General features: G+C 64.9%; 222 protein-coding genes and 2 tRNA genes (1 of these 224 running past the window's edge). 105 read left to right on the top strand and 119 right to left on the bottom strand.

Annotation, left to right across the window (positions count from 1 at the left end):
- Positions 1-315 precede the first annotated feature (315 nt).
- Together ACETII_RS14940 and ACETII_RS14935 are read left to right on the top strand one after the other, a co-directional pair.
- Complete coding sequence (locus ACETII_RS14940; protein WP_363347204.1) at positions 316-615, top strand: hypothetical protein; 300 nt, start codon at positions 316-318, stop codon at positions 613-615.
- Between the two features lie 111 nt (positions 616-726).
- Positions 727-981: a hypothetical protein gene (locus tag ACETII_RS14935; RefSeq protein WP_472786016.1), complete on the top strand. Its 255-nt coding sequence runs from the start codon at positions 727-729 to the stop codon at positions 979-981.
- Between the two features lie 77 nt (positions 982-1058).
- Here the strand turns inward: ACETII_RS14935 and ACETII_RS14930 are convergent, their stop codons facing one another.
- Positions 1059-1568, bottom strand: coding sequence for a hypothetical protein (locus ACETII_RS14930; protein WP_472786015.1), 510 nt, complete (start codon positions 1566-1568; stop codon positions 1059-1061).
- A 303-nt stretch (positions 1569-1871) separates the two neighbouring features.
- Between ACETII_RS14930 and ACETII_RS14925 the strand changes: the two genes are divergently transcribed.
- The 4 genes from ACETII_RS14925 to ACETII_RS14910 all read left to right on the top strand — a co-directional run bounded on the left by ACETII_RS14925 (position 1872) and on the right by ACETII_RS14910 (position 5151).
- The gene (locus ACETII_RS14925) at positions 1872-2567 is read left to right on the top strand and encodes a response regulator transcription factor (RefSeq protein ID WP_472786014.1); all 696 of its coding nucleotides are present in this window, start codon (positions 1872-1874) and stop codon (positions 2565-2567) included.
- Positions 2568-2807: 240 nt separating this feature from the next.
- Complete coding sequence (locus ACETII_RS14920; RefSeq protein WP_472786013.1) at positions 2808-3782, top strand: outer membrane protein; 975 nt, start codon at positions 2808-2810, stop codon at positions 3780-3782.
- A 124-nt stretch (positions 3783-3906) separates the two neighbouring features.
- The gene (locus ACETII_RS14915) at positions 3907-4218 is read left to right on the top strand and encodes a hypothetical protein (RefSeq protein WP_472786012.1); all 312 of its coding nucleotides are present in this window, start codon (positions 3907-3909) and stop codon (positions 4216-4218) included.
- A gap of 132 nt (positions 4219-4350) precedes the next feature.
- Positions 4351-5151 (top strand): cyclase family protein, encoded by an 801-nt coding sequence (locus ACETII_RS14910; RefSeq protein WP_363347193.1) that lies wholly within the window; start codon positions 4351-4353, stop codon positions 5149-5151.
- A 10-nt stretch (positions 5152-5161) separates the two neighbouring features.
- Here ACETII_RS14910 and ACETII_RS14905 read toward each other — a convergent pair whose 3' ends face one another.
- A complete protein-coding gene (locus tag ACETII_RS14905; protein WP_472786011.1) occupies positions 5162-5932 on the bottom strand; it encodes a bestrophin-like domain in 771 nt (256 codons plus the stop codon).
- Positions 5933-6116: 184 nt separating this feature from the next.
- Here ACETII_RS14905 and ACETII_RS14900 point away from each other — a divergent pair, with 184 nt between their 5' ends.
- The gene (locus ACETII_RS14900; RefSeq protein ID WP_363347189.1) at positions 6117-6434 is read left to right on the top strand and encodes a NepR family anti-sigma factor; all 318 of its coding nucleotides are present in this window, start codon (positions 6117-6119) and stop codon (positions 6432-6434) included.
- Positions 6435-6436: 2 nt separating this feature from the next.
- Here ACETII_RS14900 and ACETII_RS14895 read toward each other — a convergent pair whose 3' ends face one another.
- A complete protein-coding gene (locus ACETII_RS14895) occupies positions 6437-7240 on the bottom strand; it encodes a L,D-transpeptidase (RefSeq protein WP_472788175.1) in 804 nt (267 codons plus the stop codon).
- A gap of 375 nt (positions 7241-7615) precedes the next feature.
- Here ACETII_RS14895 and ACETII_RS14890 point away from each other — a divergent pair, with 375 nt between their 5' ends.
- The 5 genes from ACETII_RS14890 (at position 7616) to ACETII_RS14870 (ending at position 10610) form a co-directional block, all read left to right on the top strand.
- The gene (locus tag ACETII_RS14890) at positions 7616-8329 is read left to right on the top strand and encodes a response regulator transcription factor (protein ID WP_363347185.1); all 714 of its coding nucleotides are present in this window, start codon (positions 7616-7618) and stop codon (positions 8327-8329) included.
- Between the two features lie 318 nt (positions 8330-8647).
- Positions 8648-8947, top strand: a complete 300-nt coding sequence (locus ACETII_RS14885) for a hypothetical protein (protein ID WP_363347183.1) — start codon at positions 8648-8650, stop codon at positions 8945-8947.
- 40 nt (positions 8948-8987) lie between these two features.
- A complete protein-coding gene (locus ACETII_RS14880) occupies positions 8988-9578 on the top strand; it encodes a hypothetical protein (RefSeq protein WP_472786010.1) in 591 nt (196 codons plus the stop codon).
- Positions 9579-9694: 116 nt separating this feature from the next.
- A complete protein-coding gene (locus ACETII_RS14875) occupies positions 9695-10030 on the top strand; it encodes a hypothetical protein (RefSeq protein WP_363347179.1) in 336 nt (111 codons plus the stop codon).
- Between the two features lie 145 nt (positions 10031-10175).
- Positions 10176-10610, top strand: a complete 435-nt coding sequence (locus tag ACETII_RS14870; RefSeq protein ID WP_363347177.1) for a hypothetical protein — start codon at positions 10176-10178, stop codon at positions 10608-10610.
- A gap of 92 nt (positions 10611-10702) precedes the next feature.
- Here ACETII_RS14870 and ACETII_RS14865 read toward each other — a convergent pair whose 3' ends face one another.
- The 6 genes from ACETII_RS14865 to ACETII_RS14840 form a co-directional block, all read right to left on the bottom strand.
- Entirely contained in the window at positions 10703-11401 is a 699-nt protein-coding gene (locus tag ACETII_RS14865) for a response regulator transcription factor (protein ID WP_472786009.1), read from the bottom strand.
- Between the two features lie 222 nt (positions 11402-11623).
- On the bottom strand, positions 11624-11869 hold the full coding sequence (locus tag ACETII_RS14860) for a hypothetical protein (protein ID WP_363347173.1): 246 nt from the start codon (positions 11867-11869) through the stop codon (positions 11624-11626).
- Between the two features lie 75 nt (positions 11870-11944).
- Positions 11945-12079, bottom strand: a complete 135-nt coding sequence (locus ACETII_RS14855) for a hypothetical protein (RefSeq protein ID WP_472786008.1) — start codon at positions 12077-12079, stop codon at positions 11945-11947.
- A gap of 133 nt (positions 12080-12212) precedes the next feature.
- On the bottom strand, positions 12213-13214 hold the full coding sequence (locus ACETII_RS14850; protein ID WP_472786007.1) for a glycosyltransferase family 2 protein: 1002 nt from the start codon (positions 13212-13214) through the stop codon (positions 12213-12215).
- Positions 13215-13792: 578 nt separating this feature from the next.
- Positions 13793-13868: transfer RNA gene (locus ACETII_RS14845), tRNA-Glu, on the bottom strand.
- 114 nt (positions 13869-13982) lie between these two features.
- The gene (locus ACETII_RS14840; RefSeq protein ID WP_472786006.1) at positions 13983-14105 is read right to left on the bottom strand and encodes a hypothetical protein; all 123 of its coding nucleotides are present in this window, start codon (positions 14103-14105) and stop codon (positions 13983-13985) included.
- 203 nt (positions 14106-14308) lie between these two features.
- On the opposite strand from ACETII_RS14840, the gene ACETII_RS14835 reads away from it, so the two are divergent.
- Positions 14309-16156, top strand: coding sequence for an ABC-F family ATP-binding cassette domain-containing protein (locus ACETII_RS14835; protein ID WP_472786005.1), 1848 nt, complete (start codon positions 14309-14311; stop codon positions 16154-16156).
- 69 nt (positions 16157-16225) lie between these two features.
- On the opposite strand, the gene ACETII_RS14830 is transcribed toward ACETII_RS14835, so the two are convergent.
- A complete protein-coding gene (locus tag ACETII_RS14830) occupies positions 16226-16510 on the bottom strand; it encodes a GNAT family N-acetyltransferase (protein ID WP_472788174.1) in 285 nt (94 codons plus the stop codon).
- Between the two features lie 88 nt (positions 16511-16598).
- Entirely contained in the window at positions 16599-16754 is a 156-nt protein-coding gene (locus ACETII_RS14825) for a hypothetical protein (protein WP_363347099.1), read from the bottom strand.
- 179 nt (positions 16755-16933) lie between these two features.
- On the opposite strand from ACETII_RS14825, the gene ACETII_RS14820 reads away from it, so the two are divergent.
- The 3 genes from ACETII_RS14820 to ACETII_RS14810 all read left to right on the top strand — a co-directional run bounded on the left by ACETII_RS14820 (position 16934) and on the right by ACETII_RS14810 (position 18655).
- Positions 16934-17206 (top strand): hypothetical protein, encoded by a 273-nt coding sequence (locus tag ACETII_RS14820; protein WP_363347096.1) that lies wholly within the window; start codon positions 16934-16936, stop codon positions 17204-17206.
- 139 nt (positions 17207-17345) lie between these two features.
- Complete coding sequence (locus tag ACETII_RS14815; protein WP_472786004.1) at positions 17346-17771, top strand: hypothetical protein; 426 nt, start codon at positions 17346-17348, stop codon at positions 17769-17771.
- Positions 17772-17911: 140 nt separating this feature from the next.
- Entirely contained in the window at positions 17912-18655 is a 744-nt protein-coding gene (locus tag ACETII_RS14810; protein WP_472786003.1) for a class I SAM-dependent methyltransferase, read from the top strand.
- Positions 18656-18674: 19 nt separating this feature from the next.
- Here the strand turns inward: ACETII_RS14810 and ACETII_RS14805 are convergent, their stop codons facing one another.
- Both ACETII_RS14805 and leuC read right to left on the bottom strand, forming a co-directional pair.
- Positions 18675-19103, bottom strand: coding sequence for a metallopeptidase family protein (locus ACETII_RS14805; RefSeq protein WP_472786002.1), 429 nt, complete (start codon positions 19101-19103; stop codon positions 18675-18677).
- Positions 19104-19251: 148 nt separating this feature from the next.
- Complete coding sequence (leuC, locus tag ACETII_RS14800) at positions 19252-20670, bottom strand: 3-isopropylmalate dehydratase large subunit (protein ID WP_472786001.1); 1419 nt, start codon at positions 20668-20670, stop codon at positions 19252-19254.
- A 195-nt stretch (positions 20671-20865) separates the two neighbouring features.
- On the opposite strand from leuC, the gene ACETII_RS14795 reads away from it, so the two are divergent.
- Positions 20866-21864: a small ribosomal subunit Rsm22 family protein gene (locus ACETII_RS14795; RefSeq protein WP_472786000.1), complete on the top strand. Its 999-nt coding sequence runs from the start codon at positions 20866-20868 to the stop codon at positions 21862-21864.
- Positions 21861-22268 carry a VOC family protein gene (locus ACETII_RS14790; RefSeq protein WP_363347084.1) on the top strand — a complete coding sequence of 136 codons (408 nt, stop codon included), beginning with the start codon at positions 21861-21863 and terminating at the stop codon, positions 22266-22268. Before ACETII_RS14795 ends, ACETII_RS14790 begins: the two co-directional genes overlap by 4 nt.
- A 100-nt stretch (positions 22269-22368) precedes the next feature.
- Here the strand turns inward: ACETII_RS14790 and rplS are convergent, their stop codons facing one another.
- Positions 22369-22752 (bottom strand): 50S ribosomal protein L19, encoded by a 384-nt coding sequence (gene rplS / locus ACETII_RS14785; protein WP_363347082.1) that lies wholly within the window; start codon positions 22750-22752, stop codon positions 22369-22371.
- A 226-nt stretch (positions 22753-22978) separates the two neighbouring features.
- Between rplS and ACETII_RS14780 the strand changes: the two genes are divergently transcribed.
- Complete coding sequence (locus ACETII_RS14780; protein WP_363347081.1) at positions 22979-23368, top strand: hypothetical protein; 390 nt, start codon at positions 22979-22981, stop codon at positions 23366-23368.
- A gap of 63 nt (positions 23369-23431) precedes the next feature.
- Here ACETII_RS14780 and ACETII_RS14775 read toward each other — a convergent pair whose 3' ends face one another.
- Positions 23432-23653, bottom strand: coding sequence for a dodecin (locus ACETII_RS14775; protein WP_363347079.1), 222 nt, complete (start codon positions 23651-23653; stop codon positions 23432-23434).
- 82 nt (positions 23654-23735) lie between these two features.
- Positions 23736-25466 carry a nif-specific transcriptional activator NifA gene (gene nifA, locus ACETII_RS14770; protein ID WP_363347077.1) on the bottom strand — a complete coding sequence of 577 codons (1731 nt, stop codon included), beginning with the start codon at positions 25464-25466 and terminating at the stop codon, positions 23736-23738.
- A gap of 453 nt (positions 25467-25919) precedes the next feature.
- On the opposite strand from nifA, the gene nifB reads away from it, so the two are divergent.
- From nifB to ACETII_RS14700, 14 genes are read left to right on the top strand one after another with little or no spacing between them, the layout of a single operon-like run.
- Entirely contained in the window at positions 25920-27488 is a 1569-nt protein-coding gene (nifB, locus tag ACETII_RS14765) for a nitrogenase cofactor biosynthesis protein NifB (protein WP_405044804.1), read from the top strand.
- Between the two features lie 23 nt (positions 27489-27511).
- Positions 27512-27736 (top strand): 4Fe-4S dicluster domain-containing protein, encoded by a 225-nt coding sequence (locus ACETII_RS14760; RefSeq protein WP_363347075.1) that lies wholly within the window; start codon positions 27512-27514, stop codon positions 27734-27736.
- Positions 27737-28078, top strand: coding sequence for a HesB/IscA family protein (locus tag ACETII_RS14755; RefSeq protein WP_363347073.1), 342 nt, complete (start codon positions 27737-27739; stop codon positions 28076-28078).
- 11 nt (positions 28079-28089) lie between these two features.
- Entirely contained in the window at positions 28090-28626 is a 537-nt protein-coding gene (locus ACETII_RS14750) for a hypothetical protein (protein WP_472785999.1), read from the top strand.
- Positions 28616-29416: a 4Fe4S-binding leucine-rich repeat protein gene (locus ACETII_RS14745; protein WP_472785998.1), complete on the top strand. Its 801-nt coding sequence runs from the start codon at positions 28616-28618 to the stop codon at positions 29414-29416. Before ACETII_RS14750 ends, ACETII_RS14745 begins: the two co-directional genes overlap by 11 nt.
- On the top strand, positions 29413-29706 hold the full coding sequence (locus ACETII_RS14740) for a nitrogen fixation protein NifZ (protein ID WP_472785997.1): 294 nt from the start codon (positions 29413-29415) through the stop codon (positions 29704-29706). The genes ACETII_RS14745 and ACETII_RS14740 overlap by 4 nt, the downstream gene beginning before the upstream one ends.
- Positions 29706-29939 carry a nitrogen fixation protein NifZ gene (locus ACETII_RS14735; RefSeq protein WP_363347065.1) on the top strand — a complete coding sequence of 78 codons (234 nt, stop codon included), beginning with the start codon at positions 29706-29708 and terminating at the stop codon, positions 29937-29939. The genes ACETII_RS14740 and ACETII_RS14735 overlap by 1 nt, the downstream gene beginning before the upstream one ends.
- Positions 29940-29981: 42 nt before the next feature.
- Positions 29982-30179, top strand: a complete 198-nt coding sequence (nifT, locus tag ACETII_RS14730) for a putative nitrogen fixation protein NifT (RefSeq protein WP_472788173.1) — start codon at positions 29982-29984, stop codon at positions 30177-30179.
- An 8-nt stretch (positions 30180-30187) separates the two neighbouring features.
- A complete protein-coding gene (locus ACETII_RS14725; RefSeq protein ID WP_363347063.1) occupies positions 30188-30460 on the top strand; it encodes a hypothetical protein in 273 nt (90 codons plus the stop codon).
- The gene (locus ACETII_RS14720) at positions 30457-31608 is read left to right on the top strand and encodes a DegT/DnrJ/EryC1/StrS family aminotransferase (protein WP_472785996.1); all 1152 of its coding nucleotides are present in this window, start codon (positions 30457-30459) and stop codon (positions 31606-31608) included. The genes ACETII_RS14725 and ACETII_RS14720 overlap by 4 nt, the downstream gene beginning before the upstream one ends.
- Before the next feature lie 35 nt (positions 31609-31643).
- The gene (locus tag ACETII_RS14715; RefSeq protein ID WP_363347059.1) at positions 31644-31949 is read left to right on the top strand and encodes a 2Fe-2S iron-sulfur cluster-binding protein; all 306 of its coding nucleotides are present in this window, start codon (positions 31644-31646) and stop codon (positions 31947-31949) included.
- A 19-nt stretch (positions 31950-31968) separates the two neighbouring features.
- Positions 31969-32181, top strand: coding sequence for a hypothetical protein (locus ACETII_RS14710; protein WP_363347057.1), 213 nt, complete (start codon positions 31969-31971; stop codon positions 32179-32181).
- Positions 32182-32226: 45 nt separating this feature from the next.
- A complete protein-coding gene (locus ACETII_RS14705; protein ID WP_472785995.1) occupies positions 32227-33111 on the top strand; it encodes an SIR2 family NAD-dependent protein deacylase in 885 nt (294 codons plus the stop codon).
- Between the two features lie 9 nt (positions 33112-33120).
- A complete protein-coding gene (locus tag ACETII_RS14700; protein WP_363347053.1) occupies positions 33121-33453 on the top strand; it encodes a (2Fe-2S) ferredoxin domain-containing protein in 333 nt (110 codons plus the stop codon).
- 159 nt (positions 33454-33612) lie between these two features.
- Here the strand turns inward: ACETII_RS14700 and ACETII_RS14695 are convergent, their stop codons facing one another.
- Together ACETII_RS14695 and ACETII_RS14690 are read right to left on the bottom strand one after the other, a co-directional pair.
- Positions 33613-34029: a group III truncated hemoglobin gene (locus tag ACETII_RS14695; protein ID WP_472785994.1), complete on the bottom strand. Its 417-nt coding sequence runs from the start codon at positions 34027-34029 to the stop codon at positions 33613-33615.
- 15 nt (positions 34030-34044) lie between these two features.
- A complete protein-coding gene (locus ACETII_RS14690) occupies positions 34045-34533 on the bottom strand; it encodes a response regulator (RefSeq protein ID WP_472785993.1) in 489 nt (162 codons plus the stop codon).
- Between the two features lie 303 nt (positions 34534-34836).
- Here ACETII_RS14690 and nifH point away from each other — a divergent pair, with 303 nt between their 5' ends.
- The 21 genes from nifH (at position 34837) to ACETII_RS14585 (ending at position 53115) form a co-directional block, all read left to right on the top strand.
- Positions 34837-35718, top strand: a complete 882-nt coding sequence (gene nifH, locus ACETII_RS14685) for a nitrogenase iron protein (protein ID WP_363347048.1) — start codon at positions 34837-34839, stop codon at positions 35716-35718.
- Between the two features lie 63 nt (positions 35719-35781).
- Positions 35782-37248 (top strand): nitrogenase molybdenum-iron protein alpha chain, encoded by a 1467-nt coding sequence (gene nifD, locus ACETII_RS14680; RefSeq protein WP_363347046.1) that lies wholly within the window; start codon positions 35782-35784, stop codon positions 37246-37248.
- 69 nt (positions 37249-37317) lie between these two features.
- Positions 37318-38877 carry a nitrogenase molybdenum-iron protein subunit beta gene (gene nifK / locus ACETII_RS14675; protein WP_363347044.1) on the top strand — a complete coding sequence of 520 codons (1560 nt, stop codon included), beginning with the start codon at positions 37318-37320 and terminating at the stop codon, positions 38875-38877.
- A gap of 84 nt (positions 38878-38961) precedes the next feature.
- On the top strand, positions 38962-40629 hold the full coding sequence (gene nifE, locus ACETII_RS14670; protein WP_472785992.1) for a nitrogenase iron-molybdenum cofactor biosynthesis protein NifE: 1668 nt from the start codon (positions 38962-38964) through the stop codon (positions 40627-40629).
- A gap of 7 nt (positions 40630-40636) precedes the next feature.
- Positions 40637-42031 (top strand): nitrogenase iron-molybdenum cofactor biosynthesis protein NifN, encoded by a 1395-nt coding sequence (gene nifN, locus ACETII_RS14665; RefSeq protein WP_472785991.1) that lies wholly within the window; start codon positions 40637-40639, stop codon positions 42029-42031.
- A gap of 16 nt (positions 42032-42047) precedes the next feature.
- Entirely contained in the window at positions 42048-42458 is a 411-nt protein-coding gene (gene nifX / locus ACETII_RS14660) for a nitrogen fixation protein NifX (protein WP_363347038.1), read from the top strand.
- A complete protein-coding gene (locus ACETII_RS14655) occupies positions 42451-42918 on the top strand; it encodes a NifX-associated nitrogen fixation protein (RefSeq protein ID WP_363347036.1) in 468 nt (155 codons plus the stop codon). The genes nifX and ACETII_RS14655 overlap by 8 nt, the downstream gene beginning before the upstream one ends.
- Before the next feature lie 12 nt (positions 42919-42930).
- Positions 42931-43131, top strand: a complete 201-nt coding sequence (locus tag ACETII_RS14650) for a CCE_0567 family metalloprotein (RefSeq protein ID WP_363347033.1) — start codon at positions 42931-42933, stop codon at positions 43129-43131.
- Complete coding sequence (fdxB, locus tag ACETII_RS14645; RefSeq protein ID WP_363347031.1) at positions 43131-43448, top strand: ferredoxin III, nif-specific; 318 nt, start codon at positions 43131-43133, stop codon at positions 43446-43448. Before ACETII_RS14650 ends, fdxB begins: the two co-directional genes overlap by 1 nt.
- 5 nt (positions 43449-43453) lie before the next feature.
- Positions 43454-44116 (top strand): nitrogen fixation protein NifQ, encoded by a 663-nt coding sequence (locus ACETII_RS14640; protein ID WP_472788172.1) that lies wholly within the window; start codon positions 43454-43456, stop codon positions 44114-44116.
- Between the two features lie 161 nt (positions 44117-44277).
- Positions 44278-44598 (top strand): HesB/IscA family protein, encoded by a 321-nt coding sequence (locus ACETII_RS14635; protein WP_363347029.1) that lies wholly within the window; start codon positions 44278-44280, stop codon positions 44596-44598.
- Positions 44599-44614: 16 nt separating this feature from the next.
- Complete coding sequence (gene nifU, locus ACETII_RS14630; RefSeq protein ID WP_472785990.1) at positions 44615-45595, top strand: Fe-S cluster assembly protein NifU; 981 nt, start codon at positions 44615-44617, stop codon at positions 45593-45595.
- A gap of 10 nt (positions 45596-45605) precedes the next feature.
- On the top strand, positions 45606-46808 hold the full coding sequence (gene nifS / locus ACETII_RS14625; RefSeq protein ID WP_472785989.1) for a cysteine desulfurase NifS: 1203 nt from the start codon (positions 45606-45608) through the stop codon (positions 46806-46808).
- A 9-nt stretch (positions 46809-46817) separates the two neighbouring features.
- Entirely contained in the window at positions 46818-47957 is a 1140-nt protein-coding gene (gene nifV, locus ACETII_RS14620; protein WP_472785988.1) for a homocitrate synthase, read from the top strand.
- A complete protein-coding gene (gene cysE / locus ACETII_RS14615; protein ID WP_363347021.1) occupies positions 47954-48703 on the top strand; it encodes a serine O-acetyltransferase in 750 nt (249 codons plus the stop codon). The genes nifV and cysE overlap by 4 nt, the downstream gene beginning before the upstream one ends.
- The gene (nifW, locus tag ACETII_RS14610) at positions 48700-49035 is read left to right on the top strand and encodes a nitrogenase stabilizing/protective protein NifW (protein ID WP_363347018.1); all 336 of its coding nucleotides are present in this window, start codon (positions 48700-48702) and stop codon (positions 49033-49035) included. The genes cysE and nifW overlap by 4 nt, the downstream gene beginning before the upstream one ends.
- A 15-nt stretch (positions 49036-49050) precedes the next feature.
- Positions 49051-49902 carry an electron transfer flavoprotein subunit beta/FixA family protein gene (locus ACETII_RS14605; RefSeq protein WP_363347017.1) on the top strand — a complete coding sequence of 284 codons (852 nt, stop codon included), beginning with the start codon at positions 49051-49053 and terminating at the stop codon, positions 49900-49902.
- 13 nt (positions 49903-49915) lie between these two features.
- A complete protein-coding gene (locus tag ACETII_RS14600; RefSeq protein ID WP_363347014.1) occupies positions 49916-51010 on the top strand; it encodes an electron transfer flavoprotein subunit alpha/FixB family protein in 1095 nt (364 codons plus the stop codon).
- Between the two features lie 55 nt (positions 51011-51065).
- The gene (locus tag ACETII_RS14595; protein ID WP_472785987.1) at positions 51066-52373 is read left to right on the top strand and encodes an FAD-dependent oxidoreductase; all 1308 of its coding nucleotides are present in this window, start codon (positions 51066-51068) and stop codon (positions 52371-52373) included.
- A gap of 76 nt (positions 52374-52449) precedes the next feature.
- Positions 52450-52740 (top strand): ferredoxin family protein, encoded by a 291-nt coding sequence (locus ACETII_RS14590; RefSeq protein ID WP_363347010.1) that lies wholly within the window; start codon positions 52450-52452, stop codon positions 52738-52740.
- 9 nt (positions 52741-52749) lie between these two features.
- Positions 52750-53115 carry a 2Fe-2S iron-sulfur cluster-binding protein gene (locus ACETII_RS14585; RefSeq protein ID WP_472785986.1) on the top strand — a complete coding sequence of 122 codons (366 nt, stop codon included), beginning with the start codon at positions 52750-52752 and terminating at the stop codon, positions 53113-53115.
- A 93-nt stretch (positions 53116-53208) separates the two neighbouring features.
- On the opposite strand, the gene ACETII_RS14580 is transcribed toward ACETII_RS14585, so the two are convergent.
- The 6 genes from ACETII_RS14580 to ACETII_RS14555 all read right to left on the bottom strand — a co-directional run bounded on the left by ACETII_RS14580 (position 53209) and on the right by ACETII_RS14555 (position 61953).
- A complete protein-coding gene (locus ACETII_RS14580) occupies positions 53209-54738 on the bottom strand; it encodes a YcjX family GTP-binding protein (protein ID WP_472785985.1) in 1530 nt (509 codons plus the stop codon).
- 70 nt (positions 54739-54808) lie between these two features.
- Entirely contained in the window at positions 54809-56095 is a 1287-nt protein-coding gene (locus ACETII_RS14575) for a citrate synthase (protein WP_472785984.1), read from the bottom strand.
- 225 nt (positions 56096-56320) lie between these two features.
- Entirely contained in the window at positions 56321-57739 is a 1419-nt protein-coding gene (gene gltX, locus ACETII_RS14570; protein ID WP_472785983.1) for a glutamate--tRNA ligase, read from the bottom strand.
- Positions 57740-57872: 133 nt separating this feature from the next.
- Positions 57873-58178 (bottom strand): hypothetical protein, encoded by a 306-nt coding sequence (locus tag ACETII_RS14565; protein ID WP_472785982.1) that lies wholly within the window; start codon positions 58176-58178, stop codon positions 57873-57875.
- Positions 58175-60862, bottom strand: a complete 2688-nt coding sequence (locus ACETII_RS14560) for a DUF3772 domain-containing protein (protein ID WP_472785981.1) — start codon at positions 60860-60862, stop codon at positions 58175-58177. Before ACETII_RS14560 ends, ACETII_RS14565 begins: the two co-directional genes overlap by 4 nt.
- A gap of 41 nt (positions 60863-60903) precedes the next feature.
- Positions 60904-61953: a lysine-2,3-aminomutase-like protein gene (locus ACETII_RS14555; protein ID WP_472785980.1), complete on the bottom strand. Its 1050-nt coding sequence runs from the start codon at positions 61951-61953 to the stop codon at positions 60904-60906.
- A gap of 169 nt (positions 61954-62122) precedes the next feature.
- Here ACETII_RS14555 and ACETII_RS14550 point away from each other — a divergent pair, with 169 nt between their 5' ends.
- The gene (locus ACETII_RS14550) at positions 62123-62326 is read left to right on the top strand and encodes a hypothetical protein (RefSeq protein WP_363346994.1); all 204 of its coding nucleotides are present in this window, start codon (positions 62123-62125) and stop codon (positions 62324-62326) included.
- Positions 62327-62329: 3 nt separating this feature from the next.
- On the opposite strand, the gene epmA is transcribed toward ACETII_RS14550, so the two are convergent.
- Positions 62330-63367 carry an EF-P lysine aminoacylase EpmA gene (epmA, locus tag ACETII_RS14545; protein ID WP_472785979.1) on the bottom strand — a complete coding sequence of 346 codons (1038 nt, stop codon included), beginning with the start codon at positions 63365-63367 and terminating at the stop codon, positions 62330-62332.
- Between the two features lie 168 nt (positions 63368-63535).
- Between epmA and efp the strand changes: the two genes are divergently transcribed.
- Complete coding sequence (gene efp / locus ACETII_RS14540) at positions 63536-64105, top strand: elongation factor P (RefSeq protein ID WP_363346990.1); 570 nt, start codon at positions 63536-63538, stop codon at positions 64103-64105.
- A 57-nt stretch (positions 64106-64162) separates the two neighbouring features.
- Here efp and ACETII_RS14535 read toward each other — a convergent pair whose 3' ends face one another.
- The 21 genes from ACETII_RS14535 to ACETII_RS14435 all read right to left on the bottom strand — a co-directional run bounded on the left by ACETII_RS14535 (position 64163) and on the right by ACETII_RS14435 (position 85336).
- Positions 64163-64468, bottom strand: coding sequence for a hypothetical protein (locus tag ACETII_RS14535; RefSeq protein ID WP_472785978.1), 306 nt, complete (start codon positions 64466-64468; stop codon positions 64163-64165).
- Positions 64469-64585: 117 nt separating this feature from the next.
- A complete protein-coding gene (locus ACETII_RS14530; RefSeq protein WP_363346986.1) occupies positions 64586-64996 on the bottom strand; it encodes a very short patch repair endonuclease in 411 nt (136 codons plus the stop codon).
- Positions 64997-65011: 15 nt separating this feature from the next.
- Positions 65012-66157 (bottom strand): DNA cytosine methyltransferase, encoded by a 1146-nt coding sequence (locus ACETII_RS14525; RefSeq protein ID WP_472785977.1) that lies wholly within the window; start codon positions 66155-66157, stop codon positions 65012-65014.
- Between the two features lie 63 nt (positions 66158-66220).
- Positions 66221-67894: a ribonuclease J gene (locus ACETII_RS14520; protein WP_363346982.1), complete on the bottom strand. Its 1674-nt coding sequence runs from the start codon at positions 67892-67894 to the stop codon at positions 66221-66223.
- Positions 67891-68667, bottom strand: a complete 777-nt coding sequence (locus ACETII_RS14515; RefSeq protein ID WP_472785976.1) for a biotin--[acetyl-CoA-carboxylase] ligase — start codon at positions 68665-68667, stop codon at positions 67891-67893. The genes ACETII_RS14520 and ACETII_RS14515 overlap by 4 nt, the downstream gene beginning before the upstream one ends.
- A gap of 13 nt (positions 68668-68680) precedes the next feature.
- Entirely contained in the window at positions 68681-70117 is a 1437-nt protein-coding gene (gene nuoN, locus ACETII_RS14510; protein WP_472785975.1) for an NADH-quinone oxidoreductase subunit NuoN, read from the bottom strand.
- A gap of 13 nt (positions 70118-70130) precedes the next feature.
- Positions 70131-71639: an NADH-quinone oxidoreductase subunit M gene (locus tag ACETII_RS14505; protein WP_472785974.1), complete on the bottom strand. Its 1509-nt coding sequence runs from the start codon at positions 71637-71639 to the stop codon at positions 70131-70133.
- Complete coding sequence (gene nuoL, locus ACETII_RS14500; protein ID WP_472785973.1) at positions 71639-73741, bottom strand: NADH-quinone oxidoreductase subunit L; 2103 nt, start codon at positions 73739-73741, stop codon at positions 71639-71641. The genes ACETII_RS14505 and nuoL overlap by 1 nt, the downstream gene beginning before the upstream one ends.
- A gap of 9 nt (positions 73742-73750) precedes the next feature.
- Positions 73751-74059 carry an NADH-quinone oxidoreductase subunit NuoK gene (gene nuoK / locus ACETII_RS14495; protein WP_036287502.1) on the bottom strand — a complete coding sequence of 103 codons (309 nt, stop codon included), beginning with the start codon at positions 74057-74059 and terminating at the stop codon, positions 73751-73753.
- A gap of 13 nt (positions 74060-74072) precedes the next feature.
- Positions 74073-74675 (bottom strand): NADH-quinone oxidoreductase subunit J, encoded by a 603-nt coding sequence (locus ACETII_RS14490; RefSeq protein WP_363346971.1) that lies wholly within the window; start codon positions 74673-74675, stop codon positions 74073-74075.
- 55 nt (positions 74676-74730) lie between these two features.
- On the bottom strand, positions 74731-75219 hold the full coding sequence (gene nuoI / locus ACETII_RS14485; RefSeq protein WP_363346970.1) for an NADH-quinone oxidoreductase subunit NuoI: 489 nt from the start codon (positions 75217-75219) through the stop codon (positions 74731-74733).
- Positions 75220-75228: 9 nt separating this feature from the next.
- Positions 75229-76251 (bottom strand): NADH-quinone oxidoreductase subunit NuoH, encoded by a 1023-nt coding sequence (nuoH, locus tag ACETII_RS14480; protein WP_405044884.1) that lies wholly within the window; start codon positions 76249-76251, stop codon positions 75229-75231.
- 31 nt (positions 76252-76282) lie between these two features.
- On the bottom strand, positions 76283-78343 hold the full coding sequence (gene nuoG / locus ACETII_RS14475; RefSeq protein WP_472785972.1) for an NADH-quinone oxidoreductase subunit NuoG: 2061 nt from the start codon (positions 78341-78343) through the stop codon (positions 76283-76285).
- Between the two features lie 37 nt (positions 78344-78380).
- Positions 78381-79685, bottom strand: coding sequence for an NADH-quinone oxidoreductase subunit NuoF (gene nuoF / locus ACETII_RS14470; protein WP_363346964.1), 1305 nt, complete (start codon positions 79683-79685; stop codon positions 78381-78383).
- An 18-nt stretch (positions 79686-79703) separates the two neighbouring features.
- Positions 79704-80312: an NADH-quinone oxidoreductase subunit NuoE gene (gene nuoE, locus ACETII_RS14465; protein WP_472785971.1), complete on the bottom strand. Its 609-nt coding sequence runs from the start codon at positions 80310-80312 to the stop codon at positions 79704-79706.
- A complete protein-coding gene (locus ACETII_RS14460) occupies positions 80312-81532 on the bottom strand; it encodes an NADH-quinone oxidoreductase subunit D (protein ID WP_472785970.1) in 1221 nt (406 codons plus the stop codon). The genes nuoE and ACETII_RS14460 overlap by 1 nt, the downstream gene beginning before the upstream one ends.
- Before the next feature lie 11 nt (positions 81533-81543).
- Positions 81544-82146, bottom strand: coding sequence for an NADH-quinone oxidoreductase subunit C (locus tag ACETII_RS14455; RefSeq protein WP_363346961.1), 603 nt, complete (start codon positions 82144-82146; stop codon positions 81544-81546).
- Positions 82147-82214: 68 nt separating this feature from the next.
- Complete coding sequence (locus tag ACETII_RS14450) at positions 82215-82799, bottom strand: NuoB/complex I 20 kDa subunit family protein (RefSeq protein WP_363346959.1); 585 nt, start codon at positions 82797-82799, stop codon at positions 82215-82217.
- Positions 82790-83155 (bottom strand): NADH-quinone oxidoreductase subunit A, encoded by a 366-nt coding sequence (locus ACETII_RS14445; RefSeq protein ID WP_363346957.1) that lies wholly within the window; start codon positions 83153-83155, stop codon positions 82790-82792. Before ACETII_RS14445 ends, ACETII_RS14450 begins: the two co-directional genes overlap by 10 nt.
- 183 nt (positions 83156-83338) lie before the next feature.
- Positions 83339-84160 (bottom strand): ATP12 family chaperone protein, encoded by an 822-nt coding sequence (locus ACETII_RS14440; RefSeq protein WP_472785969.1) that lies wholly within the window; start codon positions 84158-84160, stop codon positions 83339-83341.
- A 117-nt stretch (positions 84161-84277) separates the two neighbouring features.
- Positions 84278-85336 (bottom strand): RluA family pseudouridine synthase, encoded by a 1059-nt coding sequence (locus ACETII_RS14435; protein ID WP_472785968.1) that lies wholly within the window; start codon positions 85334-85336, stop codon positions 84278-84280.
- Positions 85337-85421: 85 nt separating this feature from the next.
- Between ACETII_RS14435 and ACETII_RS14430 the strand changes: the two genes are divergently transcribed.
- The 6 genes from ACETII_RS14430 to ACETII_RS14405 all read left to right on the top strand — a co-directional run bounded on the left by ACETII_RS14430 (position 85422) and on the right by ACETII_RS14405 (position 92056).
- On the top strand, positions 85422-85631 hold the full coding sequence (locus tag ACETII_RS14430) for a hypothetical protein (protein WP_472785967.1): 210 nt from the start codon (positions 85422-85424) through the stop codon (positions 85629-85631).
- A 74-nt stretch (positions 85632-85705) separates the two neighbouring features.
- Positions 85706-87481 (top strand): sodium:solute symporter, encoded by a 1776-nt coding sequence (locus ACETII_RS14425; RefSeq protein WP_472785966.1) that lies wholly within the window; start codon positions 85706-85708, stop codon positions 87479-87481.
- Between the two features lie 171 nt (positions 87482-87652).
- Positions 87653-87922: a 30S ribosomal protein S15 gene (gene rpsO / locus ACETII_RS14420; protein WP_363346948.1), complete on the top strand. Its 270-nt coding sequence runs from the start codon at positions 87653-87655 to the stop codon at positions 87920-87922.
- A gap of 204 nt (positions 87923-88126) precedes the next feature.
- Positions 88127-90283, top strand: a complete 2157-nt coding sequence (pnp, locus tag ACETII_RS14415; RefSeq protein WP_363346946.1) for a polyribonucleotide nucleotidyltransferase — start codon at positions 88127-88129, stop codon at positions 90281-90283.
- 72 nt (positions 90284-90355) lie between these two features.
- A complete protein-coding gene (locus tag ACETII_RS14410) occupies positions 90356-90922 on the top strand; it encodes a hypothetical protein (RefSeq protein ID WP_472785965.1) in 567 nt (188 codons plus the stop codon).
- A 60-nt stretch (positions 90923-90982) separates the two neighbouring features.
- Positions 90983-92056, top strand: a complete 1074-nt coding sequence (locus tag ACETII_RS14405; RefSeq protein WP_472785964.1) for an AI-2E family transporter — start codon at positions 90983-90985, stop codon at positions 92054-92056.
- 1 nt (position 92057) lies between these two features.
- Here the strand turns inward: ACETII_RS14405 and addA are convergent, their stop codons facing one another.
- The 8 genes from addA to ACETII_RS14365 all read right to left on the bottom strand — a co-directional run bounded on the left by addA (position 92058) and on the right by ACETII_RS14365 (position 109179).
- Positions 92058-95489 carry a double-strand break repair helicase AddA gene (addA, locus tag ACETII_RS14400; protein ID WP_472785963.1) on the bottom strand — a complete coding sequence of 1144 codons (3432 nt, stop codon included), beginning with the start codon at positions 95487-95489 and terminating at the stop codon, positions 92058-92060.
- The gene (gene addB / locus ACETII_RS14395) at positions 95486-98593 is read right to left on the bottom strand and encodes a double-strand break repair protein AddB (protein WP_472785962.1); all 3108 of its coding nucleotides are present in this window, start codon (positions 98591-98593) and stop codon (positions 95486-95488) included. Before addB ends, addA begins: the two co-directional genes overlap by 4 nt.
- Before the next feature lie 3 nt (positions 98594-98596).
- Entirely contained in the window at positions 98597-99289 is a 693-nt protein-coding gene (locus ACETII_RS14390) for a nucleotidyltransferase family protein (protein ID WP_472788171.1), read from the bottom strand.
- A 28-nt stretch (positions 99290-99317) separates the two neighbouring features.
- On the bottom strand, positions 99318-100856 hold the full coding sequence (gene tsaE / locus ACETII_RS14385) for a tRNA (adenosine(37)-N6)-threonylcarbamoyltransferase complex ATPase subunit type 1 TsaE (RefSeq protein ID WP_472785961.1): 1539 nt from the start codon (positions 100854-100856) through the stop codon (positions 99318-99320).
- On the bottom strand, positions 100853-103369 hold the full coding sequence (locus ACETII_RS14380; protein ID WP_472785960.1) for an ATP-binding protein: 2517 nt from the start codon (positions 103367-103369) through the stop codon (positions 100853-100855). Before ACETII_RS14380 ends, tsaE begins: the two co-directional genes overlap by 4 nt.
- A gap of 379 nt (positions 103370-103748) precedes the next feature.
- A complete protein-coding gene (ahcY, locus tag ACETII_RS14375; RefSeq protein ID WP_472785959.1) occupies positions 103749-105155 on the bottom strand; it encodes an adenosylhomocysteinase in 1407 nt (468 codons plus the stop codon).
- Between the two features lie 168 nt (positions 105156-105323).
- Complete coding sequence (locus ACETII_RS14370) at positions 105324-107234, bottom strand: methyl-accepting chemotaxis protein (RefSeq protein WP_472785958.1); 1911 nt, start codon at positions 107232-107234, stop codon at positions 105324-105326.
- 295 nt (positions 107235-107529) lie between these two features.
- A complete protein-coding gene (locus ACETII_RS14365) occupies positions 107530-109179 on the bottom strand; it encodes a SulP family inorganic anion transporter (protein WP_472785957.1) in 1650 nt (549 codons plus the stop codon).
- 252 nt (positions 109180-109431) lie between these two features.
- On the opposite strand from ACETII_RS14365, the gene ACETII_RS14360 reads away from it, so the two are divergent.
- Together ACETII_RS14360 and ACETII_RS14355 are read left to right on the top strand one after the other, a co-directional pair.
- Positions 109432-109926 (top strand): tellurite resistance TerB family protein, encoded by a 495-nt coding sequence (locus ACETII_RS14360; RefSeq protein WP_363346927.1) that lies wholly within the window; start codon positions 109432-109434, stop codon positions 109924-109926.
- Between the two features lie 9 nt (positions 109927-109935).
- The gene (locus ACETII_RS14355; protein ID WP_363346925.1) at positions 109936-110739 is read left to right on the top strand and encodes an SDR family NAD(P)-dependent oxidoreductase; all 804 of its coding nucleotides are present in this window, start codon (positions 109936-109938) and stop codon (positions 110737-110739) included.
- Positions 110740-110800: 61 nt separating this feature from the next.
- Here the strand turns inward: ACETII_RS14355 and rpmF are convergent, their stop codons facing one another.
- Complete coding sequence (gene rpmF, locus ACETII_RS14350; RefSeq protein ID WP_363346923.1) at positions 110801-110989, bottom strand: 50S ribosomal protein L32; 189 nt, start codon at positions 110987-110989, stop codon at positions 110801-110803.
- Between the two features lie 226 nt (positions 110990-111215).
- Between rpmF and ACETII_RS14345 the strand changes: the two genes are divergently transcribed.
- Positions 111216-111956 (top strand): DUF2628 domain-containing protein, encoded by a 741-nt coding sequence (locus ACETII_RS14345; protein WP_472785956.1) that lies wholly within the window; start codon positions 111216-111218, stop codon positions 111954-111956.
- Between the two features lie 29 nt (positions 111957-111985).
- Here ACETII_RS14345 and ACETII_RS14340 read toward each other — a convergent pair whose 3' ends face one another.
- Together ACETII_RS14340 and mgtE are read right to left on the bottom strand one after the other, a co-directional pair.
- On the bottom strand, positions 111986-113017 hold the full coding sequence (locus ACETII_RS14340; RefSeq protein WP_363346920.1) for a glycoside hydrolase family 25 protein: 1032 nt from the start codon (positions 113015-113017) through the stop codon (positions 111986-111988).
- Positions 113018-113070: 53 nt separating this feature from the next.
- On the bottom strand, positions 113071-114480 hold the full coding sequence (mgtE, locus tag ACETII_RS14335; protein WP_363346918.1) for a magnesium transporter: 1410 nt from the start codon (positions 114478-114480) through the stop codon (positions 113071-113073).
- Positions 114481-114549: 69 nt separating this feature from the next.
- Between mgtE and ACETII_RS14330 the strand changes: the two genes are divergently transcribed.
- The gene (locus tag ACETII_RS14330; RefSeq protein ID WP_472785955.1) at positions 114550-115440 is read left to right on the top strand and encodes a polysaccharide deacetylase family protein; all 891 of its coding nucleotides are present in this window, start codon (positions 114550-114552) and stop codon (positions 115438-115440) included.
- 6 nt (positions 115441-115446) lie between these two features.
- On the opposite strand, the gene ACETII_RS14325 is transcribed toward ACETII_RS14330, so the two are convergent.
- Both ACETII_RS14325 and ACETII_RS14320 read right to left on the bottom strand, forming a co-directional pair.
- Positions 115447-116403 carry a hypothetical protein gene (locus ACETII_RS14325; RefSeq protein WP_472785954.1) on the bottom strand — a complete coding sequence of 319 codons (957 nt, stop codon included), beginning with the start codon at positions 116401-116403 and terminating at the stop codon, positions 115447-115449.
- Between the two features lie 576 nt (positions 116404-116979).
- Positions 116980-117064, bottom strand: a tRNA-Leu gene (locus ACETII_RS14320).
- A gap of 406 nt (positions 117065-117470) precedes the next feature.
- Here ACETII_RS14320 and lipB point away from each other — a divergent pair.
- Positions 117471-118199 carry a lipoyl(octanoyl) transferase LipB gene (gene lipB / locus ACETII_RS14315; protein WP_472785953.1) on the top strand — a complete coding sequence of 243 codons (729 nt, stop codon included), beginning with the start codon at positions 117471-117473 and terminating at the stop codon, positions 118197-118199.
- A 438-nt stretch (positions 118200-118637) separates the two neighbouring features.
- Here lipB and ACETII_RS14310 read toward each other — a convergent pair whose 3' ends face one another.
- A complete protein-coding gene (locus ACETII_RS14310; RefSeq protein WP_363346910.1) occupies positions 118638-118895 on the bottom strand; it encodes a hypothetical protein in 258 nt (85 codons plus the stop codon).
- Between the two features lie 416 nt (positions 118896-119311).
- On the opposite strand from ACETII_RS14310, the gene ACETII_RS14305 reads away from it, so the two are divergent.
- A complete protein-coding gene (locus ACETII_RS14305; RefSeq protein WP_472785952.1) occupies positions 119312-119797 on the top strand; it encodes a restriction endonuclease in 486 nt (161 codons plus the stop codon).
- A gap of 680 nt (positions 119798-120477) precedes the next feature.
- Here ACETII_RS14305 and ACETII_RS14300 read toward each other — a convergent pair.
- The 11 genes from ACETII_RS14300 to ACETII_RS14250 all read right to left on the bottom strand — a co-directional run bounded on the left by ACETII_RS14300 (position 120478) and on the right by ACETII_RS14250 (position 130694).
- Positions 120478-120837, bottom strand: a complete 360-nt coding sequence (locus tag ACETII_RS14300) for a hypothetical protein (RefSeq protein ID WP_472785951.1) — start codon at positions 120835-120837, stop codon at positions 120478-120480.
- 48 nt (positions 120838-120885) lie between these two features.
- Positions 120886-121428 (bottom strand): chemotaxis protein CheD, encoded by a 543-nt coding sequence (locus tag ACETII_RS14295; RefSeq protein ID WP_472785950.1) that lies wholly within the window; start codon positions 121426-121428, stop codon positions 120886-120888.
- Positions 121428-121814 carry a response regulator gene (locus ACETII_RS14290; protein ID WP_363346904.1) on the bottom strand — a complete coding sequence of 129 codons (387 nt, stop codon included), beginning with the start codon at positions 121812-121814 and terminating at the stop codon, positions 121428-121430. The genes ACETII_RS14295 and ACETII_RS14290 overlap by 1 nt, the downstream gene beginning before the upstream one ends.
- A 1-nt stretch (position 121815) precedes the next feature.
- Positions 121816-122847: a protein-glutamate methylesterase/protein-glutamine glutaminase gene (locus tag ACETII_RS14285; RefSeq protein ID WP_363346902.1), complete on the bottom strand. Its 1032-nt coding sequence runs from the start codon at positions 122845-122847 to the stop codon at positions 121816-121818.
- Entirely contained in the window at positions 122844-123716 is an 873-nt protein-coding gene (locus ACETII_RS14280; protein WP_472785949.1) for a CheR family methyltransferase, read from the bottom strand. The genes ACETII_RS14285 and ACETII_RS14280 overlap by 4 nt, the downstream gene beginning before the upstream one ends.
- A gap of 43 nt (positions 123717-123759) precedes the next feature.
- Positions 123760-125934 (bottom strand): chemotaxis protein CheA, encoded by a 2175-nt coding sequence (locus tag ACETII_RS14275; RefSeq protein WP_472785948.1) that lies wholly within the window; start codon positions 125932-125934, stop codon positions 123760-123762.
- Between the two features lie 15 nt (positions 125935-125949).
- On the bottom strand, positions 125950-126315 hold the full coding sequence (locus tag ACETII_RS14270) for a response regulator (RefSeq protein WP_472785947.1): 366 nt from the start codon (positions 126313-126315) through the stop codon (positions 125950-125952).
- Positions 126312-126617, bottom strand: a complete 306-nt coding sequence (locus ACETII_RS14265) for an STAS domain-containing protein (protein ID WP_363346896.1) — start codon at positions 126615-126617, stop codon at positions 126312-126314. Before ACETII_RS14265 ends, ACETII_RS14270 begins: the two co-directional genes overlap by 4 nt.
- Positions 126618-126649: 32 nt before the next feature.
- The gene (locus tag ACETII_RS14260; protein ID WP_363346894.1) at positions 126650-127123 is read right to left on the bottom strand and encodes a chemotaxis protein CheW; all 474 of its coding nucleotides are present in this window, start codon (positions 127121-127123) and stop codon (positions 126650-126652) included.
- A gap of 2 nt (positions 127124-127125) precedes the next feature.
- A complete protein-coding gene (locus ACETII_RS14255; RefSeq protein WP_472785946.1) occupies positions 127126-128583 on the bottom strand; it encodes a methyl-accepting chemotaxis protein in 1458 nt (485 codons plus the stop codon).
- A 272-nt stretch (positions 128584-128855) separates the two neighbouring features.
- On the bottom strand, positions 128856-130694 hold the full coding sequence (locus ACETII_RS14250) for a methyl-accepting chemotaxis protein (protein WP_472785945.1): 1839 nt from the start codon (positions 130692-130694) through the stop codon (positions 128856-128858).
- Between the two features lie 63 nt (positions 130695-130757).
- Here ACETII_RS14250 and ACETII_RS14245 point away from each other — a divergent pair, with 63 nt between their 5' ends.
- Complete coding sequence (locus ACETII_RS14245) at positions 130758-131666, top strand: isoaspartyl peptidase/L-asparaginase family protein (RefSeq protein ID WP_472785944.1); 909 nt, start codon at positions 130758-130760, stop codon at positions 131664-131666.
- A 49-nt stretch (positions 131667-131715) separates the two neighbouring features.
- Here the strand turns inward: ACETII_RS14245 and ACETII_RS14240 are convergent, their stop codons facing one another.
- A complete protein-coding gene (locus ACETII_RS14240) occupies positions 131716-132006 on the bottom strand; it encodes a hypothetical protein (RefSeq protein WP_363346886.1) in 291 nt (96 codons plus the stop codon).
- A gap of 266 nt (positions 132007-132272) precedes the next feature.
- Here ACETII_RS14240 and ACETII_RS14235 point away from each other — a divergent pair, with 266 nt between their 5' ends.
- The 3 genes from ACETII_RS14235 to ACETII_RS14225 are packed head-to-tail and all read left to right on the top strand — an operon-like array spanning position 132273 to position 135263.
- A complete protein-coding gene (locus ACETII_RS14235) occupies positions 132273-133205 on the top strand; it encodes a polyprenyl synthetase family protein (RefSeq protein WP_472785943.1) in 933 nt (310 codons plus the stop codon).
- Between the two features lie 11 nt (positions 133206-133216).
- Positions 133217-133969 carry a DUF1345 domain-containing protein gene (locus tag ACETII_RS14230; RefSeq protein WP_472785942.1) on the top strand — a complete coding sequence of 251 codons (753 nt, stop codon included), beginning with the start codon at positions 133217-133219 and terminating at the stop codon, positions 133967-133969.
- Between the two features lies 1 nt (position 133970).
- Entirely contained in the window at positions 133971-135263 is a 1293-nt protein-coding gene (locus tag ACETII_RS14225; RefSeq protein ID WP_363346880.1) for an MFS transporter, read from the top strand.
- A 32-nt stretch (positions 135264-135295) separates the two neighbouring features.
- Here the strand turns inward: ACETII_RS14225 and ACETII_RS14220 are convergent, their stop codons facing one another.
- The 5 genes from ACETII_RS14220 to nikR form a co-directional block, all read right to left on the bottom strand.
- Entirely contained in the window at positions 135296-135475 is a 180-nt protein-coding gene (locus tag ACETII_RS14220) for a hypothetical protein (RefSeq protein ID WP_472785941.1), read from the bottom strand.
- A gap of 44 nt (positions 135476-135519) precedes the next feature.
- Positions 135520-135663 carry a hypothetical protein gene (locus ACETII_RS14215; protein WP_472785940.1) on the bottom strand — a complete coding sequence of 48 codons (144 nt, stop codon included), beginning with the start codon at positions 135661-135663 and terminating at the stop codon, positions 135520-135522.
- Between the two features lie 39 nt (positions 135664-135702).
- Positions 135703-137715 carry an RNA polymerase sigma factor RpoD gene (rpoD, locus tag ACETII_RS14210; protein ID WP_472785939.1) on the bottom strand — a complete coding sequence of 671 codons (2013 nt, stop codon included), beginning with the start codon at positions 137713-137715 and terminating at the stop codon, positions 135703-135705.
- Between the two features lie 199 nt (positions 137716-137914).
- Positions 137915-139822 (bottom strand): DNA primase, encoded by a 1908-nt coding sequence (gene dnaG, locus ACETII_RS14205; protein ID WP_472785938.1) that lies wholly within the window; start codon positions 139820-139822, stop codon positions 137915-137917.
- 149 nt (positions 139823-139971) lie between these two features.
- The gene (nikR, locus tag ACETII_RS14200; protein WP_472785937.1) at positions 139972-140433 is read right to left on the bottom strand and encodes a nickel-responsive transcriptional regulator NikR; all 462 of its coding nucleotides are present in this window, start codon (positions 140431-140433) and stop codon (positions 139972-139974) included.
- A gap of 155 nt (positions 140434-140588) precedes the next feature.
- Here nikR and ACETII_RS14195 point away from each other — a divergent pair, with 155 nt between their 5' ends.
- Positions 140589-141698: a HupE/UreJ family protein gene (locus ACETII_RS14195; protein ID WP_472785936.1), complete on the top strand. Its 1110-nt coding sequence runs from the start codon at positions 140589-140591 to the stop codon at positions 141696-141698.
- A gap of 64 nt (positions 141699-141762) precedes the next feature.
- On the opposite strand, the gene ACETII_RS14190 is transcribed toward ACETII_RS14195, so the two are convergent.
- Complete coding sequence (locus ACETII_RS14190; protein WP_363346867.1) at positions 141763-142356, bottom strand: hypothetical protein; 594 nt, start codon at positions 142354-142356, stop codon at positions 141763-141765.
- Positions 142357-142540: 184 nt separating this feature from the next.
- Positions 142541-142816 carry a hypothetical protein gene (locus tag ACETII_RS14185; RefSeq protein ID WP_363346865.1) on the bottom strand — a complete coding sequence of 92 codons (276 nt, stop codon included), beginning with the start codon at positions 142814-142816 and terminating at the stop codon, positions 142541-142543.
- Between the two features lie 229 nt (positions 142817-143045).
- Between ACETII_RS14185 and ACETII_RS14180 the strand changes: the two genes are divergently transcribed.
- The 3 genes from ACETII_RS14180 to ACETII_RS14170 are packed head-to-tail and all read left to right on the top strand — an operon-like array spanning position 143046 to position 146037.
- Positions 143046-144884 carry a sensor histidine kinase gene (locus ACETII_RS14180; RefSeq protein WP_472785935.1) on the top strand — a complete coding sequence of 613 codons (1839 nt, stop codon included), beginning with the start codon at positions 143046-143048 and terminating at the stop codon, positions 144882-144884.
- On the top strand, positions 144877-145650 hold the full coding sequence (locus ACETII_RS14175) for a peptidoglycan-binding domain-containing protein (RefSeq protein ID WP_472785934.1): 774 nt from the start codon (positions 144877-144879) through the stop codon (positions 145648-145650). Before ACETII_RS14180 ends, ACETII_RS14175 begins: the two co-directional genes overlap by 8 nt.
- Positions 145651-145695: 45 nt before the next feature.
- On the top strand, positions 145696-146037 hold the full coding sequence (locus ACETII_RS14170) for a DUF1491 family protein (protein ID WP_472785933.1): 342 nt from the start codon (positions 145696-145698) through the stop codon (positions 146035-146037).
- A 3-nt stretch (positions 146038-146040) separates the two neighbouring features.
- Here ACETII_RS14170 and ACETII_RS14165 read toward each other — a convergent pair whose 3' ends face one another.
- Positions 146041-147102: a DUF2336 domain-containing protein gene (locus ACETII_RS14165; RefSeq protein WP_472785932.1), complete on the bottom strand. Its 1062-nt coding sequence runs from the start codon at positions 147100-147102 to the stop codon at positions 146041-146043.
- 143 nt (positions 147103-147245) lie between these two features.
- On the opposite strand from ACETII_RS14165, the gene ACETII_RS14160 reads away from it, so the two are divergent.
- Together ACETII_RS14160 and ACETII_RS14155 are read left to right on the top strand one after the other, a co-directional pair.
- The gene (locus ACETII_RS14160; protein ID WP_363346855.1) at positions 147246-147434 is read left to right on the top strand and encodes a hypothetical protein; all 189 of its coding nucleotides are present in this window, start codon (positions 147246-147248) and stop codon (positions 147432-147434) included.
- Positions 147435-147491: 57 nt separating this feature from the next.
- Positions 147492-149747 (top strand): ComEC/Rec2 family competence protein, encoded by a 2256-nt coding sequence (locus ACETII_RS14155; protein ID WP_472785931.1) that lies wholly within the window; start codon positions 147492-147494, stop codon positions 149745-149747.
- Positions 149748-149865: 118 nt separating this feature from the next.
- On the opposite strand, the gene lexA is transcribed toward ACETII_RS14155, so the two are convergent.
- The 3 genes from lexA to ACETII_RS14140 all read right to left on the bottom strand — a co-directional run bounded on the left by lexA (position 149866) and on the right by ACETII_RS14140 (position 153370).
- Positions 149866-150576: a transcriptional repressor LexA gene (lexA, locus tag ACETII_RS14150; RefSeq protein ID WP_363346851.1), complete on the bottom strand. Its 711-nt coding sequence runs from the start codon at positions 150574-150576 to the stop codon at positions 149866-149868.
- A gap of 464 nt (positions 150577-151040) precedes the next feature.
- Entirely contained in the window at positions 151041-152210 is a 1170-nt protein-coding gene (locus tag ACETII_RS14145) for a L,D-transpeptidase family protein (RefSeq protein WP_472785930.1), read from the bottom strand.
- 194 nt (positions 152211-152404) lie between these two features.
- The gene (locus tag ACETII_RS14140) at positions 152405-153370 is read right to left on the bottom strand and encodes an acetyl-CoA carboxylase carboxyltransferase subunit alpha (RefSeq protein ID WP_363346847.1); all 966 of its coding nucleotides are present in this window, start codon (positions 153368-153370) and stop codon (positions 152405-152407) included.
- A 169-nt stretch (positions 153371-153539) separates the two neighbouring features.
- Between ACETII_RS14140 and ACETII_RS14135 the strand changes: the two genes are divergently transcribed.
- Positions 153540-154406 (top strand): alpha/beta fold hydrolase, encoded by an 867-nt coding sequence (locus ACETII_RS14135; protein ID WP_472785929.1) that lies wholly within the window; start codon positions 153540-153542, stop codon positions 154404-154406.
- Here the strand turns inward: ACETII_RS14135 and ACETII_RS14130 are convergent, their stop codons facing one another.
- The 3 genes from ACETII_RS14130 to ACETII_RS14120 are packed head-to-tail and all read right to left on the bottom strand — an operon-like array spanning position 154407 to position 159970.
- Positions 154407-155708 (bottom strand): TolC family protein, encoded by a 1302-nt coding sequence (locus tag ACETII_RS14130; protein WP_363346843.1) that lies wholly within the window; start codon positions 155706-155708, stop codon positions 154407-154409.
- Complete coding sequence (locus tag ACETII_RS14125) at positions 155705-158818, bottom strand: efflux RND transporter permease subunit (protein ID WP_363346841.1); 3114 nt, start codon at positions 158816-158818, stop codon at positions 155705-155707. The genes ACETII_RS14130 and ACETII_RS14125 overlap by 4 nt, the downstream gene beginning before the upstream one ends.
- Before the next feature lie 9 nt (positions 158819-158827).
- Positions 158828-159970 (bottom strand): efflux RND transporter periplasmic adaptor subunit, encoded by a 1143-nt coding sequence (locus tag ACETII_RS14120; protein ID WP_472785928.1) that lies wholly within the window; start codon positions 159968-159970, stop codon positions 158828-158830.
- A 260-nt stretch (positions 159971-160230) separates the two neighbouring features.
- On the opposite strand from ACETII_RS14120, the gene pepN reads away from it, so the two are divergent.
- On the top strand, positions 160231-162882 hold the full coding sequence (gene pepN / locus ACETII_RS14115; RefSeq protein ID WP_472785927.1) for an aminopeptidase N: 2652 nt from the start codon (positions 160231-160233) through the stop codon (positions 162880-162882).
- Between the two features lie 135 nt (positions 162883-163017).
- Entirely contained in the window at positions 163018-165456 is a 2439-nt protein-coding gene (locus ACETII_RS14110; protein WP_472785926.1) for a PAS domain-containing sensor histidine kinase, read from the top strand.
- On the opposite strand, the gene ACETII_RS14105 is transcribed toward ACETII_RS14110, so the two are convergent.
- Complete coding sequence (locus ACETII_RS14105; RefSeq protein ID WP_363346834.1) at positions 165354-166766, bottom strand: sensor histidine kinase; 1413 nt, start codon at positions 166764-166766, stop codon at positions 165354-165356. The two genes, ACETII_RS14110 and ACETII_RS14105, sit on opposite strands and share 103 nt — an antisense overlap.
- Positions 166767-166930: 164 nt before the next feature.
- Between ACETII_RS14105 and ACETII_RS14100 the strand changes: the two genes are divergently transcribed.
- Positions 166931-167437, top strand: coding sequence for a hypothetical protein (locus ACETII_RS14100; RefSeq protein ID WP_363346832.1), 507 nt, complete (start codon positions 166931-166933; stop codon positions 167435-167437).
- Between the two features lie 34 nt (positions 167438-167471).
- Here the strand turns inward: ACETII_RS14100 and ACETII_RS14095 are convergent, their stop codons facing one another.
- The 4 genes from ACETII_RS14095 to ACETII_RS14080 form a co-directional block, all read right to left on the bottom strand.
- Positions 167472-168155 (bottom strand): response regulator transcription factor, encoded by a 684-nt coding sequence (locus tag ACETII_RS14095; RefSeq protein WP_472785925.1) that lies wholly within the window; start codon positions 168153-168155, stop codon positions 167472-167474.
- A gap of 206 nt (positions 168156-168361) precedes the next feature.
- Positions 168362-169870, bottom strand: a complete 1509-nt coding sequence (locus tag ACETII_RS14090) for a Do family serine endopeptidase (protein WP_472785924.1) — start codon at positions 169868-169870, stop codon at positions 168362-168364.
- Positions 169871-170013: 143 nt separating this feature from the next.
- Positions 170014-170580: a nucleoside 2-deoxyribosyltransferase gene (locus ACETII_RS14085; RefSeq protein ID WP_472785923.1), complete on the bottom strand. Its 567-nt coding sequence runs from the start codon at positions 170578-170580 to the stop codon at positions 170014-170016.
- Positions 170581-170582: 2 nt separating this feature from the next.
- Complete coding sequence (locus tag ACETII_RS14080; protein WP_472785922.1) at positions 170583-171344, bottom strand: hypothetical protein; 762 nt, start codon at positions 171342-171344, stop codon at positions 170583-170585.
- A gap of 166 nt (positions 171345-171510) precedes the next feature.
- Here ACETII_RS14080 and ACETII_RS14075 point away from each other — a divergent pair, with 166 nt between their 5' ends.
- On the top strand, positions 171511-171801 hold the full coding sequence (locus tag ACETII_RS14075) for a hypothetical protein (protein WP_363346824.1): 291 nt from the start codon (positions 171511-171513) through the stop codon (positions 171799-171801).
- A 64-nt stretch (positions 171802-171865) separates the two neighbouring features.
- Positions 171866-172834, top strand: a complete 969-nt coding sequence (locus ACETII_RS14070) for a hypothetical protein (RefSeq protein ID WP_472785921.1) — start codon at positions 171866-171868, stop codon at positions 172832-172834.
- Between the two features lie 7 nt (positions 172835-172841).
- Here ACETII_RS14070 and corA read toward each other — a convergent pair whose 3' ends face one another.
- The 5 genes from corA to ACETII_RS14045 form a co-directional block, all read right to left on the bottom strand.
- Positions 172842-173831 (bottom strand): magnesium/cobalt transporter CorA, encoded by a 990-nt coding sequence (gene corA, locus ACETII_RS14065; protein WP_363346820.1) that lies wholly within the window; start codon positions 173829-173831, stop codon positions 172842-172844.
- 30 nt (positions 173832-173861) lie between these two features.
- Positions 173862-174467: a nucleotide exchange factor GrpE gene (gene grpE, locus ACETII_RS14060; protein WP_363351324.1), complete on the bottom strand. Its 606-nt coding sequence runs from the start codon at positions 174465-174467 to the stop codon at positions 173862-173864.
- A 69-nt stretch (positions 174468-174536) separates the two neighbouring features.
- Complete coding sequence (locus ACETII_RS14055) at positions 174537-177350, bottom strand: [protein-PII] uridylyltransferase (protein ID WP_472785920.1); 2814 nt, start codon at positions 177348-177350, stop codon at positions 174537-174539.
- A gap of 6 nt (positions 177351-177356) precedes the next feature.
- A complete protein-coding gene (gene gshB / locus ACETII_RS14050; protein ID WP_363346816.1) occupies positions 177357-178313 on the bottom strand; it encodes a glutathione synthase in 957 nt (318 codons plus the stop codon).
- A gap of 123 nt (positions 178314-178436) precedes the next feature.
- Positions 178437-180161 (bottom strand): hypothetical protein, encoded by a 1725-nt coding sequence (locus ACETII_RS14045; protein WP_472785919.1) that lies wholly within the window; start codon positions 180159-180161, stop codon positions 178437-178439.
- A 154-nt stretch (positions 180162-180315) separates the two neighbouring features.
- On the opposite strand from ACETII_RS14045, the gene ACETII_RS14040 reads away from it, so the two are divergent.
- The gene (locus tag ACETII_RS14040) at positions 180316-180852 is read left to right on the top strand and encodes a SixA phosphatase family protein (protein WP_363346812.1); all 537 of its coding nucleotides are present in this window, start codon (positions 180316-180318) and stop codon (positions 180850-180852) included.
- 27 nt (positions 180853-180879) lie between these two features.
- Positions 180880-182019 carry a hypothetical protein gene (locus ACETII_RS14035; protein WP_472785918.1) on the top strand — a complete coding sequence of 380 codons (1140 nt, stop codon included), beginning with the start codon at positions 180880-180882 and terminating at the stop codon, positions 182017-182019.
- Here the strand turns inward: ACETII_RS14035 and ACETII_RS14030 are convergent.
- Positions 182004-182258 (bottom strand): hypothetical protein, encoded by a 255-nt coding sequence (locus ACETII_RS14030; RefSeq protein ID WP_363346808.1) that lies wholly within the window; start codon positions 182256-182258, stop codon positions 182004-182006. The two genes, ACETII_RS14035 and ACETII_RS14030, sit on opposite strands and share 16 nt — an antisense overlap.
- 109 nt (positions 182259-182367) lie before the next feature.
- On the opposite strand from ACETII_RS14030, the gene aroC reads away from it, so the two are divergent.
- Positions 182368-183444: a chorismate synthase gene (aroC, locus tag ACETII_RS14025; protein ID WP_472785917.1), complete on the top strand. Its 1077-nt coding sequence runs from the start codon at positions 182368-182370 to the stop codon at positions 183442-183444.
- Positions 183445-183646: 202 nt separating this feature from the next.
- A complete protein-coding gene (locus ACETII_RS14020; RefSeq protein WP_472788170.1) occupies positions 183647-184642 on the top strand; it encodes a histone deacetylase family protein in 996 nt (331 codons plus the stop codon).
- A 338-nt stretch (positions 184643-184980) separates the two neighbouring features.
- On the opposite strand, the gene ACETII_RS14015 is transcribed toward ACETII_RS14020, so the two are convergent.
- Entirely contained in the window at positions 184981-185727 is a 747-nt protein-coding gene (locus tag ACETII_RS14015; protein WP_472785916.1) for a phosphodiester glycosidase family protein, read from the bottom strand.
- Between the two features lie 132 nt (positions 185728-185859).
- Between ACETII_RS14015 and ribB the strand changes: the two genes are divergently transcribed.
- Positions 185860-186942 (top strand): 3,4-dihydroxy-2-butanone-4-phosphate synthase, encoded by a 1083-nt coding sequence (gene ribB / locus ACETII_RS14010; RefSeq protein ID WP_472785915.1) that lies wholly within the window; start codon positions 185860-185862, stop codon positions 186940-186942.
- Here ribB and ACETII_RS14005 read toward each other — a convergent pair whose 3' ends face one another.
- Positions 186943-187926, bottom strand: a complete 984-nt coding sequence (locus tag ACETII_RS14005; RefSeq protein WP_472785914.1) for a tyrosine recombinase XerC — start codon at positions 187924-187926, stop codon at positions 186943-186945.
- Positions 187927-188075: 149 nt separating this feature from the next.
- Positions 188076-188399 (bottom strand): DUF1476 domain-containing protein, encoded by a 324-nt coding sequence (locus ACETII_RS14000; RefSeq protein ID WP_363346796.1) that lies wholly within the window; start codon positions 188397-188399, stop codon positions 188076-188078.
- A gap of 341 nt (positions 188400-188740) precedes the next feature.
- On the opposite strand from ACETII_RS14000, the gene purC reads away from it, so the two are divergent.
- The 5 genes from purC (at position 188741) to purQ (ending at position 191670) form a co-directional block, all read left to right on the top strand.
- Positions 188741-189535 (top strand): phosphoribosylaminoimidazolesuccinocarboxamide synthase, encoded by a 795-nt coding sequence (gene purC / locus ACETII_RS13995; RefSeq protein WP_363346794.1) that lies wholly within the window; start codon positions 188741-188743, stop codon positions 189533-189535.
- 51 nt (positions 189536-189586) lie between these two features.
- A complete protein-coding gene (locus tag ACETII_RS13990) occupies positions 189587-190123 on the top strand; it encodes a Uma2 family endonuclease (protein ID WP_472785913.1) in 537 nt (178 codons plus the stop codon).
- A gap of 89 nt (positions 190124-190212) precedes the next feature.
- A complete protein-coding gene (locus ACETII_RS13985; protein WP_472785912.1) occupies positions 190213-190659 on the top strand; it encodes a DUF3429 domain-containing protein in 447 nt (148 codons plus the stop codon).
- Positions 190660-190734: 75 nt separating this feature from the next.
- Complete coding sequence (gene purS, locus ACETII_RS13980; RefSeq protein ID WP_363346788.1) at positions 190735-190971, top strand: phosphoribosylformylglycinamidine synthase subunit PurS; 237 nt, start codon at positions 190735-190737, stop codon at positions 190969-190971.
- A 9-nt stretch (positions 190972-190980) separates the two neighbouring features.
- Positions 190981-191670: a phosphoribosylformylglycinamidine synthase subunit PurQ gene (purQ, locus tag ACETII_RS13975; protein WP_472785911.1), complete on the top strand. Its 690-nt coding sequence runs from the start codon at positions 190981-190983 to the stop codon at positions 191668-191670.
- A gap of 54 nt (positions 191671-191724) precedes the next feature.
- Here purQ and holA read toward each other — a convergent pair whose 3' ends face one another.
- From holA to ACETII_RS13955, 4 genes are all read right to left on the bottom strand, one after another.
- On the bottom strand, positions 191725-192747 hold the full coding sequence (holA, locus tag ACETII_RS13970) for a DNA polymerase III subunit delta (RefSeq protein ID WP_472785910.1): 1023 nt from the start codon (positions 192745-192747) through the stop codon (positions 191725-191727).
- A 30-nt stretch (positions 192748-192777) separates the two neighbouring features.
- A complete protein-coding gene (locus tag ACETII_RS13965) occupies positions 192778-193380 on the bottom strand; it encodes a hypothetical protein (protein ID WP_472785909.1) in 603 nt (200 codons plus the stop codon).
- Positions 193367-196003, bottom strand: a complete 2637-nt coding sequence (leuS, locus tag ACETII_RS13960; RefSeq protein WP_472785908.1) for a leucine--tRNA ligase — start codon at positions 196001-196003, stop codon at positions 193367-193369. The genes ACETII_RS13965 and leuS overlap by 14 nt, the downstream gene beginning before the upstream one ends.
- 92 nt (positions 196004-196095) lie before the next feature.
- The gene (locus tag ACETII_RS13955; protein ID WP_472785907.1) at positions 196096-196680 is read right to left on the bottom strand and encodes an HdeD family acid-resistance protein; all 585 of its coding nucleotides are present in this window, start codon (positions 196678-196680) and stop codon (positions 196096-196098) included.
- 160 nt (positions 196681-196840) lie between these two features.
- Between ACETII_RS13955 and ACETII_RS13950 the strand changes: the two genes are divergently transcribed.
- A complete protein-coding gene (locus ACETII_RS13950) occupies positions 196841-197515 on the top strand; it encodes a YggS family pyridoxal phosphate-dependent enzyme (protein ID WP_472785906.1) in 675 nt (224 codons plus the stop codon).
- A gap of 6 nt (positions 197516-197521) precedes the next feature.
- On the opposite strand, the gene ACETII_RS13945 is transcribed toward ACETII_RS13950, so the two are convergent.
- Positions 197522-198052 carry a L,D-transpeptidase family protein gene (locus tag ACETII_RS13945; protein ID WP_472785905.1) on the bottom strand — a complete coding sequence of 177 codons (531 nt, stop codon included), beginning with the start codon at positions 198050-198052 and terminating at the stop codon, positions 197522-197524.
- 57 nt (positions 198053-198109) lie between these two features.
- On the opposite strand from ACETII_RS13945, the gene ACETII_RS13940 reads away from it, so the two are divergent.
- The 5 genes from ACETII_RS13940 to ACETII_RS13920 all read left to right on the top strand — a co-directional run bounded on the left by ACETII_RS13940 (position 198110) and on the right by ACETII_RS13920 (position 202856).
- Positions 198110-198694, top strand: a complete 585-nt coding sequence (locus ACETII_RS13940) for a winged helix-turn-helix domain-containing protein (protein WP_363346770.1) — start codon at positions 198110-198112, stop codon at positions 198692-198694.
- A gap of 72 nt (positions 198695-198766) precedes the next feature.
- The gene (locus ACETII_RS13935) at positions 198767-199213 is read left to right on the top strand and encodes a cyclic nucleotide-binding domain-containing protein (RefSeq protein WP_363346768.1); all 447 of its coding nucleotides are present in this window, start codon (positions 198767-198769) and stop codon (positions 199211-199213) included.
- 142 nt (positions 199214-199355) lie between these two features.
- Complete coding sequence (locus ACETII_RS13930; protein WP_472785904.1) at positions 199356-199742, top strand: hypothetical protein; 387 nt, start codon at positions 199356-199358, stop codon at positions 199740-199742.
- Positions 199743-199851: 109 nt separating this feature from the next.
- The gene (locus ACETII_RS13925) at positions 199852-201480 is read left to right on the top strand and encodes an alpha-D-glucose phosphate-specific phosphoglucomutase (protein WP_472785903.1); all 1629 of its coding nucleotides are present in this window, start codon (positions 199852-199854) and stop codon (positions 201478-201480) included.
- A 59-nt stretch (positions 201481-201539) separates the two neighbouring features.
- A complete protein-coding gene (locus tag ACETII_RS13920; RefSeq protein WP_472785902.1) occupies positions 201540-202856 on the top strand; it encodes a DUF3422 family protein in 1317 nt (438 codons plus the stop codon).
- On the opposite strand, the gene ACETII_RS13915 is transcribed toward ACETII_RS13920, so the two are convergent.
- Both ACETII_RS13915 and ACETII_RS13910 read right to left on the bottom strand, forming a co-directional pair.
- Positions 202857-203117 (bottom strand): exodeoxyribonuclease VII small subunit, encoded by a 261-nt coding sequence (locus ACETII_RS13915; RefSeq protein WP_363346760.1) that lies wholly within the window; start codon positions 203115-203117, stop codon positions 202857-202859.
- Positions 203118-203173: 56 nt separating this feature from the next.
- A complete protein-coding gene (locus ACETII_RS13910; protein WP_472785901.1) occupies positions 203174-204574 on the bottom strand; it encodes a cation diffusion facilitator family transporter in 1401 nt (466 codons plus the stop codon).
- A 108-nt stretch (positions 204575-204682) separates the two neighbouring features.
- On the opposite strand from ACETII_RS13910, the gene ACETII_RS13905 reads away from it, so the two are divergent.
- Positions 204683-205123 (top strand): VOC family protein, encoded by a 441-nt coding sequence (locus tag ACETII_RS13905; RefSeq protein WP_472785900.1) that lies wholly within the window; start codon positions 204683-204685, stop codon positions 205121-205123.
- Between the two features lie 114 nt (positions 205124-205237).
- On the opposite strand, the gene ACETII_RS13900 is transcribed toward ACETII_RS13905, so the two are convergent.
- Positions 205238-205363: a hypothetical protein gene (locus ACETII_RS13900; protein ID WP_472785899.1), complete on the bottom strand. Its 126-nt coding sequence runs from the start codon at positions 205361-205363 to the stop codon at positions 205238-205240.
- Between the two features lie 155 nt (positions 205364-205518).
- On the opposite strand from ACETII_RS13900, the gene ACETII_RS13895 reads away from it, so the two are divergent.
- Positions 205519-205875, top strand: a complete 357-nt coding sequence (locus ACETII_RS13895) for a hypothetical protein (RefSeq protein WP_472785898.1) — start codon at positions 205519-205521, stop codon at positions 205873-205875.
- Positions 205876-205983: 108 nt separating this feature from the next.
- A complete protein-coding gene (locus ACETII_RS13890; RefSeq protein ID WP_472785897.1) occupies positions 205984-206637 on the top strand; it encodes a DedA family protein in 654 nt (217 codons plus the stop codon).
- Here the strand turns inward: ACETII_RS13890 and ACETII_RS13885 are convergent.
- The gene (locus ACETII_RS13885) at positions 206630-207121 is read right to left on the bottom strand and encodes a DUF2244 domain-containing protein (protein WP_363346750.1); all 492 of its coding nucleotides are present in this window, start codon (positions 207119-207121) and stop codon (positions 206630-206632) included. The genes ACETII_RS13890 and ACETII_RS13885 overlap by 8 nt on opposite strands.
- 49 nt (positions 207122-207170) lie before the next feature.
- Here ACETII_RS13885 and nth point away from each other — a divergent pair, with 49 nt between their 5' ends.
- Positions 207171-207869: an endonuclease III gene (gene nth, locus ACETII_RS13880; protein ID WP_472785896.1), complete on the top strand. Its 699-nt coding sequence runs from the start codon at positions 207171-207173 to the stop codon at positions 207867-207869.
- Between the two features lie 12 nt (positions 207870-207881).
- Here nth and recN read toward each other — a convergent pair whose 3' ends face one another.
- The gene (gene recN / locus ACETII_RS13875; protein ID WP_472785895.1) at positions 207882-209567 is read right to left on the bottom strand and encodes a DNA repair protein RecN; all 1686 of its coding nucleotides are present in this window, start codon (positions 209565-209567) and stop codon (positions 207882-207884) included.
- A gap of 97 nt (positions 209568-209664) precedes the next feature.
- Here recN and ACETII_RS13870 point away from each other — a divergent pair, with 97 nt between their 5' ends.
- Positions 209665-210552, top strand: coding sequence for an alpha/beta hydrolase (locus tag ACETII_RS13870; protein WP_472785894.1), 888 nt, complete (start codon positions 209665-209667; stop codon positions 210550-210552).
- Here the strand turns inward: ACETII_RS13870 and ACETII_RS13865 are convergent.
- The 9 genes from ACETII_RS13865 to murC form a co-directional block, all read right to left on the bottom strand.
- Positions 210549-211436 carry an outer membrane protein assembly factor BamD gene (locus ACETII_RS13865; RefSeq protein ID WP_363346742.1) on the bottom strand — a complete coding sequence of 296 codons (888 nt, stop codon included), beginning with the start codon at positions 211434-211436 and terminating at the stop codon, positions 210549-210551. The two genes, ACETII_RS13870 and ACETII_RS13865, sit on opposite strands and share 4 nt — an antisense overlap.
- A gap of 168 nt (positions 211437-211604) precedes the next feature.
- Complete coding sequence (lpxC, locus tag ACETII_RS13860; RefSeq protein WP_472785893.1) at positions 211605-212519, bottom strand: UDP-3-O-acyl-N-acetylglucosamine deacetylase; 915 nt, start codon at positions 212517-212519, stop codon at positions 211605-211607.
- A 191-nt stretch (positions 212520-212710) separates the two neighbouring features.
- On the bottom strand, positions 212711-214417 hold the full coding sequence (ftsZ, locus tag ACETII_RS13855; RefSeq protein ID WP_472785892.1) for a cell division protein FtsZ: 1707 nt from the start codon (positions 214415-214417) through the stop codon (positions 212711-212713).
- Positions 214418-214573: 156 nt separating this feature from the next.
- Positions 214574-215887 (bottom strand): cell division protein FtsA, encoded by a 1314-nt coding sequence (gene ftsA, locus ACETII_RS13850; RefSeq protein ID WP_472785891.1) that lies wholly within the window; start codon positions 215885-215887, stop codon positions 214574-214576.
- Between the two features lie 4 nt (positions 215888-215891).
- Complete coding sequence (locus ACETII_RS13845; RefSeq protein ID WP_472785890.1) at positions 215892-216881, bottom strand: cell division protein FtsQ/DivIB; 990 nt, start codon at positions 216879-216881, stop codon at positions 215892-215894.
- On the bottom strand, positions 216848-217771 hold the full coding sequence (locus tag ACETII_RS13840) for a D-alanine--D-alanine ligase (protein WP_363346734.1): 924 nt from the start codon (positions 217769-217771) through the stop codon (positions 216848-216850). The genes ACETII_RS13845 and ACETII_RS13840 overlap by 34 nt, the downstream gene beginning before the upstream one ends.
- A gap of 152 nt (positions 217772-217923) precedes the next feature.
- Positions 217924-219477, bottom strand: coding sequence for a hypothetical protein (locus ACETII_RS13835; RefSeq protein WP_472785889.1), 1554 nt, complete (start codon positions 219475-219477; stop codon positions 217924-217926).
- The gene (murB, locus tag ACETII_RS13830; protein ID WP_363346730.1) at positions 219478-220395 is read right to left on the bottom strand and encodes a UDP-N-acetylmuramate dehydrogenase; all 918 of its coding nucleotides are present in this window, start codon (positions 220393-220395) and stop codon (positions 219478-219480) included. It abuts the gene before it with no gap.
- A 9-nt stretch (positions 220396-220404) separates the two neighbouring features.
- On the bottom strand, positions 220405-220944 hold the 3' portion of the coding sequence (murC, locus tag ACETII_RS13825; RefSeq protein WP_363346728.1) for a UDP-N-acetylmuramate--L-alanine ligase. The gene runs 870 nt beyond the window's last position; 540 of the gene's 1410 nt are visible here — the last part of the coding sequence; its start codon lies off the right edge, out of view — the gene reads right to left on this strand; its stop codon occupies positions 220405-220407.

The following is a 220944-nucleotide window of genomic DNA, read 5'->3' as shown; positions in this document are numbered from 1 at the left end:
CGCCCGATTCAATTCGTGATCTCAGCAAGACGGTAATCAGAACATCCTGACTAAGGCTAGCTTCCTGTTCAATTCGGATGAAGTTCGCTGTGCAATGCGGTTTTTCTGCAACACATCTTATTGCTAAGCTACAGTTAGTTACACCTCACAGCATGAGCGTAGCAATTGGCGTCACCCATTTGGGCGCCCGCACTTAATCCTTTTGGGGCGAAACCATGTTTCCTCTTAGCCGAATTGGCGTCTGTTCACCTCGTCGACGGAGCCGTAGAATGTTTTTGAAGCCTTCATTGGCTTCCCAAAAACTAGGAGGGTCATATGAAAAAGCTCATTATTGTTCCCGTTGTTCTTGCTCTTTCGAGCAGCTTTGCCTTTGCTCTCGACATCAGCCAGTCGCTTAAGCTGAACCAGTCGATCGGCGACACCTCGAAGGGCGGCTTCGCCCTCAACAAGGCTTTCGTTCTGCAGGCGCAAGTTCCCGTGAACACGACGTCGGGCAACGTCACGCAGAAAGCGGACATCGCGCAGTCGATCGGCGACACCACCAAGGGCGGCGAAGCCAAGAACAAGGCCGTCGTGATCCAGGCCCAAGTTCCGCTGAACTTCAGCGCCCCCTGAGATTAAACTTCGAGGCTGGATGACAAGCAGATCGCGGCCGCTCGGCCGCGATCTCATCTTGGAAGGCCACGCCCATCGTTCATCCATGGCCTCATGAACAGGCGCAGGCCGATGAATCGCCTCCATGCTTCGCTTTTCGTGAGCTTGATCGGCATGTCGCACCCAACATATGCGAATGAGATCAACGTCGTCACCGAGTCCGGCGGCTCCAGCAGCTCCGTGACCATCATTCAGACGAGCCCTGGTGAGACGAAAGCCGAAACGCATGTGCAATCCGCGCCAGGCTCTGTCGTCGTCAAGCAGCGTGGCCAGAACAGCAGCGCCGTTATTATCCAGCGCACTGGCCCTCAGGAGAGAAACGAGTAGCCGGAGAGCGCCGGGTCAATCAATGTGATTGAGCGATCCCGCTTCTTCGCAGCGTGCGAGACGCCGCGACGGATGAGCTATTTCGAGGCTGACAAATGTGCGAGGTCGGCATGGCGCTTGCCCATGCCCCGCTTCATTTGGACATGCGTCGAGCGCATTGGTCGCCAATGCTTTTCAACGCTCCGCTGGGGCGGCAGGCTTTTTGCAAAATAAGGCCGCCGATTGTTCGCCGTCGGGCACGACAATATCAACATGCATCCCCTCGGGATCAACTTACGCGCCGAGGGCGCGAGAACTGTCGGATTGATTGTTTGCTCCGCGGCGATCGTCGCAATCTGCGCCGGCGCGAGGAAGCTGCTCGCCAATGCAGCCGACGGCGTCGCGGCTGCCGGACCTTCGGCAAGGGCCGCAGAAGCCTGAAGAGGCGCGGCTCCCTGCAAAGCGAAGGCGCCCTGCTTTAGCGCCGCCTGTGGGGCTGTATGAACAGATAAAGGCGCAAGCACTTGGCCAAACGCACTTGTAAACGACAGCAAGCCACCGATAACGAAGAGCCTGCGCCAGCAAATATTGTTGTTGTTGCTGGTCATCGCAAGCTTTCCTTCCGGTTTGGCCACATGCGGCCTCCCGTGCGGAAAGCGACGCTTGAAGAACAACGCGCTGGCCTATGTATTCGTTCCTTAGCTTTTCGACCTCCCAGCCAGGGCCTCGCCTAGCAAAATCCAGTTGGCTTCAGCCCAATTGGATCGCACAGGCGCGAGCGCGCTTGTTCCTCTTAAGGCGTGCGCTCTCATCCTCTTAAGCGGATGATTGGTAAAATCTTAGCGTTTGTCTCAAGGCTTATTTGGACTCCTCGCGCGTAGCCTTCCTATTGCGCGCCCGTGGGGGACCCAATGGTTGAAACGGCTGAATTTTACGCGAAGACAGATCGACCAGTCGATATGGAGCCGACGGTCGTCTTAATCGATAAGAGGACGCTCATACGCGAGTGTCTGGCGCTCGGTCTTCAAGAAAAGCTTCTGCTTCCCATCGCAACCTATTCCGATCTCCAAAATTGGAGCCATAGCGCCTCCACCTTTGCCAAATGCGTGATTGTCGTGAGCGGCCAAGGCGTGGCGAGCGCCCTGTGGCATGAACTCCTCCGGGAGCTTTCGGTCTTCGAAAATGCCCCGCCTGTCATCATCCTCGCCGAGGCTCCGAGCGCACAGAACGTCGCCGATGCGCTTCGTTGTGGCGCGCGCGGATTTATTCCAATGGAGATGTCGCTCGACGTGGCCGCCGAAGCAATTCAGCTGGTGCTCGCTGGCGGCTGCTTCATCCCGGCGAATGTCATGGACCTGGAGGGGCCGCAAGACGGGGCCAACCCTCCGCAAACGAGGGCGTCGACTGATTTCACGCAGCGGGAACACCAGGTTGTCGAAGCCTTATTGAAAGGCAAGTCCAACAAAGTCATCGCCTATGACATCGGGTTGGCGGAAAGCAGCGTCAAATATCATATCCGAAGCGTTTTCCGTAAGTTGCGGGCCCGAAATCGCACAGAAGCGGTCACCAAGCTTTCTCAGATTATTCGCTGCACCTTTTCGCGGTGACCACTGCGACGAGTTCCGTTCAAAACGCCATTTGCCGGACTTGAGCGCAGCTTTAAATCGTCGCCCTACAAGCTGCATCTTTACAATAAGCGCGCGCCATAGTGTGACCTCGAGAACACGCATGCTCAGAAACGAGTGCAGTGCGGCGTGAATCCAGTTTGCTTTGAGCTCTTTCAGGGGTAACCGTTCTTGGAACGAGAAACTATGCGTTTATGCGCTGTGTGAGGATGGGTTACCGAAATGAAAAAGATCGCTCTCTGCGTCGCCGCGCTCGCGCTGACCGCTGGGTCGGCGCTGGCCGCCGATCTCCCGTCTCGCAAAGCCCCGCCGGTCCTTCCGCCGCCGCCGCCGCCTCCGCCGACCTGGACGGGGTTCTACGTCGGTCTCAACGCCGGCGGGACTTGGGCGAATAGTAATCAGCAAACCATCGCCGTCAGCCCCCTCGGAGCCGGTCCTTTTTGGGCGCTTCCGTCCGCCTTTGTTTTCGACCAAGGCAATTACCTGGCGGCTTTCAGCACGGCTGCGTCTGCCGGCGGCGTCAACTCCGGCAACAACGGCGGCTTCATCGGCGGCGGCCAGTTTGGTTACAACTGGCAATTCTACAACAATTTCGTCATTGGCCTGGAGGCGGACTTCCAGGGCGTCGCGGCGAGCAACGGCTCGCGAACTGTCCTGACGAATGTGGCCGTCCCCGGTCTGCTCGGCCCGCTCGTCGGCGATGGTTACGCGGGCGTCACAGCCGTTCGCGGTAGCCTGAACTACCTCGGCACAGTGCGCGGCCGCCTTGGCTGGGCTGTGATCCCGACCCTGCTTGTCTATGGCACCGGCGGCTTCGCTTATGGCGGCGTCAATGTGAACACGCTGACCTCCGTCGCGCCGACGGGCCCCACGCCGCTCAGCCCTGGTAATTTCTTCACTGGCCCTGGCGCTGGCGGCGTGAACATCTCGACGGTGCTGACCGGATGGACGGCCGGCGGCGGTCTCGAGTGGATGTTCCTCCCGAACTGGTCGGCAAAGGTCGAGTATCTCTATTACGACCTGGGCTCCTTCTCGGACGACTTCGTGATGAGTTCGGTCAACCCTGCATCGTTCCTTCCCGACCCGGCGATTTTCGGCGGCCAGGTGCGCGCCCGGCTCAACGGAAACATTGTCCGCGCGGGCGTGAGCTACCACTTTAATTGGGGCGCGCCAGTTCCGATCGTCGCGAAGTATTGACGACGAGACCGGGCGGCGCCGGACATCGCTGAGAATTGCGGGCCCAATCGGCCCGCAATCAGATGCAGCGATTGCGACGATGCGTAGCGTTGAATATCGTTGCCAGGAAGTGGGAGTTGAAAACATGAAATACTGGCTTATTCCCATTCTCGTCTGCATTGGGGCCGCTGAGGCGCAGGCGCAGGTTTACACTTACAGCACCCCCTTTGTGACCGTAACGACCGGCGTGCAGGCGGGTCAGAACAACGTCATTTCCACCCAGCAGAGCGCCCCGGTGAATATTTTCGCCGTGCAGCAACTCGCCGTCGGCAAACCGAATGAAAAGCTCAGTAACGACGCCACGGTCGTACAGACGGGGCCCAAGGACTTCGTAAATCTGGGCCAGCATATTGTGACGTTCAATAATTTGTCTCCATTTTCCACCTCCCCGCCCTGATCTGACTCGACAGGCGGCGCATTGAGCGCCGCCGCTCGAAGCTCACGTCGCATATGCCTGGAGTTGGCAGAACCGGCGCAATAGGGCACTCTCCCCTTCTGGCTCATTGCCGCGGGCGATCTGGGGGGAGAGATGGAGCGTCGGGTCATCAGGATCGTTTTCGCGGCTGCTGCAGCCGGCTGGCTGGCGGGCGCACAGGCGCAGACCATCGACCTCGCCGCGTCCAAGGTCATCGACCTCAGCCATCCCTATGACGCCAACACAATTTATTGGCCGACCGAGCCCACCGGCTTCCAGCTCAAGCAAGAGCACAAGGGGCTTACAAAGGGTGGCTTCTTTTATTACTCCAACGCCTTTTGTTCTCCAGAGCATGGCGGCACGCACATCGACGCGCCCATGCATTTTGCAGAAAATCACTGGACCAATTCGGATATTCCAATCGACCGGCTCATACGCCCCGCGGTTGTCATCGACATCGCCGCCAAGGCGGCGAAGGATCCCGACTATGCGTTGAGCCCCGCCGATATCGAGGCGTGGGAGAATAGCTACGGGCGCATTCCAGACGGCGCCATCGTGCTGTTGCGCACCGGCTGGAGCGCGCGTTGGCCGGATCGCAAGTCTTATCTTGGCGACGATACGCCTGGAGTCGCGACCAACCTTCATTTCCCGTCTTTTGGGCCGGAGGCGGCCACCTTGCTCGTCAGCGCACGACACGTTTCGTTGATCGGCCTCGATACAGCAAGCGTGGATATCGGGCCCTCGCGGGACTTCATGGTCCACCGCATCATTGGCGCCGCCAATGTCCCGGGCCTCGAAAATCTAACCAACCTCGATCAGTTGCCGCCAACGGGCGCGCTGGTCATGGCCATGCCGATGAAGATTGCGCAGGGGTCCGGCGCGCCGGCGCGGGTCATCGCCTTCGCGCCACGTTAGCGCCTGCTCTTCAGCCGTCGCCGAAATCCTCGAGAAGCGTGCGAATTGCATGAGGATGGATGGAAACGTCTCCTGTGAAGGGACGATCGTAGGAAAGGATGATAAAAAGACCGAGAAAGACCACAAAGGACAGAGCGCCTGTCATTGTAGTTTGAGCGCGCAGGTTCTCCATGCCGAAATAGTAGGTGAAGCCGATCGTCACCAACGCGCCGGAAAGGAGCATCGCCCAAAGCGCCGGCGGCACAACGCCGATCGAAAGATGGAGCCGTCCCCGACGCGCTTCTGTGATGGCCCCAAGTTCTTTCATGACCTCCACGCCGACGGCCGGTCGCCTGCCGTCGACAAGACGAATCGCCGCCGCATAGAGCGCATCGAGCGCCTTGGTCGCATCGCGGCCTTCGGCCCCAATCGCCATCCGCGGCCAATCGTCCTCGACGACCGTCGTCAGATATTGGCGCAAGGCGGCGCGAGTCGCGACGGCCTCCGCCTCCTCTCCCCTCGCAATACGAAAAATTGTCGCCGACGCCCCCGCTTCCTGCAAGACGCGCAGTTCGGCCTCGCTGAATTTCTCCCAAACTGAAACGATCGCAAAAGCCAGGATCACCGCGTAGATGACGCCGATCGTGGCGAATTTGAAGCCGGCGATTTCGTTGTTCTTCACGAGGACAGACAGCGGATACCGCTTGCGCACGAGAACTGGGCCCAGCATGGCGAGCGCCGTCGGCGCCAGCACGGTGAAAAAGGCGCCCAGCCATAGGGGCAGGGAACATAAAAACAGCAAGTCGCCTCTCCAGTAGAACGTCGCTTGAGCAAATCATGGAGCCAGGGGGGCCCAAAAGTCAAAAAACCAAAAACTTAAGAGCTTTTACGGTTAATTAACGCTTTTGCGGTCTCATCATGCTTCCGTGAGCGTTTGCTTTTGCTTCCTTTTTGGAAGCGCCCGTGCAACAGACTCGAGGCGCCCGATGAACCTTCTCGAACTCGGAAAAACTGGCCCGAACGATCTCGGCGCCGCCAGAATCGCGAAGCGTCCCACAGCGCTCAAGTCCTATGACAGCCTCGCCGGCTCCGCGATGCTGCGGCGCGCCGGAAAAGCCGGCGGATCGAATCCGCCCCTGCACGGCGACCCGGCCTCGAAGCTTCTCGCCTCCCGCTACAAGGAAGTGGCCACCGATCACCTCAGCCGCCAGCTCTCGGATTTCTATGAGGCCATGCTGCGCCAGCCGGTTCCGGAGCGTATCCTCGCTCTCGTTGAGGCGCTCGACGCCCAGCAGAGCCGCTGAGGTCAGCGCACGACGACCTGCGTTCCCTTGGCGACGCGGCCATAAAGATCGATGACATCCGCATTGAGCATGCGGATGCAGCCTGAAGATACGGCCTGCCCGATTGTATCCGGTTCATTGGTGCCGTGGATGCGAAACATCGTGTCCTTGGCGCCGGCGAAGAGATACAGCGCCCGGGCGCCGAGCGGATTCTCGAGGCCGCCCTCCATGTGTAAGGGGAGGTCGGGACGCCGTAGCAACATTTCCTTGGGCGGCGTCCATCCTGGCCAGAAGGCCTTGCGACCGATTTGCGCTTTGCCCTTCCAGGAGAACCCCTCGCGCCCCACGCCGACGCCATATTGAATCGCCTGTCCTCCCCCGAGCGACAGATAAAGCTTGCGCGCCCGCGTATCGATTGTGATTGCGCCGGGCGGGGCCCCTGTCGGGTCGCGCACTGGCTCGCGCGTGGATTGACCGGGGTCCACGAGGTCGTCGAAATCCAAGGGCGTCGAATAGGCCGGGTCGGCGTCGCGGGGAAGCGCGGCGACGCGCGGTTGGCGCGGACCCCCGCGCGGCGCTGATTCGATCTCGCCGTAGGAGGGATCGACGCCCCTGCCCGGCCGCTCGAGTGGGAAATCTCGACGGGGATAGGCCCGTGTCGGCCGGTCGAAGCTCTCGTAAGGAATCGCTTCACCATCATCGTCGTCGGACCAGGAATCCACGACATAAGGGTCCCGTGAGTCCCTGTAGCTCTGCGCGGACGCGGCGCGAGCGCCGGACGCGAGGACCGCGGCCAGGATGAGAAGAAACGGTGCGAGCCTGCGCATCATCTTGTTTTTACTTCCTCCCTCGCGCTTTTTTGTAAGCCAATTTCGGCAAAACGGGGGCTGGTTGCGGCGGCGCGCCAAGCGGCCCCGGGGGGCGTTGGCGAACTTCATCGGGCGATCGTCAACCGAAATCGGCCAGAACCGGCAACCGCTTAAGATGTTGCAACACCGCAACATCAACGATCGAACGTTGTTCATGAGCGAATGCTTCCTTGGCAGATCGCCACAAGAGTAGTTAGCGTGGATCGCGTTATAAAAGCGACATTACACGGACGTGCAGAATAGCAACGTAGAGGCTTAGCATTTCTCTCAACGCCTACTGTGCGGAATCCTTGCAATTACTCTGTGAGAGACGCGCGTCCGAAGGGGGGTTATATGATCGCTGAGGTTCAAGAACAGATTCGCCTTAATGAGGTAAGCGGCCTTGGGCTGCCTCTATTGACGGCTCCCTCGGTCGTCATCATCGAAGCGCGCTCCCTGATCCGCGAATGCTTGGCGCTGAGCCTCCAAAAAAAGCTGGCCCTTCCCGTATTGGCCTATCCGGATATGGGGAGTTGGAGCCGGGATCCCACGGGGTCCTCAGCCTGCATCATCATTTTGAGCGGCCGAGAGACGGAGATCGACGCACGGCGTTCGGAGATCGTGCACGAGTCCTCAGGCGAACAAAAGCCCGTGCCGGTCATCGTTCTCTCGGACGATTTCAGCCTGGATCACATGAGCGACGTTATTCGCAACGGCGCGAAGGGCTATATCCCGAGCAACACGCCTTTAGAGGTCGCGGCGCAGGCGATCAGGCTCGTGCTGTCGGGCGGCGTCTTCGTCCCCGCGCAGGCGGCGAAGGAAATGTGGAAAACCGCGCGGACCGACTCCACCGCCAACGACCCAAAGGTGGATTTCACCGCTCGCGAGAACGACGTCGTAAAAGCCTTGTTGAAGGGCAAGTCCAACAAAGTGATTGCTTATGAACTTGGCATGAGCGCAAGCAGCGTAAAAGTCCATATCCGAAACGTGATGCGGAAACTGCAGGTGCGCAATCGCACTGAAGCTGTCGTAAAAATCGCGGAACTGGTCGCAAAGCCCGCCAAATAGTCGCCGCTTCAGCGTCCGCGTTCGCCGGTTTGAAAAGAGTATCAGCGCATTTGGTCCGCTTCCTGCACAGGGCCAGGGAAGAGACCACGCAGACGACGTCCGATCGAAATAGACCCGAGGAGGGAGATGCGGATCGCCCAGCCGCTCTCCTCCACGGATAAGTACGTACGCCAAACGGGCGCCTTCACCCTGTCCTTTTGTTGCCAAAGTTTGCCTTAATTGAGCCGAAATGGCGCCTATCGGCATATCCACGGCCCAGTTACATTCGCAACTGTAAGCTCGCAGTAGAGCTTCCTTGTGGATTCTGGGAGAATTCCTATGAAAAAGCTGCTTCTCGTTTCGGCCGCGGTGGCCCTTTCGACCAACTTCGCCTTCGCTCTCGACATCAGCCAGTCGCTGAAGCTCAACCAGACGATCGGCGACACCTCCAAGGGTGGTTTCGCCCTGAACAAGTCCTTCCTCGTGCAGGCGCAGGTTCCGGTCAACGCCGGCTCCGGCAACATCTCGCAGAAGGCGGAGCTTGGCCAGACGATCGGCAACACCTCCAAGGGCGGCGACGCGATCAACAAGAACGTCGTGATCCAGGCTCAGGTTCCGCTGAACTTCGGCGCTCCGTGAGAATTGACGCGCTAGTTCGCTAAGAGAGGATCGCGGCCCATTGCCGGCCGCGATCTTCGCACCGGACCCGGCGGCGTTCCCGCCCATTGCATTAAGCATTGCTGATACAGCGAGTAGGAAGTGGGCCGCTGCTTTTCTAAAACTAGGCAGCCAAACAGGCGCCAAACCTAGTGCTGCCTCCCAAATAGATCCCTGGTGCGCCTCTCGGCGTCAATTCACAGGGACATCAGGAGGAATCAAGATGAAGAAGTTTCTTCTCGTCCCCGCCATTATGGCCCTCTCAAACAGCCTTGCCTTCGCTGAGATAACGATCACCTCTTCGACCCAATCGGCCGGCGGCGCGCCCCTCGCGCCTTTGGCGCCCTTGACGCCGCCCGCATCGCCGCCGACGCCTTCGGTCACACAGCAACTGAAATTGAACCAGCTGACCGGCGACACGTCAAAAGGCGGTTTTGCGCTGAATAAGGCGTCGGTCTTGCAGGTGCAGATCCCTGTCAACGCGGCAAACAAGTCCCTCTCGCAAGAATTGACGATCAATCAGTCCATCGGCGACACGTCCAAAGGGGGTGACGCCATTAATAAGGCGACGGTCATTCAAGGCCAGGTTCCGCTGAACTTCAGCGCGCCCTGACAACTTGCTCCTGGCTGGAGTCGAACCAGGTCGCGGCTTCCTTAGCCGCGACTCTATCCTCGAATGCGGCCACGTCCCTGCCCGACGGGATCGCCGAAGATGAGCGGAGCATGAAAATGAAATATTGGCTTATTCCACTTTTGGTCTGCGCTGGAGCAGGCCAGGCCCAGGCGCAAGGCTTCATCAGCGTCAGCCCGAGCTTTATCGGCGTCAACATCAACAATCCGCTGCTGGGCGCCGTCGCGGGCGTGCAGTTTGGCCAGCACAACGATCTCGACGTCAAGCAGAACAGCCTGACTAATTTTGTCGGCGTGCAGCAGGTCTCCATCGGGAAAGCCGGAAGCTCACAGTCGAACACTGCTGGCGTCACCCAGGTCGGCAATCAAAGCTACACGGGTCTTGGCCAGCATATCGAATCCCTGCCGCCCCTGCCGGGTCTCGGAAATCCCTGACGAAAGGCGAGAGGGCTGCTGCAAAAGCCAAGCATCACGGCAGATCTCCCGAGCCGCGCGTCGGCTCGGGACATTGCTGCGAAAATCAGGCGAAAAACGCCTGCGCCATTATTATTGAGAGCGCCAGAAGCAACAGGGCTCCGAAATGGAACAGGACGGTCGCGCTGCTGAGCGGATCACATCCCAGGAAGATTGGGGACGCATCGACCGTGAGTGGCGCAGCTCCAAACGCGCAATTCTAGCCTATCATATCGGAGGTTGGCGCAAGGGAGAGTCGCCGCTTGACGCCCTCGCCCGAGCGCTCGACGTCGCTGCAGTGGACGTTCTATCGGAGCTGACTGACCCTAAGGCAGGTCGCGCTGAGCTCGACCAGCTCTCATCCTGTTTAGAAACGGGCCACTTCGAACTACCCGGCCTTAATATCGAGGAAAGCGTCGCGCTCGTAATCGAACTTCTGAACGAAAAGCTCGCCTATGTTCCTAATGAAGTACGGAGCTTTTTTGGCGCGCCGCAGATGCTGGAGCCTTTGCTCGCACATGGCCGCAACGAGCGCCGGGCTGTTTTGCGCCGCTTCAATTAGTAAAAAACGCTTGCCCGCTCCCTTGGATCGCGCGCGTTCTCACTGCCTGGGAAGAAGCCGTCCCCGGCTTCTCCTCCAAAGCGCCCGCTGGCTCACGGCGACAGGATGTCTCCTAGTTTGATCGCCGCCTCGGTGCGATTGCGAACCTGCAGTTTCCTCATCACGTTTCGGATATGCAGTTTCACGCTGCTCTCGCTCACGCCGAGCTCATGAGCAATGACTTTGTTGGACATCCCCTTCAGCAGCGCCTTCGCGACCTCGAGCTCGCGCGCGGTAAAGCCCGGCGCCTTTTCAGACTGAGCGGTATTCGGCGCAGCGCCCTGCCACATCTCGATGGCTGCGTCGGCTGGCACGAAGACGCCGCCGACGAGGACGAGCTTGATCGCGCGTGCGACGATTTCGAGCGGGGTGTCGCTCGGGATGTAGCCTTTCGCGCCGCCAAGCAGGCTGCTCGCCACGCGATCCGAGCTGACCTTTTCCGATATTACGATGACCGGAACGTCCTGCCCCCAGCTGGAGAGCTCAGAAACCAACGGAGCCTGCTCGACGTCGCTTTCCTCGACGCCGCCGAGAAGGATCACGCCCGCCGGAATAGCGTGCCGACTTTGGCGCCAATTGCTCACGCTGGAAAAGGTCAGGACTGGAAGTCCGAGCTTCTCACGCAGGCACATCGCCAGACAATCGCGGATAAGGGCGCGGCTTTCGATGATAACGATGGTCGGCGGTAAGACTTCCGCTTTCGAGTTCGCAAGAAAGGTTTCACTGAAAAATTGGTCTTGAACGTCTCCCACGGCGATCCTCAAGTGAGTGTCAGAATCAAACGCTGCCAATTAAACGCAATATAACGCTCACAACGCACCTTGTCAGAATGTCGCAGATTTTCTGCAAAGCTTTGGCTCATAGTCAAGTCAGCGGTTGAGAAAGGCTCGCAGCGCGGGCGTTAAGTTGACGCGCGTCGATTTCCCGACCCGAGACGCCCACGCACAAGCTTTACGGAAAACGAAATTTGCTAACTACAGCTGAGCAGCCCAGGGCCAGTCAAAGGGCGACCCTTCGTCTTCGGTGAATCCTCTGGGGGGAAGCTTCGATCGCTTCTGTTTTGCATATCGAATTGTTCGCTGAGAGACGATCGTCACCTCGCCTTGTGGAAGCGCAGCACGTGCGGCGGGAGCCAGCACGATCGGGTTGATGACCTGCTGCGCAACAGCGACATTGGCGTAAACGACGCCACAAGCAACACACAAAATCTTCATTCGCATCGGCCGGCCCCCTCGCTGGTCAACTATCGGCTTTGCGATAGCACGGACCCCCGACACAAACTAGAACGGCAGTTATTACGGATCTGTGCAGTAGCAGGCGCGGGCGTCAAAATTGTCGAAGCCTTCAACAGCAGCCGCAGGGGCGACAAAGGCAAAGCTGAAGCTCAGCAGCAAGGCGATCGTCGTGAGGATTTTGGTGACCTTGGTCATGTTCAACTCCCGTGTTTCTCTTCTGATGTTTCGACGGTAGCCCAGGGCGATGAGGCGGTAAGTGCGCGAGCGCACGTCACCGTCTTCACGCGCGCCGTATCACGCGCCGATAGGATCGCGAGGTAAGTCGAGGCTACCGGAGGGTGAAGGAAGGCGGCGGCTCCTCGGCGGCTTGCGTGCGAGGGGCTAGAAAATCGCGCAGCGCACTCTTCCAACCCTTGGCCGCGCCATACGAGCCGGAGGTCAGCAGGCTTATTATCAACGGAGCGCGCAGAATTCTCGACTTGGACACCGCCATGAGGCGTCCATCCAATAACCGGATTTCGCTTTCAATCCGTCGCAAACTGCGTTCGACATCGGATGGCTGCATGTGCGGCGGCGACTTATCAGCCAGTCGATCGCGAACTGATTGCGCAAGGATACGCGTCCTCGTCCATCCTGAAGAACTATCAGCAAAAAGGTGATCCATGATCACCTTGAGTAAGGAAGGCGGCTTTGCGCTACTGACGGTCCAGTCAGTGGCGGTGCTTTGGTGCCTTCGATAGTATTGGAGCGGCCGCTCAAGTACGAGCCGCTTATCCGTATAAAAGGAAGCAATGTTTATCCAAAGATCGTGGGCGACATCGTCACTGGGGAGTGGTAGAATGAAATCTCTCCACTTTCTTGTAATTGTCGTACAGCAGCCAGTGATAAAAAGGCGATCATTCAAGCCAGCTCTTCTCAAATTTGAGAGCATTGTTGCGCCGCTGGGATGCAACTGGGCGTCGGCTACTTCCGCGTCGTTGATCACGACCTCGATTTCTGGGTGAGAGACAAAGGCGTCTCGAACCAATTTGAGCTTCTCAGGGAACCAGACGTCATCCTGGTCGCTGAGGAAGATGAGGTCGTTTTCACATAGCGACAGCGCCTTCTCGAAATTTCGCGCGTAACCAAGCCGCTTTTCGTTGCGGTGCACGCGAACCTTGAACGCCGCCCCTCTTGCAAGAGCCTCGATGATATCGAGAGTGCTATCGGTGGAGCAGTCGTCGGAGACTACCAATTCGTCCGGCAATAATGTCTGAGCCGAGAAACTCTTGAATTGTTCTTCAATGTACAGCGCGCCATTATACGTCGCCATAGCAATAGATAATTTCACGGCTCCTCCACACATCCATGACACGCGAGCCGTTTGTTTAAACGGCATAGCTTCGATTGTTGGACGCCGATCGCCTTGCTACCAGCGCTCCGCGCGAGGCAAGTTGCGCGGGGCGGCGACGCTTTCATTGTTTTCCAGTGATTTTACCCCGCGCTTAGACAGGAGGAGCCTTTAACCGAGCGCTGGCTCTAGCCTATTCAATCCTGATGTGAACAGCAATGTCCGCCGCTCGAGCGTCAAGGCTCCGCACGTAAAGCCGCCAAGCCCGCGCTGACTTGATCTTACCCAACCTCCGCCTCACCAAATCTCAGGCAGAAGTGGGGACCTGCAGTGGGCCAGACGAAAGCGTCAGCGCGCTTCCGCAGCGACTTTCGGGTCGCTGGCATGCCAAATGCCCGGACCGCCGCTGGAGCCGAGCAAGTCTAAGGGTGAGCGCCAGGTCCTTGAGCATCGGGCCGGCCAGGAAGACAACCTCGCCGCAGTATCCACTGGCTTGAGCGCGAGACGTGAACCGCTCCGCCCATTTGAATGCGTCTAGCATCCGAAGCGCACGCATCCCGCATTCATTGGCATTGATTTGGCGCGCCCAAGGGGATTCGAACCCCTGTTTTCGCCGTGAAAGGGCGACGTCCTAGGCCTCTAGACGATGGGCGCGGGCCTGCGCGGCGCGAAGCGGCGCAGCGAGGGCTGTATAGAGGCGCGCGGCGCGCAAGACAAGCCTTGTCTAGAAGACATTTTGCCCCGCCGCGCCGGCGCGCTTCGACGGGTTCAAATCCCCCACGTCATGGCTTCGTAAGCGTAAAGACCAATGCGCGTGGCGTAGATCCCCACGAGCGCAAGACCAAAGGCTTTAACCGTGATCCATAGATAGGCTTCCATGTCAGGGTGCATGACGCCATGCCTCCTCGTCTCTGGTTGATCCGCCTCGGGCTCCCTCATTCTTGACCTCGTCGTAGACGAAGCAAACCGTGGGCCATTTTGGCGCGCCGCGCCTCGCCCAAGACTGACGTGACTCGGCGAACAGGCGTCGCGGGGCCGCCGGTCCAACTCAAGTCTGGCGGCGCCAGCCCTGGCCTGTTACTGGGCTCTCGACCATGCTCACGATCAACGACCTCACCTACCGGCTGGGCGACCGCCTCATTTTCGATCACGCGGGCGTCTTCCTGCCAGGCCGATGCCGCGCCGGCTTTGTCGGCCGCAACGGCGCCGGCAAGACCACGCTTTTCCGTCTGATCGCTGCGGAAATTTCGCCGGAGTCCGGGACTATCGCCCTGCCCGCGCGCACGAGGCTCGGCCGGGTCGAGCAGGAAGCGCCCGGCGGGCCGACCAGCCTGATCGACTTCGTATTGGCCGCAGACCGCGAGCGCGCCGAGCTTCTTGCCCGAGCCGAGAACGCGCACGACCCTCACGACATCGCCGACATCCAGACCCGCCTGGCGGACATTGACGCCCATTCCGCCCCCGCCCGCGCCGCGGCGATTCTCCACGGGCTCGGTTTCGACGCCGCCGCCCAGCGCCGGCCCTTGTCGGAATTTTCAGGCGGCTGGCGCATGCGCGTCGCGCTCGCCGCGGTGCTGTTCTCCCAACCGGATCTGCTGCTGCTCGACGAGCCCACGAATTATCTCGATCTCGAAGGCACGCTCTGGCTCGTCGACTATCTCGCGCGCTACCCGGCGAGCGTTGTGGTCATCAGCCACGATCGCGACCTCCTCGACGCCGTCGCGACGCATATTTTGCACCTCGAACGCGGCAAGCTCGCCCTCTACAAAGGCGATTATTCGGCTTTCGAGAAGCAGCGTCGCGAGGCGCAGCTGCTCGCGGCAAAGGGCGCCCGGAAGCAGGAAGAGCGCCGCAAACACCTGCAGGCCTTCGTCGACCGCTTCCGAGCCAAGGCCACCAAGGCGCGGCAGGCGCAGTCGCGGCTCAAAATGCTCGAGAAAATGGAGCCGGTCGCCGCGATCGTCGATGACAGCGTCCTGCCAATTCACCTGCCCTCGCCGGAGAAGCCGCTTTCGCCGCCGATCATCGCGCTGGAGCGGGTCTCTGTCGGCTATGGCGAGCGCGTGGTTCTCTCGCGTCTGACGCTCTCCCTCTCCAACGACGACCGGATCGGGCTGCTCGGCGCCAACGGCAACGGCAAATCCACCTTCGCCAAGCTGCTCGGCGGGAGGCTCGCGCCGATGGATGGGAAGATGGTGCGCGCCGCCAGGCTGGAGGCGGGGTTTTTCGCCCAGCACCAGATCGAGGACCTCAACGAGCAGGACACGCCTTATCTCGTCTTCTCACGGCTGATGCCCGACGCGCCAGAGGCCCGGGTGCGGGCGCGGGCGGCGCAGACCGGTTTTTCAGGAGCCCGCGCGGACACCAAGGTCGCAAATCTCTCCGGCGGCGAGAAAGCGCGGCTGCTGCTCGGCGTCGCCTCGTTCAACGCCCCGCATCTCCTGATCCTCGACGAACCGACGAACCATCTGGATATCGATAGCCGAGCCGCCCTGATCGAAGCGGTCAATGAATACGAGGGCGCGGTGGTTCTGGTCTCACACGACCGCTATCTGCTCGACGCCTGCGCCGACCGGCTCTTGCTCGTGGACGAGGGAACGGTACGCCCCTTCGACGGCGACATGGACGATTATGCGCGCGTAGTGCTGTCGAAGACCAAGGGGGAGGAGCCCAGGCCCGCGCCGGCGGCGCCCTCGCCCGAGGCGCCGAGGCGCCGCGATGCGGGGCAGATCAGGCGCAAGCTCGCGGCCGCGGAGGACAAGGTCGAAAAATTTACTGGCCTGCTGGCCCGCGTCGACGAAGCGCTCGCCGCGCCGGACGCCTTTGTCCGCAACCCGCAGGAGGCCGCCAAGCTCGCGGCCCAGCGCGAGGATCTCGCCAAGGCGCTCGCCGCCGCGGAAGAGCAATGGCTGGAGTTGGCCAGCGAGGCGGACGGCGCATAAGGCGCGAAACCATTACAGGCGCGCCGCGAGGCATTTGCCGACACGCCGCAGAATTCGCTTCAGCTTGGTTCAGCCCTGCAAGTCGGCGAACTCGGGATGTCGTGCGAGATAGTCCACGACGAAGGAACAGCTCGCCCGCACCTTCAGCCCCTGCTGTCGCGCCGAGAGCAGCGCCCCCTCTATCAGGGCCGAGGCGATTCCTCGCCCCTGCAGAGCGGGCGGCGTTTCGGTGTGGGTGAAAAGCATCACGCTGTCGCGCAGGACATAATCGGCAAGCGCGACCTCGCCGTCGACCGGCAACTCGAACCGGCTCTTCTCGACATTCTGTCGCACCGCACGGCGTTGCAGGTTCATCGCGTCCTCCTTGTTCCCCGACTGGGCGTCGAGAAGGAAAGGCGCAAACCGCTCCGACAGACAAGCGAATTTGTCGACGCCGCCGCTGTTAGCGGCCACGGCTCAGTCTGGCTTCTTTCAGCCTTATGCCGCGGATGATCAAAAAGGCTCCCGCGAGCAACAGAATTTGCGCCTCGAGGTCGCTGACCCTTGCCGCCTCGAGTCCGTGCAGCAACAGCGCCGAGCCCATTAACTTGCTGATCATGCGCCCTCCGGATCCTGCCGCGCGAGATGCGCCGCGCTTAGCGCCTAGTCGTCAAAAGAGACATTAGCTTGGCCCGGTTACGTCATTGTTGCGGCCGGCGTCGAAAGGCCCTGTTGTCCGGGTCTCCCGCCGCCCCATTTTTTTTTGGAAGAAGGCGTCTCCCAGAAAAGGGCGAAGCCATGCACGCGCTCCTGAAATTCAGCATAGTCGTCGCTATTGTGATTTGTGCGGCGAACTTCGGTTTTGGGGTGGAGTTCGTCATCGCGCTCAGCGCCGCGATCTCTGTCTACATGCTATGGGTTTCGCGGCTGAGGCCCGAGCTCATGCTGTATTTCGCCGACCTCCCCAACAACCTCCTCTACTGGATTTGCGTCGGCTTCCCGGTCGGTCTCGTCATCAGAACGCTGGCGTTATCCCTTGTCCTCGTCCCGATCTATGTCCTCAGTCCTTAGACAGATCGGTTGGCGCGAAATTTAATAAATCCTTACCTTGCGCAGATCGACGCAAGCTCCGCGCAAGCTTCGCGCTTGACGAGTGAAAGCCAACTAACTGAAATATAACCAGCTTAAGTCTGCTTTGGGCGATTCGTCGATGTCCAGGACAAATGCATTCGCCGTCCCGGCCCGGATGGTGCGCGCGGGCAGATATCGCGGGCTTGTCGTCTTTGTTCTCTTCCTCGCGCCTCCTTGGGTCGCGGTCGCGGCGCCCCAGGGGAAATCCTATCCCGGCGCATCTCGCAGCGCCTGCATGGCGTCGCGCGCTTCCGGCGCCCGTGACTGCGAGCGCTATTCGCCGAACGGGGCGCGACTGGTTCAAGCCACGGCGCCGCAAGAGAAAGCCGCCATCCTTTCGCCCGACCGCTTCGTCCCCTTCTCCAAGCGCCAGCCTTTTACGGGCGAAGTGACATTCGCGGCCGCGGCGCTCGGCGACATCGACGGCGCGACGATAGAGCCGGCGAGCGAAACGCGTGAAGAACGTCGGCGGCGGCTGAAAAACGCGCCGTTCATCGAGTATTGAGGCGCCCCCGCCCGAGGCGGGGAAGCCGCCGATGCGCCGCCGAAAACAGTCGGGCACATTGACGCCGTCAGGCGCGCGCAATGATTGCAAACGCGCATGCCAACCGCCTAAGCTGGCGCACTTGCGGGAGGCAGGGCGCCATGACGACTGATTATGATCCGATCGCCGAAGAGTATCAACGCGCCAAGCAGCATCCCTGGCGAATCCATATTGAGGCTTACACGCTCGATCAGCTCATTCCCGCCCTCGACGGCCAGTCGGCGCTCGACGTCGCTTGCGGCGAGGGCCATTATACGCGACGCCTTCGCGCAAGAGGCGCGGCGCACGTCATCGGGGTGGACCTCTCGGCGCGCATGATCGAACTTGCGCAGGCGCAAGAAGCAAAGCGGCCGCTGGGGGGCGTCGAGTACCACATCGGCGACGGAAAGGACCTGCCTTTCGAGGGCGCCTTCGATCTCGCCTTCGCCGCCTATTTTCTCAATTACGCCCACGACCGGCGCGAACTGCAACAGATGTGCGACGCAGTCGCGCGGAGTCTCAAGCCTGGGGGGCGTTTCATCACGGTCAACAGCAGTCCGATGCTGGACTTCGACGCCGACCGATCCTACCGGCAATATGGTTTCGAGGCGAAGATCAATGGCGGGGTGAGAGAAGGCGCCCCGATAACCTGGCGCATCTTTCAGGAGGACGGGACTTTCTTCGACATCGAGAACTACTTCCTCGACAAACAGATCCACGAGGACGCGTTCTGCGCGGCCGGTTTCTCGCAGGTTCACTGGCGCGCGCCACGGCTCTCCCCGGAGGGAGAGAAAGCGTTCGGGCGCGACTTCTGGAAGTTATTTCTCGACCATCCGACAATCGCTTTCATCGAATGCGTGAGATAGTTCGCGATATCGTCGACCCCTAATCCCGCTCGGACGCCTGCCGCTCGATTTCTTCCATATCGGCGTCGGACAGGCCGAAATGATGGCCGATTTCATGCACCAGCACATGGGTGACGATATCGGCCAGCGTATCCTCGCTTTCCGCCCAGAAGTCGAGAATCGGGCGGCGATAGAGCCACACCATGTTCGGCTCGGCGCCGGTTTCGGCGAGGTGCTCGCCCTCGGTCAGCCCACGGCCTCGAAACAGGCCGAGAAGATCGAAGTCAGTTTCGCACGCCATCGCGTCCATCGTCTCCTCGTCGGGGAAATCCTCGACGCGAACGACGACGCCCTCGCACAGGCGCGTGAAGCGCTCAGGAAGGGCTTTGAAGGCGGAGTCGGCGAGCGCCTCGATGTCGGCAAGCGACGGGGCGGTCCGCCGGCCCCAGTTCACAGATGATTCGTTCATGGGCCGGACTATGGCGCCGGCCGCATCGCTTCAACAAGTCGCAAGGCCAGGAAAGTCGTTAGCCGCGGCCCCCAGGGCCACGCTGCGCCAGTCCCGCGAATCCTTGCGGCCGAAGCAAAAAAAAGGGGCTTTGCCGCCCCTTTCGTTTTTAACGCCAGTTTCGCACGTCGACGAAGCGGCCGGCGACCGCGGCCGCCGCCGCCATGGCCGGCGATACGAGATGGGTGCGGCCCTTGAAGCCCTGGCGGCCCTCGAAATTGCGGTTGGACGTCGAGGCGCAGCGTTCGCCGGGCGCCAGCCGGTCCGGGTTCATGGCGAGGCACATGGAGCAGCCCGGTTCGCGCCATTCGAAGCCGGCGGCGCGGAAGATCCTGTCGAGCCCCTCCGCTTCGGCCTGCTCCTTCACGAGACCCGAGCCGGGGACGACCATGGCGTTGACCCGCTCATTGACCTTCTTGCCCTCGACCATTTTGGCGGCGGCGCGCAAATCCTCGATGCGGCCATTGGTGCAGGACCCGATAAAGACGCGGTCGATTTCGATGTCTGTCATCCGCTCGCCGCCCTTGAGACCCATATAGGCGAGCGCGCGCTCGATGGCTGCGCGCTTTTGCGGGGTCTTCGCTGAATCCGGCGTCGGCACGAAGCCGTCGATGCGGGCGACGTCTTCGGGGCTCGTGCCCCAGGTGACGATCGGCGGCAGATTGCTCGCGTCGAGGCGAATGATCTTGTCGAAATGCGCGCCCTCGTCGCTAAAGAGCGTCTCCCAGTAACGCCGCGCCATGTCGAAAGCCTCGCCCTTCGGACCCTTGGGGCGGTCCTTGAGATAAGCGAAGGTCTTCTCGTCGGGGGCGACGAGACCGGCGCGGGCGCCGCCCTCGATCGACATATTGCAGACCGTCATGCGGCCTTCCATCGACAGATCGCGGATGGCTTCGCCGGCATATTCGATGACATGGCCGGTGCCGCCGGCCGTGCCGATCTCGCCGATGATCGCGAGGATGATGTCCTTGGCCGTCGCGCCGTCGGCGAGCTTGCCGTCGACCTGCACCAGCATATTGGCGGCCTTCTTCTGGATCAGCGTCTGGGTGGCGAGCACATGCTCGACCTCCGAAGTGCCGATGCCATGCGCCAAAGCGCCAAAGGCGCCGTGTGTCGACGTATGGCTGTCGCCGCAGACGATCGTCATGCCGGGGAGCGTGAAGCCCTGCTCCGGCCCGACGATATGCACCACGCCCTGGCGGCGGTCGTGCTCGTTGTAATATTCGACGCCGAATTCCTTGGCGTTGACGGCGAGCTGCTCGACCTGCGCCTTGCTCTCCGGGTCCTCGATCGGCAGAGAGCGGTCCGTCGTCGGCACATTGTGGTCGACGACGGCGAGCGTCTTCTGGGGCGCGCGGACCTTGCGGCCGGTCATGCGCAGGCCTTCGAAAGCCTGCGGACTCGTCACTTCATGGACAAGGTGGCGGTCGATATAAAGCAGGCAGGCGCCGTCATCCTGGCGGTCGACGACATGGTCGTCCCAGATTTTGTCGTAAAGCGTGCGCGGCGCAGACGAATTGGCGGACATATCTCTTTCCTTCAGAGCCGCAGGCTGCGGCTGTCCCGCATTCCCCGCGAGGCGGCGAGGATTGGGCCGCCCGGCCTCTCCGCGTCGGGCGGAGGAAGCAAAGCGCCCCTTGAATTGAGGCTCTTCTAACCGTAACGCAAGCCGCATGGAAGAGAGATCGCGCCGCCCGCCCGCCCCGACGCCACCCTGCCCGGCATGAGCGCAGCTTCCCTGCCCGCCGGACTTGCCGCCGCAATGGCGGCGCAGCTCGAGCGCCGGCCGCGCAAGGCCCTCGCCGAGAGCGCGCGCCGCCTGTCGGAGAGCTACCGCGCCCATAAGCCCACGAGCGACGCGATCCGCGGCGAAACCGACGCCCTCGCCTATGCCTTGACCCGGATGCCGGCCACCTATGCGGCCGTCGCCGCCGCGCTCGGGCGCTTCGCGGCGGAACAGCCGGGATTCGCGCCGAAAAGCCTGCTCGACGTCGGTTGCGGGCTCGGCGCCGCCGCCTATGCCGCGACCGAAGTCTGGCCGGAAATTAAGGCCGTGGAGATGATCGACCGCAGCCCGGCCTTCCTTGCGCTCGCCGGAACGCTCGCCGCCGAGAGTGGCGTGGCGCAGGTCGCGCGCGCCAGCATCGTCGCCGCCGACATGACGAGGCTCGGCAGGGAGGCAGCCGCGCCGCGCGACCTCGTCGTCGTCGCTTATGCTCTGACCGAACTTGCCGACGCCGCTCTGGCGCAGGTGACGGACGCGCTCTGGTCGGTGACCGGCGGCTCCCTCGCCGTGGTCGAACCGGGGACGCCGCGCGACCATGCGCGGCTCATGCAAGTTCGCGCCCGCTTGATCGAGCTTGGCGCGACCATCCTCGCCCCCTGCCCACATGGGCTGCCCTGCCCGCTCACGCCGCCCGACTGGTGTCATTTCTCGGTGCGGCTGCCGCGGTCGCGCGATCACAAAGCGTTGAAAGGCGCCGAGGCCCCTTTCGAGGACGAGAAATACGCCTACCTCATCGCGGCGCGCGCGGGGACGCCGCCTGCCGGGCGCATCCTCGCCCCGGCGCGTCAGAGCAAGGCGGGAATCGCGTTGAAAAGCTGCGAAGCCGCGGGCCTGCGCGAAATTTTCCTGCCCAAGCGGGACAAGGCTCGCTATGAAGGGAATCGTAAGAAAGACTGGGGCGACTCATGGGCCGCCCTTCCGGAGGCAGATGGATGAACCGACCAAGGGTTGCGCCTTATCTGACCGTCAGCCCGGCCGCCGCCGCCATCGCCTTCTACACAGGCGCCTTCGACGCCAAGCAGCGCGCGATCATGCCTTCCGTCGACGGGCTGCGCATCGCGCATTGCGAATTGGTGATCAACGGCGGCTCGGTGATGCTCGCCGATTTCTTCCCCGAATTCGGCCAGACGCGCGTGCCCATGCCGGGCGACAGCGCCACCGTCTCGGTCAGTCTCGAATATGACTCGGCCAAAGAGGTCGACGACATTTGCGCCCGTGCGGCGAAGCTCGGCGCCAAGATCGAGACGCAGCCGACAAATTCCTTCTGGGGCACCCGCTACGCGAGCCTGCGCGACCCGTTTGGCCACCGCTGGATTTTGAACGGGCCGCTGGACAAGTAGGCCCCTTCCCCGCTGTGCGTGACCGGCTTGGGGAAGGGCAAAACAAAACCGCCCGGGGCCTTGCGGGCCCCGGGCGGCACATAATCCAGCCGAGCTAAGATTACGCGTTCGAGGCCTTGGCCTTGTGGTCGACGCGCTCGGCGATGCGGGCGGACTTGCCGCGGCGGTCGCGCAGATAATAGAGCTTGGCGCGGCGCACCTTGCCGCGACGGACGACCTTGATCGAGTCGATCAGCGGGCCATGGATCGGGAAGACGCGCTCCACGCCCTCGCCGTAAGAAATCTTACGAACAGTGAAGCTCTCGTTGAGGCCGCCGCCGTTGCGCGCGATCACGACGCCTTCATATGCCTGAACGCGCGTGCGCTCGCCTTCCTTCACCTTCACGTTCACGATGACCGTGTCGCCCGGGCGGAAGTCGGGGATATTCTTGCCTTCAATAAGCTTGGCGGCCTGTTCGGCCTCGAGCTGCTCGATGATGTTCATGATTGTAACTCCAGCCGTTTCGTCTGTAGCCTTGCGGCCGACGAGCGTTTCGGAACGCTGTTTTAGTTGAGGCCGCTCCCCATACAGCAGTTGGCGGGCTTTGTCGAGTGTCCGCCGCGAGCTTCAGCGCAAAGAAAGACGCGCGCCGGGGGAGTCCGTCGCGAACAATACGACCTATATAGCCTTGCCGGGGCGGCTGGCCAACTCGACTGAAGAGGAGCGGGACATGTCTCAACAGGAAGAGCGCCAAGCGGATCGCGGCGGCGCCACGCCGAGGGCTTCCGAGTTCATGGCCGAAGGCCGGCAGCGTCTGGAGGATTTCGCCGACGCCCAGTCGCAGTTCTGGGACCGGCTGCAGAGCTCCAACCGCCAATGGCTGGATCGCTTTCAAAACGAAGCGTCAATGGCTGCGGATTTCGCCAACAGGCTGACCTCGGCCAGGTCCTTCACCGAGACCGCGAGTCTGTTTCAGAACTGGACAGTCAAACATATGGAGATGGCCAGCGAAGACGCGCGACGCGTGATCTCGGACACGCAGGACATCTTCGCAGCCGGCGCCCGCTTCTGGACAAAATTTACGGCGGGCGGCGGCGACGGACATAGCCGGGGTCATTGACGACCCGAAGAAGCGCTGGAGCCGGCCAACATCGGGCTCCAGCGACGCTCGGGTCCGTAGCCGCTATCCGCCGCCTTCCATGTCGTGGGCGAAACCGACCTTTATCGTCACCTGATATTTCTCGACATTCCCCTTGTCGATGCGTCCGCGAACCTGGACGACCTCGAACCATTGGAGATTGCGCAGGGTCAGTCCGGCGCGCTGAATCGCCGATCCGATGGCGTCCTCGATGCTGTCCGGCGAGGAGCCGACGAGTTCGACAACCTTGTAAACCGAATTTTCCATGAACCGCTCCCACTGCATCAATGCACGTTGAGATGTAGCGCGGCGGCGCTTCTGGTCATCACGGACTCGGCAGGCCGGGCGACTAGAATTTCTTCACCTCGATCCCGTGCTTTTGCAGCGCATAGCCGATCTGGCGGGGAGTCAAGCCGAGAAGACGCGCCGCCTTCGCCTTCACCCAGCCAGCGCGCTCCATCGCGTCGACGAGTTTCTCATAGTCGGTGCGCGGGTCCTTTTCGATGACCGTGCAGTTCTCGGCTCCCGGGCAGGCGTCGCCCGGCGCATGGGCGACCGGCGGCGCCTCCGCGGGCGCCGGCATGGGGCCCCGCGCCGCCTGCGGCGCGACGATCGGCAGCGGCGTCACGCCCGCCGGCCATTTCGAGGAGGAGCCGCTCCACAGGATCGCCGAGAGGCAGCCGTCCTTGCGGCAGGAGAAATCCTTGTCGACGATCACATCGCCATGGGCCAGCGTGGCTGTGCGATAGATGCAGTTCTCGAGCTCGCGAATATTGCCCGGAAAGCCACATTCGTTGAGCACGCTCATTGCGGATTCGGACAGTCTCAGCTTGCCGCCCTGCTCGTCGTTGAATCGGCGCAGGAACTCATTGGCGAGCTGTTCGAGGTCGCCCTTGCGATCCCGCAGCGGGGGCAGGAAGATCGGCACGACGCTGATGCGATAATAGAGATCCGCCCGGAACTCGCCCTTCTGAACCGCTTCTTCGAGATTGCGGTTCGTCGCGCACACGAGGCGCACGTCGACTTTGAGCGTGCGCGAGCCGCCGACGCGCTCGAACTCGCCTTCCTGCAGAACGCGAAGAAGCTTGGCCTGGAAAGACGGCGTGATTTCGCCGATCTCGTCTAGGAAGAGCGTTCCGCCATCCGCCAATTCGAAACGGCCTTTGCGGAGAGTGGCCGCGCCCGTGAAGGCGCCGCGCTCATGGCCGAAGAGTTCGGACTCGAGCACGCTTTCCGGCAGCGCCGCGCAATTGAGCTTGATGAAGGGCTTGTTGCGCCTCGGCGACTGATCGTGGATCGCCGCCGCAAAAAGCTCCTTGCCCGTGCCGGACTCGCCGCGCAGCAGCACCGTGGATTTCGCTTTGGCGACGATACGAATCTTCTCGATCACCGCCCGCACCGCCGGACTGTCGCCGACGATGCCCTTCAGCCCTTCGGCTTTCACCTCGGGGGGAATGGCGCGGTCCGCCTTTTCGCGCCAGGCGCTTTCCTGCATGAGCCGCTCGCGGTCGCGCGCGATGAGCTTGTGCAGGCGCAACGTCTGACCAACCATATTGGCGACCATGGTCAGGAAGCGCACGTCATGGTCGAAAAGCACGGAGGAGCGATCGCAGCGGGCGCGATCGACCGTCAGCGTGCCGACAACCGTGTCGCCCTCCTTGATCGGCACGCCGATCATTGAAAAGGACTGCCCGTCCTCCGTCCCCCAACCCGAGAGATCCATGCCCTCGAACAGGGGCGAGGCGGCGACGTCCTCGACGATGATCGGCATTTTGGTGGCGATGATCTGGCCGACGGCGCGCTCGGGCAGGCGATCGAAGAACAGTTTCGCAGCCCCTTCGCTCCAGCCGGCGCCCACGACGACCTCGGGCGCGCCCTTGACGTCGAGCAGCGCGATCAGCCCATGCCGCATGTCGAGAAAGCTCGACAGCAGGGTGAGCACGCCCGCGAGGACGTTCTCGAGGCGGGCGGGGGAAGCGAGCAGTTTCGATATTTCGTAGATGCCAACTAGCGCGGTTTCACCTGAGACCGTCGCGCGCGGTGGGGCGGCGCTCAACGCGCCACCGATTTGAAGACCCATTTGGGAGCCTCATACAGGCGTTGTTTTGTGTTTTCATTGCAATTGTCGCGCCAGATCGAAACCATTCCAAAAAGCGAAGAAAGACGAGCATTTAGGCTAGAAGGCGCGAGCGCCGCGCTCGGGCTGCCGACCCTGCATTGATCAAATTTTGCCCAGGCGCCGAATTCACTGGCGCCCCTTCCGGGCGTTCCCCTTTTTCCCACCGGGGTCGGACTCAGACCGCGTGGGTGAATGTCGCCTTGCGGACACAGCTCCGACGTCTTTGCGACAAGCCGCCACAGGACGTCCGGCTCACGCAACAGGCCTATTTTTTACTTCTTTTTCAATGCACTAAGGAAGTTTTTGACGCATGGCACGCTTGTTGCGGACCTCCCGCCAACGCCGCCGGCAAAAATTGGAATTGTTCCAGACACCCCCACAGGGGTCCAACGACAAGCCAGAGAGGTTAACGCAATGGACGACTCTCGCTCCTTCGACGCCTATGACTCCGAGCCCGCGCCGGCGCAGCTCGACGACATCATGCAAAAAATCGCCGAGCACAAAGGCTGCGGAACCTCCGGCGGCAGCGGCAAGGCGAGCTGCGGCTCCGGCGCCGGCGCCGGAGACATGCCCGCCGAGATTTGGGAGAAGGTCAAGAACCATCCCTGCTACAGCGAGGAAGCGCATCATCATTACGCCCGCATGCATGTCGCCGTCGCGCCGGCCTGCAACATTCAGTGCAACTACTGCAACCGCAAATATGATTGCGCCAATGAGTCGCGTCCCGGCGTCGTCAGCGAGAAGCTGACGCCCGAACAGGCCGCCAAGAAGGTTCTCGCGGTCGCTTCCGCCATTCCGCAGATGACGGTGCTCGGCATCGCCGGCCCCGGCGACCCGCTCGCCAACCCGGGCAAGACCTTCAAGACCTTCGAACTGATTTCCGAAGCCGCGCCCGACATCAAGCTGTGTCTCTCGACCAATGGTCTCGCCCTGCCCGACCATGTCGAGACGATCAAGAAATTCAACGTCGATCACGTCACGATCACGATCAACATGACCGATCCCGATATCGGCGCCGAAATCTACCCCTGGGTCTTCTGGAAGCATAAGCGCGTCACGGGCAAGGAGGCGGCGAAGATCCTCACCGACCGCCAATTGCAGGGCCTGGAGATGCTGACCGCCAACGGCATCCTCTGCAAGGTCAACTCGGTGATGATCCCGGGCGTCAACGACGATCACCTCGTGACCGTGAACCGAGAGGTGAAGTCGCGCGGCGCCTTCCTGCACAACATCATGCCGCTCATCTCGTCGCCGGAACACGGCACGGTCTTCGGCCTCAACGGCCAGCGCGGCCCGTCCGCGCAGGAGCTGAAGGCCCTGCAGGATAGCTGCGAAGGCGAGATGAACATGATGCGCCATTGCCGTCAGTGCCGCGCCGACGCGGTCGGATTGCTCGGCGAAGACCGCAGCGCCGAATTCACGACCGACAAGATCATGGAGATGGAAGTCAACTACGATCTGAGCGCGCGACAGGCCTATCAGGAGAAGGTCGAGGAAGAGCGCCTGGCGAAAGTCGCCGCGCGCAACGCAGAGCTCGAGAGCCTTGCCGGCGAGAACGCCGATCTCAAGATCTTGGTCGCCGTCGCCACCAAGGGCAGCGGCCGGATCAACGAGCATTTCGGCCATGCGACGGAGTTCCAGATCTACGAACTTTCCAGCGACGGCGCGAAATTCGTCGGCCATCGCCGCGTCGACCTCTATTGTCAGGGCGGCTATGGCGAAGATGACGCGCTCGAGACGGTCATTCGCGCCATCAACGACTGCACCGCGGTGTTCGTCGCGAAAATCGGCCATTGCCCGAAAGACGACCTCATCAAGGCCGGCATCGATCCCGTCGATCAGTACGCCTATGAGTTCATCGAGCAGTCGGCCATTTCCTACTTCAAGGATTATCTCGCCCGCGTGAAGAGCGGGGAGATCACCCATGTCACGCGCGGCGACGCCGACATCCGTCAAGGCGCCTACGTCCCCGTGAATGCGTAAAAACCAGCAAAGGAGCTTGACCCATGACCTACAAGATCGTCGCTTCTCAATGCACGTCGTGCTCCGCCTGCGAGGCGGAGTGCCCGAACGTCGCCATCTCGGAGAAGAACGGCACCTTCGTCATCAATCCCAAGAAGTGCACGGAGTGCATCGGCTATTTCGACGTGCCGCAATGCGTCGCGGTCTGCCCGGTGGACAATACCTGCATCATCGACACCTCCTATCCTCGCTATCAGCCGAGCGCCTAAATGAAGATCGAATTTACTCCCGCCGCCGAGAAGTTCATCCGCCGCCTCGTGACATTCGACGGCGGACCGGGCTACGGCCTTCGTCTCCTCGTCTCGCCGGGTGGATGCTCCGGCATGTCGGCGGAGTTCTCCGTCGAGCCGGCTCCAAAAGACGGCGAGCAGGTCTATGCGCATGGCGCCTTCAAGCTGTTCCTGCCGGCGCAGAGCCGCCTGCTCCTTGACGGCGTGACCATCGACTTCAAGGAAACGGCCACGTCGACCGGCTTCGTTTTCATCGACCCGAAAGCAAAGAGCTGCGGTTGTTCGACGACCGACGCCCCCGCTTTCGAGGAGACAGCCTGAAAGAGCCTGACATGACTGGTGACGCGGCGATGCAGACAGTCGAAATGGCGACGCAGGATTTCCCTGCCGCCGCCATACTCGGCAAGGGTCTACCCGAGGAAGCCGAACGCCTGCTGCGCGCCGCGGCCATGTCTTACGACCAGGATGACTTGGCGCTCAAATATCTGATGGAGGCGCGTCTCCTCGCGCCGACTCATCCAGCGACGCTCATCGGTCTTTATCGCTTCTATTTCTACAAGGGGCGCCTCGCCGAGGCGCGCGGCGTCGCGGAGACCTGCCTCACACGCGCCGCCATTGACAATTCCCTGCCGCTCAATTGGCGCGACGTCGCGCCGCAGGACGCCGCCTTCGGCGACTACGACGCGGTCGGACCCCGCTTTTTCATGTTTTCGTTGAAGGGCTACGCTTATCTGAGCATGCGGCTCGGCGACCTGGACGAAAGCGCCGCCGCGATTAACAAGCTGCTGGAGCTCGACCCCGCCGACAAAGTCGGCGCAAAAGTGCTCCTGGAGGTTTTGGAACGTCGAGGACTCGAAGATGTCGACTGACGACATCGACGAAGCCATCGACTGGCAGGGGGTCGCAGTTGATTGCGCGCCGTGCGCGCATAGAGACCGCCTCGCGGAGGGACGCTGCAAGCCGCTGCGGGCCTGCGTGCATGATCGTTACGCCCGGCGCATCGACCGCTTCTTCGACTGGAACCCAGACCTCGCGCGCATTTATGTGGCGCATCCCTATTTCGAGGTTCGCGCCTGCGCGGCCAAGGCTGCGGAGATCTTTCTGCTGCCGGCCATGCTCGACGATCCGGAAGAAGCCGTGCGCTGGAGCGCCGCCCGTCGGCTGCCGCGACGTTACATTTTGAAGCTGCGCAGCGATCCGCATCGCGAAGTGCGCATCCGCATCGCGGGAAGACTGGAGGGCACGGACCTCCTGCCCATGATGACTGATGAGGATTACGCTGTCCGACAAGCGGTCGCCAAGCGTTTGCCGCCAGACTTGCTGGTGCTGATGATCAATGACGCCGACGCGAGCGTCCGCCGCGTCGTGGCGAGCCGCATCGAGCAGGCGGCGCTGATGCGTCTCGCTAAGGACCCCGACCCCGTGGTTCGCCTCGAAGCCGCCAAGCGGATGGAGCCCGACGATCTGAAGGCGCTGGCGAAGGATACCGATTGGCGCATTCGCTACGAAGTCGCGCAGCGCGCCGACATTTCGGTTATCTCCCCGCTCGCCAATGACGAAGATCCATTGGTGCGCGAATGCGCCAGTGAAAGGCTCGCCGCAGCCGGCGCCCAGGCGTCAACGAACGTCATCGTCGCACAGAGACGGAGCGATCCATGACCAACATCAGCCGAGACAGCGACCACGTCGAACTCGATGGACCGCCCTATTTCGACTACGGCGACAAGGTGCGCGCGCGTCGCACGATCCGCAACGACGGCACCTTCCCCGGCAAGGACATCGGCGAAATCCTCGTGACCAAGGGCGAGGTCGGCTATGTCGTCAACATCGGCACGTTTCTCCAGCAGTTTTACATTTACGGCGTGGAGTTCGAAAGCACCGGACACCGCGTCGGCATGAAGCGCAAGGAGCTGGAGCCCATCGAACTCGCTGGCGAGGAGGATGAATAATGAGCGGACCCGCAAAATTCGACTGGGGCCTGCGCGTGCGGGCGATCACTGACCTCGTCAACGACGGGTCCTACCCCGATCGCGCGGCGGACGAGCTTCTGGTCAAGACGGGCGATACGGGCGAGATCGTCAACGTCGGCATGCATGTTGAATCAGAAACGCCGGTCTATCTCGTCGAATTCGCGCCGCAGCTCGTCGTGGGTTGCCTCGAAGACGAGATCGAGCCCGTCTGATCGTTCACAACCGGCCAAAGAAAGAGGCGCAACGTGAAAGTCATGATCCGCAGAGATTCCGAAGGTGTCCTCTCGGCCTATGTCCCCAAGAAGGATCTGGAAGAACCGATCGTCGAAGTCGAAACGCCGGAAATGTGGGGCGGCTCGGTGACGCTCGCCAATGGCTGGAAGCTGCAGCTTCCGGAGATGGCCGAGGGCACGTCGCTGCCAATCACTGTAGAAGCCAAGAAGATCGGGTGAGGCGAAACATGACGATTGCTCCCGCGCAAGTCTCGCAGATTGACGCAGCGCTGGCGACGGCGCAGGCCGACCCGCAAACGCTCGTCGCCCTCCGACAACTTGCGCCGGGGCTCGCCGTCACGCGCTGCGACGCAATCGACATGCGCGACGAGACGCCGTTCCGCATCTACGAGAAGGTCTCGCTCTATCTCATCGACGGGCGCGACCACTGCTGGAAAATCACTCAGGATCCGGGCTGCGCGACCGGAATGGCGCTGGCCCCGAATGGAGGCGCTGCATGAAGACCACGCTTCTGCCGTTGAATGATCCGGACCTGACGCAAAGCGATCTCGAGGCGGTGCTCGAGATTCTCCAGTCGCCGCGCATTTCCATGGGCGATACGGTGCTCGCCTTCGAGGAAGAATTCGCGCGCTACCTCGGTCGCAAGCATGCCGTCGCCGTCGCCAGCGGCACGATCGGCCTGCTGTTGATCTTGCGCGCGCTCGGCGTCGGCCCGGGCGACGAAGTGATCACGTCCGCCTACTCCTTCCGGGAAGCGACGCAAGCCATCGCGCTTTCCGGCGCGCGTCCGGTTTTTGGGGACATTGATTACTGGGCCGGCACGCTCGATCCGGAAAAGGCCAAAAAGGCCATCACGGAGAAGACGCGCGCCATCGTCGCCTCCAACACCAACGGACACCCTGCCCCGTGGGGTCCGTTGCGCGCGCTTGCGACGGACGCCAATGTCGCCCTGATCGAAGACTCCACGGAAGCGATCGGTTCCGTGTATCAGGGCAAGCTCGTGGGCTCGTTCGGCGATTGTTCGCTCTTCGACTTTTCGCAGCCTGGCGGCTTGATCTGCGGCGAAGGCGCGATGATCGTCACGGACAATGACGAGACGGCGACCATGCTGCGTCGCTTGCGCAGTCGCCGAATAGAGGAGCGTTCCTCCGTCGTGCTCGGCGCCTGGCCGGCCCTGCAAGCGGGCCTGAGCGACATGGCGGCGGCGCTCGGCCTCGCGCAGCTGCGCCGAGTCGAACTTCTGCTTGCGCGCCGCAAGCGGGTCGAACGCTGGTTCCTGGAATATGTCCGCTCCTTCGAGGGCATCAAGGACCCGTATATCGCTCCCGAAGTCGAGCAGTGTCACTGGTTCCTTTACGTCGTGCATCTCGGCACGCGCTTCACGCGATCGAGCCGGGACGCCATCGTCGAGGATCTGCGCCAGGAGAAAATCGAGGCTTGCGCCTATGCGCAGCCGCTGCATCTCCAGCGATATTACATTGATCTCGGCTATCGACGCGGCGATCTCTTCGTCACCGAGAAGGTCGCCGAGCGCGCCGTCGCTCTGCCTTTCCACGCCCATCTGACCGAAGAGCAGGTCGCCTTCGTCGTCGGAACGATGAAGGACGCGTCGATCAACGTCGGCGCGGGCACGGCCATCTACCTTTGACGGCCTTCGCCGTCTCAAAACGCAAGGAGCAACTCATGCCGACTGTTACGATTCTCCCTTCAGGCAAGACAGTGGAGGCGGCGACCGGGAGCCGCCTGCTCGACGCCATTCTGGCTGCTGGCGAGAAGATCATCAGCAAATGTGGCGGCGAGGCCAAATGTGGTCAATGCCATGTCTTCGTCACGGAGGGCAAGAAGAGCCTTTCGAAAACGACTCGCGTAGAAAATGAGAAGCTCGACACGATCGTCGGCGTCGGATCCAAGTCGCGGCTTGCCTGCCAGGCCCTGCTCGGCGCCGAAAATGTAACCGTGGAATTGCTGGGCTTCGATTCCGGCTTTTAAATCGACAAAGGAGACAAAGATGACCGACAAAATCCTCATCCATGTTCGCTTCAATAACGACGGCTCGGTGTTGGAGATTGCGGAGCGCCCCACGAGCCTGACGCCTCAGCAGTGGTTCACCAAGCTCTCCGAGAAGGCCGGCAACGCCTTTCAGGCGCTGACCGGCGGCCGCGGCGTCTTTCGGATTTCACCGGACGAAGTCGCGGCGCTGAAGGCGGCTGTTCTTCAGTAAGCGCTCCGTCAGTGACGCCTTCGCCTGGCAAAAGGATTGAACAACATGATCGGTGAAATTGCAGCGGCCTTTCGTCAAGGCGACGTCATACCTTATCTCGGGCCGGGCGTTACCGGCCTCGCCGGGGAAGCGGCGCCGCCGTCGCTTCCCGAAAAACTCGTCGCCGAGCTCGTCGCCGGCGCGACCGTGCCGCACAAAATTCGCAACAACCTCACCGCGGCCGCGCAATATATCGAGAATTTCAAACACCGGAAAACGCTGACCTGCCTCATGGCGAAGGCCTTTTCCGCCTCTCCGGACCCAAGCCTTTTTCATGCCTGGCTTGCGGCGCAGGACAAAATGCCCTTGCTCGTGCATGCCTGGTACGACGATCTCGTGCTGAAGGCCTTCGCTGGACGCAGCGGCTGGGGCCTTGTCCAGGGCGTGACGCAAAGCGAACATTTTGGCGATTGGGTCAACTGGTATCGCCCCGACGGCTCCGTCGCGCCAACGAAGGACTTCATCCGTGACGGCTCCGGGGCCAAGGCGCCGGCCGAGGCGCCCGAAGAGGCGCTCAAATGGCGCACACTCGTCTATGAGCCGCTCGGCTCCGCCAAGCCCGCCTCTAACTTTATCGTGTCCGACTCCGACTATGTCGAAGTGCTCACAGAGATAGACATCCAGACGCCGATCCCGGATCTCGTTCAGACGATCCGTAAAGGCCGCAGCTTCCTCTTCCTCGGCTGCCGGTTCGCCAACCAACTCGAACGCAGTTTCGCACGCCAGATCATGAAGCGTTCCTCAGACAAGCACTGGGCGGTCATCGAGGGCGCACTCACGCGCAACGAAGAGAAGTTCCTGCGCGAACAGAACATCACGCGCATCGACGCTAATCTCGCGGATTTCGTCACGACGCTGACCCAGTCCGATCTCGCGGCCGCAGCGGCTTAAAGGATAAGAATGCTCGAGGATCTTCCCACCGTCTTCAAATATCACGTCTTCACATGCTTTCAGCAACGCCCGCCCGGACATCCGCGCGGGAGCTGCATGACCTCCGGCGCCAAGCCGCTCTGGGATCGGCTGCAGGCGAAGCTCAACGCACAGCCGAACCCCGATGTCGCCGTGACGGCGACGGGCTGCCTTGGTTTCTGTCGCGCGGGGCCGCTGATGGTCGTTTATCCGCAGGGCGTCTGGTATACCCCCCGCACGGAAGCTGACATCGATGAAATCTTCCAGTCGCACTTCATCGACGGCAATCCGGTCGAGCGCCTCATAATCGTTCCGCAGCTCTGAGCCTCCAAAGCTCGATACAAAGCCCCTCGTGCTTCGAGACGCCCTTTCGGCGGCTTCCCTGCATGAGGGGCGTTTTTTAAGAGCGGCAATAAAACGTGACGGGCAAGCCTCTATCTGGCGCGATGACTGGCTCATCCTGAGGCGCGCGCGCCAGCGCGCTCAAGCTGGCGCTTTTGAGGGGCGCCCTTGCGAGTCCTTGAACGGAAACAGCCCCGACTGGAAACACTGGGTCATATGTTCGGCCCGTGCGACAGCCGCTGAAGCGAGCGGCTCCGGCATCGTCTCTTTCGCGGTTTCGGTAAACAGCGCGAGCCAGCGCGCAAAATGTTGGGGCTCGATCGGCAGATTGACATGAACGCCGAAGGGCGTCCCCTGATAGCGCGTCGTCCCCAGCAGAGCGTGCGACCAGAAATTCGCGACGATGTCGAGATGCGGCTCCAGTTCTGAAATGGATTTCTCAAAGATTGGCCCGAGAAGGCTGTCCGCCCCGCCCTTCTCATAGAAACGCTTCACGCAGGCGCGGATCGCCGCCTCCGCCGCGTCGTCCGCCGCCGCTTCCTTGACTGCCGCTTCCATTATCGCCTCCTCTCACTACCGCACATTGAGCACAGTCAGCGGAATTGTCACGCCGCCCGTACTGCGACCAAGCATCGCGTCGGCTTTCTGACGCACGAACTCGATTTTGAGCGGTTTGGCCAAGAATCCATGCGCGCCGGCCGATACGCATTCCTTCCCGAAGGCGTTCGCGCCCGCCTCTACGACGACGAGAATTTTTGCCTGCGGCATCTCCGTGCGGATCTTCTGCAAGAGCTCCACGCCTTCCGACTTCACCAGGCTTTCGGCGAGAAACAAAAGGTCCGGCGGCTGCGTCTTGGCCTTTTCGAAGGCAACAGCGACGCTCGCCACTTCATGCGCTTCAAATTCGTCGTGCAACATGAACTGCAGCGCTGCGCGAATGATCTCATTGTCATCGACAATGAACACGCGCTTGTTCTCCAGCGCCTTCGACATCTCAACGCCGATCTGCATATCCCACCTCTTCTCCGGTAGATCGTTGCCCATTTCGAAAGCAATCGACATGCCGTCTCTCTTCCCGAGGCTGCGCCGTCGCCGGATGAGTTCGCTTGCGAACATGACTGTCGGGTTTGACACACGTGTTCACCCGACCTCCGGGTCTGCGCCAATTATATGATTTTAAGGGCTCTTCAACGTTTTTTGATCTTTGGCACGCCCCTTGCGCAACAGGGCTCGCAAGGCTTTTGGCTGCCGTCCCAGATGATCATGGGGAAACGTCCGGTCGCCGGCGCCTGGTCGCAAAGTGAGTAAATCTCGGCCTGCGTGTGGCGCGCGCCGATCATGCTAACGGTCCAACAGGAGAATGCAATGTCGCTTCGACAGATCGCTTTCTACGGCAAGGGTGGCATCGGTAAATCGACGACCTCCCAGAATACCCTCGCGGCGCTCGCCGAGATGGGACAGAAGATCCTCATCGTCGGCTGCGACCCCAAGGCCGACTCGACCCGCCTGATCCTTCACGCCAAGGCGCAGGACACCATCCTGTCGCTGGCGGCTGAAGCCGGCTCGGTCGAGGACCTCGAAATCGAAGACGTGATGAAGGTCGGCTTCCAGGACATCCGCTGCGTCGAATCCGGCGGTCCGGAGCCGGGCGTGGGCTGCGCCGGTCGCGGCGTCATCACCTCGATCAACTTCCTCGAAGAGAACGGCGCTTATGAAGGCGTCGATTACGTCTCCTACGACGTTCTCGGCGACGTGGTGTGCGGCGGCTTCGCGATGCCGATCCGCGAGAACAAGGCGCAGGAAATTTACATCGTCATGTCCGGCGAGATGATGGCCATGTATGCGGCCAACAACATCTCCAAGGGCATTTTGAAATACGCCAACTCCGGCGGCGTGCGCCTGGGCGGGCTCGTCTGCAACGAGCGCAAGACCGACAAGGAGCTGGAGCTCGCGCAATCGCTCGCGAAGAAGCTCGGCTGCGAGCTGATCCACTTCGTGCCGCGCGACAACATCGTCCAGCACGCCGAGCTGCGCCGCATGACGGTCATCGAATACGCTCCCGACTCCAAGCAGGCTGGCGAGTATCGCACCCTTGCGACGAAGGTCCACGGAAACAAGGGCAACGGCATCATCCCGACCCCGATCACGATGGACGAGCTCGAAGACCTTCTCATGGAGCATGGCGTCATGGCTCAGGTCGACGAGACCCAGGTCGGCAAGACCGCCGCGGAGCTCAACGTCGCCTAATACGACAACCGCCCGGCCCTTTAGAGGGCCGGGCCTACCCCGAGATCATGAAAGGCCTCCGTCATGAGTGTGGCGCAAGCTGAATCCATCGAAGACATCAAGGCCCGCAATAAGGAACTCGTTCAGGAAGTCCTGAAGGCCTATCCGGAGAAGACCGCCAAGCGTCGCGCCAAGCACCTCGGCACGTTCGAAGACGGTAAGCCGGATTGCGGCGTCAAGTCGAACATCAAGTCCATTCCCGGCGTTATGACCATTCGTGGTTGCGCTTACGCCGGCTCGAAGGGCGTGGTGTGGGGTCCGATCAAGGACATGATCCACATCTCGCACGGCCCCGTCGGTTGCGGCCAGTATTCCTGGGCGTCGCGCCGCAATTATTATATCGGCACGACCGGCATCGACACCTTCGGCACGATGCAGTTCACCTCCGACTTCCAGGAGAAGGACATCGTGTTCGGCGGCGACAAGAAGCTCGCCGCGATCATCGACGAAATCCAGGTGCTGTTCCCGCTGAACAAGGGCATCTCCGTTCAGTCCGAATGCCCGATCGGCCTCATCGGCGACGACATCGAGGCCGTCTCGAAGGCGAAGTCGAAGGAATACGAAGGCAAGACCATCGTTCCGGTTCGCTGCGAAGGCTTCCGCGGCGTGTCGCAGTCGCTTGGCCATCATATCGCCAACGACGCGATCCGGGACTGGGTCTTCGACAAGTCCGAAGGCAAGCCGGCTCGCTTCGAGTCGACGCCTTATGACGTCGCGATCATCGGCGACTACAACATCGGCGGCGACGCCTGGTCTTCGCGCATTCTGCTCGAAGAGATGGGCCTGCGCGTCGTGGCGCAGTGGTCGGGCGACGGCACCATCGCGGAGCTCGAGGCCACGCCGAAGGCGAAGCTCAACGTTCTGCACTGCTACCGTTCGATGAACTACATCTCCCGCCACATGGAAGAAAAATACGGCATTCCGTGGTGTGAGTACAACTTCTTCGGCCCGTCCAAGATCGAAGAGTCGCTGCGCAAGATCGCCTCGCACTTCGACGACAAGATCAAGGAAGGCGCCGAGCGCGTTATCGCGAAATATCGTCCGCTGATGGACGCCGTTATCGCGAAATACCGTCCGCGCCTCGAAGGCAAGAAGGTCATGCTCTATGTCGGCGGCCTGCGTCCGCGCCACGTCATCGGCGCCTACGAAGACCTCGGCATGGAAGTCGTCGGCACGGGCTATGAGTTCGCGCACAACGACGACTATCAGCGCACGACCCATTATGTGAAGGACGGCACGCTGATCTACGACGACGTCACGGGCTATGAGTTCGAGAAGTTCGTCGAGAAAATCCAGCCGGATCTCGTCGGCTCCGGCATCAAGGAAAAGTACGTCTTCCAGAAGATGGGCGTGCCCTTCCGTCAGATGCACAGCTGGGACTATTCAGGCCCCTATCACGGCTACGACGGCTTCGCGATCTTCGCGCGCGACATGGACATGGCGATCAATGCGCCGGTCTGGAAGATGGCCAAGGCCCCCTGGGCGGCCTGATCCCGCAACAAACAGGTCTCGCCTCCTCCCCCGAGGCGAGACCGGCTAGCGGAAACATGAGGAATAGCCATGCCACAGAATGCTGACAACGTTCTCGACCACTTTAATCTGTTCCGCCAGCCGGAATACAAGGAGATGTTCGAGAACAAACAGAACAACTTCGAAAACAAGGTTCCGGCGGATCAGCTCGAGCAGATCCGTGAATGGACCAAGACGGAAGAGTATAAGGAAAAGAACTTCGCCCGCGAAGCTCTGACCGTCAACCCGGCCAAGGCCTGTCAGCCGCTGGGCGCCGTTTTTGCGGCCGTCGGCTTCGAAAGCACGATCCCCTTCGTGCATGGGTCGCAGGGCTGCGTCGCTTATTATCGTTCGCACTTCTCCCGTCACTTCAAGGAGCCGACGTCCTGCGTCTCCTCCTCGATGACCGAAGACGCGGCGGTGTTCGGCGGCCTGAACAACATGATCGATGGCCTCGCGAACACGTACAACATGTACAAGCCGAAGATGATCGCGGTCTCCACGACGTGCATGGCGGAAGTCATCGGCGACGATCTCAACGCCTTCATCAAGACGTCAAAGGAGAAGGGCTCGGTTCCGCAGGAGTTCGACGTTCCCTTCGCGCATACCCCGGCCTTCGTCGGCAGCCACATCACCGGCTACGACAATGTCATGAAGGGCGTGCTGGAGCACTTCTGGGACGGCAAGGCGGGCACGGCGCCCAAGCTCGAGCGCACGCCCAACAACAGCATCAACTTCCTGGGCGGTTTCGACGGCTACACCGTCGGCAATCTCCGCGAGATCAAGCGCATCTTCGAGTCGATGGGCGTGGAATACACCATCATCGGCGACAACAGCGACGTGTGGGACACGCCGACCGACGGCGAATTCCGCATGTATGACGGCGGCACCAAGCTCGAGGACGTCGCGGCGGCGCTGAACGCCAAGGCGACCATCTCGATGCAGGAGTTCTGCACCGAGAAGACCCTGCCCTATATCGCCACCAAGGGCCAGGAAACCGTCGCCCTCAACCACCCGGTTGGCGTCGCGGCGACCGACAAGTTCCTCATGGAGATCTCGCGCCTCACCGGCAAGCCGATCTCCGAGGAGCTCACCAAGGAGCGCGGCCGTCTCGTCGACGCGATCGCCGACTCGTCCGCCCATATCCATGGCAAGAAGTTCGCGATCTACGGCGATCCGGACCTCTGCTACGGCCTCGCGGCCTTCCTGCTCGAGCTCGGCGCCGAGCCGGTCCACATCCTCGCCACCAACGGCGGCAAGGGCTGGGCGGAAAAGGTGCAAAAGCTGCTCGACTCCTCGCCCTTCGGCAAGGGCTGCAAGGTCTATCCTGGCAAGGATCTGTGGCATATGCGCTCGCTGCTCTTCACGGAGCCGGTCGACTATCTCATCGGCAACACCTATGGGAAGTATCTCGACCGCGACACGGGCACGCCGCTCATCCGCATCGGCTTCCCGATCTTCGATCGCCACCACAAGCATCGCTATCCGGTGTGGGGCTATCAGGGCTCGATGAATGTGCTGGTCTGGATCCTGGACGCGATCTTCGAGGATATCGATCGCAACACGAATGTCGTGGCGAAGTCGGACTACTCCTTCGACATCATTCGCTAAACGACAAAGCGCTCGCCGGGCCATCGTGGCCCGGCGAATGCATAGTTGCGCGATGAACGCGCGAAAAGCGGCAGGAGGCTTGGAATGTCGACGCTCTCGGAAAAGGTACAGGACGTCTTCAACGAGCCCGGCTGCGGAAAGAACCAGAACAAGTCCGAGAAAGAACGCAAGAAGGGCTGCACGAAGCAGCTCGCGCCCGGCGCCGCCGCCGGCGGCTGCGCCTTCGACGGGGCCAAGATCGCCCTGCAGCCCATCACCGACGTCGCGCATCTCGTCCACGGCCCCATCGCCTGCGAAGGCAACAGCTGGGACAATCGCGGCGCAAAAACCTCCGGCTCGTCTCTCTATCGCACGGGTTTCACGACCGACATCAGCGAGAACGACGTCGTCTTCGGAGGCGAGAAGCGGCTCTACAAATCGATCAAGGAAATTATCGACAAATACGATCCGCCGGCCGTTTTCGTGTATCAAACCTGTGTCCCCGCGATGACCGGCGACGACATCGAGGCGGTTTGCAAGGCTGCGGCGGCGAAGTTCAACAAGCCCGTCATACCCGTGATCTCACCCGGCTTTGTGGGTCCGAAGAATCTTGGCAACAAGCTTGCGGGCGAGGCGATCCTCGATCATGTGATCGGCACGCAGGAGCCGGAATACACCACGCCCTACGACATCAACATCATCGGCGAATATAATCTCGCCGGCGAATTGTGGCAGGTGAAGCCGCTTCTCGACGAGCTCGGCATTCGCATCCTCGCCTGCATCTCTGGCGACGCCAAATATCACGAAGTCGCGTCGTCTCACCGCGCCCGCGCGGCAATGATGGTCTGCTCAAAGGCGATGATCAATGTCGCCCGCAAGATGGAGGAGCGCTACGGCATTCCCTTCTTCGAAGGCTCGTTCTACGGCATCGGCGACATGAGCGACAGCCTGCGCGAGATCGCGCGTCTGCTCATCGAGCGCGGCGCCCCCGCCGAGCTGATGGCGCGGACCGAAGCCGTCATCGCCCGCGAAGAGGCCAGGGCCTGGGCGCGGATCGCACCCTATCGCGCGCGCCTCGAAGGGAAGCGGGTCCTTCTCATCACGGGCGGCGTGAAGAGCTGGTCGGTGGTCGCGGCGCTGCAGGAGGCCGGGCTCGAGATCGTCGGCACCAGCGTCAAGAAATCGACCAAGGAAGACAAGGAAAAGATCAAAGAGCTCATGGGCCAGGACGCCCATATGATCGACGACATGACGCCGCGCGAAATGTACAAAATGCTGAAAGAGGCGCGCGCCGACATCATGCTTTCGGGCGGCCGCTCCCAGTTCATCGCGCTCAAGGCGAAGATGCCCTGGCTCGACATCAATCAGGAGCGCCACCACGCCTATGCGGGCTATGAAGGCATGGTCGATCTCGTTCATGAAATTGACAAGGCGCTCTTCAATCCGGTCTGGGAACAAGTGCGCCGCGCCGCGCCCTGGGAAGAAAAGACCTGGGAAGAGCGCGCATCGGAGGCGATCGCCGCCGAAGCCGCGGCGCTCGCGGCCGACCCCGTCGCCGCAGAAACCGCGCGCCGCGACAAGCAGGTCTGCGCCTGCAATCTCGTCACGGTCGGCGCGATCGAGGACGCCATCCATGACGGCGCCGACACCGTCGAGGCTGTTGGCAAAGCCACGAGCGCCGGAACGGGCTGCGGCGGTTGCCAGGAGCGCATCGCCGCCATTCTCGAAGCTTCCTCTCGAGCGCGCGCCGTCGCTGCGCCGCAAGCCGCGTGAGGCAATCATGGCGCGCGTCACCGTCTCGAAAAAGGCCTGCACAGTCAATCCGCTGAAGATGAGCCAGCCGATCGGCGGCGCGCTCGCCTTCATGGGCGTCTCCGGCTGCATGCCGGTCCTCCATGGCTCGCAGGGCTGCACGTCCTTTGGCCTGGTGCTCTTCGTCCGTCACTTCAAGGAAGCGATTCCGCTGCAAACGACGGCGATGAACGAAGTCGCCACCGTCCTCGGCGGGCTCGAAAACATCGAGCAGGCCATCCTCAACATTGTGAAGCGCGCCAAGCCTTCCGTGATTGGCATCTGTTCGACGGGCGTTACGGAAACCAAAGGCGACGACGTCGACGGCTATCTGCAGCTCGTCCGCAAGCGCCATCCGGAGCTCGACGATCTCGGCATCGTCTATGTCTCCACGCCGGACTTCAAGGACGCCTTCCAAGACGGCTTCGGCAAGACGGTGACGAAGCTCATCCAGAGTTTCGTTCCCGACGAGATTGCGTCTCGCAGAGCGCCGCAACGCGTCAACGTCCTCGCCGGATGCCATCTTACCCCGGGCGACATCGACGAACTGCGCGACATCATCGAGGCCTTCGGTCTGGAGCCGACGTTCCTGCCGGATCTCTCGGGCTCGCTCGATGGACATATCCCGGAGGATTTCACTCCGACGACCCTCGGCGGCGTGACCAAGGAAGACATAGCGGCCATGGGCGGAGCCGCCTGGACCATCGCGCTCGGCGAGCAGATGCGCGGCGCCGCGAAGGCCCTCGAAGCGCGCGCCGGCGTGCCGTTCGAACTCTTCGAACGCTTGACCGGCCTCGGCCCCAACGATGATTTCGTCAGCTTCCTGTCCCGCATCAGCGGGCGTCCAGTCCCGCTCAAATACCGCCGCCAGCGTGGTCAGCTCGTCGACGCGATGCTCGACGGCCACTTCCATTTCGGCGGCAAGAAAATCGCCCTCGGCGCCGAGCCGGACCTTTTGTTCGGTATCGGCCAATGGCTGACCGAAATGGGCGCGGAAGTGACGGCCGCCGTGACCACGACGCAATCACCGCTGCTCGAAAAGCTCATGACAGAGGAGGTCGTGATCGGCGACCTCGAAGACCTCGAAAATCGCGCCGTCGGCTGCGACCTGCTGATCACCCATTCGCATGGCCGCCAGGCCGCGGAACGCCTCGGAGTTCAGCTTTATCGCATGGGACTTCCGATGTTCGACCGCATCGGCGCGGCCCATGAAACATCGGTCGGCTACCGCGGCACGCGCGACCTCATCTTCAAGATCGGCAATATTTTCATCGACCAGATCCACGAGCCGACGCCCGACACCTGGGTAGCCAACGAACCCGCCGGCCAAGACGGCACGACGCTTGCGACGGCGACGGATATTCCTCTCTCGAGCGCGCACTGACCGCAAAGGAGGCATCATGAAAGTTGCATTCGCCACACAAGACCTCGAGCGGGTCGACGCCCATTTCGGCTGGGCGAAAAATATCGCGATCTACGACCTCCAGCCCGACTCCTACACATTCGTCGAAGCGATCCAGTTCGCCGGCGATCTGCAGGAAGACGGCAATGAAGACAAGCTGCAGCCGAAGCTCGAAGCGATCAAGGATTGCGCGATTCTCTACGTCGCGGCGATCGGCGGCTCCGGCGCCGCGCGCGTCGTTGCGCAGAACATCCACCCGATGAAAGTGCCGCAGCCGGAGAAGATCACAGACCTGATCGAGAAGCTGCAGGTCGTTCTCAGAGGGTCGCCGCCGCCGTGGCTGCGCAAGGTTTTGTCGAAGAGCGGCGAGCGCTCCTTCGATTTCGAGGAGGAGACCGAAAATGCCTGAGGCCGTCGCCGAAGCCGAACACAAACCCGAAGACAGCCTGTTCATCAAGGAGCTGATCAAGATCTGGCGCGCGCAGGATACGCATGGGACCTGGGAAAAGAAGACCGACCTCAGCCTTCTCGACCCTTACATCGTCACCAAGGAGCAGCGCCGCGAAATTCCGATCATTGGCGACCCCGATCCTGAGATCCTGTGGCGTCTTGAACTCTTCTACAACGCGGTCGGTCTCGCGATCGAGCGCCGCACCGGCTGCATGGTGCAGCCGATGATGAAGATGAGCCATGAGGGCTTCGGGCGGATGATCCTGACGACCGGCCGCCTGATCGTCGTCAACAAGCATCTGCGCGACGTTCACCGCTTTGGCTTCGAGTCGCTCGAGAAACTCGCCGCGGAGGGGGCGAAATTCGTCGACGCCGGCGTGGAGATGATCGAGAAATTCCCCGAAGTCGCCCGTTACTGATGGAGGCTGGAGATGAGCGGCGTCGACGAACTGAAGGCCGAAATCAAGAAGCTTTCGGCCAAAGCCATGAATATGAAGATGAACCTGCACGACCTCTCCGAGGAGCTGCCGGTCAACTGGACCACGATCATGACGGTCGCTCAGGAGACCTATGACGCCTATGCGGCCTTGGAGGCCGCCCGCAAGCGGCTCAAAGAACTCGAGGCGGCGTGATGTCCGACTTCAAGACGCGAGACGGCTCGCCCTATACGCCGCTCTATCTCACCGACATCAACGCCGAGACCTGCATCGGCTGCGGCCGATGCTTCAAGGTCTGCCCGCAGAGCGTCATGGCGCTTTACGGCGTCAATGACGAAGGCGAGATCCTCGGCATCGTCACGGAAGACGACGAGGATGATTTCGATGGCGATCTCAATCGCAAGATCATGAAGGTCGAGCACCCCGGCGCCTGCATCGGCTGCAACGCCTGCGCCCGAGTCTGTCCGAAAAATTGCCAGACTCACGTGCCGGCGGACAAAGTTGCGGCGTGACCCCGATGAGCCTGCTCGCGCCCTCTCCTAGTAAAGAGGCGGGCGCGCGCCCGGCGTCGCTGTCTCCGGAAACCATCTATCGCGCCATTTGCAGCGAGCCGATGCCTCTGGCGCGCGCAGAGCCTTTCACGGCGCATGTCCTTGCCTGCGTCCTCACTGTCGGGATCATTGAAGCGCGAGCAACGGGCGACACATTGTCCGCGGCGCTCGGCCTCAACCGCGCCGCGCTGGAGACGCTCACGGCGCAATGGGCGCCGGGCGCGCGGCTGTTTTTCAATATCTATGACGCGCCGGAGCATCTGCCTCTCGACGAAGAAGAGACGCAGCTCCACGAATTGCTGGCGCGCTTCAAGGCTGACTCCTCCCCCCTCTGCGCCTGGATCGCCGCGATCGTGTGTCGCCGCGCGATGGCGCCGCGCCACCTCTGGCAGGACCTCGGTCTTTTGGAGCGCAGCGAGCTGACGCGTTTGATGAACAAATGGTTCCCGGCGCTGGCGGCCGCCAACGTCGACAATATGAAATGGAAGAAATTCTTCTACCGGCAGCTTTGTGAGCTTGAGGGTTTTTCCCTCTGCGCGGCGCCGACCTGCCGAGAATGCGGCGACTTCGACAATTGCTTCGGCGTCGAGGACGGAACGAGCGTTCTCGCCCACCTGAACCGCCGTTGATCCTCTCCTTTAAGGTTCGGAAAGCCCTTTGTCAGTTCTCCGACAATGGCGCTTTACAGACAAGTCGAGCCCCGGGAAATCCAAGGATTTTCATGACTTTTTGAGCTGGCACATCGGTTGCTACTTCCTGGACGAGACATCTTAACCAGGGAGCTGTCGAGATGATCCAGCTGACGGATAGCGCTGTGACCGCGGTGCGTACGGCGATGGCAGGGGCAGGCCAGGAGGTCGAGGGACTGCGCATCATGGTGGAGGCCGGCGGCTGTGCTGGCCTGAAATACATGATGGGCCTCGTCAACGAGGCCGACCCCAACGATCACGTGTTCGACACCGACGGCGTAAAGGTTTTCGTCGAAGAAGGCTCGCTCGCCTATCTCGATGGCACCAAGATCGACTTTGTCATCGGTCTCGAAGGCTCTGGTTTCACCTTCGACAATCCGCAAGCCAAATCGAGCTGTTCCTGCGGAAAATCTTTCGGCTGAGCGCGAGGAGGCGGCGATGTGGGACTATTCTGACAAGGTCAAGGACTACTTCTTCAACCCCAAGAACGCTGGCGCCCTCGTGGAGGCCAACGCCGTCGGCGAAGTCGGCGCGATTTCCTGCGGGGACGCGCTGAAGCTGATGCTGAAGGTCGATCCGGAGACGGAGGTCATTCAGGACGCGCGGTTCCAGACCTTTGGCTGCGGGTCCGCCATCGCATCCTCCTCCGCGCTGACCGACATGATCATCGGCAAGACGCTGCAGGAAGCAATCACCATCACCAATCAGGACATCGCCGATTTTCTCGGCGGCCTGCCACCCGAGAAGATGCATTGCTCGGTGATGGGCTATGAAGCGCTGCAGGCGGCGATCGCGAATTTCCGCGGCGAGGAATGGCATGACGATCATGAGGAAGGCGCGCTCGTCTGCAAATGCTTCGGCGTCGACGAAGGCATGATCGAACGCGCCGTCCGCATGAACAAGCTGACGACGATCGAGCAGATCACGGATTACACCAAGGCCGGCGGCGGCTGCCTGACGTGCTTCGACAAGCTGGAAGAGGTGCTCGCCAAGGTGAACGCCGAACTGGTCGCCGAGGGAATTCTGGCGGCGCATGAGGCCTATTCCATCGGCGCCGCCGACGCGGCCGAAATCAAGGCCAAGGCGAAAGCGAAGAAGGAAGCTGAAAGAGAGGCCGCGCCGCCGACCTCGCCGCTCGCTCCGGCGTCGCCCCTGCCGCCGCCTTCGGCCGGCATGACCAATCTGAAGAAGATGCGCCTGATCGAGGAAGCGATCGAAGAGCTGCGTCCGTATTTGAAGAAGGACGGCGGCGACTGCGAACTCATCGACGTCGACGGCAATAATGTGATGGTGAGCCTGACCGGCGCCTGCACGGGCTGCCAGATGGCGAGCGTCACCGTGTCCGGCATTCAGGAGCGGCTGATCGCCAAGCTCGGCGTGCCGGTTCGCGTCGTCCCCGTCAAATCCCACGTCCACTAGAGGAACGGCCATGCGTCCAGTCTATCTCGACAATAATGCGACGACGCGGGTCGATCCGGCGGTCGTCGAGGCGATGCTGCCGTTCTTCACCGAGCAGTTCGGCAATCCGTCGTCGATTCACTCCTTCGGGGCGAGCGTCGGCCAATCGGTCAAGAAGGCCCGCCAGCAATTGCAGCAGCTGCTCGGCGCGGAGCACGATCACGAGATCATCTATACGGCGAGCGGCACGGAAGCCGACAATACGGCCATCCTGTCGGCGCTGGAGGCGATGCCCGCACGCAACGAGATTATCACCAGCGCCGTCGAGCATCCCGCCGTTCTCGCGCTTTGCCAGCATCTCGAAAAATCCGGCCGCGCCAAGGTACACTACATTGGCGTCGATTCACTCGGCCGCCTCGATCTCGAAGCCTATCGCTCCGCGCTCTCGGATAAAGTCGCGCTCGTCACCCTGATGTGGGCGAACAACGAGACAGGCACGATCTTCCCCATTGAGGCGCTCGCTGAACTCGCCAAGGAAGTCGGCGCGCTCTTCCATACCGACGCCGTGCAGGCCGTCGGCAAAGTGCCGATCGTCCTGAAGGGGAGCGCCATCGACATGCTGTCGCTTTCAGGCCACAAGCTGCATGCGCCCAAGGGCATTGGCGCGCTCTACGTAAAGCGCGGCGCGCGGTTCAAGCCCTTGCTGCGCGGCGGCCATCAGGAGCGCGGGCGCCGCGCGGGCACCGAAAACACGCCCGGCATCGTCGGTCTGGGTAAGGCGGCGGAGCTCGCCATCACTCATATGGCCGATGAGCAGACGCGGGTGAAGGAGCTGCGCGATCGTCTCGAAAAAGCGATCCTGCAGCGCGTTCCGAACTGCTTCGTGAATGGCGACGTTCGTGAGCGGCTGCCGAACACGACGAACATCGCCTTCGAATATGTGGAGGGCGAAGCGATCCTGCTGCATCTCACGCGCCAGGGCATTGCGGCCTCGTCGGGCTCTGCCTGCACGTCGGGCTCCCTGGAGCCGTCGCATGTGATGCGCGCCATGAATGTGCCGTTCACAGCCGCACATGGTTCGATTCGCTTCTCGCTTTCGCGCGACAACGTGCCGGAGGACGTTGATCAGGTGATCGAGGCGCTGCCGAAGATCCTCGAAAACCTGCGCGAGCTGTCTCCCTTCTGGGCGGGCGCCAATAAGGGCCCGACAGAATTCAAGCCCGTCTATGCGTGAGTTGACGCCGTGAACGCTGACCACCCCCGCGTCTTTATCAATGACACGACGCTCCGCGATGGCGAGCAGGCGCCGCGCGTCGCCTTCACGGCGCGCGACAAGGTCGCCCTTGCTCGGGCGCTCGAGGCCGCGGGGGTGGATGAAATCGAAGTCGGCACGCCGGCGATGGGACGCGATGAAATCGAGGCGATCGGCGGCGTTGTCGCCGAGGGCCTTTCCTGCCGCGTCATGGCGTGGTGTCGCCTCAACAAAGCGGATGTCGACGCCGCGCTCGCAGCCGGGGTCGCGCATGTGAACATTTCCGCGCCCATGTCGCGCTTGCAAATTTCGGTCAAGCTTGGCGTCGACGTCGCTGCGGTGGCGGATCGCGTGCGCAACATTGTCTCCTATGCGCGGGAGAAGGGTCTCACTGTCGCGCTCGGCGGCGAAGACTCGTCTCGGGCGGACCCCCGCGACATTGGAGCCGTTCTGCGCGCTGCGGCGGATGCGGGCGCCTGGCGGTATCGCTTCGCGGATACGCTTGGCGTGCTTGATCCCTTCTCCGCCTATGACGCCATCTCTCGAGTCCGGCAGGAAACCGATCTGCCGATCGAATTTCATGGCCATGACGACGTGGGCCTTGCGACGGCCAATACGCTCGCCGCGCTGCGCGCCGGCGCGACCCACGCCTCCGTCACCGTCCTCGGCCTCGGCGAGCGCGCCGGCAACGCGCCGCTCGAAGAAATCGCGGTCGCGCTCGGGCATGTCGCGCCCGGACGCTCCAATGTGAAAATCGACAAGCTTCACGCCTTGTCGAAACTGGTGGCGCGAGCCGCGCGGCGCCGCATCGGCCGCTCGAAGGCGATCGTCGGCGCCGATGTGTTCACCCATGAGTCTGGCATTCACGTTGCCGCGCTGCTGAAGGATGCGCGCACCTATCAGGGCGTCGACCCGGCGCGCCTCGGGCGCCGCAACACCGTCGTGCTCGCCAAACACTCCGGCATGGCGGCGTTGCAGCGCAAATGCGCCGAACTCGGCTTCGACATCGACCGCGACACGGCGGCCGAGTTGCTGACGCAGATTCGCCGGCGCGCCAATGACAAGGCGGCGCCGATGACGCGCCGCGAGCTGAAAAGCTTCTTCAAAAGCGCCTGTGGAGGATCGCCATGAGCCTCGCCGCCTCTGCCGCCATGACGCAGCCTGCGCCCGCCCGCCCCAATCTGCTTGCAAGGCTGCGCGGCGACGTCGCCTGCGTGCTGCAACGCGACCCGGCGGCGCGCAACATCTTCGAAGTCGCCCTGCTCTATCCGGGCGTTCATGCGCTCGTCCTCTATCGTATCGCCAACAGTCTCTGGCGCCGCGGGTTCAAATTCCCGGCGCGTTTCCTGTCCTGGTTCGCGCGCCTCGTCACGAACATCGACATTCATCCCGGCGCGACGATCGGCGAGCGGCTGTTCATCGACCATGGCGCGGGCGTGGTGATCGGCGAGACCGCTGTCATCGAGAATGACGTGACGCTCTATCATGGCGTCACGCTCGGCGGCACCTCATGGGCGCCGGGGAAGCGGCATCCGACGATCGAAAGCGGCGCGCTGGTCGGCGCAGGCGCGAAAATTCTGGGCCCGATCACGGTCGGCGCGCGGGCGCGCATCGGCGCCAATTCCGTCGTCATCGACGACGTCGCGCCGGAAATGACGGTCGTCGGCATCCCTGGCCGCATTGTGAAAGTGGAGCGGCGGCGCTCAGGCGCGGACGGGCGCATCGATCTCGAGCATCATCTGATCCCCGACCCCGTCGGCGACGCCATATCGGTGCTGATCGACCGCATCGATTTTCTCGAGGCGCGTCTCGCGCATCTCCAGGCGCGCAAGACAGAGGCGCTCGCAACGAATAGCCAGAAGGAGACGAAACCATGAGCGTATTCGACGATTTGCGGAAGCTGTCCTCGGCCGAGGATTTCTTCGAAACGCTCGGCGTCGACTACGACCCGGCGGTGGTGCGCGTGGCGCGTCTCCATATTCTGCGCCGCATGGGCGAATATCTCGCCAAAAACGACCTGGACGGCGCGAGCGACGAGGAAGCGCGCGCCGCCTGCAAAGAGACGCTGACCAAGGCCTATGAGGACTTCGTCGCCTCGTCGCCCATCGCCGAGCGCGTCTTCAAAGTGCACAAGGACGCCGTCAAGCCGAAGGCCGAACCGGCCAAGCCTTTCGTTCCGCTCACGACGCTGACCGGCAATCCCGGCTGATCGAGGCAAAGACACATGAAAATCCTCGTTTGCATCAAGCAGGTCCCGGACAGCGCGCAGATCCGCGTGCATCCCGTCACCAACACGATCATGCGGCAGGGCGTGCCGACGATCATCAACCCTTATGATCTGTTCTCGCTGGAGGAAGCGCTTCGTCTGCGCGACAAATTCGGCGGCGAGGTCACGGTGCTGACCATGGGGCCGCCGATGGCGGCGGACTCGCTGCGCAAGGCGCTCGCCATCGGCGCCGACCGCGCGGTGCTGTTGACCGACCGCTTCTTCGCAGGCTCCGACACGCTCGCGACGACCTATGCGCTCTCGGCGGCGATCCGCAAGATTGAGAAGACCTTCGGCAAGCAGGACATCGTCTTCGCCGGCAAGCAGACCATCGACGGCGATACGGCGCAGGTCGGTCCCGGCGTCGCCAAGCGGCTCGGGCTGCTGCAATTGACCTATGTGTCCAAGATCGTCGAGTGCGATCCCGAGAAGGGCGAGCTCGTCGTCGAGCGGCGCGCCGAGGGCGGCGTGCAGGTTCTCAAGACGGCGACCCCCTGCCTCGTCACCATGCTGGAAGGCTCCAATGAAGTGCGCCGCGGCGCCTTCGACGACGCGCTGCGGGCGGCGCGCGCCGAGGTCGTCACCTGGAGCGCCAAGGACGCCGAGATCGAGGATCTCACCAAATGCGGCCTCAAAGGGTCGCCGACGATCGTGAAGAAGGTGTTCGCCCCGGCGCCGCGCTCGGAAAAGGCGGCCTTTGTCGAGCCGGAAAAGACGGCGGCCGATTCCGCCGAGGCGCTCATCGCCGCGATCTTCGCGCGCCATCCGGCGCTCGAAGCCGACATGACCAAACTTGCCTCCGGACTCTAAAGGAGAGCCGCAAATGTCCGCGACCCCCCCGCCCGCCACACGCGCCAGCGCGAAGAAAGAGCTCCCCGAACATTTCCGCGACTATAAGCACGTCTGGGTCTTCGTCGAACTCGAACGCGGCGACGTTCATCCGGTCTCCTGGGAGCTTCTGGGCGAAGGCCGCAAGCTCGCCGACAAGCTCGGCGTGGAGCTCGCGAGCGTCGTGCTCGGCGGGCCGGGCGACGCCGCCAAGGAAGCGGCGGCGGAGTCTTTCCGCTATGGCGCCGACCTCTGTTATCTCGTCGAACATCCGGTGCTGGCGGACTATCGCAACGAATCCTACGCCAAGGCGATGACCCAGCTCGTCAACACGCACAAGCCGGAAATCCTGCTGCTCGGCGCGACGACTCTCGGCCGCGACCTCGCGGGCTCGGTGGCGACGACTCTGCTCACCGGCCTCACCGCGGACTGCACGGAGCTGGCGGTTGACGCCGACGGCTCGCTCGCGGCGACGCGCCCGACCTTCGGCGGCTCGCTGCTCTGCACGATCTATACCCTCAATTATCGTCCGCAGATGGCGACGATCCGTCCGCGCGTCATGGCGATGCCGGAGCGCGCCGCCGACCGGGTTGGCCGCATCGTTCCTTTCACGCCCGATCTGTCGGAAGACGAGATCATCACCAAGCTCCTGCGCTTCGTGCCGGATCGCGACTCCAACAAGAGCAATCTGGCTTTCGCCGACGTCGTCGTCGCGGGCGGCATGGGCTTGCAGAGCGCCGAGAATTTCCAGCTCGTAAAAAACCTGGCCTCTGTGCTCGGCGCGGAGTTCGGCTGCTCGCGGCCTGTCGTGCAGAAAGGCTGGCTCTCTTCCGATCGCCAGATCGGCCAGACCGGAAAAACTATCCGGCCGAAGCTTTATATCGCGGCGGGCATTTCCGGCGCGATCCAGCATCGCGTCGGCGTCGAAGGCGCCGATTGCATCGTCGCGATCAACACCGACAAGAATGCGCCGATCTTCGACTTCGCGCATATCGGCATCGCGACGGACGCGATCCGGCTGCTGCCGGCGCTGACCGAGGCTTTCCGGCAGAAACTGTCGCCCCATCAGCGCGACCGGCTTGCAGGCTAATGACACATATCCCAACGCCTGGCGAGGCGCCGGCGGAACGTAAATGGAGACTGCCATGATCGAAGAACGGTTCGACGCGATCGTGATCGGCGCCGGGATGGCCGGCAACGCCGCGGCGCACACCATGGCGTCTCGCGGCCTCAAGGTCCTGCAGCTCGAGCGCGGGGAATATCCCGGCTCGAAGAATGTCCAGGGCGCGATCCTCTACGCCGATATGGTGGAGAAGATCATCCCGAACTTTCGCGAGGAGGCGCCGCTCGAGCGTCATCTCGTCGAGCAGCGGTTCTGGATGATGGGCGACCGCTCCCACACCGGCCTGCAATACCGCAACGACGACTTTAACGAAGACAAGCCCAACCGCTACACGATCATCCGCTCGCAGTTCGACCGCTGGTTCTCCAAAGAGGTGCAGTCGCAGGGCGCGCTCGTCATCTGCGAGACGACGGTGATGGAACTCGTCTCCGACGCCTATGGCAAGGTGATCGGCGTGCGCACCGATCGAAAGGGCGGCACGATCTTCGCCGACGTCGTGGTGCTGTGCGAGGGCGTCAACGGCCTCCTCGGCGCGCGCGCCGGCCTGCGCGCGACCCCCAAGCCGGAGCATGTCGCGCTGGCCGTGAAGGAAATGCACTTCCTGCCGCGCGAGACGATCGAAGCGCGCTTCAATCTCCACGGCGACGAGGGCGTCGTCATTGAAGCGGCGGGCGTCATCTCCAAGGGCATGACGGGCATGGGCTTCGTCTACACCAACAAGGAGAGCGTGTCCGTCGGCATGGGTTGTCTGGTTTCCGACTTTGCGACGAACAATGACACGCCTTACGGCCTATTGGAGATGTTCAAGAACCATCCGTCCATCAAGCCGCTGCTCGAAGGCTCGGAAGTGAAGGAATACGCCGCCCATCTCATCCCCGAGGGCGGATATAAGACAATTCCGGAGCTTTTCGGCGATGGCTGGGTGGTTTGCGGCGACGCCGCGCAGCTCAACAACGCCATTCACCGCGAAGGGTCGAACCTCGCGCTGACCTCCGGGCGGCTCGCGGGCGAGGCGATCTTCCAGATCAAGTCGCGCAAGGACGCGATGTCGAAGCAGAATCTGGCGCTTTACAAAAAGCTGCTCGACGACAGCTTCGTGATGAAGGATCTCAAGAAATACAAGGATATGCCGGCGCTTCTGCACGCCAACTCGCAAAACTACTTCCTGGCCTATCCGCAGCTCGTCTCCAAAGCGATGGAGAACTTCCTGCGCGTCGACGGCACGCCCAAGATCGACAAGGAAAAGGCCACCATCGCCTCGTTCGTCAAGGAGCGCAAATGGACCGGCCTGTTTGGCGACGCCTGGAAGTTGGCGCGCGCATGGCGATGAGTTGGCGACGAGTTGGCGATGAGTTGGCGCTGTTCTTGCGTAACAGCAGAAAGAACGAAGCGACAGGAGAAATCCCATGTCCTTGGCAGCCCGAGTTGAAGAGAAACTTTACCAAAACCGCTACATCGTGGACGCGGGCAAGCCGCACATCGCCATTCGTCCGCATGACAAGCCTTCCGAGAATCTGCTCGCCATGACTCGTATCTGTCCGGCGGGCTGTTATTCTGAAACGAGTTCGGGACAGGTGGAGATCACGCCGGACGGCTGTCTCGAATGCGGCACGTGTCGGGTGCTGTGTGAAGCGTCTGGCGACATCACCTGGAACTACCCGCGCGGCGGTTTCGGCGTGCTGTTCAAATTTGGCTGAGAGGAAACTATGCCCAACGTCACTTTCCAGTCGCCGCTATTGCATAGGAATGTCACCGTCTATGCGGTCGCTGGCGACACGGCGAGCATTCTCGCCGTCGCGGACGCTCATAAAATCCCGATCCCGCACGATTGTCGCGACGGCGAATGCGGCTCCTGCCTCATCGAGGTGGTGACGCTTTCCGGCAAGACGATGGGCTCCGCGCTCACCGAGAAGGAGAAGGCGCAGTTGAAGTCGCTCGGCAAGATCACCAGTGAAGAGATCCGTCTCGCCGAGGTCGACGATATTGCCCCGAAGTATCGTCTCGCCTGTCAGTACATTGTGCGCGACCAGGACATTCTGGTGAAATTCACGGGCGAGCCGGGCGGCGCATAAGCAACCCGACGAGTCGCACCTGTCGCTGGACCGACGGACTTCGCGCCCGTCGGTCTTTATGCTGAAGGGATAACCGACCCGCGACGTGAGCGGTCAGGCGAGCTTGTCGCCCAACAGAAACTCCATCGCTCGGTCGAGACGAATATGCGGGAGCGGCAATGGCTCCCGATCCTTGCCCATCTTTGCGACGGGCGGCCGGAACTTCAAGAAGCGGTATTCCGCCTCCTCCTCGTCCAGCGCCAGCGCATCGCCGCGAAACACGAGCTTCGGATCGTCGGGGAGTTCGCCAGGGAAGATCGCCCCTTCGGCAATCCCGTCGAAGACGTCGTCGCCAATGCGCTCGCCTTCAAGCGGCGTGCCGACGATGGCGGAAAGTTTCTCCCCCTCATGGCGAACGATCGCCTCTCGCGTCGCGCGCACCGCCGCCATGGCGATGACGTCGATCGTCGCTCCGACCCCTTCAGCGCGGGCGATGGCGCGGCTGGTCAGATGGCGCAGGATCGCTTCCAAGCGGTCGTGGCAGCTATGGTGGAGATGATCCGCCTTGGTCGCAGCGAAGAGAATACGGTCGATCTTGGGGCGGAAAATCTGCGCGATGAGATTGGAGCGCCCGGTCCGAAAGGCGTTGAGCACGTCGGTCAGCGCATTTTCGAGGTCGCGGACCGCCGCCGGGCCGGAGTTCAGCGCGGCAAGCGCGTCGACGAGCACGATCTGGCGATCGAGCCTTGAAAAGTGATCGCGGAAGAAGGGCTTGACGACGTGGGTCTTATAAGCCTCGTAGCGGCGCTCCATCTCGCGCCCGAGACTGCGATAGGGCAAATCCTCGCCCGCTTCGACGGGAAGCGGCGCAAAGGTGAGCGCCGGCGAGCCTTCGAGATCGCCGGGCATGAGAAAGCGGCCGGGAGGCAAGGTCGAGAGCGCAAATCGCTCCGCCTTCGCCGAGCGCAGGTAATCCGTGAACAGTCTCGCGAGTTTCTGCGCGGTCTGCTCCGAATAGCGCGCCTTCGGATTCGCCATCGCGGTCGCGCCGCGCCAGTCGGCCGCAATAGGCGCGCGCGCCGCGGCGCCCGCCGCCTCCAGCGTCTCCTTCGACCATTGCGCATAGGATTTCCCGAGCAGCGGCAGGTCGAGCAGCCACTCGCCCGGATAATCGACAATATCGATATCGAGCCGGGCATGTTCCTGTCCGATATGGCGCAGCGACCAGGCCTTGGAATTGAACTCGATCGAGACGCGCAGTTCCGAAATGCGCCGCGTCGACTGCGGCCAGTGGCGTTCGGGGCCGCTGACGAGCGCCTCGAGATGCTCCTCATAGGCGAAGCGCGGCACGTTGAAATCGGGCTGCGGGTCGAGATGGGCCGAGAGAATGCGGCCCTCCGACAACGCGCGAAAGACCGGCATGTGGGCTTTGCGACCGGCCGCCACCGCTCGGGTGAGATGGTGAACGAGGGAGGTGATGAAAACGGTTTTGCCGGCGCGCGACAGGCCGGTGACGCCGAGCCGCAATCGCGCTCCGGCCACGAAATCGGCCAGGCTCTCCGCGGCGACCCGCGTCTCGAACCAGATATCTGACAATTGGGAGGACAAAAGCGGCTCCGGACAGAGACGAGACAGGCCCCTCATCTAATCCATGAGCCGCCGTTTTGGGAGAGCGGAGAAGCGCTTCTCCGCCGCGGCGCGTCGACGCTTCGAGTTACCGCTTGGACATCGGAACATAGTCGCGCCGCTTCTCGCCCGTATAGAGCTGGCGCGGCCGGCCGATCTTGGAGCCCGAATCCTCGATCATCTCCTTCCACTGGGCGATCCAGCCGACCGTGCGCGCCACGGCGAAGAGCACGGTGAACATGGCGACCGGGAAGTTCATCGCCTTCAAGGTGATGCCCGAGTAGAAGTCGATATTGGGATAAAGCTTCTTCTCGATGAAATAATCGTCCGACAGCGCGATGCGCTCGAGCTCGAGCGCGACGTCCAGCAGATCGTCCTTCACGCCAAGCTCGTTCAAGACCTCGCGGGTCGTGCGCTGCATGATTTTGGCGCGCGGGTCGTAGTTTTTGTAAACCCGATGGCCGAAGCCCATCAGCCGGAACGGATCGTTCTTGTCTTTGGCGCGGGCGATGAACTGCGGAATGCGGTCCGGCGTGCCGATCTCGGCCAGCATTTTCAGCACCGCCTCATTGGCGCCGCCATGCGCCGGCCCCCACAGCGAAGCGATGCCGGCGGCGATACAGGCGAAGGGATTGGCGCCCGACGAGCCCGAAAGCCGAACCGTCGAGGTCGAGGCGTTCTGCTCATGGTCGGCGTGCAGGATGAAGATGCGGTCCAGCGCCCGGGAGAGAACCGGATTGACCTTGTATTCCTCGCAAGGCACGGCGAAGCACATGCGCAGGAAGTTCGAAGTGTAGTCGAGGTCGTTCTTCGGATAAACGAACGGCTGGCCGATCGAGTATTTATAGGCCATGGCCGCGAGCGTCGGGATCTTGGCGATCATGCGCGTCGAGGCCACCATGCGCTGCACGGGGTCGGCGATATTGGTCGAGTCGTGATAGAAGGCCGAAAGCGCGCCGACCGAAGCCACCATCACCGCCATCGGATGCGCGTCGCGGCGGAAGCCCTGGAAGAAGCGCGCCATCTGCTCGTGCACCATGGTGTGGCGCGTGATGCGATAATCGAAATTGGCCTTTTCCGCCGCAGAGGGCAGCTCGCCGTACAGCAGCAGATAGCAGGTCTCGAGAAAATCGCCGTGCTCGGCGAGCTGTTCGATCGGATAGCCGCGATAGAGCAGCACGCCCGCGTCGCCGTCGATGAAGGTGATCTTCGATTCGCAGGAAGCCGTTGAGGTAAAGCCAGGGTCGAAAGTGAACATCTCGGTCTCTGCGTAGAGATTGCGGATGTCCACGACGGACGGCCCCATCGTCCCTTCTTTTACGGGAAGGTCGATCTCCTTGCCGCCAATCGTAAAGGAACCCTTGTTATCGGCCATTGCGCACCTCGTTTGTCGGCCCGGGCGCGCGAATCGACGGCGCCGGCCCAGCCCGGACAACGCTTAACCAGAAATGCGTCGCTACGCTGGCAGGCCTGGAATTATGCACATATCGGGCGGCGTGCGCCGTCTTGTGCACTGCAAAAAGCTATCGCAACCGCGAAGTCTGTCAAGCTTCAAAAGACTGCCGAACGCCGATAGTTAAGCCAGCGCAACGCGTCTGGCTCAGGCCGACTGGTCCGCGATGCGCCCGAGGCTCTCTTCGCGGCCAAGGATTTCGAGCACGTCGAAAATGCCGGGCGAGGTCGAGCGGCCGGTCAGCGCCGCGCGCAAAGGCTGGGCGAGATCGCCGAGCTTGACGCCGAGCTCCACCGAAAGATCGCGCACCACGGCTTCGGTCGCCCCCGCCGTCCACTCCGGAAGCGCGGCGAGCTTCGGGCCGAGCGCGCCGAGCCGCGCCTTCGCCTCCGGCGACAGCAGCTTTGCGGCCTTGTCGTCGAGCGGCAGCGGCCGCTTAACGAAGAGGAAGGCGGCGCCGTCGACGAGTTCGTTGAGCGTCTTGGCGCGCGCCTTCAATCCCGGCAGCGCGGCGCGCAGCTGCGCGCGCTTCCTCTCGTCGAGCGCCGCCAGCACAGCGCCGCCGCCGTCGAGATACGGCAGCGTGTCGAGAAGGATTGAAAACAATTCGTCCTCGGGCGTGTCGCGGAGGTAATGCCCGTTCATGTTTTCGAGCTTGGCGAAATCGAAGCGCGCGGGCGAGCGATGCACCTGGGCGAGGTCGAAAGCCGCGATCATCTCCGGGAGAGCAAAGAACTCCTTGTCGCCCTGGCTCCAGCCGAGGCGCACGAGATAATTGCGCAGCGCTGCCGGCAGATAGCCCATCGCGCGATAGGCGTCGACGCCGAGCGCGCCATGGCGCTTCGAGAGCTTCGCGCCGTCCGGCCCGTGAATGAGCGGAATATGCGCGAAGGCCGGCGTCTCCCAGCCCATGGCCTCGTAGATGTGTTTTTGACGCGCCGCATTGGTAAGATGGTCGTCGCCGCGGATGATCTGGGTCACGCCCATGTCGTGATCGTCGACGACGACGGCCAGCATATAGGTCGGCGTTCCGTCGGAGCGCAGCAGCACGAAATCGTCGATGTCCTTGTTGGGGAAGACCACCCTGCCCTGCACGGCGTCCTCGATCACCGTCTCCCCGTCGAGCGGCGATTTCAACCGGACGACGAAGGGAGCGCCGCTCGGCGCCTCGGCGGGATCGCGGTCGCGCCAGCGGCCGTCGTAACGCGGCGGGCGTTTCTCGGCGCGGGCGAGCTCCCGCATCTCCTCGAGCTCCTGCGCGGTGGCGTAGCAGCGATAGGCCTTGCCCTGGGCGAGAAGCGCCTCGGCCACCTCGCGATGCCGCGGGGCGCGCGAGAACTGGTAGACAATCTCCCCGTCCCAATCGAGGCCGAGCCATTTCATCCCGTCGATAATCGCGTCGATCGCGGCCTGGGTAGAGCGCTCGCGGTCGGTGTCCTCGATGCGCAGCATCATCCGCCCGCCGTGGCGCTTGGCGTAAAGCCAGTTGAACAGCGCGGTGCGCGCCCCGCCGATATGCAGAAAACCGGTGGGGGACGGCGCGAAACGGGTGACGACCTGCGGCATTTGGCGGGGGATATCCTGAGAAGCTTCGGGAGCGCCCCTCTAACACGCGCGCCGCGCCGGGGAAATAAGGACGAACGGCAGGAAAGCCGTCGTCCCGCCCGTTTTCGGCCACGACGCGCCCCCTCGCTCGAGATCAGGCCGGGCCGCGTTCGACCAGGCGACAGCTCGTGGCCGCCCGGCCCGCCATCCGGAACGTCACGACGCCGCCGTCGCCGCGCAGCTCTCCGCCGGCGGACGCATAAGAGGGGCCCCGCTTCCACAATCTCACGGCGCCGCCGCCGGTCATGACGAGAACCGTCCCGCCGCGCTCGTTGACGACCGTCAGCTTCTGCCCGTCCCCGCATGAATAATTCGCATAGGGCTGGGCGCGCCCAAGGTCGGCGCCGGCGACGCACGCCAGCGCCGCCACAAGAGCTGCGACCGGTCGTGAAGCGATCAAACTTCCTCCCTGACCTCCGCCTCTGCCGGTTTTCTCCGCGCCTCCTCCGCCGAAGAGTCGTCCGGCGAGGCGAGCTGCACGATTCCGCTCTCGATGGCGAGCGCGCTGGCCGCGGCGGCGGCGGCGAGCTTGTCGAGCTCGGGAAGCTGCAGGACGGTCCTGGCCGGCTCCGCCGTCGCCGCCATTTTAATGCCCGCTTCGGAGAGCCGCCGGTGCAGATCGAAATGCAGGTCGCTGCGCACGCGCGACGATTTCTCAACGTCGGCGACATAGCACCAGAGCTCGAATTTGAAGTTCGACGCCTCCATGCCGAGGAACATCACCTGCGGGGCGGGAATGCGCAGCACATCCTCCTGCGCCCTGGCGGCGGCGAGCATGATGTCGCGCATCTCCTCCGGATCGACGCCGGGATGCGGCGACAGCGCCACTTTGATGCGCCCGACCTTGTCGCCGCGCAGCCAATTCTTCACGACGCCGCTGACGAGATTGGAATTCGGCACGATCATGGTGGCGCGGTCGAAGGTTTCGATCTCCGTGGAGCGCACATTGATCCGCTTCACATAGCCCTGCTCGTCGCCGACGACGACCCAGTCGCCGACCCTAATGGCGCGCTCCCAGAGCAGGATGAGGCCGGAGACGAAATTGCCCACGATCGACTGCAGGCCGAAGCCGATGCCGACCGACAGCGCTCCGGCGACGATCGCGAGCCGCTCCAGGCCAATGCCCAGGCTCGACATCGCGACCATGGCGGCGGCGATGGCCCCGAGATAGCCGAGCGTGGCGTTGATCGAACTGCGAAGCCCGACATCGAGCCGGGTCAGCGGCAGGACGCGCGTGTCCAGCCAGCGACGCAGCCCCTGGGCGGCCGCCAGCACAACGAGAAACAGGCCGATCGCGGCGACGGCCGACGACAGCGAGATGGTGACGTCGCCGACCTTGAAGGAGAAGAAGCCCGAGCGAATGGTGGCCACAAGGTCGTCGGATTCATAACCGAAGGGGGCGAGGGCGACGAGCGCCGCGACGCCCCAGGCGAGGATCGTGACTACGCCCGAGAGCAAGACCCCGATCGGCGCCAGCTGCTCCCGCCGCACGCCGAGCCCGTAGATGAGCGTGCGGCCGAGAATGCCCTTTTCAGAGAACGCGTGTTCGACGCCGCCCGCCGACAGCACCACCACGACATAGAGCGCAAAGGCGACGGTCGCCGTCCAGGCTGTCTGAAAGATCACGAAATTGGCGAAGGTGACATAGCCGAGGGCGCAGGCGCCCACGATGACCATCAGGCCCAGCGCGCCGAAGAGGCGCGTGACGGCGAGCCAATCGCGGCCCTCGTGCGTCACGCCCGGCTCTCCCGCCGCCGTCGCCCGACGCGGCGACAAGGAGACGACGGCGACGAGCTGCAGCGACGCGACCAGCATCACCCCGACGCCGCGCGTCACCACGACGACCGGCAGGCTCGCCTGCACGACTTCGGCGATGTGCTCGGCGAAGCGGGTCAACGACAGGACGACGGCGGCGGCGGTCAGTAGCCACACGAACAGCCTCGCCAGCCTGTCGCCCGGATCGATGACGCGCCAGGCCGGCTGGTTTGGAGCGAAAACGGCGCGCGCCGCGCCATAGACGAAGGCGATGCGGGCGACGCCGTCGAAGATGCTTCGCCAGATCGGCTCAGCCGCCGCGTCGAGAAGATCGAACCCCTCCAGCGCGGCGCCCAGAGCGGCGGCCGCGCCGACGGGAACGGCGGCGGCGACGATCGCCGTCCACCCCGCCCCGGCCGCGCGACGCAGCGGCGAGGGCGATTGCCCGGAATGATTGCGGGTGAGCACCCGCCGCGCCAGAAAAACAGCGGGCGGCAAAGCGAGAAGAATCGCCAGCGCCACGGCCAGGAACTCCGCCCGCCGGCTTTCGAGCCGACTGGCGAAATTGGCAAAACGGTCGGACAGGAACGACGCGCCGTCGGACAGGACGTCCGGCGCATCGGCGAGCGCCGCGCGCCACAGATCGACCGAGAACAGCCCGTTCGTGCGCAGGAAGAGCGTCCGCGCGAAAAGCGCCCGCTGGCGGGCGACAATGACGACGGAGAGCTGACGCGTCTCGAGCAGCATGGCGCGGGCGCGCTTGAGCGTGGCGTCGATTTCGTCGAAGACCTTGCGTTGCTCGACGAGCTCGGCGCTGGCGCTGGCCTCGGCCGACCCGGGCTGCGATTCGGCCGCCGGGGCCTGCGGCGACGGCGCTGGCGGGGGCTGCGCCTTGGCGGCGTCGGGCTTCGTCTGCGGTTTCGCCGCGGCGGGCCGCGTCGGCGGCAGCGGCGCGGCCTTCTGCGGAGCCTGGGGCGTCGGCGCCGCCGCCGGCGCGGCCGGAGCCGGCGCGGGCTGCTCGGCCGGCTTGTTCGCCGCCGGGGCCAGCTCCTTGAGCCGCGCTTCGACGGCGGAGAGGCGCGGGGTGAGCAGGTCGATCGATTCTTCGAGCTCCCGCCGCATCGGCTCGAGACGGTCGCGCAAGTGGCGCAACGCTCGGTCCGAGAGGTTATTGTCTTCGAGGCTCTTATGAATTTCATCGAGCGCGGCGCGCGAGCGATCGAGCCTCGAATTGACCTGCTCGAGCGTAGTCGGCGCCTCGTCGGCGCGAGCGTCGAGCGAGATCAGCGCGCCAAGGAACAGAATCAGAAAAAGCGTCAGTCTGCGCAACGCAGGTCTCCAAAGGAACTCGAATCGCGTTGATCTTAAGGCTAAGCCTGGACGTCGTCCCGGTAGACATGCACGCGTCCGGCGCGGTCCGTCACGCGCCAACCGCCAGCCCCATCCGGCTCCATCCCCGCGACCGGCGTCTTGCCGAAGCCGCCGGGAATGTCGAGCACATAGGCCGGCGCGCCGATCCCCGTCATCCGGCGCGCAAGCTCGGCGTGAAGACGCTTTCCTGCCTCAATATTGAGGCGAAAATGGCGCGTGCCGGGGGCGAGGTCCGGGTGATGCAGGTAATAGGGCTTGACGCCCACCCTTAATAGAGCGCGCATCAGCCGTTCCAGGACGTCGGGGTCGTCGTTCACTCCGGCGAGCAGCACGGTCTGGGAGAGGAGCGTCGCGCCCGCCGCCCGCAGGCGCAAGATCGCCGCACGAGCGGCGGCGGACAGTTCCCGCTCGTGATTGACGTGCAGCGCGACGTAAAGCGCCTTGCCGCTTTCGTTCAGCGCCGCGAGACGCTCCGGCGTGACGAGATCGGGCGCCGCCGTCGGCGCGCGGCTGTGCACGCGCAAAACGGCGACATGCGAGATCTCGGCAAGCCGGCGCGCGACGGCCGATAATCGGCGCGCCGAGAGCATCAGCGGATCGCCGCCGGTGAGGATGACCTCAAAAATCTGTGGCGTGCGGGCGATATAATCGAGCGCCGCCTCGACCTCGGCGTCGCCGAGGACATCGCCCTTGCCCTGTCCCACCGTCTCGCGTCGAAAGCAGAACCGGCAATAGACCGGACAGACAGTAAGAAGCTTCAAGAGCACGCGATCGGGATAACGGTGAACGATCCCTGAAACCGGACTATGCGCCGCGTCGCCGATCGGATCGACGCGCTCTTGCGGCAAGATCACAAGCTCGCGCGCGTCGGGCAGGAATTGACGGGCGATGGGATCGGCGGGATCGGCGCTGTCGACCAGCCCCGCAACCTCGGCCGTCACGGCGACGCTGTAGCGCGCCGCGACCGCGCGCAAATCCTCTTTCCCGACAGAGGTCAGCAGGCCGGCGGCTTCAAGATCTGAAAGGGAGCGGAGGGTTTTCGTCGTCATTCGCCCAAGGCCGATGCGCCGGCGGGGCGCTTCGTGACCCCAAGCCTCTTAATGACAATCCGGCCCTTTCTCCACCTCTCTAAACAACAGAAAAACTGCGTTGTTTAATTCCAAAAAACACCGATTGACCTGTGATATTTAGTCTCTGTTAGTACAAAGGCGACAGGCCATGACATTCGACTCTTTCACCTCCAACCCGGCGCCGCGACGGATGCGCGTCCGAAACCCAGCAAATCTCATGATCGAGCGGCAGAATTCGAGCGCGGCAATTCACCCGTCGGCCTTCGTGGCGTATCTGGAGGCCGTGTGGCTCGCCTGCGTCATCGTGGCGGTTGCCGGCGTCGTGCCGCTGGTGATGCTGCTTCACCGCTGAGCGTCAACTGCCCTGTTCCGCGACGGGGCACCAAAGCACTTGCTCGATGCGCTCGGCGCCGGTCGCCAACATGACCAGCCGGTCGAATCCGAGCGCTGCGCCCGACGCCGCCGGCATCGCGGCCAGCGCCCTCAGGAAATCCTCGTCGATCGGGTAGCGCTCGCCGTAAACCCTGGCTTTCTCAATCATTTGCGCTTCGAAGCGGCGACGCTGCTCCTCGGGGTCGGTCAGCTCGCCGAAGCCGTTCGCGACTTCGACGCCGCAGATATAAAGCTCGAACCGGTCAGCAAAGCGCGGATCGTCGTCGCTGACGCGCGCCAGCGCCGCTTCGCTGACGGGATAATCGGTCAGAATCGTCGGCCGCTCGCCGCCCAGCCGGCCTTCGACTTTTTCGGACAAAATCTTGCTGAACAGATCCGACCAGCTGTCGTCTTCCGAGACGCGGATCCCATCCCGCGCGGCCGCCCGGGCAAGCCCGTCGCGGTCGCCCAGCAAAGCCTCGAGATCGATACTCGCATGCGCGGCGAAAGCCTCGCAAACAGTGACGATCTCGGGCTCCGCGAAGGGATCGCAGACGCGCCCGCGCCAAGTGAAATCGCTCACTCCGGCCGCGCGCGCCGCGGCGGCGAGGAGCCCGGCGCAATCTTCATAGAGCCGCAGCGTCGGCTCGCCGGCCCGATACCATTCGAGCATGGTGAATTCGGGATGGTGAAGGGCCGAGCGTTCGCGGTTCCGGAACACGCGGGCGAGAGCAAAAATCCGCTCTTCGCCTGCGGCGAGCAGTTTCTTGCAGGAAAATTCCGGCGAAGTGTGGAGGTAGAGGCGGCTCCTCGCGCCGTCCTGACCAATCAGTTCGGTCGCAAAGGCGGAAAGGTGGGTCTCGTTGCCAGGCGAGATCTGCAACGCTGCCGTTTCCACCTCGGTAAAGCCTTCGGCCGCGAAAAATCGCCGCGTGGCCGCCGTTATCGCGCCGCGCGCCTTGAGAAAAGGCTTGCGATCGGCGTAAACATCCCGTGCCCACCAGGGCGAAGCGAGCGTCATGAAGCCTCCCGAGCGCGTCCCGGTCGCGACAAAATGCGATCGTGCTGCTTGCGGCGGGATTTGCCGAGGCGCGCGAAATATGGTCTTACCCCGTTCATAGACCAGCCCGGCCGTGGCCGGCAATGAACGCGAGCCGGCGCGGCCGCCGGCAATGAAGGAACCGAACCTGTGAAAGTCATCGCCAGCTCGATTCGCAAGGGCAACATTATTGAGCGTGAGGATGGGCAGCTCTACGTCGTTTTGACCGCCGAAAGCTTTTTTCCCGGCAAGGGCACGCCGACGACCCAGATCGACATGCGCCGCCTCTCGGACGGCGTGAAGGTCTCCGACCGCTACAAGACCACGGAGCAGGTCGAGCGCGCTTTCGTCGAGGATCAGGACTACAGCTTCCTCTACAATGACGACGACGGCTATCACTTCATGAACCAGGCGAGCTACGAGCAGGTCGCAGTGCCGGCGGACGCGATCGGCGATCAGGCGCAGTGGCTGCAGGAAGGGATGCAGTGCATCCTCTCCATGTTCAACGGCCAGGCGGTTGCGATCCAACTGCCGCAGCGCGTGACGCTCGAGATCGTCGAGACGGAGCCTGCCATGAAGGGCCAGACGGCGTCATCCTCTTACAAGCCCGCGAAGCTCTCGAACGGCGCTCGCGTGATGGTCCCGCCGCATATTCAGAGCGGCACGCGCGTCGTCATCCAGACGGAAGACGGCAGCTACGTCGAGCGCGCCAAGGACTAAAGGCGCCTCTTTTCGGCCTTCTGATAAGCCGCCGCGCCTCATGGCCCGGCGGCTCTTTCATTCCTCGTTCAGCATGACCGGCGCCATCGCGGCCAGGAGCTGCGCTTTCGCCGTCTGCGCGCCGCGCGCCTCTTCGATCGGATCGAGCTGCGTGTTGTCGACTGCGCCAACGAACACGCCTCTGCTCAAACCGGCGATCGACGGGTCTGCGTGCTTATCGTCGACGCTCGGCACTTTATAAATCTGCGCTTTGTCCGCCTCCGTCGACGGCGTCATGGCCGCCCGCGCCAGCGCGTCGGACATGCGCGAATAAGTCAGCAATCTCTGGCTGACTCCAAATGAGGTCAAAGCCAAAACGAACATGGCCTCCACTCCTGCCATCAGGTTGCGCGAACCATAGCAACGCGCGCGCCGCGCCGCCCGAGTAATCGGCGCGCAGCGTTAAGGTCGATCGCAGGGAAACATTCAAATTTTACGCCTTCAGGCGCGCAGGAAGGCGCGCAGCTTCTTTTCCAACGCGCCTTTGTCTTTCAATTCGCATTCCCAGACGGTGAGCGCGCGCCAGCCGAGTTCAGCCAGACGCGCGCCATGCGCCGCGTCGCGGGCGCGATTGCGCGCGATCTTGGCGCGCCAATACTCGGCGTTGGCCTTCGGCATGCGCGCCCCGCGTGCGCAGTCGTGTCCATGCCAGAAACAGCCGTGCACGAAGATCGCCTGTTTGCGCCCGAGATAAGCGATGTCCGGGTTCCCCGGAACGTCCTTTCGATGCAGCCGGTAACCGGGGGCAAAAGCGCGCAACAACTTGCGCACGGCGCGTTCGGGCGAGGTGTCGCGCGATTTCACCGCGCGCATGACGGCAGATCGTTGGGCGGGGGTTTCCTTGGCCGCCATTGTCACAGCGCAGATCTACGCCGCTTCCCGCGCGACGCTGGGGTGGAGCAAGGGTTCGATCAAATGCGCCGCAATGTGCCGCACGACTGGGACGGCGACTCCGTCTCCCGTCAGATGATAAGTCTGGTTATACGTCCGGGGCAACGCGTACTCGTCAGCAAGTCCCATCAGCCGCGCGGTCTCGCGCCCCGACATGAGCCGTGAACGCACTTTGCCCGCCTCGACCAGCAGCACGAACTGCCGGCTGGAGCCGCCCGCCGGGGTGCGCAGGCAGCCCGCAATATCGTCGAAACGCGCCTCCGCCCGCTGGAGCTTCTCGCCCGACTGATAACGCGTGCGCCGATAGAGCGTCCCCACCATTCGACGACCCGCGCGCTTGGCCTCCTCGATCTTCGCCAGATTGACCTCGCTCATCATCCCGATGAGGGCGCGCGTCTCCGCCGCGCTATGCCACGACACATCGGCAGGCGCATCTTCGATGATCTCCAGAAGCCTCGTGTTTCGCATCGGCGGCTCTGGAAGGCGCCACCACAACCAGGCGCCCCTTAGCCTGGCGTCCAGATGCGCATGAGCCGTTTGCAGCGCCTTCGTGTGGAAGGGCGGCTTTGGCGCATGGCCCGTCAACGCGGCGGGGATCGCCACGTCGTCGCGCACGGCGATGATGAACAACCTGGGCCGCGATTGCGGAAGAAACAGCGTGGCGTCGATAACGAGCGCGCCGAAGCGATAGCCCGCTTCGGCAAGCGCCGCGCAAATCGACTGGAAATCTTTCCCCTTATGGGAGGTCAGCGCCCCGCAGACATTTTCGAGAACGATGGTCTTGGGTCCCCGGCCCTCGGCGCGCAGCGCCGTCATCAGTCCCCAAAACGGCCAGAACGTTCCCGAGCGCTCGCCCTTGAGCCCCGCCCCCGCCCCCGCGAGCGAGAGATCCTGACAAGGGAAAGACGCCCAGACGAGATCGGCCTGCCCCGGCAACTGTTCGGTCGTGACCTTGGCCACGTCCCCGACATGCAGCGCTTCGTCCCCCCAATTGAGGCGATAGCTCGCGGCTTTCTTCGCGTCGAAGTCATTGGCGAACAGGCAGGTCCAGCCCGGCCCGAGCCCGGCGCGCGCCATGCCGCCGCCGGCGAAGAATTCGTAAAAGCCCGGTTTGCCGCTCATGCCCCGACTCGTCTGTCTCGGGCGCAGTTTAGCCCTTGGGCTGAAAAACCCAAACGCAGGCGATCAGGCCGAGACCACCATCACATGCACGATCGGCTTCTTGCCCCACACCGAGCTCACCGCGCCGCGCACCGAGCGCTCGATCGCGGTCGACACCGAGTCGGGGTCGCGGCGGCGGGCGCGCGGGAGGCCTTCGAAGGTCGCGAACAGCGCCTCGTCGATGACCTCGCCCATCTCTTCGCCGAACTTGCCTTTCTTTGGCACGCCGGCGAAGACGACGTCCGGATCGCCGACGAGCTCGCCTTTTTTGTCGACGGCCAGCGCGATGGACACGACGCCCGCAAAGGCCAGCTTGTTACGTTCGCGCACCGCCCCGTCGTCTTCCTTGACGACGACGTCGCCATCCTTGAGCAGGCGGCCATGCGGCACTTCATCGATGATGGCGGGCGGCCCCGGCAGGAGCTGCACCATGTGGCCGTCGCGGGCGGAGACCACATGCGCCACCCCGCAGGATTTCGCGAAGGCGACATGCTGGGTGAGATGATGGGCCTCGCCATGCACGGGCACGGCGCTTTTCGGGCGCACCCACTCATACATCTGCCGCACCTCGCCGCGGCGCGGATGGCCCGAGCAATGCACCAGATGGTCGTGGTCGGTAATGACCTCGACGCCCAGATTGCAGAGATTATTGATGACGCGATGCACCTCGCGCGCATTGCCGGGGATGGTGCGCGAGGAGAAGATCACGCGATCGCCGGAGACGAGCTTGATCGAGGGATGATCATTTTGCGAGGCGCGCATCATGGCGGCGCGCGGCTCCCCCTGGCTGCCCGTGGCGATGACGACGGTTTTCTCGCGCGGCAGATTCGGGAGCATCTCCGGCGCGTGAAAACCCGGCAGTCCGTCGAGAAAACCGCAGTCGCGCGCGACCTGTACGACGCGATCCATGGCGCGTCCGGCGACGACGACCGTCCGGCCGCACGCTTGCGCCGCCTCGGCGATCGCGCGCAGGCGCGAGACGTTGGAGGCGAAGGTCGTCACCAGCACGCGGCCCGGCGCCTCGGCAATGAGCGGCTTCAGCACGCGGGCGACGTCGCTCTCCGAGAAACTGTCGCCTTCGCGCAGGATATTGGTCGAGTCGCAGATGAGAACGTCGACGCCCTCGTCGCCGAGCGCGCGCAGCCGCGCCTCGTCGATGCGATTGCCGACGCCGGGCTCGGGGTCGATCTTCCAATCGCCCGTGTGCAGCGCCGTGCCGAGCGGCGTGCGAATGGCCAGCGCATTGGCCTCCGGGATGGAATGCGCCACGGCGATATATTCGACCGTGAACGGCTCGAGGTCGAGAACGGCGCCGGCCTGCACAGTGAGAATATCGATCTTCGGCGCGCCCGGTTCGTTCAGCCGTCGCACCTCGAGAAGCCCCGCCGCGAAGGGCGTCGCATAAACCTTGCACTTCAGCTTGGGCCAGAGCGTCGCCAGCGCGCCGATATGGTCCTCATGCGCATGGGTAATGCAGATGGCGACGAGATCCCTGGCGATTTTCTCGACGAAGGCGATGTCCGGGAAAACCACGTCGATGCCCGGAAGGTCGGCGCCCGGAAAGCCCAAACCGCAATCGACCATCAGCCATTTGCGCGCCCGCGGCGGCCCATAGCCGTAAAGGGCGAGATTCATCCCGATCTCGCCGACGCCGCCGAAGGGGACGAAAACGAAATTTGCTTCGGCGGTCGCGGTCATGCGCGCGCTCCTTGGGCCGCGCGCGGGCCAATGAGCACGTCTCCCGCTTCGATGACCCGGCGCCCGTCGGCCGTCTCCAGCACGAGCCGCCCCGCAGCGTCGATCGTTTCAAAGCGACCTTCGACGATCTCCGACGTCAGCGCGACCCGGATGGTTTCCCCGAGCCCCGACGCCGAGCGCAGCCATTCATCGCGGATCGCCGCAAACCCTTCGCCGCCCTGCCAAAGGTCGAGCGCCTCGCAGAGCGCGTCCGAGAACGCGGCGAAGACGGCGCCCGCGGATGGCGCCGCCGCGCCGAGGGCGGCGAGCGCGCGCGCAGGATAAGGCATATCCTCCGGCGCCTGAGACACGTTGAGGCCAACGCCGATAATGGCGAGGGGCGCAACGCCCGCGCCGACGCCCTCGAGGAGAATTCCGCCGAGCTTGGCGCCGTCAAAAAGCATGTCGTTCGGCCATTTCAATTTGAAATCTCTCTGCCCGGCTGTCGCCCGCAGGGCTCTGACGACAGCGACGCCTGTGACGAAACCCAGTTCCGGCGCGAGGCGGGTCTGCGAAAAATCCCCGAAAATGAAACTCGCATATAAATTGCCCGGAGGCGAAATCCATTCGCGTCCCAGCCGCCCGCGGCCTTTCGTCTGCCGCGCGGCGACGATCCAGAGCGGGCCGCGTTCGCCGGTCTCGATCAGCCGGCGCGCTTCGTCATTGGTGGAGTCGATCGCCTCGAGCGCCAGAAGTCGGACGCCCCGCGCGCGCGCAATGGGACCCAATTGCACGCGCGCGCCTCGTTTAGAACAGCGACTTGGCGGCGGCGCTCGCGGCGTCCATGAGCGGAGCCGGATAGAGCCAGAAGCCAAGCATGGCGATGGTGGAGACCGCGAGCACGCCGCGAATCGCGAGCGGCGAGCGATCGAAACCGGGGGCCGGCTCGTCGAAATACATCACCTTGACGACCCGCAGATAATAGAAGGCGGCCACGGCGCTCGCGAGCACGCCGATGACGGCGAGCGGATAGAGGCCGGCGTCCACGGCGGCGAGCAGCACGTAATATTTCGCGAAGAAGCCGGCGAGCGGCGGAATGCCCGCGAGCGAGAACATCAGCATGGCCAGAAAGAACGCCATCACGCCATTGGTGCGCGACAGGCCGGCCAGATCCGCAATGTTCTCGACGTTTCTGCCATTGACGCGCATGGCGAGGATCGCCGCGAAGGAGCCGAGCGTCATCACCAGATAGACGGCGAGATAAATGATCACGCCCTTCACGCCCGCCTCATTTCCGGCCGCGAGGCCGATGAGCGCGAAGCCCATGTGGCCGATCGAGGAATAGGCCATCAGGCGCTTGATGTTGTTCTGGCCGATGGCGGCGAAGGAGCCGAGCAGCGTCGAGGCGATGGCCAGAAACACGATGATCTGCCGCCATTGCACGGTGATCGCCGGGAAAGCGGTGATCACCACGCGGACGGTGATGGCGACGGCGGCCATCTTAGCGGCCGAGGCGAAGAAGGCCGTGACCGGGGTCGGCGCGCCCTCGTAGACGTCGGGCGTCCACATATGGAACGGCGCAGCCGACATTTTGAAGGCGAGGCCCGCAAGCACGAAGACAAGGCCGAAGATCACGCCGACCGGCGGCGAATTGGTCACCGCCTGGGCGATGCCTTCAAAGGACACGGTGCCGGAAAAGCCATAGAGCAGCGACGAGCCATAGAGCATCATGCCGGAAGAAAGCGCGCCGAGCACAAAATACTTCAGGCCAGCCTCGGAGGCGCGTCCGTCGTCGCGCGCGAAGGCCGCCATCACATAAAGCGCGAGCGACATCAGTTCGAGGCCGAGATAGAGCGCGATCAGGTTGTCAGCCGAGATCAGCAGCATCATGCCGAGCGTCGAAAGGATCACTAGGACCGGATATTCGAACTTCTCGAGGCCGTTGCGTTGCAGCCAGTCGACGGACATCAGGATCGACGCCATGGCGCCGATGAGCGTCAGGGCCTTCACGAAGCGCGAAAAGGCGTCGTCGATAAAGGCGCCGTCGAAGACCGCCGTATCTCCCCCCTTGGTGGAGAGCACGATGGCGAGCAAGGCAAGGCCGAGAACCCCGACCGCCATTTCGTCGACGAGGCTGAAGCCGCGCTCGCCGCGCCAGGCGCCAATGAGGATCAGGACCATCACGCCGACGGCGAGGATGAGCTCGGGAAGGAAGTGAAGCGCGAGTTCTGCGAGGAAAGACATTTGAGGCTGTCCGTCAGTGGCCGGCGGCGGCGAGCTTCACCGCATCGAGCAGCGCCGTATGCGATTGGATGAGATTGTCGACCGACGCTTGCGTCGAGGCCAGGATCTGCCCCGGCAGCACGCCGTAGTAGACCGTCAGCAGCACGAGGGGGGCGAAAATCGCGATCTCGCGGGGCGTGAGGTCCACCATGTCCTTCAGGCTCGCCTTCTCCAGCGCGCCGAAGACGACGCGGCGGTAGAGATAGAGCGCATAGGCCGCCGAGAAGATGACGCCGCTCGTCGCGAAAAGCGCCACCCAGCTATTGGCCTTGAACGCTCCAGCGAGCGAAAGGAACTCGCCGATGAACCCCGTCGTGCCCGGCAGGCCGACATTGGCCATGGTGAAGAGCATAAAGACGAAGGCGTAGATCGGCATGCGGTTGACGAGCCCGCCATAGGCGGCGATCTCGCGGGTGTGCATGCGGTCGTAGATGACGCCGACGCAAAGGAAGAGCGCGCCCGACACGAAGCCGTGCGAGATCATCTGGAACATCGCGCCCTGCACGCCCTGCGGATTCATCGTGAAGAGGCCCATGGTCACATAGCCCATGTGAGCGACCGACGAATAGGCGATGAGCTTCTTGATGTCTTCCTGCACCAGCGCCACGAGTGAGGTGTAGACGATGGCGATGACCGACATCGCATAGACCAGCGGCGCGAAGGAGACCGACGCGTCGGGGAACATCGGCAGCGAGAAGCGGATGAAGCCGTAGCCGCCCATCTTCAGAAGGATCGCCGCCAGGATCACCGAGCCTGCCGTCGGCGCCTCGACGTGCGCGTCAGGGAGCCAGGTGTGCACCGGCCACATCGGCATCTTCACCGCGAAAGAGGCGAAGAAGGCGAGCCACAGCCAGGTCTGCATTTCCTTGGGGAAATCGGTCTTGAGCAGCACCGTGATGTCGGTGGTGTGCGCCTGATTGTACATCGCAAGGATCGCGATGAGCATGAGCAGCGAACCGGCGAGCGTGTAGAGAAAGAACTTGAAGCTCGCATAGACGCGGCGCTTGCCGCCCCAGATGCCGATGATGAGGAACATCGGAATTAGGCCGCCCTCGAAGAAGAGGTAGAACAGCACGAGATCCAGCGCGCAGAACACGCCGATCATCAGCGTCTCGAGCACGAGGAAAGCGATCATATATTCCTGCACGCGCTTCGTGACCGACTCGAAGGACGCCAGGATCGCGAAGGGCATGACGAAGGTCGTGAGCAGCAGCAGCGGCATGGAGAAGCCGTCGACGCCCATCTTGTAGCTCAGCCCAGAGCCGAACCAGTTCTTCTCCTCGACGAACTGGAAGGCGGCGTTCGACGGATCGAAGCCCATCCAGACATAGAGGGAGAGCGCAAAGGTCGCGAGCGTCGTCAAAAGCGTCGCCCAGCGGATATTGCGCAGCGTCGCTTCATCCTCGCCTCGCTGCGTCAGCAGGAACGCGGCGCCAACCAGCGGCAGAAAGGTAAGGCCGGATAGAATGCCGAACCCGAACATCAGCGAAGCCCTCCGGCGACGAACCAAGTGACGATGGCGGCGACGCCGATCAGCATGGCGAAAGCATAGTTGTAGATGTATCCCGTCTGCAGGCGCACCGCGATGCGCGCGCCGTCGGCCACGCGCGCGGCGACGCCGTCAGGGCCGAGCCCGTCGATGATGGCGCCGTCGCCGCCCTTCCAGAACAGCCGCCCGATCTTGAAGGCGGGCCGCACGAAGATGGCGTCATAGAGCTCGTCGAAATACCACTTGTTGAGCAGGAACCGGTAGAGGCGCGGCAGCGCTTCCGCCAGCTTCCGCGCCGTGCCGGGCGCGAGAATGTAGACGTAAAGCGCGACGAGGAAGCCGAGCGCCATCATCGCCGACGGCGCAAAGCCGACCCAGCCCGGGATCTCGTGACGGGCATGGAGAATGTGGTTGTGCTCGCCCGTAAACAGCGCGCCCTTCCAGAATTCATTGTAGTCGTGGCCGGCGAAATAGGGCTCGAAGAGATAGCCTGCGCCGATGGCGCCGAGCGCCAGAACGGCGAGCGGGATCAACATGACGACCGGCGACTCGTGCGGCGCATGATCGCCATGGCCATGATGGCCGTGGTCGTCTTGATGCGCATGGTCGTCGTGATGCGCATGGTCGTCGTGATGCGCATGGGCGTGGCTATCCGCGCCCTGGGCATGAGCGAGGGCGGCTGCGGTCGGCTCGTCTTCCGCGTGACTCTCCGGGATCTCATGGGTCGCGCGGTGACCGAAGAAGGTCATGAACACGAGACGCCAGGAATAGAAGGACGTCAGACCGGCCGCGACCACCGTCGAGACGAAGCCGAGCCATGCCGCCGTGCTGTGCTCGCCCGCGGCATAGGCTGCTTCGATGATCCCGTCCTTCGAGAAGAAGCCGGCGGTGCCGATCTCGGTGTGCGGGATGCCGAAGCCGGTGAGCGCCAGCGTGCCGATCGTCATCATGGCGAAGGTGAAGGGGATGTCCTTGCGCAGCCCGCCCATGTTGCGCATGTCCTGCTCATGGTGCATCGCATGGATCACCGAGCCGGCGCCCAGGAACAGCAGGGCCTTGAAGAAGGCGTGGGTGAACAGGTGGAAGATGCCGAGGGAATAGGCCCCGACGCCTTCGGCGACGAACATATAGCCGAGCTGCGAACAGGTCGAATAGGCGATCACGCGCTTGATGTCGTTTTGGACGAGGCCGACCGTCGCCGCGAAGAAGGCGGTGACCGCGCCGATCAGCGTCACGAATTCGAGCGCGGCGGGCGCATGTTCGAAGATCGGCGACAGCCGCGCCACCATGAATACGCCGGCGGTCACCATGGTGGCGGCGTGGATGAGCGCGGAGACCGGCGTCGGGCCCTCCATCGCGTCCGGAAGCCAGGTGTGCAGGAAGAACTGCGCCGATTTGCCCATCGCGCCGATGAACAGCAGGAAGGCGGCGATCGTCAGCGCGTCGACGTCGAGGCCGAAAACATGAATCGGCTTGCCCTCGAGGCCCGGAACCGCGGCGAAAACTTCGTTGAAGCTCAGCGACTGCGTGAGCTGAAAGACGAGGAAGATGCCGAGCGCGAAGCCGAAATCGCCGACGCGGTTGACGACGAAGGCCTTGATCGCGGCGGCGCAGGCCGAGGGCTTTTCGTACCAGAAGCCGATGAGCAGATAGGAGGCGAGACCGACCCCCTCCCAGCCAAAGAACATCTGCACCAGATTATCGGCCGTCACCAGCATCAGCATGGCGAAGGTGAAGAGCGACAGATAGGCGAAGAAGCGCGGCCGCGACGGATCTTCGTGCATGTATCCGACCGAATAGAGATGCACGAGGCTCGACACGGTGGTGACGACGACCAGCATGACGGCCGTCAGCGTATCGACGCGCAACGCCCAGTCGACCTTGAGGGCGCCGACGGTCATCCAATTGCCGAGAACCGGCGTGAAGCCGTGATTATGACCCAGCGCCACGTCGAAGAAGACGATCCACGACATCGCGGCCGAGGCGAAGAGCAGGCCCGTCGTGACGAGCTCCGAAGGGCGCGGCCCGATCTTCCGCCCGAAGGCGCCAGCGATCAGGAAGCCGAGCAGCGGCAGGAAGACGATTGCTTGGATCATCGCTTTGGATCAGCCCTTCAAGGAATTGATGTCTTCGACCGCGATGGTGCCGCGGTTGCGATAGAAGGCGACGAGGATCGCGAGGCCGATGGCGGCCTCCGCAGCGGCGACGGTGAGCACGAAGAGCGCGAACACCTGGCCGACGAGATCGCCGAGCGACTGCGAGAAGGCGACGAAGTTCAGGTTCACCGACAGAAGGATCAACTCCACCGACATGAGGATGACGATGATGTTCTTCCTGTTGAGAATGATGCCGGCGACGCCGAGCGTGAACAGGATCGCGGCGACGACGAGGTAATGCGTGAGGCCGATGGTCATGTAAGCTTCCTCGTTAGACGCCGGTCCGGAACGGGACCTTCTTGATCTCGATCACGTTCTTGCGGTTGCGCGCGTTCTGTTCGTCGATCTTCTGGCGCTTGACGTTGGGCTTGTGATGCAGCGTCAGCACGATTGCGCCGATCATGGCGGTGAGCAGAACCAGCGCCGACGCCTGGAAGAAGATCACGTATTTTGTATAGAGCACCTGCCCCAGCGCCGCCGTGTTGGAGACATTGGCGGCGATCGGCGTCTCCAGCAAAGCCTTCGCATTCTCGGCTGGTTGCCAGCCGACCGCGACCATGCCGAGTTCGGCGAGCACGACGACGCCAACGGCGGCGCCAACCGGCAGATATTTGGCGAAGCCCTGCTTGAGCTCGGCGAAGTCCACGTCGAGCATCATGACGACGAAGAGGAACAGCACCGCCACGGCGCCGACATAGACCACGATCAAGATCATGGCCAGGAATTCCGCGCCCGCGAGCAGGAAGAGACCCGCGCCGTTGCAGAAGGCGAGGATGAGAAACAGCACCGAATGCACCGGATTGCGGGCGAAGATCACCACGCTGGCCGACGCGATCATGATCGTCGCGAAGATGTAGAAAAATACAGCCGCCACGGCCTCATCCTCTCGTATTGAGCGCGCGGCGTGAGCCGCGGCTCGCGTTCGTTTGTTACCGGTAGGGCGAATCCAGCGCGATGTTGCGCGCGATCTCGCGTTCCCAGCGGGCGCCGTTTTCGAGCAGGCGCTCCTTGGTGTAATAGAGCTCCTCGCGCGTTTCCGTCGCAAATTCCTGGTTCGGCCCCTCGACGATGGCGTCGACCGGGCAGGCCTCCTGGCAATAGCCGCAATAGATGCACTTCACCATGTCGATGTCGTAGCGCGTCGTCCGGCGGGTGCCGTCGTTGCGGCGCGGGCCGGCCTCGATGGTGATCGCCTGCGCGGGGCAGATCGCCTCGCAGAGCTTGCAGGCGATGCATCGCTCCTCGCCATTGGGATAGCGGCGCAGCGCGTGCTCGCCGCGGAACCGCGGCGACTGCGGATTGCGCTCGTGCGGATAGTTGATCGTCGCCTTCGGCTTGAAGAAGTAGCGCATCGACAGCAGGAAGGCGCCGACGAACTCGGAGAGGAAAAGCGACTTGGCGGCTTGGTCTAGTCTCATGACGGGCCCTTAGCTCGCGACAGCTCCGCCGCCAAACTGCAGCACGGCGGCGACGATAATCACCATGGCCAGCGAGATCGGCAGGAAGACCTTCCAGCCCAGACGCATCAGCTGATCGTAGCGGTAGCGCGGGACGAAGGCCTTCACCATGGCGAAGAAGAAGAAGAAGAAGCTGACCTTCAGGATGAACCAGATCACGCCCGGCACCCAGGTGAAGGGCGCGATGTTGGCCGGCGGCAGCCAGCCGCCGAAGAACAGGATCGTCAGCAGCGCGCACATGGTGCAGATCGCGACATATTCGGCGAGCATGAACAGCACGTAAGGCGTCGCCGAATATTCGATCATGAAGCCCGCGACGAGCTCGGACTCGGCTTCGACGAGGTCGAAGGGCGGTCGGTTCGTTTCAGCGAGCGCCGAAACGAAGAAGATGATGAACATCGGGAACAGGCGCAGCCAATACCAGCCGGCCATGCCATAGGGCGTGTCCTGCGCCCGCACGATCTCCGTCAGATTCAGCGACCCGGCGCAGAGCAGCACGGTGATGATGACGAAGCCGATGGAGACTTCGTACGACACCATCTGCGCCGCCGAACGCAGCGCCGACAGGAAGGGGTATTTCGAGTTCGACGCCCAGCCGCCCATGATGACGCCATAAACGCCGAGCGACGACAGGGCGAAAATATAAAGAATGCCGACATTGATGTCGCCGACGACCCAGCCGTCCGCAACCGGCATCACCGCCCAGGCGGCGATGGAGAGCGTCGCCATGATGAAGGGCGCGAACAGGAAGACGCCCTTGTTCGCCGTGTCCGGAATCACCGGCTCCTTCAGCGCGAACTTGATGAAGTCGGCGAAGCTCTGCAGCAGTCCCCAGGGGCCGACGACGTTCGGACCGCGGCGCAGCTGCACGGCCGCCCAGATCTTGCGGTCCGCCAGAATGACGTAGGCCACATAGATCAGCAGCACGACCGCGATCAGCACGCTCTTGATGATCGCGAGCAGAACGGGGCTTTCCGCGAGATAGGCCGTTATGGCGTTCCAGGCTTCTGACACGTGATCGCTCCTATTCCGCCGCCTGCTTCAGCCGGCCCTGCGCGAGGGCCGAGCATTCCGCCATGACCGCCGAGGCGCGCGCGATCGGATTGGTGAGATAGAAATCGCCGATCGCCGCAACGAAGGGGTCCTTCATGGCGACCGCGGGATGATTGGCGAGCTTGCCGATATCGCCCGCCTGGCCGGCCTCGATCTGGTCGATGCGCGCGAAATGCGGGTGCTCCAGGACGAGCTTCTTGCGCAATTCTGCAAGCGAGTCGAAGGGCAGCGCCTGCCCCAGGACCGCCGACAGCGCGCGCAGGATCGCCCAGTCTTCGCGGGCCTCGCCCGGCGGGAAGACGACGCGCGACGCAAGCTGCACGCGGCCCTCCGTATTGACGTAGAGACCCGACTTCTCGGTATAGGCGGCGCCAGGCAGGATCACGTCCGCGCGATGCGCGCCGCGGTCGCCATGCGTGCCGATGTAGACGACGAAGGCGCCCGGGGCGATCGCGATCTCATCGGCGCCGAGGTTGAACAGCAGATCGAGCGCCCCCGCCTTGGCCATGGCCTCGGCGTCCAGGCCGCCGGCGCCCGGCGTGAAGCCGAGATCGAGCGCGCCGACGCGCGACGCCGCCGTATGCAGGATGGAGAAGCCGTTCCAGCCGTCGCCGACGCCCCCGAGCTTCTGCGCAGCCTGGGCGGCAAGCGCCAGAATGGCGTCGCCGTCGGGACGCGAAATGGCGCCCTGCCCCACGATCACCAGAAGCTTGCCGACGGGCTTGCCTTCCTGAATGAATCGCAGCAGCGAGTCCGCGCCCGCGCCGAGGTAATCGTAGTCGTAGGTGAGATCCGCCTTCTCGCCGATGACGGAAATCTTGAAGTCGCCTTTCAGCCAGCGCTTGCGGATGCGGGCGTTGAGAACGGGCGACTCCTTGCGCGGATTAGCGCCGATGATGAGCAGCGCGTCCGCGTGATCGATGCCGGCGACAGTCGCATTGAAAAGATACGACGCGCGGCCGAATTTCGGATCGAGCTTGGCCCCGTCCTGCCGGCAGTCCAGATTGGGCGAACCCAGCTGCTGCATGAGCAGCTTCAGCGCAAAGGTCTCTTCGACCGCCGCAAGGTCGCCAACAATCGCGCCAGTCCGCGCGGGCGCCGTCGTCTTGCGCTTCGCGGCGATGGCGGCGAAGGCCTCCTGCCACGTCGCCGGACGCAGCCGGCCGTTCTCGCGCACATAGGGGCGATCCAGACGCTGCGTCTTCAGACCGTCGACAATCTGGCGCGTCTTGTCTGAGATCCATTCCTCGTTCACGAGGTCGTTGACGCGCGGCAGAATGCGGATCACTTCGCGGCCGCGCGAGTCGACGCGGATCGCCGAGCCGAGCGCGTCCATGACGTCGACGGTCTCGGTCTTCTGATATTCCCACGGACGCGCGCGGAAGCTCTGCGGCTTCGGCAGCAGCGCGCCAACCGGGCAGAGATCGGCGACATTGCCCTGAAGCTCCGAGGTCATCGCGCTTTCGAGGTAAGTCGTAATCTCCATATCCTCGCCGCGGCCGATGGCGCCCATGTCGCCCGTGCCCGCGACTTCGGCGGTGAAGCGGACGCAACGCGTGCAGTGGATGCAGCGGTTCATCTCGGTCTTGACGAGAACGCCGATATATTTGTCCTCGACGGCGCGCTTGTTTTCATGGAAACGCGACGAGTCGCCGCCGAAGGCCAGCGCCTGATCCTGAAGATCGCATTCGCCGCCCTGATCGCAGATCGGGCAGTCGAGCGGATGGTTGACGAGCAGAAACTCCATCACGCCTTCGCGCGCCTTCTTCACCATGGGCGATTTGGTGAAGACTTCCGGCGGCGCGCCGTTCGGGCCGGGACGCAGATCCTTGACCGACATGGCGCAGGAGGCCTGCGGCTTGGGCGGACCGCCCTTTACCTCGACGAGGCACATGCGGCAATTGCCGGCGATGGACAGGCGCTCGTGATAGCAGAAGCGCGGCACCTCGGCGCCCGCCTGCTCGCAAGCCTGGAGAAGCGTGAACTCTCCCGGAACGTCCACTTCGACGCCGTCGACGAGAATCTTTGTCACTTCGCTCTCTCCGAAGTCGTAATGCGCTTGTTCATGATCATTCCGCCGCCTCGCGCACGGGCTCCGGATGCGGATTGGCCGAATATTGATCGATGCGTTGCTCGATCACGTCGCGGAAATGCGCGATGAGGCCCTGGATCGGCCAGGCGGCGGCGTCGCCGAGCGCGCAAATGGTGTGGCCCTCGATCTGCTTCGACACGTCGAAAAGCATATCGATCTCTTTTTTGTGGGCGCGGCCTTCGACCATGCGCTGCACGACGCGATACATCCAGCCGGTGCCTTCGCGGCAGGGCGTGCACTGGCCGCAGCTCTCGTGCTTGTAGAAATAGGCGAGGCGGGCGATAGCGCGGATGATGTCCGTGGACTTGTCCATGACGATCACCGCCGCCGTGCCGAGGCCCGAGCCGAGCTTCACCAGGCTGTCGAAGTCCATCGGGCAATCGATGATCTGATGCGCCGGCACGCAGCGCACCGACGAGCCGCCCGGAATGACCGCGAGGAGATTGTCCCAACCGCCGCGGACGCCGCCGCAATGGGCGTCGATCAATTCGCGGAAAGAGATCGACATCGCCTCTTCGACATTACAGGGCCGGTTGACGTGGCCGGAAATCGAAAAGAGCTTGGTGCCAGTGTTGTTGGGCTTGCCGATGCCGGCAAACCAGGCCGGGCCGCGCCGCAGGATGGTGGGGACGACCGCAATCGATTCGACGTTGTTCACCGTCGTCGGGCAGCCGTAAAGGCCGACATTGGCCGGGAACGGCGGCTTCAGGCGCGGCATGCCCTTCTTGCCTTCGAGGCTCTCGATCAGCGCCGTCTCCTCGCCGCAGATGTAAGCGCCGGCGCCATGATGGACGTAGAGGTCGAATGGATAGCCGTGGACGTTGTTCTTGCCGATGAGGTTGGCCTCATAGGCCTCGTCGACCGCCTTCTGCAGCGCGACGCGCTCCGCGATGAATTCGCCGCGGACGTAAATATAGCAGGCGTGCGCGCCCATGGCGTAGCTCGCGACCAGCGCGCCCTCGACCAGCGTATGCGGGTCGTTGCGCATGATCTCGCGGTCTTTGCAGGTGCCGGGCTCCGACTCGTCGGCGTTGATGACGAGATAATGCGGGCGCTTGGGGTCGACGTCCTTGGGCATGAAGGACCATTTGAGGCCCGTCGAGAAGCCGGCGCCGCCGCGGCCGCGCAGGCCCGACGCCTTCACCTCTTCGATGATCTTGTCGCGGCCCCTGGCGAGCAGCGCCTTGGTGTTGTCCCACTGGCCGCGCGCCCGGGCGCCCGCCAGCGACCGGTCGCCGAGGCCGTAAAGATTTGTAAAAATGCGATCTGAATCGGAGAGCATGATGTCTTTCCCCTCCGCTTATTTCTGGCTGTAGAGCGAGGTGAGGCTCGTCAGCCCGCCCTCGGGCTCCGAGGAAACGCGGCCCTTTTGGGAGCCGGTCTTCACCGGGCGGCCGGCGGCGAGATCGTCGAGCAGCTTCTCGAAGCTCTCGGCGGTGAGGTCTTCGTAGTAATCGTCATTGATCTGCACCATGGGCGCGTTGCAGCAGGCGCCCAGACATTCGACTTCGAGCCAGGAGAACAGGCCGTCGGCCGTCACCTTGCGCTGCGGGCCGACGCGGCGTTCGAGGACCTTGATGAGATCGTCCGAGCCGCACAGCATGCAGGGCGTGGTGCCGCACAGCTGGATGTAGAATTTGCCAACCGGCTCGAGGTTGAACATCGTGTAGAAGGTCGCGACCTCGAGCACGCGGATCTTCGGCATGCCCAACGTTTCAGCGACCTTCTCGATCGCCTTCTGCGGCAGCCAGTAATCGTTCTGCTTCTGCGCCTGCCACAGGGCCGGCACGACCGCGGAGGCCTGACGGCCGTCGGGATATTTGGCGATCTGCTTTTCGAGCCAGGCCTTGTTTTCAGGCGTGAACTCGAAGTTCTCGGGCTGGTTCTCGGCGAGACGACGGACGGACATTAGCGATCGACCTCCCCGAAGACGATATCGAGCGAGCCGAGGATCGCCGAGACGTCGGCGAGCATGTGGCCCTTACACATGAAATCCATGGACGCGAGATGCGCGAAGCCCGGCGCGCGGATCTTGCAGCGATACGGCTTGTCGCCGCCGTCCGACACCAGATAGACGCCGAATTCGCCCTTGGGGGCTTCGACCGCCGCATAGACCTCGCCGGCCGGCACGTGGAAGCCTTCGGTGAAAAGCTTGAAGTGATGGATGAGCGCCTCCATGGAGCGCTTCATCTCGCCGCGCGAGGGCTGCGTGATCTTGTGGTTGGGCGTGAGCACGGGGCCACGGCCGTCGGCGCGCATGAGCTTCTCGACGCACTGCTTCATGATGTAGGTCGACTGCCGCATCTCCTCCATGCGGATCACCGCGCGGTCGTAGCAGTCGCCGTTCTTGCCTACGGGGATGTCGAATTCCATCTCCTCATAGCACTCGTAGGGCTGCGCCTTGCGCAGATCCCAGGCGGCGCCGGAGCCGCGCACCATGACGCCCGAAAAGCCCCACTTCCATGCGTCTTCGAGCGAAATCACGCCGATGTCGACGTTGCGCTGCTTGAAGATGCGGTTCTCGATGAAGAGCTCTTCGAGATCGTCGCAGACCTTGAGGAAGGGATCGCAGAAGGCGCCGATGTCCTCGACGAGCTGGTCGGGCAGATCGCGCGCGACGCCGCCCGGACGGAAATAATTGGCGTGCATGCGCGCGCCGGAAGCGCGCTCATAGAACACCATGAGCTTTTCGCGCTCTTCGTAGCCCCACAGCGGCGGGGTCAGCGCGCCGACGTCCATCGCCTGCGAGGTGACATTCAGGAGATGCGACAGCAGGCGGCCGATCTCGGCGTAGAGAACGCGAATGAGCTGACCGCGGCGCGGAACTTCCACGTCGAGCAGGCGCTCGATCGCGAGGCAGAATGCGTGCTCCTGATTCATCGGCGCGCAATAGTCGAGCCGATCGAAGTAAGGCACGTTCTGCAGATAGGTGCGCGCCTCCATCAGCTTCTCGGTGCCGCGATGCAGGAAGCCTACATGCGGATCGACGCGCTCGACGACTTCGCCGTCGAGTTCGAGGATCAGGCGCAGAACGCCGTGCGCGGCCGGATGCTGCGGGCCGAAGTTGATGTTGAAGTTGCGCAGACCCTGGGATTCGGGCTTAGCGGGGGCGGCTGTTAGATCGTTCATCTGCGACGCGCTCACTTGCTCGCCTTCTCGTCGCCGGGCAGGTCGTATTGCACGCCCTCCCACGGCGAGAGGAAATCGAAGTTGCGGTATTCCTGCTGGAGGCGCACGGGCTCATAGACGACGCGCTTGCGCTCGTCGTCGTAGCGCACCTCGACATAGCCCGTCATCGGGAAGTCCTTGCGCAGCGGATGGCCGTCGAAGCCATAGTCGGTCATGATGCGGCGCAGGTCCGGATGGCCCGAGAAGATCACGCCGAACAGATCGTAGGTCTCGCGCTCGTACCAGTCGGCGCCGGGAAAGAGCGGGACCAGCGAGGCGACGGGCGTCTCTTCGGCCGCCGGCGTCTTGATGCGGATGCGGCGATTGTGTTTCGGCGACTGAAAATGCGCCACGACCTCGAAGCGCTCGTCGCGCTCGGGATAATCCGCCGCCGTCACGTCGATGAAATTGACGAAGAGGCATTCCGGATCGTCGCGCAGATAGGTTGCGACGTCGATCCAGCGGTCACGCGCAATGGTGAGCGTGAGTTCGCCGTAAGCGACCTTCGCGCCCGTGACCGCGCCGGGAAGAGCGCCGCTGATCCGCGCGCCGAGAGTTTCCAGTTCAGCCGACATCCGTCACTTTCCCTTAAGCCCGCGCGTCGCCACGCGCCCTCTTCCCGCCCGCGGGAAGAGGGAAACACTCACCGCTCGATCGTGCCCGTGCGGCGGATCTTCTTCTGCAACAGCAGCATGCCGTAGACCAGCGCCTCCGCCGACGGCGGGCAGCCCGGAACGTACACGTCGACGGGAATCACGCGGTCGCAGCCGCGCACCACCGAATAGGAATAGTGGTAATAGCCGCCGCCATTGGCGCAGGAGCCCATGGAGATGACGTAGCGAGGCTCCGGCATCTGGTCATAGACCTTACGCAGCGCCGGGGCCATCTTGTTGGTCAGCGTGCCGGCGATGATGATGCAGTCCGACTGGCGTGGGCTCGCGCGCGGCGCGAAGCCGAAGCGCTCGAGATCGTAGCGCGGCATGGCCGCCTGGATCATCTCCACCGCGCAGCAGGCGAGGCCGAAGGTCATCCACATCAGCGAGCCCGTGCGCGCCCAGTTGATGACGTCGTCCGTCGCCGTGACGAAGAAGCCCTTGTCGGCGAGCTCTTCGTTGATCTGCAAAAAGAACGGGTCGTCCGAGCCCACCGGCTTGCCGGTGCGCGGATCGATGAGGCCCTTCGGCTGCGGGGCGACGAGCGTCCCGCCCTGGTTCGTGATCAATCCCATTCCAGCGCTCCCTTGCGCCACTCATAGACGAATCCGACGGTCAGCACGCCGAGGAAAACCATCATCGACCAGAAACCGAAGGCCCCGGCCTCCTTGAAGGCGACGGCCCAGGGGAAGAGAAAGGCCACTTCGAGATCGAACACGATGAAGAGCAGCGACACGAGATAGAAGCGCACGTCGAATTTCATGCGCGAATCGTTGAACGGATTGAAGCCGCACTCATAGGCGGAGAGCTTCTCCGGGTCGGGCGCCTTGAAGGCGAGCAGGAAGGGCGCGACGAGCAGCGCGCCGGAGATGATCGCGGAGAGCGCGATGAAAATCACCAGCGGCATGTATTGTTCGAGCAGCATCGGCATGGGTCGTGTCCGGTCGGTCCGACGGTGCGGCGGGGCGAGGGCCGCTTTCTTGGGAGCTCCACCTTAGAAAAGCTCCAGGCCGCGGGTTCCGTAACAAAGCCCCTTGTGCAAAGCAAGAGACAAGGACGGCTGGTCCGCAGTTATGTCGATTTCGTCGCAGGGTTGGGGCGCGCCAGCGGCGGCTTACGGCTCCCGGCCTTCCGCGACGGTGTCCGCAAGGAAGGCGGCCGCCGTCATCTCGGCGAACCGCGCCTCCCGGCGCGCCAGCGCCTCAGGGTCGGCGCCCCAGGCCCGCATCTGAAAGTCCTCGTCGATATGGGCGGCCCCCCAGGCCGTCGCAAGGTCTATTTCATTCAATGCCTTGGCGAGCGCGAGAATCAGCGAGCCGGTCAGCGTCGTCATGACGTGCAGCGCCGCGAGCCGCAGCGGGGCCCCCTGCCCCTCGCCGACAAAGGCGCGCACGGCGCGACCGAGCGCGGCGACCGATTCTTCGGGCTGCGCCGTAAACATCACCCCTTCCGCCAGCGCCAGCCTTGCGCCGAGCTTGTCGCGGGCGAAGGCGAGCAGCGGGTCCCAGGCGGCCGACTGCGCCGCAACAAGGCTCTCCGGCTCCCCGGCGCGGTAGCAGAGCATGTCGGAGCCCGCGTATCTGACGAGTTCGGCCTCGACGTCGGCCATTTGCTGCGCGACGCCGTCGAGCGCCGTATTCACCAGACGGGTGAGCGGCATGCTCGCCGGGTCGATCGTCTCCCCCTGCGCGGCCCATTCCGCGGCCATGGCCTCGGCGAGCGGGCGCGACGGCACGACCAGCCGGCGCTTGGCCGGCGTATTCACCGGGCGCCCGTCGAGCAGAATTGAGAAGCCGTTCGCCTCCGCGCCGACGGTCGCCTCCTTGTAGAAGCGCTTCGGCAACGGCCGCGCGGGGTCGCGCGCCGCCTTCACCGGGTCGCGCTCGCTCTCGGGGACGAAGAAGTCGGCGTCGAAGCCGGTTGGGTCTTGGGGCATTTCTCAGCTCCTGGAAGCGAGGGTCGGGGGCCCGACCGCGCCATGTCCGCGCTCGTTGAGGGCGTCCACTCCCGGCCTGAAGTCGGCCATGACGCGGCTCAGCGAACCGGGACGTCCTCACGCGTCGGGCGCATCCTCGATCGGGTCATAGTGTTTCAAATCGAAGCCGAAGAGGTCCCAGCTCTTTTGCATATGCTCGGGCAGCGGGGCGGTCACGTCCAGCGTCCCGCCCTTCGGGTGCGGCAGAACGAGCCGCCGCGCCAGCAAATGGAGCTTGCGCTCGAGCCCCTCCGGCATGGCGCGCAGCGGGTCGCGGCGGCGCACGTCGTCCTCGGGGCGGTGGCCATATTTCGGATCGCCGAAGATCGGGTGGCCGATCGCCTCGGCATGGGCGCGCAGCTGATGCGTGCGGCCGGTCAAGGGCTTCATCGACAGCCAGGCGCAGCGCGGCGCCACTTTGTCGACGATGGCGTAATAGGTCAGCGAATGCTGGGCGTCGGCGTCGCCATGTTTGGCGATCCGCATCTTTTCCAGATCGCGCCCGGCCCCGCGGGTTTTCTCCATGCCGGGCCCTTTGGCGAGGTAGAGCGAAATCCGGCCCTGCGACGGCTTGGGCACGCCCTCGACCAACGCCCAGTAGATCTTCTTCGCCTGCCGAGAGCGAAAAATCTCGCCGAGATCCGCCGCCATGCGCCGACTCTTGGCTACGAGCAGCACGCCGGACGTGTCGCGGTCCAGGCGGTGAACCAGGACCGGGCGCGAATCGCCCTTGGCCAACGCTTCCAGCATGCCGTCGATATGGCGTTTCTGGCCGGAGCCGCCCTGCGTCGCGAGGCCGAAGGGCTTGTTGAGCACCATCAAGTCCTTGTCTTCGAACAAAGTCATCGCCCGAATCGCCGCGACGTCCTCGGGCGCCGCGCGCTTGACGGCCGGGCTCGCGGGCGGCTCGATCTTGAGCGGCGGCACGCGGACCTTCTGGCCCATCTCCAGCCGGGAGGAGGTCTCGACGCGTTTGCCGTCGACGCGCACCTCGCCCTTGCGGCATATTTTGGCGAGATGGGACAGGGCGAGCGTGGGGTAGCGTCGCTTGAACCAGCGGTCGACGCGCATCCCCGCCTCGTCCTCGGTGACGGTCGTCGTGGTTACGCCCACGCCTTTGGTCTCGGGCGCGCTCATGCGGCGTCTCGCTTCGCGGTGAGAAATAACGGCATGCCGCCTTATGGCCCAAAGCCCGCCCTATTGTCGATGGCGAGGAAATCGGATGCACAAGGCGCTCGCGGCGATTGCCGGACTTATCATGGGCTACCTCGCCGGCGCGGTCGGCGGCGCCCTGCTGGTCGACGTCTTCTCCGGCAACACACATGACCTGGCCTTGGAAGCCGTTATGACCGGCGCCTTCGTGACCGGCCCGGTTGGAGCCGCGTTCGGGATGACCGCCGCGCTCTTGTGGGCGCGCCGGACCCGCATATAGGGCGCGTCAGCCCCGCTCTTCCCCCATCGCGCCGCCTCCGGTAATCTCGCCGCAACCATCCCGCGAGAGCCCCCATGCAAGAGCGTTCCGGCGAAGTTGCCCTGTTCGACCGCGCGGTTCTGGATTCGCGAATAGCCTTCGTCTCGGCGAGTTTTCTGCTCGCCTATGGGTTCGCGGCGCTGCTCGACCGCGTCGGCGCGCCAGAGCGGTTCGTCGCCGCCGCGCCTCCCTGGTTTACGGTCGTGGCGCTGGCGGCGCTGGGCTTCTTGCTCCATTCCATGCGGGTGTCTTTCTATTACGCCGGCGGGCGCGCAATTCCGGCCGCCTATGCGGGCTTCGCCAACGCCGCCGTCGTGGTTGCGCTGCTTTTGCCTTTCGCGACGCGGCTCGCCGGCCACAGCTGGGGGATTGGGGTCGTCTGCGGCGCCTTTCTCGGGCTTACGGTTGCGGCGCTCTATCTGGGGCCGCTGTTGCGCCGAACCGGCGTCTTCTCGCTCTCCGGCTTTCTTGCGGCGCGCTTCCGACGCACGCTGCCGCGTTTCGGCCTGGTTGCGGCCGTCGGCTTCTCCTCGGGCCTGCTCGCCGTCGCCGGAAGCCAGATGGCCGTCGACGCCCTCGTCGATCTGACGGGCGCGGGCCGGGTCTTCTCTGCCTTCACCGTTGCGGCGGCGGGCCTCATTATTGCCGGACCCGGCGGGCTGGGCGCCGCGGTCTGGGCCGCGGCCGCGGCCGCGGGCGTGGCGTTGCTCGGCTTCGGCTGGCCGATCGCCGCGCTCGAGTTTCAGGGCCGACTGCCTGTCGACCTGTTCGGCGGCGCGGGCTGGCGCGAGGCCGCCGAGTTGTTCGCCGCCTGGAAGCTCATGCCGGACCCGATGGGCGTTTTCGTCGAGATCGGCGCCACCATCGCCATGGCGCTCGGCGTCGCCTCGCTCGCCCCGGTGCTCGCGCCGGCGGTGACGACCGAAAACGCCTCTTCGGCGCGCTCTTCCGGCATTCTCGCCATAGGCTGGACGTTCCTCTTCGCCCTGCTCGTCGCAGCGGCCATCGCGGCGTCTGCCCTGAGCCTGGCGGCTTCCGTCTCGGGCCAGAGCGCCGAGCGTCTGCCTGCCTCGGTCTATGCCGCCAGCAGCCGAGGCCTTGTCGCCGTCTGCGACGCGCGGGCGCCCAGTCCCTCTCAGGCGCAGCGGGCCTGCGCTGCGCAAAAAATTGCGCCGGGCTCGCCGCTGACGCCGCCCAACGTCCGACCGATCGACGGCGATTACCTGCTCGGCGCCCTGCCCGGCGCCACCGATCTCGGCGCCGCCGCGGCGGGCCTCGTCGCCTCGGCGCTCGTCGCCTTCGGACTGCTGCTGGCGGCGATGGGCCTTCAGGCCTGTAGCGCCGCCCTGGGACATGACGCGCTCTATCGGCTGCGCGGAGAGATCGATCTCACGAGCCGCCGGCTCGCCCTCACCCGGCTCGCGCTCGTCCTCTTGGCCACCTGCGCCTATGTCGCGGGCGTGACGCAGATCGTCTCGCCCGGCGGGCTGATCGCGCTGGCGCTGGCCGTCGCGGCGTCTTGCGTCGCCCCCTCGCTCGCCCTCGCCTTCTGGGATCGGGCCGAGGATCGGGAGGCTTTTGCGGCGCTCATCGCCGGCGCCCTGACGCTCGCCGCCACGCTGGCCCTCGCCGGGCCGGCCCGCAAGATCGAGGCCTACGCCCTGGCCGGTCTCGCCGGCGCCGCGGTCGGCATGACGGCGGGCGTGGTTTCCGCCCTCGCCTCGGCCCAGGAGAAGCCATTGGCCCAGTCCTTCGTCCGCCGCATGCTCCATGGCGACGGCGAGATCGTTGCGCCGGACAAGGGCGCCTAGGCGGGAGCTTTCGCGCGCCTCCGCCGCCCCCTATCCTTTCCCGCGATTTCTGCTATATGGACCGCGCACGCCCGGCCCAGCCGGGCGGCGCCGCTTTGAGGCGACCTCGCTGGACGACATCCCGGCCAAGGCCGCCCGCAGCGGACCACTCCCAACCAAAAGGAACGACGGATGTCGATCACGGCCGAGCGCAAGCAGGCGCTCATTAAGGAATATTCCACCAAAGCCGACGATACGGGCTCGCCCGAGGTCCAGGTCGCGATCCTGACGGAGCGCATCGTCAACCTCACCGAGCATTTCAAGACGCATGTGAAGGACAATCACTCGCGTCGCGGCCTGCTGAAGCTCGTCTCCCAGCGTCGCCAACTCCTCGATTACGTGAAGAAGCGGGACGAAGCCCGCTACAAGACGCTGATCGAGCGTTTGGGCATTCGCCGCTAAGAAGCCTTGCGAAAGCGGCGCGACGACAGGCGCCGCTTTCGCCTTTTGAAAGGGGGCCGACGCGCCCCAAACAGACCCAGCGCGAACACCGTCAGGGCAGGATCGCCGGACGCTGCGGGGCCGGACCACAAAGAGCAACGCTTCCGCAGCCTCTCGCCGTCTTGCTCATGACGAACCGTCGGGTTCATCAGAGAAAGACCAAATATGTTCGAAGTGCACCGCGAAGAACTCGACTGGGCCGGGCGCAGGCTCGTCCTCGAGACCGGAAAGGTCGCCCGCCAAGCCGACGGCGCCGTGATGGCGAGCTGGGGCGAGACCACCGTCCTCGCCACCGTCGTTTCCGCAAAGGCTCCCAAGCCTGGCCAGGACTTCTTCCCCCTCACCGTTAATTATCAGGAAAAGGCCTTCGCCGCCGGCCGCATTCCGGGCGGCTATTTCAAGCGCGAAGGGCGTCCCTCCGAGCGCGAAACGCTCGTGTCGCGCCTCATCGACCGCCCGATCCGTCCCCTGTTCCCGGACGGCTACCGCTGCGACACGCAGGTGATCCTCACCGTGCTCTCGCATGATCTCGAGAACGACCCCGACATTCTGGCGATGGTCGCGGCTTCGGCGGCGTTGACGCTCTCGGGCGTGCCCTTCATGGGGCCCATCGGCGGCGCGCGCGTCGGCTATGTCAACGGCCAGCTCAAGCTCAATCCGACGATCGAGGAGATGAAGCTCTCCGACCTCGATCTCGTCGTCGCCGGCACCCAGGACGCCGTGCTGATGGTCGAGTCCGAGGCCAAGGAGCTTTCCGAAGAGACGATGCTCGAAGCGGTGATGACCGGCCATCGCGGCTTCCAGCCGGTGATCGACGCCATCATCCGCCTCGCTGAACGCGCCGCCAAGGACCCGCGCGAGCTGATCATCCCCGACACCTCGGAAATCGCCGCCGCGGTGGCGAAGCACGCCGAAGCCGGGCTGCGCGAGGCCTATAAGATCACCATCAAGCAGGACCGCTACGCCGCCGTCGACGCCGTGAAGGCGAAGGCGATGTCGGAGCTCTTCCCGGAAGGGTCGGAGCCCCTCTACACCAAGGAGCAGGTCGCCGAGGTTTTCAAGGAGCTTCAGGCCAAGGTCGTGCGCTGGAACATCCTCGACACGGGCGTGCGCATCGACGGCCGCGACGTGAAGACGGTGCGGCCGATCGTCTCCGAAGTCGGCGTGCTGCCGCGCGCCCACGGCTCGGCGCTCTTCACGCGCGGTGAGACGCAGGCGCTCGTCGTCGCGACGCTCGGCACGGCGGAAGACGAGCAATTCGTCGATTCGCTCGAGGGCACCTACAAAGAGCGCTTCCTGCTCCATTATAACTTCCCGCCCTATTCCGTCGGCGAGACCGGCCGTATGGGCTCGCCGGGCCGCCGCGAGATCGGCCACGGCAAGCTCGCCTGGCGCGCCATCCGTCCGATGCTGCCGGCGGCTGCGGAATTCCCCTACACGCTGCGCGTCGTGTCGGAGATCACCGAGTCCAACGGCTCGTCCTCCATGGCCACGGTGTGCGGCACCTCGCTGGCGCTGATGGACGCGGGCGTGCCGATCAAGGCGCCGACCGCCGGCATCGCCATGGGCCTCATCCTCGAAGGCGAGCGCTTCGCGGTTCTCTCCGACATTCTCGGCGACGAGGATCACCTCGGCGACATGGACTTCAAGGTGGCGGGCACGGCCAACGGCGTGACCTCGCTGCAGATGGACATCAAGATCGCCGGCATCACCGAAGAGATCATGCGTGTCGCCCTCGCCCAGGCGAAGGACGGCCGCCTGCATATCCTCGGCGAGATGGCCAAGGCGATCACCAGCTCGCGCGCCGAACTCGGCGAATTCGCGCCGCGCATCGAGACGATGAAGATCCCCACGGACAAGATCCGCGACGTGATCGGCTCGGGCGGCAAGGTGATCCGCGAGATCGTCGAGAAGACCGGCGCCAAGATCAACATCGAGGACGACGGCACGGTGAAGGTCGCCTCCGCGGACGCCAACTCGATCAAGGCCGCGATCAACTGGATCAAGTCGATCGCTTCGGATCCGGAAGTCGGCATGATTTACGAGGGCACGGTGGTGAAGACCGCCGACTTCGGCGCCTTCGTGAACTTCTTCGGCGCCAAGGACGGCCTTGTCCACATCTCGCAGCTCTCGAAGCAGCGTGTGGCGAAGACGACCGATGTGGTGAAGGAAGGCGACCGCGTGAAGGTGAAGCTCCTCGGCTTCGACGATCGCGGCAAGGTGCGCCTCTCGATGCGCGTCGTCGACCAGACGACCGGCGAGGACCTCGAAGCCAAGGAGAAGGCCGAGCGCGAAGCCGCCGCCGCGGCGGAGAGCGAATGAGCTGACACCTCTCGGTCAAACAAGCGCAAGCCGTCCGACACAATCGGGCGGCTTTTTTGCAAGGGGACGCGCATGCTCAGAACAATGGTTTTTCTAATTGCGCTTAGCGCCGTCTCGACCGCCCAAGCGGAGCCGGATTATTCCCGCGTTCTCGACGTCGAGACCTTTTCCTTGGAAAACAATGGCGATACGGACCGCGCCGTTCTCGTGGACAACGGCGATTCAGGCGCCGACCTCTACATCTACCGGGCGCTCGAGCCCGCCTTCGATCCGGCCAAGCCGCCAAAGCCCGCATTGGTGAAAAAGAACGTCGCCTGGAGCGGCGGCATATGGGGCTCGCGCCCTTCGCTCGAAACCAGCGCCAAGGGCTCCCTTCTCGTCAAATCCGAGAATACCGGCATAGGTCGCGACAAGTGGACACAGACGCTGACGGTCGTCTACCGCAACAAGGAGTTCATCGTCGCCGGCCTGACGCGCGACGCCTATGATTCGCTCGAGCCCAACGCCTCGCACAGCTGTGATCTCAACTTCCTGTCCGGAAAGGGCAAGAAAGATGGAAAGCCGGTTGAGGCGAAGTTTCCGGTCAAGAAGCTCGCCGACTGGTCCGACGGCGATCTGCCCAAGGAATGCGCCTTCTAGAGACATGTGCCCGCGTCGGCCTCGCCTTATCTAGAAACGAGGCGGAGACGCGGGCAGAACATGACGGACACCCGAAAGAACGGAGACGCGCCGGTCGGCGAAGTCTTCACGACTGGCGAGCCAATCGACATTTTCCTCCTGGCGCGTCTCGGCTTCACCTTCATCTTCGTCGTTCTCACGGCGCTCGTCGCGGCGCCTTATCTCGCCAGCGTCACCTGGGCGCTCGTGTTGGCGGTCGTGTTCATCCGCCCGCATCGCTGGTTCGAAACCTTCCTCGGGCCAAACAAAGCCGCCGGGCTCTCGGTCGCCTTTGTCGCCCTCATCATCGTCGCGCCGCTCCTTTTCATCTTCCAGCGCCTTCTCCAGGAAGCGCTGGCTGGCGTCGACTACGTTCAGAGCGCCGTCTCGGCGGGAAGATGGAGCGACTTTCTCGCCGCGCATCCCTGGCTCGCCTGGCTCGGCGACCGCGTCGACGTGCCGACCACCGCCGCGCGGCTCGGTGAATTCTTCACCAATCTCGGGGCGTCGGTCTTGAGACAGTCCACCGGACAGGCCATCACCATCGCGCTGGCGTTTTACATGCTGTTTTTTTTCCTGCGCGATCGCAGCGCGGGGCTCGACGCGGTGGTTCGGCTCTCGCCCTTTTCCAATATCGAGACGGGCAAGCTCATCGTGCGCGTGCGCGACACGATCTACGCGACGATCTTCGGAACGCTCGCCGTGGCCGTGCTGCAGGGCGCGCTCGGCGGCGCCATGTTCTGGTGGCTGGGCTTTCCCTCGCCGGCGCTCTGGGCCGTGGTGATGACAGTCATTTCGATCATTCCGGTGCTGGGCTCTTTCGTGATCTGGATCCCTGCGACGATCTACCTTGCGCTCGAAGATCGCTGGGCGGACGCCGTTACGCTCGGCATTTGGGGCAGCGTCGTGATCTCGACGGCGGACAATGTCGTGCGTCCGCTGCTCGTCGGCGAAACCTTGCGCCTGCATACGGCGCCGGCCCTCATCGCCATGCTCGGCGGACTGCAGCTCTTTGGCCCGTCGGGGCTCATTCTCGGACCGGTCGCCTTCACCATGACCTTGCTCATGCTCGAATTCTGGCGGCGCCGCTCGGACCCCGACCTGCAGACGGAATAAGTTACGTCGTCGTGGCGACGAGGCGTGTGAACGCGTCGTCGAGCGCTGCATCCGACGCCTCGACGACGGCTGCGTTTTGCGTGAAGACGATGAAGCAGCGCAGCCGCTTGCCGGGATAGAGCGGGCGCAGCGCGGCGCGGTACAGCGCGAGCTGGCGAAGCTGCGCGGCGTTCGGGGTCTCGTGCGGCCGGCCTGTCTTGAAGTCGGCGACGAGCACGCTGTCCTCAGTCTCCGCCAGTCGGTCGATCCGGCCCGAGACTGTAAGCCCTTCATCGAGGGCGGCGTAGACGTCGGCCTCAGCGATGGAGCGGGGCCCGAACAGATCGGCAAGCCGCGGGTCATCGATGGCGCGCAGCGCCGCGTCGATGATGTCGTCAGACGTCTTCTCGTCCAGATTTGCGCCGCGCAGAGTGAGAAACCGCCGCGCGGCCTCTTCCCGCCGACTTGCCGGGCAGGCCGGAAGATATTGCAGCAACGCATGGGTGAGACGCCCGATCAGAACGCGTAGGGCGTCACGGCTGTTCGGCGCGCCGCTTTCAACCGCCGCAAAGGCGTCGGCGCCGGCGAGCGCGTTCGACGGGCGCAGCGGCGGCGGCGGCGACGGCTCGGCTGGCGCAGGCGTGCGCGCGAAGTCGGGGATCGCCGGCGCGCGCGTTGGCGCAGCGCCGAAGCCAAGATCGTCACGCAAAGGCGCATGGCCGCGACGCAGGATATAGCCGTCGGCGTCCGAAAGCCTTTCGCAGTCCCCTTCGAGCGCCGCCTCGACCATTCTATGCCAGCAACCTTCCGCCGGCGGGGTCTTCCGGTGAAAGCCGGCGATATAAAGCCGCTCCTCGGCGCGCGTCATGGCGACGTAGAGAAGGCGTCGATGTTCGGCCGCTTCCGCGGCGCGATGCGCCACGCGCGCCTGCGTAAGCGCGTCCGGGTCGCTGTCCTTGCCGCGCGACCAGACGAGCGACAGTTCATCACCGACGCCGAGCGTGAAAAGCTTGGGATCATGCTTGCCGGCCGGCGCGCTGCAGGTATCGGGCAGGAACACGATCTTGGCTTCCAGCCCCTTGGCGGCATGGGCGGTCATCACGCGCACCGCGGAGCCGGCGGCTTCCATGTCGCGCTTGATCGAGAGATCGAGCCCCTCGATCATCGCCAGAAATCGCACGAGCGATGGTGCCTCCTCGCGCTCATGGCTCATCGCCAGCCGCAGAAATTCGTCGATCGCGTCATTGGCCTCGGGCCCGAGCCGCGCCACCAGCCGGCGCCGGCCGCCGCCGGGCCCAAGAACGAGGCTGTAGAACTCAAAAGGCGCAAGCCGCGCCGCCTCCCTGCGCCATGTCGAAAGTTTCTCCGCGGCCATGCGATGGCGCGCCTCTGGCGACTGCCTGAGCGCGTCGAAGAGCGCGCCCCGCCGCTTTGGCGCAAGAGCAATGAGATCATCGTCGTCCAATCCAATCAGCGGCGACTTCAACACGGTCGCCAGCGTCAGATCGTCATCGGCGAGCAGCAGAGCGCGGCCCAGCGCCACGAGATCGTTGACGGCGATATGCGTGGCGAGATCGAGCCGGTCGGCGCCGGCGACCGGCACATCTTCCGCCTTCAGCGCGCGGATCAGCGCCTCGAAAAAGGCGCCGCGCTTGCGCACCACGATGAGAATGTCGCGCGGCTCGACCGGGCGCGGGCCGAACCGGTCTTCGACATATTCGCCGCTCCCGGGCGCCAGCAGGGATTTGATCTTCGCCGTGATTTTACGCGCGAGCCTTTCGCCCGGATCGGTCGCCTTCGCATAATCGAGCGGCAGCCGCCAGTCCTCGGGCTCCTCCTTGTCGATCGGGCCGATCGGCTCCCAGATTTCCACGAGCGCATGCACGTGCGGCTTGGTGGATTCATGCGTCAGCGGCGGCCGGTTGGGATCGGGGTCGCAAGTGAGGCCCTCGCTATTGCCGGCGAAATTGAAGACAGCGTCAACGGCTGAAAGCACGCCGGGCGCCGAGCGAAAAGATTGCGTGAGCTGCACATATTCGAAACGCTGCTCGACAGCGACAAAGCGGCGGGTCAAGACGCGCCGCATGGAGTCGAATTTGTCGGGCGCGGCGCCCTGAAAGGAGAAGATCGACTGCTTGTCGTCGCCGACGGCGAAGAAACTACGCGCAGCGCGGCGCGCGCCGAGGCCCGCGCAAAATTCCTGCACGATGGCGGTGAGTATTTCCCATTGCCGCGCGCTCGTATCCTGCGCTTCGTCGAGCAAAATGTGGTCGATTTGCGAGTCGAGCTTGTAGAGCACCCAGGACGGCTCGGATCGATTGAGCAGGCGCCAGGCGCCTTCGATCAAATCATCGTAATCGAGGGCGTTGCGATAGCGCTTCGCCTGTTCATATTGGCTGACGATCGACTCGCCCAGTTGCGCGAGCGCAAGCGAGCGCTCTGCGGCGGCCGCCGCCTTGCGCTTCTCGATGAGCCCCGCCAGACGATCCTGCTCCGCCTGCATTTCTTCGAGAAGTCCAGGAGCTTCATCACGCAGGCCCTTTGTGATGATGGCGCGTTTGTCGCCGCCGCGCGCGTCGCCGTCCTTGGTGAAGAAGACCGAGAGGTAGCATTCGATGCAGTCCGTCCCCGGCGCGAGCGCGATGGCCCGTTCGAGATGCGCGAGCAGCGCCTTGTCCTTCGGCGAGCCCAGCCCGAGGCGGTTCGCCAACTCCGGCCATTGCTCCCGCCCCTCGATCATCTCCGCTTCGATCTGTGCGAGCGTCTCCCCTGCCTCCAAACCCAGCCGCGCCCGCAGGCGCCTCTCGTAACTTTTCCATTGATGCGCCTGCGCCAGCGCCTCGCGCTTTTGCAAGATCGCCGCGCATAGTTCGTCGAAGCCCTGCTCCGTCGTCTCCGAAGCGACGCGCGCGAGGGCGTCATGCAGCGGACCCGGTTCGCTTTTCGCCTTTTCGATCGCACGCCGCTTCGCCGCCTCCAGCAGCTCCGCGCGCCCCGCGTCGTCGAGCACGCTGAAGCCGGCCGGGGCGTTGGCCTCGAAGGGAAAGCTGTGCAAAAGCCTTTCGCAGAAGGCGTGAATCGTCTGGATTTTGAGCCCGCCGGGCGTCTCGACCGCGCGCGCGAACAGGCTGCGCGCGAAGTCGAGCTGGCGCGGCGAGGGCGCTTCGGCGCCGGTCTCGACGATTTTCTGGGCGAGCGCGCAATCGTCGAGCACGGCCCATTCCGCGAGCCGGGCGAAGATGCGCGCCGACATATTCGCGGCCGCCGCTTTTGTAAAGGTGAGGCAGAGGATCTGCGACGGGCGCACGCCTTCGAGCAGCAGCCGCAGCACGCGCTGCGTCAGCACATAGGTCTTGCCCGAACCCGCATGGGCCGAAACCCAGGCGGAGGCCCGAGGATCGGCGGCCTTGTGCTGCTTCTGGATCGTCAGCGAAAGATAGGCGCGATCGCTCATGCCTCGTCTCCGCCGCCGCGCGCCCATTCTTTCACGCGCGCGAGATGGTCATAATCGCCCTCGTGCTTCACGAAGGCGACATAAGGGCGCGACGGATAGGGCGTCGCGGGATCGCGATATTGCGAGAGCATTTTGACGAGCTCGTCGCGGTGTTTCGCGACGACGTCCTCGAAACTGTGCTCCTTCCAATGAAGCGGCTGCGTCTTGCCGCCGTTCTTGAGGCCGACATAGGCCGCGCCGGCGACGGGCCGCGCGCCGATCTCGGCGAAGGCTCCGGCCGCAATCATCGCCGCCTCGAGCGTCAACTGCGGAGACCAGCCGGCGAGAACCTGCTTGTTGGAGGGCGGTTCGCCGGTCTTGTAATCGAAAACGCAGGCGTTTCCCTGTGCGTCGATCTCGATGCGGTCGGCTTTCGCCGTGAGCGAAAATAGCGCGCCATCGGCAAGCGTGACGACCCATTCGCCAGCTTTCTCCATATGAATGACGCCGCCTTTCGCCCGCTGCGCCTGCTCAAAGGAAAAAGCGTGCTGGAGCCCGGCCTGGACGCGGGGCCAAGTAAAACTTTCGAATGAGGGATCGACGAGAAACGGGCCGAGCGCCTCTCGTGCAATTTCCACTAGTCGCGCCTGCCCGTCCGGGGGAAGCGGGCCTTCGGGATAATGTCGAACAAACGCCTCCAACGCGGCATGGATCGCCGTGCCCATCTCGCGCGCGCCAATGTCGACCCCGAGCGGCGCGAGCGGTTTGAGCTTGAGAATTTGCTCGGCGAAGACCGCATAAGGATCGCGCCGGAGCGTTTCTATGCGCGTGACGCTCAGTCTCGCGGGCCGCAACTCGATCGGCGGCGTCGGGGCGGGGCGCTTCAGCGTGATGATTTCATGCGCGTGCGGCTGATCGAGCGCCGCGGCGATGTCGAGCATACGAACGCCGCGGGCTCGGCAGGCGCTCATCACATCTGTGCTCGCGAGCGCCTCCAGCCGCGTGAGAAAGCGCGAGGCGACGGTCGGCGATCCGTCGCGCTTGGCGGCGCGGCTGAGCACGACCTCCTTGGCCCCTAACGCCATCACGAAGTCATGGGCGCTTTGGCCGATGCGGCGCTCGGGCGGCGACAGGCCCAATTGCGAGCGCATCGAACGGTTGAGAAAGGCGCCGGTTTCGGCCTGCGGCGGCCAGACGCCCTCGTCCAGCCCGGCGAGCAGCATGAGGTCGGCGTCCATCAGGCGCGCCTCCAGCGGACCGAGGATCTTGAGGCGCGGATGGGCGCGGCGCGGGCCGCGCAGCATCGTTTCGAAGGCGATGCGATCGAACAGCGCCGCATAGCCTGACGCGTCGAAGCCCGCCGGCGCCTCTGCGCGCGACAGCCGCTCCAAAATATCGAACAGCGCCAGCGCGCCTTCGTCCTCGCCGCTCTCGACGCCCTTCGTCATCGCCTCGAACGCGGTACGATGGGCGCAGGCGAAATTTTTCAGATCATGCTTGCCTTCGAGCGCGACAAGCGGCGCGACCGCCGCTTCGACGTCGCGCAGCAGCCGCTCAATCTCGTCCCACTGCGTCGGGTCGATGCGGCGCGCCGCAGGATGCGCGTGAGCGTCCCGCGCTGCGAGGCGCGCCCGCGCGACGCACGCCGCATAGCCCTGCGCTGCGCGGGGCGTCGCCCTCAGGACGCCGATTTCAACGAGCGGCGCGAGCGTTGCGATTTCTTCGGCCGCGCGGCCGAAACGGGCGAGCGGATGTTGCAGCAGCGCCGCAATGGCGACAGCGTCGAGTCCGGAGGCGCCGATCGCCGCCGCCTGGCGCGCCAGCGCGCCGACCGGCGTCGAGGCGAGAGAGGCGCCGCCCGAGTCGTCGATCTCGATCGAGAAGCGCCGCAGCTCCGCCGCGACGCGGCGCGCGAGATTTCGATCGGGCGTCACCAGCGCGGCGGTGCGCTCGGGCGTCTCCAGCGCCTCGCGCAGAAAAAGCGCAAGGGCGAGCGCCTCCATCTGCTCGTCCGGCGCCTCCAGCAGCGTGACGCCCTCGAGCGCGGCGGCAAAGCGCGCGCCTTCCGACGCGCGAAAGTCGCGCCAGCTCGCCGTCGCGCCCGCGGGCGTCATCGCCTGCGAGACAAGGCGGCGGCGTTCGGCCTGCGCCGGCGCCAGAACCGCAAGCTCGCGCACGTCGTCGCGCTTCAGCTTCATGACGCCGAGCAGGCGCTTCAGGATCGTCTGCGGATGGGTAAAGGCAGGCTCGTCGCCGCTGTCGCCGACATGCGCCCAAGCGACCTCATCCATCGCCAGATCGAGACCGGGCAGGATGACTGCGCCATGATCGAGCGCAGCGATGGCCGAGAGCAGTCTCGCCGTCGCCGGCTGCGCGCCTGTCGAACCAATGGCGACGACGGGCGCATGATCCTGGGTCTCGCCAAGACGCTGCACATGCGCCTCGAGCATGCGCTTTCGCCGCGCGGCGGCGTCAATGCGGCCGATTTCCTCGAGCATGTTGGGCCAGACATCGACGACAATCTGAAGGAAGGTGGTGGTGATCGCCCAGTATTTGTCGAAAGCGCTGTCGTCGATCGCAGCGGCGATTTTGTCCGGCGCTACGCCTTCGATGATCAATTCATCAATGAGCGCGCCGAGCTCGGCGGCAAGCGCATAGGCGCCCGCGGGCGACGAAGCGACGAGAAAAGATTCACTTTCATGCAGCACCAGGCCGCCTTGCCCGTCGGCGGCGAGGATGGCTCTGTCGACCGACGCGGACCATTTGGCGACAAGCTGCGCAAGAAGCAGACGGCGTTCGAGCTCTTCGATCTGCGGCCGCGCGGCGGCGTCGAAGTCCCCGGAGAAATCGCCAAAAACTGTCGCGGTTTCCTGCTCCTCCAATCCGCCGAGCGGAAGGATGCGCGGCAGGAAGGTTGCGCCCTTGCCGATGGCGCGCGCGAATTCCACGGTCAGCGCGCGGCCCGCGCGTTGGGTCGGCACATAAATCGTCGCCCGCGCCATTTGGAGCGGCGGCGTCTCGCGCGACAGCTTTGAAACAATCTTTCCAGCGAGAAGCGCGTCGACGAATGTTGCGAGAAAGGGCGCGCCTGGCGCGATGGTGAAGACATTGCGTTTCACGCCCATGCGTCACCTTCCCGTCGCGGCGATCGCTTCCTCCGCGTCGTCAATCGCGGCCACTGTGCCGACATGCAGCCAGAGCCCGCTGGAGACGACCCCGAACAGGCGCCCCTTTTCCGCCGCTTCAAACAGGAAGGGCGCGAGCTTGAAGACGTCCTGCGTTGCTTTCGCGAACAGTTGCGGCTTGATGAGGCCAACGCCGGCATAGACGTAAGGCTTGGGCCCCGGTCGCCGAACGATGCGGCCGTCCGCCGCGAGATCGAAGTCGCCGTCCCAATCGACGCCAATGCTGCCTTGCGTCGGCGAGAGCAGCAGCGCCGCGTCCATTTCCGCAGCGCGCCACGCCTGCGCCAGGTCGATGAGATTCGAGCGCGGCGCGCCGTGCCAGAAGGCGTCCGTATTGCAGATGAAGAAAGGATCGTCGCCGAGAAGCGGCAGCACCTTCTTGACGCCGCCGCCCTGATCGAGGAGCAAGGCGCGCTCGTCCGAAATGACGATGCGCGGCGCCGTGCGGGAGATGAGATGCGCCTCGATCTGATCGGCGAGATGATGCACATTGACGATCGCCGTCTCGACGCCCGCGCGCGCGATGTCATCGAGCGCGCGATCGATCAGCGCCTGTCCCGCAACGCGAACGAGCGGCTTTGGCGTCTTGTCGGTCAACGGCCGCATGCGCGTGCCGAGGCCGGCCGCGAAAACCATGGCGGTTCGCGGCATGACCGCGCCGCGCTCAGGCGTCGTGGAACAGTCCTGGGAGATTGGCTTCATACCAGGCTTTTATCTCAGCCAGCGCCGGATGTCTCAAGGATTTCCGCAGATACGATTCGACCCGCGGCAGATGCGCCAGATATTGCGGCTTTCCGTCGCGCTGATTGAGCCGCGCGAAGATGCCGAGAACCTTTGTCGCCCGCTGCGCCGCGAGGATCATATAGGCCTTGGCGAAGGCCGCCATGTCGAAGCTTTCGTCGGCTTCGCGTCTGAGCCTGGCGTAATGCGCAAGGAGCTTCAGTTCGAGATCGTCGGAGACGGTCACGCGCGCATCCTGCCCGAGCGACGCCATGTCATAGGCTGGGTGTCCGAGCACACAATCCTGGAAATCGATCACGCCGACGCGTTGCACGCCCTCGCGCTCCGCGAGCCACAGCAGATTGGGCGAGTGATAGTCGCGCAGCGTCCATGTCGGGGGCGCGCCGACCACGTCGATCAAGGCGGTGCGCCAGAGATTGGCGAAGATGGCGCGCGCGCCGGAAGCGACGTTGCTCTTGATATGGCCCACATACCAGTCGAGCAGCAGGTCGGCCTCGATGAGCAGCGCATCGAGGTCGTACGGCGGAATATGATAATTGCCCGCGCCGTCGACGGGCAGCGTATCGGGCAGCGCCTGCGCATGCAGATGCGCAAGCGCGCCGGCGGCCTCGAGATAGCGCTCGGGGATAGGTCCGTTCGCGTCGACGACGCCCTCGCGCCCGAGATCCTCGACGATCAGCAGGCCCGCGTCGAGATCCTGCCCGAAGATTTTCGGCGCCGAAAGCCCGTGCGCGCGCAGACCATTCGCAAGGGCGACGAAAGGCTTCACATTCTCGGCGAGGCGCGCAATGGCGCTGTAGGGCTTGCCATAGCGCACCGGCGGGCCATCCGGACGCGGCGGCGAGATCATCAGAATGGCGCGCGCGCCGTCAGGCTTTTCGAGGAGTTCATAGGCGCGCGTCGAGGCGTCGCCCATGAGAAAGCGCCGACTGGCCTCGCTCCAGCCCTCTCTGCGCAGAAGTTCGCGCAGCGACTTGAATGAGCTGAGCCGCGGCGCGAACGCGCCGTGACCCGAGACGGTGATGCGGCGCGCGTCGCGATTTTCGCCGTCGACGAAGCTCAAGCGCAAATCGATCCGATCCTGCGGCAACGCCTCGGGCGCACGCTCCGCCCATTCGACGAGGACGATTGCGTCCTCGACCTCTTCATCCCAGCCGAGACCCGCCAGTTCGGCGCCGGATTCGATGCGATAGAAGTCGGCGTGAACGATGCGGAGCGCATCATTCTCGTAGATCTGCATCAAGGTGAAGGTCGGGCTCGGCGCCTCCACGGAAGGGTCGTTCATCAGCGCGCGGATGATGGCTCGCGCGAATGTCGTCTTGCCTGCCCCGAGATCGCCGGCGAGCGTGAGCGTGTCGCCGCTTTTGAGCAGCGTCGCGAATTCCTTGGCCAGCGCCAGCGTGCCCGCTTCGTCGGCGACGTCGATGCGCCAGACGGTCTTCGCCGCCCTGTCCTCGCTCATGACGCGCCTCCCTCGCTTGCGGCGGGCCGCGTTTCTGGTTTCGACTCACTTGCGGGAAACACGCAGGTGACGGACGTGCCCTCGCCTGGCGCCGAGTCGATGAGCACCTTGCCGCCATGCAGCTCCATGAAGGCGCGCACGATCGAGAGGCCGAGCCCGACGCCGCGGTGACGCGAACCCGCCGTATGCGACTCGAAACGGTCGAAGACGCGCGCCAGAACCTCCGGGGGAATGCCGCGGCCGCGATCCGTCACCTTGAAAACGACCTCTCGGTCCCGCCGCAGCGCGGCGAGCGTCACGGTCTGGCCGGGGCTCGAGAAGCCGATGGCGTTGGAGAGAAGATTGAAGAGGACTTGCCGCACGCGTTTGGCGTCGCCGCGGAACGACCCGACATTGTCCATCGCGACGATCTGCACATCGATCGAGTTCTCCTCGAGCCTGTCTTGCACGCCCTCGATCGCCGCATGCATTGTGGCGACGACGTCCACGTCCGAGACTTCGAGCTCCAGCGCGTCTTCGTCGATCGTCGCAAGATCGAGAATATCGTCAATGATCGCGAGCAGCGCCGCCGAGGACTTGCTGACATAGCCCAGATATTCGAGCTGCCGCGGATTGAGCGGGCCTGTCGACTCCTCTCCGAGCAGATGCACGAAGCCATTGATGTTGTTCAGTGGAGAGCGCAGCTCGTAACTGATGTGGTGGATGAAGTCGTTGCGCAGCTTCTCCGCGGCGAGCAGCGCCTTGTTGCGGTCGGTAAGCGCGCGCTCGACGTTCACGTCCGCCGTCACGTCGACGAAAGTGAGAAGCGCGGCACCGTCGAGCAGCGACTGGGCCGTGCAGTCGAGCACGACGCCGTCGCTTCTCTCGATGCGGCGCGTGAAGCCTTCGCGCATATCGTTGAAGCTCGTGACGAACCCCTTCAACGCCGCCCAGGTCTCCGCACTCTCGTGCAGCATCCGGCAGCGCGCCGCCAGCGCCTCGAAGCGGGGCTTCTTGGCGAGTTCCTCAGGGTCGAGCCGCCAGAGTTTGATGAAGGCCGGGTTACAGAAGCTCAGGCGCCCATCCGCGCCGAACACCGCCACGCCCTCGCGGAGAGTGTCGAGCGTCTCGCTCTGCGTGCGGTTCAAGGCGTTGAAGCGCGTTTCGAGATCATAGGCCTTCGTGATGTCCTCGTAGAGATAGGTCACGCCGCCCTGCGCATTGGGATGCGCGACGACGTCGAGGATCCGGCCGTCGGGCAGATGCCAAGTGTGCCGAACCGGCTCGGTGGCGCGATAGGCCTCGAAAAGCCTTTCTTTCCAGGCCCTGTAATCGGGCTCCGCGGGCACGCGCTCGTCTGCGCGCAGCCGGTCGAGAAGCTCGCCGTCCGTCGGCTTCTGGTCGAGAAATCTGGCGTCGAGCTGCCAGAGCTTGGCGAAGGCCTCGTTATTGTAGATCAGGCGCTTCTTGCGATCGAACAAGGCGACGGCGGTCGGCAGTTGATCGAGCGTGCGCACATAGCATTGCATTTCCTGTTCGAGCTCGGCCCGCACGCTCTCGACGTCGTGGCGGTCGATGGCGATCGCCGCCGTCAGCGGCGCGGTCGTCTTGGTCACGTCGAGCAGATGCCGCGCGCCGGCCACCACCGCCAAAACGCGATCTCGCCAGACCGCGCCCTTGGCCAGCGCCTTGGCGGCGTCGCTTCGCGCCTCTCGATCGAGCAGTTCGACGCCGCGGGAAATCGCGTCTTCCTTGTCCTTGGCCTCGACCGCGGCCACATAAGCCTTGTTGACGAAGGAAAGCCTGCCGTTTTGGTCGCGCAGCCACACAGGGGCCGGCGCGGCGTCGAGCAAGGCCTGCAACCCCGCGAGCATGCGCTGCGTCTCGGCATGGCGCTCGCGCAGGCTGATCAGCTCCAGCCGATCGCCGGAAACCTCTCGAATTCTCAGGACGGCGCTGCCGCCGACCGCACGGCCCTCGGCGTCGTAGTAGCGCCCCGCAACGCCCGCCAGCGGCAGACGGAAGGCTTCGCCGTTCTTGCGCAGCCGGTCGATGGCGGCCTCCAACGCCTGCGCGTCCTTCGGGGCGAGCCAGGTTCCAAAGGCCAGAAGCCGGCGCTGCGCGCCCTCAGCGTCGATGAGCAGCGTCGAGGCGCTGACGTCCGGATCGCCGTCAGGAGAGGACCAGGCGACAAAAGCTTGCGGCTCGCTCGCGAGGAAGGTCCGGGCGCGGTCGAAACGCGCGCGAAGGTCCTCGAGCTCGGCGGCCATCAGGCTCTCGCGGCGGCGCCAATGGTTGCGCTCCCCGATATGGGTCAGGGCCACGACGGCGGAGAACAGCGCGAGCCCGCCGCTGAAGGCGAATCCGACGACATCGGCGTCAACCGGCAGAGATAATGTCTGAGCCGCCGCCGGCGCGCCGAAAAAAACGACGCCGACCAAGGCCGCGGAGCCTCCCCACGGGCGCAAGCGCGGCCGTTGAAACCGACGCGAGGCCGCCTCAACGACGAAATGCAGTCGGCCGCATCGCATCATGAACGAGACATTTCCTTTCGCGCGCCATGCGGCTCGGGCGTCATCGAGAGCCGGGCTCCAGAGATAATTGAAAACGCTAACGACGAAACCGCACAGGGAACCTTGCGCAAGGACTCTTGCTCGATAATCGAGGACGAACAGCGGGGACACACGCAGGCGCCCGGCGGCGCCTCCGGAGAAGGCGGGTGGGACCGGGTCCGGCCAGCTCGCCCGACCGTCGCGCCCACGCTCGGCACGCATACTACGAATCGTCCCAATCTAGAACGCGTTTCGAGAAAACGGAATCGTGTTTCTGACGAAGAGTCGCATAAAAAACGGCCCCGCTCCAAAGGAGGGGGCCGCAATTCGAGGCCGGCGAGCCGGACCGTCAGGCTAAAGCTCAGTAACGGTAGTGCTCGGGCTTGAAGGGACCATTGACCGGCAGGTTCAGATAGGTCGCCTGCTGCTCGGTCATCTTGGTCAGCTTGACCCCGATCTTGTCGAGATGGAGCGAAGCCACCTTCTCGTCGAGATGCTTGGGCAAGGTGTAGACTTCCTTCCCGTATTCGCCCTGCTTGGTGAAGAGCTCGATCTGGGCGAGGGTCTGGTTGGTGAAGGAGGCCGACATCACGAAGGACGGATGGCCGGTGGCGTTGCCGAGATTTACGAGACGGCCTTCCGACAGCAGGATGATCCGCTTGCCGTCCTGGAACTCGATTTCGTCGACCTGCGGCTTCACATTGTGCCATTTGAGATTGCGCAGGCCGGCGACCTGAATCTCCGAGTCGAAGTGGCCGATGTTGCAGACGATGGCGCGATCCTTCATCGCGCGCATATGGTCGATGGTGATGACGTCGACGTTGCCCGTCGCGGTGCAGAAAATGTCGGCGCGCGACGCCGCGTCTTCCATCGTCGTCACCTCATAGCCTTCCATCGCCGCCTGCAGCGCGCAGATCGGGTCGATTTCGGTGACGAGCACGCGGCAGCCGGCGTTGCGCAGCGAGGCGGCCGAGCCCTTGCCGACGTCGCCATAGCCCGCGATGCAGGCGACCTTGCCGGCCATCATCACGTCGGTGCCGCGGCGGATGCCGTCGACGAGCGACTCGCGGCAGCCGTAGAGATTGTCGAACTTCGACTTGGTGACCGAGTCGTTGACGTTGATCGCCGGCCAGAGGAGCTTGCCCTCCTTCTGCATGATATAGAGGCGATGCACGCCCGTCGTCGTCTCCTCGGTGACGCCCTTGATCGACTCGGCGTTGCGCTTGTACCAACCCGGGTTGGATTTCAGGCGCTTCTTGATCGCGGCGAAGAGGACTTCCTCCTCTTCATTGGTCGCCTTGTCGAGGAAGGCGGTGTCGCCGTTCTCGGCGCGCAGGCCGAGATGGATCAGCAGCGTGGCGTCGCCGCCATCGTCGAGGATCATGTTCGGGCAGCCGCCGTCGCCCCACTCGAAGATTTTGTGGGTGTAGTCCCAATAGTCCTCGAGGCTTTCGCCCTTGCGCGCGAAGACCGGCGTGCCGGCCGCCGCGATCGCCGCCGCGGCGTGGTCCTGCGTCGAATAGATGTTGCAGGAGGCCCAGCGCACATCGGCGCCCAGCGCCTTCAGCGTCTCGATCAGCACCGCGGTCTGGATCGTCATATGCAGCGAGCCGGCGATGCGCGCGCCCTTGAGCGGCTGCGACGGGCCGTATTCGGCGCGAGTCGCCATGAGGCCAGGCATTTCGGTCTCGGCAATGGCAATTTCCTTGCGGCCCCATTCGGCCAGGGAAATGTCGGTGACGGCGTAATCGTTGAAATGGGCGGTCATGCGTATCCTCTGCTCGGGCAGGCCGGCGTCCCGGCGCAAGCCGCGCCTATAACAGGGCGGACTTAAGAAGGCAATAAACATATAAAGATTTGTTTATGTCAATTGCCGACAGGCCTGAACGGACGCTCTGCGCCGCTGGCGGAGGCTCGGCCAGCGGCGCAGAGAAGGCTAGAACTCCTCCCAAGCCCCGGTCTGTTCCACGGGGGCCGCACCGCCCCGCCCAACGGTTTTCAGGGCGACGACAGGGGCCGCCGGCGCTTGCGCAGGAAGCCGTTCCGGCGCAAGTTTGCGCTCGTCGCGGGTGGTGGCGAACTCCCGCACGGTCCTGGCGAGATCTTTGGTCTCTTGCTGAAGCGCCTCGGTCGCCCTTGTGGTTTCCTCCGCCATCTTGGCGTTCGCCTGAGTGTTCTGGTCGACCTGCCCGACAACCGTCCGAATCTCCTGCAGCGCGCGCGCCTGCTCGGTGGCGCGCGCAGCAATGCTGGAGACCGCCGCCTCCAGCTCCTGGACCTGGGACACGATTTTCTGCAGCGCCTGGCCGGTCAGGCCGACGAATTCGACCCCCTGCCCCACCTCGACGCTGGACGAGGAGATCAGCGTCTTGATTTCCTTCGCCGCCTCCGCGGAACGCTGGGCGAGCGCGCGCACTTCGGATGCGACGACGGCGAAGCCGCGCCCCGCCTCGCCGGCCCGCGCCGCCTCGACCCCGGCGTTCAGGGCGAGGAGGTTGGTCTGGAACGCGATCTCGTCGACGACCCCGATGATCTGGCCAATGCTTTGGGATGACTTCTCGATGCGGGAGATGGCGTCCACCGCCTTGCGCACGACGGCGCCGCTGGCTTCCGCCTCGGTCCGCGTCGTCACCACGATCTGCGCGGCGCCGGTGGCGCCATTGGCGATCTGCTCGGCGCTGTCGGTGATCGCACGCAGCGTCGTCGAGGCGAGCTCGAGCTCGCCCGCCTGGCGCTCAGCCTGTCCGGCGAGATCGGCGGCGGCGGAAGCGATCTGACCGGCGGCCGGCGCGATCGTGTCCACGCCTTCCTTCACGGCGCCCAGGGCGCGCTCGAGCTGCTGAGTCGCCGAGTTGAAGTTCGATTGCAGGCTGCGATAGCTTTCCGGGAAATCGGCCAGCAGCCGATAGGTCAGGTTCTTTTTGGAAAGCTCCGCCAGCCCGGCGCCGATCGCCGTCGACACCATCTCGCGCTCTTCGCTGATCGCTTGCTCGCGCTCTTCGGCGGCCCGTCCTTCCTCCTGCCGGCGCCGTTCCTCTTCCGCCTCGCGCGCCTGGGCCCTTTCCTGATCGATCAGCGCCTGTCGGAACACTTCGACGGCCCGCGCCACGTCGCCAATCTCGTCCTGCTCGTCCTTGTAGGGGACGGCCTTGTCGTACCGCCGATGGATGAGGTCCTCGATATAGGCCCGCAGAACGGCGAGCCGGTCGGCGGATTTGCGGCGCAAGAAGCGGATCGCGCCCCAGATCGTCAGGAAGACGAGCCCGGCGGAGCCGAACATCAGCGACTTGAACACAGTCGCCTCATGGGCGGCGTCGGCTTCGGCCTTTGCCGAGAAGGCGTTCGCTTTAATGACCATCTCGTCGACGACAGCGCGATGCGCCTCGTAATGCCGGGCGAGATCCGCCATGGTCTGAGCGGCCCGCGCTGGATCCCCGGATTTTGCGGCCGGCGCCAAAGACGTCTCGACGACGGCCCAGAACTTCTGCGCCTCGGCGTCCGACCGCGAGACCAGCGTCTTGATATCCGAGGGAAGAAGCTCCGACTTGTTCCAAAACGCCCGCCGGTCTTCGTAGCTGCCCTTCAGCTCCTGCAAGCGGGCGATATGTCGGTTCAGTCCCGCCGGCTCGCGAAGCGCCAGATGCGCCTCGAGATAGCCTTCGATGACATAGACGGGCGGCGGCAGAATATCAGCCACCAGATCCTTGCCCGCCATGATTTTGTCATAGGCCGGGCTGCCGATTTTCAGCCGCTGCAGCGCAAGCGTGCTGGTGACCAGCGAAAAGGCCATCCCCGCCAGGATAAGATAGCCGCCATAAGTAATCGCCTTCGAAATCGTGACCCGCATGTCGGTGGCCCTTCGCGTTCAGCAGTCGTAGGTGCGGGCGCGCGGCGTCGCGTCATGCGACCACGGTCATGCGCGCAGATCGGCTGGCATCGCCGAGGGCGACGGATCGATGGGGAGGACCAGACGCCTACGGAAGCAGGGACCTCGCCCGACGCATGAAACCGTCGTTAGCGTCGACGTTAGATAAAGAGCAAGATTTAAGGGTCCGTAAAAAAGACCACTTCTCGTAGAAATATGGCAACGATACAACTGGGCCGGGAGTTGGAGCGCCCGGCCCGCCCTCGCCATATTCCGCCTAGGCGGCCGTGCGCTTGCGCGGCGCGAGCGGGTGCTTTGACCTCGCCGCGTGATGATCGAGGCCGAAGAGCTCCGCCATCCCGCCGGCGCGCTCGTAGTCTTCGCAATAATGGTGCAGGAACTCCATGACCGTGTGGTCGATGGTCGACGTTTCCGACAGATCGAAGACGACAGTCTTGCCGCGCGGCAGCAGCGCCAAATCTTTCTTGAGAGCCAGAACATTGGCGAAGAAGGCCGCGCCGCCGAGCCGCACGTGGAAGACTTCCGGCTCCGCCTCCTCGATTTCCAGACGCAGACGCAGCACGTCGCTCCAGTTGACGCTGCGATAAAGGTGGAAGGCGAGTTCGGCGAGAACGCCGATCCCGACGCCGATGATCAGGTCGGTCGCCAGCACGCCGGCAATGGTGATGCAGAAGACGCCGAGCTGATCCCACCCAATGGCCAATGTCTTTTTGAACACGCTCGGCGAGGCGAGGCGGAAGCCGGTGAAGACCAGCAACGCCGCGAGCGAGGCGAGCGGAATCTCGTGGATGAGCTTGGGGAACAGCGCCACAAAGACGAGCAGGAACAGGCCGTGGAAGAAATTGGCCCAGCCCGTCCGTGCGCCATTGTTGCAATTGGCCGAACTGCGAACGATTTCGGCGATCATCGGCAGGCCGCCGATCAGGCCGCAGAGAATGTTGCCGAGGCCCACGGCCGCGAGATCGCGGTTGAGGTCCGACGTGCGCTTGTAAGGATCGAGCTTGTCGACCGCCGCCGCGCTCAGCAGCGTCTCCAGGCTGCCGACGAGGCAAATCGCGAAAACCTGCTGCCAGAAGACAAGCGAGAAGATCGGCGCGAAATCCGGCAGGGCGAAGCTCGCGAGGAAATTATTCGGAATCGCGACGAGGAATTTCGGACCGATCGTGAATTCGTGATGAGGGAGAAAGGCCGTGTCGGGAAGAAACAGAAAGATGTGCTCGTCGTCGAGGTCGAAATATTGGCCGAGCGCCATGCCGACGATGACGACGACAAGCGGCGCCGGGATCATCTTCACATAGCGGTTCGTCACGAGCGACCAGCCGATCAGGATCAGCAGGCCGACCCCGCCGATCGTCGCTACTTCCGGATTCATGTCGCGCAGGCTCGCCGGGATGGCGGCGATGGTCTGGAGCAGCGTGTCCGCCTCGGGCTTGACGCCGAGCATGACGTGAAGCTGCTTCGACATGATGATGATGCCGATCGCGGCGAGCATGCCGTGCACGGCCGAGGCCGGAAAAAAGGCCGAAAGCTTGCCGGCGCGACAGAGCCCCATGGTCGTTTGCAGGACGCTGGCGCAGACGATAGCAGCCAGCGTGTAACGGTAGCCAGCCATGGCGTCGCCGGCTCCGAGTTCCTGCACGGAGGCCAGCACCACGACGATGAGGCCGGCGGCGGGACCATTGATGGTGACGAAGGAGCCGTTGATGCGCGAGACGACCAGCCCGCCGACGATCGCGGAAATCACGCCCGCCTGAGGCGGAAAGCCAGAGGCCATGGCGATGCCGAGACACAGCGGCAAAGCGATCAGAAAGACGAGGAAACCCGCGACGGCGTCCTGCCGCCAATTCTGCTTCAATCCGGCGAGGCCCGTCAGCGGGAGCTCGGCCCTTGCAAGGGTGTTGGTCATAGGCGTGGAATGATCCCTCCAGGGACGACGCGCGCTCGCAATGCGGATGGCGTTCATCTCGGCCGTCACTGTCACCTCTCTGTCATAAACGGGCGCCGCACGAGGGGGGCGCTCAAAACAGCGGCGGAATGCCTAAATATTAGACTCCTTCCCGGCGACCTCCGGCGGTCGGCTGCTACGGATCGGCTACCCTTCGGGTCCCCGCTGTTCTATAGCAAGGCAGACGCCACCCGCCGGCAGGCCGGAAAAGACATGCTCGACCTTTTGAAAACCTTCATCGCGGACCTGACCGGCGAAGCCGAGCGGCCCAAGCCCTTCGAAACCGCCGATTATCAGCTCGCCGCCGCCGCGCTCCTCGTGCACATCGCCTCGATCGACGGCGACTTCGACGCGGACGAACGGGCCCGTATCCAAGCGCTCGTCGAAGCCCGGTTCGGCCTCTCGTCCGACGCGGCGCAGAAGCTTATCGCCGAGGCCTTTGAAAGCGAGCGGGAGGCCGTCGACCTCTACCGCTTCACCAGCGTCCTCAAGCGGCGTCTCGACGAAGAAGGTCGCCGGCAGGTTGTCGCGATGTTGTGGGACATGGCCCACGCCGACGGCGAGGTGCACGAATTCGAGGAGAATGTGGTCTGGCGCGTGGCCGAACTGCTCGGCGTCTCGACGCGCGAGCGGGTCGAACTTCGCCGCGAGGCGCGGGAGAACCTTGCGACGCCGCCGCAGGAGACCTGGTATCGCCCCAAGGAGTGATCGTCGGACATGAGCGAACTGCACAAAGGCCGGCCGGCGGCCGTGATCACCGGCGCGTCCGAGGGGATCGGCGCCGAACTCGCCCGAGTCTTTGCAGAAAAGGGACATGAGGTGGCGATCGTCGCGCGCCGCGGCGACCGGCTCGAGGCGCTCGCCGACGAGATCGCGGCCAAGGGGCAAAGCCGCCCCGCCGTGATCGAACTCGACCTCCTCGCCGACGGGGCTTCGCGGACCCTCGAAAAGCGGCTGGCCGAGGCCAATCTTGGCCCCCAATATCTGGTCAACAACGCCGGGTTCGGACTCATCGGGCGCATCGCCGACCTCGATGAGGCCGAGCAGCTCGACATGATCGATCTCAATATTCGCGCCCTGACCGAGCTGACCCTGCGCTTCCTGCCGTCGCTCACCGCCACGCAGGGCGGCGTGCTGAACGTCGCCTCGGTCGCCTCCTTCATGCCGGGACCGGGATTCGCCGTCTATTACGCGACCAAGGCGTTCGTGCGCTCCTTCAGCGAGGCGATCGCGCATGAATTGAAGCCCGCCGGCGTGAAAGTCTCCTGCCTCTGCCCCGGGCCGGTCGAAACGGGCTTTCAGGCCCGCGCCGGGATGAGCTTCGACGGCATCATGTCCGCCGTAAAACCCGCGCTGGTGCCGGCGTCGGAAGTCGCACGGCAGGGCTATGAGGGCCTGATGGCCGGCAAGCGCGTCGTGGTGCCCGGCGCGGCCAACAAATTTCTGGTGTGGGGCGCAAGGCTCTCGCCCCGCGCCCTGCTGCTGCCGCTTCTCGGCGCGGCGCAGATGAAGCGAAACTAAACGTCCCAAACAAAAAAGCGGGCCCAGAGCCCGCTTTTTTCAAAAAAGAGCGCCAAGCGCCTTATTCCTCGGTCGACTTCACCTTCAGAACCTGACGGCCGCGATACATGCCGGTCTTGAGGTCGATATGGTGAGGGCGGCGCAGCTCGCCCGAGTCCTTGTCCTCGACATAGGTCGGGGCCTTGAGGGCGTCGGCGGAACGACGGAAGCCCCGTTTCATCGGGGAGACTTTTCTCTTCGGAACGGCCATTTGCTTCTCTCTACTAAACGGCGAAGGCCGCGCGGGTTCGCCCCGGCGCGGCGGAAACTGATGCGGCCCTATACGCGAATTTGACGCGCTTGGCTAGCCGTCGCGCGCCACAGCTTTACCCGACCGTCGACAGCTCGAGCTCGAGCATATTTTTCACCAAGAATCTAAGCGCGGATTTAACGCCTCCTGCTGAAAACATTGTTGAATGTAATCATGGAGGCGTTGTGTGAATCCAGAGCGAGTCGTCACTTTCGGCCGGCGCGGGTCACAGAAAACCCCGCGCGTCCCCGCGCGAGACCACCGCAAACAACCGCTCGCCGACCCGCCCCGGCTATCCTACGCCGACCTTTCCAGGGCCGGCGAGGAGGAGGCGGAAATAGGCCGCGACCAAGCGCCCCTGACAGAGCTTCCCTCTCCTCGCCGCGGGAGCGCCGCCTATGGCGCCAATGAGACTCAGATGCGGTGGTTCATCGGACCGGGCTGGGAGGATTATCGCGACCTCTGGCTCCAGATGAAGCACGACGGCGCGCTCAGGCCGAGCTTCTCCTTCGACGCGTTTTTCTTTTCCTCGCTCTGGCTTTTTTACCGGCGATTATATGCGCCAGCTCTCGCAGCGACCGGATTCGAGTGCGCGGTCATGGGCTTGTCGCCGTCCAACTTCTCGGTTTGGCAATTTCTCCTCAGCCTCGGCGTCGGCTTCTTTGGCAAGTCGCTGGTCATCCGGCGCGGCATGAAGACGATCGGAGCCCTTGCCGAGTCGGGCCGTTCAAGCGGTCAGACGGCCTTGCGAATCGAGCAGGCCGGCGGAACTCGATTGCTCGCGCCCGTGGCGTCAACCGCACTGCTCGCCTCTGTCACATTCGCTCTCGACGTCGGCCGCCAGATCGATGGCTCGACGCCCCCCACGGCCTCGTGGCGGATGATCGCCACCTCGCTTGACGTCGGAACAAAGAAAACGGCGCCCTGAATCGGGCGCCGCTTGTCTCTTTCCCCAGATCAACCTTTGTCGGGCTGGCCGTCGACGGCGGCCGGGGGAGTCGGCGAGGCGCCGTCCTTTTCATAAGAGCCCTTTTCGGCGCCCTTGAGCATTGCCGGATCGTCCTCGATAAGCTTGTTGGCGCCCCGATCGTCGGCATGCCGCGCCGTCGCGGCCACGGGCGCGGCCCTCATCCCCGTCTGCGCGGCGAGCCAGCTGCGCCACTGTTCATGCGAGCCGTTGAACGTGTTCTGGTCGACGGCGCCGACGATGCCCGGCACGCGGCCGTCCGAGCGATATTGCCAGAAGGTCCACCTGCGGTCGCCGTAGCGCACCTTCGGATGATATTTCGTCGAGCGCACCCAGATCGGATATTCCGATAGGGCGTCGGGCTGGAGAATCGCCTGATAGAAGTCGACCGAGGAATAGATGACCGGCTTCTTGCCGTAGTGACGCTCCATCGCCTCGAGCATGATCCGCATGTCGCGGATCGCCTCTTCCCGATAGAGCGTGCGCTTGCAGCTCTTGGATTCAGGGGTCGGCTCGACGTCGAGAACGGGCGGCAGGGCTTCCGGGTCATTGGGGACGGCGGAGGCGAAATTGGCGATTTCTTCGTGTGGCGGGCGGCACCAGTAGACAAAGTGATAGGCGCCGCGCGGCACGCCGGCCGCCTTGGAGGCGGCCCAATTATACTGGAATTTCGAGTCGGTCTTGTCGCCGCCCTCCGTCGCCTTGATATAGGCGAAGGCGACGCCCGAATCCCGCACCTGCTCCCAGTCGATGTCGCCCTGATATTTGGAGACGTCGATGCCGTGGACGGCGAATTCGGCGCTGCGGGTCGCGGGGAAGAGGTGAAGGTCGGTCTCCGGCACCGCATAGGCGAGGAAGGTCGGGTCCTTCTTGGCGTTGACCAGAGGGGCGCTGGTGGCGAAGCGCGGGCGCCGGGCGTAGCCGGGGTCGTAGGCGCTGCCGCAGGCGGCGAGTGTCACCGTGCTGGCCGCAACGCAAGCGAGCGCAGTGAAACGCAAAACAGAAAAATTCAACGAGCGCATTTCGTCAAATTATCCCCTCAGCCGGTAACGAAGCGTTAATGGCCGCCGCCGACTCAGCCCAGATGAAACCAGATGCTGGCGATTGTAAGGAAAGCCCCGTAGCCCACAACGTCGGTGATGGTGGTGACGAAGGGGCCGGAAGAGACCGCCGGATCGAATTTGAAACGGTCGAAGACGAGCGGCACGATAATGCCGCCAAAGGCGCCCGCGACGAGATTCGTGAACATCGCCAAAGCCATAACAGGCAACAGCCCGACATTGTGGAACCAGTTGGCCGCGACGACTCCGGTCACCATTCCGAACGCCGCGCCATTGACCGCGCCGATCGCCAGCTCGCGGAAAATAATTTTCAAGGCGTTGGCGCGGTTGAGCTCGCGGGTGGCGAGGGCGCGCACGGCCACGGTCATGGTCTGGGTCGCGGAATTGCCGCCCTGCCCGGCCACGATCGGCCCTAGAACCGCAAGCGCGACCATTTGCTCGAGCTGCGACTGGAAGGTCTTGAGCACGCTCGAGGTGATGAAGGCGGTGAGCATATTAACGAAGAGCCAGGCGAACCGGCTGCGCGCGATCCACCAGAAATCGTCGGTGAGCTCCTCCTCGGGGTTCACGCCGCCGAGCGCCTTGATCTCCTCTGAGGCCTGCTCCTGGATGACGTCGACGATGTCGTCGATGGTCAGCACGCCGACGAGACGCTCGGATTCGTCGACGACGGGCGCCGACACGAGATTGTAGCGCTCGAACAGACGGGCGGCCTCGGCCCCGTCTTCGGTCGCCTTCACCCGCCGCCGATCCGCCTGCATGATCTCGTCGAGCCGGGCGTTGGGCTTCGCCCGCACCAGCGCGTCGAGAAAGACCGTGCCGAGCAGGTGATAGCCGGGATCGACGACGAAGACCTCGAAGAAGCTGTCCGGCAGCTCGTCGCCTTCCGTCTCGCGGAAGAAATCGAGGACGCGGCCGGCGGTCCAGAACGGCGGCACCGCGATCAGCGTCGTCTGCATCAGACGGCCGGCCGAGTCTTCCGGATAGTCGAGCGACCGGCGCAGGACGATACGCTCTTGCGCGGGCAGCGCGTCGAGAACCTCCGCCTGCTCCGCCGGCTCCAGCGTTTCGAGCAGCGCGACGGCGTCGTCGCTTTCGAGTTCGCGCACGCCCTCTACGAGCGTTTCGACCGGCAACTCTTCGAGAATATCTTCCCGGGTGGCTTCCCCCACCTCCATGAGCGCGGTAAAGTCGAAGTCCGCGCCCATCAGCTCGACAAGGCGCGGACGCGCCTCATGGCTCAAGCGTTCCAGCAGCGCGCCGACATCGGCTTCGTGCAGCCCGCCGACGAGTTCATGAACCCGGTCGGCGTTGCCGAGCGCAATGGCGGCCTCCACCTCGAAGACGAAATCGGCGTCCAGGCCGCCGCCTTCTTCGCGAAAACCCTCGGCGCCCGTCGCCGTTTCGTCTTGGTCGAGTGGCATGCCGATTCCCGCTACAAGGCTTCAGGCTCTTACCCCGCGCGCGCGCGGAAGCAAACCGGCAAAACCGACATGATCCACTTTTCCCGCGCCGCCGTTCTCTGCGTGGCGATCCTCGCCGCAACCCCCACTTTCGCCCGAGACTGCGGGCCCGACGCGCTCGGCGTCTCCCGCACCATCGCCATCGGCCCCAAAGGAGCCGCTCTCGGCTTACAAAGCTATCCGCGCACGCTCGATCTCGCGGATCGTGAAGTCGTCCTCACCTTCGACGACGGACCAGCGGCGCCGACGGCCCGCGTGCTGGACGCCCTCGCCAAGGAATGCGCGCGGGCGACCTTCTTCATCATCGGCCGCAACGCCGAGGAAACGCCTGCGCTGGTCAAACGAGCGGCGGCCGAGGGCCATACGATCGGCAACCACTCCTACAGCCACCCCGCCATGACGCTGCGGCTGCTCGAGGACAACGACGCAAAAGCCGACATCGAAAAAGGAATCAAGGCCGTCGAGCGCGCAATCGGCGACAAGACCGCGCCTTTCTTCCGCTTCCCCGGCTTCGCCGACACGCCCGCCCTCGTCAGCTATCTCGAGGGAAAGGGCTATACGATCTTCGGCTCGGACCTATGGGCGTCCGACTGGTCGCCGATGTCGCCAAAAGGCGAACTCGACCTTGTGATGTCGCGGCTGGAGAAGGCGGGCAAGGGGATCGTGCTCTTCCACGATTCGAAAGCCCAGACGGCGCAGATGCTTCCGGATTTCCTGCGCGCCCTGAAAGCGCGCGGCTATCGTCTCGTTCACATTGCGCCTGGAGAAGGCGAAACGCCGATTGTCGAAGCCGGGCCAGGCTGGAGCTCGACGACCGAGCCGATCATCGCCAAGACGCTCGCCGGCAAGAGCAAGCTGCCCCGGGGCGCCAACCCCGGGGCCGAAGGCCACCGCCACCCCGCGGGCGCGGGCGACGACTAATCGGCTTTAGCCGTTCTCACAGGCATAGAAGCCATGCGCGCCCCAACAGGCGCCGTTACGGTAGACCTTGCCGAGATTGCGGCCGCCGAGCGTGGCGATCCACGTCCTGCCGTGCGCATGGGCGAGTTCGAGCGGCTTGCCCGGCAAATCGAGAATGACCGAATCATCCGTATGCCGCACCCGGCAGGAGCCGCTCGACTGCACGCGACCGGATAGTTTCAGATAGCAACGCGCCATCCGCCCGCGATCTTCCGATTTCGCCTCGACGCGGGGCGCCTGGGCCGCTCTCGGGGCGGCGGGCGCCGCCTCTTCGCCCGCAGACGCTTCGTTGGCGGGAGCCGGGGCGGCGTCGGCGACGGACGGCGGGCCGGCGTCGGCGACGCTCTCCGCCGGCGCTTCGCTCGGATCGGGGCCGCCCCGCATCGTCGTAGGCGGCGGCGCGAGCGGCTCCGGCGCCTTCGCCGACGCGGCGGCGATCTCGGTCAACGGCCGCGAATCGAGCAGGGAGGCAGAGGGCGCGGCCGACTCAGCCTTCTCCATTGGCGCAAGCGGCCGGGCCTCGGCAGGCGACGGCGCCGCGGGCTCGACGACGGCCGTCGCCGTCGCGGGCGGCGCGGCGGGCGCCGAGATCGGCTTCACATCCGCCCGCTGTTGCGGCGCGGCGGCAGGGGATGACGCCGCCGGCCGCGACTCGACCTTTCGGATCTGTGGCGCGTCCGGCGCAAACAACCCGGAATTGAGGATCGCCGCCAGCCCGCCGACAATGCTGAAGGCGAGCAGCAGATGAATGACGCCCTCGGCGCGATCGTAGGAGTAGCCCCACAAGGGCGGGTCGTCCCGCTCCTTGCGATCCCGGCGGACCTGCCCGCCTCTGTCCAGAAACGCCGACACTTTGGATTCGCCCGGCAGGGCGTCCGAGTCGTAGCCGCGATCGCGGCCGTGGTTTTCGAAGAATACGCTCATACTGTCTACTCCGGGCATCGGTCGGGAAACCGCGCGCGCCGCGCGTGCTCAGCGACGTCGAAGCGCCGCTACTCACCGACCTGCTACCGGGACCTACGCTCCCGGATGATTTGCCCCCAGCCCTGGCGGCAGGGCCAAGCTTAGGCCCTCCCATGCGCCAGTTTGACACACATCAGGAAACGCAAATGTGGCTGTATTTTGCCCAGGCGGCCGCGCGCCCGCCTGCCGGGCCCCTCGCCTCTCGTTTTTGCAGAATCATCGCGCCTGAATGGGAACGGCCCGCCGGAGGGAGGGCGGGCCGTCGTTGGGGATGAAGCAAGGACAGACAAGCCGACGAGCAGAGGAAGAAAACGTCGACCGGTCATTTATAGAATACAAAATCAGTAGCCTTTGTCAACAAGAGCGCAACTATCGACGGGGAGCGGCCCTTGGCGCTAAGCGCGCGAGCAGCAGCAGCGGTCGGCGCGCATGTGGCGCGGGCCGGAGCCAGGGCGCGACGCGGCCGATCGCAGGCGTCCCGTGAGGGGCGAGTTGTCCCTTTGAGTGAGATGACGGGCGTTGGTTTTCGCCTCGAACTGGTGCGGCCGAGAGGACTCGAACCTCCACTGGTCTCCCAACTAGCACCTCAAGCTAGCGCGTCTACCAATTCCGCCACGGCCGCACGGGGCGCTGAACGCAATCTGCGAAGCGCCGGCGCGCAGCCTGTAACAAATCGGCCGGGCGCTGACAAGGGCGTGCGCGCAGTGTTTCCTCAAACCGCCCGCGCGGCGGAAAAGCGCTTTGCCGTCGCGCCTGGGCGACTGTCGCCAGCGCTGTCGGCGATCGCTTTTGCTTCCTAAATGTGGAGGTGGGACATTCGAGCGGCCGCGAAGGCGAGCGGCAGGCGCTGGATGGCGTCGGCAGCTCTGGCGAGCAACTTGGGTCGTTCGCCGAAACTCGATTGCGCTTGAGGTCTCGAACCGAGGAAGGTTGTCTCCCATGACGAGAAGAATTTCATTTCCGGTCGCAACGAGATCGACAGCGCCATCGAGCGCGGACAGCCGGGCGACGCTGAAAGACGCGATCGAATGAGCGCGCCCTGCTCCCTGCCAAGGAATTCGCTCAGCACAGCGTTCCTGCCTGAGCGGGACACGCCGCCCGTGGAATGGCGCGTAAGCGATACGCTTGTCGACTATGACGAGGCCGTCTCAAAAATGGAACGACGCGCGGCGCTTATTGCCGCCGGCGACGCGCCGGAATGCGTCTGGCTGCTGGAGCACCCGCACATCTACACCGCGGGAACGTCGGCCAAGGACACGGATTTGTTGGACCCGCGTTTTCCAGTCTATCGGACAGGGCGCGGGGGGCAATTCACCTATCACGGCCCCGGCCAGCGGATCGCTTACATCATGCTGGATCTTACCCGCCGCCGGCGGGACGCGCGCGCTTATGTCTGTGCCCTCGAATCCTGGTTGATCGCGACGCTTTCGGATTTCGGCGTCGCCGGCCAGCGGCGCGAGGCGCGCGTCGGCGTCTGGGTGCAGCGGCCGGACAAGCCGCTCGCGTCTACGGGCGAGACGGCGGAGGACAAGATCGCCGCCATCGGCGTGCGTCTGCGCCAGTGGGTGAGTTTCCACGGCGTGGCGCTCAATGTGTCGCCCGACCTTTCGCATTTTTCCGGCATTGCGCCCTGCGGCGTCCGCGAGACGCATCTCGGCGTGACGAGCCTCGCCGATCTGGGGCGTCAAGCGTCCATGACGGAAGTCGACGCGGCGTTGCGCAGGAGATTTGCGGATATTTTTGGCGACGCCACCTGATTTCGGGCCGTTACCTTCACCCGGGCAGCTCACGCATACGTGCGATGCCGCTTATCTGTTGGCCGTCGAGCGAGACACATGACTGCGCGCCGCGCTGCTATTCACTCTCGAAAAAGACGCCTGGAGCTTTCAACTCCGTAATTCCACTAGTGCTCAATTTGAGCAGATGTCATGCTACGACGACAAAGTACCAGCTGTAGCGCATCACAATCTGAAAACTTATTGCAAAAATGCAGCACGCCGACCACACGTGTGCGCGCCTTCCTCAATAAGGACAGGCCAGAGACAATGGCGCAAAGGGGCTTAGCGCCAATGCTGCATTAAGAGATTTTAATGAGCGACTTGCCCAAAATGGCCCTTTGCAGCGGGAAAACCCCTCGACCGCTTTGATACGGCGGAGCCCCTTAGCCCCGCCATTTCCCTTACAGAATGTTAATATCAGCCCAGCTGGTAGATGTAAGAAGGGCTGATGCCGTGCTTTTTCGCCAATTGGGCGACCGGAACGCCGGCCTTACGCTCAGCCTTCAGCATCTTGCGAAACGCCGCGAGCTCCTTGCCCGAGCGGCGAATTCTGGCGCCATGACTGGCATCGGAACGACCGCCTTTTTCCTGCGATCCACCGGCCTTTTTGAGCAGCGTCTCGGCGATCGCAATGATTTTCTTGAGTTGGACGGTGTCGGCAGACGTCAATTGCATTTCATCCTCTTGGTGTCTCGATGCTGTTGTAATAGGCCCGATCTATAAATTTGTAAATCACACCTTCCTTATTTTTTGCCAAGAACGGGCTCAACATTAGCTTTGGCCTATCACCTTAGATTGTTTTCCTGAGACTAATGTCAACTAGAGAGAGCAAAAATAGACGCTGTGACCTGACGTCAGCCCCACAAATTATCCCTTTAGGCAGAAGAGTTACTATTGCGGGCGTATAGTCGCCCGGCCGCGAGCTCGGGACGCGACGCACAGGCGACCATGCGGGCGCCAGTCGCTTCGACCACGGTTGATTAGAGATCAAGAAAATAGGTTTTGGGGACGTTTGCTTATTTCCCGCTCCAGGCACAAAAGGACGTATGTCGCGCCATAAAGGACAAAAGGCCAAAATAGCCCGATGGATCGTGTGGATAGCGTTCTTCACCGCTGTCGCCGGCCCCTACTGGCCCCATGCCTCGGGGACCGTCTTTATGGCCCTGGCGCTCTTCGGCGTCCTACACTTGGCGATCGTTGTTTACGATGAAATCAGCACGGCCCGCTTCGACGATCGTATGACGCCCCGGGAATTCGAGCACTTCTGCGCCGACGTGTTGAGAGAGAGGCGCTGGACCGCGCATGTCACCCAAGCCAGCGGCGATCAGGGGGTCGATATCGTCGCGGAGAAGCGTGGCGCCCGCATCGTTGTCCAGTGCAAGAAATATTCGAAACCTGTCGGTAACCACGCCGTCCAGGAAATCGTGGCGGCCATTGCTCATGAAGACGCGCAGCGGGGCGTCGTCGTCGCGACCAGCGGCTATACGCGCGCGGCCGAACGGCTCGCCGCCTCCAACAAGGTGCTCCTGCTTCACCACTCGCAATTGCACCTCATCGACAGGCTCCTGCGGCAATGATGCGACCGCCGCTCTCGCCACAGCCGGCCTGCGTCGTTGCAGCTCGCGCTCTGACTGGACGCGCCGTCAGTCGGCGCCGATTGTGGCCATATCCAGCACCACGCCGATTTCGCCATTGGCCAGGAGAGCGCAGCCCATGACGTTTCGAATCGTGGAGAGATAGCCCTTCATCGGCCTGAATCACCAGAGCCCACCGCCGATGCGCCAAAGACGACGTTGCCGCCGCGGTCCCGGATTGACGCGCGCACAGCGTCGACCGCCGCGCCTGCGCCTCGAGCGTCGAGACCCGCGCCGTCGTCTTCAATCGTCGCGACCACGCGGTCGAGGTAATGCGGTATTCCCAGCCGCATCTCGGCTTGTGCGGGCTTCCCCTTGCCTACGCGCCGTTGGCGGCTCGACACTATGCGAAATTGAAATCGAGATCGGCGAGCGCATGGGCTCCGACAGCCGATCCAAAAGATCCGCGTCGATGGCCTCGTGCTGGTTGGACGCTGCGAAGCGAAGCGCCCGCGAGTGACGCTGAGCTGCGGCGCTGCATAGTCGACGAAATATTGGAGAAGTTGCGAGGTCGGCCGCGTCCGCGCTGCTACAATGTCCTCCTGAAGCTGCCGCAGTCGCTTTTCCAGCTGCGCTTCAATTTGCAGGAGCCGCTCGATCGGAGTTCGAACGCGACGAAGATCTCAAAACATATCGAGGTCCCCGGACGCATGCTGATCCGACGTCTCCGCGGCGCACATTTGGCTCAAACGATCCCGAAGGCGAGAGAGCTTGACGTTGCTCATCGTATCTTCACTTTCGATGCGCCACGAAGGCGGGATCGCATCGGACAGCTGGCACAGGAAATCGGCCAGGGCGGCGAGATGCTGTTGCAGAATATCGATTGTTTGCGCTTGGCGCATGAAAATGTCGGTCGTGCCGCCATTTGTCACCGTAGCCTCGACGAGGGCGTGCAGATCTTCGACCGACACAGCCGCTTCCGACAGTTCCACGCCGATACGAACAAGCACCTCCCCCAAGGGTCTCCCGTCCATGTCGCTCATCGCCAACTCCCACGTCGTTCGTAATGGCTGATCTGTGAACCCGCAGCTCTAGAATAGCTCCAGCGTCCCATGGTACTCGGCCTTCGGCGCGAGCTTTGGCGACGGCTCCACGATCGATGAGTTTTGCGGCAGCAGAATCTGTCGAGCGCGACCGGAAACGGGGAAAAACTCCAATCTCCTGCCATGCGTGCCGCCGAGGTTTTCAGCCAGGATGCGAATGCCCTCATTGGCCAGGAACTGTCTCGCGAAGGCGGCGTTCTGCGCGCCAATGTCCGACAGTCCCTGGAGCATGCGCGCACCGCCGAATAGCTTCGCCTCGATGCGGTCGCGCCGCGCGCCGCGCTTCAACAGCCCATTGATCAACAACTCCATCAGATAAGCGCCATATCGCTCGGATTCCTGGTTTCGGGACGTATCTCCGCCTGGGAGCAGGAAGTGATTCATGCCTCCGACGCCAGCTCCGGGATCTCGCAAACAGGCGGCGACGCAGGACCCGAGCACAGTCGAGAGAACCACATTCGGCTCTGTCACCACCTGGCATTCGCCCTGTATGACGTGAATCTTGCGGATAGGATGAGAACTCTGCTCCATTAAAGCTTTCCGAAAATGGCTTCGATCGCGGTCTTGAGCTTCGGGACGGTTACTGGTTTCACGAGATAATTGTTGACGCCGAGCTTTGCGGCCGTCTCTACGATCGCCTTGTCCGCCTGCCCCGTCAGCACGATGAACGGAACCCGCTGCGTCGGTTTGTAGCCTCGGATCGCCTTGAGCAGGCCCATGCCATCCATCACCGGCATGTTGACATCGGAGATGACGAGATGGGCGGGCGTATCCATCATGAACTTCAAGGCCTTCTCGCCGTCGGTCGCGAAGAAGACCTTGTTCACCCCGATCTGATCCAGCGCATCTCGCAGCAGGAGTCGGCTCGTGCTGGTGTCATCGACGATCAGCACGCGGAGTTGGTCTGCTACACTCATCTTACCTCATCCTCTTCTTATTCGTCATTGTCAGGATGCGATCCGCAATCGCGCTGAGTGGAAGCTGCTGAGAAACGCCGCCAAGCTCGAAGGCCGCCCGCGGCATTCCATAGACGAGCGAGGTCGCTTCGTCCTGCCCGATCGTTTCCGCGCCGGTTTGACGCAAGGCGGAGAGCCCCTGCGCGCCGTCGCGGCCCATGCCGGTCAGAATGACGCCGACGGACTTTGGCCCGAGCGTTCGCGCGACCGACTGGAACAAGGCGTCGACGGAAGGACGATGTCCGCTAACGAGGTCGCCCTCCTGCAAACGACATCGCGGCCGATCTGCGCCCGCGACGAGGAGATGTCTTGCGCCGCCGGGAGCAATATAAACTTGCCCCGGCGACAGGATCGCGCCGTCTACGGCCTCCGTCACTTTCGGGCGGCACAGGCGGTTGAGTCTGTCGGCGAAGCTCTTCGTAAACATCGCGGGCATGTGCTGGGTGACGACGGTCGGCGGGCAGTTCTCCGGAAACCGCGACAGCAAGGAGCACAGCGCCTCGACGCCCCCCATGGACGCGCCGATGGCGACGACACGACCGTCAGAAAGATAGCTTGCCGCGTTCCTGACCGGCGCCGCATCGCCGAGGCGAGGCTTGCGCAGCTGCGCGCCCGCCGCCGCCTTGACCCGCGCGCCGAGGTCACCCAGTGAATCCTTGTTGCCCGGCGATGGCTTCGCGATGCAATCGACCGCGCCGATTTCCAGCGCGCGAATGCTCGTGTCGGTGCCCCGCTCCGTCAGACTGGAGATGACGATAACCGGCGTCGGACGCAGCCGCATGATGCGCTCGAGAAAATCGAGACCGTTCATCTTCGGCATCTCAATATCGAGCGTGACGACATCGGGGCTGAGTTGTTTGATTGCGTCTCGCGCTTCGAAGGCGTCGCAAGCCTCCCCGACAACGTTTATTTCCGGATCGGCGGAAAGCGTCGCCGCGATCAAAGATCGCATCGTGCGCGAGTCGTCCACGACAAGAACATTGCAACTTTTCACGGGCCGACTCCTTCGGGAAGGCGATAAGTTGTCACGCCGTCACTCACGAGAACGCTCGCCGCCGGCCCGGTCACGCGTTCCGAATGGCCGATGTAAAGCGCGCCGCCGGGATTGAGCAGCGGCACGAAGCGACGCCAGATTTCCTGCTGGGTCTTTTCTTCGAAATAGATCGCAACGTTCCTGCAGAAGATGGCGTCGAATTTTCCCTTTATCGGCCACGGGCGGACGAGATTGAGCTTGCGGAAGGCAACGATGGATCCGAGCCTTTCGCTGATCTTCCACAGTCCTTCTCCTGCTGGAGAAAACCACTTGCGCCGCATGTCTCCGGGAACCGACTCGACTGCGTCCTCGCCATATTCTCCCGCGATCGCCGCCTCGATCATATAGGAGTCGATATCGGTGGCGAGCACGCGAATATTGAGGCTTTCAGCCTCTGGCAACACCGAGAAAATGGTCATGGCGATCGAATAGGGCTCCTGACCGCTCGAACAGGCTGCGGACCAGACCCTTATGCGACGGCCCGTTCTTGCGGCTGGAGCGAGCCTCTCCAGGACATGCCTCCTCAAATCAGCAAAGTGATGTTCTTCCCTGAAAAACCTTGTGACGTTCGTTGTCAGAGCGGCGATCATCTGGTAGCGCTCGGTCTCACCGGAATCGCTTGCGATCAACGCGCAATAGTCGTGGAAGCTTTCCATGCCAAGCGCGCGAAGCCTCTTCGTCAATCGCGAATAGACGAAGGGCGCCTTTGCCTCTGACAGATAGATCCCTGCTTCCGAGTTGAGGATCCGCGAGATTTGGCGAAAGTCCCCGTCGGTGAACTTGAACGCTGTCATGATGTCGGGCTGGCTTGCCCGCGCCAACGGCTCCATGCTCCTGAACTCCCAATCAGCAGTATTTATATCGAGGCCCCGGCTAAACCGCCTCGAGCGGAGCGTCGCTCATCTGATAATAATCCCCGCGCGAAAGGCCGAGCACCGCGTCCACGTCGACGATCAGTGCGACGCGCCCGTCGCCGAGGATCGTCGCCGCCGCGATGCCTGGAACTTTTCCGTAGTTGGATTCCAGGCTCTTGATGACGACTTGGCGCTGGCCTTGTATCGCGTCGACCAGCAGCGCGCATTTCTCGCCGCTTTCCGACTCCACGAGAAGGGCGACCTGTGTCGTCGGGTCGACCTCCTGAAAGCGGTAGGACAGGATCATGCCGACGTCGATCAGCGGGATGAAGCTGCTACGATTGCCGATCACTCTGAGACCAGAGCTGAGAGCATGAATGTTTTGGGTTCTCGGCTGAAGAGTTTCGATGACAGCAGTCAACGGCAGCACAAGGATCTGTCCCGCGACATTGACCACCATGCCGTCGAGAACCGCCAGGGTTAACGGTAGACTCATCGAGAACGTCGAGCCGCGGCCCTGGCGCGACGAGATGGCGATGCGGCCGCCCAGCGCCTGGATCGCCCGCTTCACGACGTCCATGCCGACGCCGCGGCCCGAAATGCTCGACGCCGTGGCGTTTGTGGAGAAGCCTGGCAGAAAGATCAGCCCATCAGTCTCCTCATCGGAGAGAACCGCGTTTTCTGGTATCAGACCTTTTCGGATTGCGATCTCACGCACGCGCGCGCGGTTGATCCCCGCGCCATCATCGGTGACTTCAATGATGATGCGCCCGGATCGATGGGTCGCGGAGAGCCGTAAGGTGCCTTCCTCCGGCTTTCCCGCCACAATGCGGTCTTCCGGGCTTTCAATTCCATGGTCGACCGCGTTGCGCACCATATGGGTCAACGGATCGGTCAAACGCTCGACGACAGTCTTGTCGACTTCAGTGCCCTCCCCGTCGACGACGAGTCGAACGGACTTCTTGGTGATCGCCGCAACCTCGCGCACGATGCGGGACATGCGTTGAAAGATGGGCTTTACGGGCTGCGCCCTTATCGCCATGACGCTGTCCTGGATATCGCGGGTCAACTGCTCGAGCTCCTCCAGGCCAATCATCACGGAGGAGCCCCGGGGCAGGCCCGCTTCGGACACCCGCTGAGACAGCACGGCCTGATTGATCACAAGCTCGCCAACGAGATTGACGAGGCGGTCGATCTTGTCGAGATCGACGCGAATGGTTTCCTGCATCGGTGGCGGCCGCTGCTCGAAGCCCTGCGGCTTGCTCGCCGGCGCTGTAGCCGCTTCCGCGATGATCTTTGGCTCAGGCTGCGGCGGCGGCGGAGGCGTTTGCGACGGTTGTTCCTCGGCGCAGGAGGCTTCGACGCAAGGCGGGTCGGGTGGATCCTCAGGGGCCGCTTCCGCCACGCGCCGCTTCTCCGCTGGATGTACGGAATAGTCGCAGTCGGCGGAAACGAAATCGAAGATTTGCTCGATGTCGGAAGCGGGCGCCTCCGTTTTCAGCTCGACGGTCCAGGAAAAATACGCGCCTTCCGCATCGAGTTCGGTCAACAGCGGCAGTTCAGAACAGTCGCAGGAAACACTGGCCTCGCCAGTCGCCTTAATCTCGCGCAGGATGCGTAGCGCCTCATTCGCTCGCGCGTAAAGCGTCGGCTTTGGGCGGAAATAGATCGTGAACCGGCCGTCGGACGTCTCCTCGTCGTCCCCGTCCTCGCCGAAAATCGCATCGAGCGATATCGCGACGGGTTGGAAGTCGATTTCATCTTCGGCGTCTGGGGTCGCGGCGCTGTGAGACGCTTGACGCTTTTTCGGCTCGGCGCAAACTCCCTCCAGTCCGGCTTTGGCTGACGCGACTTGTTCGACGTCCCACGTGGTTTCATTTCGGACGGCGCGGATCAAGTCGGACAAAACGTCGGACGAATGCAGCAAGACCTTGGTGATCTGCGGAGTCGGCGTCAACACTTCGGAGCGGAGCAGATCGAGCGTCGTCTCGAAGACGTGGACGAACTCCACGAGTTCGTCATATCCGAAAGCGGCGGCGCCGCCCTTGATCGAATGAACAGCGCGAAACACCGCATTGATGATTTCGGGGTGGTGATTGCCGTCTTCGATCGAGAGAAGACCGCTCTCCAATTCGGAGAGCTGTTCTTCGCATTCCTGGAAGAACGTCTGCTTGATGGCTTCCAAATGGTCCAAGGCCGCCTCCGACGTCTAGGCGCTCACGCGCTTGATCGCGCTCACCAGCTTGGCTGGATCGAAAGGCTTCACGATCCACCCCGTCGCGCCGGCCCGCCGTGCGCGCTCCTTCTTTTCCGCGTCGCTTTCGGTCGTCAGGACGAGGATCGGGATCGCCCGATGCCGCTCATGCGTACGAACGCCCTCGATGAATCCGAAGCCATCCATCCGAGGCATGTTGATATCGGTCACGATCACGTCCGGCGTCGTCACCTCTAGCGTCTCGAGGCCTTCGAGGCCGTCGCCGGCTTGCACCACCTCGAAGCCGGCCGCTGTCAGCGCCACTTCAAGCATCTGACGCATCGTCTTTGAATCATCAACGGTAAGAATTTTCTTGCTCATTTGCCTTGTTCACCCTCTACCAAGCCTTCGATGCTCAACCCCGCGTCGACGAATGCGTTGAGAAGATCCTCGGTGGGATTGATGATGGTAAGCGGAAGCCCGTCGCGTTCCCACGTGTGGCGCGCGGATAAAATGACCTGCATGCATTGCGCGCCGACGGTTTTGACCTGCGAGCCGTCCAGCCTGATCGCCCCGCCTCTCGCCGAGAGCAGTGAGTTGGCGAGGGGAAGCGCGGCCCTCAGGTCGAGGGCTTCGGGCAAAGTGACTTCATAGAGCGAGGCTTGTGCGTGTTCTGCGTCCATACCCTTCTCTCCGATCTTGTTAAGCTTTCACATCAGGCGGCGAAGGGCATGGAATCGGGCAACAGATTCTTGACAATGAGCACGCTGATGACCTCCTTGTCCGCCGCGACGATGCCTTTGATGAAGGATCGCGACAAATCTGATGCGACTTCCGGCGTCGGCTGGATGGCGTCGGCGCTGATGGTCATGATGTTGGAGACAGCCTCGACGAGCAGACCCACGATCTGCCCGTTGCTCTGCACGACGATGACGGCGTGCCGAGCGGTCGGCTCCTTGATCGGCAGGCCCAGCCGCGCCGCGAGGTCCACAACCGGAAGCACCGAGCCGCGCAGATTGATCACGCCGCGCACGAAGGGCGGCGCGTGGGGGAGCGGCGTCGCCGGGGTCCAGCCCCTGATCTCGCGCACCGCGATGATATCGATGCAGTACGTCTGCTCGCCGACATGAAAGGCGATAAATTCCTGCGGTTCGACGCCCTGCGCCGCCTGAATGGGTGCGCCGCTCATCTTCAGAATTCCTCCCAGCTTTGCGTATCGGGAACGGTCTCGAGTTTCAGCGCGGCCCCGCCTCTCTGCTGTGACGACACACGCTGAATGAGGCGCTCGGGCCTCCGCTTCTGCGACGGTTGGACGCCTTTCATCCGGGCGAGCGTGAAAATCGAGACGGCCTTGATGACGCCGCCAATCTCCTCTTCGAGACTGCGGGTCGCCGCAGCCGTTTCCTCGACCATGGCGGCGTTTTCCTGCGTGAACTTGTCCATCTCGCCGAGCGCGACGTTGACTTCGAGCAGCGCGGCCGACTGTTCTTTTGCGCCGCCGGCGATGTCTGCGGCGATGTCATTGGCGCCGACGACCTGCGCGACAATCTGCGCGAGGACATCGCCTGTCTGTGAAACGAGCTGAACGCCGTCGCGCACCTGAATGGTGGACCCCGCGATGAGACTCTTGATCCCTTTTGCGGCCTCTGCGGATCTTTGCGCCAGCGCGCGCACTTCGGAAGCCACGACCGCAAAGCCGCGCCCGGCTTCCCCTGCGCGCGCGGCTTCGACGCCGGCGTTCAATGCGAGCAGATTGGTTTGGAAGGCGATCTCGTCGATCACGCCGATAATTTTTTCTATTTCGGCTGAAGATCTTTCAATCCGTTCCATCGCGCGGATCGCCTCGCGCACGACCTCGCTGCTCGCCTCCGCGTTGCCGCGAATATCCGAGACGAGCGCGCTGGCGCTTTGGGCATTCTCCGAGATCTTGCCGACGGTCGTCGTGATATGGCGCAGCGCGGCCGTCGTTTCCTCCAGGCTCGCGGCCTGCTGCGACGTGCGCTCGGAGAGCGTATTGGCGGCGGAGGCGATCTGATCGGTCGACGAACCGAGCCTGTGCATGCTTGCAAGCGTCTTGCCGAAGGTCTGGTTCAGCCTGTCGACGCTCTCATTGTAGCATTCGCGCAGCTTTTCGTAGTCACGGGAGAAGCTCGTTTCCAGGCGAATTCCTAGATTTCCATGCGAGAGTTCGACGAGCGCATTGATGAAGGTTCTCATGAAAAATTCATGAGCCTCGATATAGCCGCGGGATATTTCCTCTTCCTCGGCTTTCCGCTTCTGGGCCGCTTCTTTCTCGCTGCGAAGCTCCTTTATCGCCTGCTCGGCGCGCCCATTGAGCGTCTTCCGCATCCTTTCGATGGCTTCCACGACCGGAGCGTCGCTGGCGATCGACCCGAGCTCGATCGGAGTCGCATATACCGCGCCTTCGCAGGCGAGAAGCGCTTCGGCGATGGCGCCGTCTTGACCCGCGCGCTCATCCTGCACCACAGAGGCGAGGACGTAGATGGAAAACGCCGTCGTCAGACCGACAAGCGCCGCGAACCACGGATAGGCGAGGAGCGTGCTGGCGGAATAACCCATGCCAAGCAGCAGCCAGGGCGTAATCGACAGGCCGATGACCGGCGCAAGCAGTCTGCGCAAAAGCCGCATTTCTTCCTCTTTCGGATCCGATGACGCACGGCGCTCCCATGCGCCCACTGCAGACGAAGGTCAGAGGGGTCGAGAAGACCTGCCGTTCGAAGGGGCGCTATTGATATGAGGGAATTCCGGATCGAACCGGCCTATCGGTCGCGGCTTCATGCCTTTGGCCGCCGCTCGGGCGCCAATGCCGATAGAACGCTTTATAACTGGCGGAGGTTAAGCGAAGCTTAGGCTTCGCCGCTCGAGCCGTTCCCCGCTCGCCGCATGTCACGTCGCTGCGTCTAGCCGGCGCTCTCCATGCGCGCGCCGAAGGCGTCGGCGTTCGCCGCCTGCGACTGCGCGACAGGGTTTTTTGTCTCGCGCGCTGATCGCCCGGCGCGAAACCGCGCGACCCTCGTCGCCAATTGGCTCGACTCCGCCTTCAGATTCGCGGCGGCGGCGGTCGTTTCCTCGACCATCGCGGCGTTTTGCTGCGTCACCTGATCCATCTGCGTGACGGCCTGGTTGATTTCGTTGAGGCTCGACGCCTGATCCTCGGATGAGGTCGCGATTGCGCCGACGAGTTTGTCGACTTCAGTCACTCTTGCAACGATCCCCGCGAGCGCTTCGCCCGTATCGGCGACCGACTTTACGCCCCGGTCAACGTGCGACGACGAGTTGGAGAGAAGGCTTTTGATGACTTTCGCGGCCTCCGCGGAACGCTGCGCCAGCACGCGCACTTCCTGCGCAACAACGGCGAAGCCCCGCCCCGCCTCGCCGGCGCGCGCGGCTTCAACGCCGGCGTTGAGGGCGAGGAGATTTGTCTGGAACGCAATCTCGTCAATCATGCTCAATGTGCCGCTGATCTTCTCGAAGCTCTGCTTGATTTCGGCCATGGCGACATTGGCGTCCTGCATGACTTCCGACGAGCGGGACGCTTCAACGCGCGCGCCGGCGACGATTGTTGCGACCTTCTTGGCGCCGAGGGCGTTTTGCTTCACCGCATCGGTGATCTGATTGAGCGCCGCCGCCGTTTCTTCGAGACTGGCCGCCTGCTGCTCTGTGCGGTTGGAGAGATTGTCCGAGGCGACGGCGATTTCCTGAGAGGTGCCGCGGAAACTGTCGGCGGCGGCGGCGATCGACGACATCGCCTCGTCGAGACTGTCGAGCGCCTTGTTGAAATCGAGCCTGAGCTTCTCGTAATTGCCAGAGAACTCCTTGTCGATCTTCGCCATGAGATCGCCCTGCGCAAGGCGCTGGAGGCTGTCGCCGAAATCGAGTAGCACGCTGCGCTGATCCGATTCCAATACGGCGCGCGCCTTGTCCGCCTGCAGCCGGCGTTCTTCCAACACATCGAGATAGACGGAAACGCCCACATCCATGTCGAGCAAGGTGGCCTTGATCAGTGCGCTAATCTCTTCGGCGACCTGCTTGCCGTTCGTCGCGCGCGCGCCGAAGACGGCCTTCGGCCAGCGCGCTTCGATGACCTTCGCGGCCAGCATGGTGAGGATGAGCGCGTAGCCGCCGATATACCAGCGTGGTGCGATTCCCATTCGCGCATGTGCGCGACCCACTGCGGCGCCGACCTCTACGAATTGTTGACCAAAGTCGCCGCTGGCGATGCCCAGCCAATGTTGAATCTGCTTCTGCTTCGCAGCCTCCGCGCGTGAGGCGTCGGAAAATAGCCCCCGCATTTTGGGATGAGCGGTTACGTGGCGATAGAATTCGTCCAGGCTTGGCGAAAGTTCCTTCTCGAGGATGGGCCGGATCGCCACGAGACTCTGTCGAGCGGCGTCATTCAGGCCGATAAATGCCAGCCTGTCATTCACATCAAGGTCGGTCATGGCGTCTTCCTCTGACAGGAAAGTGCAAAGGGGTCCGACACCAATAACGTTACGTGGATTGCGCAAGGGTTGCGCCGCCTCGCCAATGATCGCGCCTGCATCGACGTGCGAGAAGGAGCCGATGGCGCGCTTCGCCGAAACAGCCTTCCGTCGGCTCTGGCCGTTCCCTGCCGGCCGCGTCGCGGGCCCGATAAAAGGACGCCCGGGCGAGCCCGGGCGAGTTGGAAGAAGGGAGGTTCCTATACTTCCTTCTCGCAGGCGCGCCATGTTCGCGACAGTGCGCTGGCGGCCATTCATCGCGCGTTTTTTGCCATTCGGCGCCCTAGTTGTTGTCCATCGCCCGCCGTGGAATCCTGTCTCATGGCCTATTCTTTGATGATTCATGGGGGCGCCGGCGCCATTCGCGCGCCCGAGCGCTACGCCGCTTCGCTTCGACGCATCGTCGAAACTGGAGCGGCGCTATTGGAGGAGGGCGTCACCGCCCTCGACGTCGTCACGCGCTGCGTCGCCCTGCTCGAAGACGATCCCCTTTACAACGCCGGCCGCGGCTCGGTGCTGAATGCGGACGGGGAAGTCTGTTGTGATGCGTCCGTCATGGACGGCCGCGACCTTTCGGCGGGCGCCGTCGCGGGCGTGCGGGGCGTGCGCAATCCCGTGCTGCTCGCACGCCTCGTGATGGAGAAGACCCCGCATGTCTTGTTGATCGGCGCCGGCGCGGAGGCCTTTGGACGCGCCGAGGGAGTCGCGTTCGAAGAACAGGCCTATTTCGTGACGCCGGAGCGGCAGGCGCAATTCGCCAATCTCAAAGCGCGCCGGGCGGTGGCGCTCGATCATTCGCAGCCGAACGCGGGCAAGCTCGGAACGGTCGGAGCCGTGGCGCGCGACAGCGCGGGCGCTCTGGCCGCCGCCACCTCGACGGGCGGACTGACTAATCAGATGAGCGGTCGCGTCGGAGATTCGCCGATTATGGGCGCGGGGGTTTTTGCCGACAACGCGTCTTGCGCCATTTCCTGCACAGGGGTGGGCGAAGATTTTCTGCGCGTGTCGCTCGCCCGCACCGCCGCTCTGCTGGTTGAAACGCAAGGGCTTACGGCGCAGGAGGCGTCGCGCGAGGCGATCGTCTATCTGGTGCGGAAGATCAACGGGTCGGGCGGGCTGATCATGGTCGACCGAGCCGGACGCTGCGGCGCCGCCCATTCCACTCCGGGCCTGCTGATGGCGCAGGCAGAGAACGGGATTGTCAAAGTGGGCTCAAGCAACCAGATCTGAGCGCGGCTGGGAAGCCGCGCCGAGAGCGCGGCTTCGCCTGTCTTCGTCGTTAGTTATTGTAAAAGGCGACGCATACCCGGCGTCCCTCGTAATCCCAGCCCCACTTCGCGCAACGCTGGGGCGGAGCCGTCGCGGCGCCCACCACGGCGCCAGATGCGGCGCCGATCGCCGCGCCGGCGAGCGTGCCGCCCGCGCTGCCATTGGAGGCGAGCGCGCCAATGCCCGCGCCGCCCAGACCGCCGATCACGGCGCCGCCCGCAGCGCGCTCGCCCGGCGAATTGCAGCCCATCAGCGGCGCCGACAGGACGACCGCCGCCGTCAGCAGCAGAACTTTCTTCATACCTTGTCTCCTGTTGGAGGATGACCTTCGGCCCGCCGAAGCAGGCCGGCGAAGCGCGGGCGTCAGGTTAATGAAGGCGAGCGCCTCCTGCTGTCGCCGAAATGCAACAGCTCAGGGATTTTCCTTTCAGCTCAAGCCTTTGAATAGCCGCAAATTCGCCGCTGCGGGGCAAACTTCGCCCCGTGACGGCGCAGCCGGCGGGCTTGGGCTTCGAGGCCAAATTTGCTAGCAGCAGAACTCGGGAAGTTTTGACCAAAGGACGACAAATGGACGCCGCCACTCGCGCCGAGGAGTTTCGCCGCCGCCTTGACGCGGCCGCCGAGGCGACGGAAGCCGCGCTCGACGCGCTTCTCGCCCCGACGCCGCTGCCGGGCGAGATCACGCGGCCGGCGCGTTTGCTCGAGGCGATGCGCTATTCGACGCTCGGCGGCGGCAAGCGGCTGCGGCCCTTCCTGGTGATCGAGAGCGCGCGACTGTTCGGCGTCGAGGGCGCGAGCGCGCTGCGCACCGCCTGCGCGCTGGAGATGATCCATTGCTATTCGCTGGTGCATGACGACTTGCCGGCGATGGATGACGACGACTTGCGGCGCGGCCGTCCGACCGCCCACAAGGCCTTCGACGAAGCGACCGCCATTCTCGCCGGCGACGGGCTGCTGACCTACGCCTTCGACGTCGTCGCCGACCCCGCGACCCACGCCGACGCCAATCTGCGCGCCGACTTGGTGCTGGCGCTCGCCCGCGCCGCGGGACTCGGCGGCATGGTGGGCGGCCAGGCGCTCGATCTCGCCGCCGAGACCGCCGCAACGCCGCTCGATCAGGCCGCAACTCTGGAAATGCAGGCGATGAAGACGGGCGCGCTGTTGCGCTTCGCCGTGGACGCCGGCGCCATTCTCGGCGCCGCCACGTCCGAGCAGGCCCAGGCGCTGCGCCGCTATGGCAAGGCGCTGGGCGCCGCCTTCCAGATCGCCGACGACATTCTCGACGCCGAAGGCGACACCGCGGCGCTCGGGAAGCGCGCCGGCAAGGACGCCGAGCGCGGCAAGGCGACCCTCGTCAGCCTCCTCGGCCTCGAGGCCGCAAAAGCGCGTTGCGACGCCCTCGTCGACGAAGCGACGACGGCCCTTGGCGACACCGGGCTCGGCCCCCGAACTGAAATCCTCGCGGAAGCCGCGCACTTCGTCGCCGCAAGACGAAATTGATGCGGCGGCCAATGTCGGGGACGCAGGCAAAGGACGATAAGCGCAGATCGCAGCTGCTTGCGCCCTTGCGCGTCCTTCGCGCGCATTACCGGCTGGCGGTCTGTGGCGTCGCCGGCGTCGTCATCGGCTGGGCGCTGCCGGCGACAATCGACCGGACGGCGCTCGCCTTCGAATGGATTCCCATGGAGCTCAGCGCCGTCACGCGCGGGCTGATCGGCTGGAACGCCGCGGTCGTGATGTATCTCTTTGCGGCGGCGCGCATCATCATGCGCTCGACGCATGCGTCGATCCGCCGCCGCGCCATTCTGTCGGACGAGGGCCGCACCGCGGTGCTCCTCCTCACCGGCACGGCGACCTTCGTGGCGATCGGCGCCATCCTCGCCGAGCTCGGTCAGTCGAAAAACATCTTCGAGGATGAAAAAATTGCGCACATCGGGCTGGCGATCGTCACGGTCTTCAGTTCCTGGGCGTTCATGCATCTGATCTTCGCCTTCCATTACGCCCATGAATTTTACAGCGACGCGGCCGCCGCGCCGCGTGCGGCGACGACCCGCGGGGGCCTGCGTTTCCCCAGCACGCAGACGCCGCAATATATTGATTTCCTCTATTTCTCATATGTCATAGGCGTCGCCTGCCAGACGGCCGACATCGAGATCTGCTCGCGCTCGATGCGCGCCGTCGCCTTGGTGCACGGGGTCGTGGCCTTCTTTTTCAATACGACCATCCTTGCGCTGATGGTGAATATCTCGAGCCAGTTCGTCTGACATGCTCTCGCCGGAAAAACCCTTGCTCGACGAGAAGGCGCGGATCGGCGCCATTCTCGTCGGCTCCGCCGGCAATCTGGTCGAATGGTACGACTTCTACGTCTATTCGGCCTTCTCGCTTTATTTTGCCGACGCTTTTTTTCCAGGCGACGATCCCGTCGCGCAAATGCTTTCGGCCTCCGGAGTCTTTGCGCTCGGCTTCTTCATGCGTCCACTGGGCGCTTATATTTTCGGCCGCATCGGCGATGGACGCGGGCGACGCGCGGCGCTGATGCTCTCCGTCTTCCTGATGTGCGCCGGCTCGCTCATCATCGCCTTGGCGCCCACTTACGCTGCGATCGGCGCCGGCGCGCCGGCCCTGCTGCTCTTCGCGCGACTTCTGCAAGGCGCGAGTCTCGGCGGCGAATATGGGTCGAGCGCCGTCTATCTCGCCGAAACGGCGACGCCGTCGCGGCGCGGCTTCTATTCGAGCTTCCAATATGTGACGATGATCGCCGGGCAATTGCTCGCGCTGCTCGTGCTGCTCCTGCTGCAAAATCTCCTACTCGACGACAGAGCGCTGCGCGACTGGGGCTGGCGCATTCCTTTCGCGATCGGGGCGTTGCTCGCTATTGTCATCTTGCTGATGCGCCGCGATCTTGCCGAGACTTCCGCTTTTGAAGCGGTCAAGCGGGAGGCCGAGAAGGGCTCGCTCGCCGCGCTCGTGGCGCATAAGCGCGAGACGGCGACGGTGGTCGGCTTAACGCTCGGCGGCACCATCGCCTTTTACGTCTACACCACCTACATGCAGAAATTCCTGAAGCTCTCCGCCGGTCTCTCCGCCGCCGAGACAACCTGGATTTCGGCGGGCTCGCTTCTCTTCGCGCTTCTGTTGCAACCGCTTTACGGCGCGCTCTCCGATCGCGTCGGGCGTCGGCCCATGCTCATCGCCTTCGGCGTTCTGGGGGCGCTCTTCACGACGCCGCTGTTGATGGCGATCGGAGAGACGCGCAACGCCTGGACGGCCTTCGCGCTCGTCTGTCTCGCTTGGTTGATCGTCGGACTTTACACTTCGATCAACGCGGTGGTGAAAGCCGAACTCTTTCCCGCCGCTATTCGCGTGACCGGAGTCGCCTTGCCCTATGCGGCGACCGTCTCCCTCTTCGGCGGCTCCGCGGAATACGTCGCGCTGTGGCTAAAGGCGCAGGGCCATGAGAACTGGTTCTATTGGTATGCGAGCGCCGCGATCTTCGTTTCGCTTGTCGTTTATGCGACCATGCCGGAGACGCGAAACAGCGCGCAGATGAAAAGCTGACGGCGGCTCTTAGAAAGCAAAGCCGGCGTCCTCTAGCCTGCGAGCGGTCTCACCCCGATCTCAGACAGGCTGAACGCCAGTTCGGGCGCGAGCATGGGCGAAACGCGCTCGTCGCCCCCATGTTCGAAAACTTCCGCATAGCCTTGAGCGCCGAGATGACGATGAACCCAGATTGTCGCGCGCTTCGCGTCGATCACCCAGACTTCCCGCACCCCATAAGCGGCATAGACTCCAATCTTTCGCCCTTTGTCATAACTCAGGCTGGAATCCGTTCGTCCTCGTCGATGATGCCGGCGCGGACCATCTCTTCGATTTCCGCGACGCTGAAACAGCGACGAGGCAATCCGTCGGCCGCCTGTGTGACGAGGGGGAGATCGTCGGGTCGTAGATGAGAATACATCGCGCAGAACCTTAACATATCCCGCGCGATGGCGCGTCATCAGTTATCCAAGAAGCTTCTGAGTTTCCGACTCCGGCTCGGATGCTTCAGTTTCCTGAGCGCCTTCGCCTCGATCTGGCGGATGCGTTCGCGCGTGACCGAAAACTGCTGACCCACCTCTTCGAGCGTATGGTCGGTGTTCATGCCGATGCCGAAACGCATGCGCAGCACGCGCTCCTCGCGCGGCGTGAGCGAAGCGAGCACGCGCGTCGTGGTCTCACGCAGATTGGACTGGATCGCCGCCTCGATCGGCAGCACGGCGTTCTTGTCCTCGATGAAGTCGCCGAGATGCGAATCCTCTTCATCGCCAATTGGCGTTTCGAGCGAGATCGGCTCCTTGGCGATCTTTAAGACCTTGCGCACTTTTTCCAGCGGCATGGCGAGCTTTTCGGCGAGCTCTTCCGGCGTCGGCTCGCGGCCGATTTCATGCAGCATCTGCCGCGAGGTGCGCACGATCTTGTTGATTGTCTCGATCATATGCACAGGAATGCGGATCGTGCGGGCCTGATCCGCGATCGAGCGCGTGATCGCCTGTCGGATCCACCAGGTCGCATAGGTCGAGAACTTGTAACCGCGGCGATATTCGAACTTATCGACCGCCTTCATCAGGCCGATATTGCCTTCCTGAATGAGGTCGAGGAATTGCAGGCCGCGGTTGGTGTATTTCTTGGCGATGGAAATCACGAGGCGCAGATTGGCCTCGACCATTTCCTTCTTGGCCTGACGCGCCTCGCGCTCGCCCTTCTGCACCATGTGCACGATCTTGCGGAACTCGGAAATTTCGAGCCCCGTCTCGGTCGCCAGCGCATGGATTTCGGCGCGCAGATCCTTGATGCGGTCCTTCTCCTCGGCGACGAATTCCTTCCAGCCTTTCGAGCCGAGCTTGGCGACGCGCATCACCCACTTCGGATCGAGCTCGGACCCGTGGAACTTGTCGATGAAGTCGTCGCGCGCGACGCCATGGCCGTCTGCGAGGCGCAGAAGCTTCGTTTCATAGCCAATGAGGCGCTTGTTGATGTCGTAGAGCTGCTCCACCAGCGCCTCGATGCGGTTCTGGTTGAGCGACAGGGACTTCACGTCCGTGACGATCTCTTTCTTGAGCTGCTTGTATTTACGCTCCTGCGCGGGCGTTAAGGTCTCATTCTTGAGCTTGTTCTCGACATTCTGGTCCTGGAGGCGGCGCAGCTTCTTATAGGCGTCGGCGATGCGCGCGAAGGTCTCCAGAACGCGGGGCTTCAGCTCCGCCTCCATGGCCGAGAGCGACACGGAATTCTCCATGTCCTCCTCTTCCTCGAAGGATTCCTCGGGCGCCGCGCCCTCGGCGAGTCCCGCCGGCGGCGTGCTCGGGGCGGTGGCAGGCGCCATTTCGTCGCCCTCCTCCTCTGTCCCGGCCTTGGCGGAAGCCTTACCCTCCGGCCCGGCGTAAGTCGCCTCGAGATCGATAATGTCGCGCAGCAGGACCTTGCCGGCCTCGAGCTCCTCGCGCCAGATGATGATGGCCTGGAAGGTCAGCGGGCTCTCGCACAGGCCCGCGATCATGGCCTCGCGGCCGGCTTCGATCCGCTTGGCGATCGCGATCTCGCCCTCGCGGGAGAGCAGCTCGACCGAGCCCATCTCACGCAGATACATGCGGACGGGATCGTCGGTGCGGTCGGCGGGCTCGGACGCGCGCGTCGCGACGGCGGTCGCGCGCGTGTTCTCGACGAGGTCGCCGCCTTCGGCTTCCTCCTCCTCGGCCGCCTGTTCCTCCTCGACGTCCTCCGGATCGTCGCCCTCGGAGACGGTGATGCCCATCTCCGACAGCATGGCGTAGACGTCCTCGATCTGGTCGGAGGAGACCTCTTCGGAAGGCAAAACGGCGTTCAACTCGGCATAGGTGACGAAGCCGCGCTTTTTGGCGAGCTTGATCATCCGCTTGACGGCGGCGTCGTTGAGATCGAGAAGCGGCCCGTCGGCGGCGTCTACCGCTGCGGATGCCTCATTTTCGATCTTGTCTTCGTCTTTCTTCGCCATTCACAGCTCCACATCCCCGGCGGCAAGCCCTTGCGGGTTTGCGACGCGCGGGGCCTCGAATCTCGTCGACATTTCCCGGAGCCGCCGCCTCCGACCCCTCCCATCGGCGGCGCGCTGCGCCTTGCCGATGCACCAACATTGTCCTCGGGGTCTTAACGCCCCGCTAACCACATTCAGATCGCGCTCTAGGGCCAGAAAGTCAAAGCGCGCGCGTCGACCGTCCTGAAGGGGCGCCAAAACCCTCCACCGCCGCTTCGGCGCCATCTAGGGCGGTAAGCTGCGTTTGAATATCCCTCAGTCGCGCCAAATCCTGCTCGCTGGAATTTTCGGCCAAACGGGCCTCCACCGCGCGAAGCTCCTTATTTAGCGCCCAAAAACGCCGATGCAAGACCAAAGCCTGACGCAGGCTCTCCGCCGCGTCGGCGGCGGCCGCGTCCGGGCGCACGCTCCACAGCGCCGCATGCGCGACCATCTCCGAGAGGCGCGTGGCGACGACGCCGAGCCCCGCCTCTTCCAGCGCGTGCAACAGATCGGCCCGTTCGCCCCCGCCCGCCTCGGCGAAACGCAGGAGCGCGTCGCGCAGCGCCGTCGCTTCAGGCGAGGCAAAGTCGAGCCCCGCCACCTCTTCCACCTGAGACGCGAGCACCTCCGGATGATTGATCAGAATGAGCAATATCAGGGCGTCTCGGGGCGCGATCGGCGCCTTGACGCCGCGAAAGAGCGGTGAATTGGCGAGCGCCGAACTGATCCGCACGGGCCCGGCTTCGGGCTCGCCGCGGCGTGAGACGCCGCGGCGGCGAGGCGAAAAGTCGCGGCGCCAGCCGGGCGTCGCGGCCGGGCCGCCCAGAAGACGCGCCAGCCGGTCGCTCAACTCCTGGTCGTAATAGCGGCGCAGTGTCCCGTCGCCGATCTGCGCGGCGACCTCCCGCAGGCGCCGCTCCAGCCCCGCCCGGCGCTCCGGCGTATCGAGGGCGGCGCCGTCGATTTCGCGCATCCAGACCAGATCGACCAGAGGCAGCGGTCGCTCCAGCGCCTGCGCCAACGCCGTCGGCCCGCCGGCGCGGAGAAGCTCGTCGGGGTCCTGCCCGCCCGGCAGCAGCACGAAGCGAAGCGTCCGGCCGGGGCCGAGGAGCGGCAGGGCCGTGTCGACGGCCCGGTAGGCGGCCTTGAGCCCCGCCTTGTCGCCGTCGAAACACAGGATCGGCTCCTCGGCCATGCGCCACAGGAGCTGACACTGATCCGCCGTCAGCGCCGTGCCGAGCGGCGCGACGACATGCGGAAAGCCCGCCGCCGTCAAGGCGATGACGTCCAGATACCCCTCGACCGCAATGACCGCGCGGGCGTCGTGGGCGGTCTTGCGGGCATTGTGCAAATTATAAAGCGTCGCGCCTTTGTGGAAGAGCGGCGTCTCGGGTGAGTTCAGATACTTCGCCTGGGCGTCCGCCTCCAGGGCGCGCCCGCCGAAGGCGATGACCCTGCCAGCGCGGTCCCCGATCGGAAACATCACCCGATGACGGAAACGGTCGTAGGGGACCGCGATGTCCGGACCGTGGATGAGCAGCCCGGCCTCGACCATGACCTCGACGGTCACGCCCTTGCCGGCGAGATGATCGCGCAGGGCGTGGCGATCCGGAGGCGCGTAGCCCAGGCGGAATTTCTCGCGCGAGGCGAGGGAAACCTGCCGGCGGTCGAGATAGGCCCGCGCCTCGCGTCCGGCCGGACCCGCGAGCTGCTTTTGGAAGAATTCCGCGGCCCACTCCAGCGCGTCGCTCAAGGTCGCGCGGCGCTCGTCCTGCTCACGCTGCGCGGGCGTCTCGATTGGCATGGGGAGCCCCGCCAACGCCGCGAGCCGCTCCACCGCCTCGGGAAAGGAAAGCCCTTCCGTCTCCATCAGGAAGGCGAAGCCGTCGCCATGCTTGCCGGAAGAGAAATCGTGAAAAAAGCCCTTCTGGTCGTTCACATAAAAGGAAGGGGTCTTCTCGGCGTTGAAGGGCGATAGCCCGCGCCACTCGCGGCCCTGCTTCTTGAGCTTCACCTTCTGACGCACGACCTCGGACACGGGCACGCGCGCCCGGATCTCGTCGAGAAAGGAGGGAGAGAAGCGCATGGGCTTTTGGATAACCGACAAGCGGCCGAACGACTAGCCATTCCTCTCGGGTCCCCCCGGCAACGGCCTCGGCGCGCCCTTGAGTGGGTCAGCGCAACGCGGGGCGCCAACGCAAGACAGGGCGAGCCCCAGCAAGAAAACGGGGAGCCTCACCCATGCGCGTGCGGATGTCCCGCCGCGATCTGGCCGGGCGTCTCGTCTCCCTCTTGCGCCTCGGCCGGGACGACCACCAATTGCCCATAGCGCACGCCGCGCTCGCCGATGAGATGGCTGGCGAAATGCTCGACCTCGGATTTCTGGCCCTTGAGCAGCGACACTTCCAGACAACTCGAGACGTCGAGATGCACATGCAGCGTTGCGATCGACATGTCGGCGTGGCTGTGGTGGTCGTGAACGAGCTTCTTCGAGAGCTGGCGCGTCTCGTGGTCGTAGACATAGACGAGCGCCGCGACGCAGGGCCGCGCGCCGTCGTCGACCTTGGGCTCCTTGAGCAACCCTGCCCGCACAAGGTCGCGCACGGCCTCTGAGCGGTTCTGATGGCCGCCCGCCTCCATATAGCGGTCGAGCGCGCTCATGAGCTCGTCGTCTATCGTCACCGTCACGCGCTGCATCGCCGCCCCCGCCCGGCTTGCCTAGACCGCCGACCCCTGCTTTTTACCCGCCCGCGCCGCCTCGGGCAATGCAGCCTCCGCGCGAGGCTGATCTTGTCCCCGCCCCGCGCCTTTGGCATGGTGCGCGCCAACCAAAACAAAAGGAAACGCTGAAGATGACGGGGTTCTGGAGGAGGCTCGCCGCCTTTGTGATGTTGTGCATGGGGGCGAGCCTCGGCTTGGCGGCGCCCGCGCTGGCGCATACGCCCGATATTTCGACCGCCAAGATCGCCCCGCAGGGCGAGCGCGTTTATGTCGTCGAGGTCGGCTTCCTCGCCACCGACCTCGAGCGCATGTTCCAGGAGACGATGGACGAGCGCGCGGGCGTCGACCTCTCGCCGCCCGGCGCGTTGGAGGAGGAAATTGGCAAGTTCGTCGGCAAGCGCGTCGCCATGCGCGACGAGACAGGCCGCGCCTGCGTGGCGAAGGTCGACAAGGCCGGCGAAGACCCGACCAATCAGGACAGCGCGCTCATCGTCGTGCGTTTCGACTGCTCCGGGACAAGCGGCAAGGTCTTCTATGACCCGACCAAGCTCCTCGCCGCGCAGGGCTCGAAGGGCAAGCATCTCATCACGTTGACCGGGACGCCCAACGCCGGCGAGACCATGCGTTATCCGCAGGACCCGCCGCTCGACCTCGCGCAGCCGATGGAGACGACGGCGCAACTGATGAAAAAGTTCTTCGAAGCCGGCGTCGAACACATCGTCACCGGCTACGATCACCTGTGCTTCCTCTTCGCGCTGATCCTCTGGGCGCATCGCGTGTGGCCCGTGGTGAAGATCGTCACCGCCTTCACCATCTCGCATTCGATCACCCTGTCGCTGGCGGCGCTCAATATCGTCACGCTGCCTTCGACGCTGACCGAGGCGCTGATCGCCCTGTCGATCATCTACGTCGCGGCCGAAAACTTTTGGTCGAAAAACGTCGACAAGCGCTGGCGCAACACCTTCCTGTTCGGCTTCATTCACGGCTTCGGCTTCGCGTCGGCGCTGACGGAAATGGGCGTGCCGCAGGGGGCCGTCGTGCCGGCGCTGGCGGCGTTCAACATCGGCGTTGAGGCCGGCCAGATCGCCATCGTGGTCGCGGTGTTGCCGGTGCTGCTCTACATCGATCGCCACACGGACGGAAAACGCCACGACAAACTCGTCTACGCGCTGTCGATTTTGATCGGCCTCGCCGGCGCCTTCTGGTTCCTGCAGCGCATCGGCGTCATCCCGGGCGCCTGATCGGGCAAAAAAAGGAGCGCGGCTGTGCGCCAGCCGCGCTCTAACATCGACGCAAGCCCGGCGCTTACTTTTTCGCCAAAAGCTCCTCGACCTTCGCCGCGCCCTGTTTCGAGAGCGCGATGACCCGCGGGGTCGCCCAGGCGATGAACTCCTTGGTCAATTTGACGGCCATGCAGCCCGCCCGCGTCACCGTCTCGACCGTCTTGTCGAAATAAGGCAGCGCAGGGCTGTCAGCCGGGATCTTGGACCGTAGCCAGGCGACGCCGGCCTTGCTTTTCTCGGTCGCCACGGCGCCGAGGAGCGCCAGCGGATCCGCCGCCGGCGCATTGTCGATCGCCGCGCGCAGCCGCGCGACTTCTGCTTCCGCCTCGCCGGCGCGGCGGTCCGCCTCGTCGGCCCGGCGGGTGAGATTTTGCAACAGCGCCGAGGCGGAGGCCTTCTCCTGGGCCAGCCGGTCGCGTTCGCCGACGGCCGCGGCGAGCCGCTCTTTCAGCTCGTCGCGCTCCTTGGCGAAAACATTGGCCTTGGCCACGATCTCCGCTCTCTCGAAATTCTGGCGGTCGCGGTCCGCCCGGATCGATTTGAGCTGCTCCCGAAGGGTCTCCAGTTCCGCGCGGGTGACGGTCTCTTCGGGCTGCGCCAATGATTCGTCGGACATGACCGTCTCCTTGATTCGGTTGCGCAACGCGAGAGGTTGCGGCGGAAAGGCGGGGATCGTGGTTCGGCTGAAGCGAACGCGCGTTAACGACATCGACGAATATGGTTAATTTTTTGACTATCGCCAAATCGTCTTTTTTCGGAACGCTCAGGCTTTCGTCAGCCCCTCGGCTCGGCTCAAAAGGTTAACGCCTGCGCTCCCCGCCCTGATAATGTTGCAGCAGAGCGGCGCAGTCGCGTGGCGCGGCGAGGCATTTGTCGCGGGCGGCGGCGGCGAGCGCATCGGCGGCTGCTTGCGCCATTTCCCGAGCGCGGGCCTCGAGTTCGGGACGCTGGGACGACCTGGTCGACACGACGCGGACCCGCGGGTCCGCGACGTTCGACGGGGCGTCGACGCCGCGCCAGCCCAGCGCAAACAGCACGAGCGCAATGCAGGCGAAGCATTTCAGAAGAAAAAACACGGGCGAGTCTCCCGCACGACCGAGCGCCCGGCCCCGCGGGCCGCACGCCCGTTTGTCGCGCGCAGGGATTGAACAGAAGTAAACGCTCCCCCCGTCTCACGCGGCGGAGGCGAACAACCAAAATAAAACCATTGCGCCTCCGGTAAAGCTGAGCGTGTCGGCGCGCTCTGGCCTGCTCAGCACTCATTAAGACTGCTGAGCGACGCTCCCTTCGAGCAGGAGCGCGCCATTGCGTAGTTTTGTGTCCAAATTAATATCGCTGGATCGTCCATCGCGTTTTCTCGACCAGCTTGTGCACGAGACCGCGTCTGAAGGCCGCCTCGACCGCGCGCGCCATCGCTTCTTCATGGCGCCGCGCCTTGTTTTTGCGGGCGCCGCGCTGCTCCTCGCGCCGGCCTGGCTTTTCCTTTACGGGGCGCCGTCGTCGCAAGAGGCGCTGATCTTCTTCCTTGCGCAGACGCCGCTGGTCTCCGTTGCGATCTTGGCGCGCACGGGCCGGCTGTCCCTTGCGCGACGCGTCTCCGTCGTCGGCTGGCTCGCCCTCGCCGCGGCGCTCTACGCCTTGCCCGCGAATGATCTGGCCGTCTGCGCCGCGCTTGCCGTCGCGCTTGTCGAAGCGGCGGTTGCGCCCGACTTGGCTCTGGTCGCCCTGGCGGCGGCGGCGTCCGTCGGCGCCGTCGCACTCGCGGCTGGAGCAGCCGTTGGACATTCCGCCGCTCTTCTTGCGACGCCGGCGTTTCTTTACGTCGCCTTCCTCGCCTTCTGCGCGGTTCGCGCCGAAAGCAGACCCCGCGGGGCGGATATGTCGAGCGCGCGCGACCTGCGCCTGCTGACCGACGCCCTCGGCGACATCGTGCTCCATCTCGACCGTAGCGGCGCGGTCGCGGCGCTGATCGGCGAGACCCACATGACCTATGGGCTCAACCGGGGCGACCTCATCGGGCGAGGCTTGTTCCAGCGCGTTCACATCGGCGATCGCCCAACCTTTCTCAAACTCGTGTCCGACGCCGCCGAGCGCCCGGCGCCGCTCACCGCCATTCTGCGCGTTCAGGTCGGTCTGACGGCCTCGGCTTCGGGCGCTTACGCCGAACCGGTCTTCAGGGACTTCGAAGCGCGCATGCGCCGCGGCCGGCGAGGGTTCGAGACGAATGACGCGGCCCCCGAAAATCCCGCTCCGGTCGTCTGCGTGCTGCGTGACGTGACGGCCCAAAAAAACGCCGACGAAGCGATCGCTGCGGCGCGCGCCGAAAGCGAGCGCGCCACGGCGATGAAGGAGCGCTTCCTCGCCAACATCAGCCACGAACTGCGCACGCCGCTGAACGCCATCATTGGCTTCTCGGAAATGCTGTCCAATCCGGCGCTCGCGCCCGCGGACCCCGTCAAGCAACGCGAATATGCGGCGATCGTCGCCAACTCCGGCAATCATCTGCTGCAGATCGTCAACACCATCCTCGACATGTCGAAGATCGAGGCCGGCGCCATGCAGCTTTACCCGGAAAACTTTTCGCTGCCTGAGCTCATCGACCAGTGCTGCGACATGGTCCAGTTGAAAGCCGATGAGGGCGGCGTGCAGCTCATGCGTGATTACCGCGGGGAGATGGAGGAGCTTGTCGCCGACAAGCGCGCCTGCAAGCAAATCATGCTCAACCTTCTCTCCAACGCGGTGAAATTCACGCCGGCAGGCGGCCGCGTCGGCGTGCGAGTCGCGCCCGAGGGCAATCTTCTGGCGCTGACCGTCGCCGACACGGGCATCGGCATCGCCGCGGCCGACCTCTTGCGCCTCGGCGATCCGTTCTTCCAGGCCAACGCCACCCACAGCCGCGCCTATGAGGGCACAGGCCTGGGCCTCTCGGTCGTTCGCGGCCTCGTCGGATTGCATGGGGGCGGCATCGTCGTCGAAAGCGCGCCGAGAAAGGGCACTACGGTGACGGTGCGTTTGCCGCTCGACTGTCGCGCCCGCGGCGGGGTCGGAAACGTCGCCGCCCGGATCGAAACTATTCCGCGACATGGCGCCGCTTTTGGCGCGGATATTCGCCACGACGAAGAGACGGTGAAGAAAATTGCGTGACGTTTCGCTCAGCGACCCCAGGTTCGACGATTTTCCAGACGAACGCGCCGCGACGCCGAAGCGCCGCGGCGCCGGCTCTCCCGCGCCGAAGAAAAAGGGCGGGCGCGGCGGGATGTTCGAGCGGCGCCGGCTCGGCGTCATGACGCTCGTCGCGATTGGCGGGCTCGCCTTGATTGGCGTGCCGATGAATGCGCTGTTCTTCCAGGACGGACGCCATCCGGCGCCGCTGTTCTCGACGCGCGTCGTCACGCCCGAAAAGCTCCAGACGGCGCAAACGCCGACGCCGCCCGCGCGCCCGGCCAAGATTGACGCCCCGGCGCGCGACGCCGAGAGCGTCAAGGGCGACGCCGCCCCCGCGTCGCGGCCCGTCCCGAAAGTCGCCGTCAAGATGGAGCCGGCCAGAACCGACCCCCTGGCGGCGCTTCTCAAGAGCGACGCCGCGCCGGCGTCCAAGCCCGAGAAAAAGCGCGAGGTCGCGAGCCGCGACCAGATCGGCGCGCTGCTCGGCGGCGAACCCAAGAAGCCCGTCGCGGCGCCTGCCGACGCGGCGTCGCCCGCTCCCCCGGTTCCCGACCGTAATGTGCTCTCGGCGCAGCGCGCGCTGCAGAGGCTCGGCTATGTGGTCAAGCCGGACGGAGTGGCCAGCCCGGGCTTGCGCAAGGCGATCGAGAAATTCGAGCGCGACAATGGCCTGCCGGTCACAGGCGAGCTCACCCCAAAGGTGGGCAAAGCCATCGCGCAACGGATGGCCGCGGGGCGCCAGTGACGACAGGCTTAGACCCGCGGCGCATTTCGCACTAGGTTAGGGGCGATGCGTCTTAGATCGGATATTTTCGCCGCCGCCCTTATTCGCCGCGCCGAAGCGCAAGGCGCCGTGGCCATGCTGCGTCGGCGCGGCTCGGCCGAGGCCGGCGCGCTGTTCATCAAGCTCGACCGGCTCGACGGCCGGGCCGCGGTCTACGGCCCCGCGCCGCAGACCGAGGCGCTGCCGGAGGGCGTGGATCGTCTTTTCTCCAAGGTTCACGCCAACGACTGGGTCGATCCCGCAGAGGCCGAGGCGCGTCTCAAGCGCGAAATGATATTCGACCCGGACCTTTGGATTATCGAGATCGAAGACCGCGACGGCCGCGTCTTCGTCGATCTGGCCGCCTGACGCTCAGGCGCGGTCGGCTTTGCGCAGCGGCGCGGAGCCGCCCTGTGGCGCGGCGCGCCGCCGGGCGGGCGGCGAAGGGAGGTCGTCGCGCTTGCCGGCGCGACGCATCGTCTCGCGCTCGCCCTTCGCGTTCCCCGTCATCGCCGCGACGATCTCTCTGGCGGCGCGCTGCGGGATCGCGCGCACGAGCGCGGCGAGGGTCGGCGCCCGGCGCCCCTGCTCGGGGAGCGCCAGAAAGATGCGCGAGGCCGCGTCGGCATCGACGCCGAGCGCGGTCAGCGCCAGGGCGAGGGCTTCCCCCTGAACGTCGCCCAGAATGGCAAGGGCGCGCGTCTTGCGGCAGTCGAGCGCTTCGGCGAGGGCCGCGGCCATGGCCCCCGAGTCATCGTCGAGCGCAGCCCTTTCGAGCTTTGTCGTCACGGCCGGATCGGCGGCGGCGCGCTCCGCCATCCCGGCGCAAAGCGCGCGCCGGCAGGCGTTCAAGATAATCTCGGTGCGCTCGTGGCGCGTCGCCGCGAGAAAGAGCCCCTCGCTGTCGGCGCCGAAATCGTCGCGGTCGAGCAAGATGCGCGCGAGGGACAAGTCGTCGCGGGCCGCCTGCGCCAGCGCGCGCCGCGCCGCCGGCTCGAAACGCAAGCGCCAGTTTGCGGCAAGGGCGCGCAACGTCTCCGCCTCCCCGCGCTGGACGAGCGCCTCCACGATATCGCGTTCGAGACCGCCGCGCCGCGCGACCGCGCAGGCGAGCGCCGGAGAGCCGCCTTGTGCGACGGCGCGTAAATCAGCGTGGGAAAGGTCGGGCGCAAACTGCAGGGCAAGCTCCGCGCAAGCCCCGCCCTTGGCGAGGAGACAATCGAAAATTGACGCCGGCGTCTCGGGATGAATGCAGAGCGGCCTGACGATGGGGGCCGCCGAGTCGGCGTCGACAATGTCGATGAGACCGAGCGCAAGTTGTTCGAATTGCTTGACGTCCCCGACCGGATGCATCTGCCGCTCGACGAACTGATCCACGATGGCGCGCAAGAGCGCGGCATGGTCGATCCGCCGCTCTGACTTATCTGGCTGCATGGATGGGCTGCTCGCTCGAACGCATACGCGACTTGAGCATCGAGACTAGCCCGCGGTCGTTGACGGAACATTAACCCTCGCCGACCCCTAATCCTGTTAACGCCTGATTCATTTTGGGCCAGAGCCGCCGCAAAGAGGTCGATATGGGGGAGGTCGTCGCCTTCCAGATGCGCGAAAGGAGCCCGCGCCGCCCAAGCGAGCCGCCGATTGGCGACGCGCAAATCCTGTTTTTCCTCGGCGTGCGCTACATGCGCGCCGAGGACCTGCCGACCCACGCGCCGGACCAGGGGCCGCGGGGCGGCAGAAAGCGCAAGAGCCGCGCGAGAGCGTAATCTTGGCGTTGGCGCGCGCCCGCCATCGGCATTACAGTCGCCCTTGCGGGGGCGGGGATGAGCGAGGCGCGGGCGGCTGAACATCGGGAGCTTGGCGGGCGAGCGCTGTCACTTGCGCCGTGGCTCGACCGGCTCGCCGCGGCGCTGCGGGACGCCTATGCCGAAGAGACGGAGCTCAGACGGCCGTTTCTGTGGCGCGCCGTCGCGGGCATCGCGGGCGTCGTCTTCTATTTCAGCGCTAATCGCGAGCCTTCGCTCGCTCTCTGCTTCGGCGCGCTCGCCGTCTTCACTCTTCTCGCCGTCGTCACGCGCCGCCGCCATGCGCGCGCCCATGCGCTCTTCCTTGCCCTTGCCTGCGTCGCCGCGGGGTTCGGTTCCGGCGCATGGCGCACGGCGCGCGTCGCCGCGCCAGTCGTGCCGCGAATCGGCGTGGGCGAACTGACGGGCTTCGTCGAGGAACTGGACCTGCGCCCGACGGGGGCGCGCTTCGTTCTGTCCGTCGCCAGCGCCGAAGGCCTGCCGGGCGACGTCGTCCCGGCGCGCGTGCGCCTCACCACGCGCGGAACGCCGCGCTTCGCCGCCGGCGACTTCGTGGGCCTCAAGGCGCGCCTGATGCCGCCCGCCCGCGCGGCGCTGCCCGGCGGGTATGATTTCGCCCGCGACGCCTATTTCGCGCGGTTAGGGGGAGTCGGCAGCGCGCTCGGCCGCGTCGAGACCCTGCCGCCTCCCGACCCCGCGCCAGCGTCGCTGCGCTTCTTCGCCGCGGTGGACCGTGTCCGCAACGACCTCGCGCTGCGCATTTATAAGATCATCGGCGACGACGCCGGCGCCATTGCGGCGGCGATGGTGACCGGCAAACGCGATTTCCTGTCCGAGCACGCCAAGGACCTGATCCGTCGAGCCGGAATTTTTCATATCGTCACAATTTCAGGCATGCAGATGACGCTCGTCGCCGGCATCTTCTTCGTCGGCTTTCGTCGCCTGCTCGCCGCGTCGCAGACGCTCGCGCTCAATTACCCCATTAAGAAGTGGGCGGCGGCGCTCGCCATGGTCGGAGCCGTTCTCTACGACATCGGCACGGGCTCGCGCGTCGGCACGGAGCGCGCGCTCGTCATGACGCTGATCATGCTCGCGGCCGTTCTCTTCGATCGTCCGTCGCTTTCGATGCGCAATCTCGCGCTCGCCGTCTTCTTTGTCGTCGCCTTCGAGCCCGAGGCGATCCTGGGCGCGAGCTTCCAGCTTTCCTTCGCCGCCGTCGCGGCGCTCATCGCCGTCTATGAATGGCGCGGCGCGGCACTGGCGCGAAGCCATGCCAAGCGTCCGATGATCTCCGCGCCGGGCCGCTTTTCGGAATGGCGGGAGGCCCTCCTCGATCGTCTGCTGCACGGGCCCGGCGCGCCGCTCGTCGCAACGCTTTGCGCGACGTCCGCCACCGCCTCCTTCATGGCCTATGATTTCCACGAACTCAGCCCCTATGTGCTGATCGGCAATCCGCTCACTCTGGCCATCATCGAATTTTTCGCCGTGCCCTGCGCGCTGCTCGGCGCGGCGCTGTACCCTTTCGGCCTCGACGGCCTCGTTTGGCGCTGGCTCGAGATGGGCATTCATCTCGTCACCTGGCTCGCCGGGCTCATCGCCAGCGCGCCGGGGGCCAGCCTGCAGGTGAAGGCTTTTGCGCCCTGGGCGATCGTCTTTCTCGCCCTCGCCGTCCTCTCCGCCGTGCTGTGGCGGACATGGGCGCTGCGCGCGAGCGCCATTCCCTTGGCCCTCATCGGGCTCATCGGCGCAAAGAGCGGCGCAGGCTTCGATCTGGCGGTGGCGGGGACGGGAGACGCCGCAGCGATCCGCCTGCCTTCGGGCGAACTGGCGCTGCTCGGCAAGAAACCCGGCGCCTTCGCCGCTGAACAATGGCTGCGCGCCGACGCCGACGGCCGCGCGGCCGCTGAGGCGAGAGGCGGGATCGCCTGCGACGATTACGGCTGCGTTGGCCGTCTCGTGGACGGGCGCTTCGTGGCGCTCGTTTCCGCGCGCGCGGCTTTCCTCGAAGATTGCGCTCGGGCGGCGATCGTCGTCACGCCGCTGCGGGCGCCGGAAGGTTGCGCCGCGCCGCTCATTATCGACCGGATCAGGCTCGCCGAAACAGGCGCGGTCTCGTTGCGCTTCCCGAAGGAAGGCGGCGCCCTGTGGACGACGGCGCGCGGCGTCGACGAGGATCGCCCGTGGTCTCCTCGCCCGCAGCAAACGGTCAAACTCGCCGCCGCGCCCGAGGATGAGGAGAGCGACGAGGCGGAGCTAGCGGAATCGATGGAGTGAAGCGACTCGCGGCTATGGCGCGGTTTTCGATCTCCTCGCCGCTTGCGATGCGTAGTTATGTGCGAGCCGGGAAAGCCTCGGCCCATGGCAAGCTCCCGCGCACGCGATGCCGCTCCGGTCAATATTTTCGCAGCAGGCTCACGAGCTTCCCCTGGATTCGCACCTTGTCGGGTCCAAAGATCCGGGTCTCATAGGCGGGGTTGGCCGCCTCCAGCGCGATGGAGGCGCCGCGTTTGCGCAGGCGCTTCAGCGTCGCTTCTTCATCCTCGATCAGCGCCACGACAATGTCGCCGGTGTCGGCGTGGTCCTGCTTCTTGATGATGACCGTGTCGCCGTCGAGAATGCCGGCCTCGATCATCGAGTCGCCGCGCACTTCGAGCGCGAAATGTTCCCCATTGGACAGCATGTCAGGCGGAAGGCTGATCGTATGGCTGCGGCTCTGGATCGCTGAAATCGGCGTGCCCGCGGCAATGCGGCCCATGACCGGGATGGCGACCGGCTGATTCCCCTCCTCCTCACGCTCGGCAAGGGGGCGCACGCGGCCGAGATTGCCTTGAATCACCGATGGGGCGAATTTGCCTCCGCGGGCGCCGCCCCCGCTCCGCGGCGTCGCGGACTCCGGCAGGCGCAGCACTTCGAGCGCGCGGGCGCGGTTGGGCAGGCGGCGGATGAAGCCGCGCTCCTCGAGCGCCAGAATGAGCCGATGGATGCCGGATTTGGACCGGAGGTCGAGCGCGTCCTTCATCTCGTCGAAAGACGGCGGGACGCCCGTTTCTTTCAACCGCTCGTGAATGAAACGGAGCAGATCACTCTGCTTTCTCGTCAGCATGAAACGCCCCTGTCCGCGGAAGAACCGCCCGCGCGTCGACCGATCAAGGTCCCGACCCCGCGCTACAAACAAATCATGAACACCTTAGACGTTCTCTTTGCGTTCCGCAAGCACAAATGGGGGAGGAGCGCGCGAAGACCCCGCCGCTGTTGGAGCGGATTTTGCTAAATTCCGAGCGCGTAAATCGCGTCGGCGCGGTCCTTTCCAGCATGGCGGGGAGGCCTCGGCGGGCGAAGGGGCGCGGAGCCGTCGACCTTTCCTTGAACGCGCCGCCGGCAAAGCCTATGTTGGACGAGCGACGGTCCTAAATCGGGTGGCAGGCGCTTCAAGTCTGTGGAGGGGTGCTCGTCCTCCCCGTCGCACGCCCCGCTCCTTCGCGCCCTCGTCCTGGCGTCGCCTGGCGCCGTGCCCGGACAGCTGTCACGGGCGGACTTCTGTCACGGCAGGGCGCCGGGGCCGCCCCTCTATTTCTTCAGCTTCAGCGCGCGTTTGATGGACGACGTCGGTCCGTCCTCGGCCGTCGCCGCGAGCGCCGACATCTCGCGGCGCGTGTCCGCCGAAAGCGCCCGCGCGACGCTCGTCGCCTCCGCCGGGCGGGTCGGCGCCGCGGCCTTGGCGGCCGCCATGGTCACGACAGGCGACTTCGACGCGATCTGAGCGCCTTTGCCGCGCCCCGTCTTGTCGTCGAGCGCAATCTCTTCCGGCGGCGCGACTGCCTCCGGGCGGCTCGTTTCGGCGACCTTGGAGAGGAAGCTCGGATGCATGCCGCCATCCTGATAGACGACGCGCACCGGCTTTACGCTTTGCGACAGCTCGGCAATTTTCTCTTCGTCCTTGGCGGACTTGGCCGAGACGCTCGCCACGATCTCGGGGTCCTGCTTCAAGGGCGGACAGGCCGCGAGCGGGTCCATGCGGCCGTCCGCCGCGGCGTTGAAGACATAGCGGCGGCCGCAGAAGGCGACCTCCGGCTCCATCTTCGTCACCTCGAAGTGATCGCTGCCTTCCTTGAGGTTCCTCCAAAAGCCGATATTCGAATCGAGGCGGTGCTTGGCCAGATTTTCGGCCGTCATGCGGAAGGGAAGGGACTGCATCTGAATGGACTGCTGGCCGCCCTCGAAGGACGCGCGGGCGATGGCGTAGATCTCGGCGATTTGCGCATCGGTCATGGAGAAGCAGCCGGCCGAGGAGCAGGCGCCATGCACCATGATCGTGCCGCCCGTATGGCCGAGCGCCTTGTCGAGCTGGTTGGGGTAGCCGACGTTGAAGGACAGGTAATAGGAGGAGTTCGGATTCATCTGCGCCGGGGTGATGGAATAGAAGCCCTCCGGCACCTGGCGATCGCCCTCCCGCGTCTTCGGCCCCAGCTGGCCCGACCAGCGGCACATGGGGAAGGTTTTGAGGTGGACGTATTTGCCATCCGACCCCATTTTCCAGATCTCGAGCTCCGCCTCTTTTTTATAGGCGCGAATCAGCATCGGCGCGTCCTTGCTGGTGCCGAGCTTCTCCATTAAGGCGAGCGTCTCGCGCGGAACCGGCGCAAGCGAGCGATGCGACAGGCCGCTGTCGTTGCAGGCGGCGAGGGACAGCGCGGCGAAAGCGACGGCCGCGGCCGGCTTCAAGACCCGAAATGTCATGCGCTCAAGCTCCCCTCTCGCGTCCCGGCCCGCCGGTCACGCCGAGCCGATGTCTATCCGATCCAGCGTAAGCCAATCCTTACCAAGGGCTCGGGACGTAGAAACACAGTGTGCTGCTTAGTCCCGACATTGGGCGATATGGTGTCCGTGGCGCCAGCGCGGGGGTCTGAAACCGCGCATTTTAGCGAACGCGGTTAACGCTTCTCGTCAAGCTTACGGCCCATATTGAGAAATTTTTCGGCGCGGGCGTTGCGCAGTTGCTCGCGGGAGAGGTTCGTCAGCCTGGAAAGCTCCGACCAGACCGCGTCGCCCACGGCTGAGATCGCGGCGGGCGGATCGCGATGGGCGCCGCCGGCCGGCTCTGTGACGATCAGATCGATGATGCCAAACTTCAGCAGATCCTGGGCCGTGATCTTCATGCTCGTCGCCGCGTCCTGGGCCTTGGCCGAATCGCGCCACAGGATCGAGGCCGACGCCTCGGGGGAGGCGACGGTGTAGACTGCATGCTCCAGCATCAGCACCTTGTTCGCCGCCGCGATGGCGATGGCGCCGCCCGAGCCGCCCTCCCCGACCACGACCGCGACATTGGGAACGCCGAGCTGGAGCGAGGCGTCCGTCGAGCGGGCGATCGCCTCGGCCTGCCCGCGCTCCTCCGCGTCAATGCCCGGAAAGGCGCCGGCCGTGTCCACGAGCGAAATCACCGGCAGGCCGAAACGATCGGCAAGCTCCATGAGGCGCACCGCCTTGCGATAGCCCTCGGGCCGCGCCATGCCGAAATTGTGATGCAGGCGGCTCGCCGTATCCGAGCCCTTTTCCTGACCAATGATGCAGACGGGCTCGCCCCGCAAGCGGCCGAACCCGCCCACGATGGCGGAGTCCTCGCCGAAAAACCGGTCGCCGGCGAGCGGCGTGAATTCGGAGACGAGCTGTTTGACGTAATCCGAGAAATGCGGCCGCTGCGGATGGCGTGCGACTTGGATCTTCTGCCAGGGCGTCAGGCCGGCGTAGAGATCGGCGAGCGCCTTGGCGGCTTTGGCCTCCAGCTTGGTCAATTCCTCGGCGATCGAGACGCCCTCGCCTTTCTCGGCCAGCGCGCGCAGCTCCTCCACCTTGGTTTCGAGTTCGGCGACGGGCTTTTCGAAATCGAGATAGGAGCGCATGGACGAGGGGTGTTCCTTCAAGCGTTCGAGGCCGCTTTTGTCGGCTCGGGCGGGCGCAAACTCGCCGCTCGGGGCGGCGAAGTCAAGGAAGGGGACTAATGCGGGAAAGCGCAATTTTGCTCGCCGGCCCGCGCCTTGTAGAAAAGGTCAAAGGAAAAGGAGCCGCCGCTTGAGCTCGACCCGACCGGCTGAAAGCCGCTTCATCGCCGCCGCCGATGGCCTGCGCCTGCATTATCTCGATTACCCCGCGCCCGACGCGACGCGTCTGCCGCTCGTCTGCCTTCCCGGCCTGGCGCGCACGGCGGACGATTTCTGGCGCGTGGCCGAGACGACCGCGGACCGGCGCGTGCTCGCCCTCGACTATCGCGGACGCGGGCGCTCGGCGTGGGATACGGACTGGCGCCATTACGACCTCGACGTCGAGCAGGCGGATATTTTCGCCGTTCTCGCCGACGCGGGCGTGACGGAGGCGGCGTTTCTCGGGACCTCGCGCGGCGGGCTGCATACGATGCGCATCGCCAAGGCGCGACCCGCGCTGGTGCGCGCGGCGATCCTCAACGACATTGGCCCCAAGGTCGAAAAGGAGGGGCTTTTGCGCATCAAGCGCTATGTCGGCAAGTTGCCGCCGCTCTCGCGCCTATCCGAGGCGGTCGCGCTGATGCGCATGACCGCAGCGCCGCAATTTGCCGGCGTGAGCGCCGAGGAATGGGAAACCTACGCGCGTCAGACCTTTGTCGAGACGGAAAGCGGCGTCGAGCTGCGCTACGACCCGGCGCTCAACCACACGCTCGACGTCGTCACGCCCGACGCGCAATTCGAAGAATTCTGGGAGCCCTTCGCCGTGCTCGCCCGCGTACCGATCCTCGCCCTGCGCGGCGAGACGAGCGACATTCTCTCCGTCGAGGTTTTCGACGAAATGGCCCGCCGCGCGCCGCTTCTCGAGCGCCACACCGTCCCCGGACAGGGCCATGCGCCGCTGCTCCTCGATCAGCCGACGCTCGACCGCATCAAGGTCTTCCTCAACGCCTGTCCCTGATCAGGGCGCATATCCCTGCGCCTGATTGAGCCGCGAGATGGCCGCGCCGACGGCGACGGCCGCCGCCGCCTGCGATCGCTGCGCGTCGAGCTGAAGCTGACGGATGCGGTAGAAATCGAGGCCGCCGATCTCGCCGAGCGCGAAGGCTTTGCGCGACAGCTCGAATTGCTCATTGGCGACGGCGAGCCTTTGGTTGGCGAGGCCCGCGGCGCGGCGCGCGGCGGCGAGATTGGCGCGCGCCGCCGCGATGTCGGCGAGCACGACGCGCTTGGCCTTCTCGTAATCGGCGGCGGCGCGGGTCATCTCCGCGATGGCCTCCGCCCGGCGCGGCTCCTGGCGGCCGTCCGTCGGCAAAGGAATGCGCACGCGCACGCCGACCGTCGTGGCGTCGGTCCGCTGGTCGGTGATCGGCTGCGAAAGATCGGTCGAATATTGCCGATTATGCTCCTGCCGGCCGAAGACGGCGACGTCGGGACTGTCGATCGGCGTCGCCTCGACGAGCTGGAGCTGCGCCTCGGCGCGGCGCAGCGCGGCGATCGGCGTGCGCAAGGCCGGATGGTCCTCTATCGGGCAGGCGGGCTTCAGGGTTTCGAGCGTTCCGTCGGGCGGCGCGCCGCCGGTGAGCGCCTCATAGTTCACGCGCGCCACCTTTACGGCGCCCTCCGCCTGCGCGAGCTCCGTTTCGGCGGCGAGCAATTCGTTTCTCGCCAGCAGCGCGTCGGCCTGGGCGGCGTCGCCGAGTTCGACGCGCCGCGTCATATCGGCGCCGATCTCGCGCGCCGTCGCCACGCGGTTACGCGCCACGCCCGCCTCGCGCGCCGCGCGCTGGGCGTTCCACCAGGCGTCGCGCAAGAGGCCCGCGACCTCGAGGCGCCTGAGCGCAATGCGCTCCTCGACCTCGATGGCGCCCGTGGCGACGGTCGTCTCCATGGCGTCGCGCTGGCCAGGCAACCACAACGGCAGGCCCGCCTCCACCTCCGTTTCATTGTAATTGCGTAAGTTGCCAGCGACCGCGTTGCGCTGCAGGCCGCCGACATAGGGCGAACCGGGCGTGATCGACCGCGTCGTGGCGAAGCGCGACGTCACCGCGCCGAATTGCGCCCCGAGCCCCTGGCTCTGCGCGTCGATCGCCACCGCCATGTCGAGATGGCGCACGAGCACATGGCCGAGCGGCGACTTGCCGCGCTTCTCTAACGGCTGATCGCCTTTCACCGTTACTTCGCCGCGCGCCTTCGGCCCGGCGAGCGCCGGCGCGGGGGGCGCGAACAAAGCGGCGGCCATGACGAGCACCAGCCGTCTCATGCGCGAACCATGCGGTTGGCGAGCCTGCCGCGCTTCGAGCGCAGACGCCAGCCGGTGGCCCGATCGTAGAGGATCGGCAGGAGCACGAGCGTCAGCACTGTCGCTGAAATCAGGCCCCCGATCACCACGATGGCGAGGGGCCGCTGGATTTCGGCGCCGGGGCCCGTGGCGAACAGGAAGGGAATGAGGCCGAAGGCCGCGATCGTCGCGGTGAGCATGACGGGACGCATGCGCCGCCGCGCGCCCTCGACGACCGCCTCGCGGGTCGTGCGGTTTCCTTCTGAAACAAGCTTGTTGATGTAGGAAATCAGAACCACGCCGTTCAGCACGGCGATGCCGATGAGCGCGATGAAGCCGACCGAGGCGGGCACCGAGAGAAACTCGCCGGAGAGCCAGAGGCCAAGAATGCCGCCGATCGCCGCGAAAGGGACGTTGCAGAACACGAGCGTCGCCTGCACCGCCGAGTTGAAGGTGAAATACAGCAGCAGGAAGATCAGCGCCAGCGCGATGGGGACGACGATGGCGAGGCGCGCGGAAGCGCGCTGCTGGTTCTCGAACTGGCCGCCCCATTGATAGCTGTAGCCTTTGGGCGTCTTCACGTGATGCGCCACGGCGGCTTTCGCCTCGTCGACGAAGCCGACGAGATCGCGTCCCTCGACATTGGCGAGAACGGTCGCGAAGCGGCGTCCGTCCTCGCGGATGACCTGGATGGGGCCGTTCTCGGCCTGCACCTCGGCAAGCTGCGACAGCTCGACGACCTTCCCGTCGTTGGAGACCATCGGCAGGCGCGCGAAATCCACGGACGAGCGGCGCGACGTCTCGGAACCGCGAATGACGAGCGGCGTGCGGATCGGCCCCTCGAGCACGATGCCGACCTGCTGGCCGTCGACCCAGACGCGCAACGCGTCCTGAATTTCGCCCGCGTTGAGGCCGAAGCGTCCGGCAGCCAGCCGGTCGACGCGCGCGGTGAGATAGCGCATGCCGTCGTTTTGCAGGCCGAAGACGTCGCGCGCGCCGGGGATCTTCTTCAGTTCTGTCGCCACTTCGCGCGTCAATCGGTTGAGCTCGTTGATGTCGTCGCCGAAAATCTTGACGACCACGTCGCCGCGCGCGCCGATGATCATCTCCTGCACGCGCATGTCGATCGGCTGCGAGAAGGCGTAGGAAATGCCCGGGATGGCGTCGAGCACCTGGCGGATCTCTTCGGTCAGCCATTCCATGTTATGGCCGCGCCATTCGTTTTGCGGCGCGAGCGTGAGAAAATTATCCGTTTCGTTGAGTCCAACCGGGTCGATTCCCAATTCATCGGCGCCGGCGCGGGCCATCATGCCCTTTACCTCCGGCACTTTCTCCATGATCTCGCGCTGAATGAGCTTGTCGGTCTCCGCCGCCACGGCGACGCTGATCGTCGGATGCTTGCGCACGGTGATCACGGGCGTGCCTTCGTTCATCACCGGCATGAAGGTCTGGCCGATTCTCGAATAGGCGAGCCCCGCCGCGATAAGCCCGCAGACGGCGAGGCCGCCGACGGCCAGCGGACGCGCCAGCGCCATTTCGAGCAGAGGCTCGTAGATCGCGGCGATCTTGCGCACGAGCCAGGGTTCGTCGGCGGCGCCCGGTCGCAGGAGGCTGGCGCTCAACGCCGGCACGACCGTCAGCGACAGGATGAGCGCGGAGCCGAGGGCGAAGGCGATGGTGAGCGCCACCGGGGCGAACAGCCGGCCCTCCAGACCTTCGAGCGACAGCAGCGGCAGGAAGACCGTGACAATGATCACCACGCCCGAGGTCAGCGGGGTCGCGACTTCGCTCGTCGCTTCGAGCGTCATGAAGATGCGGTCGGCGAGCGTCGCGTCGTGAGCATGCGCGAGCCGGTGCTCGACATTTTCCACGACCACCACCGCGCAGTCGACGAGGAGGCCGATCGCGATGGCGAGGCCGCCGAGCGACATGATATTGGCCGACAGGCCCCATAGCCGCATGATCCCGAAGGTTGCGAGCGCGGCGAGCGGCAGGATGACGGAGACGACGAGCGCGGCGCGCAGATTGCCGAGAAACAGCGCGAGCAGGATGACGACGAGGACGATCGCCTCGATCAGCACCTTCTGCACCGTCCAGACGGCTTTGCCGATCAGTTCGCTGCGATCGTAGAAAATCTCGATCTTCGCGCCCTTGGGCAGCAAAGGCTCGATCTCGGCGAGGCGCGCCTTCACGCCGTTGACGACCATGCTCGCGTCGGCGCCGCGCAGGCCGAGCACAAGCGCCCAGACCGCCTCGGACTCGCCGTTGCGGGTCACGACGCCATTGCGCGGCAACGCGCCGTTGCGCACTTCCGCCACGTCGCCGACGCGCACCACGCCGGTCTTGCGCGAATCGATGACGACGGAGCGAATATCCTCCAGCGAGCGCAGCCGGCCCTCGGCGCGCACCAGCAGCGCCTCCTCGCCGTCGCGGACGCGGCCGGCGCCGTCGTTGCGGTTGTTCTTGGAGAGGGCGGTTTCGAGCATGGCCACCGTGACGCCCCGCGCCGCCATGGCGGCGGGCGACGGCGCCACCTCGAAGGTGCGCACGAAGCCGCCGAGAACGTTGAGGTCGGCGACGCCGGGAAGGCCGCGTATGGCGGGGCGGATCGTCCAGTCGATGAGGCTGCGTTGCTCGGTTGGAGTCAGATCGCCGCCGACGAGCGTGAACATCAGCATCTCGCCGAGCGGCGTGACGATCGGCGCCAACCCGCCGGAGACGCCGTCCGGCAGCTGGTCCTGAACCTGCGACAGGCGCTCGTTGACCTGCGCGCGCGCCCAATAAATATCCGTCCCTTCCGCAAATTCGAAGGTGAGCAGCGCCACCGAGTAGCGGGTCGTCGACCGCATGCGAATGAGCGATGGAATGCCCTTGGCGGCGATCTCTATCGGCGCGGTCACCCGGCTTTCGAGCTCTTCCGGCGTCAGACCCGGCGCGCGCATGGCGACGAGCACCTGCGCCGGCGCGACATCGGGGAAGGCGTCGATCGGGAGCTTGAGATAGCTCACCGCGCCCCAGGCGGCGACGAACAGGGCGCCGAGGAAGGTGAGCAGCCGCTGACGAAGCGAGAAGTGGATCAGGCGCTCAAGCATGACGGAGGATCACTTGCTCTCGATCTCGGCGAGTTCGGCGAGAAGCGTCAGCAGGCCGCGCGTCGCCACCTTCTCGCCGGCCTTGAGCGCCCCCTGCACCGAGGCGTATTGCGGCGTCTCCGAGACCAGAGTCACCGGAACGGCGCGGAAGCCCTCGGGAACGCGCAGGAAAACCCAGTTGTAGTTGCGATGGCTGACGACTGCGTCGGCCGGCACGCGCCATTGCGAAGCGCCCCCGCCCCTGACCCGCAGAATCGCCTGAACCGCCTGGCCCGGCCGCAACGGGCTGCGTCCCGGCCGGAATTCCGCGACAGCCGTCACCGACTGGGTCGCCGAGTCGACCGTATGGCCGACGCGGATGAGCCGGCCCTCGAGCCCCGCCGAGGGCAAATGCACTTTTTCGACGCTGTCTAGCGCGACCGCGCGGCTGAGCGGCACCTGGAGATTGACCCAGATCGGGTCGAGCCGCGCGATGGTCACGAGCGGCGCCGAAGCCTGCACGCGCTCGCCGGTCGTGCCGTGCCGCTGGAGAATCGTCCCGCCGATCGGCGCGCGAACCAGCAGCGAGCTTGCGAGCTTGCGCTCCTTTCGCAGTCCCGAGATCTCGCCGTCCGTCATGCCGGCGAGGGCGAGGATCTGGGCGCGCTCGTCGAGGGCGGCGCGGGCCTGCGCCGCCTCGGCCCGGGTCACGATCAGCCGGCGCTCGGCGATGATCTTCTCCTTGAAGAGCTGCTCGTCGCGCCTGAGCTTCTCGGACGCGAGGTTGGCCTCCGACAGCGCGTGCAGAAAAGCCCGCTGCGATTCGACCAGGTCCGAGGATTTCAGCGTCGCGATGGGGTCGCCCTCCTTTACATCCTCGTCGGGCGCCACGAGCAAAGTCTCGACGAGCCCCGCCGCCGGGGCCGCCACGATGCGCAACTGCTGTGGCGGGACCGTGACGACGCCCGGCACGACGATCTCGCCGACGCCCGCCTCCGGCTCGACCGGCTGCGTCTCGATGCCGGCCGCGCGAACCTGCGCCTCCGTCAGCGGCGCAACGATCTCCGGCGGAACGGGCAGCGGATTGGGCGCGGGCGCGCCGGGCGCAGCGCCAAGGGCCCGCGCAGCGACGCTCGAGGCGAGGACAAGGCTGAGAAAAATCATTCGCCGCATGAGGGGAGGCATGTCTCCAGGGAGCGCGGGTGGCGGCAGTCCAGGGTGACAGCGCCCGCGAAGAGCCGCGACGACGCCCGTCGGCGTCCAGTCTCTTGATTTTGGCCGCCCCTGCGGGTGGGCTCAAGCCCCAACGGACAATTAATACGCCTTTCCAACGAAAAATCTCCCCGCCCCGCCTCGGCGAGAGCGCGGCCGGTCGCAAATCCCTCGCGCCTCCCTATATTTGCCCACAGCAACGATTCGTCCCCGAGGATTTCATGCGCCACCCCGCCAATGTCGCCGTCCGCCTCGTCGATTACCGCGCCCCCGATTTTCTCATCGACGCCGTCGCGCTCGATGTCTCGCTCGACCGGAGCGCGACGAGAGTGGTCTCGAAGCTTTCGATCCGCCGCAACCCGCGGGGCGTTCCCGGCGCGCCGCTCGCGCTCGACGGCGACGAGCTGACGCTGATCGGCGTCAGGCTCGATGGCCGCGCCCTTGGCCCGCAGGAGTATACGGCGACCCCCGACGCGCTGACGCTGACGGAGGTTCCCGACGCGGCCTTCACGCTGGAAATCGAAACGCGCGTCGATCCCGCCGCCAATACGCAGCTCTCGGGCCTTTACCGCTCGGGCTCGGCCTATTGCACCCAGTGCGAGGCGGAGGGGTTTCGCCGAATCACCTATTTCCTCGACCGGCCCGACGTGCTCAGCGTCTACACGACGCGGATCGAGGCGGAAAAAAGCGAGGCCCCGGTTCTGCTCGCCAATGGCAACCCCGGCGAATCGGGAGATCTTCCCGGCACGGGCCGCCACTACGCCATCTGGCATGATCCCTTCCCCAAGCCGTCCTATCTCTTTGCCCTCGTCGGCGGCGATCTGGGCGTGCTGCGCGGCAATTTCACGACCATGTCGGGGCGCGAGATCGCGCTCGCGATCTACGTCGAACACGGGAAGGAAGAACGCGCCGCCTACGCCATGGACGCGCTGAAACGCTCCATGCGCTGGGACGAGGAGAATTTCGGCCGCGAATATGATCTCGACGTGTTCAACATCGTCGCCGTCTCCGATTTCAACATGGGCGCGATGGAGAACAAGGGCCTCAACATCTTCAACGACAAATATGTGCTCGCCTCGCCGCAGACGGCGACGGACGCCGATTACGCGGGCGTCGAGGGGGTGATTGCGCATGAATATTTCCACAACTGGACCGGTAATCGCATCACCTGCCGCGACTGGTTCCAGCTGTGCCTCAAAGAGGGTCTGACGGTCTTTCGCGATCAGGAATTTTCGGCCGACATGCGCTCGCGCGCGGTGGAGCGCATCAGCGACGTGCGCGGCCTGCGACTGGCTCAATTCCCCGAGGACGCGGGTCCGCTCGCCCATCCCGTGCGCCCGGATATCTATCACGAAATCAACAACTTCTACACGCCGACCGTCTATGAGAAGGGCGCGGAGATCGTGCGCATGCTCCGCACGCTGATCGGCGACGAAGATTTCCGCCGCGGCATGGACCTCTATTTCGAGCGCTTCGACGGCGCGGCGGCGACGGTCGAGGATTTTCTCTCCTGTTTCGCCGATGCGACCGGGCGGGACCTCTCGCATTTCGCGCTCTGGTACAGTCAGGCGGGAACGCCGATCGTATCCATCGAAGGCGCCTATGACCCCGACGCCAAGAGTTTTGCGCTGACCCTGCGGCAGGCGACGAAACCGACGCCCGGCCAGCCCGAGAAGAAGCCCGTCGTCATCCCGGTCGCCCTCGCCCTCTTCGGCGAAAACGGCGAAAAGCTCGATCTCGCAAGCCCTGACGCGCGCGCCGACGAATTGGCGCGCGGCCTCTTCGAACTTTCCGAGAGCGCCCGCCGGATCGTGTTCGAGAACGTCCCCTCGCGCCCGGTGGTCTCGCTCCTGCGCGGCTTTTCCGCGCCGGTGCGCCTCGAGCCGGCGCCGGAAAGGGCCGACCTCGAGCGGCTGCTCGCTTGCGACGACGATCCCTTCAACCGCTGGCAGGCGGCGCAGAGCCTTGCGCTGCGCGCCATTTTTGCGCGCGTCGAAGCCGCGCGCGCGGACTCCCCCGCGCCGCAGGCGCAGGGCTACGTCGCGGCGTTGCGCACGCTGCTCGCCGGCGCCGACGCGGATCCGGCTTTCGCCGCGCAAGCGCTGTCGCTGCCTTCCGAAATCGATCTCGCCCGCGAATCCGGCAAGGACGTGGACCCCGACGCGCTGTTTTCCGCGCGCATGGGTTTGCGCGCCGAAATCGGCCGCGCCCTCCTTCCCGACGCCGAAGCCGCTTATGGGCGCTTTTTTGAAAGCGGGCCCTATCGGCCGGACGCCGAAGGGGCCGGACGCCGGGCGCTGAGGGGCGTCGCGCTCGACCTGATCGCCGCGGGCGATCCGCAAAAGGGCGGCGCGCTGGCGCAGCGTCAGTTCGCCGCGGCAGGCAATATGACAGACCGCCTGTCCGCATTGTCGACGCTCGCGCTGCTCGGCGGCGACGCGCGCGAGGACGCCTTCGACGCCTTCTTTCGCCAGTTCGCCGGCGACCACCTCGTCCTCGACAAATGGTTTGCGCTTCAGGCGACGATCCCCGAGCCCTCGACCACCGAGCGGGTCATCCGGCTCATGTCGCATCCCGACTTCGCCATGACCAACCCCAACCGCGTGCGCGCGCTCATTGGCGCCTTCGCCAACGGCAATCTCACGCGTTTCCATGCGCTCGACGCATCGGGCTACGACCTCTTGACCCGCGTCGTCCTCGAGCTCGACCCGAAGAACCCGCAGCTTGCGGCGCGGCTGTTGTCGTCGTTGCGGGCCTGGCGGACGCTGGAGCCGCGCCGGCGGGCGCTGATCGAGGCGCGGCTGCGGCATATTGCGGCGCAGGAGGGCCTCTCGGCGGACACGCGGGACATTGCGACGCGGGCGCTGGCCTGAGGCCCGCGCCGCATTTTTCAACCCCCGTTAACCGACAATTAAGGTCTGGACAATTCGCGCCTGAAAGATTCGAATGAAGGTGATTCGGGCGCGTCCCTGCCCATTCCCAGGATCGCCAGATATCGGAGACAATGGATGGCGCGCGACCCCGCAGCTCGGGCGATGAGTCACGCGGAAACGGTTTGGGGCGCCTATCGTTTCGACGGTCCGGGCGACAAGGATTCGAAAGAGAGTCTGTGGCTCAAACGGGCCGCGTTCATCGTATCCGCCGTCTGCCTCGTCTCACTCGCCACCTTCGCTTTCGCGCTGACGAACGCCATGCAGGATCGCGTCGTCGAGGAGGCGACCGCCGATTTCGAGCTCTTTGCGCGCGCGGTGTGGCACGATCTGCGCGACAAGATCGAAGCCGACGCGCGCAAACATCTCGGCGAGCCGTTGGACAAAATCCTGCCCGGCCGCGCCACGGCGCGCGGGCGGCGCATCGTCATCACCGACGACCATGGCCATGTGGCGGCGGCCTTTCCGCCGCTCGACTCGAAGAGCGTCACACTCACGGACGTGCTCGGAGCCGAGCAGGTGCTCACCGAATTCGCCGACAAGGCCGGCGTGATGCGCGTTACGCTCGCCGACGGAACCTACGCGCTCGCCACGGTGCAAAAACTGCCCGCGCCCTATGGTCAGGTGGCGATGATCTATCCGCTCGACAATGTGCTCGGCGAGTGGCGCGCCGCCGCCGCGCATTACGCCATCGTCTTCGCCTTCACCACGCTGATGCTGCTCGCCATCGTCTACGCCTATGTCCGGCAGTCGCGCCGGCGGCAAGCCGCCGAACAGGTAAACAGCGTCATTCGCCGCCGGCTGGACGCGGCGCTGTCGCGCGGCCGCTGCGGCCTGTGGGATTGGGACATTGCGCGCGGGCGCATCTATTGGTCCGACTCCATGTATGAATTGCTCGGCCTGCCCGCGGAGCGCCGCTGCCTCTCCTTCGGGGAGCTCAACGGGCTGGTGCATCCCGAAGACGGCGATCTCTCCGTTATCGCCGACATGGTGTCGTCCGCGCGCAGCCGTAGCGTCGATCACGAGTTCCGCGCGCGTCACGCCGATGGCCGCTGGATCTGGCTGCGCGCCCGCGCCGAAATCATGCAGGACCTCGACGGCCGTCATCTCGTCGGCATCGCCGTCGACGTTTCGGAACAAAAGGCGCTTGCCCAACAAACGGTGGCGGCGAATATGCGGCTTCGCGACGCGATCGACGCCATTTCGGAAGCCTTCGTCCTGTGGGACGCGCAAAACCGGCTCGTCGTCTGCAATTCCAAATTCCTCGATCTCCACGGATTGTCCCAAGACGTCGCGCTCGCGGGCGAAAGCTACGCGCAGATCATGATGCGCGCGACGGCGCCGACGGTTCAGACGGAGACCTCGCCTGCCGAACGGCCCCGGCAGGATGCGCGCACTTACGAGGCGCGACTGGCCGACGGCCGCTGGCTGCAGGTCAATGAGCGGCGCACCAAGGACGGCGGCTATGTGTCCGTCGGCGCCGACATCACGGCGCTCAAGCGCAATCAGGAAAAGCTCATCGAGTCGGAGCGGCGGCTGACGGCGAGCGTGACCGATCTCACCCGCTCGCGCCAGACTTTGGAGATGCAGGCTCAGCAACTCGCGACGCTCGCCGAGCAATATCATCACCAGAAGGCGGAAGCGGAAGCCGCCTATCTCGCCAAGTCCGAATTTCTCGCGAACATGAGCCATGAGCTGCGCACGCCGCTCAACGCCATCATCGGCTTTTCGGAAATGATGCTGGCCGAGCCCTTCGGCGCGCTCGGCTCGCCGAAATATATCGAATATTGCAACAATGTCCGGCAGGGCGGGGCCTATCTCAACGAAGTGCTCTCCGACATTCTCGACATGTCGCGGCTGGAAGCCGGCCTTGTGCGCCTCGCCGAGCGCGAGGTCGACGTCGCCGACGCCGCGCGCCGCGCGATCGACGCCTGGCGACCGCGCGCGGAAGAGAAGAAAATAACGCTGATCCTCGAGGCGGACGCGAAGCTGCGCTGCGTGGGCGACGAGGCGGCGATCGTCAAGGCGCTCAGCGTCTTGCTCTCCAACAGCGTCAAATTCACAGACGCCGGCGGCTTCGTGCGGCTGCGCGCGCGCCATCATGGCGAGTCCATCGCTTTCTTCGTCGAGGACACCGGACGGGGCATCGATCCGCACGTCCTGCCGAAGCTCGGACGTCCGTTCGAGCAGAGCGCCGGCGTCATGGAAAACGGCATGAAAGGCTCGGGCCTCGGCCTCGCCATCGCGCGCGCGCTGATCGATCTGCATGGCGGCGCGCTGCGCATCCGCTCACGCGTTGGCCTCGGCACGGTTGCGATGATGCGCCTCGCCTGCGCGCATTGCGCGGGCCACAACGTCACGCCGCTGGTGACGCGGCCCGCTGAGGCGGCTTCTTCCGTCGCGAAAGGCCCGGCCTATGCGCGTTCGCGCGAGACGGTCGCCGCCGCGCGGGTCGCCGGCAGCGACAGCACGACGCGCAGGCCCGGCGCATTGTCCTCGATTCGCAGCGCGCCGTGATGCAGACGCGCCACCGCCGAAGCCATCGACAGGCCAAGGCCTGAACCCGGCCGGGACCGCGAATTCTCGAGCCGCACGAAACGCCCGACGACCCGCTCGCGATCTTGCGGGGAAATTCCGGGACCATGATCGGCGACGGTGATTTCAATCCGATCGGCGACGCGCCGCGCCGTGACGTCGACGCGGGCGTCTTCGCTCGATGCGCCGTATTTGAGCGCATTGTCGACGAGATTGACCACCGCCTGGCCGAGCAGCTCGCGGCTGCCCGTCACGGCGAGGCCGGGCTCGGTTTTCACATCGAGCCGCACGCCCTGCTCTTCGGCGACGGGTTCGTACATTTCGACGATGTCGCCCACGACCGCATCGGCGTCGAAGGCCGTAGGGTTGTCGCTACAATAGCCCGCCTCGGCGCGCGCGATCATCAGCAGCGCGTTGAAGACGCGGATCAGACTGTCCGACTCTTCGATCACGGTCGTGAGCGCCTCGCGGTGCTCCCCATTTCCCGAGGCGCCGCGCAAGGCCGCTTCGGCGCGGTTGCGCAGGCGGGTCAGCGGCGTCTTCAGGTCATGGGCGATGTTGTCCGAGACTTCCCGCAGCCCGGTCATCAGCTCCGAGATGCGTTCCAGCATCGCGTTGAAATTTTCAGCGAGACGGTCGAGTTCGTCGCCCGCCCCGGAGACCGCCAGCCGCTCGTGCAGATCGCCCGCCATGATGCGGCGCGCCGACGCCGACATGACGTCGACGCGGTCCAGCATGCGCTGCGCGACGAAGAGCCCGCCCAGCGCGCCGACGAGGGCGAGCCAGAACAACGACACCCCCAGCGCGCGGCGCAAGATATCGCGCAGCACCTCATGGTCCTCGATGTCGTGGCCGATGAGCAGCCGGAAACCGCCGGGAATGAGGAACAGGCGCATGAGCGCCGGATGGGTTTGGCCGGGCTCGCCGCGCCGCTGATAGGGCGTTTCCACGAGCTTGGAGCCCCCGACCGGACCCGACGTCGGCGGCTCGATGTTCCCGACGATGACTTCGCCGGAATGGGTGGTCAGCAGATAGAGCGAGCCGCCCGGCGCGCGCACGCGGCGCTCCAGCGCGCTCGTGAGCTGATGCAGTCCGCCTTGTGAATATTGTTCGGAAAGCGCGCGGATCTCCGCGTCGACCGTCTGTTCGATCTGTTCGTCGAGCACTTCCTTCACCCGCGCGCCGACGCGGGTCAGCACCAGGCCGGCGCCGATGGAGAAGAGGACGAGATAGGCAAGCGACAATTTGAAGGCGGTCGTTCGAAAGAGCTTGCCGACTTTTCCGGTAAACACGGGCGCTGTCCTGTCTCATCGCCGGCCCCTCGGGCCTTTCGGTCAAGATATGGGCGTTCCTTGGTGATTTGTCCCTACATTGCGCGTGAGCGCCGAGCGGCGGGAACTCCGCGCGCAGGCCGACGTTGATTCGCCGAGAGGGGCTCAGTCAAGGTTCTATAGCCATGAAAAAGAAGCTGAAATCCGCTCTACTGGGGCTTCTCTGCGCAACGACCGCGCTAAGCGCCCTACCACCCGAGGCGCTAGCGGGGCCGATGAGCGTCGCCTCGCCGGAGACAATCGGCCTGAAAGCGCCGATCGAGGATGTCCACTATCGCGCGTATCGGGGCTACCGGCACTGGGGCTATCGCCCGTATTACCGCCATTGGGGGTATCGCCCGTATTACCGCCATTGGGGGTATCGTCCCTACTACCGCCACTGGGGCTTCTATCGCCCCTATTACCGCCCCTATTACCGCCCGTGGGGCTACTATCGGCCCTACTATCGGAGCTATTACCGGCCGTACTACGGCTATCGATATGACCCTGCCGGAGCCATCTTCGCGAGCGCCGCGCTGGGCCTGATGGGCGCCGGCATCGCGGCGGCGACAGCCCCGCGCTGGGGCTGGGGCTGGGGTCCGGGTTGGGGCGGCTGGGGCTGGGGCGGCGGCTGGGGCGGCGGCTGGTGGTAAGTCGCCAGGCCTTAAATCCCGCGACGGCGTGCGGCTAACGCATGCCGTCGCGGATCATGTAGCCCGCGCCGCGGATCGTATGCAGCAGCGGAGTCTCGCGCCCCTTGTCGATCTTGGCGCGAAGCCGCGAGATGTGCACGTCGATGACGTTGGTCTGCGGATCGAAGTGATAATCCCAGACATTCTCGAGCAGCATGGTCCGCGTCACGACCTGCCCCGCGTGCTTCATGAGATATTCCAGGAGCCGGAACTCGCGCGGCTGCAGGATGACCTCCTGCCCGCCGACCGTCACCTTGTGCGAAAGCCGATCGAGCTCTAGATCGCCGACCCGGTAATGCGTCTCCTCGCCGCGCGGGCCGATGCGGCGGCGCACCAGCGCTTCGATGCGCGCGAGCAGCTCGGAGAAGGCGTAAGGTTTCGGCAAATAGTCGTCGCCGCCGGCGCGCAGGCCCTTTACTCGGTCGTCGACCTGTCCCAGCGCGGAGAGGATGAGCACGGGGGTCTCGACCTTCTGCTCGCGCAGGCTGGAGATGAGCGACAGGCCGTCCATCTTGGGCAACATGCGGTCGACGATCATCACATCGTAATCGCCTTCGCGGGCGTTCGCATAGCCCTCGAGCCCGTCCGCCGCATGGTCGGCGACATGGCCCAGTTCACGGAAGGCCTTGACGAGATAGTCGGCTGCTTCCCGGTCGTCTTCGATAATCAGAATGCGCATCGCGCCCATAATAGCCGACCTTCCGAAAAAACGGCAGGCCGGCGCGGGGGCGCCGGCCTGCCCGCGACGGGCCAGGAGGGGACTGGCTTCCGTCGCTCTCCTTTGCGTGGGACCGTCTGCGGGCGGGTGCAGTTTGCTGGTCCACGGCGCAAGAAGCTTTTTCCAATTCACCGCCTCATCTCCAGATGACGAGGCCCCCCATTCGCCTAGCCGGCGCCCTGCTTCACGGGCACGGCGATGAATTTGGACCCGTCGGCGGATTTCACGCGCAGCAGCACCGAGCGTCGGCCCTCCTTGCGCGCACCGTCGATGGCGCTCGAGAGATCGGACCGGGTATGCACGGGCTGGCCGCCAGCCTCGACGATGACGTCGCCCCGACGCAGTCCTTTCTGGGCGGCCGCGCCGCCCGGATCGATGTCGACCACATAGAGACCCTCGCCGCCGCCGCCGCGCATTTCAGACGCGGGCGCCACCTCGATGCCGAGGCTTGCGACATGCGAGCCGCCGCCGCCGGGTCCGCCCATATCCTCTTCATCCGCGCGGGCCTCCCGTTCCTCCGGTAGCTTGCCGAGCGTCAGCTTTGCCGATTTCTCAGATCCATTGCGGAGATAGGTGATGTCGACGGTCTTGTTCGGACCCATCGCCGCGATGCGGCGGGCAAGCTCGCGCGGCCCGTCGATCTTCTCGCCGTTCACTGCGACGATCACGTCGCCCGACTTGAGACCCGCGGCCTCGGCCGGCGCGCCCTTTTGCGGCTGCGCGATCAGCGCGCCCTTGGTCGACTTCAGTCCGAGACTGTCGGCAATGTCTTGCGTCACCGGCTGTATCTTCACACCGATCCAGCCGCGCGACACCACGCCCTTGTCCTTGAGGGCGGCAATGACGTCCTTCGCCACTTCCGCCGGAATAGCGAAGCCGATGCCGATCGAGCCGCCCGAGGGCGAATAGATGGCCGTGTTCACGCCGACGACGGCGCCGCGCTCGTCGAAGGCCGGGCCGCCCGAGTTGCCGCGGTTCACCGGCGCGTCGATCTGCAGGAAGTCGTCATAGGGGCCGGCGCCGATGTCGCGCCCGCGCGCCGAGACGATGCCCGCCGTCACCGAGCCGCCGAGGCCGAAGGGATTGCCGACGGCGATGACCCAGTCGCCGACGCGCGGCGGAGTCGCCGTCCATTCGACGTAAGGAAGCTTCGCCCCGTCGTTCACCTTGAGCAAGGCGAGGTCCGTGCGCTTGTCCGTGCCGATCACTTTCGCCGACAGGGAGCGGCCGTCCTCCAGCGCGACCTCGACCTCGCTCGCATGTTCGACCACGTGATTGTTGGTTACGACATAGCCGTCGGCGCTGATGATGAAGCCCGAGCCCTGAGACTGCGTCATGCGCTTTTGCGGCATCTCGCCGCCGAAGCGCTTGAAGAAGCGATACATGGGGTCGTCGGGAGACAGTTCCTGTCCTTCAAAGGGATTGTGCGACTCCTCATAGGCCTTGACCTTGATCGCCACGACGGCGCCCTTCACCCGCTCGACGACATCCGCAAAGGATGACGGACCGGCGGGCGAAGACAGCGTCGCCGGCGCTTCGGCGAAAGCTCCCCCGACGGGCGCGACGACGGCGCCGAATGCGAGCGCCGCAGCGGCGCCCATCAGCGCGAAGCGCGAGGCGCGCCGGCGCGACGGCGCCGGGATGCGTGAGCTGCGCTCGATAATCGGATGCTGCATGTCAAAAACTCTCCATTCCGGCGGCGAAGGCTCCAGGGGGCCCGGAGCGCATCGGCTCCTGTCGCCGCTGCAACAGGAAAATGGAGGCGCCCCGCTTGCCGTCCAATGGCCGCGGCATGAAACTTTCGTAAGGAGCGCGTTCTTCAGCGCATTTGGAACGCGGCGGCGCCGCGCGCGAAGAAGGCCTCAGCCTGGCGCAGACAAAGCTCGAAGCCCGACAGATTGGTGTAGCGCTGTTCACGAGGCGCATCGGTCGAGATGACGTCGCGGCCCTGCGCGCGAATGGCTTCAGCAATCATGAGATTGTCGAAGAGACCGAAATCCTCGACGCTCAGCCCGTCGTCGGCGAAGAGCGGCGCGGCTGCGCGCTGCGCCCCGCAGACGCGCGCCGCATAGACGTCCGCGACATTCGTATAGGCAAAGATCGGCTTCTCCAGCGCGAAGGCCATGCCGACTTCGAACACCGCGCCGACGTCGGCGCTGGGGCTGCGGAAGGGCGTCAGATTGGCGATGATCGCGTCGCAGCGACGGATCATCGCGGCGTTGGCCTCGAAGATCGACCGCGACGGCGCGTGTGCGAGGGAGAGCTCTGCATCCAGCGGAAAGAGGCCGTGAAACCCATGGGCTTCGCAGAGTTTTTTCTTTTCCTGTCCGATCGCGACGGCCTCGGCGAGAAAGACCTCGGGGCCGGCGAGATAGAGCGCGCGCAAATTCACCTCTGCCGGTAGAGCGGCGCGCCCAGGGGCCGGGGCGCGCCGGGGGCGGTCGGATGCAGAGCGGGATCGAAGGCGTCGCCACGCCGGCGACCATGCTTCCATCCGGCCTCGACATGGGCCGCGACATAGGGGCTCCTATGTGCGTTGTCGCCGCGACCGGCCGCGCGCCGATCGGCCGGCTCGGAAGCCGGGCGGGCTTCCTCGGCGTTATCGTCGCGGGTCGCTTGACGTTTCGCCTCGGCCTCGCGCTGAACCTCCTTGATCTGGCCAGCCAATGCGCCGAGTTCGGCGTCGAGCTGGGCTTTCACGTCGTCGAGACGCCGGTTCGCCGCATCGACCGACGCAGCGTTTTTGGCCTCGGCGCCATGCGCCTTCTCAATCGCGTCGAGCCTGGCCTGCAGCGAGGCGATGTCGGCCGCCATCTTCTGCGTCACGCGCAGCATCTCGGCCTGCTCGGCCGCTTTCTGCGACGATCCGAAGCTCAAGACGTCGCGCCAGTCGATCGGCGCTGCGAGATCATAGAGATGCCAACCGATGAGCCCAGCGAGCGCATAAGCGGCGAGGGCGCGCCCGGCTCTGCCGGCCTTGGCGGCGAAATGCGATTGCGGCTCGTTGCTGGCGCCCGCCGTCGCCTCTTCCACCCGCGCGCCGCCTTTCGGCGCGTCGGCGGCGCTCAGTCTGATTTCGGGAATCGCCGCTGCGCTCATGGCCGGCGCCGCGCCGAGCGGGACGATGGCGTGATCGTGTTCGGTCAACATGCGTAAAGGCCCGCGACGCGTGAGCAAGGAACGCAAGCCTCGGTCCAATATCACTAAAATTAGACTAACGCCTCACCGGCCGCGCGGCGGAGAGTCCTTTACCATCCGTTCATCTTCTCGCGCCTAGCCTCCATTCGGGGCGAGGGCGCGTCGAAAGTTTCGCATCATGAAGAGGATGCTTGTCGTGGCGGCCGCCGCGCTCGCCTGTGCGCTCGCCGGATGTTACTCGCCAACCGAACGCGCGATCGGCGGCGGGGCGATCGGCGGCCTTGGCGGCGCGGGGATCGGCGCGGCGCTTTCCAATGGTTCGACGACGGGCACGCTGGCTGGCGCGGCCATCGGCGCGGCGAGTGGCGCGGCGATCGGCGCCGCCACCGCGCCGCCGCCGCCGCCGCCCCCATGCGCGCAATGGGGCTGGGACGACTACGGAAATTGGGTCTGCGTCGGCTACTATTGATTGCAGCTTTTTTTGTAAGAAGCCGCCCACGGCGGCGGCGCAACAAGCCTGATGGGAGCGCGTGATGGACGAGGCCGCCGCCTTAGCTTTTCTCGCCTCGGCGCATGAAGCGGCCGAGCCGCAACGCGATACGACGGCGAGCGACGAGCCCCGGAAAATCGCAGACGCCGCGCCAGCGACGGCAGAAGAGGCCGATGCGAAGAAGACGATCGAAATTCGAATTACGCTCGGCCCCAACGATAGCGCGCTTCAAAAAATCCTGGCGGCGCTCGAGCCGCAGCATCGCTTCCCGGCGCCGGCGCTTCCGAACAAACTGGATTTGGCCGCCCCGGCCCGTGACGACGCTCTTGCTCCTGCGCCAAAGGTGGAAAGACGCCGCCCGCGCCGATCCCTGATTTCCCCGCTCGCCCTTCTCGCCGTGCTGGCGATCGGCTTTGCGCTGCGGGCGCAACTCAAGGACATCCGTTTCTCGATCACGCCCCCGCAGGAAGCGGGTTGGATGAAGGGTCTGATCAACCAAATCGTCAGCGTGGAGTCGCATGGGGAGGCCGTGGCCAAGAACGCTTATTCTTCCGCGATGGGCGTCGGGCAATTCGTCGAAGCCACCTGGCTCGGCCTCATCAAGAAACACCGCCCGGACATTGCGTCCTCTCTCAACGAAAAGCAGATTCTGGACTTGCGCAAAGACCCCGAGCTTTCCCGCTTCATGGCGGGCCGATACGCTGAGGAGAACACATCCCTGCTGGCGCGACGCGGCCTGCCTGTGACGCCCGGCTCTCTCTATCTGGCGCATTTCGCCGGCCCTGCCGGCGCAGCGGCGATTCTGACGGCGCCCGAGGGCGCCGATGCGGCGTCGGTGATCGCCAATGTCGACGCGAGGCCGGGAATCACGCGCGAAAAAATCGTCACCGGGAATCCCTTTATGAAAAGCTTTACCGCCAGAGACTTGAAAAACTGGGCGGAGGTGAAAATGCAGGGCCTTGCCTTCGCGCCCGCCGCTCACGACGAAAAAGGCGAGGCCAAGCGCGACTAGACGCCGCTCAAAGCCAGCCGGCCCTGCGGAAGCGCCAGTAGAGAAAAGCGCAAATCGAGAAAGTAAAGGCGAGTATCACGTAATAACCATACGCCCATTTCAGTTCGGGCATGTGTTCGAAATTCATGCCGTAAATGCCCGCGATCGCGGTCGGCACGGCGAGAATGGCGGCCCAGGCCGCGAGGCGGCGCGAAATATTCGTCTGCTGCATTTGCGCGTTCATCAGGCTCGCCTCGAAGGCGAAGGCGAGCGTCTCGCGCAGCGTGTCGATGCGCTCCTCCGCCCGCCGCAGATGATCGCGAATGTCGCGGAAATGCGGGCGCATGACCGGATCGATGAAGACGATGTCGGTGCGCTCCAGCCGGCGGCAGACGTCGGCGAGCGGCATGACCGCGTTGCGCAGGCGCAGGAGATCGCGCCGCAGCATATAAAGCTGCTCGATTTCCGCCGGTCCCATCGTCGTCGTCAAGACATGATCCTCGATCTCCTCGACTTGTTCGTTGATGCTGTCGAGAACCGGGGCGTAATTGTCGACAATGAAATCGAGAATGGCGTAGACGATGAAATCTTCGCCCTCGGACAGGCGATGAGCCCGCGCCTCGCAGCGCTCGCGCACTTCCGAATAGCTGCGCGAAGGCCCGTGGCGCACGCTCACCACATAGCCCTCGCCGATGAAAAGATGGGTCTCGCCGAAAACGATGCGGCCGTCGACCATCTGCGCCGTGCGCGCGACGATGAACAGGCTGTCGTCGAATTCCTCGAGCTTGGGAAATTGATGCGCCTTGGCGGCGTCCTCGACGGCGAGCGGATGCAGCGCGAATTGTTGTCGCACCCGCTCGAGCAGCGCCACGTCCGGCTCATAGAGGCCGATCCAGACCACATGGTCCGGCTGCTTCGCCCAGTCGCCAGCGGCCTCGACGTCGATGTCGGCGACCTTGACGCCCTTGCAATAGGCGACGGCGGCGACGAGCCCGCCGGACTCGGCCGCTCGCCTCATGAGGGGCGCGACGTCGACCATCCTGGCCGATCAGGCCTTCGGACCGCCGCGGGTCACGCCGACCTTGGCCGGGCGCAGCACGCGCTCGCCGATCGTGTAGCCCTGTTCGACGACCTGGGCCACCGTGCCGGCGGGCTTCGACTCATCGGGAATCTCGTACAGCGCCTCATGGAGATTGGGGTCGAATTTGGCGCCCAACGCCTCGATCGGCTTCACGCCGAAGCGGCCGAGTCTCGACATGAAATCGCGCTCGGTGACCTCCAGCCCCTCGAGCAGCGCCGCGGCGACAGGGTCGAGTTTGGCGCGCGCCTCGGCCGACACACTGTCGGCGGCGCGGCGCAGATTGTCGGCGAAGGGGAGCATCTCGCGGGCGAAATTGGCCACGCCATAGACGCGGGCGTCGGCGACCTCCTTCTCGGCGCGGCGGCGGGTGTTTTCCGCCTCGGCCATGGTCCGCAGCAGCCGGTCCTTCAGGGCGGCGACTTCAGCGTGGAGATTTTCCAGTTCGGTGAAGGGTTCGGGCTCGTTGACGCTCGATTCCGCCGAGGGTTGCGCCAGGGAGGACGCTTGCGCCGCCCCTTCCGCGCCGGGCGGCGGGGTTTGGGCGTTGTTGTCGGCGTTGCTCTGGTCGCTCATGCTCATGTCCGTCTTTTGTTCAAGGGACGCTCAGTGAAAGGCCCGATATCAGCGCTTGAGCACACAAAATCAAGTCGCCGCGACATTCGGCGCCTTCGCCTGACGCTTTTCCGGCTGGGGCGCGAAGACGTCCAGCAGTTGCCGTTTGATGGCGGCATGGCGCTGTTGCGAAAGGATTTTCGCCCCCGTCAGATCGGTGACGTAAAAGGTGTCGACCGCCCGCTCGCCGAAGGTGACGATATGGGCGGAGGCGATATTCAGATTGAGTTTCGAGATGGCGTTCGTCAGGTCGAAGAGCAGCCCCTCGCGGTCGAGGCCAGAGACTTCGATGACCGTATAGACATTCGACAGGCTGTTATCGACCACGACCTCGGGCGGGACCGAAAAGGCGGCGTTCGCCGCGCTTTGCTTCGCCCGCGCCTTGACCGCGTCTGAGACGAAGACCTCGCCCCTGAGCGCCTTGGCGATGAAATCGGCGATGCGCCGGGCGCGACGCATCTCGTCCTCGTCGAAATCGAAGGCGCGCGAGAAGAAGATGGTGTCGAGCGCGAGCCCGTCGGCCGTGGTGAAAATATGCGCGTCGACGATATTGGCGCCGCTCGCCGCGCAGCCGCCGGCGATGATCGAGAGCAGGCGGCGATGGTCGGGCGCGATGACCGTCAGTTCGACGGCGCCGCGGGTGCGGTCGAGCTCCACGGCCGTCGCGAGCGGGGTTTCAGCGCCTGTGAGTTTGGCGAGCATCTGGGCGTGGCGAAGCTTGCGGGCGACGTCGACCTTCAGCCAATAGGCCGGATAATGCCGGCGCGCATAAGCGTCGAATTCCTCATCGCGCCAATCCGGCAGCGCCGCCCGCAATTCTGCGATGGCCGCAGTGACCCGGCTCTTGCGGTCCGCGGAGGAATGCCCACCGCCGAGCACCACCTCGGTCTCCCAATAGAGCACGCGCAGAAGCTGGGATTTCCAGGCGTCGAGCACGCCGGGTCCGACGGCGTTGATGTCGCAGACCGTGAGGACGAACAGCATTTTGAGCCGTTCGATCGTCTGCACGAGGGCGGCGAAGCTTTCGATCGTGACGCGGTCCGAGAGGTCGCGGCTCTGCGCGAAGCTCGACATGGTGAGGTGATGTTCGACGAGCCAGGCGACCGTCTCCGTCTCGCCCGGCGTGAACCCCAGACGCGGGCAGAGCGTGCGCGCCACCTCCATGCCGGCGAGCGAATGATCCTCCTTGCGGCCCTTGGCGATGTCGTGGAGAAAGAGCCCGAGATAAAGAACCTTGCGATTGACGATCGTCGGCAAGATCTCGGCCACTAGTCGCTGATGCTCCGGCAGGCGTCCGGCCTCGAGATCGGAGAGCCCGCCGACCGCCCGCAGCAGGTGCTCGTCCACCGTATAGTGATGATACATGTTGAACTGCATCATCGCGACGATGCGGCCGAAGTCCGGAATGAAGCGGCCGAGCACGCCCGTCTCGTTCATCCGCCGCAGGATGATTTCGGTCATATTCCGCGACAGCAGGATTTCCAGGAACAGGCGGTTCGCCTCCCTGTCGGCGCGAAGGTCGGCGTCGATCTCGCGCAAGGACAGCGTCACCGCGCGCAGCGCGTCGGGATGCAGCGGCAGGCCGTGATGGTCGGCGAGCCAGAAGAGACGAATGATGTTGACAGGATCGCGATGAAAGACGCTCGCGTCGGCGACGCTGATGCGGTCATGCGCGATGAGGAAGTCGCCCTGCGGACCCTTGCCGCGCCGGCGCCGGAAGGGCTGCAGGAAGCGGTCGAAGATCGCGCGCGGCTTGGCCTGCCGCTCCTCGAGCGCCGCGCAGACAATCGCCGTCAGATCGCCGACGTCCTTGGCGACGAGGAAGTAATGTTTCATGAAGCGCTCGACCCGCGAGAGGCCGGCGCGGTCGTGATAGCCGAGACGACTCGCCATCATCGGCTGCACGTCGAAGGAGAGGCGCTCCTCGGCGCGGCCGGTCGCGAAATGCAGATGGCAGCGCACCCGCCACAGGAATTCCTCGCAGCGCTCGAACAGGCTCAGCTCTGCGGACGTGAAAAGCCCCGCCGCCACCAGCTCCTTGGGATCGCGCACGCGATAGACATATTTCGATATCCAGAACAGCGTGTTGAGGTCGCGCAGCCCTCCTTTGCCTTCCTTGACATTGGGCTCGACGAGATAGCGCGAGGCGCCGGCGCGGCGCACGCGCGCGTCGCGTTCGGCGAGTTTCGCGGCGACGAATTCACGTGCGTCGGAGCGCGCCACCTCGCGGTCGAACGCGTCCTGCAATTCATTGAAAAGCTCGTTGCTGCCGAGGATGAAGCGCGATTCGAGCAGGGTCGTGCGGATCGTCATGTCGGCGCGCGACTGCTTCATGCATTCGGCGACCGAGCGCGTCGCGTGGCCGACCTTCTGACGCAGATCCCAGAGGATATAGAGGATCGCCTCGACGACGCTCTCGCCCCAGGGCGTCTGCTTGTAGGGAAGCAGGAACAAAAGATCGATGTCCGACCCTGGCGCCAGCATGCCGCGCCCATAGCCGCCGACGGCGACGATGGTCAGGCGCTCCGCAAAAGTGGGGTTGTCGGCAGGATAGACGTAACTGACGACGTAATCATAGATCGCGCCGATGAGCTCGTCCTGAAGGTCGGAAAGCTGCCGTCCGCAGGCGAGCCCGGAGCCGCGCGCTTCGAGATGCGCGCGGGCGCGTTCGCGGCCCTCGGCGAGCGCGGAGCGAAAGAGATCGACAACCGCTGTGCGGCGCGAATGGCCCTTCTCCGCCTTGCACAGTTCGGCAATCGGCGCGGCCAGCGCCGTCCGCAGCCCACGAAAGCCGTTGGCGGCGTCGAGTCCGTCAAAAAGAGGCGCGCAGACGGCTTCGTTCATTTCTGATCATCCCGCGGCGCGCAGCGCCTTCAGACGGCTTTCAATGGCGTCGAAAAGCGGAACCGCGAGATCGGGCCCGCCAACGCGCTTGAGCGCGCGCAGCCCCGTGGGCGACGTGACGTTTATCTCGGTCAGCCGCCCGTCGATCACGTCGATTCCGACAAAAATCAGCCCACGCTTTTTAAGCTCCGGCCCGAGGCGGGCGCAAATCTCATTTTCGCGGTCGTCGAGTTCGGTGGCCGCCGCCGCGCCGCCGCGCACCATATTGGAGCGAATGTCGTCCTGCGCCGGCACGCGGTTGATCGCGCCGAGCGCCTCGCCGTCGATTAAAATGATGCGCTTGTCGCCCTTCGCCACCTCGGGCAGGAACTGCTGCGCCACCCAGGGCTCGCGAAAACTCGTGCTGAACATGTCGAACAGCGAGCCGAAATTCGGGTCCCGCGGCGTCACTTTGAACACCGCGGCGCCGCCGTGGCCGTAGAGGGGCTTCATGACGATGTCGCCGTGCTTGGCGCGAAAGCGCTCGATCGCCGCGCGATCCCGTGTGATGAGCGTCGGCGGCATGAGATCGACGAAATCCATCACGAAAACTTTTTCGGGCGCATTGCGGACATGGCCGGGGTCGTTGACGACCAGCGTCCGCCCCTGGATGCGCTCGAGGAAATGGGTCGAGGTGATATAGGCGAGATCGAAGGGCGGGTCCTGCCGCAGCAGCACCACGTCCATGCTCGAAAGATCGAGCTCCGTGGCCTCGCCGAGGGCGTAATAGCGGCCCGGCTCGTCGAAGACGTCGATATGATGGGCGCGGGCGGTGAGGCGGCCGCCTTCGAGAGAGAGCTGATCGGGCGTGTAGAACCACAGGCGATGCCCGCGCCGCTTCGCCTCCAGCATCAGCGCGAAGGTTGAATCCCCGGCGAAATTAATTCGCTCCAACGGGTCCATCTGCACCGCGATTTCCAGCATCGCCCCTCCCGCCGCTACGGCGCGCAAAAGCTATAGCGCCAGCGGCGCCGTAAGACCAATATCTAGCCTGCCCGCGCTCCAATAGCAGGAGACGCGGCCCGATGCGTGTTTTATTGCATCCGGCTATCGCTCGGCCACGGCCTCGACCTCGACGCCTTCCAGAATTTCCGAAGGCTTGCGCGACATCACGTCGAGCGCGTTGACGCCGGCGGGGGCCGCCAGCCGCACCTGCAGCCGCTTGGGTCGCAGGACGTAGGCCGAGACCGCCTCGGCGATCTTTTTGGCCTTCTCACCGCCGCCGAGCACCGAGGCCACCGCGAGCCCCGCGCCCTTGGCGTATTCGGCTCGGGCCTTCTCGACGCTCCCTTTCTGCTCCCGGGCTTCGAGCGTCAGCAGCCGGTCGATGAGCCCGCCCCCTTCGACGACGAGCTCCACGGATTTGAGCGAGGCCGCCATCGCCGCCGCCTTCGAGACGACCGCCATGGACGAAAAGATTGCGCCCGACACATTGCCAAAGGTGACGCTCAGCGTCGCCGCGCCCATGTCGCGCCCCTCGATGCGCAGCGGCGCGAAAACAGCCTCCTGCGTCTGCTCGCGCCATTCGCCCGCCACCGCGGCCGAAAGATCCAGATCGCGGTAGCCGAGCGCCAGGAACTGGGCGGTCGAGGGCGCCTCCCCGCGCGCAGCGAGATCGATGTCGAGACGGTCCATCCGGGCCGAGAGTTTCGCGGGGGCGATCTCGCGGTAATCCGCGAAATTCGCCTCCACATCGGCGAGGCTGAACTTCATTCGCGAGGTTTCGCCGATCCGGGCGTCCGGCAAATCGCCCTGAAGCCCCTTGAGCTCCACGCGCGAAAGCTGCGGGAAAGGGGCCTCGAGCAGCGCGGCGAGCCGGGCGTCGCGCAGGCCGAAACGACTGAGGGTGAGAAGGCCGCCGTCCGAGGACTGAAGGGAGAAATTCTCCATGGCGAAATCGCCGACCGCGGCGCCGGATATTTTCGTCGCGGCGATCCGGCCGACCTTGATGGCGTAAGGCTTGTCGGCGGGCTCTCCCTTGCCGGTCACGGCGATGTCGCGCGCCTCCAGCGCGCCGACGTCGAACGAGGCTATGGCCTCGATGACCTCCTTCAGCAGCGTAGGATCGGCCTCCGTCTTGTCGGGATCGGCTTTCTGCACCCGTTCCAGAAGCGCCGTCGGCGACACGGGCAGGGCCCTGCCCTTCACGCCGGCGAGCGTCAACGGGCCGGTCCTCGCCGTCATCCGCCCGACCCTGTCTTCGAGGGTGAGCGACGCGACGCGCTCCTCCTCGATGACCGGCTTCAGCGCCTCGTCGCGGTCGCGCTGCACGGCGAGCGCCAGATGGGCGAGTTGGCGGAGATCGATCCCCTTGGCGAGGCTCGCGCCCCAGACGAGCCGCTGCGACTGGCCATCGGCTTTGTCGATGGTCTGCTCGGCGCCCCCGGCCTTGAGAGACGCAATGCGGCCCGCAGCAATGCCCTCCGCCGCGAGATCGCGATACACGGCGCGCTCGGTCGTCTCGCCGACCTTGCGCTCGGTCGTCAACGTCGGGATGACGAGGCCTTTCGCCGAGAGCCGCGCGAGGCGGCCATCCACAGCTTTCTCGTCGCCCGTGAAGAGCTGCGCCAGCTCGAGGGCCGTAAGCGACGCGCCTTTCAGCTCCAAATGCGGGACTTTATAAACGACCCCGCCAAGCGAGAACGTCAGATTGTCGAGGCTCAGGTCGCCCTCGGCTGCCTGGGTGATGGCGGGGAGGGTCCCGACCGCCGCCGCGGCCGCGAGCCCGAGCACGCCCGCAATAAGGGCGTTACGACTGATAAGCTTTTGCATTGCTTGAGACTTTGCGCCATTCGCGGGGAGAAGGAGAGGAAGGAACTTGCACCCGCATTGCGACGCGGTAAAGGCCCCGAGTTTTTTCGTCGCAGCTTGGCCGCGACGCCGCTCCGCGGATGGCTTTCCGCGCGTCGCGTGTTAGAGAGATTCTATGCGACGTTTACTTCTATTGCGCCACGGCAAAGCCGACCGTCACTCAGCCGGAGGGGATCGCGAGCGCCCGCTGACGCGGCGCGGCGAGGAGGATGCGCGTCGCGTCGGCGAGTTTCTGCGCGAAGCGGGAATGACCCCCGAACTCGCCGTCGCCTCCAACGCGCGGCGCGCCAAGCAGACGCTCGAGCGCACGCTCGAAGCCTTCCCCGGTCACGTCACGCATCTCATTGAGAACACGATCTATCTTGCAACAGTCGATCACCTCGTCGACGTGCTGCGGCAGACGCCCGATAAAGTGCACACGCTCCTCGCCGTCGGCCACAATCCCGGTTTCGCGGAGCTTGCGATCTGGCTCGCGGGCGGCGGCGAACCCAGTGATCTCGACCATATGCGCGCCTCCTATCCGACCGCCGCGCTTGCGATTTTGGACTTCGACACCGAACATTGGGCGGAGGTCCGAAAGGGCGCCGCCCGTCTCCATCGATTCGTGACGCCGGCGGCCTTGCGCGGCGACGTCGTCGACGACCCGGACTAAGGGTTATTCTCCGGGAGCGCGCGGGGCATGCTGCTCGAAACGCTCGTGATGCTGATGACGGCCGCAGCGCCCGCCCGGCCGCCGGCTGTCCTTGTCGCGCCGGCGGCGCTCTTCTGGCGCACGCCGGCGCCGTCCTACCTTCCCGACAAGCGCGCCGTCGACAATTGGCGAAGCGAGAGCGCCCTCTGGCTCGAGATGGGCCCCGCGGACGCGGCCAAACGCGCGCTCGGCGCCGAAGACGGCGACCCGGCGCGCTGCGTGAAGCTGAATAATTACTGGTGCGTGAAGCGCGCCGGCTGGACCGGCGAGATCGCCTCGGACGCCGACGGGCATGTCGCCTTCGCTTCGGCGGAGGAAGGCGCCGCCGTCGCCGCGCTGCTGCTGCGCCGCTATTACGTCGATTACAAACGCCATAGCGCCCGCGCCATTGTCGAGCGCTGGGCGCCGGCCCAATGTTCGCCCATGATCGCCCGCCCGACGCCCGGGCCGCCTGCCTCGCGCGAAGGTCTGGCGCAGATGATGCCGCAACGGGTCGTGCCGATGGGGCTCGCGCCGCGGGGCCTTCAGAATACGCTGCGCGCCCGCTGGCTCGCGGCCCATGGACGAGGCGGCGTCGGCCCTGCGCCGGCGCGGCCGGTCGCGACGCCCGACCTCATCCCGACCCCGTCGATCATGGCGGGCGTCTCAGAGGCGCGGCCCCGGCGCGACAAGCCGAAGCCGCCGACGCGCGACTTGGACACGGAGACGATCTCGGGGCTGAAGCTTCTGCCGCCGCCCGCTCCCCTGCCCGGGCCGCCCTCAGCCTCGCCGCCATCGCTCGGCGGCGTGGCGGACTGCTCGGCCGAGCTGGCCCGTATGGCAAATTACGCGTCGCATCTGGCGGCGGGCGTCGCCGCCTCGCCCAACGACGACCTTCTGCTGTTCGACGCCGCCGGCCTGCCGACGGGCAATCTCGCCAAAGCGCTCACCAATATGGCCGCCGTCGAGATCGGGCCAGACCGGCCGCGCATGGCCCTCGTCACGGCCGCCGTGTCGCAACTGCGCCGCCTTCTCGAGGACCCGGCGAAGGCGGCCGCCGCCGCCGCGCCGCAGCCGGAAAAGAGCGCGCCCGAAAACGCCGAAGCGAAAACCGGATCGTCAGCCGAGGCGGCTCACCAGCCCCAATGATGGCCGCCCTGCCCACGCGGGCTGAAATGGCCATGCCCGCCGACCCAATGGCCGCCGTGCGGCGCGCCGTGATGGCGGCGATTGTCGTCGATCCACGCGCCGCTGCGGCTGCGTTTGCCATGTTGCGCATGGTTGGGAGTGTTGCGGCCGAGGCCGCCATAATCGACGGTAAAGTCACGGGCCAGCGCCGGCGCGCAGAGGAGCGCCGCAACGGCGGCGACGGCAATCTTCTTGAGCATTCTCGCCTCTCTATAACTCGAACCCTGCTGTTACGACGGTTTGGTCCGTTGCGAAAGTCCCGCCGGCGGCGCGTTTGACCCGGGCGCCCGCGCGGCCTAGAAGCGCCGCATGTCGCATAACAGCTTCGGCCATCTCTTCCGTGTCACCACGTTCGGCGAAAGCCACGGCCTTGCGCTCGGCGCGATCGTCGACGGCTGCCCGCCGGGGATCGCGCTGACCGAGGCCGACATTCAGGGCTTTCTCGACAAGCGCAAACCCGGCCAGTCCCGCTTCACCACGCAGCGCCGCGAGCCGGACGCGGTGAAAATTCTTTCCGGCGTTTTCGCGGGCCCCGACGGCAAGCAGGTTACGACCGGAACGCCGATCGCGCTCGTCATCGAAAACACCGACCAGCGCTCGAAGGACTATGGCGAAATCGCCAATAAATACCGCCCGGGCCACGCCGACTACGTCTACGACGCGAAATATGGCGTCCGCGACTATCTCGGCGGCGGGCGCTCATCGGCGCGCGAGACGGCGGCGCGCGTCGCCGCCGGCGCCGTCGCCCGCAAGGTCGTCCCCGGCGTCACGATCCGCGGCGCGCTGGTGCAGATCGGCCCCCATAAGATCGATCGCGCCCGCTTCGACTGGGCGGAAGTCGAGCGCAATCCGCTGTTTTGCCCGGACGCCGTGATGGCTGAGCAATGGGCGGCCTATCTCGACGAAGTGCGCAAGAAAGGCTCTTCGATCGGCGCCGTTGTGGAGGTCGTCGCGGAAGGCGCGCCGCCCGGCTGGGGCGCGCCGCTTTACGGCAAGATCGACGCGGATCTCGCCGCGGCGATGATGTCGATCAACGCCGTGAAGGGCGTGGAGATCGGCGACGGCTTCGCGGCCGCGGAACTCTCTGGCGAGGAAAACGCCGACGAGATGCGCGCCGGCCCCACATTTTTGTCGAACCACGCGGGCGGCGTGCTCGGCGGCCTCTCGACCGGCCAGCCGATCGTCGTGCGCTTCGCCGTGAAGCCCACCTCCTCCATCTTGACCCCGCGCCGGACCATCGACCGCGACGGCCAAGAGACGGAGATCGTCACCAAGGGCCGCCACGACCCTTGCGTCGGCATCCGCGCCGTGCCGGTCGGAGAGGCCATGATGGCGTGCGTTCTGGCGGATCATTTCCTGCGGCATCGGGGACAGATTGGCGGGTAGCCCCACCCGTCGCCGCTTCGCGGCGACACCCTCCCCGCAAGGGGGAGGGATTGAAGCGCCGAAAGTGCAGCCAAACGGCAAGGGCGGAATTCTTAGCGCTGATTGGCCCCCTCGCGGCCGTCCCATCCCTCCCCTTCACGGGGAGGGTGGCCCGCGAAGCGGGCCGGGTGGGGTCCAAGCAACGCCTAACAATCCCGGCGCGCTGACCCGCCGCGCCGCCCTCGCCGGCGCCGCCAGCCTTGCCGCCTTCCCCGTCCGCGCGGCGACGTCAGGAACGCTTTTCGTCAGCCACCCCGCCGCCCTCGCCCATGACCCCGGCCCCGGATGGCCCGACGCCCCCGCGCGGCTGCGGGCGCTTTTCGCCGCTTTGGACGATCCGCGCTTTGGCGCCCTCCTGCGCCGCGACGCGCCGCTGGCGCCACGCGACGCGCTGCTGCGCGTCCATGCGGCCGCGCATCTCGACCGACTCGCGGCGCTCGCCCCGAAGGCGGGACGAACAGAGCTTGGCGCCGACGTCGTCATGAGCGCCGGAAGTTATGAAGCCGCCCTGCGCGCCGCCGGCGGCGCGGTCGACGCGGTCGACGCCGTCATGCGCGGAGAGGCGCGCAGCGCTTTCGTCGCGACGCGCCCGCCCGGCCATCATGCGCGCCCCGACGGGCCCATGGGCTTCTGCTTTTTCAACAACGCCGCCGTGGCCGCGCGCCACGCCATCGCCGCCCATGGCGCAGAACGCGCGGCGATCATCGATTTCGACGTGCATCACGGCAACGGCGTGCAGGAGATTTTCTGGGACGAAAAGAAGGTCCTTTACTGCTCGACGCATCAGTCGCCGCATTATCCGGGCACGGGCGCGGTCACGGAGACCGGCGCCCATGACACTATCGTCAACGCGCCGCTGACGAAGGGCGACGGCGGCGAGGCCTTCCGCGAGGCGCTGAAGGGCCGCATCCTCCCGCGCCTCGACGCTTTCGCGCCCGACGTCATCCTGCTCTGCGCCGGCTTCGACGCGCATGTGCATGACCCGCTCGGCGGGCTGCGTCTCGTGGAAGAAGACTTTCGTGACGTCACGCTGCGCGTCATGGAAATCGCCGCGCGGCGCTGCGACGGCCGCATCGTCTCGATGCTCGAAGGCGGCTATGCGCCAAAGGACCTCGCGGCGAGCGTCGCCGCCCATGTCGGCGCGCTCATGGAGGGGTGAGTCCGGTTTTCTGCCTCTCGTCCTTCGAGACGCGTGCTTCGCACGCTCCTCAGGATGAGGGGCCTTCGAGACGCGTGCTTCGACGCTCCTCAGGATGAGGGGCCTTCGAGACGCGTGCTTCGCACGCTCCTCAGGATGAGGGGTCTTCGAGACGCGTGCTGCGCACGCTCCTCAGGATGAGGGGTCTTCCCAGACGCGTGCTGCGCACGCTCGTCAGGACGAGTGGCCTTGCATCGCTACGGCCTGCGGGTCGAGCGGCTTCGACAAGCCGTCCTCATCCTGAGGAGCCGCCGAAGGCGGCGTCTCGAAGGACGAGGACGGCGGCGCCGGGCCGGGACTCATTTTTTTTCGACCACCCCGATCAGCGGCCCCATCGGATGAAAGCGGTCGTGCCGCGAGAGCGACGGCGCATACATCCCCGAGGCGGTCCCGCCGTCGAGAAACAGCGCGTCGGCGCATGCGAGCCGGTCCTGGAAGAAGCTCGCAAACTGGTGGAAGGTCACAGGCTGGTTGGAGATGGCGAAGCGCGCCACATGCCCGCCCCGCACGCAGACGCCGTTGCGGAACTTTTGAGAGGTTCCGCTTTCGTGAATATGCGGGTTGATCCGGCCGCCGATCAACAGCATCGGCCCCGACTGCGTCGCATAGACGGGATGCGCCCGCGACTTCAGAAAGCGCTGGGTGTCCGTCACCCCCGCCTGCCCGCCGTCGACCCAAAAGACGCCATTGGGCTTCATGTGGAAATTGCCTTCGCCGGCGGCCGTGTTGGCGGAATGGAGCGAGCGCCCTCCCTCCACGTAAAGCCCCACGGGCGAGAAATCGGGCGCATACATGCCGGCGTTCATAGCGAAGGCGAGCGTCTCGCCGTGACGCGCCAGCGCCTCGGCAAGGGCGGAGAAGCCGCCGTAAAGGTCGCCCGCGCCGTCGCGCAGGTAAAGGCGGATCGACGCCTTTCGGGCGTCGACGTCGCAGACCGTGTAGGACGCCCCATCGTGCTCCATATCGGCGCAGGACGGCGCGGCCCCGGCTCCGGCGCAGAAGAGAAAGGCGGCGAGCGCCGCAGCCAGCCGAACCACACGCGCCATCCCGTTCCTCCACACTCCTCGGGCCAAATATGGATACGCTGAAAATGGCGGCGTCCGGGCGGATTTGAAACGGCGCGGCGGGACGGCTAGATATGCGGCGACAGCGCCTATCGGCGCCCCCCGGAGACCCGCTTGCCCCATTCCATCACAGAGGCCATCGAGGCCATTGCGCACGGCGAGATCGTCGTTGTCACCGACGATGACGACCGCGAGAACGAAGGCGATCTCGTCATTGCGGCGTCGCTGTGCACGCCGGAGAAAATGGCCTTCATCATCCGCCATTGCTGCGGCATCGTCTGCGCGCCCGTCACGCTCGAGGACGCCCGCCGCCTGCATCTCGCGCCCATGGTCGCCCAGAACGACGCGCCGCTCGGCACCGCCTTCACCGTCTCCGTCGACGTGAAGCACGGCCTCACCACCGGCATCTCGGCCGAGCAGCGCTGCAATACGGTGCGCGCGCTCGCCAACGGCAATATGGGCGCCGCCGATTTCGTGCGTCCCGGCCATGTCTTCCCGCTCATCGCGAAGGACGGCGGCGTGCTGATGCGCTCCGGCCATACGGAAGCGGCCGTGGACCTTTGCAAGCTCGCCGGCCTCCCGCCCGTGGGCGTGATCTGCGAACTCGCCAATGACGACGGCACGGTGATGACGGGCCAGCAGGTCTCCGATTTTGCGAGGACGCACAATCTCAAACTGGTTTCGGTCGCGGATCTGATCGCCTTCCGGCAGGGGCGCGAGAAGCTCGTGGAGCGCGTGGCGACTTTCCCGGTCTCGACGGAGGTCGGCGACTTCACCGGCCACGCCTATGTGACGCCCTTCGACAGCGTGCAGCATTTCGCCTTCGTGCTCGGCTCGATCGGCGACGGCCGCGCTGTGCCGACGCGCCTGCACCGCGCCGACATCGTTTCGGACGTGATGGGCGGCGCGCCGACGATCAAAAAGACGCTCGCGCGCTTCGCCCGCGAGGGGCGCGGCGTGCTCGTCTATCTGCGCGACGGCGCCGCCGGCGTCCCCACGAATATTGTCGGACGTGAGCCGGAAAACGCCGAAGAAAGCCGCAAGCGGCAATGGCTGGACGTCGGCCTCGGCGCGCAGATCTTGAAGGATCTGGGCGTCTCGTCGATCCGCCTGCGCTCCTCCTCCGCCAAACCGCGCGCCTTCGTGGGGCTATCGGGCTTCGGAATCGAGATTACCGCGGTGGAGCCGGTGGAGTAATCAATCCGCCCGCGGATGCGCCGACTTATAGGCGTCGAGCAGGCGCTTCTTGTCGACGGCGGTGTAAATCTGCGTCGTCGACAGCGAGGCGTGGCCCAAAAGTTCCTGGATCGTGCGCAGATCGCCGCCGCGCCCCAGAAGATGGGTGGCGAAGGAATGGCGCAGCGCATGCGGCGTCGCGCTGTCGGGGAGCCCGAGCGCCCCGCGCAGACGCTGCACCGCGAGCTGCACGATTCGCGGGGACAACGGCCCGCCCTTGGCGCCGACAAACAGCGGCCCGCCGGAAAGCTCATAGGGGCAATGCGCCAGATAATCTTCGATCGCCCGGCGCACCGGCTCGATGACGGGAACCGTGCGCGTCTTTCCGCCCTTGCCGAGGATGGTCACGCGATCCCGGCCGCCAGTGGGCGCGTCCGCATAAGCGATCGACAGGGCCTCGGAAATGCGCAGGCCGACGCCATAGAGCAGCGCCAGAACCGCGGCGTCGCGGGCGAGAATCCAGGGCTCGCGCGCTTCGCCGGCGCGCTGCGCCGGGTCGATGAGGTCGCGGGCGTCGCCCACCGTGAGCGCCTTGGGCAGGCTGTGCGGCTTCTTGGGCGGGCGCACCGCGGCGAAGAGATCGGTCTTGGCGAGGCCCTTTTTCTCCAGAAAGCGCAGGAAATTGCGGATCGCCGCAAGCGCGCGCAGCAGGGAGCGGCTCTCCAGTCCCTCACTGCGTCGCCGCGCGAGAAAGGCGCGCAGATCGGCGGGCGCCAGGGCGATGAGCGCCGCCGCGTCGGGCTTTTCGCCGAGGTGCTCGGTCAGAAAGGCAAGGAAGGCTGCGAGGTCGCGGGCGTAGCCGTCGAGCGTGTGGCGCGAAGCGCGCCGTTCTCCCGCGAGAGCCTGAAGCCAAAGCAAAGCTTCCGCAGCGATTTCCGGCGCGGCGCTGAAGCGGCCCGCTTCGGGAAAAGCCTTTCGGGGACGAGAAACTGAATGATCGCGCATGGGCGCAAGCTTGCGCGAAAAAGCTTAAAATTCGCCGCGGGGCTTCGTCGATCATCGCGCGCCCTGGCGACGCAATCCAGCGGCCGCCAAGGCGGCCCTGGAGCGCGTCGTCGCTCAAGCGCTTTGCAAAGACGGCGGCTTCCGACGCCTTACGCGCCCGCCTTGATCTCGGCCTTGGCCTTGGCGAGCATTTCTTCCATGGTGCGACGGATCTGGTGCTCTGACTGATCGACGCCGGCCGCCTCGAAGTCCTTCTTGACCGTCGCTACAACGCGCTCGTCGGCGTCGGCGGAGACCTCCGCCGCAACCAGAGCGGCGGCGTAGGCCTGGGCCTCGGCGCCGGTCTTGCCAAGCTTCTCGGCCGCCCAGAGGCCGACGAGCTTGTTGCGGCGCGCCTCGGCGCGGAACTTCAGCTCCTCGTCATGGACGTAGCGTTTCTCGAAGGAATCCTCGCGCTGGTCGAAAGTGCTCATGTCCATCCTCAGCCGGGTTGCTCGAACTTTGTCTCGCGGGCGAATCCGCTGCCGCATCGCACGCGCCGCACGCATATAGGCGAAATTCGACCGCGGCGCCAATGCCAAGCCGCCAGCCTGCGACATTCGCGCGCGGGCGCGCGCAAGACGCCGATCTTGCGCGCGTTGTGCCAGCTTCCATATTCGGCTAAAGTAAGGCGCTCCCTGGAAGGGTGAGCGCTGGCTTGTCACTGGCCCCCAAAGACGTTACGACCGCCCCTGTTGCGGTCGGCGACCTTGACCTGCCTCCCGGTGCGACTTCGGACGCGGTGGGCAAAATCGGAGGAGCCGCGGCCGACCACATGGATTTTCTCAAGCCCCGGTTGATCCCAATGAACCGCCGTCGCCGTATCTACGAAGGCAAGGCCAAGGTCCTTTACGAGGGGCCGGAGCCTGGCACGTTGATTCAGCATTTCAAGGACGACGCCACCGCCTTCAACGCCAAAAAGCATGAGGTGATCGATGGCAAGGGCGTCCTGAACAATCGCATCTCGGAATATATCTTCCAGCATCTCAACAACATCGGGGTGCCGACGCATTTCATCCGCCGGCTGAACATGCGCGAGCAGCTCATCCGCGAGGTGGAGATCATTCCGCTCGAGGTCGTGGTGCGCAATGTCGCGGCCGGCTCGCTGGCCAAGCGCCTCGGCATCGAGGAGGGCACCCAATTGCCCCGCTCGATCATCGAGTTCTACTACAAGAACGACGCGCTCGACGACCCGATGGTCTCGGAGGAGCACATCACCGCCTTCGGCTGGGCGACGCCGCAGGAGATCGACGACATCATGGCGCTCGCCATCCGCGTGAACGACTTTCTCTCCGGCCTGTTCCTCGGCGTCGGCATCCGCCTCGTCGATTTCAAGATGGAGTGCGGCCGCCTCTGGGAAGGCGACATGATGCGAATCGTCGTCGCCGACGAGATTTCGCCCGACAGCTGCCGTCTGTGGGACATCAAGTCCAACGACAAGCTGGACAAGGACCGCTTCCGCCGCGACCTCGGCGGGCTGGTGGAGGCCTACACGGAGGTCGCGCGCCGGCTCGGCATCATGCAGGAAGGCGAAAACGTCCGCGTCGGCGCCCCCAAGCTGGTGCAGTAGGAGCCACGACAGGAGGCGGCTTTGGGCGTCCCCTTCCAAGACCCTCGCCCGATGAACGCGGAGGAATTCTTCGCGTTCACGGCCACGCGCCCCGATGAAGAGAAGTGGGAGCTGGTCGACGGGGAGCCGATCTTGAACGCTTCGGCAAGTTTTCTGCATCAACTCATCGCGCGCAATCTGATCGTCGTCCTTGATCGCGCGGCGGCGACGAGCCAGGCCTCATGGGTCGTCGTACCGGGACTCGGCGTGCGTGTTTCTGAGATTGGCGTTCCCGTCCCAGACATCCTGGTGCGCCCGAGCGGCAACCCCATTGTAACGGAATGCGACGATCCTTTGATCGTTTTCGAAATTCTTTCCCCGTCAACCGCGAATCGTGACCTGCGGTGGAAGCGCAAGGCTTACGCCACGCTGCCGAGCCTGTCGCAATATGTCGTCGTGGCGCAGGACGCGGTCGAGGTCGTATCCTACGACCGGAAGAATGGCTTCGCCGAGCGCCGCTTCGAGACCGCCGACGGCGAACTCGACCTCCCCGTCATCGGCGCGCGGGTCGCTCTGCGCGACATTTATCGGGACACAGGTCTCCTTTAGACGGCTGGCGAATTTCAGGCGGCCTTTGACCGCCGCGCGCCTTGTGGCCGCCAGCCGCCACGCTCACTTTGCTCCAAAAGGAGGCAGTGATGCGCACAAGAGAATCCCTTCCGGAAGCGGCGAAATGGCTCGGCTATGCAGGCGCGATTCCCTTCTTCGCCGGCGCCCTCGCCTCGATCCCTTTTTTTGCTGGGACGCTGCGGCCTTTCGGCTTGACCCTCCTGCTCGGCTACGGCGCCATCATCCTGTCCTTCATGGGCGGCGTGCATTGGGGCGCGGCCATGCAGCGCGACGACCCCGGACCAGGGCCGCTCGGCCGCAGCGTGGCGCCGTCGCTACTTGCCCTTCCGGCCCTGCTCATCGGCGGGGTTTCGGGCCTCATCCTGCTCGCAGCGGGCTTCATGGGCCTGCTTTTCTACGACCTCGCGGAGACGCGGGCGGGGCGCACCCCACAATGGTATCCGAAGCTGCGGCGCCCGCTGACGGCGATCGTCGTCTCCTGCCTCGTGGTCGGGGCCGCCGCGCAGTCGTTCTGAGGCCGCATCCGACGCTTGCCCTTTGCGCGCCGGGCCGTTAACCGTGAGGCGGCTCCCACACGGAACTGAAGGCTCATGAAAGCACGCGTCGTCGTCACCTTAAAGAACGGCGTCCTCGATCCCCAAGGCAAGGCGATCGAGGGCGCGCTGAAGTCGCTCGGCGTCGAGGGCGTCGAGAGCGTGCGCCAGGGCAAGGTTTTCGATGTCGAGGTGACGGGCGCGGACGCGGCCGCCGCGAAGGCGCAGCTCACCGCCGCCTGCGAGAAGCTGCTCGCCAACACCGTTATCGAAAATTACCAGATCGACGTTTAAGAGAACGCCATGAAAGCCGCCGTCATCGTCTTTCCGGGCTCCAATCGCGAAGGCGACATGGCGCGGGCGCTCGAGCAGGCGACCGGGCAGAAGCCCGCCATGCTCTGGCACGCCGACCATGAGCTGCCGGCGGGGACCGATCTCGTCGTCCTGCCGGGGGGCTTCTCTTACGGCGACTATCTGCGCTGCGGCGCCATCGCCGGCCGCGCAACGATCATGGACGCGGTGCGGGCGCACGCCGCCCGCGGCGGCCTCGTGCTCGGGGTCTGCAACGGGTTCCAGATCCTCTGCGAAAGCGGCCTGCTGCCCGGCTTGCTCATGCGCAACGCCAATTTGCGCTTCGTCTGCAAGATGCAGCATTTGCGCGTCGAGCGGAACGACACGGCCTTCACGCGCCACTACGCCAAGGGCCAGGTGATCGAGGTCTGCATCGCCCATGGCGAAGGCAATTACGAAGCCGACGACGCAACCATCGCGCGGCTCGAGGGCGAAGGCCTCGTCGCCTTCCGCTATTGCGCCGCCGACGGCGCCCTCGGCGGCGACGCCAATCCCAATGGCTCGCGCAACGACATCGCCGGCGTCTATTCAGAAAAGCGCAATGTGCTCGGGCTGATGCCGCATCCCGAAAATCTCATCGACCCGCTCGTCGGCGGAATCGACGGCCGCGCGCTGTTCGAAAGCCTCGCCAGCGCAGCGTAAACGCCGCGGCGCTTCGCCGCCGGCGAGGGCGAGGGCGGAAAATCCGGCCCGTGATCATCGCTTCCCCGCCGCTCTCGCCACCCGCCAGAGCGCGCGTTCGGCCTCCATCTGCGCGATATTCGCATTGGCGCGGGCGCGGGTCTGGGCGTCGCGCAGGGGCTCAATCAGGGCGCCGAGACGGGCGGACGTCCAGCTCTTGAGCTGCTCCTCCATCAAGGCGCGATGCATGAAGCCGAAGCCGGCGCGATAGAGCGCGGTGACGCCGGCGTCGGCGCGCCCGCCCTCGCGCTCCATGGCGAGCCGGGCGCGATGGAGCGCCAAAGCGTAGCGCAGGGCGCCGAAGAGCAGCGCGCCGGCGTCGCCTCCTTGCGCAAAATAAGCGTCGAGCGTCTCGCCCGCGCGGCCCGCGAAAGCGGCGGCTACGACGCGGTCGGAGGCGATGCTGGAGGCATGGGCGACGATCGCCTCGACATCCGCGGCTTCGACATGTTCACGGCCATGCACATAGAGAACGAGCTTGGAGAGCTCGGCGCGGCTCATCAGCCGGTCTTCGCCGAGGGCGGCGAGGAGCAGCGCCCGCGCCTCGGGCGTCGCCACGAGATTGGCTTCGAGCAGCGTGCGGTCGACCAGCGCATGAATGTCCTGCTCCGTATCCGGGAGGCACTCGAGTCCGGCCCCTTGCTTCGCGCCCTCCACGAGCTTGCGCAACGGCGCATCTTTTTTCAGCGCGCCGGCGGTCAGAACGATCGTGCAGGCGACCGGCGGCGCGGCGATCAGCGACGCAACCGCGGGGATGACCGATTTCGCGCCCGTCTCGACCAGAATGGCGCGGCGGCCGCCAAAGAGCGGCGTGGTGTTGGCTTCGTCGAGCAGCGTCAACGGATCGGCGGACACGGCGTCGCCGGAGAGCTCGACAAACTGAAACGGATCGCGCCGGTCGTCGACGCGCTGAGTCACGATCGCGAGCGCCCGCTCGCGCACCATGCCGGCGTCGGAGCCGTGGATCAGGAAAAGAAAGACGCTCTCCGGCGGAGACGCGACGAAGCGCTCGGCGTCGCGGTGCGAGACGGCGACCATCCAGCCCCTCCCTGCCCGCCGCGCCGCGGCTCAGCGGACGAGCGTCGGGGCGGGCTCGCGCATCGCCATTTCCGTCGAAATGCGCGTACGGATCGAATCCGCGATCACCCGGGCGTCGCGGATCTCCGCGTCGCGGGCGGCGCGCACGTTGGAAAAGCGGTTCGAGAAGCGGTCGTAGCTCGCGATGTTGAAGGCCGTGCCCTGCGTCACCACCACATTCTGCGGCCAGGTGACGAGCCTGTAATCGGCGTCGACGATCACGGTCGCGGAAGTCGCGCGGCCGGTGACCGTGTCGAGGATCGGCGTCTGCACGCGCTCGCGCAGAACGACGGTCAGGCGATAGCGCGGCGCCACCGACGAGCCCGTGCCGTTGAAACCGTAAATAAGATCGTTGCGCAGATAATGGCCGATGCGGCCCGGAATCTCGTCCACCTCGATGGCCTGCAGCTCGGAAGCCAGCGGCGAGGCGTCGAAGGCCCCATTGGCCCCGTAGAGCGGCTGGATGCAGCCGGCGAGCGGAACCGCGCCCGAAAGGGCAAATGCGGCGAGCAGCAGCGCCCTCATCCGGTCGAGCCCGCGCACAGGGTGAGGGACGGCGTGGGCGTCCGGCTGCGCCTTGTCACACGACCACATTGACGATCCTCTTCGGCACGAGAATGAACTTCCTGAGCGGCTTGCCTTCCATGGCGCGGAGGACGCCATCCTGCGCCAGCGCCTCTTTGCGAATCGTTTCCTCGTCGGCGTCATGCGCGACAATAATTTCGGCGCGCTTCTTGCCGTTGACCTGAACCGGCAAGGTTATCGTCTCCTGGGCCACCAGGGCCGGGTCGGCCACGGGCCAGGCCGCCTCGGATACCAGGCCTTTATGGCCAAGATCGGTCCAGCATTCTTCCGCGACATGCGGGGTCATCGGGGCGACGAGGCGGATGAGCGCGTCCGCCGCCTCGCGGAAGGCGAATGCGAGATCGGCGTCGACGGGGGTCTCCGTCACCGCATCGAGCGCCGCGGTCAATTCGTTGACGAATTCGCGGATGCGGGCGATGGCGCTGTTGAAGCGCAGGCGCTCGATGTTTTCGCTGACCTGCGCGACCGTCTTGTGCGTGGCCTTGCGCAGCTTCAGCGCCTCGGCGCCGATCTCGGCGGGCGCGCCCGCCCCCGCCGCGGCGGCGACACGGCCGAGTTCTCCCGTGATGCGCCACAGGCGCTGGACGAAGCGCCAGGCGCCCTGGGCGCCTTCGTCCGACCAGATCACGTCGCGGTCGGGCGGGCTGTCGGAGAGCACGAAGAGCCGCGCGGTGTCGGCGCCGTAGCTTGCAACAATGTCGTCGGGGTCGACCGTGTTCTTCTTGGACTTCGACATTTTCTCGATCGGGCCGATCTCGACTTCGCCGGCGCCGTCGATCAGGAAAGCCCGGCGCTTGCCGCCCTCCCCCGCCTCGATGCGGATGGCGGCGGGCGAGACCCAGCCGTCGGGCCCCTTATAGGTCTCGTGGACGACCATTCCCTGCGTAAAGAGGCCCGAGAAGGGTTCGGCCGCGGCGGCGTGGCCGGAGTCGCGCATCGCGCGGGCGAAGAAGCGCGAATAGAGCAGATGCAGAATCGCATGCTCGATGCCGCCGATATATTGATCGACCGGCAGCCAGCGCCCGAGCGCTTCCGCCGAAGCGGGCTCCGTGTCGTTGTGCGGGTCCGCGAAGCGCGCGTAATACCAGGACGAATCGACGAAAGTGTCCATCGTGTCGGTCTCGCGGCGCGCGGGCTTGCCGCAAGACGGACAGGGGACGTTCTTCCAGGTCGGATGGCGGTCGAGCGGATTGCCCGGCTGATCGAAGGTCACGTCCTCCGGCAGCGTGACCGGCAGATCGGCCTCGGGAACGGGCACGGGACCGCAGGTCTCGCAATGGATGATCGGGATCGGGCAGCCCCAATAGCGCTGGCGTGAGACGCCCCAGTCGCGGAGCTTGTAATTGACCTTGCGGACACCCTGCGGCGCGTTGAAGAGCGCCGTCGTCTCCAGCCGGCTGGCGACATGCTCCTTCGCCTCGGGAACCGTGAAGCCGTTCAAAAACTCGGAGTTGACGAGCGTCCCGTCGGCGTCGAAGGCCTCGCCGCTCTCGGAAATCTTCTTTTCGAGCCCCGCCGCGTCCTCGCCCGCCGGACAGACGACGACCTTGAAGCCGAGCCCGTATTTGGTCGCGAAATCGAGGTCGCGCTGGTCATGCGCCGGGCAGCCGAAGATCGCGCCCGTGCCGTAGTCCATAAGGATGAAATTCGCGACATAGACGGGGAGCGTCCAGTTGGGATCGAAGGGATGCACGACGCGCAGCCCCGTGTCGAAGCCCTGCTTTTCGGCCGTCTCGATCGCCTCGGCGGACGTGCCGCCGCGGCGGCATTCCTCGCAGAAGGCGGCGAGCGCCGCATTCTTCTCGGCCGCCGCTTTGGCCAGCGGATGGTCGGCGGCGAGCGCCACGAATTTCGCGCCGAAGAGCGTATCGGCGCGGGTGGTGAAAACCTCGATCTCCTGCGCGTCGTCGAGCGGCTCTGCGAGCGCGAAGCGGACCAGCATGCCCTCCGAGCGGCCGATCCAGTTGCGCTGCATCAGCCGCACCTTCTCGGGCCAGCGGTCCAGCGTGTCGAGCGCCTCGAGCAGCTCAACCGAATAGCTGGTGATCTTCAGGAACCACTGGGTCAGCTCGCGCTGCTCGACGAGCGCGCCCGAACGCCAGCCGCGGCCGTCGATCACCTGCTCATTGGCGAGCACGGTCATGTCGACCGGGTCCCAGTTCACCTTGGATTTCTTGCGGTCGACGATTCCCGCTTGCAGAAAATCCAGAAACAGCCGCTGCTGGTGCTTGTAATATTCGGGGTCGCAGGTCGCGATCTCGCGCGACCAGTCGAGCGACAGGCCCAGCGTCTTGAGCTGGGCGCGCATGGCGGCGATATTGGCGTAGGTCCATTTTGCCGGATGCGCGCCGGTCTGCGCCGCGGCGTTCTCGGCCGGCAGGCCGAAGGCGTCCCAGCCCATCGGGTGCAGGACGTCGAAGCCCCGCCCGCGCATGAAGCGGGCGATGACGTCGCCCATGGAGTAATTGCGGACATGGCCCATATGGAGACGCCCCGACGGATAGGGGAACATCTCCAGCACGTAATATTTGGGCGCCGCGGGCTTGGCCCCCGCCTTGAAGACCTGCCGCTCCTCCCAGATTTTCTGCCATTTCGGCTCGGCTTCGGCGAAATTATAGCGGTCGGGTCTCATGCGGGGCGGCTGTCCGGTCGGAGCGTCGAAATTCGCGCTCCTAAATGCCGGTCGGGAGGGGGGATGTCAAAGGGAGACCGCCGCCCGCCCGTTTAGAACGCCCGCCGCTCCGCAGGCTTCGCCGCGAGCCCCATGGCGACCCAGCCGACCCCCTCGAAGAGCAGGTTCACGCCCAGAAACAGGCCGAGGACATAGAGGCCCGACGTCGGCCATTCGGCGAGAATCAGAACGCCGAGGACGAGGCTCAGCGCCCCGGCGACGGCGATGAGCTCCCATCGCGCCAGATGCCGAAGGTGGTAGGCGAGCGCAAGTTTGGCCACGCCGCAGGCGATGAGCAGCGCGCCGATCAGCGCCGTGAAGGAAACGGCGGCCAGCACCGGGAAGCGCGCGGCGGCGACGCCCGCCAGCAAGGTGAGCGCTCCGACGGCGCTCAGGAGCGCCGCGCGCCCCCAGGGGCGGATCTGAAAGGCGGTGATGATCTCCCAGCCTCCCGCAACCACCAGCGCCGCCGCGATATAGACGATGGCCACGACCGTGGCGGCGAAGACGTTGAACAGCGCGAAGACGCCGCCAATGATGAAAAGCGCGCCCAGCGCGACGACCCAGCCCCACTTGCGGCGAAAATGCGCCGTCGCCAGCGCCGGCGGATGGGTGTTGAAAGCCTCGCTGCTCGTCATGGTCAACCTCCCGCGCGCGCCGCCCCGCTGGGGACGACGGAGATTTACGCAGAGCTAACCGCCGCCGTTGCGACCGGTTCCACGGCGCGGATAAGTTCGTCCAGGGTCCCCGCCGCCACGCGGTCTTGCCCTCGCCGCGCGCGCGCCTTAACCAGCTTGCATGAGCATCATCGATCGCCTCAACGACACGAAGGCCGCCATTCGCCGCGCCGCCGACGATTGCGAACGGGACCCGGCGAGCGTCACGCTGGTCTGCGTGACGAAGACCTTTCCGGCCGAGGACATCGTTCCGCTGCTGGAGGCCGGGCATCGCGTCTTCGGCGAAAACCGCGTTCAGGAGGCCATGGGCAAGTGGCCGGGGCTTCGAGAGAGATTCGCCGGGGTCGAGCTGCATCTCATCGGCCCGCTTCAATCCAACAAGACCCGCGAAGCCGTCGAGGCCTTCGACGTGATCCAGAGCGTCGACCGCGAGAAGATCGCCGCCGCGCTCGCCGAGGAGATGAAGAAACAGGGGAAGCGCCCGCGCCTCTTCGTGCAGATCAACACCGGCGCGGAGCCGCAGAAGGCGGGCGTTTTGCCGCAGGACGCCGACGCCTTCATCGCCGCCTGCCGGGAAAAATACGGCCTCGAGATCTCAGGCCTGATGTGCGTGCCCCCCGTCGACGAACAGGCGTCCCCGCATTTCGCCCTGCTCGCCGATATCGCCGCGAGGAACGGGCTCGAGGAGCTCTCCATGGGCATGAGCTCGGATTACGAGCTCGCCATCCAGCTCGGCGCAACCTATGTGCGCGTCGGCTCGGCGATCATGGGGACGCGGGAGTATGCGAAAAGCTGACGACGCCTAGCTCACGACGATTCGAGCGCCCCGTCCCAATCTCGACAGCAGCCGGCGCATGTCGCGCGCCCGCAGCGCAACGCAGCCGGCCGTAGGTCCGAGTTCCTCGGTCGCGATGTGGAAGAAGATGGCGCTGCCGCGGCCGCGCACGCGGGGGACAATATTGTAATCCATGACGCCGACAACGTCATAGAGGCCGTCCTCGCGCCACATCGCCTCGTGGCTGAGCCGCAATGGCGCACGCATCTTCCGGTTGTAGAGAAAGGCGCGCGGATCGTCGCACCAGACGTCTTCCCGGCGGATCACGCGCCAGGGACGAGGGGCGGGCGCGGCGCGGCGCAGAAAGAATGACAGCAGCCGCCAGCTTCCCGCCGGCGTCGCGCCGTCGCCCTCGCGCTTGTCTCGGACGATTCCGGCGCGGCCGATGGCGCAGGGGATGACAACGCCGCCCGCGCACATGCGCGCCTCATGCGGCTTGCCGCCGATGCGCCGCGCGACGCGTAGCGTCGTCAGTCGTCTTGCGCGCAGAAACTCCATGGAGGAAGATCGGGCCCTTCTGCTTTCTTGCCGTCATAGCAGAGAACGCCCCGTTCCATGACCCAAATTTTATTCGTCGCCGCTGGCCCGCAGCTTTTGGCGAGTCTCGAGGAGCAGATCGCTTGTTTCGGCGCTTATGCGCTTCATCCGCTCGGAGCCAGGGAAAGTTTCGCGTTTCCCCCTGACGCCCGCGATTCCGCAGCCGCGCTTCTCGACGCCGACTTCTGCGACGCCGCCGCGCTGGCCCGCGGCCTGCGGGCGCAGGGCTTCGCCGGTCCGATCATTCTCATCGGCGCCGCCTCTGACGACGCCGACGCGACGCTCACGCGCCCCTTCCGTTTCGCCGAGCTCTTGGCCCGCCTTGCCGCGCCTCCGAAAAACGCCAATGCAGGCGAAGACTTCGGCGCGCGCCTCACGGAAAAGGAGGCCGCGATCCTCGCACGGCTCGCACAAGCGCGCGGCGCCATTCTCACCAAGCAAGCCTTACTCGCCGACGTCTGGGGTTATGGTCCGAATGTCACCACGCGCACGCTGGAAACCCACATTCATCGCCTGCGTCGCAAGATCGAACAGGACCCTTCGCGCCCGCAAAGGTTGTTGACAGAAGACGGCGGCTACCGCTTGGCGAAGCCTGCGCGATGATGCGCAAAAAAGGCTGTGGGCGCCGCCACGCTTGCCACAAAAAAGCGACAGAATCCGCGCTTGAAAGACGCAATGACTCTCGATGACGAAATCGACAATTTAAGGCGTATTCCGCTTTTTGCCATCTTCGAGATCGGCGCTTTGCAGATGCTGGCCTTCGCCGGAGAAACGCGTCTGCTTCGTTCGGGCGATTTTCTGTTCCAGCGCGGCGAGGAGTCGGACGGCGGCTTCATACTGATGTTGGGGGCGATCGCCCTGGCGCCCCGCGAGGCGCGGCTGCCGGCGCAGGTGCTGCGGCCGTGGGCGCTGATCGGGGAAATGGCGCTGGTCGCCCCCTCATTGCGCCCGATCACGGCGCGCGCCGTGGAGCCGAGCACCGTGCTGAAAATCCGCCGCGCGCTTTTTCTGCAAATTCTCGAGCAGCACCCGTTGACCGCCGCGCGGGTGCGGGAGTTTTTTCGCGAGCGGCTCGTCGATTTTACGCGAGAGGCGGCCTCGGGATACGAGGGGCGCGACTGAGCGCGTTTACGCTACGCGTCGAAAAGACACAGAAATGCCTCTCGACGCGAAACGATTCCGGTTTAGATTTGGTTATTGACGCGTTAGCTCGGCGGGCGACGCGCCTCGCGTCAACGGCGCGCCCGCCAAGGGAGGTATGTCTATGCGTAAATGTCTCAAGCTGGCGCTTTCCGGCGCGCTTCTCGGCGCCATGACGGCGACCGCCATTCCGACAGACGTTCTCGCCGGCCCGATGGGCGTGGCCCCGCCCTCGACGGTCGGGCTCTCAGCCTCGGTCGATCAGGTCTGGTACCGCCGCGGGGGCTATGGCTACCGACGTCCATATTATGGCGGCTACTATGGCGGTTATTATCGCCGCGGCTATAATCCCGGCGCGGCGGTTGCGGCGGGCGTCGGCCTCGGCCTGCTCGGCGCCGGCCTCGCGGCGGCCAACAGCAGCTACTACTATGGGGGCTATTACCCCTATTATAACTACGGCTACCCTTACTACGGATACGACTATTACAGCTATCCGTCCTGGGGCTGGTGAGGTTCCCAAGGATCGAGAGTTTCGGCGGCGCGACAAAGCGCCGCCGTTTTTTTATCTGGTTCGGTCCATAGATAAGAGCACGATTGGCCAAGAGGCGCTCAGAGGCAGGATGATTAAAGAAATTGCGACGACCCCCTATGCGGACCAGCGTCCCGGCACCTCGGGCCTGCGCAAGAAGGTTCCGGTCTTTCAACAGCGTCATTATGTCGAGAATTTCGTCCAGTCGATCTTCGACTCGCTCGACGGCTTTGCAGGCCAAACCCTCGTCGTCGGCGGAGACGGCCGCTACTACAATCGCGAGGCGATCCAGACGATCCTGAAAATCGCGGCCGCCAATGGCTTCGGCCGAGCCGTCGTCGGCAAGGGCGGCATTCTGTCCACGCCGGCCGTCTCGGCCCTCATCCGCGCACTGGAGGCCTTCGGCGGCGTCGTTCTTTCCGCGAGCCACAATCCCGGCGGCCCCGACGGCGACTTCGGCGTCAAATACAACGTCGCCAATGGCGGGCCGGCGCCCGAGAAAGTCACCGAGGCGATCTACCAACGCACGAAGACGATCACGTCCTTCAAGATCGTGGAGGCCGCCGACGTCGACATCGACACGGTCGGCGCCACGCAGCTCGGCGACATGCGCGTCGAGATCGTCGACAGCGTCGAGAATTACGCTGCTCTGATGCAGACGCTCTTCGATTTCGACCGCATCCGCGACGCCTTCCGCGGCGGCTTCGCCATGCGCTTCGACGCCATGTCCGCGGTGACCGGCCCCTATGCGCACGCTATTCTCGAAGGCATGCTGGGCGCGGCGCCGGGCAGCGTGATCAATGGCGCGCCTCTGCCCGATTTCGGCGGCCATCATCCCGACCCCAATCTGGTCCATGCGAAGCATCTCTACGATCTCGCGATGTCGCCGGCGGCGCCGGACCTTTGCGCCGCCTCCGACGGCGACGGCGACCGCAATCTCATCATCGGGCGCGGCCGCTTCGTGACGCCGTCGGACAGTCTCGCCATTCTCGCCGCCAACGCGCATCTCGCGCCGGGCTACAGGAGCGGCATTGCCGGCGTGGCCCGCTCCATGCCGACGAGCGGCGCCGCTGACCGCGTGGCGGAAAAACTCGGCGTCGCCCTTTACGAGACGCCGACGGGCTGGAAATTCTTCGGCAATCTGCTCGACGCGGGCCTCGTCACGATCTGCGGCGAGGAAAGCGCCGGCACCGGCTCGAATCATGTGCGCGAGAAGGACGGGCTCTGGGCCGTGCTGCTCTGGCTCGACATTCTCGCCGCGCGCAAACAGAGCGTCGACGCGATCGTGCGCGACCATTGGGCGACCTATGGCCGCAATTATTACTCGCGCCACGATTACGAGGAGGTCGACAGCGACGGCGCTCATGCGCTGATCAAGACGCTGCGCGACAGGCTGCCGGCGCTGAAAGGGAGGAGCTTCGGCGCCCTTCACGTCAAAGACGCCGACGACTTCGCCTATCACGACCCGGTCGACGGATCTGACTCTTTGAACCAGGGTCTGCGCGTGATGTTCGAAGATGGGGCGCGCATCGTCTACCGCCTGTCCGGCACCGGCACGGCGGGCGCGACGCTGCGCGTCTATATCGAACGTTACGAGGCCGATCCCGCCAAGCAGTTCGGTGAAACGCAGCAGGCGCTCGGCGACCTCATTGCGCTCTCGCGCGAGATCGCGGAGATCGAGCGCTTCACAAAGCGCCGCGCGCCGAGCGTGATCACCTGACGCCCTCCGCTCGCCTTCTCTGGCCGCTCGACCTATAAGGACGGCCAAAGGGGGCGCGAATGAACGAAGCGGCAGCCGTCACGCAGTGGGTCGAGCACGAATCGCGCGCGCAGATTCTCGCTGAGCTGCACGCCCGGCCGTTTCTGCCGCTCGAGGTGCCCCGCCGCATCTATCACTTCGCTTTCGCCACCAATCACGAGGAGGCGGCGGCCGACCGTGCGGCTCTCGCGCATGTTGCGGCCGCGGGCAGCGTCGACGCGCCGGCGCCGGACGCGAAGTTCCACTATTTCCGCTTCCGCGACTGGCGCCTGCGCTGGGAGCAGCACACGGAATTCACGACTTACACCTGGTCGACAGACGTGGACGCCGCAACGCCCTTCAGCCACCCGGATCCGGTGGCGACAGGCGAGATTTCCTTCCGCCCGCCGGGGCGGCTCATCGTCGCGGCGCATCTTTGCGTCGTGGACAGGGAGATTTCCCTCGAAGAGCTTGCGGCGCTCTTCAGTTCGCAAAGCCTGTGCGTGATCGGCCTCGGCAAGGAGGCGGCGCACGCCTTTGCCGATTTCGCGGTGGACGCCAAGGGCTTCACCCGCATGGCGATCCGCCTGCTGCATGCGCCGCCCTTGGAGGCCGGCCGCCTCGCGCAGCGGCTCCTGGAAGTCGAGACCTATCGCAGCATGGCGCTTCTGGGCCTGCCGCTCGCCCGCGCCATATCGCCCGACCTCGCCCGAATGGAGGAGGAGCTTTCCGAAATCACCCATGCGCTGCGCGCCACGCAGGATTCGCAGAGTAATCACGACCTCTTGAAACGCCTCTCCGACCTTCTCGCGGCCAATGAGGCGCTCCTCACGCGGTCCGCCTTTCGTTTCGGCGCGAGCCGCGCCTACCACGCGCTGGTGAAGAACCGGCTGGATCTGTTGCAGGAGACGAAGGAGGGGCAATATCCCACCATCTCCAATTTTCTCAACGCCCGCCTCGATCCGGCGGTTGAAACCTGCAACGCCGTGGAGGCGCGGCAGTCGCGCTTTTCTACCGACGTCGCGCGCACGACCAATCTCATGCGCACCGGGATCACGCTCGACATGGAGCGCCAGAACGGCGCGCTGCTCGACGACATGGTTCGCCGCACGCGCCTGCAGATGCGCCTGAACCGCATGGTTCAAGGCATTTCCGTCGCGGGCCTGGCTTATTATCTCGTGGGTCTCTTCGCCTTCGTCGCCAAGGGGCTGAAAGAGGCCGGCGTCATACCGGCCGCGCTTTCTGCCGACATGGTCGAGGCCATCGCCGTGCCCTTCGCCATTCTCGCCTCATGGGCTTTCATGGCCCGCGTGCGGCGCCTGTCAAACCGGGCGGCGAAAGAAGAGCAGGTCGACTGACTATTCGACGTCGAGCGGCGCGACGCCCTTTGGCGCGCCATTTTCGCCCAAAGTGATCTTCTCGACCCGCGCCTCCGCCTCGGCCAGGAGCTTCTCGCAGCGATCCTGCAGGGCCTTGCCGCGCGCATAGAGCCGCACCGAGTCGTCGAGCGAGACGGAGCCTTTCTCCAATTCGCCGACGATGCGCTCCAGCTCCTGCATCGCCTTCTCGAAAGGCAGGGCGGTGAGGTCTTCGGCGGCGCCTGGGTTTTCTTGGGTCATGGCGGTTTTCTAACCCAGCCGGGCTCCCTTGGCTATTGTAGAGAGCGCGCGCCGCGTCAGTGGTCGGCCGGCTCTGCATGACCGACGATGCGCAGGATTTCCGGGAACGCCTCCCTCACGCGGCGTTCGACTTCGTCGACGGCGGCATGGACGACCTCGACCGGAACCGCAGCGTCCACGGCGCAGTGAAAATTCACCACGAGGCCGCCGGAGGTCTCCCGCACCCGCACGTCGTGGATGTCGGCGATATAGCCGACGTCGCCGCCGTAGCGGTCGAGCGCCTCGGCGATGTCCTCCGCAAGGAGGCCGCGCAGGTCGCGCCCGATGAGCACATGGGCGGTCAGCGGTTCGATGTGGGTCTCGATCTCGACGTCGGACCCGAATTCGTCGCGGATGGCGCTTTCGAAATCCGTCGCGATGGCGTGGGCGCGGCCGATCGGCATCGCGCCCTCCACTTCGATGTCGAGCCCGATGGAGAGCCGGTCGCCGATCTGCTGGACGATCACATGATGGGCCATGAGATGGCGGCGCGCGGCGACGAGCATGATGCGCTCGACGACCGTCTCGTCGTCGACGGCCAGCGCGTCGGCTGTGACGGTGACGCGCGCATGCGGCGCGACCGCGCGGATTGCGTCGCAGACGCCCGCCTTGATCCGCGCCGCCTGCTCCACGCGCAATGTGCGGGCGACGCCGATCGTCGCCTCGCCGATCACCTCGGGGCCGGCGCTGCGCAGGCGCAGCGTTTCGAGCCTCATCACGCCCGGCGCGTCGAGGATCGCGCGCTCGATCTGCGGGCTGAGCTCGCGCGGGGCGGCGTCGAGCAGCGTGTCGATGGTGCGCCGGCCGAGGCGATAGCCGGCGATGGCGATAAAGCCCGCGACGCCGAAAGAGGCGAGCGCGTCGCCCTGGGGAAACCCGTATTGAGCCGCGGCCACGCCGATCAGCGCGAGGACCGAGGAGACGAGATCGCTGGCGAAATGAATGGCGTCGGCGGCGAGCGCGTCGCTGCGCTCTTCTTTGGCGATGGCGCTGAGCTGCCGGGAACGGACGAAATCGACGACGATCGAGACGACGAGCACGCCATAGGCCGGCCAGCCGGCCAAAATCTCGACATTGGCCTCGCCCAGCCGGCGGATCGCTTCGCCCACGACGATGAGCGCCAGGCCGAAGAGCAGGCCGGTCTCGACAAGCGCGGCAAGCGCCTCATATTTTCCGTGACCGTAGTGATGCTCGGCGTCGGCGGGCTTCTCCGCTTCCCGCACGGCGTAATAGGTCAGCGCGGTCGCGCCCGTGTCGACAAACGCATGGCCAGCTTCGGATAGAAGCGCGAGCGAGCCCGACCAGAGCCCCGCCGCGAGCTTGGCTGCGGCGAGAACGGCGCTGGCGGCGATCGAGGCCCGGGCGGCGGCGAGCTTGCGGCTGGCCCCGGCGGCGTGGAACGCTCTGGCTTCGGTCATGCTGGCCCTCTATAGGCGCAAGGGTTCACAGCCGCTGCCTAGCAAGACCGCCGCGAGACGGCAAACCGGCCGACCGTCGACAAAGGCCGCTCGATGAGGAGTTTTAGGATGAAGTTTCTGCATTCGATGATCCGCGTGGGCGATCTCGACCGCTCCCTGCATTTTTTTTGCGACATTCTCGGCCTTCGGGAAGTGCGCCGCACCGAGAATGAAAAGGGCCGATATACGCTCGTTTATCTTGCGGCGCCCGCCGATTTCGAAGAGGCCAAGCGCAGCGGCGCGCCGACCGTCGAATTGACCTTTAATTGGGACGAACATGAATATGGCGGCGGCCGCAATTTCGGCCACCTGGCCTTCGCCGTCGACGACATTTACGAGGTCTGCGAACGGCTTCAAAAAGCGGGCGTGATCATTTCCCGGCCGCCGCGCGACGGCCATATGGCGTTTGTGCGCACGCCCGACGCGATTTCGATCGAATTGCTGCAAAAGGGCCAGCCGCTTCCCCCCAAGGAGCCCTGGGCCTCCGCGGCGAATGTCGGCGTCTGGTGACGCACAGACGGCGCTGCGTCGCACAAGCTTGATGGGCTGCTTGCCTCTTCGCATGCGCAGCGACAATTTTTCCGCGCGCCTATGAAACTTCGACGCGAGTGGCGCGTTGAGCAATCAGAGGCGCTGCAAGGGCCGCGGCGTCTCGTCGCCATACAACTTGTCGCTGCTCGTCGTCACCCGGTCACAGTCGGAGCGTAAGAGCAGAACCGCATTGCGGGCCGTGAGCTCAAAGAGCCTCATGGCTCAGTCGATGCGCCCGGGCTGGATGTCCAGGCCGGGGTTGGATGGGCGGTTCATCGGCGGTTAAGCCGGCGCCGTCCAGCTTTTCATCGAAGCGCGCAACGACGCGCCAAAGAAGAGGGTTAAAGAGGCTGAAACAACAAGCGGAGGACAACATGCTGGTTGCGGATCTCATTCATTCCTGCTCCAACGAAATGGTCGCCCAGGCTGCACTTTCGTGCATTGGCGGCCGCTTCGCAGAGCGCGTGCGCACCGCCGCGCAAGAGAAGGGCATGAGTGTCGGGAGATTCGTCGCCGCGGTTGTACGTAATTTCGCGCGCCGGGCGGATGAAGGAGTCCGCGACGCGCTGCGTGAGAGGATTAATGGCGTCGACCAGCCTTTGCTGATGGGCCTGCGCGCGGTGCTCGAACCCGCGCTCGAGGACGGCGCGCTGTTTGTCGACGACGATCTCATTCTCACCCGGCCCGTGCCGGTCGGATTGAACTGCGCGGCCGTGCATCAATATCAGTAGCAGCCCTTCGGCTTTACGCACCGAAAGCGACATCGCCCCAGGCGGTGTCGCTTTCTTACTTTTTGAGCCTATATCTGCCGGTAGCGGGGCGTTTCGCATCGGTGGAAGATGGGCCATTTTCTCGATCAGGCGCAGATCGCCTACATCCTTTCGACTTACGGCTACTGGGCGATTTTCATCATCGTGGCGCTGGAAAGCGCCGGCCTGCCCTTGCCCGGCGAAACCATGCTCGTCGGCGCCTCGATCTACGCGCGGCTCACGGGCGCGCTTTCAATTGAAACGATCGTGCTCGCCGCAGCCGGCGGGGCGATTGTCGGCGACAATATCGGCTATTGGATCGGCCGGGAGTTCGGCTATCGCTTCCTCGAAAAACATGGCTGGCGCGTGGGGATCGGCGCGAACAAGCTGCGGCTCGGACAATATCTCTTCTATAAATGGGGCGGAGCCATCGTCTTCTTCGGGCGCTTCGTCGCGCTTTTGCGAATTCTCGCGGCCCTGCTCGCCGGCGCCAATCATCTTCCCGCCGGACGCTTCTTCTTTTTCAACGCCGCGGGCGGCGTCGTCTGGGCGATGGTCTTCGGCTTCGGCGCCTATTACCTGACGGCCGGATTCGAGAAAGTGCACGGGTCGCTGGCGACGTTGGGCGTCGTTGCGGCCGTCGGGGGCGCGTTCGCGCTATGGCGCTTCTACAAGCTCAACGAGGCGCGGTTGATGCGCGAGGCGGAGAATGTGATGACCCAGCGCCGGAGCGGTTCTAGCTGAACCGCGGACCGAGCCGCGCGGCGGCAAGCGCGCGCGACAGGTTTTCGGCAAGTTCCGCCTTTTGGTCGGGCCCGAGAAAACTGCCCACCTCGACCGCTTCGCCGCGAAAGACCAGCACGAGGCTTTGCATGCCGAATTCCTCGTGCACTTTCTGTTCGAGCCGCACCCAGGAAGGGTTGAATCGCCACTCGCGGCGCCGCCCGCCGGCGCCGACCTTCGCGAAGACGAGTTCGAGCGGCGTGACGTCGAGCGTCTCATAGGCGCGGGCGTCGCGGAAATTCACACGGAAGGCGATGAACAGCGCGAGCGCGTCGAGGCCCATGAAGCCCGCGACCGGCCACGCCCCCATGACCAGAAAGGGCACGGCGAAGGCGCCTTGCGCGACGCAAAAGACCGCGATCAGCAGGTAGAAGCCGCGGGGCGTCAATGAGCGGTGCGGCGTCAGGCGCGTTTGAAAGATCGGTTCGTCAAATGGGTCCAGCATGGATGAACGGCGTCTTTCGCCCCTCCAGACGTAAAGATATAACGCGGCGATGACAGGAAGGAACAGCGCAGGCTCAAAGAGCCCGGCAAGGGGGCGCAAGCGCGCTTTGCCGGCGGCGGAGGCGGCTCGGATCGAGGCGATCTTCGCCCGCCTGGCCGAGGCCAATCCCGAGCCCAAAGGCGAGCTGCATTATACGAACCCCTTCACCCTCCTCGTCGCCGTCGTGCTTTCGGCGCAGGCGACCGACGCCGGGGTGAACAAGGCGACGCCGGCGCTCTTCGCCTTGGCCGACACGCCCGAGAAGATGGTCGCGCTCGGCGAGGATCGGGTGCGCGAGGCGATCAAGTCCATCGGCCTTTTCCGAAACAAGGCGAAGAATGTCGTGGCGCTCTCGCACATGCTGATCGAGCGGCACGGCGGAAAGACGCCGCAGACGCGGGACGAGTTGACCGCCCTGCCCGGCGTCGGCCGCAAGACGGCGAATGTCGTGCTCAACATCGCCTTCCATCAGCCGACCATCGCCGTCGACACGCACATCTTCCGCGTCTCGAACCGCCTGCCGATCGCCAAGGGCGCGACGCCGGAGGCGGTCGAAGCCGGCCTCGAGGCGGTTGTGCCGGAGAAATATTTATTGCACGCGCACCACTGGCTCATCCTGCACGGCCGCTACGTGTGCAAGGCGAGAAAGCCCGAATGCGCGCGGTGTCTTCTGTTCGATCTGTGCAAGTTCAAGCAGAAGACGGCGTAAGGCCTTTTCGCCTCAGCGCAGGTCGGACGAGGGCTCCAGCAACCGCATGGCCGCCGCACGGGCTTCGTCGGTGATCGCCGCGCCCGACAGCATCCGGGCGATCTCCTCGCGCCGCTCGCCCTCGGCGAGAACGGCGACGCGCGTCGCGACGCGCTTCTCCTTGCCTTTGGTCGCCGCCCCCTTGCTGATGCGCAAGTGCCGGCTGGCGCGCGCGGCGACTTGCGGCGCATGCGTCACCGCCAGCACTTGCGCGCGGCTGGCGAGCCGCGCAAGGCGCTGGCCGATGGCGTCCGCGACCGCGCCGCCGACGCCCGTGTCGATTTCGTCGAAGACGAGGGTGGGCGCCGAGCCGCGGTCCGCGAGAACGACCTTCAGGGCCAGCATGAAGCGCGCGAGTTCGCCACCCGAGGCGACCTTGGTCAGCGGCCCCGGGCGTGAGCCCGGATTGGTCTGCACCCAGAATTCGACGCGGTCGATCCCCTCCGGCCCCGCGCTTTCGGGATCGCTCGTCACCTGCGTGGCAAAATGCGCGCCTTCGAGCTTCAAGGGCTTGAGTTCGCCGTCGACCAAGGCGTCGAGCTTCTTGGCCGCCTTGTGGCGCGCGGCGGAAAGCGCGCGCGCGGCGTCGTCATAAGCGGCCTTGGCCGAATCGAGGGCCTTGCCGAGCTGAACGCGCCGCGCCTCTGAAGCGTCGAGCGCGGCGATGTCGTCAGCGAATTTCTGGGCGAGCCGCGGCAGTTCCGGCACGCCCACCTGATATTTGCGCGCGGCGCCGCGCAGCGCGAACAGCCGCTCCTCGACGCGCTCCAGCTCCGCCGGGTCGAAGCGCGTTTCGGCAAGCGCCTGCTCCAGCGCCTGCTCGGCGAGGCCGAGCGCGTCGACCGCCTGCGACAGGGCGCGCGCCGGCGGCTCCAGAAGATTGGACGCCTGCGTCACGCGCCGCTCCAGCCGCCGCGCGGCATGGGCGATCTCGGCGGCGGGCGCGCGCTCGTCGGCGAAAGCCGCCAGCGCGTCGCGGATGTCGGTCGCAACCTTCTCGGCGCGTTGCATGAACAAGCGGCGCTCCGCCAACGCCTCCTCCTCGCCCGCCTCGGGCGCGAGTTTGGTCAGCTCGTCGTGGGCGTGGCGCAGATAATCGGCGTCGGCGCGCGCCTTGGCGATGCGCGCCTCCTCCTCGGCGAGGGCGCGGCGCGCCGCCTGCCAGGCGGCATATTTGGCGCGCACGTCGTTCGCTTGCCCGGCAAGGCCGCCATGCGCGTCGACGAGCGCGCGATGGGCGCTCGGATCGACCAGGGCGCGGTCGTCGTGCTGGCAATGGATCTCGACGAGTTCGCGGCCAATGGCGCGCAGCGCCTGCGCCGTCGCCGGTTGATCGTTGACGAAGGCGCGGGTGCGCCCGTCGGCCGCCTGCACCCGGCGCAGCACCATCTCGTCGTCGCTGGCAAGGCCGAATTCGCGCGCGGCGAGATGCGCCGGATGATCGGCCGGCAGGTCGAAGACCGCCGTCACCTGCCCCTGTTCGCAGCCGGCGCGCACGAGCGAGGCGTCGCCGCGCCCGCCGAGCGCCAGGACGAAAGCGTCGAGCAGGATCGACTTGCCCGCGCCCGTCTCGCCGGTGAGCGTCGTCAGCCCCGGCCCGAAGTCGAGATCGAGCGCGTCGATCAGCACGATGTCGCGGATGGACAGACGGACCAGCATGACGCTTAACTCTAGTCGCTTGGCGCGCGCGGGGGGCGGCGCGGCGCTCATAATTCTGTGGACGGAAAGACGATTCGCCGTTTTCCAGGAGGTTGGCATGGCCGATGACGAAATCAACGGAATTCGCGCCTTGCTCTCCAGCAAGCCCCGACCTCTCGGCTGGGCGGAGCGGCGCGCGCGGATCGAGGAAGTCGGCGCCCACTGGCCGGTCGCGCCGGATATTTCGTTGACGCCCGTCAGCATCGGCGGGCTTGGGGCCGAGTGGTCGCGCGCGCCGGGCGCCGACCCGTCCCGCGTTCTGCTGTTCTTTCACGGCGGCGGCTATTGCTCGGGCTCGATCGTGAGCCACCGGCGCATGGTCACCGAGGCGGGCCGCGCCGCCGGCGTGCGGACGCTTGCGGTCGCCTATCGGCTGGCGCCGGAGCACCCCTTCCCCGCCGCCTATGACGACGCCTTCGCAGCCTGGCGCTTCCTGCAGGCGCAGGGGATTCCGGCGACGAAAATCGTGGTCGGCGGCGACAGCGCGGGCGGCGGGCTTTCTCTGGCGCTCTCGATGCGGCTGCGCGATCTGGGCGAAGCGACGCCCGCCTGCCTGTGGCTCTCGTCGCCCTGGACGGATTTGACCATGTCGGGCGAGACGCTCGCGACCAAAGACGCCGTCGATCCGTTGATCCACAAGCCCTATCTCGAGGAGCTTGCGAGCGCCTACGTTCCCGCGGGCGTGGATCGGAGAGACCCGCGGCTCTCGCCGCTCTACGCAGACCTCAAGGGTCTGCCGCCCGTGCTCATCCAGGTGGGATCGGACGAGACCCTTCTCTCCGACTCAACGCGTTTCGCGGCGGCGGCGGGCGCAGCCGATGTGGCGGCGACGCTCGAAATCTGGCCGCATATGATCCACGCGTGGCAGCTCTGGAACGCGGGGCTTGCCGACGGCCGGCGCGCGCTGGCGCAGGCCGGCCGCTTCATGCGGACGCATATGGCTTAGATGGCGTGCAGCGTCTTGCCGATCTTGGAGAGCCAGCTGTCGGTATATTCGTGGGGGGCCAGACCGTCGGTCTTCAACAGCGCGACGGCGTCCTTGTACCACTGCGAATCCGGGTAATTGTGCCCCAGAATGGCGGCGGCCGTCTGCGCCTCATTGGTGACGCCCATGGCGAGATAGGCTTCGGTAAGGCGATAAAGCGCCTCTTCCGTGTGGCGGGTCGTCTGATATTTGCCGAGCACGTCGTGGAATCGGTTGATGGCGGCGGGGTAGTTCTTGCGGTTCAAATAGAACCGGCCGACCTGCATTTCCTTGGCGGCGAGCTGGTCGCGGGCGACGCCCATCTTGTAACGCGCGTCGGCGACATATTCCGACTTTGGATATTTCGTAATGAGCTCGTTGAAAATCTGCAGCGCCTTCTCCGCCGAAGACTGATCGCGCATCACGTCCGGCACCTGATTATAATAGGACATGCCGGCGATGTAATAGACGTAGGGCGTGTCCGCCGAGTTCGGATAAAGGCCGATGTAGCGCTGCGCCGACTGCACCGCATCGTCGTAAGCGGGCTTTTCGAACTGCGCGTGGAGAGTCATGAGCAGGCCCTTGCGCGCCCATTCCGACGAGGGATAGCTCTTCTCGAGCTCCGAAAACTTCTTCGCCGCGGCCTCGTAATCCTTCGACTTCAGCTTGGCCAGGCCCTGATTGTAGAGGGTGTCCGCCGGGATGTCGGGCGTGACCTCCATCTTGTATTTTTCGCCGCCGCCGAAGAGGCCGAAGCCGCTGGTGAGCGAGTCCATGATGTCGGCGCGGGCAGGCGCGGCGGAGAACGCGAGCGCGGCGGCCGCGGCGAGCCAAGCGGACGAACGGACGGAAACAAAAAACGACATATCGAGAGCCCCTTGCGGCCGGGAGCAGCTTAACGCTGCCGGGCGCGTTCTAGCCTAATCCGCCAAGCCCCGCCACTCGCGGCGCCGGGACGGCCCGCGTCGTCGCGGCGCTGGCGGCGCGCGGCGACGGACAATGATGGTTAAGGGAAGGCTTTTCTTCTGGCGAGATTATGGCGAGGGCCGAAGCATGGGGGGCTCGCCCGTCGCCGTCGCCGCCTCCCGCACGAGCGCCCCGGCCTGCATCGCCGCCTCGAGCAGCGCCAGATTGAGCCCGTGCCCACCCCTGAAGGAGCGGAAAGCGCCGACGATCGGCGCGCCGGCAAGGGCAAGGTCCCCCACCACGTCGAGCATCTTATGGCGCAGGCATTCGTCGGCGTAGCGCAGGCCTTGGGGGTTCAGGACGATCTCGCCGTCGAGCACCACGGTATTTTCCAAAGTGGCGCCGAGGGCGAGCCCCGCGCGCCAGAGACGCTCCGCGTCGCGCAGGAAGCCGAAGCTGCGGGCGCGCGCCAATTCCACACGAAATGTCTCGGGCGTCAGCGCCAACCTGCGGCGTTGCCGGCCGATCGGTCTCTCGAAGGCGATTTCCACATCGAGAGTGAGGCCGTGCGCGGCCGGAGCCAGCTCCGCCCAGCCGGCGCCCTGCGAGACCCTTACGGGCTCGACGACGCGCAGCGAGGTCCGCGGGGCGGCAAGCGCGACGACGCCCGCCTCGTCGATCGACTCGGCGAAGGCCTGCGCCGATCCGTCCATCGCGGGGATTTCGTCGGCCTCGACGAGGACGAAGGCGTTGTCGACGCCAAGACCCGCAAGCGCGGCCAGAAGATGTTCGACGGTCGAGACGCTCGCCTCGCCGGACGACAGGCGCATGCGCATTTGGGTCGCGTCGACCCCGCGCCAGTCGGCGCGCAGCTCGACGCCGTCGACGCCAAACACGATCCCGGAACCGGCGGCCGCGGGGAGAAGCGTCACACGCGACGGGCGATCGCTATGAACGCCCCGGCCAGCAAGCGTCGCCGGGCGAGCGAGCGTGGTCTGCGCCGCATATGCGGGGCGGCATGGAACCGCTGAGGGTCGAGACATCGGGCGAATGAGAGAAATCCTCCCGCGTGAGGCCGGGCCGACGGTCCGCTTGTCTACGGTCGAGATTAGCCCAATCCGACCGCCGGGCTCCAGTAACGCTTTTTTACAGTTTGTGACAACCGGCCCAACGGGGCCAAAAACAAAGGCCCGCGCAAAGGCGGGCCTTTGTCGAGGCACCGGAGCCCGGCGCGTTAGTGGCTCGACTGCCGGCGCAGGAAGGCCGGGATTTCGAGATGGTCGTCCTCCACCGGACGCTGCGCCGGCGCGCGGCGGCCGTGCGGATCGAGCGCGGCGTGCGACGGCTGAGGCGCGGCGGCGGGGCGCTTGCCATATTCCGAAACGGTCGAGGGCTGCGGCGCCGGGGCGCGCGGCGCTTGCGGCTGCGGCTGCGGCGCGGCGCCGGGCTGCATCGAGTCCTCCTGGCGGCTCGCTCCGAACGAGGCCAGACGCTCGAAGATCGACTTGCGACGCGGATCATGGCTCGCTTCGCCGCGGTGCTGGCGCATCTGATCCTGGACCGGCTGCGGGAAATCCTCGATCGACGGCATGCGCGGCGTGCGCGGCATTTCCGGCGGCGGCGGCACATAGCCGGTCGCCGACTCGGCCATCATGCGCGGCGCGGGCTCCGGCATGCGCGGCTCGCTATAGGTCGAGCGCGCGCCCACCGGCTCCAGATAGACGCCATTCGTCGTCATCTGAGCGGGAGCGGCCGCGGGCTGCTCGGCGTAATAGGAGGTCGGCGCCTGCTCGCGGAGTTCCGCCTGATAGGCCGGAGCGGACGCGCGTTCGTGCATGGCGTAGACCTGCGCCGAGGTTTCGACGACAGGGATCGCCGACGGCTGCGGCCGCGCCTGCTGCTGCAACTGGGCGCGCATGCGCTCCGCCGCCTCCGCCATGCGCGCCGCGCTGGTCGGATCGTCGGCGGTGATCGCCGCGAGGTCGATGCCGGTCGCCACGACCGAGACGCGCACGACTCCCTCGAGCGCGGAATCGAAGGTCGCGCCCAGGATGATGTTGGCGTCCTCGTCCACTTCCTGACGGATGCGGCTCGCCGCCTCGTCGACTTCATAGAGCGTGAGGTCATGGCCGCCGGTGATGGAGATCAGCAGGCCGCGCGCGCCCTTCATCGACACTTCGTCGAGAAGCGGATTGGCGATCGCCGCCTCGGCCGCGAGATTGGCGCGGCGCTCGCCCGTCGCTTCGCCCGTGCCCATCATCGCCTTGCCCATGCCGCGCATGATTGAGCGCACGTCGGCGAAGTCGAGATTGATGAGCCCCTCCTTCACCATGAGGTCGGTGACGGAGGCGACGCCCGAATAGAGCACCTGGTCGGCCATGGCGAAGGCGTCCGCAAAGGTCGTCTTCTCAGTGGCGATGCGGAACAGATTCTGGTTCGGGATGACGATCAGCGTGTCGACGCATTTCTGCAGTTCGGTGATGCCCGCCTCTGCGATGCGCAGGCGGCGCTGCCCTTCGAAGTGGAACGGCTTGGTCACGACGCCGACCGTGAGGATGCCCATCTCGCGCGCGATCTGGGCGATGACGGGCGCCGCGCCAGTGCCGGTGCCGCCGCCCATGCCGGCGGTGACGAAGCACATATGCGCGCCCTGAAGCTGCTCGCGGAGCTCCTCGCGCGCCTCTTCGGCGGCGGCGCGGCCGACCTCCGGCTGGGCCCCGGCGCCGAGACCTTCGGTCACCTGCAGGCCCATCTGAATGACGCGCTCGGCCGGCGACGAGGCCAGCGCCTGCGCGTCGGTGTTCGCGACGAGGAAATCCACGCCGGAGAGGCCCGACGAGATCATGTTGTTGACGGCGTTGCAACCGCCGCCGCCGACGCCGCACACCATGATGCGGGGCTTCAATTCCCTCAATTCGGGCGCTTTGAGATTAATCGTCATTTGCCAGGCCTCTCGGAATGTACACTGCTCGTCGGCGTCGGTTGTTCCCATCCTTGGACGCCCCGTCGCCGAACGCTTCGTCCTCGGTTATTTGCGCGCGAGGCCCGGCGTTTCAGGCCGGATCGCCTCAGTTGAAAGAATCACTGGAGCGCGATTCTAGAAGCTTTCCTTTAACCATCTACCCACTCGCCTCATGTAGCCGTCCGTTCCCGTCGCCGTCCGCTCGCCACGGTGGGGCTCGAAATATTCGCGCGCCGCGACTTGCGGATAGACGAGCAATCCCGCCGCCGCCGCAAAGGCCGGCGAGCGCGCGGGATCGGGAAGACCTTCGACGCCGATCGGGCGTCCGACGCGGACTTGGCCGCCGAGAATGCGGCGTGCGGATTCCGCCGCGCCGGTGAGCTGGCTGGCGCCGCCGGTTAAAACGATGCGGCGGCTCGGACTGGATTGAAAGCCGGCCCGCGCCAGGCGATCGCGCAGGAATTCAAAAGTCTCTTCAACGCGCGGGCGGATGATTCGCACGAGGTGGGATTTTGGCGCATGCGCCTTGTGGTGGCCGTGCTCGCCGACGTGCACGAAGGAAACCGTTTCGCGCTCGTCCGACGTCGAGGAGATGGCGGAGCCATGGAACGTCTTAAGGCGCTCCGCGTCGGCGAGCCGCGCGTCGAGGCCGCGGGCGATGTCCATGGTGACGTGATTGCCGCCGAGAGTCACGGCGTCGAGATGCGTCATCTCGCCATGGGAGAAGACGGCGAGCGAGGTCGTGCCGGCGCCCATGTCGACGACGATGACGCCCATCTCCGCTTCATCGGGCTCGAGCGCCGAAAGGCCGGCGACATAAGGCGCCGCAGCCACGCCCGCGACGCCGAGATGGCCGCGCTCCACCGCGAGGAGAAGATTGCGCGCCGCCGCCTGATCGCAGGTCGCGACATGCAGATCGACGCCGAGCTCCTCGCCGATCATATCCTTCGGCTCGCGAATGCCGCCGACGCCGTCGAGCGAAAAGCCGGTCGGCAGCGAATGCACGGCGATCCGGCCCCGATGCAGATGATGCGCGGCGGACGCCTCGAGCACGCGATGAATGTCGGCCGCCGCCACTTCGCGGCCGCCAATGGCGCGCTTGGCGGTGAAATGTTCGGACGCCAGCCGCCCGCCGGAGGCGGTGATGATGACCTGGTCAATTTGAACGCCAGCCATGCGCTCGGCGGCGTCGACCGTCTGGCGAATGGCGCGCTCCGCCTCGTCCATGTCGACGACGAGGCCGTTCTTGACCCCGAGCGAGCGCTGATGGCCGATCCCCAACACGCGGATGCGATGCGTGCGCCAGTCGCCGGGCGCCGCCTGGCTCGCCGGCGTGACGCGGGCGATCAGGCAGGCGATCTTCGACGTGCCGACGTCGAGCGCCGCGAGGGTCGCGGAGCGGCGCGGCCCGAGAGGCTTCAGACGTGGCGGAACGAGCTGAGGCTTCATAACGCTAACCACCCGTTTTCTTTGTCTTGTGCGGCAGCGCCGCCTCACGCGCGGCGGCGGCCTCCTCCGTGAGGCGTACCGCGACGCGGTCCGGCGCGCGCAGGTCGATCGACATGATGTCCTTGTCGAGAATGCGGGACTCGCGCTGGAGGCGCAGCAGCGTCGCGACGGCGCGCGCGGGGTTTTCCTCGGGCAGCTTGACCAGCATGCCGCTGGTCATGTCGAGATCCCAGCGCCGGCCCGAGACGAGCACGCCGGCCTTTACGCGCTGCGCCAGATCGCCGAGGCCGGCCAGCAGTTGGAGATACTCGGGCAGCCGCTTCTGCGCGCCCTCGCCGACGACAAAAGGCAGCCCGAGATATCTTTCGTCGCGCAATTCGTCGATGGCGACGCCATCGTCGGCGACAACCGTGACGCGACCGTCCTGTTGCCACAGGGCATGTGGACGGCGCTCCTCGATCGCGATCACGAGACGGTTCGGATAGAGCTTCATCACCCGGGCGGATTTCACCAGCGGGACGGCCATCAGCCGCTCGCGCACGCCGGCGGCGTCGAGGAAGGGCAGCGAGTTGCGCGCGTCGACGCCCGCGGCCCGCAAGAGCTCCTTTTCCGTCATGCGTGACTGACCGGTAATGGTCACAGCGGCGATGTCGAATCCGACCGTGCGCGCGACGATGTCCCAGGGCTGGCCTTCGCGCGAGACGAACGCGTCATAGCCGCCGTTTTCGACCAAGCCGCCGAAGCCGACGCCGCCGAAGAGCAGGAGGAGACCGAAGAGGCCGACTCCGGGCCGTCCGAGAAACGCAAAACGGGTAAAGAGCGGGTGATCGATGCGGCGGCGCGGGATGGCGCGGGGGGCGGCGTGGGCGGCCGGCGCCGCGGCGGGAATGGGCCCGCCGGCGCCCGCGGGCTGGGGCTCGGCCGCAGGAAAATGAACGAGCGGAAGGGCAGTCGTCTCCCCTAACGATCGCAGGATGCGTCTTCCACCATCCATTTGACTAGCTCGCCGAACGAAAAACCTGCAAAAGCCGCCATTTCTGGCACGAGCGAGGTCTCCGTCATTCCCGGCTGCGTGTTCACCTCCAGAACGACGAGCGCGCCCGTCCCGCCAGGACGATCGTCGTATCGGAAGTCCGCGCGACTGACGCCGCGACAGCCGAGAGCTCTGTGAGCCTCGATCGCTAAATGTTGGACCTCTTGGTAAATTTTCTCTTTAAGATTTGCCGGAAGAAGGTGTTTGGAGCCGCCTTTCGCGTATTTCGCGTGGTAGTCGTACCAGCCCCCGTCCGCGGCGAGGATTTCGATAACGTCGAGCGCACGTTCGCCCATCACGGCGCAGGTGAGCTCGCGCCCGTCCACGAACTCTTCCGCGAGCATCAGATCGCCATGCGCCCAGTCCGCACAGGTCAGCTCCAGCGGCGGGCGCTCCTGGTCCGCCTTGACGATGAACACGCCGAAGGACGAGCCTTCCGAGACCGGCTTCAAGACATAGGGCGGGGGCAAGACATGCGCTTGCGCCGCCTCCAGCCGATGCACGACGCGGCCCTTGGGGACCGGCACGCCCGCCGCCGCCATCAAGACCTTCGCGACCTCCTTGTTCATCGCCGCCGAGGAAGCGAGCACGCCGGAATGCGTGTAGGGGATGCGCAGCAATTCCAGCACGCCCTGAACGCAGCCGTCTTCGCCGAACTTCCCGTGCAAGGCGTTGAAGGCGACGTCCGGCTTGAGCGAAGCGAGCAGGCTCGCGACGTCGTGGCTCACATCGACCGGCGTCACCCGATAGCCCTGCTCTTCCAACGCCCTCGCGCAGGCCGTTCCCGAGCGCAGCGAGATCTCGCGTTCGGCGGACAGCCCGCCCATCAGCACGGCGACGTGTTTGGTCATATCGGTCTCACTGAACTCGAAGGTGGATACGAGGGGGCGCCCAAAGGACTGCCGGGCGAACCGGCTACGCTTTCTCAACAGGCGGGCGGCGGCGCAGGCCCCGGCGCGAATCGTTTAGAGGCTACGTTGCGTCGCCCGGCGGCGCAACGCCGTCACGGCGACCTGCGGGTCCAGATCTCGATCGCCTCCGCCTGGCCGGTCTTTTCGTAGCCGTCGAGAGCAATGGCCGTTTCGGGCTGTTTGAGCGCCCACTCGCGCGTCTCCCTGTCCTCGACGATGATGGCGTCGGGGCGACCGGCGCGCACGTCCTCGGCGAAGCCGGCGAGGTCTCGCCGCCGATAGCTCTCGAGCCGGGCGCGCTGGGCGGGGTCCTTCGCGTCGCGAAGCAGATGGCTGGCGAAGCTCGCGGTCCACAGCGCATTGGGGCGGCCAACCCATATTCCGCCGAGTTGGCGCGTCACGGGATGGCCGAAGTCGAGCTGGCGCGCCAGCGCGATGAGTCGCGGCTGGGCGGGGGCGACGCGCGCGATCTCGGCCCGCAAACCGGGATGCTCCTCCTCGTCACTCAGCAGTCGAGCGGCGCCAAACATCGCCGGGGCGGCGAGGAACAGGGGCAGAAAGACAAATTTGAAGAGCCGGCCATCCCGCGCCGCGCGGGCGCGCGGATGCGTGTCGAGCGTGAAAAAACACCAGGCGAGCAGCGCCAGCGCAAGGCCGGGATAGGCGTGGTTCATCCAGCCTTTCCCCTGAAGGAGAAAGGCGGCGAGAAAACCAATCGACGCAAAGGCGCAGACCCGAGCCGCCGATGGAACGACAAACCCCGGCGCCGCCGGCGGATGCGCGAAGCCTTGCGCCGAGGCGATGGCGAGCGCCGCGAGAACCGCGATGTTTACGGGCGCGAGGGTCAGCGCGAGACGCGGCCAGGTTTCGCGGGCGGGCTGGTAGACGTCCACGATCAGCGGCAGCGCATAATCCCCGTAGGCGGGAAACAAGACGAGCGTAACGGCGCCATAGAGGAGGAAAATCCCGGCGGCGGCCGCATTCTCGAGCGAGAGCAACAGGCGTGGCGAGCGCTCCCTTATGGCGACCGCCAGCGCCGGGAGCAGAATGGCGAGCGCGAAAAACGGCTTGAAGCAGACGGCGAGGCCGCCGCCGAGCCCCGCGACGATGCGCAGCGACCTAGGGACGCGCCCGCCTTCGGCGCGGGCTGCGAGCGTCGCCAGCAGCGGCGCAAGCGCCAATAGCGCCAGATGCTCGCGCTCGGCGAAGACGAGCGCCGGCGCAAGCAGCCACAGGAAAACGGCGGCGTTCAGCAACAGCCCCCAATCCTCGCGCGAGCGCGGCGCGCCGTAGCGCAGGATCGCGGCGCTCGCCGCGAGGGAGACGAAGCCCGCGAAAAAGGCGAGCGCGGCGACGACCGGTTCGACGGCGAGACCCAGCGCCCGCGCCAACATCACGGCCGGGGCGAGCGCCAAGAAGGCCGCCGGCGGGTTGGGGTCGGTCACGTCGACATAGGGCGTGGCCCCGTCGAGCGTCTTTTCCGCGAAGGTAATGAACCAGGAGACGTCGCTGTCGATGTGACCCGCCGCCTGCATCGCGATCGCAGCGGCGAGGAGCAAAATCGTCGTCCAGGGGCCGGCGAGAAAGGCGGCGAGGCGCGGCGACTCGCGGTCGACGAACAGGCTGCGCGACGTCAAGAAGCTCATTTAAGGAATTCCGATCCGCTTGATTTCCCAGTGCAGCTCGACGCCGCTCGTCTCCTTGACCCGCCGCCGGACCGTCTCGCCGAGCGTCTCGATGTCGGCGGCCGTCGCCTGGCCACGATTGATGAGAAAGTTGCAGTGCATCTCGCTCACCTGCGCGTCGCCGACGATGAGTCCGCGACAGCCGGCGGCGTCGATCAGCCGCCACGCCTTGTGGCCTTCCGGATTCTTGAAGGTCGAGCCGCCGGTCTTTTCCTTGATCGGCTGCGAGGCCTCGCGCGCCTGCGTGATGCGATCCATTTCGGCAAGGATGGTCTGCGGATCGCCGGGGCGTCCCTGAAAGAGCGCTTGCGTGAAGATGATCTCTTCGGGGGCCGAGCAGTGGCGATAGGAGTAACCCATCTCAGCGTTGCTGAAGACCCGGATATGGCCGTCACGATCGACGCCGCGCGCCTCGATGAGCGCGTCCTTCGTTTCGCCGCCATGCGCGCCGGCGTTCATGCGCAGCGCGCCGCCGATGGCGCCGGGTATGCCGCGATAAAAGGCGAGCCCGTCGACGCCCGCATCCGCCGCCGCCCGCGCCGCCTTGACGTCGGGCACGGCCGCGCCGACGCGCAGGCGCGCGTCCTCAACGACAATATCCCCAAAGCCCTTGGCCGAAAGGCGGATCACGACGCCCGCGACGCCGCCGTCGCGCACGATGAGGTTGGAGCCGAGGCCAATGACGACGACTGGAATGTCTCTCGGCAAACGCGCGAGAAAATAAGCTAGATCGGCTTCGTCCGCCGGCATGAAGAGAAGCTGCGCAGGTCCGCCGACGCGAAACCAGGTGTAAGGCGCGAGCGGCTCGTTTGCGGACAGCTTGCCCCGCAGGTCGGGCATGCGCGCGGCGATGTCGGGGGTGAGGTCAGCGAAGGTCATGGGGGCGTCTCATGCTGCTCCGCCCGCCGCGAGCTGCTCCGGCAACGCATAGGCCCACTGCGTAATATTGCCGGCCCCGAGGCAGACGACGTAGTCGCCCGGCGCCACGATCTCGCGCACCATGGCCGGCAACACCTCCGGCGAGGGCAGACCCATGGCGCGGCGATGGCCATGCGCGCGGATGGCGTTCACGAGCGCGTCGCGGTCGACGCCCGGGATCGGCTGCTCGCCCGCCGCATAAACGTCGGCGACGATGACGACGTCGGCGTCGTTGAACGAGGTCGCAAAGGTATCGAACAGCGATTGCAGGCGCGTGTAGCGGTGCGGTTGCATCACCGCCACCACCTTTCCCTTGGTCGAGGCGCGCGCGGCGCGCAGCACGGCGGCGATCTCGACGGGATGGTGGCCGTAGTCGTCGAAGATCTGCACGCCGTTCCATTCGCCCGTGCGCGTGAAACGGCGCTTGACGCCGCCGAAGCCCTCGAGCGCCTTGCGGATCTGGTCCGGAGAGAGGCCGAGCTGATAGGCGACCGCCACGGCCGCCGTCGC

The organism is Methylocystis sp. NC52PC, from assembly GCF_055698645.1.
This window is presented reverse-complemented; position numbering and strand designations above follow the sequence as displayed.

Excerpts from the sequence above, each read along its gene's own strand:
- mgtE (WP_363346918.1), bottom strand. The coding sequence starts at position 114,480 with ATGCCACTCGACCAAGACGAAACGGCGACGGGCGCCGAGGGTTTTCGC.
- ACETII_RS13930 (WP_472785904.1), top strand. The coding sequence starts at position 199,356 with ATGCGTAAATGTCTCAAGCTGGCGCTTTCCGGCGCGCTTCTCGGCGCC.
- ACETII_RS14900 (WP_363347189.1), top strand. The coding sequence starts at position 6,117 with ATGAACCTTCTCGAACTCGGAAAAACTGGCCCGAACGATCTCGGCGCC.
- ACETII_RS14735 (WP_363347065.1), top strand. The coding sequence starts at position 29,706 with ATGAGCGGACCCGCAAAATTCGACTGGGGCCTGCGCGTGCGGGCGATC.
- nuoN (WP_472785975.1), bottom strand. The coding sequence starts at position 70,117 with ATGTCTTTCCTCGCAGAACTCGCGCTTCACTTCCTTCCCGAGCTCATC.
- ACETII_RS14920 (WP_472786013.1), top strand. The coding sequence starts at position 2,808 with ATGAAAAAGATCGCTCTCTGCGTCGCCGCGCTCGCGCTGACCGCTGGG.
- recN (WP_472785895.1), bottom strand. The coding sequence starts at position 209,567 with ATGCTGGTCCGTCTGTCCATCCGCGACATCGTGCTGATCGACGCGCTC.
- ACETII_RS14165 (WP_472785932.1), bottom strand. The coding sequence starts at position 147,102 with ATGCAGCCAGATAAGTCAGAGCGGCGGATCGACCATGCCGCGCTCTTG.
- ACETII_RS14290 (WP_363346904.1), bottom strand. The coding sequence starts at position 121,814 with ATGAGTGTAGCAGACCAACTCCGCGTGCTGATCGTCGATGACACCAGC.
- ACETII_RS14605 (WP_363347017.1), top strand. The coding sequence starts at position 49,051 with ATGAAAATCCTCGTTTGCATCAAGCAGGTCCCGGACAGCGCGCAGATC.
- nuoF (WP_363346964.1), bottom strand. The coding sequence starts at position 79,685 with ATGCTCTCCGATTCAGATCGCATTTTTACAAATCTTTACGGCCTCGGC.
- nifD (WP_363347046.1), top strand. The coding sequence starts at position 35,782 with ATGAGTGTGGCGCAAGCTGAATCCATCGAAGACATCAAGGCCCGCAAT.
- rpsO (WP_363346948.1), top strand. The coding sequence starts at position 87,653 with ATGTCGATCACGGCCGAGCGCAAGCAGGCGCTCATTAAGGAATATTCC.
- ACETII_RS13910 (WP_472785901.1), bottom strand. The coding sequence starts at position 204,574 with ATGACCGAAGCCAGAGCGTTCCACGCCGCCGGGGCCAGCCGCAAGCTC.
- dnaG (WP_472785938.1), bottom strand. The coding sequence starts at position 139,822 with ATGCGCTTCTCTCCCTCCTTTCTCGACGAGATCCGGGCGCGCGTGCCC.
- rpoD (WP_472785939.1), bottom strand. The coding sequence starts at position 137,715 with ATGGCGAAGAAAGACGAAGACAAGATCGAAAATGAGGCATCCGCAGCG.
- ACETII_RS13870 (WP_472785894.1), top strand. The coding sequence starts at position 209,665 with ATGGCCGATGACGAAATCAACGGAATTCGCGCCTTGCTCTCCAGCAAG.
- ACETII_RS14750 (WP_472785999.1), top strand. The coding sequence starts at position 28,090 with ATGACTGGTGACGCGGCGATGCAGACAGTCGAAATGGCGACGCAGGAT.
- ACETII_RS14125 (WP_363346841.1), bottom strand. The coding sequence starts at position 158,818 with ATGCTTGAGCGCCTGATCCACTTCTCGCTTCGTCAGCGGCTGCTCACC.
- lpxC (WP_472785893.1), bottom strand. The coding sequence starts at position 212,519 with ATGTCTCGACCCTCAGCGGTTCCATGCCGCCCCGCATATGCGGCGCAG.
- ACETII_RS14255 (WP_472785946.1), bottom strand. The coding sequence starts at position 128,583 with ATGCGGCTTTTGCGCAGACTGCTTGCGCCGGTCATCGGCCTGTCGATT.
- ACETII_RS14935 (WP_472786016.1), top strand. The coding sequence starts at position 727 with ATGAATCGCCTCCATGCTTCGCTTTTCGTGAGCTTGATCGGCATGTCG.
- ACETII_RS14040 (WP_363346812.1), top strand. The coding sequence starts at position 180,316 with ATGCGACGTTTACTTCTATTGCGCCACGGCAAAGCCGACCGTCACTCA.
- ACETII_RS14430 (WP_472785967.1), top strand. The coding sequence starts at position 85,422 with ATGCACAAGGCGCTCGCGGCGATTGCCGGACTTATCATGGGCTACCTC.
- ACETII_RS14925 (WP_472786014.1), top strand. The coding sequence starts at position 1,872 with ATGGTTGAAACGGCTGAATTTTACGCGAAGACAGATCGACCAGTCGAT.
- gshB (WP_363346816.1), bottom strand. The coding sequence starts at position 178,313 with ATGCTGGAAATCGCGGTGCAGATGGACCCGTTGGAGCGAATTAATTTC.
- rpmF (WP_363346923.1), bottom strand. The coding sequence starts at position 110,989 with ATGGCCGTTCCGAAGAGAAAAGTCTCCCCGATGAAACGGGGCTTCCGT.
- ACETII_RS14370 (WP_472785958.1), bottom strand. The coding sequence starts at position 107,234 with ATGCGGGTCACGATTTCGAAGGCGATTACTTATGGCGGCTATCTTATC.
- ACETII_RS14425 (WP_472785966.1), top strand. The coding sequence starts at position 85,706 with ATGCAAGAGCGTTCCGGCGAAGTTGCCCTGTTCGACCGCGCGGTTCTG.
- ACETII_RS13965 (WP_472785909.1), bottom strand. The coding sequence starts at position 193,380 with ATGTGGTCGTGTGACAAGGCGCAGCCGGACGCCCACGCCGTCCCTCAC.
- ACETII_RS14705 (WP_472785995.1), top strand. The coding sequence starts at position 32,227 with ATGATCGGTGAAATTGCAGCGGCCTTTCGTCAAGGCGACGTCATACCT.
- ACETII_RS13940 (WP_363346770.1), top strand. The coding sequence starts at position 198,110 with ATGACCCAAATTTTATTCGTCGCCGCTGGCCCGCAGCTTTTGGCGAGT.
- ACETII_RS14550 (WP_363346994.1), top strand. The coding sequence starts at position 62,123 with ATGACATTCGACTCTTTCACCTCCAACCCGGCGCCGCGACGGATGCGC.
- ACETII_RS14015 (WP_472785916.1), bottom strand. The coding sequence starts at position 185,727 with ATGGCGCGTGTGGTTCGGCTGGCTGCGGCGCTCGCCGCCTTTCTCTTC.
- ACETII_RS14650 (WP_363347033.1), top strand. The coding sequence starts at position 42,931 with ATGAGCGGCGTCGACGAACTGAAGGCCGAAATCAAGAAGCTTTCGGCC.
- ACETII_RS14295 (WP_472785950.1), bottom strand. The coding sequence starts at position 121,428 with ATGGAGCAGAGTTCTCATCCTATCCGCAAGATTCACGTCATACAGGGC.
- ACETII_RS14155 (WP_472785931.1), top strand. The coding sequence starts at position 147,492 with ATGAGCGAGGCGCGGGCGGCTGAACATCGGGAGCTTGGCGGGCGAGCG.
- ACETII_RS14720 (WP_472785996.1), top strand. The coding sequence starts at position 30,457 with ATGAAGACCACGCTTCTGCCGTTGAATGATCCGGACCTGACGCAAAGC.
- ACETII_RS14140 (WP_363346847.1), bottom strand. The coding sequence starts at position 153,370 with ATGCGCTCCTATCTCGATTTCGAAAAGCCCGTCGCCGAACTCGAAACC.
- ACETII_RS14260 (WP_363346894.1), bottom strand. The coding sequence starts at position 127,123 with ATGAGCGGCGCACCCATTCAGGCGGCGCAGGGCGTCGAACCGCAGGAA.
- purC (WP_363346794.1), top strand. The coding sequence starts at position 188,741 with ATGGATTTTCTCAAGCCCCGGTTGATCCCAATGAACCGCCGTCGCCGT.
- ACETII_RS14390 (WP_472788171.1), bottom strand. The coding sequence starts at position 99,289 with ATGGTTTTCGCGGCCGGCCTCGGCACGCGCATGCGGCCGTTGACCGAC.
- nifE (WP_472785992.1), top strand. The coding sequence starts at position 38,962 with ATGTCGACGCTCTCGGAAAAGGTACAGGACGTCTTCAACGAGCCCGGC.
- ACETII_RS14000 (WP_363346796.1), bottom strand. The coding sequence starts at position 188,399 with ATGAGCACTTTCGACCAGCGCGAGGATTCCTTCGAGAAACGCTACGTC.
- nuoK (WP_036287502.1), bottom strand. The coding sequence starts at position 74,059 with ATGACCATCGGCCTCACGCATTACCTCGTCGTCGCCGCGATCCTGTTC.
- purQ (WP_472785911.1), top strand. The coding sequence starts at position 190,981 with ATGAAAGCCGCCGTCATCGTCTTTCCGGGCTCCAATCGCGAAGGCGAC.
- ACETII_RS14170 (WP_472785933.1), top strand. The coding sequence starts at position 145,696 with ATGCGTCTTAGATCGGATATTTTCGCCGCCGCCCTTATTCGCCGCGCC.
- ACETII_RS14590 (WP_363347010.1), top strand. The coding sequence starts at position 52,450 with ATGTCCTTGGCAGCCCGAGTTGAAGAGAAACTTTACCAAAACCGCTAC.
- ACETII_RS14760 (WP_363347075.1), top strand. The coding sequence starts at position 27,512 with ATGACCTACAAGATCGTCGCTTCTCAATGCACGTCGTGCTCCGCCTGC.
- ACETII_RS14725 (WP_363347063.1), top strand. The coding sequence starts at position 30,188 with ATGACGATTGCTCCCGCGCAAGTCTCGCAGATTGACGCAGCGCTGGCG.
- ACETII_RS14780 (WP_363347081.1), top strand. The coding sequence starts at position 22,979 with ATGTCTCAACAGGAAGAGCGCCAAGCGGATCGCGGCGGCGCCACGCCG.
- addA (WP_472785963.1), bottom strand. The coding sequence starts at position 95,489 with ATGAGCGATCGCGCCTATCTTTCGCTGACGATCCAGAAGCAGCACAAG.
- ACETII_RS14190 (WP_363346867.1), bottom strand. The coding sequence starts at position 142,356 with ATGTCCGACGAATCATTGGCGCAGCCCGAAGAGACCGTCACCCGCGCG.
- ACETII_RS13905 (WP_472785900.1), top strand. The coding sequence starts at position 204,683 with ATGAAGTTTCTGCATTCGATGATCCGCGTGGGCGATCTCGACCGCTCC.
- lipB (WP_472785953.1), top strand. The coding sequence starts at position 117,471 with ATGAGCGCGCCCTGCTCCCTGCCAAGGAATTCGCTCAGCACAGCGTTC.
- ftsA (WP_472785891.1), bottom strand. The coding sequence starts at position 215,887 with ATGAAGCCTCAGCTCGTTCCGCCACGTCTGAAGCCTCTCGGGCCGCGC.
- ACETII_RS13865 (WP_363346742.1), bottom strand. The coding sequence starts at position 211,436 with ATGTCGTTTTTTGTTTCCGTCCGTTCGTCCGCTTGGCTCGCCGCGGCC.
- ACETII_RS14090 (WP_472785924.1), bottom strand. The coding sequence starts at position 169,870 with ATGCAGCATCCGATTATCGAGCGCAGCTCACGCATCCCGGCGCCGTCG.
- murB (WP_363346730.1), bottom strand. The coding sequence starts at position 220,395 with ATGACCTTCGCTGACCTCACCCCCGACATCGCCGCGCGCATGCCCGAC.
- ACETII_RS14555 (WP_472785980.1), bottom strand. The coding sequence starts at position 61,953 with ATGACGACGAAAACCCTCCGCTCCCTTTCAGATCTTGAAGCCGCCGGC.
- nikR (WP_472785937.1), bottom strand. The coding sequence starts at position 140,433 with ATGCAGCGCGTGACGGTGACGATAGACGACGAGCTCATGAGCGCGCTC.
- ACETII_RS14885 (WP_363347183.1), top strand. The coding sequence starts at position 8,648 with ATGAAAAAGCTGCTTCTCGTTTCGGCCGCGGTGGCCCTTTCGACCAAC.
- ACETII_RS14455 (WP_363346961.1), bottom strand. The coding sequence starts at position 82,146 with ATGTCGGCTGAACTGGAAACTCTCGGCGCGCGGATCAGCGGCGCTCTT.
- leuC (WP_472786001.1), bottom strand. The coding sequence starts at position 20,670 with ATGTCCGCCAATTCGTCTGCGCCGCGCACGCTTTACGACAAAATCTGG.
- ahcY (WP_472785959.1), bottom strand. The coding sequence starts at position 105,155 with ATGACCGCCCATTTCAACGATTACGCCGTCACCGACATTTCCCTGGCC.
- ACETII_RS14740 (WP_472785997.1), top strand. The coding sequence starts at position 29,413 with ATGACCAACATCAGCCGAGACAGCGACCACGTCGAACTCGATGGACCG.
- ACETII_RS14145 (WP_472785930.1), bottom strand. The coding sequence starts at position 152,210 with ATGACATTTCGGGTCTTGAAGCCGGCCGCGGCCGTCGCTTTCGCCGCG.
- ACETII_RS14535 (WP_472785978.1), bottom strand. The coding sequence starts at position 64,468 with ATGTTCGTTTTGGCTTTGACCTCATTTGGAGTCAGCCAGAGATTGCTG.
- nuoE (WP_472785971.1), bottom strand. The coding sequence starts at position 80,312 with ATGTCCGTCCGTCGTCTCGCCGAGAACCAGCCCGAGAACTTCGAGTTC.
- fdxB (WP_363347031.1), top strand. The coding sequence starts at position 43,131 with ATGTCCGACTTCAAGACGCGAGACGGCTCGCCCTATACGCCGCTCTAT.
- nifA (WP_363347077.1), bottom strand. The coding sequence starts at position 25,466 with ATGGGTCTTCAAATCGGTGGCGCGTTGAGCGCCGCCCCACCGCGCGCG.
- ACETII_RS14230 (WP_472785942.1), top strand. The coding sequence starts at position 133,217 with ATGTCGGGGACGCAGGCAAAGGACGATAAGCGCAGATCGCAGCTGCTT.
- ACETII_RS14330 (WP_472785955.1), top strand. The coding sequence starts at position 114,550 with ATGATCCACTTTTCCCGCGCCGCCGTTCTCTGCGTGGCGATCCTCGCC.
- ACETII_RS13895 (WP_472785898.1), top strand. The coding sequence starts at position 205,519 with ATGCTGGTTGCGGATCTCATTCATTCCTGCTCCAACGAAATGGTCGCC.
- ACETII_RS14790 (WP_363347084.1), top strand. The coding sequence starts at position 21,861 with ATGAACCGACCAAGGGTTGCGCCTTATCTGACCGTCAGCCCGGCCGCC.
- nifH (WP_363347048.1), top strand. The coding sequence starts at position 34,837 with ATGTCGCTTCGACAGATCGCTTTCTACGGCAAGGGTGGCATCGGTAAA.
- ACETII_RS14835 (WP_472786005.1), top strand. The coding sequence starts at position 14,309 with ATGCTCACGATCAACGACCTCACCTACCGGCTGGGCGACCGCCTCATT.
- nifB (WP_405044804.1), top strand. The coding sequence starts at position 25,920 with ATGGACGACTCTCGCTCCTTCGACGCCTATGACTCCGAGCCCGCGCCG.
- ACETII_RS14830 (WP_472788174.1), bottom strand. The coding sequence starts at position 16,510 with ATGAACCTGCAACGCCGTGCGGTGCGACAGAATGTCGAGAAGAGCCGG.
- ACETII_RS14940 (WP_363347204.1), top strand. The coding sequence starts at position 316 with ATGAAAAAGCTCATTATTGTTCCCGTTGTTCTTGCTCTTTCGAGCAGC.
- holA (WP_472785910.1), bottom strand. The coding sequence starts at position 192,747 with ATGGTCGCCGTCTCGCACCGCGACGCCGAGCGCTTCGTCGCGTCTCCG.
- ACETII_RS14195 (WP_472785936.1), top strand. The coding sequence starts at position 140,589 with ATGACGGGGTTCTGGAGGAGGCTCGCCGCCTTTGTGATGTTGTGCATG.
- ACETII_RS14915 (WP_472786012.1), top strand. The coding sequence starts at position 3,907 with ATGAAATACTGGCTTATTCCCATTCTCGTCTGCATTGGGGCCGCTGAG.
- ACETII_RS14045 (WP_472785919.1), bottom strand. The coding sequence starts at position 180,161 with ATGCAAAAGCTTATCAGTCGTAACGCCCTTATTGCGGGCGTGCTCGGG.
- ACETII_RS13945 (WP_472785905.1), bottom strand. The coding sequence starts at position 198,052 with ATGGAGTTTCTGCGCGCAAGACGACTGACGACGCTACGCGTCGCGCGG.
- ACETII_RS14655 (WP_363347036.1), top strand. The coding sequence starts at position 42,451 with ATGCCTGAGGCCGTCGCCGAAGCCGAACACAAACCCGAAGACAGCCTG.
- ACETII_RS14810 (WP_472786003.1), top strand. The coding sequence starts at position 17,912 with ATGACGACTGATTATGATCCGATCGCCGAAGAGTATCAACGCGCCAAG.
- ACETII_RS13840 (WP_363346734.1), bottom strand. The coding sequence starts at position 217,771 with ATGACCAAACACGTCGCCGTGCTGATGGGCGGGCTGTCCGCCGAACGC.
- ACETII_RS14215 (WP_472785940.1), bottom strand. The coding sequence starts at position 135,663 with ATGTATTCTCATCTACGACCCGACGATCTCCCCCTCGTCACACAGGCG.
- ACETII_RS14715 (WP_363347059.1), top strand. The coding sequence starts at position 31,644 with ATGCCGACTGTTACGATTCTCCCTTCAGGCAAGACAGTGGAGGCGGCG.
- ACETII_RS14695 (WP_472785994.1), bottom strand. The coding sequence starts at position 34,029 with ATGGAAGCGGCAGTCAAGGAAGCGGCGGCGGACGACGCGGCGGAGGCG.
- ACETII_RS14245 (WP_472785944.1), top strand. The coding sequence starts at position 130,758 with ATGGCCTATTCTTTGATGATTCATGGGGGCGCCGGCGCCATTCGCGCG.
- ACETII_RS14870 (WP_363347177.1), top strand. The coding sequence starts at position 10,176 with ATGGAACAGGACGGTCGCGCTGCTGAGCGGATCACATCCCAGGAAGAT.
- ACETII_RS14505 (WP_472785974.1), bottom strand. The coding sequence starts at position 71,639 with ATGTTCGGGTTCGGCATTCTATCCGGCCTTACCTTTCTGCCGCTGGTT.
- ACETII_RS14270 (WP_472785947.1), bottom strand. The coding sequence starts at position 126,315 with ATGAGCAAGAAAATTCTTACCGTTGATGATTCAAAGACGATGCGTCAG.
- ACETII_RS14530 (WP_363346986.1), bottom strand. The coding sequence starts at position 64,996 with ATGGCGGCCAAGGAAACCCCCGCCCAACGATCTGCCGTCATGCGCGCG.
- ACETII_RS14410 (WP_472785965.1), top strand. The coding sequence starts at position 90,356 with ATGCTCAGAACAATGGTTTTTCTAATTGCGCTTAGCGCCGTCTCGACC.
- ACETII_RS13885 (WP_363346750.1), bottom strand. The coding sequence starts at position 207,121 with ATGCTGGACCCATTTGACGAACCGATCTTTCAAACGCGCCTGACGCCG.
- nifK (WP_363347044.1), top strand. The coding sequence starts at position 37,318 with ATGCCACAGAATGCTGACAACGTTCTCGACCACTTTAATCTGTTCCGC.
- ACETII_RS14580 (WP_472785985.1), bottom strand. The coding sequence starts at position 54,738 with ATGAGGGGCCTGTCTCGTCTCTGTCCGGAGCCGCTTTTGTCCTCCCAA.
- ACETII_RS14805 (WP_472786002.1), bottom strand. The coding sequence starts at position 19,103 with ATGAACGAATCATCTGTGAACTGGGGCCGGCGGACCGCCCCGTCGCTT.
- ACETII_RS13950 (WP_472785906.1), top strand. The coding sequence starts at position 196,841 with ATGAGCATCATCGATCGCCTCAACGACACGAAGGCCGCCATTCGCCGC.
- ACETII_RS14795 (WP_472786000.1), top strand. The coding sequence starts at position 20,866 with ATGAGCGCAGCTTCCCTGCCCGCCGGACTTGCCGCCGCAATGGCGGCG.
- ACETII_RS13835 (WP_472785889.1), bottom strand. The coding sequence starts at position 219,477 with ATGAGCTTCTTGACGTCGCGCAGCCTGTTCGTCGACCGCGAGTCGCCG.
- ACETII_RS14525 (WP_472785977.1), bottom strand. The coding sequence starts at position 66,157 with ATGAGCGGCAAACCGGGCTTTTACGAATTCTTCGCCGGCGGCGGCATG.
- pepN (WP_472785927.1), top strand. The coding sequence starts at position 160,231 with ATGCGCCACCCCGCCAATGTCGCCGTCCGCCTCGTCGATTACCGCGCC.
- epmA (WP_472785979.1), bottom strand. The coding sequence starts at position 63,367 with ATGACGCTCGCTTCGCCCTGGTGGGCACGGGATGTTTACGCCGATCGC.
- pnp (WP_363346946.1), top strand. The coding sequence starts at position 88,127 with ATGTTCGAAGTGCACCGCGAAGAACTCGACTGGGCCGGGCGCAGGCTC.
- ACETII_RS14460 (WP_472785970.1), bottom strand. The coding sequence starts at position 81,532 with ATGAACGATCTAACAGCCGCCCCCGCTAAGCCCGAATCCCAGGGTCTG.
- ACETII_RS14225 (WP_363346880.1), top strand. The coding sequence starts at position 133,971 with ATGCTCTCGCCGGAAAAACCCTTGCTCGACGAGAAGGCGCGGATCGGC.
- ACETII_RS14095 (WP_472785925.1), bottom strand. The coding sequence starts at position 168,155 with ATGCGCATTCTGATTATCGAAGACGACCGGGAAGCAGCCGACTATCTC.
- ACETII_RS14875 (WP_363347179.1), top strand. The coding sequence starts at position 9,695 with ATGAAATATTGGCTTATTCCACTTTTGGTCTGCGCTGGAGCAGGCCAG.
- ACETII_RS14030 (WP_363346808.1), bottom strand. The coding sequence starts at position 182,258 with ATGCTCAAGAAGATTGCCGTCGCCGCCGTTGCGGCGCTCCTCTGCGCG.
- purS (WP_363346788.1), top strand. The coding sequence starts at position 190,735 with ATGAAAGCACGCGTCGTCGTCACCTTAAAGAACGGCGTCCTCGATCCC.
- ACETII_RS14745 (WP_472785998.1), top strand. The coding sequence starts at position 28,616 with ATGTCGACTGACGACATCGACGAAGCCATCGACTGGCAGGGGGTCGCA.
- ACETII_RS14585 (WP_472785986.1), top strand. The coding sequence starts at position 52,750 with ATGCCCAACGTCACTTTCCAGTCGCCGCTATTGCATAGGAATGTCACC.
- ACETII_RS14035 (WP_472785918.1), top strand. The coding sequence starts at position 180,880 with ATGCTGCTCGAAACGCTCGTGATGCTGATGACGGCCGCAGCGCCCGCC.
- ACETII_RS14110 (WP_472785926.1), top strand. The coding sequence starts at position 163,018 with ATGGCGCGCGACCCCGCAGCTCGGGCGATGAGTCACGCGGAAACGGTT.
- ACETII_RS13990 (WP_472785913.1), top strand. The coding sequence starts at position 189,587 with ATGAACGCGGAGGAATTCTTCGCGTTCACGGCCACGCGCCCCGATGAA.
- ACETII_RS14775 (WP_363347079.1), bottom strand. The coding sequence starts at position 23,653 with ATGGAAAATTCGGTTTACAAGGTTGTCGAACTCGTCGGCTCCTCGCCG.
- ACETII_RS14755 (WP_363347073.1), top strand. The coding sequence starts at position 27,737 with ATGAAGATCGAATTTACTCCCGCCGCCGAGAAGTTCATCCGCCGCCTC.
- ACETII_RS14325 (WP_472785954.1), bottom strand. The coding sequence starts at position 116,403 with ATGAGCGTATTCTTCGAAAACCACGGCCGCGATCGCGGCTACGACTCG.
- tsaE (WP_472785961.1), bottom strand. The coding sequence starts at position 100,856 with ATGAGCGAGGACAGGGCGGCGAAGACCGTCTGGCGCATCGACGTCGCC.
- nifU (WP_472785990.1), top strand. The coding sequence starts at position 44,615 with ATGTGGGACTATTCTGACAAGGTCAAGGACTACTTCTTCAACCCCAAG.
- ACETII_RS14240 (WP_363346886.1), bottom strand. The coding sequence starts at position 132,006 with ATGAAGAAAGTTCTGCTGCTGACGGCGGCGGTCGTCCTGTCGGCGCCG.
- ACETII_RS14340 (WP_363346920.1), bottom strand. The coding sequence starts at position 113,017 with ATGCGCTCGTTGAATTTTTCTGTTTTGCGTTTCACTGCGCTCGCTTGC.
- addB (WP_472785962.1), bottom strand. The coding sequence starts at position 98,593 with ATGGGCGTGAAACGCAATGTCTTCACCATCGCGCCAGGCGCGCCCTTT.
- ACETII_RS14380 (WP_472785960.1), bottom strand. The coding sequence starts at position 103,369 with ATGATGCGATGCGGCCGACTGCATTTCGTCGTTGAGGCGGCCTCGCGT.
- rplS (WP_363347082.1), bottom strand. The coding sequence starts at position 22,752 with ATGAACATCATCGAGCAGCTCGAGGCCGAACAGGCCGCCAAGCTTATT.
- nth (WP_472785896.1), top strand. The coding sequence starts at position 207,171 with ATGACAGGAAGGAACAGCGCAGGCTCAAAGAGCCCGGCAAGGGGGCGC.
- ACETII_RS14075 (WP_363346824.1), top strand. The coding sequence starts at position 171,511 with ATGAAGAGGATGCTTGTCGTGGCGGCCGCCGCGCTCGCCTGTGCGCTC.
- ACETII_RS14300 (WP_472785951.1), bottom strand. The coding sequence starts at position 120,837 with ATGAGCGACATGGACGGGAGACCCTTGGGGGAGGTGCTTGTTCGTATC.
- ACETII_RS14055 (WP_472785920.1), bottom strand. The coding sequence starts at position 177,350 with ATGAACGAAGCCGTCTGCGCGCCTCTTTTTGACGGACTCGACGCCGCC.
- ACETII_RS14575 (WP_472785984.1), bottom strand. The coding sequence starts at position 56,095 with ATGGCCGATAACAAGGGTTCCTTTACGATTGGCGGCAAGGAGATCGAC.
- ACETII_RS14100 (WP_363346832.1), top strand. The coding sequence starts at position 166,931 with ATGAAAAAGAAGCTGAAATCCGCTCTACTGGGGCTTCTCTGCGCAACG.
- ACETII_RS14405 (WP_472785964.1), top strand. The coding sequence starts at position 90,983 with ATGACGGACACCCGAAAGAACGGAGACGCGCCGGTCGGCGAAGTCTTC.
- ACETII_RS13955 (WP_472785907.1), bottom strand. The coding sequence starts at position 196,680 with ATGACGAGCAGCGAGGCTTTCAACACCCATCCGCCGGCGCTGGCGACG.
- ACETII_RS14235 (WP_472785943.1), top strand. The coding sequence starts at position 132,273 with ATGGACGCCGCCACTCGCGCCGAGGAGTTTCGCCGCCGCCTTGACGCG.
- ACETII_RS14435 (WP_472785968.1), bottom strand. The coding sequence starts at position 85,336 with ATGAGCGCGCCCGAGACCAAAGGCGTGGGCGTAACCACGACGACCGTC.
- nifS (WP_472785989.1), top strand. The coding sequence starts at position 45,606 with ATGCGTCCAGTCTATCTCGACAATAATGCGACGACGCGGGTCGATCCG.
- grpE (WP_363351324.1), bottom strand. The coding sequence starts at position 174,467 with ATGAGCGACCAGAGCAACGCCGACAACAACGCCCAAACCCCGCCGCCC.
- ACETII_RS14710 (WP_363347057.1), top strand. The coding sequence starts at position 31,969 with ATGACCGACAAAATCCTCATCCATGTTCGCTTCAATAACGACGGCTCG.
- ACETII_RS14360 (WP_363346927.1), top strand. The coding sequence starts at position 109,432 with ATGCTCGACCTTTTGAAAACCTTCATCGCGGACCTGACCGGCGAAGCC.
- ACETII_RS14820 (WP_363347096.1), top strand. The coding sequence starts at position 16,934 with ATGCACGCGCTCCTGAAATTCAGCATAGTCGTCGCTATTGTGATTTGT.
- ACETII_RS14450 (WP_363346959.1), bottom strand. The coding sequence starts at position 82,799 with ATGGGATTGATCACGAACCAGGGCGGGACGCTCGTCGCCCCGCAGCCG.
- ftsZ (WP_472785892.1), bottom strand. The coding sequence starts at position 214,417 with ATGACGATTAATCTCAAAGCGCCCGAATTGAGGGAATTGAAGCCCCGC.
- ACETII_RS14855 (WP_472786008.1), bottom strand. The coding sequence starts at position 12,079 with ATGACCAAGGTCACCAAAATCCTCACGACGATCGCCTTGCTGCTGAGC.
- ACETII_RS14355 (WP_363346925.1), top strand. The coding sequence starts at position 109,936 with ATGAGCGAACTGCACAAAGGCCGGCCGGCGGCCGTGATCACCGGCGCG.
- ACETII_RS13915 (WP_363346760.1), bottom strand. The coding sequence starts at position 203,117 with ATGACCCAAGAAAACCCAGGCGCCGCCGAAGACCTCACCGCCCTGCCT.
- ACETII_RS14910 (WP_363347193.1), top strand. The coding sequence starts at position 4,351 with ATGGAGCGTCGGGTCATCAGGATCGTTTTCGCGGCTGCTGCAGCCGGC.
- ACETII_RS14365 (WP_472785957.1), bottom strand. The coding sequence starts at position 109,179 with ATGACCAACACCCTTGCAAGGGCCGAGCTCCCGCTGACGGGCCTCGCC.
- ACETII_RS13920 (WP_472785902.1), top strand. The coding sequence starts at position 201,540 with ATGAACGAAGCGGCAGCCGTCACGCAGTGGGTCGAGCACGAATCGCGC.
- ACETII_RS13935 (WP_363346768.1), top strand. The coding sequence starts at position 198,767 with ATGACTCTCGATGACGAAATCGACAATTTAAGGCGTATTCCGCTTTTT.
- gltX (WP_472785983.1), bottom strand. The coding sequence starts at position 57,739 with ATGCCGCAGGTCGTCACCCGTTTCGCGCCGTCCCCCACCGGTTTTCTG.
- ACETII_RS14895 (WP_472788175.1), bottom strand. The coding sequence starts at position 7,240 with ATGCGCAGGCTCGCACCGTTTCTTCTCATCCTGGCCGCGGTCCTCGCG.
- ACETII_RS13845 (WP_472785890.1), bottom strand. The coding sequence starts at position 216,881 with ATGGATGGTGGAAGACGCATCCTGCGATCGTTAGGGGAGACGACTGCC.
- ACETII_RS14130 (WP_363346843.1), bottom strand. The coding sequence starts at position 155,708 with ATGAGACGGCTGGTGCTCGTCATGGCCGCCGCTTTGTTCGCGCCCCCC.
- nifT (WP_472788173.1), top strand. The coding sequence starts at position 29,982 with ATGATCCGCAGAGATTCCGAAGGTGTCCTCTCGGCCTATGTCCCCAAG.
- nuoL (WP_472785973.1), bottom strand. The coding sequence starts at position 73,741 with ATGATCCAAGCAATCGTCTTCCTGCCGCTGCTCGGCTTCCTGATCGCT.
- ACETII_RS14120 (WP_472785928.1), bottom strand. The coding sequence starts at position 159,970 with ATGCGGCGAATGATTTTTCTCAGCCTTGTCCTCGCCTCGAGCGTCGCT.
- ACETII_RS14445 (WP_363346957.1), bottom strand. The coding sequence starts at position 83,155 with ATGCCGATGCTGCTCGAACAATACATGCCGCTGGTGATTTTCATCGCG.
- ACETII_RS14600 (WP_363347014.1), top strand. The coding sequence starts at position 49,916 with ATGTCCGCGACCCCCCCGCCCGCCACACGCGCCAGCGCGAAGAAAGAG.
- ACETII_RS14860 (WP_363347173.1), bottom strand. The coding sequence starts at position 11,869 with ATGCGAATGAAGATTTTGTGTGTTGCTTGTGGCGTCGTTTACGCCAAT.
- ACETII_RS14005 (WP_472785914.1), bottom strand. The coding sequence starts at position 187,926 with ATGCGCGATCATTCAGTTTCTCGTCCCCGAAAGGCTTTTCCCGAAGCG.
- ACETII_RS14265 (WP_363346896.1), bottom strand. The coding sequence starts at position 126,617 with ATGGACGCAGAACACGCACAAGCCTCGCTCTATGAAGTCACTTTGCCC.
- ACETII_RS14595 (WP_472785987.1), top strand. The coding sequence starts at position 51,066 with ATGATCGAAGAACGGTTCGACGCGATCGTGATCGGCGCCGGGATGGCC.
- ACETII_RS13890 (WP_472785897.1), top strand. The coding sequence starts at position 205,984 with ATGGGCCATTTTCTCGATCAGGCGCAGATCGCCTACATCCTTTCGACT.
- ACETII_RS14700 (WP_363347053.1), top strand. The coding sequence starts at position 33,121 with ATGCTCGAGGATCTTCCCACCGTCTTCAAATATCACGTCTTCACATGC.
- ACETII_RS14815 (WP_472786004.1), top strand. The coding sequence starts at position 17,346 with ATGTCCAGGACAAATGCATTCGCCGTCCCGGCCCGGATGGTGCGCGCG.
- ACETII_RS14890 (WP_363347185.1), top strand. The coding sequence starts at position 7,616 with ATGATCGCTGAGGTTCAAGAACAGATTCGCCTTAATGAGGTAAGCGGC.
- ACETII_RS14310 (WP_363346910.1), bottom strand. The coding sequence starts at position 118,895 with ATGCAATTGACGTCTGCCGACACCGTCCAACTCAAGAAAATCATTGCG.
- ACETII_RS14160 (WP_363346855.1), top strand. The coding sequence starts at position 147,246 with ATGGGGGAGGTCGTCGCCTTCCAGATGCGCGAAAGGAGCCCGCGCCGC.
- nuoI (WP_363346970.1), bottom strand. The coding sequence starts at position 75,219 with ATGAGACTAGACCAAGCCGCCAAGTCGCTTTTCCTCTCCGAGTTCGTC.
- ACETII_RS14930 (WP_472786015.1), bottom strand. The coding sequence starts at position 1,568 with ATGACCAGCAACAACAACAATATTTGCTGGCGCAGGCTCTTCGTTATC.
- nifN (WP_472785991.1), top strand. The coding sequence starts at position 40,637 with ATGGCGCGCGTCACCGTCTCGAAAAAGGCCTGCACAGTCAATCCGCTG.
- ACETII_RS14640 (WP_472788172.1), top strand. The coding sequence starts at position 43,454 with ATGAGCCTGCTCGCGCCCTCTCCTAGTAAAGAGGCGGGCGCGCGCCCG.
- ACETII_RS14840 (WP_472786006.1), bottom strand. The coding sequence starts at position 14,105 with ATGCACCCTGACATGGAAGCCTATCTATGGATCACGGTTAAAGCCTTT.
- ACETII_RS14440 (WP_472785969.1), bottom strand. The coding sequence starts at position 84,160 with ATGCCCCAAGACCCAACCGGCTTCGACGCCGACTTCTTCGTCCCCGAG.
- ACETII_RS14520 (WP_363346982.1), bottom strand. The coding sequence starts at position 67,894 with ATGACCGCGACCGCCGAAGCAAATTTCGTTTTCGTCCCCTTCGGCGGC.
- aroC (WP_472785917.1), top strand. The coding sequence starts at position 182,368 with ATGTCGCATAACAGCTTCGGCCATCTCTTCCGTGTCACCACGTTCGGC.
- ACETII_RS14690 (WP_472785993.1), bottom strand. The coding sequence starts at position 34,533 with ATGTCGATTGCTTTCGAAATGGGCAACGATCTACCGGAGAAGAGGTGG.
- leuS (WP_472785908.1), bottom strand. The coding sequence starts at position 196,003 with ATGAGACCCGACCGCTATAATTTCGCCGAAGCCGAGCCGAAATGGCAG.
- lexA (WP_363346851.1), bottom strand. The coding sequence starts at position 150,576 with ATGCTGACGAGAAAGCAGAGTGATCTGCTCCGTTTCATTCACGAGCGG.
- cysE (WP_363347021.1), top strand. The coding sequence starts at position 47,954 with ATGAGCCTCGCCGCCTCTGCCGCCATGACGCAGCCTGCGCCCGCCCGC.
- ACETII_RS13985 (WP_472785912.1), top strand. The coding sequence starts at position 190,213 with ATGCGCACAAGAGAATCCCTTCCGGAAGCGGCGAAATGGCTCGGCTAT.
- ACETII_RS13900 (WP_472785899.1), bottom strand. The coding sequence starts at position 205,363 with ATGAGGCTCTTTGAGCTCACGGCCCGCAATGCGGTTCTGCTCTTACGC.
- ACETII_RS14280 (WP_472785949.1), bottom strand. The coding sequence starts at position 123,716 with ATGGAGCCGTTGGCGCGGGCAAGCCAGCCCGACATCATGACAGCGTTC.
- ACETII_RS13925 (WP_472785903.1), top strand. The coding sequence starts at position 199,852 with ATGATTAAAGAAATTGCGACGACCCCCTATGCGGACCAGCGTCCCGGC.
- ACETII_RS14070 (WP_472785921.1), top strand. The coding sequence starts at position 171,866 with ATGGACGAGGCCGCCGCCTTAGCTTTTCTCGCCTCGGCGCATGAAGCG.
- nifW (WP_363347018.1), top strand. The coding sequence starts at position 48,700 with ATGAGCGTATTCGACGATTTGCGGAAGCTGTCCTCGGCCGAGGATTTC.
- ACETII_RS14635 (WP_363347029.1), top strand. The coding sequence starts at position 44,278 with ATGATCCAGCTGACGGATAGCGCTGTGACCGCGGTGCGTACGGCGATG.
- corA (WP_363346820.1), bottom strand. The coding sequence starts at position 173,831 with ATGAGGCGAGCGGCCGAGTCCGGCGGGCTCGTCGCCGCCGTCGCCTAT.
- ACETII_RS14825 (WP_363347099.1), bottom strand. The coding sequence starts at position 16,754 with ATGATCAGCAAGTTAATGGGCTCGGCGCTGTTGCTGCACGGACTCGAG.
- nifX (WP_363347038.1), top strand. The coding sequence starts at position 42,048 with ATGAAAGTTGCATTCGCCACACAAGACCTCGAGCGGGTCGACGCCCAT.
- ACETII_RS14080 (WP_472785922.1), bottom strand. The coding sequence starts at position 171,344 with ATGTTGACCGAACACGATCACGCCATCGTCCCGCTCGGCGCGGCGCCG.
- ACETII_RS14250 (WP_472785945.1), bottom strand. The coding sequence starts at position 130,694 with ATGAATGGCCGCCAGCGCACTGTCGCGAACATGGCGCGCCTGCGAGAA.